Here is a 230,686-nt window from a genome sequence, read left to right as displayed (position 1 = left end):
GAGCGCGCAGACGGACACGGAAGATCCTTACGAAGGCCTGACCCTGGTCGCGCTGGTCTGCTTTCTGGACCCGTTGCGCGAGGATGTGCCGGCGGCGATCGAGGCCAGTCAGAATGCGGGCGTGCGCGTGGTGATGATGACGGGCGATCATGCCAACACGGCGGAGAAGATCGCCGAAGACGCCGGGTTCGGATCCGGGGCCCTGAAGGTGATCGCCGGTCGGGAAATCGCCGGTTTCGATCCCGACAGCCTCAGCCCCGAGCAGCGCGCGAAAATGCTCGCAACGGATATCTTCGCGCGGGTGGCGCCGGAAACCAAACTGAAGCTTGTTTCCCTCTTTCAGGACGACGGTCATGTGGTCGCCATGACCGGGGACGGCGTCAACGACGCGCCGGCGCTGAAGAAGGCCGACATCGGCATCGCCATGGGACAGCGCGGCACCCAGGTCGCGCGCGAAGCGTCGGACGTCGTTTTGAAGGACGACGACTTCGCGACCATCATCGCCGCCATGAAGCAGGGCCGGATCATCTTCGACAACATCCGCAAGTTCGTGGTCTATCTGCTGTCGTGCAACGTGAGCGAGGTTCTCATCGTCGGCGTCGCGGTCGGCATCGGCCTGCCCGTTCCGCTGCTGCCGCTTCAGATCCTGTTCCTCAATCTGGTGACCGATGTCTTTCCGGCCTTCGCCCTGGGGCTCGGGCGCGGCGACGACGAGGTCATGCGCCAGCCGCCGCGCGATCCGGACGAACCCATCATCGATACCTGGCGCTGGAGCCTGATCGGTCTCCTGGGCGGCGCGATCACGCTGTCGACGCTTGCCGCCTTCAGCCTCGCCCTGTTTCATTACGATCTGGGTACGGAGGCCTCGGTGACCGTCGCCTTCCTGACCCTGGCCCTGGCGCAATTGTGGAATGTCTTCAACGTGAGAGCCCCTTCCAAAAGCCTCCTCGCCAGCGACATTTTCCGAAACGGCTGGGTCTGGGCCGCGCTTGCCCTGTGTCTCTTTCTGCTTGCGTTGGCGCTCCGGCAGCCGGAGCTCGCCGCGCTGCTGGGTCTGCCCTGGCCCGGCGTGAACGGGTTGGCGCTGGCCGGTGCGATGAGCCTGGTGCCGCTGGTTCTGGGCCAGATCGTCCTGAAACTCTCCCCGGCAGCGCGTCGTGTTCCGACAAGGGGCAAAAGTGCTGCCGCCACCTCCACCCCTGCCTCCGGGCCGGAGCCGGACCGCGGTGAGGCGCGCTCATGACCGCCCCGCTCGATCTTCCGGAAATCCGCCACGCCAATGTTCCCGGACGCCTGCGTCTCAGCGTCCCGGAGATCCGCAACTGGCCGAACAGGGCCGCAGCGCTCGCAGCCGCCTTGTCCGGCCAGCCGGGCATCCGCCATGCGGAGGCGCGCAGCGTCACCGGCAGCGTCATCCTGAAGACCGACCCGTTCCTTTCCGGCCGGGACGCGCGCCTGCTTGTCGCCCGCGCCCTGGCGGGCAAACTCCGGCCCGCCACGGTGGGCGCTGCGAACCGAGCGACGCCCAAAAGGCGCCCTGGCCGCACCAAGTCCAAAGCCGGCACGATCCACTGGCACGCGCTTTCCCCGGACGACATACTCAAGACGGTCGACGTTTCGCCGGACCAGGGTCTTTCTCCGAACGAAGCCACCAGACGCCTGCGCGCGCACGGACCGAACCTGATGCCCCACGAGGCCGGTCCGTCCCAGGTCCAGATGCTGGCCAAGCAGTTCGAGGGGCTGCCGGTGATGATGCTTGTCGGCTCCGCCGCCGTTTCTCTTCTGACCGGCGGTATCGCGGATGCGATCGCGACGCTGACGGTCGTCGGGGTCAACGGCGTGCTCGGTTTCGTGACCGAGGGACAGGCGGAACGCACCATTCACACGCTCACGGACCAGACCGACCATCCCGTGCCGGTGCTGCGCGGCGGGCAGGACATCAGCGTTCCGGCGAGCAGGCTCGTGCCCGGCGACGTGATCCGGCTGCGCGCCGGACTGAGAGTTCCCGCTGATGCGCGTCTCCTGAGCGCCGAGGAGCTCTTCGCGGACGAGTCCGCCTTGACCGGCGAGAGCATGCCGGTCGCCAAGTCTCCCGCCGGAACCTTGCCCGCCAACACCCCCATCGGCTCCCGCACGACCATGCTCCACGGCGGCACCATCGTCGCCGAGGGCAAGGGGCTTGCGGCGATCGTCGCGACGGGCGCCCGTACGGAAGCCGCAGCACTTCAGTATCTTTCGGATACCGCGAGCCGCCCGAAAGCGCCCGTGGAAGCGGAACTCGACCGTCTCGGCTCGCAGCTCGCGCTTGCCAGCCTTGCCGCCTGTGGCGTCTTTGCCGGGATCGGGTGGCTGCGCGGCTATCCGCTGGCGATGATCCTGAAGGACGCGCTTGCCCTTGCCGTTGCCGCCGTCCCGGAAGGCCTGCCCATGGTCGCCACCTCGACGCTCTCCATGGGCCTGCGCAAGATGGAACGCCGGGGCATCCTGATCCGCCAGCTCAGCGCGGTCGAAAGCATGGGCGCGCTGCAGGTCCTCTGCCTCGACAAGACCGGCACCTTGACCCAGAACCGCATGGAAGTGGTGGAGGCGGTCGCGGGCCTCACGCCCGTCGCGCCTGGCGACAGGGCGAGCCTCTCCAAACTTGCCGAGGTCGCCGCGCTGAACAACGACGCCGGGCTGGAGGACGGCGCGCCGTCAGGGTCGTCCCAGACCGAGCAGGCGGTGCTGCACTTCGCGATAACGCAGGGGATCGACGTCGAAACCCTGCGGCGAGACCGGGCCCGGGTCAAAACCCTCGAGCGCAAGCCCGCGCAGCCCTGGATGGGCACCTGCCACGAAGGCGCCTTCGGACTGGAACTCACCGTCAAGGGCTCGCCTGAAGCCGTTCTGGCGCGCTGCGGCCATGTTCTGGAAAATGGCGATGTCCGCCCGCTGAGCGAGGAGGACAAGGCCGGGCTCCTTGAACTCAACGGCAGGCTCGCCAGTCGACCGGCGCGGGTTCTGGCCTTCGCGAGCCGTCCGGTGGCGACGGCCGACACTCCGCCGGAGGACATGACCTTCCTCGGCTTTCTCGCGATGGTCGATCCCGTGCGCCCGGGCGCGAAACATCTGATCTCGCGCATCCGCCGCGCCGGCATCCAGCCCGTGCTGATCACCGGCGATCAGGCCGTCACCGCCGCCGCGGTCGCGCGCGAGGTGGACCTGACCGGCGGCGGGCCGGTGCGGGTGATCGACAGCACCGAATTCGCGGACATGCCGCCGGAGCTTCTCGCGGCGCTCGCGGGCGAAATCCAGGTCTTCGCCAGGGTGGCGAGCCACCAGAAGCTTGCCATCGTCAAGGCCCTGCAGGCGTCCGGCCGGATCGTCGCCATGACCGGAGACGGGGTCAACGACGCGCCGGCGCTTGCCGCCGCCGACCTCGGCATCGCCATGGGCGACAGCGGCACCGAGCTTGCGCGCGACGTCGCCAACGTGGTGATCCGCGACGACAATCTGGCCACGCTCGTGGAGGCGATTGCCGAAGGCCGGGGCATCTACCGCAACATCCGCCGCTCGCTGGAATATCTGGTGACCACCAACATGTCGGAAATCGCGGTCTCGATCCTGGAAGCGCTGCATGGCCCCGGCGAGCTGGAAACGCCGATGGAACTGCTCTGGATCAACCTCGTCACCGACGTGCTGCCGGGCCTCGGTCTGGCGCTGGCCGATCCGGACCCGGACATCATGGACCGGCCGCCGCGCGACGCGGGCGAAAACATCGTGCCGTCGCACGATTTCCGGCGCATGGCGACCGACAGCAGCATCATCGCCGCGGCCGCTTTCTTTTCCCACATGGCCGGGCTTGCCCGCTATGGACCGGGACCGGAGACCCGCGGCATGACCTTCCTGACCCTGTCGCAGGCGCAACTGCTTTACACGCTGGTGTGCCAGCGCACCGACCCGCGCAAACTCAGATACGACAGGCTTCTGGAAAACCGGACCCTCGACCTGACCCTGCTGGCGTCCTCGGCCCTCGGCGCCCTGCCGTTCTTCTCCCCCCTTCTGCGACGGCTCCTTGGGATCGCGCCGCTGGCACGCACCGACCTCGCCATCGCCCTTGGCGCCGCCGCCGTTCCCGTCGCCAGCGTTCTTGCCCGCCGCAGCGTCGAGTTCGAGCCGTTCCCGGGGGCTATTGTCAAGGAAGCTGGCGCAAAGGAGCCGGAAAATGCGTGACTTCGTTCTGAGTTCCCAGGCCGTGACCGCGGCGCATCCGGACAAGCTCTCCGACCAGATCTCCGATGCGATGGTCGACGCCTTCCTGAGCGCGGATGAGCCTTCCGCCTGTATCGCCGAATGCGCCATCGCCAGCGGCATCGTCTTCCTGTCGCTGCGCCATGGGGGAAAGCTCGGCTTCGATCCGGCCGCGCTTGCCCGCAAGGTGCTCGCGGACGAGGGCTACGGCGGTGGCCCGGGCGGCAAACAGCCGACCGTCATGCTGGATCTGGCCGAGGTGCCTGAGTTCACCAACCTCCCGGCCCGTCCCTCCGGCGCCGCCGATCACATGACGACGGCCTTCGGCTATGCCTGCGACCACACGCAGAGCGCCATGCCCCTGCCGATCGTCGCGGCGCACCGGCTGTGCGACCTTCTGGACGACGCCGCGAAAGCGGAGCGTCTCGCAGGGATCGCGGCGGATGCCCAGGCCCAGGTCGCGGTGCGCTTCGCCGACCGCCGGCCGGTCGAGATCACCGGCATCGCACTCAGTCTCTTTACCCCCGACGCAGCCAACCACAAGGACCTGACGGAGCGTGTCAGGGCGGAGATCCTTGAACCGGCCTTTCGCGACGCCGATCTGAAACCCGGCGCGGCCACACGGTTTGTGGTCACGCCCATCGCCTCGCCGGGCGGGCCGTCGGCGCACGCCGGACTGACCGGCCGCAAGAGCTCGGAGGACGGCTACGGCGGCTTCTGCCGGGAAACCAGCACAGCGCTCAGCGGGAAGCACCCGGGCCGCATCGACCGGGTTGCCGCCTATGCCGCGCGGCAGGCGGCGGTTTCCGTGGTCCGCGCCGGCATGGCGCGCGAATGCGAGGTGCAGCTCTCCTATGTTCACGGCGACCGGACCCCGGCCAGCCTCGAGGTCGATTGCTTCAATACGGCGGAGATCCCGGAACAGGAAATCTCCGCGCACCTGCTGCGGGACATCGATTTCGGCATCGACGCCATCGCGGAACGGCTCGAGCTCTGGCGCTTGCCGGTGCTCAATGACGGGGTGTTCTATTCCCGGCTGGCGCGCAAGGGGCACTTCGGTCGTGAGGACATGGAGCTGCCGTGGGACCGGGCGGTGGGGCTTTCGGGGTAGCGGGGTGGTGAGAAAGGCCCGGGTGTTGGCTCGGCCTCAAGCTTGAATGTGTCACCAACATTCGACCCTCGCGCTGCTATACGAAGAAAGAGATGTTTTCAGGACAGTCAATTTGGTGCTATGGAAAACAGAATCGGCTGCAGCTGCGCTTTGAGGAAACTTTTGGAATGGGGCCGCTAGGCGACCTTCAGCTTTCGACCGTGAAACCTCGGAAAGCAGACGTCGGATCGACCTGTCAGTCTCCTACCAGACGAGCACTCTTCCGCCAGATACGACGTCTCTCGCTCTGCAGGGCAGCGACCTTAAACTGGCGCAGACGCGAGCGGACAACACTCATTATCACCCTCCCGATGCACAGCAATCGATCTTCTCGACAGGTTCAAGAAAACTGCTAATTCGGTGATCAAGCTCATTGAGGTCTCTTGCCACACCTTGCGCGGTTGCCGTGGTGGCGAAAATGCATTCAATTAGCGAAACGGAACCAAAAGCCTCACGGGATAGGTTCCCTCTTAATTGCACCACTTCGAATACCAATCTTGCTTCTTCAACCTGCTTAGCCACCCCTCGCACAGCCCGTTCAGGGTCTCGGGTTCGATGTGGTTGTTCTTCTCGATTTTGCGAAACACAGAACCTGATGCCGCGAGCCCGATATTGTTGAGTGCATCGATCACGTTTGTCTTGTTTCGCCAAGCCGAGCAATAGTACGGAGTGTGCAACAGGGAGTTCGTGAAATCTGTGCCTTCGGGTGATCGTGACAGAACAACTTTCAAGAGTTCCACATTGTATGAGCAGGCCGCAGTGTCCAAAAGACTCTCGTAAATTCGGGTGCAAGTGAAGTCCCGTCGTTGAGAATGCTCTTCTTCGACCCTTTCGACGTATCGATCCCACAACACCATGAATGCGTCCCTCTGGGAGGCTGCTAGGGCAATATGGATCGGCGCATAGTCAGAGCCAGTAGGCAGCCAATTTGTTACATCCACGATCCTTGAGCGATCTGGCAATCCCAGTAGTTGGATCTTTTTGCAAAGATCAGCTTCCGACTCGAGCAACAACTCGATTGCCGATAATTCGTTATTGTAGGCAGCCCAAGCTAAGGTTTGACGTAGCATGTTTTTCCATTCACCAGTCCGTAGCTTGCTATCCTCCAACAAAAATGTCAGCAATTCTGGTGTGGAGATCGCAAATTGCTCAGCGTAGACATCGTTGCAGTCATTACCGATGTAATCCGGAAACTCATTAATAAGAAGCGTTATTATCTTCTTTGCCCGATCAAGGGAAGCAGCGGACCTGTCGCCGTCGACATACCCCTTTACTGTCGCGTGGAGTGGGCGATCTCCACTTACTTCGGAGCAAAACGTCGTCCCATCATTTACAAAAGGTAAAAGGGCCGATACCAAGTCCAACCTCAACGCGTGGGCAGAATCGGCCAATAGATCGCCAGTGATAAGAAGGCGCTGGTTCATTAAACCACCAAATGTTGTTAGGATGGCTTTCTTGGTCTCACCATTCTTGATCATCTGGCTGACCAAGCGTCGGTTCAAGTTATCGATCTCTATCATCTCGAGGGAAGGGTTATCTGGAACTTGTCCCGTGAACGGATTCCTGATGAATGGCCTAGCATCCAGGATTGAAGGTAGCAGTCGAAATTTGCCCGATTTCAGGGCCGCAAATAGCGGGGTATCATCTCCGCAAACCCGACCGTTAACGTTGCTTCCCTCCAAAACGCCACTCAAAACGTTTTTCGAGCCATAGTTGATAGCCGTCCCGACTAGATTGCAATCGCCCTCAACATCATTCCAAAATCTCCGGAGAACTTCGACCATCGGAAGGTCGTCACCCTTGATTGCGGTTAAGATCGCGTCCCTTGTCTCCTGGTTCGCTCCCGCTGCAACCAATCGTGAGGCACTATCGGACGCCTTGCTTTCTGCAGCAAATTGAAGCGGCCATTTCCCGTTCGGGAGCGGTTCGAGCGCTAAACCAGGGTGTTCCGCGAGAACTTGAGTTATACCGGGCGCAAAGTCCCACGATATCGCGACCTCAAGTGCCCGATGCGAAACGTTCCGCAGGTCTGCCTCTGAACCTGAATACGCAATTGATTTGTCCAGCCCGGCAACAATTTTAAAAAGGGTTAGATCTTGGACTTCCGAAGCCTTGGAAATCGCGTTGCCGCCCTGTTCTCCGTCCAAGCTGGCGCCGTACTGAACGAGAATCCTTGCAACCGTTACACGCCCCTCCGATACCGCGGCTACTAATGGACGCTCTCCTCCCGGTGGGTGTGCATCTGGATGGATGTCATCCTGTAGCAAGGCAAGAACAATGTCGTTTCTTCCAGCTCTTGCTTCCGCCACAAAGCTGGCGTTCGTACGCTCGACCCCATGCTTTTTGAGCAGCTCAACTGCCCAGCCCCCTTCCGCAAGTGCAAAGAGCGAGACACCCTTATCGCGTATTCCGGCAAAGACACTGAGGTCGAATTCAACCAGTCGCTCCAACTCGCTTATCTGTACGGCAAACCCATGTTCAGCTTCAGCCAATCCGCCCTGCAAGACCGCTACAACGTGACCCTTGTTATCTAAAAGAGGCGCACCGGAATGTCCTTTCACGGTCCGCCCGGAAAACGATATCATTTTCAACGATGTAGCTGGACTTCCACCACGTTCTGCAATCTCGGCAGCATAGTCGGTTTGATTCCAGGTTGTGAATAGTTCTCCCTCCTTCTCGGTTCTAACAGGGGTATGAAATGGCCTCCTCGCGTCTGGTGGAAACGCCGGGATTTCAAGATCTTGTTCCCCTTTAACCGTCGCCGGTTCAAAGCCAATTGTCACGTTAAAATCTCGTTCAAAATCAGCTGAACTTAAAACCACCAAGTCCGCCGCCAGATTGAACTGAACGGGCTTAATTTCCCAAGAGCCATCCGAGTTGAACGCAGTATAGTTCTGGCAGTTGGTAATCCCGTGGAGAACTGTTACTATCCCTTTGACTCCCAACACTTTGAACCCATTGAACTGTCTCTCTTGCCCCCCCCTTGCACCGCAGCCTGTCGCATACATCCGAAAAACATTGGTAGTGGAGTTGGATGCAACAGCGGAAACAGCCATGATCAGCAAGCAGGCAGAACTCAGAAAAAAAGTCCTGACTTTAATCATTTTCATTGCAAATCTCCTGGATAGCCAAAACAATTTTTTCGTCGCTCACGTCGTTCCGAATTGCCTTTAGTCCTAGGACGTTTGACGCGAGAATCTGGTTCCGAATGTCATCCGAATAGCTTTCAGATTCCCGATTCAGAGTTGCGACTTTGTCACAAAATCCAGTTGACTCTACAGATTGAAGCCCACCACTTTTCCACTTTTCCTGGCGAACCCGCGAGATTTCACCGAGATACTTTGAGTATAGATCTTGGACTACCGATTCTTTCGCTACTCCGAGTTTGGACCAATATTTCAGTTCTTCATTGATACCATGCAAGTAGCTCTCGAACTGAGGACCAAGCAGGTTATGAAGGCGTGCAGATAGACCACCGGTTGCGCCGACGGCAATACCAACGATGAAAAAGCAAACCCAAGAAATTCTCCGCTGTTGGCCCGCACACGTATTAGTTCTGGGCTCCTGAGTTTGTTGTTTGTCCTTTAAATTGTTGATTTTGGGAAACAGAGAAATCGCAGAGACAACTGCTGCCATGACCGTACTGAGAACGGCACCAACCACAGGCGAACTCGAGAGCCCCACAACCCAACCGATCGAAGCGCCCGCCAACAACAACCCTAGAAAATTCACCATGACTTTCGCCTTTGGAAATTCAACGACTAATCGGATACTTTCCAAATAGAACTCTTTCTCGATAAAGTTGCCACTAGACATATTCTCAATCAAGTTGTTTGGGCACATTGTGTCGAAATTCGGACCTTTGACGCACGAACTGACCGAGATTTTCGATCTCTATGCCAGGCTGATTCCAGTTTTGGTCTGATCGCAACGAAAGTCAGCATTCTCGATCAGATTGTGAGTCTGCGACCGACCGAAATGGAGACGCGAAGTAGACTGGCAGCTTAGTCTTGGGCCGGCCCATCAGTTTCGGCGCCAGCTACCGACCAACAGCTTCGAGGTACAAGATTAGCAAAACGGATACTAGCTTCGCTCAAATTGACGGTCGGATTCACCCCCGGAGCCGACTCCGGTGTTCAGTGGATGAAAGGTTCTCTTTTTGCCCCCAGTCGTTGTTGCTCAGCTATTTACCTGACAGTTGACGCGTGTTTCAGGTATTAGGTTTATATCGTCTCTTGAAACACCCAAAACACATGTGGATGCGGGTTTTAACAACAGAGTTGGAATGGCACACACCAGGATCGTCAGAACCGCCGTGCTGACCTCGGCCATCGTCCTTGGAGCGGCGATCCTGATTGGGATGACGGGGCGCGTGTTTCCGCCGGGGGACTCTCTGGCGGTTATTCGTCCGCTTGCCGCGCTGTTGCTTGTCCCGGCAGCCATCGCGCTTTGGGCTCTGAAATGCCGGCGCGCCGCGCTTTTCTCGCTGATCGTCTCGGCAATCGCGGCTGCGTCCGTTGCCTCCGGTTTCCTGCGCGCGGAGGCGTCTTCCTGTGGCGGTCAGTGCCTGACGCTTTACCAGAAGAACCTGCTCTCAAAGGCCTGGCCGAGGTACCCGCTGGCGGACGATATCATCCTGTCCTCCGCCCAGGTCGTGACCCTTCAGGAGGTCTCGGACCACAATCGCCGGTTCATGGCCAGGCTGTTCGACCATTATTCCTTTGTCCTATCGTGCGCGTTCCGGCCGCAACAGGAGGTGGCCATCCTCACGTCCCTGACGACGGTCGCGGGGTCCGAGTTCTGCCTGCCCGGAGGGGGGCTCGCCGGAGTGCAGGTTCTACTCCCGGACGGCCGCCGGATCTGGATCGTCTCGCTGCACCTGGAATGGCCGTTTCCGAACCGCCAGTTCCGGCAGAGCTCGCAAGTTGCCCGGCGGATCGGCCAGCTGGACGGCCCGGTCATCGTCTCCGGCGATTTCAACATGGTGCCCTGGGGAGGAAGCGTCCGGAAAATCAGAAGCGCCGCGGGCAACGAGATACTGGGAAGAACGCGAAACTCCTACAAGTGGGGGAGCTGGCTGCTGCCCTTGCCGATCGACAACGTACTCGTTCCCGAAGGCACCACGGGTTCGGTCGAAACGCGCCCCTTCATGGGATCGGATCACCTGGGGCTTCTGGCGCGCATCAAGCTTCGCTGAGGCGCTGTCACTCCTCCGCCTTGAAAAGGCATTCCCACCGCCGGGTATAACCGCTTTCAGACCAGGTACGGCTTTGCCACTTGCGCCCTTCTCCCCCCTTGCGGGGGAGATGTCCGTGAAACGGACAGAGGGGGGGCTGCAGCGGTGCGGGAACTCAAAAAGAGGAATGCGTTACGAGAGGCTGATACCCCCCACTGTCAGCGAAAGCTGACATCTCCCCCGCAAGGGGGGAGACGGGCGCAAGGGGCGATGCTCAAGAGAAAAAGAGTCGTTTGTTCTCAGCCGGACAGTCCGGGTCAAGCCATGGTGGAGCGTTGCGCGGGTGGCCTGAGGACCGCCTGACTTTGCGAGAAGCTGCTACCGCTCTTTCGGGTCGGCGGTTTCGAGAAGCGACAGGGCGTTGAAGAGCAGGGTCAAGGCGGGGCCGGCGATGCGGCCCCGGGCGAGCTGGACCGCGGCGCCGATCAGGAGGATTGTCGCGAAGGCCGTGTGCAGGCTGAACTGGCCGCCGCTGCGCGAGGCGATTTCCTGATCGGTGCGCAGGAGACCGAAGCGCAGGGCCAGTCCCATCGGCGGCATCGCACCGTGCGGCACGAATTCGACAATACCACTTTCCTTCAGCATCGCCGTCAGCTCCGCCTTTTTAAGGCGCGCCTCGACGATCAGGCTGCCGGTGTTCGGCCGTCCGAGACACCGCGTCACGCCCGGCAGATGCGCCAGACGCTCGCAAAGACCGGCCAGGTGCTCCGGGGAAATCCTGCCGGTCAGTCTCAGCCGCGCCCGCCCGTCGGTCGCGTGTGCCAGATGGACCCGGGCGATTTCCGCCGAAGTGCCCTGTGCCTCAGTCATCGCCCGCCGCTTCCATCGCACCGGGACCCGGCCCGGCATCGGCTTCGATATCGTCGTCGGGATACAGTTCGGCGTGCACTTCGGCGGCGACGTCCTCGAAATGCTCGTAGGCTTCGGCGCCGGCCCTGCGGAACTCGTGATAGGCGGTGTAGCCGGTCTTCATGGCCGCGCGCATGACCGGCCGTCCGGCCCGCGCCACCGCCGCGCCGACGCCGGGCACCAGCAGGAGCCCCGTCGCGGCCACCGAGGCCCCGAGAAAGAACAATCGCGCGGACATTCGTTCACTCCTTGCTTTCCGGACCGGGGGACAACCCATTCTAGGATACGGACCCAATCTTTCCGTGACATGAGTCAAAATGACAAGCACCGTTGCGCGGACAGCTCAGCCCCTCGTCGATCCGGGTGTTCGTTGAGGCAGGCCTTTTGGGGACGAAATCGCGCGACGGTGGACAAGCCGGTCCGCCGATGCAATGAAGGAAGACACCGGCACTGTGTAGCCGTCAAAAGCGTTCCCGGGATCTTTCGTGAAAAAAGCATCGGCCCTTCCTCTCTTTTTCGGTTTCTGCCTGACCGTGCTTTGCGGGCCCCTGGCGGCCCAGGACCAGCAGGTGCGTGTGCCCAATTTCTGGGACCCGAAGGCCGTCAACGACCGGCCCGCGAGCGTGCCGGACAAGATCCAGTTTCTGGCCAGTGACGGTTATCCGCCCTTCGTGTTCCGCGATCCGCAAGGGCGGCTCACCGGCTTCAACGTCGATCTCGCCCGCGCGCTCTGTCAGGAACTCGGCAGTTCCTGCGCGCTGCGCATCAAGAATTTCGATGTGCTTCTGGCGGCCCTCGACGAAGAGGAAGGCGATGCGATCATTTCCGGACTGTCGCGCAACCTGCCGGCCGCGCAAGACCTCAATTTCACCGAGGACTACCTGAAGCTGCCCGCCCGGTTCATCGTGCCGGCCGACCGGGCGGAGACGTTCGACGAGCAGAGGCTGGACGGTGTCGCCATCGCCGTTGTCGCCGGAACGCGCTACGAAGCCTTCGCGCAGCGCTTCTGGCCCAAGGCGAACATCCTGAGCCTGGACACGGAAACGGAGGCCCGCGAGGCGGTGAAATCCGGCCCGGCGGATGCCCATTTCGGCGACGGCCTGAGCCTGTCCTTCTGGCTGCCGAGCCAGGCGGCCGACGGCTGCTGTGTCTTTGCCGGCGGTCCGTGGCTGGAGCCGGACTATTTCAACGAGGGGCTGGCGATCGCCACACGGCCGGACGATCCGGAACGGGCCGCCGCCCTCAACTACGCGCTGCGGCAATTGCAGCAAAAGGGCATCTACCGCGAGCTCTACCTGCGCTATTTCCCGATGAGCTTTTACTGAGTCCGGGAGAGATTTAATCCAGGTTTGAGAGATTGGGACGTCCCCTCTCCCAATGGGAGAGGGTTAGGGTGAGGGGGCAAACGCCTCCGCATCCCTGAGAGGTCTGCCCCCTCACCCGGCGCGATGCGCCGACCTCTCCCCCAGGGAGAGGTAACCTGGAACTTGTGGCCACCGTTTCTGCTCAAACGCGATTGCACCGCCCTGAGGGAGACGCAACACCGCAGTCAGCCTTGTATTTTATCAAAAGCCCCCTGTCCCGGCCTGGACGTCCGTTCCTGCTCAACGGCGGCTCGCCGAGGTGCGGACTTCAAAAACGGAATGGACAGGCTGAAGGCGAAGGAATGGGCGCGGGGCGTCAGCGAGGGGCCGAGACCGATCTCCATGGCTTCGTGGCCCTGTTCGGGCGCCTCGACATAGGTGCCGAACAGCCGGTCCCAGACGGAGAGATAAAAGCCGTAGTTGGAATCCGTCTCGCGCTGGAGCACCGAATGGTGAATGCGGTGCATGTCCGGCGTCACGATCGCCAGGCGCAAAACCCGGTCCAGGCCCTGCGGGATCCTGAAATTGGCGTGGCTGAAGACGGCGGATGCATTCAGGACGATTTCGAACAGGACGACCGCCTCGACCGGTCCGCCGAGCGCGACGATGATCAGCCCTTTCCAGACAAAGGACAGCAGGATTTCGATCGGGTGAAACCGGAGTGCCGTCGTCGCGTCAACCTCGCTGTCGGCATGATGCACCCGGTGAATGCGCCAGAAGAGCGGCACCTTGTGGGAGACCAGGTGCTGAAACCAGACGGCCAGATCCAGGGCCATAAAGGTGAACAGGCCCGCAAGGAGGCCCGACCAGCCCAGCAAGCCGAACAGGCCCCAGCCGTGCTCCCGGGCCAGCAGCGCCAGGCCGGCGCCGCCGATCGGAAAGATCAGCCGCACCAGCAGGGAATCCAGCAACACAAGGCCCCAATTGGTCGGCCAGCGCTTCACCCGTCCGTTCTTCAGGCGGCGTCTTGGAAGCCCGGCCTCCAGCAGGGCCATGACGAGAAAAATGCCCGCGAAGCAGGCCATACGGAGCTGATTGATATCGATCTGTTCAAACATGGCGTCCGGTTTACATTGCGGCGTCGAACCGCTTGCCAAGAGACATACGGCTGTTTAGGGCAAATAGAGCACTGCTTTTACATCATTTCACGCCGAAAGAGATCACATCCCGATGAGCGCCTTCCTCTGGACGCGGCCCGAGACCGAGGCCACTGCGACGTTGCTGCTTGCCCATGGCGCCGGTGCGCCGATGGACAGCACCTTCATGGAGAGGTTGGCGGCCGCGCTCGCGGTACAGGGCGTCGCCGTGGCCCGGTTCGAATTCGCCTATATGGCGGGACGCCGCACCGGTGGCCCCAGGAAACCGCCTCCCCGCGCGGACAAGCTGATCGGCGAATTCCAGACCGCGCTGCAGGACCTGATGAGCGAGACGGAAGGCCTGCTTCTGGTCGGCGGCAAGTCGATGGGCGGACGCGTGGCCGCCATGCTCGCCGGCGGCGGCTCCCTGCCCGGCCGCGTCAAGGGCGTCTGCTGTTTTGGTTATCCCTTCCATCCGACCGGCAAGCCCGACGCTGACTGGCGGCTCGCCCCGCTGGTAGAGGCCAAACGTCCGGTCCAGATCCTGCAGGGCGACCGGGACCCGTTCGGGACGAAGGCCGAACTGGACGAGATCGCGCTGCCCGCCCATGTGGCGATCACCTATCTTGAAGACGGCAATCACGACTTCGGGCCGCGCGGCAAGTCTCCCGCGACGCTTGACGGCAACATTTCAAACGCGGCGGCGGCCGCGGCCGCATTCGCCTCGAAGCTTTGAGCCTTACTCTGCCGGCGTCAGGTCCCGGCCCGTTTGCAAGGGTGGCAGGTTCCGCCGGCGCCGCAGGCGGATCAGCCCGCCGATATCGTCGCCGATCTTGATCAGTGCCGGTACCAGCACAAGCACCAGTGCCGTCGCCGTGCCCAGACCGAAGACGATGGTGATCGCCATCGGCAACAGGAACTGGGCCTGCAGGCTGGTTTCGAACATCAGCGGCAACAGCCCGCCGATCGTGGTCAGGGACGTCAGCAGCACCGCGCGCAGGCGGTCACAGCTGGAGCCGACCGCCGCCTTGTCGAGATTCTCTCCCGTCGCCAGCCGCTCCTCGAACCGCGCCACGAGGATGATGGAGTTGTTGACCAGAATGCCGGCCAGTCCCAGAAGCCCGATCATGCTCAAGATGGTCAGGTTGAAGCCCATCAGGTAGTGGCCGACGATGGCCCCCACGATACCGAACGGGATGATCGACATCACGACAACAGGCCGGGAATAGCTTGCGAAAATCGCCGCCAGGATGATGTAGATCCCGGCCACCGCCAGCAGGACACCGGTCAGGAGATCGGAAAAGGCGTTTGCCTGCTCCTCCGCCCGGCCGGCGAAGGAATACTCCAGACCGTAGCGTTCGGCGAGGTCCGGGAGAAACCCCTTGTCGAGTTCCGCGATGATGGCGTTGTTGGAGGTCACGGTGCTGTCGACATCGGCGACAACCGTCACCACCGTGCGTCCGTCGCGGCGCAGGATCACCGAAAAACCCTGGTCGTCCGTCAGGCTGACGACCTCGGTCAAAGGCACGAACTCTCCGGCGGGGGTCTTCAGAGACAGCTGACGCAAGGCGGCTGTACCGTCCTCCTCGAACACCTGCTTCACCCGAACGGCCACTTCCTCGTCGCCTTCGGCAAACCGCCGGGCGATGTTGCCTTCGAAAGCGTTGCGGATCTGCCGTGCCGCTCTTTCCACGGTGAAGCCGAGCGCGCGGCCACGCGGGGTCAGTTCGACGACGAGTTCAGGCTTGCCGAACGGAAGGTCATCCTCGACCCCGCTGGTTCCCGGAAAACCGGACAATTCCTGCTGCAGTTCCTGCGCGGCCGCCTTCATTACATTCAGCGGCGCACCGCTCAGGCGAATGTCGAGGTCGCGTCCGGGAGGCCCGCCCCGGCGCTCGGCGATCGCTATTCTCGAGATACCAGGGATCGACGGCAGTGCCGAGCGCCAGGCCCGGACGATTTCCGGTGTCCTGACGGAGCGCTCCTCCGAGCGGGTCAGCTGGACGGTGATATTGGCAACGTTGTCGCCGCTGTTGTTGCCCGCCTTGCCAAGGGTGGCGTAGGTCCCGACCACCAGGTTCTGGTCCGTGCCCTCGGCCAGGGCCACCTGGGCCTCCATCAGGGCCTCCTCGATCCGCAAGATCCCGGCGATCGCCTTGTCCTCTGGAATACCTGCGTGAAAAAAGATCGAGGCCGTCAGGTTTTCGGATTCCGGCGACGGGAAGAAGGTAAAGCCGACCCGGCCGCCGCGCACCAGCCCGACGGCAAGGATCATCGAGGCGATAGCGACCGCGAGGGTCACATAGCGCCAGGTCACCGCCACCGACACCAGCACTCTGAACGGATTGTCGCGCAACCAGTCGAAGCCCGTGTCGAAGCCCTGACGGAACCAACCCGGCCGGGCGTCCCCGCTCCTTTGCCGGCGGGAGCGGCGCAGGATCAGCAGAAAGGCCTCAACGACAAGCGCCAGCAGGAAGCAGCCCGTAATGACCACGAATTCGAAGACGAATATCCCGGCCGTATCCCGCAAGGCGCGTAGCGGATCGTCGATCATGTCGAGATAAGGCGGTACCGACATGTCCGGCTGGGAGACCAAGGCACTCAGGAAGAAGGCCGGGGCTCCCGCCATCAGCACGACGCGCCACCAGCTCCAGCCCGGCCGGCTGCCGAGCGCATGGGAGAGGTGACCGGGCAGAACCAGAAAACATTCGATCAGGGACGCGATCACCACCGACACCACGACCACGGGCAGGGTGCCCATGATCTGGCCCAGCACGTCGCCGACAAGCAGGATCGGCAGGAAAGCGGCAATGGTCGTGAGGCTTGCCGCCAGGATCGGCGCAAGCATGGTCGTCGCGCCGTTGATCGCCGCTGCGTCGGGACTGTCGCCCATACTTTGCCGCGTCGCCGTATGCTCGCCGACAACGATGGCGTCGTCGACGATCACTCCGAGCATCATGATCAGGGCAAACAGGGAGATCATGTTGATGCTCTCGCCCATCAGCCACATGATGCCGATCGTCGCAAGCATGGCGACAGGTATGCCGGCGGCAACCCAGAGCGCGATGCGGGCATTCAGAAACAGGAACAGGATGGCTACTACGAGGACGAGGCCGGAAATGCCGTTTTCGATCAGGAGCTCGATACGCCCCTCCACGGCATCGGCACGGACATCGTATTTCAGGATTTCCAGCGTTGGCGGCAGCTGCGGCACGGTCTCGGCGAGATAGTCGTCGACGATCTGCGCCGCTTTCAACGTGTCGGTGCCCTCCGCCCTGAGAATTTTCAGTTCGACCGCACGCAGGCCTCCGGAAAAGCCCTGGTTTTCGCTGCTGTCGAAGTCCCGGACGACGGTGCCGATGTCCCTTACCAACGTCTTTTCACCGGAGGTAAAGGACTTGACCTCAATCCTTCCGACCGCGTCGGGCGACCGGTCCTCGGAGAGCGCGCGGATCTGCCGCTCAACGGCGCCGTCCAGATTACCAGCGGGAATATCGATCGTGTTGCCCGCGATCTCGTCGGCGACATCTTCGATCGTCAGGTCCAGGCGGCGCAGCTCCCGCTCCGGGATTTCCACCTGATACTCCGGCGAGCGGTATCCGTTGAGCTCGACCTTGTCGATGCCGCGCGCCAGAAGGTCGTCACGCATTTGCCGGGCGAAGACCTTCAGGGCGGTTTCGGAGAACGGTCCCCGCAACGCCAATGTGGCGACGCCATCGGTGAAGGTCGAGGCCGAGACCACGGGCGTTTCGGAATCGACCGGCAAGGTTGTCACCCCGGCAACCGCCTGCTCCACATCGGACAGGGCCTGTTGCATGTTGGTGCCTTCGATGAACTCCATATGCACAGACGCGCGGCCTTCCAGGCCGTAGGACACGATCTCGTCGAGCCCGTCGATGAAACGCAGTTCCGGCTCAAGCACTTCCAGGATGTTCGACGTGACATCTTCGGCACTGGCTCCGGGCCAGATCACGGTCACCGAGATCCGGTCGGTTTTGATCGTCGGGAAGAACTGGGTGTTGAGCTTGGCAAAACCGTATGCGCCAAACAGGACCATCACCGCCATGATCAGGTTGGCCGCGTTGGCGTGGCGGACAATCAGCTCGAGAACGCCGCGGGACTTCTGTTCAAGTTCCATGGAAGGCCTCTACTGTCCGGAACCGGTGCTCGCGGTCTCCGCCGTCGGCGATCCCGACGGCTCTTCCGCTCCGCCTGCGGAGACGTCCCTGACGAGCAGCCCTGCTCCGGCCTCGGGGATGCGCGTGATCAGCAGCGTTTCGCCGTCGTCAAGCGCGCCTCTCACGAGAATGTAACCATCGTCGATGGAAAGCGCAGTGACCTCGCGCGGCTCAAGGCGGCCGTCCTTGACGACATAGACGATGCCGCTGCCGTAAAATGCCGTCTCCGGGATCCGGAAGCTGTCCGGATAGGTTCTGTCCGAAAGGGTCACCTCGACGAAGGCCCCTGGCCGCAGGGGCACAGTCGCCTCCGATGCGTCGATCGATGCGATCAGCTCGACCCCGCCCCGACTGCTGGCGACATCCGCGCCAATGCGCGTGACTTCGGCGGGATAGGTAACGGGCTCATTGCCAAGATACCAAGTGACCTCCACCGGTCGGCCGACGACCGTTCCCGTTTCGGCGAGAAGACGGCCGTACTGGTTGTCCGACAGGGTGAAGCGGACTTCGAAGGCATCACTGTTGTAAAGGGAGACGACTGCGTCGTTGACACTGACCAGACGGCCGGGTTCAGCGGCTTCCGAGCGGACGATCGCGTCGAACGGGGCTTTCAGGACCGTGTTTTCGACCTGGCGCTTCGCGTTCTGCAGCCGCCATTCCAGGCGCTTGATCGCGGCGTTCTGCTGAACGACCCTCGCCTCTTCCAGCGCTAGCGAATTCTTTGCCTGTTCCAGGGTTTGCTGGCGCTGCGAGACAAGCAGCTTGCGGGTGTCCAGGGTTTGCTCGGTAACGGTGCCTCTGCCTTGCAGCTGTTCGGCCCGCAGCAGGTCCTTGCGGGCGAATTCCAGCTGCTCCTGGGCCCGCACTACATTGCCCTTCTCAAGCTCGACCCGGCCCTCGCTCTCCACGAGCACGGCTTTCGCCTCGGCAAGGTTGGCTTCCGCTTCCGTGACCGCGCCTTCGTAGTCGAACCGGTCGATCGCGACCAGGATGGCCCCCTTGGCAACAGCCCCACCGGCCTTCAGGTTCGGATGGATCTCGACCACCTCGCCGGCGACCAGCGCACGCAGTTCCACTTCCCGTCCGGCGGCCGTTTCACCGAAGACGCCAATTTGCGGCGCGTGATCTTCTCGCACGAGCGCAATGGTCTCGACGGCGTAGCTTTTTTCCTGGACAGGCCGCTTCGGCACATCGGGTTTCGTGGCGATCAGGACATTCATCCCCTTGACCGCCCCGAACAGAATGGCGAAAGCCAGAAGCACCTGAAGCAGCGCTCTCAGAACCAGGCCAAATTTCCGGCGCCGGCGCTTCGGTTCCCGCTCGGGAGGCAGGACTTCCGGAATTGGCTGTTGGCTATTTTCCGGCTTCAGGGACTGCAGCATTTCCAGCGTACCACGGACCGTTGAGGGTTGAGATCACGGGTCGCCTTCCTGGCTCCCCGAAGCAAAGATCAGCTTTAGCGGGGAAAATTCAAGGCCGCTTACCGTTCAGGGTAAACCCTGACACGCGGAAAAATGTATCGATATGTGTCCAGAGGACGCATCGGGAAACATCCGATACGTCTTCAGCGGTCAAACTGGTATTTTGTTCCGCAAAACTCGCAGGTCACGGCGATCTTGCCGCCGTCGGTCATGTCTTCGATGTCCTCATCGCTGAAACCGGCGAGAACCCCTTCGATCTTTTCCCGGGAACAGCGGCATTTGTCCGCCAGCGGCTGAGGCTCGAAAAGGCGCACGCCGCGTTCGTGGAACAGGCGGAAGAGCAGCATTTCGACGCTGACCTCCGGGTCGGTCAGTTCGACATCCTTGACCGTGTCGACCAGCGCCTTGGCTTCCACCCAGGCGTCGTCTTCCTCGAATTCGTGAGAGACGGCCCCTTCCGGGGCATCGCCGGGATCGATATCCGCCTGACGCATGCGCTCAGGCGATTCAGGCAGAAACTGGACCAGAATGCCGCCAGCGGTCCATGTCCGGACCGGCGGCTCACCTTCCTGACGGGTGTAAAGCTCGCCGACGCCCAGGCGCACTTCCGTCGGGATCTGTTCGGAGCGTTCGAAGTAGCGGCGCGCCACTTCTTCCAAAGTGATGCCGTCCAGTTCCACAAGTCCCTGGTAGCGCTGCATGTGCGCGCCCTGATCGATGGTCATGGCGAGGTGGCCGGTTCCGAGCAGGGCCTCGGGCGTCGCCTTGCCGGCCTCCATCAGCGCCTCGACACGGTCCTTGTCGAAACTCGCGCAGGCACGGATGGCGTCCGGAGAGGCGAAATCCACGACCAGCATGGAGACCGGCCCCTGGGTCTGGGTCTGCAGGGTGAAGCGGCCTTCGAATTTCAGCGAGGTGCCAAGCAGGCTCGTCAGCACAATCGCTTCGGCCAGGAGACGTGAAACGGGCTCTGGATAGGCATGCCGATCCAGGATCTTTTCCAGCACCGGACCAAGCGAAACCGCCCGGCCGCGCACGTCCAGTTCTTCGACGGCAAAGGGCCGCACGGCATCCAGCCCCGCGGGGGCGATGCCCAGTTCCTCAAGATTGAATGCCACTTCAGATCCGCTCCAGACGGCCGAGCGTTCAACCGAAGCCGATTGAACGTTCAAGACCGATCGTTTCTCTAATGACAGAACCTCTTTCCACGTTCAACGGAACGCAAAGGCAGGCTCTAGGCTGCGCCGAAACACCAGGCAAGGATGCCTTTTTGGGCATGCAGCCGGTTCTCGGCTTCGTCGAACACAACGGAATTGGGACCGTCCATGACCTCGGACGTGACTTCCTCGCCGCGGTGCGCGGGCAGGCAGTGCATGAACAGAGCGTCCTGCTTGGCCTCGGCCATCAGGCGCTTGTTGACCTGATAGGCGCTGAGAAGGTTGTGACGGCTCTCTTCGTCGTCGTCGCCCATGGAGACCCAGCAATCGGTGATGACGCAGTCGGTCCCTTTCACCGCTTCATAAGGGTCGGTGGTCACGACGATGGACCCGCCCTTTGCACGGGCCGCCTCGATCAGATCTTTCGGCGGCGCCAGTTCACTCGGGGTGGCGATGCGCAGTTCGAAATCGAAACGGGGCGCGGCATGGACCCAGGACGCCAGAACGTTGTTGCTGTCGCCGGTCCAGGCGACGCTCTTGCCCGCGACCTGCCCGCGATGCTCCTCGAAGGTCATCAGGTCGGCCATAATCTGACACGGATGGGACACCTTGGTGAGACCGTTGATCACCGGCACGGTCGCGTTTTCCGCGAGTTCCCGCAGAGCGTCATGGTCCAGGATCCGGATCATGATCGCGTCGACGAAACGGGACAGGACACGCGCCGTATCGCCGATGGTTTCCCCCCGGCCGAGCTGCATTTCCGCGCCGGTCAGCATCAGGGTCTCGCCGCCCAGTTCGCGCATGCCCACGTCGAAGGAAATCCGCGTGCGGGTGGAGGGTTGCTCGAAGATCATTGCCAGCACCTTGCCGGCGAGCGGTCCCTCGCCCCGGCGCACGCCGTTCCGGCCCGCCTTGATCTTCTTGCCGGTCTCCAGAATGGCGCGCAGTTCGTCGCCCTCGAATTCAGTCAGATCCAGAAAATTCCGGTAGGCTGTCTGGGCCGTCATTCAGCCACTCCTTCCGCCAGTTTTGCCTCCAGTGCGCGCGCGGCCTCGTCCAGGCGCTCGACGGCAATAGAGATTTCGTCTTCGCTTATGGTCAGCGGCGGCATGATGCGCACCACGTTGTCGCCGGCCGGAACGGCAAGCAGGCCCGCCTCGCGCGCCGCGCTCACATAATCGCCGACGGGGACGACGCATTTCAAACCGAGCATGAGCCCGTTACCGCGCACGTCTTCGAGGATTTTCGGATGGCCATCGACCAGGCCGGCCAGTTTCTGCTTGAAGCTCAGGCCTTTCTTTTGAACCTCTTCCAGAAAATCGCCTTCCAGGATCACATCCAGAACGGCATTGCCGACGGCCATGGCCAGCGGATTGCCGCCAAAGGTGGTGCCGTGGGTGCCCGGCGACAACGCTGCGGCAGCTTCCTGGGTAGCAAGACAGGCCCCCATCGGGAAACCACCGCCAATTCCCTTGGCGATCGCCATCAGATCCGGGGCCACGCCGCTCCACTGATGCGCGAACAGCTTGCCCGTCCGGCCGACGCCGGTCTGGATCTCGTCGAAAATCAGCAGGATGCCGGTCTCGTCACACAGCTTGCGCAAGGCGCGCAGGAAATCGGCCGGTATCTCGCGGATGCCGCCCTCTCCCTGGATAGGTTCAATCACGATCGCCGCCGTCTGCGGGCCGGTGACTGCCTTGAGCGCGTCAAGATCTCCGGCGGGCACCTGATCGAAACCCGGCGCCTTGGGGCCGAAGCCTTCCAGATACTTCGCCTGACCGCCGGCCGCGATCGTCGCAATCGTCCGGCCGTGGAAGGCCCCTTCGAATGTGACGATCTGATACCGGTCCGGCTCGCCCTTGTCGTAGTGATACCGGCGGGCGCATTTGATTGCCGCTTCCATCGCCTCGGCGCCGGAATTCACGAACAGCACCTTGTCTGCGAAGGTCACGTCGCACAGGCGTCCTGCCAGACGCTCGCCTTCGGGCATCCGGTGCAGGTTGGAAACGTGCCAGAGCTTCGCCGCCTGATCCTGGAGCGCCTTGACCAGATGCGGATGGCTGTGTCCGAGCGCATTCACCGCGATCCCGGATCCGCAATCGAGAAATCGTCGGCCATCCGCGGTCACCAGCCAGACACCTTCCCCATGATCGAACGCCAGGGTCGATCTTGCGTAATTCGCGAAAAGCGCAGTTGCGGACATAACCTCGTTCTTTCCCATAACGCCCCTGCCCTGCCCGCGGGCGGCAAAACCCGGAACCGCTTCGTTCATGAGCTGGAGAGGCCAAAACGCAACGTGCCGCCCGATGAGGCGGCACGTTTATTGCTCTCTTATACACTGCCTTTACCATTGTCTGTCAATGGCGCGAAGCGTTTGCCGCTTCAGGGAGAGCCGGTCGATCTCACACAGATGCTCACGAAGCCGTCCTTGTCCGCTTGATAGGCCCCTGCGATTGGCCCGCATGATCGGACAGCAGGCAACTCCGTCCGCTCGGGAATGGTCTCGAGCCCGGCCATCGAAACGGGATTTCGCAAAACTCTCAAGGACCTCGCCATAATTGGGGAAAAGTCGGTTCATCCCCAACTGGTTTGGGGCGAATGGTTGCCTGACAAATTAACGTTATTGTAACCTTTGAAGCATCAGACACGACATGTCGTGACGCCTGTCTCCAAAGACACAATATATGCCATTTCCCGGCATGACAAAACGCGTCAGACACGGGGCAAGGCCGTGAAACGGTCAAATAAAAGGTGCGGCAATGAGTTGGACGAACGAACGGGTAGAGCTCCTCAAAAAGCTCTGGGGCGAAGGTCTTAGCGCAAGCCAGATCGCGGGCGAACTGGGTGGTGTGACCCGGAACGCGGTTATCGGCAAGGTCCATCGCCTCGGCCTTTCCGGCCGTGCGAAATCCCCCTCGACAAGTTCCAAACCCCGCCGGGCACGCACGAACGCACCTGCTCAAAACCCGGTGCCGAAAAAACCGACCCCGCAGCCGATGACGCACGGCGCGACCGCGCTGAAAGCGGATATCGCTCCCGCGCCGGCAGTCGAACCCGAACCCGCGGTGGAACCGATCGCCGATCTGGTGCCGATTTCCCAGCGCGCGACAATCCTGACCCTGACCGAGCGCACCTGCAAATGGCCGATCGGCGATCCGGCGACCGATGACTTCTACTTCTGCGGACGCCAGTCAGAGGCCGGCGCCCCCTATTGCACGCATCACTGCAAGATCGCCTATCAGCCGGTTGCCGACCGCCGCCGGGACCGCAAGGTGATCGCCAAGGCCGGCTGACTTCACAAGTTCGTCCGACAGCAAAACCAGCCCGCCGTTTCGGCGGGCTTATTCGTTGAAAGGCCGGGGCCTGTTCAGAGGCTCCGGCCTTTTGTTTTTCGAAATTTGCGTGTCATGCGTCATCGCGGATGCAGGCGAGTGGCGTTCCCTGGCGATAGCCCCGGAATCCACCTTTTCCGGCGTTTCGAAAAATCAGCCTACCGCCGAGAACTGGTCGTTGAACGCGTAGCCAGCGCCCCTGACTGTGCGGATCGGGTCTTTTGCCTTGCCCTTGTTGAGGGCCTTTCGCAGACGGCCGACATGAACGTCGACCGTGCGCTCGTCGACATAGACATCGTGCCCCCAGACCCCGTCGAGAAGCTGTTCGCGCGAAAAGACGCGCCCGGGCGACGTCATCAGGAATTCCAGAAGGCGGAATTCCGTCGGACCCAGATGGATTTCTTTCGCGTTGCGCCTGACCCGATGGGTTTCCCGGTCGAGTTCGATGTCACCGGACCGCAGCATCGTCGACACCACCTCCGGGCTCGCTCTGCGCAAAATCGCCCTGACACGGGCCATCAGTTCCGGAACCGAAAACGGTTTGACGACATAATCGTCGGCGCCCGTCGAAAGACCGCGAATGCGCTCGGCTTCCTCACCGCGGGCGGTGAGCATGATCACGGGCAGGCGTTCGGTGTCCTCGCGCGCGCGCAGGCGACGGCAGAGTTCGATGCCCGAGAGACCCGGCAACATCCAGTCAAGCAGAAGAAGGTCGGGAAGGCTTTCACGCAGCCGGATCTCTGCTTCGTCGCCCCGTATACAGGACTCGACCGAGTATCCTTCGGCTTCCAGATTGTATCTTAACAGAAGGCTGAGCGGTTCTTCGTCTTCAACGATGAGCACCTTCGGCATGAATTCTCGCTCCAAATTGCAGCAGCCGGCACCGAAGCGCCGGCCGGATCTTTTCCGCGCCGATTGTCCCGGCGGTTAGACGGCTCCACTGGTTTCGTCGAGCTTTTCCCGATCCTCCGGCAGACGTTCCCCGGTGACCATGAAGTAGACGTTTTCCGCGATATTGGTCGCGTGGTCGCCGATGCGCTCGATGTTCTTGGCACAGAACAGAAGATGCACGCATTGTGTGATGACGCGCGGGTCTTCCATCATGTAGGTCAACAGTTCACGGAAGATCGACGTGTAGATGGCGTCGACTTCGGCGTCGGCGGCCTGCACGCGGCGGGCGGCTTCGGCGTCCTTGCGGGTATAGGCGTCCAGAACGGTCTTGAGCTGGTTGAGGGCAAGCTCGGTCATGTGCTCAACGCCAATGGCGAGTTTCTTGGATTGCAGGTCGCTGTCGATGGCGAGAACGCGTTTGGCGACGTTCTTGGCCAGATCGCCAACCCGTTCCAGGTCGTTGGAGATGCGGGTCGCGGCCGCGACTTCGCGCAGGTCCTGCCCCATGGGCTGACGGCGCGCGATCAATTCGATGACGCTGGCTTCAACCTCCATGTAAAGGGTGTCGAGACGCTCGTCCCCCTTGACCGTGGCCCGGGCGAGATCCGTATCCCCTGTCACCAAAGCCGATACCGCGTCCGCGAAGGCCTTTTCCGCCAGGCCGCCCATTTCGGCAACCTTGCCGGCAACGGCCGTCAGATCCTCGTCGAAAGCCCTGACTGTATGTTCAGACATCCTGTGTCCCCTTAAGAAATCGGATATACGCGCTTAGCCGAAGCGGCCAGTGATATAGTCCTGCGTACGCTTGTCTTTCGGATTGGTAAAGATCTCCTGCGTCGGACCTTCCTCAACCAGAACACCCAGGTGGAAGAACGCCGTGCGCTGAGAGACGCGCGCCGCCTGCTGCATGGAGTGCGTCACGATCACGATCGTGAAATTCTCGCGCAGTTCGTCGATCAGTTCTTCGACCTTGGCGGTCGCGATCGGATCGAGGGCCGAGCAGGGTTCATCCATCAGGATCACTTCCGGGCTGACCGCAATGGCGCGGGCGATGCACAGGCGCTGCTGCTGACCGCCCGACATGCCGGTTCCAGGCTCGTCCAGACGGTTTTTAACCTCTTCCCAAAGCCCGGCCTTTTGCAGGCTGGAGGAGACGATGTCATCCAGTTCGCTCTTGTTTCTGGCCAGACCGTGAATGCGCGGGCCGTAGGCGATGTTGTCATAGATCGACTTCGGGAACGGGTTCGGCTTCTGGAACACCATGCCGACCTTCGCGCGCAACTGCACCGGATCGACCTTGGGGTCGTAGATGTCTTCCCCGTCGATCTTGATGCTGCCTTCGACCCGGCAGATGTCGATCGTATCGTTCATGCGGTTCAAGGTCCGGAGGAACGTGGACTTGCCGCAGCCGGACGGACCGATGAAGGCGGTGACGGTCCGCGGCTCAATTTCGATGTCAACGTCCTTGATGGCGTGCGTGTCGCCGTAATAGACCTGCACCTTGTCTGCGGAAATCTTGCTAGCAGTCATTTCGTTCGCCTGTTCAATGTTCGGCATTTCGTTCATCGGATCCATCCTTACCAGCGGCGCTCAAACCTGCGGCGCAGGATGATCGCGATAATGTTCATGGTCATGAGGAAAATCAGCAGGACGATGATGCCGCCCCAGGCGCGCTCGTAGAAGGCCGGGTCGGCACGCTTCGCCCATTCATAGATCTGGGCCGGCATCGCGGAGTTCGGCGAGAAGAAGCCGGCAGCCACCCCGTCCGGATAGTTGGAGGCGATGAAGCCGACCATGCCGATCAGAAGCAGCGGAGCCGTTTCTCCAAGCGCCTGCGCCAGACCGATGATGGTTCCGGTCAGGATGCCCGGCATCGCCAGCGGCAGAACGTGGTGGAAGATCGACTGCATTTTCGACGCACCGATCCCGAGGGCCGCGTCACGGATGCTCGGCGGAACCGCCTTGAGCGACGCGCGCGTCGAGATGATGATCGTCGGCAGGGTCATCAGCGTCAGCACCAGACCGCCGACCAGAGGCGCGGATTGCGGCAGATGCATGAACTGGATGAACACCGCCAGACCCAGAATACCGAACACTATGGACGGAACGGCGGCCAGGTTGGAGATGTTCACCTCGATCAGGTCGGTGACCCTGTTCTGAGGCGCGAATTCCTCAAGGTAGATCGAGGCGGCGACACCGATCGGCAGCGACAGGAAGAGCACGACCAGCATCATGAAGAAGGAGCCGATCATCGAAGCGCCGATACCGGCCTGTTCGGGACGGGAGTCGGAGGCGTCGGTTCCGGTTATGAACGCCCAGTTGAACCGCTTTTCCAGAATGCCCGCGTCTTCGAGCTGATCGCTCAGATCCAGGTGAGCGGCGTCCAGGTTCTTGTCCTCAACCAGATCTTCGCGTTTCACACGGCCCTTGAGATAGCCATCGACGCGCGAGGATGCGACGAGTTCGAAGGTTACGGTGGACCCGATCCTGTCCGGGTTGGCCAGCGCATACTCGCGAACCGTTGCGGCGGCCCCCGAGGAGAACAGCTTCTGCAGGTCACGCGCCGACATGTCGGTGGTGATGTTCGCGTCCGTCAGTTCCTTGGCGAAGGCACCGTCAATGATCGCACGGTACTTCGAGGTCTTCACCACGGACTTTTCGGCAGCCTCGATCTGTTCCTGATTGAGCGGAATATCCACTTTCAGAAACGTCTGCTGGAAGGCGCCAAGTCCGTTCGCCAGGATGGCCCAGAGCAGCGCAACCAGGAAGAAGAGACCGATTGCGATGGCGACGATGCCGTAGATCTTGAAGCGCGCCTCGGCGGCGTTGCGCTTGCGGGTCAGGGCGTCGGGCTCAAGGATCGACTTGATCTTGTGCGGCGTCGGAGCATTGGAGGTGTCCGACGGAGGGGTAAGGGTCGTGTCGGTCATTAGTCGTACTGCTCCCGGTACTTGCGCACGATGTAGAGTGCAACGATGTTGAGCATCAGCGTCACGACGAAGAGCGTCATGCCGAGCGCGAAGGCGACCAGCGCCTCGGGCGAGGCAAAGTCGGCGTCGCCGGTGAGCTGACTGACAATTTTCGCCGTCACCGTGGTCATGGCCTCCAGCGGATTCACGCTCAGGCGCGCCGCGGCACCGGCACCGAGCACGACGATCATCGTTTCACCGATGGCGCGCGAGGCCGCCAGCAGGATAGCGCCGACGATGCCCGGCAGAGCCGCTGGCAGGATGACCTGCTTCACGGTTTCCGAGTGGGTCGCGCCCAGTCCCAGGGACCCGTCGCGCATGGCCTGCGGCACGGCGTTGATGATGTCGTCGGACAGCGAGCTCACGAACGGGATCAGCATGATGCCCATGACAACGCCCGCGGTGAATACCGAGGAGGCGCCCTGCATCCAGCCGACACCCAGAACACCGCCGCCGCCGAAGACGTTCATCAGGAGCGGACCGACGGTCAACAGGGCGAAAAGGCCGTAAACGATGGTCGGAATGCCGGCGAGGATCTCCAGAAGCGGTTTGGCGATCGCCCGGACATGCGGCGTCGCATATTCCGAAAGATAGACCGCGGCGAACAAACCGATCGGCACGGCCACCGCCAACGCGATGAGCGAGATATACATTGTCGCCCAGATCAGCGGCACGATGCCAAGTTCGGAACCGCCGCCAAAGCTCGGCGACCAGGTCAGGCCGAAGAAGAAGTCCGTCGCCGGATACAGGCGGAAAAATTCGACCGTGTTGAAAATCAGCGAAAGCACGATGCCGACCGTGGTCAAGATCGCGATCGAGGCAGCCGCAATGAGAATGTAACGGACAACCGTCTCGACACTGTTGCGTGCCCTGAAGTCCGGATTGGTGCGTATCACGCCCAGGACAAAGCCAAGCACAGCGACGGCGAGCACGCCAATCGTACGGAACAGCAGGCCGGTGGCGTTCCAGCCCCGATAGGACTGGGCGGCGCGTAGCGTCTCGGCGGTGACATTGGATCCGAGGGCGACACCGACCTGCCCCAGACGGCCACGGACATCCGTCAGTTCCGTCCGGATGGAGTTGGCCATTTCGGCGTCCATCGCACCTTGAGACACTGCCAGATCGAGGCCGTCGGCCACGCGGGCGACATCGCTCATGACAAGATCCAGCGAGCTTGCCGCGGCCGTTTCTTCCGAAATCATCGAGGAAACATGGTTGTTGATGACGGCCGGCTGCACGATCAGCCAGACGATCAGAACGAGGAGCGAAGGCACCAGCGTCAAAACAACGACGTTCCAGCCATAATAACCTGGCAGAGAATGCAGGATCCGGGGATCCCCATTAGCTGAACTTAAAGCTTTTCCGCGGCCAACGAAAAACCCGGCAACAGCCAGGATCAACAGCGCGAGAAGAATATATGGAAGTGACATAGGGCGACCCAACCGGCAGGAAGACGAAGAAGGGCGGCCTGGGCCGCCCTTCCGGAAAGGATGTGCTTACTGGCCCATCGTTTCTTCAGCTTCGATGGAAGCCTGGGTAGCGGCCAGCTCCGGATCGGAGACCAGGCCGTACTGAGCCAGCGGGCCGTCCGGACCGGCAATCTCGTCGGAGACGAAGAACTGAGCGTATTCCTTCAGGCCCGGGATCACGCCGATGTGCGCCTTCTTGATGTAGAAGAACAGCGGACGGGAAACCGGATACTCACCGGAAGCGATGGTCTCGGTGGACGGAGCAATACCGGCCATGGTTCCGACTTTCAGCTTGTCGGTGTTGTTTTCGTAGAAAGCCAGGCCGAAAACGCCAACGCCGTTCGGGTTGGAGTCGATGCGCGCCAGGGTTTCGGTGTAGTCGCCGTCGATGTCGACAGACTTGCCGTCGGTGCGGACCGCGATGCAAGCGTCTTCAGCGTCGTCTTCGGACATACCGCCGTCGATCATGGCCTTCAGAGCGCCGGTTTCTTCACAACCAACCGCCAGAACCTTCTCTTCGAAGACTTCGCGGGTGCCGTGCTTGGTGCCCGGGATGTAAGCAGCGATTTCGACGTCCGGCAGGGCTGCGTCGACTTCGGACCACCTGGTGTAGGGGTTGTCGACGATTTCACCGTCTTTCAGGACCTTCGGGGACAGGGCGTTGAACCACTGAGCCTGCGTGAAGGCGGTGAAGTCCGGACCGGTTTTCTGGGAAGCGAAAACGATGCCGTCATAACCGATGCGTACTTCGATGATGTCTTTGACACCGGCTTCCGCACACGCCTTGATTTCCTTCTCGCGGATCTTGCGGGAAGCGTTCGCCACGTCGATGGTGTTTTCGCCAACGCCGGTGCAGAACTTCTTCAGACCAGCGGAAGAACCGCCGGATTCAACAACCGGGGTCGGGAAGTCGGTGTTTTCACCGAAAGCTTCAGCGACGATGGAAGCGTAAGGCAGAACGGTGGAGGAACCAGCGATCTGAACCTGGTCGCGAGCCTGAGCAGCACCAACGAATGCGGTGGAAGCAACGGCCAGAGCAGTTGCACTAACGAGGGTCGTAAATTTCACTTGACCACTCCCTTTGAATGTCAAGGTTTCTAGATGATCACCATGCACTGCAACAATCATCGCGGTGCATGAGCGATGACGGGACCGTAGGCTCCGTGAGTGAGAGTTCTATGACAGTTTATTTTCAGTTTTGTGACAATTTAAGTCATTGCTACATATGACATTTTTTCGTTTCTTAAATGTTTTGTGTCAGACATACCCATCGCAAAAGGCACGCGACTGAGCACGCAGCGCAGTCTCCCGCGAAGAGGCTATAGAGGGTTTCCCCAAAGGAATGTACGGCCGCCCCGATCCGTGCGACGCGGGGGCATCGATGCCGGATCCCGGCCGAGACGCACAACGCCGCAAAAACGGGATTCAGACGCGGCATCTGGCGACCCGTTCCGCCCCCCCCCCCGGACAGCGTTGCGGCGCTTGAATGCCCAATCAGGCCACCCTGCGCAACGCGCCTTGCCCGCAAACCGGAGGGAGCCATCAGACGGGGCCTGTTGGTTGCGGGTTGGGTTAAAATCGCAAGGCGTTCAGGTGGCGGCTTTTGTCCGCCTCTGCTTGCCGGTCGTCGGGGGCAAGCGGAATGAGGCCCTTTGCCGCCAGATAGCCTTCGTCTCCCCACGCCGCTTCACCGGTGAATTCCGCGACATAATCCTCAAGCCCGGGGATCTCTCCGACATGTTCTTTCTTGATATAGAAATAAAGCGGCCTCGAGACCGGATATTTACCGGAGGCAATATTATCGAGCGTCGGCTCGACGCCATTCACACCGACGCTTTGAATGCGTCCCGTGTTCTTCACCAGGAACGAATAACCGAACATCCCGACAGTCACCGGGTTTTCTTCCAGCGCGCCGACAATCAGATCGTCGTTCTCTCCGGCTTCGACAAAGGCGCCGTCGCGGCGGATAAGGGTGCAATGGTCCTCTTCCAGGCCTCCGACCGCTTCGCAACCCACCTCCATCACAAGTTCCTCGAAGGCGTCCCGCGTACCGGATGTTGGCGGTGGACCGAGCACCTCGATCTTTTCGGCCGGCAGCCCGGCTGCGATGTCGGACCACGAGACGTTGGGATTGTCCCGGACCCCGTTGCCTGAGGGCAGCTTGCCCGCCAAGGCTTGAAAGATCTGCTCCACCGTCAGTGAGAATTTCGGCCCCTTGACGGAATTCGCCAGAACGATGCCGTCATAGCCGATCTTGATCTCGACCGGCGTCACGCCGTTGGCCATGCAGGTTTCCAGTTCCGACGGCTTCATCCGCCGCGAGGCGTTGGTTATATCCGGAGTGTTTTCCCCGGCCCCCTTGCAGAACAGGGCAAAGCCCGCGCCGGAACCGGTCGATTCGACAATCGGGTATTTGAGTCCGGTCTTGCCGACTTCTTCGGCGACCGCTGTCGCGAACGGAAATACGGTCGACGATCCCACGATCAACAGGCGGTCCCTTGCCGCGGCGGACATCGGGATAAAGAGGCTCAGGCAAAGCATGCAACTCGATAAAGCGCGGGCCGTGAAATGTTTCGCCACCTGCAAACTCCCGTATCGTCTTCAATTCATGCTCTCGGAATCAACCGGCGGGACCACCTCCAGTTGATCCTGGGTAACATCGTCAAATTTCAGTACGACGACACTGGCGGGAAAAAATCTTCAGGCGGTCGCTTTTTCCTGCATGCCCTCGGAAGCCTCGATGGTGGGAAGCTTGACCTTGAACGTCGCTCCCTTGCCCGGCTCGCTTTCGATTTCCATCCGGCCGCGGTGCCGGGTAAGAATGTGTTTCACGATCGCCAGACCCAGCCCGGTCCCCTTCATCGCCCGGCTGGACTCGACATCGACACGGTAAAACCGCTCGGTCAGCCGCGGCAAATGCTCAGGCGGAATGCCATCGCCGTAGTCGCGCACCGACATCAGGCAGCCGGGCCCGTCCTGCGCACCCTCCTGCCATTCCAGGGTTACATCGACGAACTTGCCGCCGCTTCCGTATTTCAGCGCATTTTCCATCAGGTTTTCAGTCACCTGGATGAGCTCGTCGCGATCTCCCCTCACCTTCACGGGAACCTCAGGGACCTGCACACGGATCCTGGCGTCCATCTCCTTCGCCACCGGCGACAGGGCGTCCGCGGTGTGGCGGACGATTTCGGCCATATCGACCACACTCGCCGGCCGGACATGCGCCTTCAGTTCGATCCGCGACAAGGACAGGATGTCGTCGATCAGGCGGCGCATGCGGCCTGCCTGATCCAGCATGATCGTCAAGAACCGGTCCTGCGCTTCCGGATCGTTTTTGGCCGGTCCCTGAAGCGTTTCGATGAATCCGGTCAGGGAGGCCAGCGGTGTGCGCAACTCATGACTCGCATTCGCAACAAAGTCCGTCCGCATGCGTTCCAGCCGGCGGTTTTCGGTCAGGTCCTGGATAACGACGAGAATGAAATCGGGAAGATGCGTCTTGCGCTCCTCGATCTCCTTGCCCTGCGCCCCCGGCATGTAGATCGGCGCAATGTGAGCTTCGTACCAGGTCTCGGTCGGAACCTTTTCGATCCAGCTGATCCGTTCCTCCCCACCGGTGGCGCACACCCTGTCGAACGCTTCAAGCAAGGATGGGGCCCGCAGGGAAAACGACAACGGATCGCCCGGCTTCACACCTTCGTAGAGCGCAAGCGCCCGGGTGTTCACGTAGCGGGTAATACCCCGTCCATCCGCCACGAAACACGGGGTCGGCAGGGCATCGACCGTTACCTTCATGCCTGTCCCCGGCCACATCCGCCGCCTTTCCCGTTGCGCTTTCAACTGTACGCGGCGTCCGACCGACTTCCGCGGCACGAACGCGGTGACAAGAACCAGCGCGGCCAAAGCCGCCGCCATCGCCCACAGCGGAACGTTGTGAAACAGAACGCCCAAGGTCGCCGCGCACAAAGCGGTGATGAGAATCCACCGTGCTTCGTTCAGTCGAGTGAGAGGCGACGCAGCCACCTCGGAGTCGGTGGCTGCCTCATCGGGCAATGGGGAGTCGGTCATGGATTCGCCGTGCGATCAAAAGCCTGTATGTTGCGCCAGGAAGCCTGAAGATAATTTAGCCACCTTAACAATTACATGCTGTCGTATCCGGAAGATCAAGGCGGCGTCGAACGCTTCGCCTACCACACAAAGCATGTCAACCACGCGACAAAACTCTGACTTTGCCAAAATGTCTAGACGAATTTTATCTCGTCAGGCCATCCGCCTGGCCGCATCCTGAAGTTGCCGGAGAATTCTCGGCCAACCGTCCGTCTGCCGCATGCGCCCCGCGTACTCCGTTCCCTCTTCCCCGTGGCGCAGAAATTCATTGTGAACGATCTCCAGGCGCGTCAGTTCACCCGCCTGCCGGAAATTGACCATGACACGGCTTGCCGTGCCCGGATCCGCGATCTGCTCGCCGTCTTGCGTGACCTGCCAAGCCAGGCGGATGAACAAAGGCGCTTCGATGGACAGCACCGTACCCCAGATCCGGCGACGTCCCTCGCCGTCGATTTCATAGCAGGCACCGCCGGCAAAAGGTTCGATGCCAACCTCGACACCGGTCCCCGAATCGCCTCGGCCATGCTCGCGAAACGGCGAGGACCACCAGAGACCGGGCCGGTCGACGAACAGGGAAAAGGCCTGTTCGCGCGGTAAATCCAACAAGCCGTCGACACGGCATTCCTGATCCTGTGACATAAGCGTCCCGCCAAGATGCTCGGTTCAAATCACCGCCACAATGTCCCACAGAAAGACACCGATTGGCAAAGTTCTGCTTCCCTAAACGATTCAAACGTCAGATACATGACGCAATATCTGGAACCGCCCGGCTGGAAAATCATGAAACACGACCGGAACTTCGAACCCAACCACGGTGTCGCCGTGGAGATCGTGCCGGGCCTGCGCCGCCTGACCGCGGAGAACACCGGCCCGTTCACGTTTTCGGGCACCAACACCTATCTGGTGGGAACAGACAGGCTCACCGTCGTCGACCCCGGCCCCCTTCTCGAAGAACACGTCGATGCCATCTTGAAGGCCGCCGAAGGCGCCGCGATCGAGTCCATCCTGGTCTCACACACCCACATGGACCATTCCCCCGCCGCCCGGTTGCTCAAGGCAAAAACAGGAGCCCCTATCGTCGGCTGCGGCGTTCATCGCGCGGCCCGGAGCTTGCTCGCGGACGAACTCAATCCCCTCGATGCCAGCAGCGACAAGGACTACGCGGCCGACAGGGAGCTGCGCGACGGTGAAATCCTCGAGACCGCCGGCGCCACCTTCGAAGCGATTGCAACACCGGGACATACGGCGAACCATCTTTGCTTCGCCCTGCAAGGAACGGATATTCTCCTGTCGGCGGATCACGTCATGGCCTGGTCGACTTCGATCGTTGCCCCGCCGGACGGAAGCATGCGCGACTACATGGCGTCTCTCGACAAACTTCTGCAACGGCCCGAGCAAACCTATCTGCCGGGTCATGGCGGCCCGGTCCAAGACGCGAAAACCTATGTGAGCGACCTGAAGCGGCACCGCCTCGGCCGCGAGGCATCGATACTCGCGCAGCTTGGCAAGGGTCCTCTAACCATTCCCGAAATCGTGGCCGTGCTCTATGCCCAGGTCGATCCCGCGCTTCACCCGGCCGCCGGCCTGTCGGTTTTCGCGCATCTGGAAGATCTCTCGGAACGCGGTCTCGTGACGGCCAGTCCCGATCTTCTCCTGACGGCGCGCTTCGGTTTGCCGGAGCCCGGCGGTCCGGAAACAGCCGGGTAAACTCAATCCGCTACCCTTCCAGATCCGTCAGTTCAAGGCCGTCGGCCGGAGCGTCGTCTTCTCCTTCGAAATAGGGCTTGAACCCCGGCAACGGCACGGTATCGCGCGGCTCGTCCAGGGGCTCTGGCTGCGAACCGGTTTCCTCCAGTTCGCTCTCATCGACCGAGAGCCGGGCGAGATCGCCGTAGGTCTCAAGCAGGACCTTGTCGATTTCCGCGAACACCGTGCGGATGTGATCGGCATTGTCCCTCAGATCCTTGAGCGGTGTGCGGGAACGGGAGCGGACATCCAGCAAAGCGCCGACCGGGTCCGGACGCACCCGGAGCGCCACATCGTATTTCAGACCCAGGATCCGGGTCTGGCCTTCCGCCTGCAGGCGCGTCGGCGCATCGAGCAGGTCGGGAGGCAGTTCGTCCACAACGCGCAGGTCCAGATCCTCGATGGCTTTCGCCCCGGCTACGTGAAGCTGGCCCGGCGGAATCCGGTATCTGCGCGACACGATATCGGGGTGGAGAAGTTCCACTTCCGCCACCTCAGGAGCGCCGGCGCCGGAAAGCTGCAACCAGAGCGGCCAGACCTGCGTCTCCAGGGTGCCGTTCAGCCAGGCGAGGAAAGGTTGTTCGTCCGACATCGCCACCCGGGTCAGTTCCGGCGGATCGGACCGGTCCGTCGACAGATCGTCGGCGCCCCGATGGGATACCAGCATTGCCAGAAAAAGCGCCGGAGGCACAAGCGCCAGACATCCGAGCAGCGCCCCGTTCAAGGCGGCGGGAACACCGGGGCCGCCGAGCGTCCAAATGCGCTGGAAGGCGAAAAATGCCATCGCCAGCGAAAGAAGTGCAATCAGCGCCGCGCCGGCAAGCGACAGCACGAACACATCCGCCTCGATCAGCCCGAAGCGTTTGGCGAGAAAGGCGATCACCGAAAGCACCAACGCCAGCGCACCGACACTCCGGCTTGCCGGTGCCGAGACTGTCTTATGGGTGGCGTATCGCTTCATGTCGACCTGAAAGCTGAATTTACGGTTCCGCGCCAAGGGCACGGCATTTAGCATGTTTCTTCGTTTACAGATGAAATGTCAAAAATGAACTTCACTTCGCGGGGCCCCACATCATAAAGTCATCCCGGCGGTATCACCAACGGGCCGCGCGTCTCATGGCAGGAAAGGCGCCCCCACTGTCCGAGCCTTAGAAATCGGGGTTGTGCATGACAGGAATGAGCTCCCGTCATCCATCTAAGAAAACGGGCGAGCCGGTTGCCGGGAACGAGGGGGACTGGGCAAAGGACGATTCGTTTCCCGGTGTTTTCTTCAAACCCAGCTTCCGCAATATTTGTCTCTGCTACCTGTCGCTTCTGACCTTCTTTCTGTCCCCCGTCGCACTGTTGTTCGCATTCCTCTTCGCGGAGCGCGGCGGCAGCCGGCTCCAGGCCCATTACTTCTTCATCCGCACGACCTTCGCGCTGCTCGTGATCGGTTTCTGCCTTGCCGGGTTGATGGTTGTTCTGGGGGCGGTCCTTTCTACGGTGCTGATCCTCGCCGGCGTCGTGCTCTTCGTGCTGTCGGCGGCCCTGACCCTCGTCCGCTGCGCCAGCGGCCTGGTGTTTGCGCTGCGCAGCGAGGCTCCCCGCAATTACAAGAGCTATCTGATGTAAAACCCGCCGCACCGGACAGGATCCTGTCCGATGGCACGGTGCGGCAGGCCGTTCAAGCAGTGAGGTACCGTCCGGTGGACCGCTCCGCCATCAGAGGCCGAGCTTCTTTTAATTTCGATAGACACGCCCCCCTCACCAAGAGGAAGACAATGCAAATTGGTAAATAAAATTTTACCGATACTTCTAAAATTACTTCATACTTTGTTACAGGCTGTTATGGTTTTTGACTGGCCGGGCCTCGCGCAAAGGCGCACACTTCACCTTGTCCAATGCGGTTTTTCCGGTGACAGACTTCTTCTGCCCTTCGAATGCCTCATTTGGATTCGACACCAAACCTGCCCGCAAGAAAACTGTGAGGAACACCAGACAGCGGGCACTGACAAAAACAACGGACCCGAGACAATGTCTGAACAATCCGCCCGCCCGAACATAAGTCTTCCGGCTGGAGCAAAACTCGAAAACCAGTACAAGCCCGTCGCCATTGCCGCGCTGAACGCAGCCGCTTTGTGCAACAAGACCGGGGCCGTGACGAAAAAGGCGAAGTAATTCGCCTTCACGGATGACTGGGCAGCCGGATGGTTCTTGCGGAGGGTGCCCCGATGCAAGGCAGCCGTTCCGCATTTCCGAAGAACGAGTTCTATCCGGTTCCCAGGCACAGGTTTAAACTGGTCAGGATCCCGCAAGGGCCTGCCGCCGCGCCTTGACACCGCGCTTTTTCCCGGGGACCGGCCGAGGTTCGGTTGCCGTGAACCGGTCTGTTGGGCAAACTTTCGATGAGTCGCGCACATCGCGTGCCGGCCCTTCGGAGAGTGCCTTATGATCATTGCCTATTGCCCCTCGGTGAAGGGCCTGGAGCGGATTGAACTCGCGCCGGGCGCGCCCCTTCCAGCGACGTCCGTCTGGATCGACCTTTTCTCGCCGACCCAGGAGGAGCAGAAGGCGGCGGAAAAGCTCATGGGCGCCGAGATCCCGACCCGTGAGGAAATCGCCTCCATCGAAACGTCCGAGCGTCTTTATGCGGAGCCCGGCGCCGTGGTCATGACCGCGCAGATGCCGATGGCGACACGCACCGTCAATTCGACACTGTCTTCCGTCACCTTCGTATTGAACTCCAAACGGCTGGTGACGGTCCGCTACGGGGAACCGAAGACGCTCGCGATCCTGTCAAGGAAAGTGCAAGGCGACGTCACCCTTGAGCGCAAGGGGCCGGCGATTTTCTTCGCAATGCTGGATATCATCGTCGACCGTTGCGCGGATGAAATGGAGGACGCCTCGTCGTCATATGACGAACTGGCGCATCAGGTATTCGGCGAAGGGCTGAACATGCGCAAGACCGCCAGCTACCAGGATGCCATCAAGCAGCTTGGCCAAATCGGCCTCAAGGTCGCAAAGATGCATGACGTCTGCACCAGCCTGATCCGCGCGCTGCTTTTCATGGGCACTCATGAAAAACGGCTCGGCTTCAGCGCCGAACAGCTACTGGAGTGCAAAACCTTCGGGCAGGACATTCATTCCATCAAGGAACACGGGGATGCGCTCGACAACAAGCTGGCGTTTCTTCTGGATGCCACCGTCGGCCTCGTCACGCTGGAACAGAACCAGATCTCGAAGATCTTTACCGTGCTCGGCGTCATCTTCCTGCCGCCGACGCTGATCGCCTCGATCTACGGCATGAATTTCGAGAACATGCCCGAACTGAAATGGCAGCAGGGCTTCGGCTTCTCGCTCGGCATGATGCTCATTTCCGTTATCCTGACGTTCCTGTTCTTCCGCTGGAAGCGCCTGTTGTAACCCCCCTCCCCTTATCCGTTACGGGTACAGGCGGTCCTTGGTCCAGGGAGCATCCGGAGTCTCGCGGGAGAAGACCACCCGGTCATGCAGGCGGAAGGGTCGATCGTGCCAGAACTCGATGGAAAGCGGCGTCAGGCGCATGCCGGACCAGTGGTCCGGCCTCGGAATTTCGCCGACGCCGAATTTCGCGGTGTAGCGGGCGACTTCCTTTTCCAGCGCAAACCGGCTTTCCAGAGACCGCGACTGTTTCGATGCCCAGGCGCCGATGCGGCTGCCGCGCGGCCGGGACTTGTAATAGGCATCCGCCTCGTCCCCGGAGACTTCCCGAACCGGCCCGCGTATCCGGACTTGCCGGCGCAGGGACTTCCAGTGGAAGCACATGGCTGCCTTGCCGGCCGACAGCAGTTCGCGCCCCTTGGCGCTTTCGAAATTGGTGTAAAACACGAAGCCGCGCTCGTCGAAGTCCTTGAGAAGAACCATGCGCACGTTCGGCAGGCCGGTTTCGTCCACGGTCGCAAGCGCGAGGGCGTTGGGATCGTTGATTTCCGACGCTCTGGCATCCTCAAGCCATTCACCGAAAAGGTCGAATGGTTTCTGTGCTTCCGAAAAGTCACCTTTTGTTAATTCTTCGGGCGGATGCTTGAGGTCGGTCATTGGGTACCTGTCGAAGGATCGGCGGCTCGGAAAACGGCTGAAGTGGCCGGACCGCGGGGGCTGTCTTAATATGTATCGTATGCGTTCATATACAGTTGGGTTCTGCAAGATCCAACTTTTTGTCGCCGCCGCGGGCATGGCCGCGACGCTTGGCGGCTGCAGCCAGGTGACCGTGCCGATGGGCAGCAACAACGTCGACACGCCCACCGTGATCACCGGCGCCATTTCCTCCTCCACCGATATTGCCTATTCGGACGTCGATGAGAAGGATCGCGAGATCATCTCCCAGAACCTGGACCTGGTTGCCGAGCATCTGGATTCCGGTCAGGCGGTGGACGGCCTGGCCCTGCCCTGGCTGAACGCGGTAAGCGGCAATTCCGGAACGCTCACCGAGATCGATACGAACGTCTTCGGCGAGACGGGATGCCTGTTCTTCAAGACCACCGCGAACACCATCGCCGGCATCAAGCTTTATTCGGGAACGGCCTGCCGGGATGTCAGCCGGAAGTTCGCCGTTACCGCCCTGACCGTGGCAGGCGCTTGAGCGCCGCCGTCGGCGCGAAAAGACGATACCGGCCATTAAAGGGTATAAAAGTCTGGAATTTTTACCCGTTCGACCCGATATTGAAGCCAAGTCCGGTAGTGGGTCGCGGGCTCTTCCATGAGACGGTGATCCGGCTGTACCCCGGTTCGCGCTTCGGAGCAGACAGTGTATCCGGAGCGTTTCCGTGTGGGGACGCGGCGCCGGAAAATCTTTAGAAACCTGGTGAGACGAATGCGTGATCCCTACAGCGTTCTCGGCGTGGCGAAATCCGCCGGTGAGAGCGAAATTAAAAAGGCCTTCCGGAAACTGGCCAAGCAATACCACCCGGATCAGAACAAGGACGATCCGGAAGCACAGCAACGTTTTGCCGAAGTCAACCAGGCCTACGAAATCGTCGGCGACAAGGAGAAGCGGGCCCAGTTCGACCGCGGAGAAATCGACGCGGAAGGTAAGCCCCGCTTCCAGTCCCACGGGTTCGAGGGCTTCTCCGGATATGAGGACTTCGGTGGAGCCGGTGGAGCGCGCGGCTTCAAAGGCGCAGCCGGTGGCGGCGGGGCCGGCTTCGACGACATCCTGAACGATATTTTCGGCAGCTTCGGCGGTGCCCGTGGCGGACGCGCGCGCAGCGGAGCCGGAGCCGGTGCTGGTCCGGGCGCTGGTTTTTCCGGGTTCGCGGGTGGCGGGGCTCAGACGAGGGCAGCGCCCAAGGCCAAAGGCCGGAACGCGGAGATCGTCGCCAGGGTGTCGCTGGAAGACATCGTCAATTCCGGCAAGACCCAGGTGACGCTGCCGAGTGGCAAGACCGTGAATGTCACCCTGCCCAAGGGCGTCGAGGAAGGCGAGAAGATCCGCCTGAAAGGCCAGGGCTACCCGGGCGAGAACGGTGGCCCCGCAGGCGACGCCATGGTCGAGGTCCGGTTGAAGCCGCACAAGCTGTTCGAGGTCAAGGGCTCCGATCTGATCCTCGATCTGCCGCTGACGCTCTATGAGGCGGTGCTCGGCGCCAAGGTGCGCACACCAACGCTTACCGGCGCGGTCAATCTGACCATCCCGGAAAACGCGTCGAGCGGCAAGACGATGCGCCTCAAGGGCAAGGGGCTGCCGACAAAAACCGGCGGCCACGGCGACCTTCTGGTCAGGCTCCAGATCGTCATGCCGCCCCACCGGGACGAGGAACTCGACACCCTGATGCGCGCCTGGCGGGAAATCACCCCTTACCGGGCACGGGGACCGGAATTCGACTGAGCGGTTCAAAGACGGAGGGTCCGCGCCGGCGGGTGCGGACCGATCCAGGCTTTCGAGCGTCTTCCAATCCTCTCAAAGACCGTGTCAATTTTTGTTGCCATTTACATAACATGTTATATATCATGTTATGTAAATGGAGGTGCACATGGTTGACGATGTCGTCCGCGCGCTCGGATACGCCACACTCGGCAGCCGACTGAAACGGATCGGGGAAAGGTTGCAGGTGCAAACACTGGACCTGGCCCGGACCCTAGCGGAAGAGGCAACAGCCGTCGATCTGCCGGTGCCGTACAATCCGGTTCTGGCCGCACTCGACCGGAACGGCCCCTTGAGCATCGGCGAAATCGCCCAAGCCCTCGGGCAAAGCCAGCCCGGCGTGACGCGCATGGTCAACGGCATGAAGGCGGCCGGTCTCGTGGCCGCCCGCCCCGCCGAGGACGACAGGCGCATCAGCACGATTTATCTGACCCCAAAAGGCATGGCGCTTGTCGCGCAGTTGAAGCGGACCCTCTGGCCGGCCGCCGCTCTTGCCGTCGAAGACGCCTGCGCGGGGCTGGAGGGACCGTTTCTGGATCAGCTCGCCCAACTGGAAGACGCGCTCTCGAAGACCCCTCTGGCTCAACGCCTCCCGGACAGACCGATGCCGGATTGGGACGCGTTCGTTTCAAGCAAGGGCCAGCAAAAAGAGGAAAAATGAAATGACGGAAGGCCTCAAACGGGCTGTCTGGTCGGCCTTGACGACACGGCAGGATGCATTTGCTCTGGGAGGGTCTCTCGCCCGGCGGTTCGATCCGTCGATTTCGCCGTTTGCCGCCGCCAAGGACAATTCACCGGAAGCGCTTGCGGCTTTGGCCGGGTTGATCGGTGGGGGAGAAGATCGTGTCTATCTGCTGCAGGCCGGGGATATCGCTCTGCCGGACTCTCTGGACGCCGAGACGACCCGACTTGGCGTTCTCATGACCGAACAGGCGCCGTCCCCCGCTCCGGACACCCATGCGGACATCGTGGCGCTCAGGGAAGACGACATTGGCGAGATGACCGCACTGGCGGAGCTGACAAAGCCCGGTCCTTTCACGTCGCGGACACCGGAACTCGGCGGCTTTTGGGGCGTCCGGCTTGAGGGGCGTCTGGCGGCCATGGCCGGCACGCGGCTGAACCTCGACGGTTACACCGAGATCAGCGGCATCTGCACCCATCCGGAGTATCGCGGCCGCCGCCTCGCCACATTGCTGTCAACCTACGTTGCCGCGCAAATCCGCGCGCGGGGCGACACGCCTTTCCTGCACGCCTATGCGGGCAACCACGGCGCGATCGCCCTCTACCGGAAACTCGGCTTCGAAATCTGGAGCGAGGTGAATGTGGCGGTCGTCAGGCGCCGCAACTGAAAGGCTTCTTCATTCTGCACGCAAGCCGCTCATCCAGAAGAATGTCAATGATTGCACAGGCTTGAAATGCAACCAAAGTTGATGTTAATAAAATCGTAAATTGTATTTATTGCTTAATCGGTTTCGATTGAAGGTGGGATCAAATGCGTCTTTTTCTGAGTTTTTTCATTCTGGTTCTGATGTCCGCGATTGCTCACGCCGACACGACGCGCCGCACTGTCTCGGCCAATCGGGCATCTACGGTCGGTATTCATGCGAACTACAACCGGCACACCTGTTCCGGAGGGGCTCTTCCCCAGTTCCGCGTGACGCAGGCGCCCAAGCACGGCAGCGTTTCCTTCAAGCAGGGATCTTTCAAGCTGAACGAAAAAGCCGGAAAATGCGCCGGCCAACGGGTGAAGGGAACCGTCGTCATCTTCAAGCCCAAGTCCGGATTTCGCGGCGAGGACGTCTTCAAGATCGGCTACAAGATGGAAAAATATGCGGGAAGCGGCAGGATCAGCTTTCTGGTCGAACGATACATCATCAAGGTGAAATAGCCGCCACGGCAACGCCCGCTGGGCTGCGCCATTTAAGTCCCCTCGGCCTTCTCCCTACCGGTCCTTGTAGCCGTAATACCAGTAGGCGCCTTGCAGGTAGAGTTTGCGGAACGCGGCAACAGGGAACCTGGCGAAGGGTTTTTGGAGCGGGAGCGGAAGATCCTCCGGGCGCAGGTTGCCCAGGATCAGACCGGCCAGTTTCTCTCCGGAGATCGACGCCATGGCGACGCCGCTGCCGTGCCACCCCATGGCCGCGTAAACTCCTTCCATTTTCGGCACCGGACCGACAAATGGCAGCAGGTTTCGCGAGAGACAGACATGGCCGTACCAGCTGTACTCCGTCTCGACGCCGGCCCAGGCCGGGAACATGGCTTTGAAGTCGGCGCGGGCACGATTGTGCATGGCGCTGAGCGATGCGGCGTTTTCGAAGATGCCGCCGCGCGTGCCGAACAGGAACCTCCTGTCCGGCAACAGGCGAAAATAGTGAAGGAGAATGCGGGTGTCCGCCGCCATCGTCTCCGAGGTCCAGCCCTGGGCACTCAGTTCCGCGTCGCTCAGAGGACGGGTGACCTGGACCGAAGACATCACCGGCAAGGTACGGCCATGAAGCCATTTCGGCGCATCTTCTCTGGCATAGCCGTTTCCCGCCAGAATCACGGTCTTCGCACGCACGAAGCCATGTTCGGTCTCCATGCGCCAACGATCGCCATCCCGGCTGACGGCAGACACCGCCGACTTGCCGAATATCTTGCCACCGGCCGCACGCACCTTCGCGGCAAGCGCCAGGACGTATTTCATCGGGTTGAGCGCGAAGCCGTACGGCATGTGCAGACCGCCGTGGAAATCGGGACCGCCATAGCCCTGGCTCTCAAGCTCGTCCTTGTTCAGGATGCCGGCCCTGATGCCGAAACTCTCTTTCAGGAATGCCGCGTGGGCCTTCAGGTCGCTCAGGTCCTTCGGACGGTGCGCGAGATAGATTTCGCCGTTTGAATGGCAGTCGGCGTCAACGCCCCAGGTTTCAAGACGATGCCGGACCAGATTGATGCCCGCCACCTGATAGGCGACAAAGCGCCGGGCTTCTTCCAGGCCGAATTTCCGGATGAGCTGGCGTTCGTCGAGCTTGGTTCCTCCCAGACAGCAAAATCCGCCGTTGCGACCGGAGGCGCCGTAACCGACGTGCTCGCTTTCCAGAACGCAGACGGACACGCCGGCCTGGGCAAGCTTCAAGGCCGCGCTCAACCCGGCAAAGCCGGCGCCGATCACGGCGACGTCGAAAAGGGCATTGCCGATCAGTTGCCGGTCCTGCTTCACAACCGGGACGCTCGCTTCCCAGTAGCTTCCGATCGTCCGCAGCGGTTCCGGCTTCTGCAACATCTCAGATCCCAAGCCTGTCGCGCAGGGAAAACCAGGTCATGGCAAGAGCGAGTAGCGGTGAGCGGAACCGGTCTCCGCCCGGAAATGCGGGAATGTCCAGTTTCGCGAAGACATCGAACCGGCCCGTTATCCCCGCGACCGCTTCGGCGAGGATCTGTCCGCCCAGCGTGCCCATGGCGACCCCGTGCCCGGAATAGCCGGTCGCTGTCAGAACGTTGGGAGCCGGCCTTGCGAAATAAGGCATGCGTTTGGCCGTGATCGCCAGCGTTCCGCCCCAGCCGTAATCGATAGCGGCCTCTTCGAGCTGCGGAAAGATTTCCAGCATCGGTTTGCGCACGAAGGATTTTATGTCTTCCGGGAAGGCATAGCCGTAATTCTCGCCGCCGCCGAACAGAAGACGGCGGTCAGCGGAGAGCCGGAAGTAATTGATCACGAACTTGCTGTCGGCAACCGCGACATTGTCGCGGATGATCTTCTTCGCCTCGTCTTCGGAAAAGGGTTCGGTCGCGACGATGAAGTTGTTGATCGGCATGACGTGGGCGGCGGTGGTCTTGTCGAGTCGGCCGAGGTACCCGTTGCAGGCCAGGATCAGATGATCCGCGCGCACCGTTCCATGTTCTGTCTTGACCGTGATCCGCCCCTGCCCCGGATTGTCGAAGCCCGTGACCTTGGTCTCCTCGAAGATCGCCGCTCCGGCCTCGGCGGCGGCCTTTCCGATCCCCAGGGCGAAATTGAGCGGGTGCAGATGGCCCGCTCCCATGTCCAGAGATCCACCGAAATAGCGCGGACTACGGACCTGATCGCCGATTTCATCGCCGCTTATGAAGCGGATGTCCTCGTAACCGTAGACGAGACGCAGGTGCTCGACATAGTCGCGGCTGTCCTCGACGAAGCTCTTGCGGTGGTCGGCGTGAAGAATGCCCGGTGTGTAATCGCAGGCAATCCGATGCCGCGCGATCAGGTCTTTCACCAGGTTCTTGGAGTCTTCGGCAAGTTGCCAAAGGAGTTTGGCGTGGGCCAGTCCGTGGCGCTGCTCCAGAACCGTCTGCTCGACCCGCTGACCTGAGCCGACCTGTCCGCCATTGCGTCCCGAGGCACCCCAACCGATACGGTTCGCCTCCAGCAGTACCACATCAATGCCGCGTTCGGCCAGATGAAGCGCGGCCGAAAGACCTGTAAAGCCGGCGCCGACGACACAGACGGTGCAGCTTCTTTCGCCTTCAAGAGCCGGGTGGCATGTCTGCCAGTTCGCGGTTTCCGCATAAAAGGAAGGCGCGTGCAGACCTGGCGTATCGTTCGCCGTCAGGAGGTCGAGCTCTGTCAGCATGTCCCTTCGCCGTTTCCTCTGTCGGGTCCAATTACGGGTATTGAACGGGAGGCCACCTTCCCTTTTTCAGCACCCGGTTTCAAGATGAATTCGGATCTTAAAAATGCTAAATTTGTTTGATTTTGCAAACTCTTGAGACTCCCCTAACGGCAACTCAAACGCTTCAGGCCCGTTCAAATGACGCAAAACGAAGGCAAATCTGTGTTCGGTGCCGCAGAGCACCCCTGGCTCGACCCTGTCTGGCGCAGGATCGTTCTTGTCATCTTTTGCGCGGGGTGGACCGGCATGGAATATGCCTCCGGCGAAACGACGTGGGCCTTCATTGTCGGCGCCATTACGGTCTATGCTGCATGGGCGTATCTTTATGCCTATAAGGGACCGGATCATCCGTCCCGCAAGACTGCGGCTGAGACGGACGAGAGCGAAGGATAATCTCTTCCAATGGCTTCAGTCTCACGCTCTGGAACCAGGCTCTATTACCTGACCGTCCGCCGTTTTGCCTTTCTGTGTCTGCTTGGTCTGTCTGGCGGCGTTGCAGCCCCTGTCTGGAGCCTGGCGGCCGAACCGTCTCCGAAGCCTCTGTCCGGCATACAGGACGTGCTGAACAAGCGCTGCGTCGTCTGCCACGGCTGCTATGATGCTCCCTGCCAGCTCAAACTGTCGTCGCCGGACGGCTGGCTGCGCGGCGCGAGCAAGCAGAAGGTCTACGAATCCTCCCGTCTCGAGGACGCACCGATGACACGGCTTGGTATCGACGCCAAAACGGTGCCGGCTTGGCGGCGGAAGGGCTTTTTCTCCGTGACAGGGAACGAGACCGGAAGCGTCTCCGGACCGTCCATCATCGAGCAGTTGCTGCGACTGGGCCGCAAAACCCCATTCGATCTGGGGGCTGCCCTGCCAGACGACCTGAACATCTCACCCCTGCGCAAGAATGTCTGCACCGAGCCGTCTGACGTCGACAGCTATGTGGAAGAGCACCCCACCGGCGGCATGCCCTTTGCCACTGCCCCCCTGCCGGAAGAGGACTACCGCCGGCTTCTCACCTGGGCGAAAGACGGCTCCCCCGCACCCGGGCCTCAAAAGGAGCTGCCGGACGCAGTCGCCGTTCAGATGCGGGAGATCGAAGCCTTCCTCAACGCGGAGGGCCTCCGAAAGGAGCTTGTCGCCCGCTATATCTACGAACACCTCTTTCTGGCGCATCTTCATCTGGAGGAAGACAGCCCGGACAGGTTTTTCCGGCTTATCCGCTCCCGGACAGGGCCGGGACAGGCCCCGGACGAGATCCCGTCGCGGCGGCCCTTCGACGATCCGGGCGGCCCGTTCCACTACCGCCTTGTCCCGGTCGACGGCACGATCCTGCACAAGGAGCATATGGTCTACTCCATCGGTCCCAAGCGGCTCGAGCGCTACCATGCGCTTTTTCTTGGCGATGAATGGAGCCTCGACGCGCTACCGCCCTATTCCGTGGAGGCGGGCGGCAACCCGCTGTCGACCTTCGCCGCCATTCCCGCGCGCAGCCGCTACCGGTTCCTGCTGGACGACGCGCTCTTTTTCGTTCGCTCCTTCATCCGGGGGCCGGTCTGCTACGGGCAGGTCGCGGTCAATGTGATCGAGGACCGGTTCTGGGTCTCGTTTCTGGACCCGGATGCGGATCTCTCCGTCACCGACCCGGATTATCTGAAACGGGCGATCCCGATCCTGGAACTCCCGGTCGCCGACACGGACGCCAGTCTCCAGGACCGCCTCAAGAATTTCCTGCTCAACGGTCCGGTCAGGTATCAGGCCCTCCGGAGGGACAGGTACGCGCGCAAAAGCAAGGAGCAGGGCGGACCGGATTATGACGACATCTGGGACGGCGACGGTACGAACACCGGCGCGCGTCTGACGATCTACCGGAACTTTTCCTCCGCGTCCGTCGTCAGCGGGTTCGTCGGTTCGGTTCCTGAAACGGCCTGGGTGATCGATTTCCCGCAATTCGAGCGCATCTACTACAATCTGGTGGCCGGTTTCGACGTTTTCGGCAATGTGGAACACCAATTGGCCACCAGGCTCTACATGGACAGTCTGCGGCGGGAGGGCGAGAGGATGTTCCTGTCCTTCATGCCGCCCCAGATCCGCGAACCGATGCATGACGAATGGTACCGGGGACCGCTGGTCACACTTCTCGACCGCTGGAAGGAAAGCGCGCTCGACACGCGTTCGCCGTCAGGCATAGACTTCCGTACCGCTTTTCCGAAACCGGAATTTCTGACCGGGCTGTTGACGCTCGAACAGCGCCTCTGGCCCGTCCACGATCCGATCAACCGCTGCGCGGGGGAAGCCTGCGCCGCGCCGGACAGCATCGCCGGACAGCTGCGCCCGCTGACTGAAAAACCGGCGCCCTTCGCGAGGTTCATGCCTGACATCTCCGTGCTTCTGGCCGGGTCCGAGGGACAGGAGGAAGTGTTCACGCTGGCCCACGACATGGCGCATGCCAATGTTGCCTTCATCTTCAACGAAGACCTCCGCCGGGAACCGGAAAAGGACAGCCTGACAGTCGTTCCCGGCCAGTTCAGCAGCTACCCGAATTTTGTCTTCAGGGTAAAGGCGGAAGACGTGCCGGACTTCGTTCAGGCCGTGCGCGCGATCCGGAGCCAGCGAGATTATCTGAAGGTCATCGAGGCCTTCGGCCTGCGCCGGACCGACCCGGCATTCTGGTCCACCTACGACACGGTCCAGGCAGCGCTCAACGCCCAGGACGCTATCCAGGCCGGCCTGCTCGACCTGAACCGCTACAAGGACCCGAAACCGCTGGATCCGATCGAACAGCTGTTCGAATACACGTTTTCCCTGGATTGACGGTCAAGGATCACGCCCCGCCCAATTCCCGGATCATCCAGTTGCAGAAGGTCCGGGCATCCGGACCGATTTCCGGGCGCGGTCGTGCCGTCACAAGGTAATAGCTGTGCCGGCTCTTGAGCTTCCTGTCCGAGGACAGGATCAGGCGGCCGGCCTCCAGGAAAGGGCGTGCCAGGGTCTCCAGCACGAGCGCATGGCCGTGGCCGAGAGCCGCCAGTTCTAGCGCGGTGACAGATTGGTCCACCTGCAGTCCATTGCGGGCAGGCACCGCATGGCCGAAGGCGCGGAAGAAACTTTCCCAGGTATCGACCACGCCCATGATGTCGAGACGGGGCGCAAGTGCGAGGGCTTCGATGTCTTTCCTTGCACCGGGCAGAGCAAGGTCCGGATGACAGACCGGCACGATGGGGTCGTTCAGCAGGAATGTGACCGCACCGTCCGTCCAGCTTCCGTCTCCGAAGCGAATGTCGATGTCGAACAGATCCGGGTTGAGGGTCTCCGCCCAGGAGGCGGAGATCATCTGGAGATCGATGCCCGGATGCGCCTCCTGAAAGGCCGCGATCCGGGGGATCATCCACAAATGTCCAAAACTGTTGAGACAGCGGAAGCGAACCGGTTGGCGGTCACGCTCGCCGAACACGGAGACGGTGGCGATCGAAAGGTCCGAGAACGCCTTTTCGACCGAGGGCAGATAGGTCTGTCCCAGACGCGTCAGCACCAGTTCGCGGTGAACCCGGTCGAACAGCGGGTACCCCAATTGTTGCTCAAGCTGACGGACCTGATAACTGACGGCCGCCGGCGTGATCAGAAGCTCTTCCGCCGCGCGGGTGAAATTGCCCAGACGCGCCGCCGCCTCGAACGCACGCAGCCAGGGGAGAGGCGGCAGATGATAGGTCATGTTGTGAGGCCGCTCCTGCTTGTACCGATCGGAATGTTTTGTGACATCCGGACGAATGAAGTCCGGAGCATCAGCGCTCTCTTTCAAATTTTTTCGATGTTAAACCAAAATTTTTTTCGTTTCAGGATTTTGTCGAACTCCGGGACACTACGAACGGACCACTTTCAAGTTTGGCGCCGGATCTTATGGACAAGGTCGATTACATCATCGTTGGGGCCGGCTCCGCCGGATGTGTACTGGCGGAGCGGCTGAGCGCGGATCCGGAGACGACCGTCCTCCTTCTGGAGGCCGGCGGTTCGGACGCCTCCCCCTGGGTGTCGCTGCCGCTCGGCTACGCCAAACTGAACTCCGATCCGCAGCGCACCTGGCAATTCACGACCGAGCCGGACGAGGGCCTTGGCGGGCGTAGCATCGAATGGCCGCGGGGCCGTCTCATTGGCGGATCCGGGTCCATCAACGCCATGATCTACTGCCGCGGTCTACCCGGAGATTTCGAGGACTGGGAGACCGGTGGCGCAAAAGGCTGGGGCTGGCAGAGCGTCAAGGAGACTTTCGAGCGCCTTGAAACCAAGGTGTCGGTGTCCGGCGGAAAAGAGGGCGACGGTCCGATCCATGTGCAGAACGTCGCCAATCAGGTTCACAGGGTCAACCGGCACTTTTACGAGGCCGCCCGGGAAATCGGCCTGCCCTGGTCGGACGACTTCAACGGCGATTGTCCGGAAGGTGCCGGCATTTACACGATCAACACGCAAGACGGCATGCGCTGCTCCTCCGCGCGCGCCTACCTGCGGCCCGCCCGGTCGCGGAAAAACCTCTTCGTGCGCACCGGCGCGCAGGTGAAGCGCATTCTGTTCGACGGCGCGACGGCAACCGGGATCGAGCTTCTCGGCGGGGAAGTCTTCTACGCCTTTCACGAGGTAATCCTGTCGGCCGGCGCGATCGGTTCGCCGCAGCTTCTGCAGGTCTCCGGCGTGGGACCGGGAGACCTTCTGAGTGGCTTCGGCATTCCCGTGGTCCATGCAAACGAAAACGTCGGTGGCAACCTGCAGGACCATATCGCGGCGACCTATACGTTCCGGGCCAGGGAAGCGACGCTCAACGCCCTTTTGCGTCCTCTTTACGGTCAGGCGCTGGCCGCCCTGCAATATGCGGCAACGCGCAAAGGACCGCTTTCGCTCTCCGTCAACCAGTGCGGCGGCTTCGTGCGCTCGGACGAGACGCTGAACCGGCCGGACCAGCAGCTTTATTTCAACCCGATCAGCTACAGGCGCGTGCGCCGCTGGCGCGGCAGCCGGCACATCATCGACCCGTTCAACGGCTTTATCATCAGTGCGCAGCCGGCGCGGCCAACAAGCCGGGGGCGGATCGACATAAAAAGCGCGGACGCATCCTCCGCACCCCGGATCAGGCCGAATTCGCTTGCCACGGAAGCGGACAGGCGGTCGGTGATCGCGGGTGGACGTCTTTGCCAGAGGCTGATGCGAAGCAGGGCGCTCAGCGGCCTGGTGGAAGAGTCCATTGCCCCTCACCTTCCCCAGCTGGACGACGACGGTCTGCTGGAGGACTTCCGGGCGCGCGCCAGTACGGTCTACCATCCGGTTTCCACCTGCCGCATGGGCGAGGACCGCGCGGCCGCCGTGGTGGACAGCCGGCTGAAGGTGCACGGCATCGACCGGCTGCGGGTGGTCGACGCCTCGGCCTTTCCCAATATAACCTCGGGCAACACCAACGCCCCCACCATGATGCTGGCCCTGAAGGGTGCCGACATCATCCTTGAAGATCGCAAACGGGCCCATTCATGACAGTCCAGGACATCGCGCAAGACTATCTGACGACCGGACGGCTGACCGCCCTCCCCGACGGTCACTTCATTGACGGCAAGGCCTGCCCGGCCTCCAACCGGAAGATGGAGAGTTTCGATCCCGCCCGTGCCGAGGCCTTCGCGGAGTTTTCCCTCGGCAGCGAGGAGGACATGGACCGGGCCATCGCCGCGGCCGAGACAGCCGCGCGCCACTGGCGGCAGGTTACGCCAGCCGAGCGCTGCCGCGTCCTGAACGAGGTCGCCCGGGTCTTTCGCGCCAACGCCGACCGACTGGCGGTAATCGAGGTTGTCGACAGCGGCAAGACCCTTGCGGAAGCGATGGGCGACGTGCAGTCCTCCGCGCGGCTTTTCGAGTATTACGCGGGGGCGGCCGACAAGCTCGACGGCCGCTCCGTCAATCTCGGGTCTGCCTATACCGCCTTCACGGTGCGGGAGCCGGTCGGCGTCACCGGCCACATCATCCCCTGGAACTATCCCACCTCGACCTTCGCCCGAGGTGTCGCGCCGGCTCTGGCCGCCGGCTGCTCCGTCGTCGCCAAGCCCGCCGAGACCACCCCGTTCACCGCGCTCGTCATGGCGGAACTCCTTGCCGAGGCGGGTGTACCGGACGGGCTCGTGAATGTCGTCACCGGTCTCGGGTCCGATGTCGGAGCGCAGATGGCGCAGGACCCGCGCATCAAGCAGCTGACCTTCACCGGCTCGGTGACCACCGGCGTCAATGTCGCCCGGATGGCGGCCCCCAATGTCACCCGCCTGACCCTGGAACTCGGCGGAAAGTCGCCCTTGATCGCGTTCGAGGACGCCGATCCGGAAAAGGTCGCCGACGGGGCCTATTGGGCGATCTTCTCCAATTCCGGCCAGATCTGTTCGGCCGGCTCCCGGCTGATCCTGCACTCCGCGATCCGCGACGAAGTGCTTTCCATCCTGACGGAGCGGGCAGGCAAGATCAAAACCGCCCATGGACTGACCGGCCCCGACATGGGTGCGATCAATTCGGAGCTGCATCTTTCCCGCATCAAGGCCCATGTGGACGCCGCCAAGGCACGGGGCGCGAATATCCTGACCGGCGGCGACGTGACGACGGACCAGAACACCGGCAAGGGCTGGTTTTTCCAGCCGACCGTCATCGCCGATCTCGAGCCGGACGACCCCGCGGTTCAGGAGGAAATCTTCGGCCCGGTGCTCTCGGTCCAGAATTTCGAGACCGAAGACGAAGCCATTGCGCTCGCCAACGGCACGGAGTTCGGCCTGATCGCCAGCGTCTACACAAGAGACACGGGCCGCTCCATGCGGGTCGCCCATGCCATGGATTGCGGCCAGGTCTCGGTCAACGACTACTGGGCCGGCGGCCTGGAGCTTCCCTTCGGCGGCAACAAGAAATCCGGTTACGGCCGCGAAAAGGGCTGGGAAGGGCTCGACGCCTATACCAAGGTGAAGGCGATCACCATCAGCAACGCGAGCTAGGTCCCCTCATGAAACTCGACCAAATCGAGACCTTCGTCGTCGGCAATCCGCCGCCCCGGCACGGCGGGCGCTATTTCATCTTCGTCAAGCTCGTCACCGCCTGCGGCGTTACCGGCTACGGCGAGATCTACAACGCCACCTTCGGGCCGCATCTGGTGGCCGACATGGCGAAGGACGTGTTCCAGCGCCAGTTCGCAGGCGAAGACCCGCACCATATCGAGAAGCTCTGGCACAAGACCTACGGCGCCGGCTACACCCAGCGCCCGGATGTCTCGGTCATGGGGGTTCTGTCGGGCCTGGAAATGGCCTGCTGGGACATTATCGGCAAGGCGGCCGGCAAACCGGTCTACGAACTGCTGGGCGGCAAGGTCCACGAGCGGCTGAGGTCCTATACCTATCTCTATCCCTCGGACGGTGACGTCTATCCGGACCCGGACAAGCCCAATGTCTACAACGATCCGGACATGGCGGCGGAGGCGGCCGTCAAGGCGGTTGCCCAGGGTTTCACGGCGGTGAAGTTCGACCCGGCCGGCGCCTATACGATCTATGACGGCCACCAGCCGAGCCTGGAGGATCTGGAGCGCTCCGAAGCCTTTTGTCGCGCGATCCGAGAGGCGGTCGGCTCCAGGGCCGATCTTCTCTTCGGCACCCATGGCCAGTTCACCGTCTCCGGCGCGAAGCGGATGGCGCGACGGCTGGAAGCCTACGATCCCCTTTGGTTCGAGGAGCCGATCCCACCGGAAAAACCCGAAGACATGGCCGAGGTCGCGCGCTTCACCTCGATCCCTGTCGCCACCGGCGAGCGGCTCTGCACGAAATACGAGTTCTCCCGTGTTCTGGAAACCCGCGCCGCAAGCATCCTGCAGATGAACCTCGGCCGCGTGGGCGGTCTGCTGGAAGCCAAGAAAATCGCGGCCATGGCGGACTGTCACTCGGCCCAGATCGCTCCGCATCTTTACTGCGGTCCGCTGGTGGCGCTCGCCAACATCCAGCTCGCCACCTGCAGCCCGAATTTCCTGGTGCTGGAGTCGATCAGAACCTTCGACGGGTTCTATGCGGAACTCCTGAAGACACCGATCCGCTGGGAAGACGGCTATGTCATTCCCTCAGACGAGCCTGGGCTGGGGCACGATCTGAACGAGACGGTCGCGCGGGCGCATCCTTACGAAGGCGATGAGCTGCATCTGGGGTTTCAGGAGAAACCGGCACTGCCGTTGTGAGGGATAGGACATCTCAGATCGCGAGCCTGGGCAAGCCACCTACTCCGGGTCGATCAAGCACTGCCCACCGGCAAACACTTGCGTCCACTGCCTGATTTCAACTTTGTCACGCAACCCGGTTGGCCAAAACGGATCTGCCTTTACCAGATCCCAGGCTTGCTCGACGGTCTCAACATCAACCAGCCACAGGCCGCTTTTGACAGTGCCGTCGTCTTCCTTCAACGGACCTGCTGCGCGGATCGCATCCTTGTTGGCGCTCAGGAAAGCGAGATGCTGCCGCATGTGCCGCATTCGAATTTCTGGGTCGGCGCCGGCGTTATCGAGAAAACGAATGGTGTAGAGCATCGTGGCCTCCTGCGTTTTTTCAAAACCTATGCCTGCAAAAACGCATTCACAATTACCTCAATCGCAGATACCTTCTGCGTTTATGCAGATGATGAATTGGGATGACCTTCGCGTGTTACTCGCCGTTGCGCGTGCCGAGAGCCTGGGTGGGGCCGCGCAACTGCTGGGCCTCAATGCGACCACGGTTTCGCGCCGCGTCAAAGCCATGGAAAAACGCGCCGGGGCGGCTTTGATCCTGCGTGCGATATCAGGTCACATACAGCTCACACAACTCGGCCAATCGCTCGCCGATCAAGCCGAGAACATGGAGCGGCACGCCCATGCGGCAGCGGCCCTGGTCGGACAGGATCGCAATCCAAGCGGGACGGTGCGGCTGACAGCGGTTCCGTTCCTCTTGAACCGGTTGATAGCACCACGACTATCCGGTTTTTGCATGCGTTTCCCTGGCGTGAGCATCAGCCTCATCCCGGATGGTCACAACCTCAGCCTGACACGCCGCGAAGTGGACGTTGCTCTCCGGTTCGGCGAACCTCGAGAAGGCGGCAACGCGGTGCTGGCCCAAAAGCTTGGCTGCATCGCATTTTCCGTGTTCACCGCAAAAGTCGAGACGCCTCCGGCACCCGAGGAAAGGCCATGGCTTGGTTACGATCCGGTGGCAGCACATCTGCCTCAGGCCGCGTGGACCGAAGCCCTTGCGCAAAGCAGAGGCGAGAGGCGGTCGGCACTTTTGATGCGTGACCTCGAAACAGTGTTCGAAACGGTTGTGACGACACCGGCCAAAGCCCTGCTGCCGACGACCATAGCCAAGCGGGACCCGCGTCTGACCGCGCTGGCGTTGCCGCCGAACTCACCGGAGATGAACCGGGATGTCTGGCTCCTCCGAAACAGGTCCATGCGCGGCGTTGAACGCATCGATGCACTGATTGCATGGCTGAACGAAGCGAACTTGTTTGCATGATCGCAGGCACAGCCCGGAAATTCGCCATTGCCGAAGGCGCAGAGACCGTCAGGCGGCTCCGCCTGAAATACGCGTTTGCCGCGCTCGGTAAACCCGCCCGGGCAACGACACCGACACCCGCGATACCCTTTTGCAGAAGACCCTGGATGCAGTTGATCCACTGCCGTCTTCCCGATTGAAGGCAAGTTACCGCATTCAAGCCTTCCGGCAGTTGAGCGATTTCCCCCTTCCATCGGCTGACAAATCAGTTCGCAAACAATCTGCTCCCGGCTTTAGCGGTAAAAAGGCCTCAATAGACATCGCGCTGGTAGCGGTGAGCCTTCGACAAGGCATCGAGATAGGCGCCGGCCTCGCTTTCGGTCCTGTTTCCGTGGGTTGCGATAACCCGGCGGATCGCCTGATCGACATCGTTGGCCATCCGCGAGGCATCGCCACAGACGTAGATCACAGCCCCAGCCTCGAGCCACTCGAAGAAGGCTGCGCCTTCGCTTTCGATGAGATGCTGGACATAAACCTTTTCCGCCCCGTCGCGCGACCATGCGAGGCTTGCTTTCGTCAGAAGTCCGTTTTCTTGCCAGGTGCCGATCTCGTCACGGTAGAGAAAGTCGGTGGCTTCATGCTGATCGCCGAAGAACAACCAGTTTTGGCCATTTGCCTGACGCATTTCGCGTTCTTCGAGAAACGCCCTGAACGGCGCAATTCCGGTTCCCGGACCGATCATGATGACCGGAAGGGTGTCGTCTTCCGGCAGGTGAAAATGGCTTGAGCGCTGGATGTAGACGCCGACATTTCCTCCCGGTTGAAGCCGGCTGCCGAGATAGGTCGAGGCGACGCCCTTCCGATCCGTTCCGTTCAACCGGTAATGCACCTCACCGACGGTCAGGTGGACTTCGCCGTTGTGCTTCTTCGGGCTGGAAGAAATGGAGTAAAGACGCGGCTGGAGCGGACGCAGGCCTTCCACAAGCATCTGAGCGCTTAATCCATCGACGCCAGCCTGCAACAGATCTACGATGTGAGCATCGTCGAACGGCCGTTCGACTTGCCAGTTCTGCAACGTGTTTGGCGTAACGGTGACGATGTCCAGCCGGGTCAAGAGGGCGGCACGCAACTTGGTCGGTCCGGATTTCAATGAAACGCTCTCGCGGCCGGTAAAGCCACCGGCGTCCAACAGCGCTTCGACATCCGCGGCATCGTTGACCGGCCAAAGGCCCAGCGCGTCGCCGACGCTATAGTCGAGGTCTTCGCCGCCGCCGGCCAAAGACAGTTCGATGTGGTTGACGGTTTTGGCGGACCCCGGTTCGTTGAGGCAGCGGCGGTCGAGCAGCGTCGCAATGAAGGGATGGTTCTTGTCGAAAGCCGGGCCGCTTTCTTCGGGATCGGCCGCCTGCGCGGCGCCTGCCGCCAACACGAAAGCTTCGGTCTGAAAGACCGCTTCCTTCCAGCCTGCATAGTCGTCATCGTAGGCCACATCGCAGGCAACCAGTTCATGCACCCGGTTTGCGCCAAGTTCACTCAACCGGGCATCGATTTCGCGGGCGACATTGTTGAACTGCGGGTAACTGCTGTCGCCGAGGCCGCAAACGCTGAAGTTGACCGTCTCGGAAAACCGCGGCGCGTCATCGGACATCAGGGCATCATGGAAATTTTTTGCATTGTCCGTCGGTTCCCCTTCTCCGAAGGTCGCGGCGATGATGAGAACGTGGTTGGACGTTGCCAGATCCGCGGGGGCGATTGAGTCCAGCTCGGCAACAGAGGCGTCGAAGCCTTTGGTCTTCGCAAACTTCCGCAAATCCTTGGAAAGGGATTCAGCGGTTCCCGACTGCGAGCCGAACAGGATCTGCAGCGCCGTGCCCGGCGCCTCTTCCTGCGTGCCTTTGGCAGCCTCATTGGCGATCGTGAAGAGGCCGGTGAAGAGGCCGTTCAACCAGTTTCGCTGTTCGTCATCGAAGGGCGCATCGGCGGGTATGAACTCGGTCAATCCCTGAGATTGCTCATCGGTGCCCCCAACGGAGATCTTATCGAGGATGGTGGTGCTGTGCTGTGTCATGATGGGTTCTCGACTTAAGAGCGTCAGGCTGCCAGGGAATGGCCATGGAGCAGCCGGGAAAGATCGCTGTCGTCCAGCGACCTGACGAACTCCAGGAAGCTGGCTCCCGGCTCGCGCGCCGAGAGGTAATTGCCGACGATTGTTTCCACGACTTCATTGACGTCATCGGCCGGCACCGGCCCGCATAACGGTCTGGCAATTCCGTAGTCGTGATCGCTGCCTCCGCCCACCACGACATGATACCCTTCGCCGCCGTCCGGCAGGGTGGTTCCGACAAGACCGATATCGCCGATATAGTGCTGCGCGCAGGAGTTCGGGCAGCCGGTCAGATGGATGTTGATCGGACGATCGAGCGTGAAGGTTTTCTCAAGGTGGCGGACCAGTTCGGTGCCATTCTGCTTGGTGTAGGCAAGCCCGAGCTTGCATCCCCAGCGGCCCGTACACGCCACCGCTCCGGCGGCGAAAGCCGTGGCTGATGTCGGCATCGCGTTTTCTTCCAGAGCCTTGACCACTTCGGCAATGTCGTGATTTTCGATCCCTGCAATCAGCACATTCTGCCAAACGGTCAGTCGCACGTCATTGCTGCCTTTTTCCAACGCCAGACGCCCGATCAGGCGCATCTGCTCCGGCGAGAGCCGTCCCATCTCCAGGGCGACGCCGACATAGTTTCGATCGGCTGCACTCTGTCTGTGAACGCCAATGTGGGCCTGGCGCAGAACCGGGGGTCTTAGCCCGTCGTGAACAGACGACAGTGGCGTCAGCCGGAACCCGGCTTCCAGCTCCTCCAGTTTTTCCTGAGTGCGTTCGACGAACCATTCAAACCCCTTGGAATCCAAAAGGTATTTCAAGCGCGCCTTTTTCCGGTTGGTCCGGTCCGCATGCTCCACAAAGACATGCAGCATCGCCGATCCGGCCAGAACGGTCTGCTCAGGCGTGCAGACAAAGCCGGTATCGCGGGCCAGATCCCTGTGCCCGGAAATGCCGCCCAACATGATCCGGCAATAGATCCCCGGTTCCAGACCCTGGTCATTGTTCTTGATCTCAACGGCCTGGAAGCAGATGTCGTTTGAATCGCTGACCGTCGAAATGGATCCCCCACCGTCGAAGGAAATGTTGAACTTGCGCGGCAGGCCCTGCAGTTCCCGGGTGTGCAACACAAGATTTGAAAGACGGATCGTGTAGGGAGAAAGGTCAATCAGTTCGAGCGGGTCAAAGCCCGAAGTCGGCGAAGCCGTCATGTTCCGGGCAGAATCCGCTCCAGATCCGTGACAGGACAACCCAGCCTGCTGAAGATCGTACATCACGTTCAGCACGTCTTTCGGTTCAATTTCGCGGAGCTGGAAATTGCCGCGCGTCGTCACATGCGCGTAGCCACCGGCGTAGTCCTGGGCAATGTCAGCCAGCGCAAGCATCTGGTCGCCGCGCAGTTTGCAGGCCGGGAGACGCAGGCGAACCATGTAGCCCTGGCTGTTCGGTTCGACGTTGAAGAAACCCCAGTGCCTCAGAAGGAACTGGTCCAGGCCGGTGGCAATCTCGTTGCGGTCGGTCCAGCGTTCAATTCTGGCCCGCAAGTCGAGCGGGTGCAGATTGTACTTGGCGACCTCTTCCTTGCAGAGCTCTTCCAGCGGCGTTCCATAGACGTTTTCGGCTTCCGCAGCGGGGCCCGCATCCGGCTGAAAGGCCTTATGCAGGCCGAGCTTGGCCACGGCATTTGCGAGATACGCCAGTTGCTCTTCGCTAAAACCACGTTTTTCGATCGGGGCATGCATTTTCCGGTAACTCCTTGCTCCGGCATTGCCGAGAGAAAAGCGAATGACTTGAGTGGCCGTGTTACGACGCGTTGCGGAAAGGACGCTTTCCTGTCGCGTCGCCCCTCGCCCGGCCGCCTTGCGGGTTGGGAAGCTGTTCGGCGCTGATGCCGATCTGTTTCGCGCGCGCCTGCCACGCCAGACCGGCCAGGCGTTTTGCCGAAAGGATCAGATCGGCTGCTTCTTCACGTGTCGGACCTGACATGCGTTCCCCCTAGGAATTGCCGTGGATTTGGAAGACAAGGAAAAGGCAGGCCGCCGCCAGAAACGCGGAAACCAGTTGCCAGAACAAGACGGGATTTCGAACCGCCAAGGGCTCGAATTGATCTGTTTGAAACCGAGGATTCGGGCGCCGCAAGTCCTCGATGAATTCACTCAGGGCCTCATAGCGTTTACCGGGCACCGGATTGACCGCCTTGCTCAAGGCCCTGTCCACCCATTCAGGAACTCTTTCGGTCTGTGACACAGCGCTTCGGTATCTCAACCTGGATTGCGCGCGCTCGCTTGTTGCCCGCGCGACCGAACCGCCGAAAGGGAGACGCCCCGTCAGCATCTCATAGGCGATGACGCCGAGGGAAAACTGATCGCTGCGTTCGGTGCCAAGGTAACCGAGGAAGACTTCCGGGGCGGTATATTGATGGGTACCCAGGATCTCCGCCCGATCGAGCGTGGGTGCGGCTTCCATCACCCCGGCGATCCGAACAGATCCGAAATCAATGATCTTCACCGTTCCAGAGGTGTCGATCATGATGTTTTCCGGTCTCAGGTCCTGGTGGACCATCTCCTTGCGATGAAACGCCCGAAGCCCCTTTGCGATCTGTTCGAGAATGCCGCGAACTGTCTCCAGATCCGGAAGCGGGTTGTCGGTCATCCATTGCCGGAGCGTTTGTCCGTCGACGAACTCCGTTGCCACGAACAGGGACTGTTTTTCCCGGTGTGCGGGCGCCGGTCTCAGGACATGCGGCGAGGAAATCCGTCTGGCAACCCACTCTTCAAGAGCAAGTCTGCGCAGATAGCCTGGGTCGTCGCGCAGATCCATCGACGGAAACTTGAGCACCGCGGGAACACCGGTCTCCTCGTCTTCTGCCAGAAAAATATGACTGCGGCTCGTCGACTGAAGGTTTCGCAGGAGCCGATACCCCTCGTGATACCCAGGCAAGGTCGGGATTGGAGCTGCCGGAAGAAGCACTTCTCCCGTCAGCATGTCCTCGGCATCCGCGTCCGGAAGTTTTTGAACGCGCACAATCTGAATGGTCAGATTGTCGGTGCTTCCGGCATCCAGCGCGCGTTCGACAACGGTCCGCGCCGTAGCGTCGAGATCGGAGGCACTCGTTATCTCTCTGGCCAGCTCGGCCGGCGACAGGAATTCGTGCACGCCGTCTGTCGTCAACACGAATGTGTCGCCGACTTTAAGATCGATAGCCCGGTAATCAATCTCTATGGTCGCCGAGAGACCGAAGGCCCGGTTCAGGTGGCTTTGGGTCTCGGAAACATACAGACGGTGATCTTCCGTCAAGCATTCAAGACTGTTGCCGGAAAGGCGCCAGATCCTGCTGTCGCCGACGTGAAAAAGATGGCCTTGCCGCCCTTTCAACACGAGGCCGGAGAAGGTGGTGATGTAACCCCGATCTCGCGAAGCAATGTTCTTCGACTGGCTGAAGAGCCAGGAGTTCGTCGACTGAATGACCTTGCTCGCAGCCGTTCGCACGGACCACGCATCCGACGTGCAATAGTAGTCGGTCAGGAAGGATTTGACGGCTATTTCCGAAGCGATGTGGGCGACGTCGCTGCTGGATATCCCGTCCGCGAGCGCGATCGCGATACCCTTGTGAACCAACGCCTGGGCATCGGGAACCAAAGCGCCGTGAAAGTCCTGGTTTTCAGTTTTCACACCAGCCGATGAATGCTGACCCAATTGGACCTTCAACGGGTTTGCGGACGATTTCATGAGCAACGTCTGTTCACCTCAGTAAACTGCCCCGCCGGAAACGGCGGGGCAATTCGCCTTATTCGGCCGGTGTCGCAGCTGGTGCTTTTTCATAACCAGCGTTGCGTTTCGGAGACGTTCTGTAGTGGGTGGCGTAGATCATGCCGCCGACGAAGGTCAGCCCGCCGACAAGGTTGCCGAGGATGACGGGAGCTTCGTTGTAGACGATGTAATCGAACCAGGTGAAATTGCCTCCAAGCATGATGCCTGACGGGAACAGGAACATGTTGACGATGGAGTGTTCGAAGCCGAGGTAGAAGAAGACCAGTATCGGCATCCACATCGCTATGACTTTACCGGACACGGAGGTCGACATCATTGCCGCGACAACACCGGTGGAAACCATCCAGTTACACATTACGGCGCGGATGAAGACGGTCAGCAGACCGGCCCATCCGGCCGCCGCATAACCAACAGTCCGGGCTTCCCCGATGACGCCGATTTTCTGCCCGACGGCATTGGGCTCCTGACTGAAGCCCATCGTGAAGATGATTGCCATGAAAACGGCGGTCGTCATGGCGCCGGCAAAATTCCCGATGAACACGAGCCCCCAGTTGCGCAAAATCCCGCCGACGGTCACACCCGGGCGTTTTGCCCAAAAAGCCAGAGGAACAAGTGTGAAAACGCCTGTCAGAAGATCGAAGCCAAGCAGGTAAAGCATGCAAAAACCCACCGGAAACAGCAGCGAAGCCACGAGGAAGTTCCCGGTGTTAACAGCGATCGTCACGGCAAAGGCCGCCGCGAGCGCCAAAATGGCGCCCGCCATATAGGCTCGGATCAACGTATCCTTGGTGGACATGAAGACCTTGGCCTCGCCCGCGTCTATCATCTTTGTCGCGAATTCCTGTGGTGACACATATGACATTGACAGTCCTTTCACAGTTCGTTTGCCGCCTGTGCAGCCTTGGAGGAAGAGTGCTTGGCAATGGCTCCAGACCTGTACAGGCCAGGAAGCAGGTGTTGGGACGTCTCGGGCTCACAGCTTGAGCGGGAACGCGATGTTTGTAACTGGTGCTGAGAATCGAGCGCGCGGACGTCCGGCAACGCCCCAGGAAAAGTCCTGAGAGCGATGCAATCACTCAAGGCGTCATTGCCGTTGCGTCCGCCGTTGGACGCAAATCTTGGTTATGCTGAATTCAAAACTCATAAAGCACGAAGCATGCCAACTCGTCATTGCGGGTGAAATTACCGATAAAACAATTCGTTAAGCTGGAAAGCCGATCTGGCTGCCAACAGCTTCTCACGCTGCTGCCCATGAAATCGGCAGTAGCCGTACAACAATTAACCACCTAGAGGTTGGCGTTCCGTGCAAACCGGAGCCTGAACAGGCCCTCTCAGGTTTCGACGGAAACAGTCAAGCAGCGACCTTCCGGTCGTCGGCCGTAGATCGCTTGCTGTTCGCTCCGGGGCGCAACCATTCCCCTTTGCGTCTTCACAAGCCCAGGCAGGGTCTTGAGTTAAAAGCGCAGTTTTGCTTAGTGCTCGCAGGCAGTCGGGAGGGCTTCGGGACAGGCGGACAGCTCACCTTGAAGGGCGATCAGGCCACCTTGGCCTCAAGATCGAAACCGCTCGGCGCGAGGTCCTCCGCTCGGTCGGCCCGGAGCGGCGCCGACGCGTTCAAGACCCGGCGGACATCCCTGACCGGCATTGGCCGGCCGAACAGAAATCCCTGGACCTCGCAGCAACCTTGCTCGGCGAGAAACGCGAGGTGGCTTTCCGTTTCCACACCTTCGGCCAGAACCGGAATGTCCAGACTTGCTCCCAGAATGATCGTTGCCTTGACGATGGCTTCCGACTGTTTGCTGCCACCCAGATCCTTGATGAACTCCCGGTCGATCTTGATCTTGTCGAAGGGGAAGGCCTGCAAGGTTGCCAGCGAGGAATAACCGGTGCCGAAATCGTCCATGGCGATCCGGACACCGAGGTGTTTCAACTGGCGGATGACCTGGAGGGCATGAGCGGTGTCGGCGACGATACCGGTCTCGGTGATCTCCAGCTCCAGACGCGCGGGATCAAGCCCGCTTTCCCCGAGCGCATTTGCAACGACATCCGGCAGCTGGCTGTCCGCAAGTTGAACGGGAGCTACATTGACGGCAATCTTGACCGGTTCCGCCCACGAAGCGGCTTCCCGGCAGGCCGCCCCGATAGTCCAGGCCCCGATCTCCCTGATCAGACCGGTTTCCTCGGCAATCGGTATGAACTGGTAAGGCGCCACCATGCCGCGTTCCGGATGGTTCCAGCGCAACAGGACTTCCGTTCCGGTGATCTTCCGGGTCGTGACGTCGTTTTGCAGCTGATAGTAGAGTTCGAATTCCCCGTTCTTGAGCGCGTTGCGCAAATCGAGAGCGAGAGCGCTTCGTTCCCGTTTTTGCTTGTCCTGTTCCGGATCGTAGCGGACAGGTCTGTTGCCGCCTTCGACCTTGGCGCGGTGCATGGCCTGTCCCGCAGCCTCAAGGAGTTCCGGAGCAGTGGTTCCGTGATCGGGATATGTCGCGTAACCGATGTTGCACGCGGCCTGAATTCTTTCCCCCTGCAAGGTCACCGGCCGGGCGACAAGAGCCTGAACGCGTTTGCACAGATCGAGCTTGTACCCCAGGGCATAGACCGGTCTGCCCACGATCACGAATTCATCGGCGCTGGTCCTTGCCACGAACTCCCCTTCGTCGAGCCCCTCCGAAAGGTTCGTGGCAACATGGCGAAGAAGTGCATCCCCACCCGTGTGACCGAGCACTTCGTTGACTTCCTTGAACCGGTTCAGGTTGCAGTTCAGAATTACAATTCGCGCATTGTCCATCGACATCCGCGAGAGAGCCGTTTCCAGAAATCCGCTAAGAGCATGCCGGTTCGGCAGACCGGTCAGGGGATCATGACGCGCCAGATGGTTCAAACGGCCGTCCGCGGCCGCGGAACTCACCGTGTCGATGGAATAGGTGATCATTGCCGACAGCATCAGCACACTCATCGTGAAAACAACGGCAACTCCGACCAGTTGGTTGGAGACCAGATCCCTGGCCGCGCCGTCGAGGCGCAGGGGCAGAAGATCGACACCTGCCATTGCAACGAAATGCAGGCTGGCCACAGCGAGAATGAAACTGAGCGCCGCGCCATGTTTGCAATAGCGGGTCATGGGTCGGGCGATCCGGCTGGCCGCGGCCATTCCAAATGCACAGGACAGGATAACCGAAACGATGACGAAGACCGTTTCGAGGGTCATTATCCCCGAAATCTGCATGGCCTTGACGCCGATGAAATGCATGGCCGCTATCGATCCGCCGAAGACGAGCCCGCCGACCTCGATCAGAAGGGAGCGTTGGGTCAGGCTGCTGATCAGAAGACCTGTCGTGGTTCCGGCGATCGCGACCAGGAGTGAAATCGCAGTCAATCCCAAGTCGTAGCCCAGGATCAGCGGACTTTTGTAGGCGATCATCGAGACAAAGTGGGTTGACCAGATCGTGCCGCCGGCAATCAGGCCGGACAAAAACAACCAGAGAAATTTCAGGTTTCCCTGCGTCCGCCGAACTCTCGCAAAAAGGCGCATGGTCAGGACCGCCCCGAACGTCAGGATCAGGACCGCCATGGCGAGAAAAACCGGATCATGCTCGAAGGTTATGCAGGAAAGGACAGTCAGCATCTTGGTCTCCAGAAGCCGACAGTTTACCTTTGGTCCCGGTTGGAGTCGTAAAGGTCACGACCTCCGCCGCTCTAAGGTAAACAAACTCCTTCACACGACAACCTTCTGAATTCATTCATTCTTTTCTCAAGCGTCCGGCCAAAACCCCACACGCGCCATTTATATGAGATTTTACTTATTTACCGTTTGCGCGAGAAATTGCTGCGCTGCGACAGTTCATTGTTTCAACGTACAAAAAAGCCCGCAGCAAAGCCGCGGACCTTCAGGGCGTTTCGGTACTGTCAATTTTGCAGGGGTCTCAGGCCGTCTTCGCCTTGAACTCGATCCGCCGGCGGTGCAGCACCGGTTCCGTGTAGCCGCTCGGCTGCTTCGTGCCTTCCAGCACGAGGTCGCAGGCGGCCTGGAAAGCGACGGACTTGTCGAAATCGGCGGCCATCGGACGGTAGTTCGGGTCGCCTGCGTTCTGCTCGTCGACGACAGCGGCCATCTTCTTCAAGGTGGCCACCACCTGGTCCTCGCCGGCGACGCCGTGATGCAGCCAGTTCGCGATGTGCTGCGAGGAAATGCGCAAGGTGGCGCGGTCTTCCATCAGGCCGACATTGTTGATGTCCGGAACCTTGGAGCAGCCGACCCCCTGTTCGACCCAGCGCACCACATAACCGAGAATGCCTTGAGCGTTGTTGTCGAGTTCGGCCTGGATATCCTCCGGTGTCCAGTTGGGCCGCTCGGCGACGGGGATCGACAGGATGTCTTCCAGTTTCGCCGGTTCGCGGGATGTCAGTTCCGCCTGCCGGTCCTTCACCGAAACCTTGTGGTAGTGGAGCGCATGCAATGTCGCAGCCGTGGGCGACGGTACCCAGGCGGTGTTGGCACCGGCCATAGGGTGACCGATCTTCTGCTCCAGCATGTCGTGCATCAGATCGGGCATGGCCCACATGCCCTTGCCGATCTGGGCGTGACCCGGCAGGCCGCAGGCGAGACCGACATCGACGTTGTTGTTCTCATAGGCCGCGATCCATGTGGCGGCCTTCATGTCGCCCTTGCGGATCATCGGGCCGGCCTCCATGGAGGTGTGCATCTCGTCGCCGGTGCGGTCGAGGAAGCCGGTATTGATGAAGAACACCCGGTCCTTCGCCTGGCGGATGCATTCCTTGAGGTTCACCGTGGTGCGGCGCTCCTCGTCCATGATGCCCATCTTCAGCGTGTTGCGCGCAAGGCCGAGCGCGTCCTCGACGCGGTCGAAGATCTCGCAGGCGAAGGCGACTTCCTCGGGTCCATGCATCTTCGGCTTGACGATATAGACCGAACCGGCCCGGCTGTTGGTCTCCCGGCCGTTCGGTCCGATGTCGTGCAGCGCGATCAGCGAGGTGATCATGGCGTCGAGCAGGCCTTCCGGCACTTCGTTGCCGTCCCTGTCGAGCACCGCATCGATGGTCATCAGGTGACCGACGTTGCGCACCAGCAGCAGCGAGCGGCCGTGCAGGGTCAGGGCGCCGCCGTCAGGAGCCGTATACTGCCGGTCGGCATGCATGCGCCGGGTCACCGTCTCGCCGCCCTTCTCGAATGTTTCCTCCAGATCGCCCTTCATCAGGCCGAGCCAGTTGGAATAGACGACGACCTTGTCCTCCGCGTCGACGGCGGCGACGGAATCTTCGCAGTCCATGATTGTGGACATGGCGGATTCCAGAACGACGTCGGAGATATGCGCCTTGTCGGTCTTGCCGATCGGATGCCGGCTGTCGACGTTGATTTCCAGATGCAGTCCGTTCCTGACCAGAAGCACCTTGTAAGGTGCTGCCGTGTCGCCGGAAAAGCCGGCGAACTGGGACGGATCCGAAAGGGAGGTTGTCCCGGTTTCCGTCGAAATCCGAAGATGTTCGCCTTCGATGGAGAAACCGGTCACTGCCGACCAGCTTTCGGACGCAAGCGGAGCGGCTTCGTCGAGCACCTTGCGGGCGTAGGCGATCACCTCCGCACCGCGCGCCGGATCGAAGCCACCGGGCTTCGGCGAGGTGCCCATGGCATCGGTACCGTAGAGCGCGTCGTAGAGCGAGCCCCAGCGCGCGTTGGCGGCGTTCAAAGCGTAGCGCGCGTTCATCACCGGGACGACAAGCTGCGGTCCGGCCACCTGGCCGATTTCCGGATCGACATTTTGCGTGCCGACCTGAAAGTCGCCGCCTTCCGGCACCAGATAGCCTATTTCGGAGAGGAACGCCTTGTAAGTCCCCATGTCCGGCGTTCCGGGATTGGACTTGTGCCAGGCATCTATCGTGGCCTGGAGGCTATCGCGCTTTTCCAGAAGTGCCCGGTTTTTCGGCGCCAGATCGTGAATCAGGGCGGAAAGGCTTTTCCAGAAACCGTCCTGCTCGACCCCGGTCTCCGGCAATGCCTTTTCGTTGATGAAGTCGTAAAGATCCCTGGCGACTTGCAATCCGTGAGCTTCGATCCGGCCGGTCATGGTTTGTCTCCACGTTGAGCTTATGATTTGTCGTCCGGAGGCACGCAGCCCGGACATTCAGGTGCTGTTTTGGGGTCTAAGCGGGCAAGCGTCAATTGGTCCGTGCCAAGCATGACTTTTTCTAAAATGGAAAAAATGTCGCGAATTATCGCCATCGGAGAGGGGCGTCTGGCGAAAAATCCGCTCTTTCCGTTCCGGTCGTAATCGGTTAGCGGTACGCTCCCACCCAAATCTCGGCAAAGGGTTTCATGCTCACCATCGCAAAACGGCTCGGCGGTCCGTCTTACGGCAACGCAATCGTCCTGCTCTGCCTCACAACGCTGTTCTGGGGCGGGAATACCGTCGCCGGACGGCTCGCGGTCGGCGAAGTCTCGCCCATGATGGTGGTGTTCCTGCGCTGGGTGATCGTCGCGGCGATCCTGCTCCCCCTGACCTGGGTGCGCCTGCGGGAGGAATGGCCGCTGATGAGGCCCTATCTCCTGCGCATGATCCTGATGGCGACCTTCGGCTTCATCGGTTTCAACTCGCTGTTCTATGTCGCGGCCACCCACACGATGGCGGTGAATATCGGGATCATCCAGGGATCGATACCGATCCTGGTCCTGATCGGCTCGATGATCGTATTCGGCACGAAGGTGCGCGCCCTTCAGGCTTTGGGCATTTTGCTGACCCTTGCCGGGGTGACCCTGATCGCCTCCCAGGGCAGCCTGGAAGCGCTCAGGGCGCTCGCCGTCAATCCGGGCGACGGCATCATGCTGACCGCCTGCGTACTTTATTCCGGCTATACCCTGGCGCTGCGCAACCGGCCGCAGGTCTCCGGGTTGAGCTTTTTTGCGCTCCTGTCGGCGATCTCCGTGGTTGCCTCCCTGCCCGGGCTCGCGCTGGAAGCGTCGATCGGCGCTGTGCAATGGCCAACTCTCGAAGGCTGGCTCGTCGTGCTCTATATCGCGCTGTTCCCCTCCTGCATCGCCCAGATCTTCTTTATTCGGGGAGTGGAACTGATCGGCCCGGCCCGCGCCGGTGTCTTCGTCAACCTCGTGCCGGTCTTCGCCTCGGGTCTCGCGGTCGCGATCCTCGGCGAACCGTTCGAATGGCACCACGGGACGGCGCTTTTCCTTGTCCTCGGCGGTATCTGGCTATCCGAGCGGCGGGCATCCCGCTAGGTTTCGAGCGCTCCCTTGAGTGGGCAGCGCGCTCCTTCCCTTACATTGCCGTAATTTCCTCAAATATTCTTCGGCCTTAACGGCATGAAAGAGATTTTGGCCTCATTATCCGCAGCGGAATGCCCGCCTCGCATCACCCCCCGACAGGTGGGGTTGATCCGATCACTCATTTGAATTCGCGACACCGGCAAGGCACACTGGCCAGATGGAAACTCCTTTGATAACAGGCGCTTTCGCGCTGTTACTGTTTACGATCGCATTGTTGCAGCCGCTTGCGCGCCGGCTTGGCCTGGCGCCCAGCGTGCTGCTGGCCATGGTCGGCACGCTGATCGGTATCCTGGCGACCTACCTGCTCTACACGCCCCGGACCAACGCCTTCAATGAAATTGCCTATCTGTTCGTGCATCCGCCGTTCAATTCGGAGATGATCCTTTATATCTTCCTGCCGCTCCTGTTGTTTCAAACCAGCCTGACGCTGGATGTCCGGCGGCTTTTCGAAGATATCTGGCCGGTGCTCGTCATGGCGGTGGTGGCCGTCTTTGTTGCCACCGCCTTTATCGGCTTCGCCCTTTATCCGCTGTCCGGCATGACCCTGGTCGCCTGTCTCCTGCTCGGAGCCATCGTCGCGACCACCGACCCCGTTGCCGTCGTCGCCATCTTCCGGGATATCGGCGCGCCGCCCCGGCTGGGCCGGATCGTCGAGGGCGAAAGCCTATTGAACGATGCCGCCGCCATCGTTCTCTTCGTCATACTGCTGGGGCTTATCACCGGCGAGCACACCATGACCGGCGGCGAGGCGTTGATCGCCCTTGCCAGATCCTTCGTCGGCGGAATCCTCGTCGGTGCGTTTCTCTCCCGGATCGCCGTGCTTCTTCTGCCGGTCATGCGCGATCTGCCGCTTGCCCAGGTGACGCTGAGCCTGGCGCTGCCTTACGGTATTTACGTGCTAAGCGACCAGTTCGTGGACGTTTCCGGCGTCGTGGCCGTCGTGAGTGCCGGCGTCGTCTTCAATCTCTATGGCCCAGCGCGCATCCAACCTGCCAACTGGCACTTTCTCCACTCCGTCTGGGAACAGTTGTCCTACTGGGCCGCATCGCTGATCTTCCTGTTGTCCGCGATCCTGATCCCCCGCTTCGTGGAAGGCTTCGCCCCGCTCGACATTCTGTTGCTTTTCGTGGTGATCGTCGCCGCGCTCGCCGCAAGGGCCGTCGTGGTTTTCGGCCTGCTGCCGGTGCTGAAAACCCTCGGAGCCGCCCAGACGGTCAACACCAAGTTCAAGACCGTGATCCTGTGGGGCGGCATGCGTGGCGCCGTGACCCTGACGCTGGCTCTCAGCGTGTCCGAGCACGCCATGCTTTCCGATGAAGTTTCCGGTTTCATCACCAAGCTGGCGACCGGGTTCGTTCTGTTCACCCTGCTCGTTTACGGAACCAGCCTGAAACCGCTGATCAGACTTTTGGGACTGGACCGGCTGAACGCGCGCGACGAGGCGCTCAGGACACAGTACCTGTCGCTGGCGCTCGCAGATGTCCGCCAGGAAATCGAAACCGTCGCAACCGCATATCACATCGACCCGCATGTTTCCTACGAAGTCGTGAAGGACTACCGCGACCGGGTCGCCACGGCGGCGTCCGAGACCAACCGCCTGGAGGAACTGAAAGACAAGGACCGTGTCCTGATCGGACTGATAGCGCTTGCCGACCGCGAACAGCAACTCGTGCTGGAGCATTTTCACAGCAAGACCATTTCGGGCCGGGCGGTCTCGCGGTTTCTCACACTGACCGGACGGATCGGGGATCTGACGCGCGCCGAAGGCCGCTCCGGCTATAACAGGGCCACCCGCCAGCCACTGAAATTCGGGCCCGGCTTCCGGCTGGCGCAGTCTCTTCAACGGCGGCTCGGCATCGCCCGGCCTCTGGCGATCCGGCTGGCCGACCGGTTCGAGTTCCTGCTGGTCTACCGCATCCTTGCCGACGAGCTGATCGAGTACAACAGACACCGCATCCGTCCGCTGCTCGGCGACCGTGTCGCCGGAATCCTGGACGATACGCTGTGCAACCGGCAGGACGAAACCGTCCAGGCAATCGAGGCGCTTCGCCTGCAATATCCGGACTACGCCGATACGCTGGAAAGCCAGTTCCTGCGCAAGGCGGGCGTCAGGCTCGAGGAAACCGCTTACGACGAAGCCAGGGACCAGATGCTGATCGGTACGGAACTTCATCAGAACCTGCTCAGGGATGTGGAGCGCTCCCGGCGGGCCAGCCACAAGAGACCGAAGCTGGATCTCGGCCTGAAAACGCTCGACCTGATCCGCAGCCATCCGCTGTTTGCCGACCTGCCCGCCAAACAGCAAAAGGCCATCGGCAAGAAAATGCGGCCGCAATTCGCCATACCGCATGAAAAGCTGATCCGTCGGGGCGACAGGGGCGACGCCGCCTATTTCATCGCTTCGGGCGCCGTCGAAGTCCGTACGCCGTCCCACAATGTCCGGCTGGGGCGGGGCGACGTATTCGGCGAGATCGCGCTGATGACCGGTGGCCGGCGCAACGCCGATGTGGTCGCGCTTGGCTACTGCCAGCTTCTGTGCCTGAGTGCGCAGGACTTCAAGACGCTGATGGAAGTCCATCCGGAACTGCGCGAACATGTGATCAAGCTCGCAGCGGAGCGCCAGTTGATGAATGCCGACCCGGGCCAGGAAATCGAGGACCCGGTCGTGCCGCAGTTCCGGACCGAAAAGGGCGGCGAAGAAACAGCAGGCAAGCCTGCGCCGAACGAGGCACCAGAACCCGGCGATGTCGCGGATACACAAAGCACGGCCGTTGAAAACGGCGCCACTTCGAGCCCGGACCCCGCCGGCGGCGAAGCGGGGCCGGACGGGGATGCTATCGAAAACGCCGAAGGGCAGGCAAAAAAAGAGACCGCGTCAGGCTAACGCGGTCCCCTCCTCTGTCCCGGGCCGGCGCCCTCACCCGGCCTTCTGGATTTCCACCGAGTGCGGATACGGAATGGAAATGCCGCCGGCGTCGAAAGCTTCCTTGACCGTCTTGAGCATGTGGAACTTGAGCTCCCAGTAATCTCCGGCGTCACACCAGAGCCTCACGCCGAGATCGACCGAACTGTCGCCGAGATTGGTCACGCGCACCCAGGGTTCGGGATCCTTGTGGACGCGTTCGTCCGCGCCGGCCACGTCCAGCACGATCTGGATGGCCTTGTCGGCATCGTCGCCGTAGTCGATGCCGAAGCTCAGATCGAGGCGCCGGGTGGAATGGGCGGAGAAATTGGTGATCACCGTTCCCCAGGCCTTGCCGTTCGGCAGAATGATCTGGACATTGTCGGGCGTCACGAGTTCGGTGACGAAGATGTTGAGATCCTTCACCGTGCCCGAGGTTCCGCCGATGTCGACGAACTGGCCGAGCTTGTAGGGCCGGAAAATGATCAGCATGACGCCGGCGGCGATGTCGCTCAATGTGCCCTGCAAAGCCAGCCCGATCGCCAATGTGCCGGCGCCAAGGACAGCCACGAGGCTGGTCGCCTGAATGCCGAAGAGCTGAAGGACGGCGATCAGCGTGACCAGAAGCACCAGCCAGCGCACGATCGACGCGGCGAAGCCACCGATCGTGTCGTCGATCCGCGGATGACTGACGATCCTTCTTCTGACCATCCCGGACAGGAAACCGGCCAGAATCCAGCCGACTATCAGGACAATAACGGCTTTCGCCGCGTTAATGATCAACGGCGTATACGCGCTGAACTCACCCATCGCTTCTTCCATGAAATCGCCTCCGTCCAAACAAAATTTCCCCTGCGGGAGTCTTAACAGCGCCGGAATGCACTTGCTAGCGTCGAGTGTCGCGCCAGTCCTCAAGGAACGCCGCCATGTCTTCGTTGCCACACCCGGCGATATACGCCGGGTATAGAACACTGCCTGCTTCAAGCAGTAGCCGGGCGCAGGCGATGTGATCGGCCTCCGGCCGTTTCGGGGCGAACTCGGCCCCATGGACGACCGTGTCCAGAGCGTCTCCGCCATAGCCGTTCTTGCGCGTCAGGTCCGGCCCGAGCGACAGGAAATAGGCCATCTCCGGCACCAGGCCGTTCCACCCGGCGATCTGCAGCGGCGACAATCCCATGTGGTCCGTCATGTCGGGATCGAACCCGGACCGCACCAGCGCCTCGAGATGCTCCAGCCGCCCCGGAGTTGCGGCAAGTTCGGTGAGAAGGCATCTGTCCGCTTTTGTTAGATGCGCTGGATCGAGTCGTCCGGTCTGGGCCGGGCTTTCGGCGCATCCGGCCAGCACGCTCTCGGTGTCCGACAGCGGGCTTGCGTACCCGCGCTCCCCGAGGAACCTGGCGGCCGGTCCGTTGCCGTAGATCAGCGCGGTCGCATAGGCTGTGTGCCCGCACCAAACGGCCTTGGCCTCGGCACCGAATTCCAGAAGCAGGTCGACAATCCGGGCCGACCTGCCCCTCCGGATGGCGTGATGAAGCGACGGGATCGAGTTCATGGGCATCCCACCGGGAAGGTCCGGCTCCGTGACATTGGGACTGGCGCCCGCTGAGAGCAGCAGCCGGACTTTCTCCTCACTCTCGAAATCGAGCGCGCGCGGCAGGGCATTGGTGCCATCCGGTATCGCCCCGAAGTCAAGCAGAAGCCTCAGAGCCCGGGAGTGTTCGAGTTCCGTGCTGTGATAGAGACTTTCATTGTCGTTGGGGTTGGCGCCCCGCTCCAGCAGCCAGCGGCCCAGTTCGTAATTGTCGGCATGGCACAACGCTCCGTAAAGGGCGGACAGTTTGCCTTCTCCGGGGCGCTGAGCGTATCCGTCGTCGACATCGGCTCCATTTGCGACCAGAAGCGCGGCTATCGCCATCATGTCTTCGGCCTTTTCCGGGCTTCGATGGACCTCCCTTGAATACGCGAGATGCAGAATCGGAGACCGGACACCAATCGTCCGCACCGCCGCGGACGGGTCCGCCGCAAGAACCGCATGCACAGCCGACAGGTCCAGGAGAGCGATCTGCAGACCGAAATCGTCATCCTTCAGGTCCGGCTCTCCGGCCAGGAGCTTTTCCGTAACCCAGTGCTGACCGTGAAAAAGCGCGATCTTGAGGCGCTCCGCCCGCTCACGCCGGTTCATAGCAGTGGTTTCCAGGGCGAATTTCAGTTTCGGCCAGCTATCCTGACCGGCCTCGCAAGCAATGACATGCAGAAAATCCGCATGCTTCAGAGACTTGTCGGGCAGCGTGTGCGCGGCGACGCGCGCCAGTGCCTGCGCCTCACCTTCCGCGTAGGCCTTTTTCAGCACACGGGCAGATCGCTTGAAACGCTCAAGAGTGGATGACTTGCCGTCAGACATGGCTTTTCTCCTGGTTCGAATGCCCGGGCGATCCGCTGGTCTCGGGCGCAGGTGAAAAACCGGCAATATGATTGGAAGTCAGGGTGCTTTCGCTTTCCGCGGATCCGGCTGCCGCCCTCATCGGCCCGCGAAGCCTGCATCATCCAGATCCTGTTTTCAACTCTTCTCTCAAGCGGCCTCGTTCAGCCGCTCGTATCGTGCCCGTGCCGCAAGAACCGCGTCGTTGTTCTCAATCGCCCAGCTCGTCAAGGCCTTGATGGGGTCGAGAAGCGTCCGACCCAGGGGGGTAAGGGCGTAATCCACGCGCGGCGGGATCGTGGGTGTCACCACCCGCTCCACCAGACCGTCCCTCTCCAGCTCCCGCAACGTCGATGTGAGCGACTTTTGTGTGACGCCGCCGATTGCTCTTTTCAGCTCGGAAAACCGTTTCGAGTCCGCCTCGAGATGAAGGACCACCAGTGTCGACCATTTGCTGCCGATTGTCTGCAAGAGCCTGCGGACGGGTACGCATCGGGGATCCTGGTGGCGGGGAAGCGGTTTCATCGGGGATACCTCGGTTTCCAAAAAGTGCCGTCTTGCCTTTTTGAAAGTCTCGCATACTTTATCGCCAGTTTCCAGTCGATACCCAGGTATCTTTTGGAAACTGTCCTCCCAGAATTCATTTCCCTCAGGAAACTACCATGTCACTCAAGTTGAAAGTCATCACCGGGTCCACGCGCCCGGGCCGCGTCGGACCGAAAATTGCCGGTTGGGCGGTCGAGGAAGCGAAGGCCCAGGGCGCATTCGAGGTGGAGGCCGTCGATCTGGCCGACATCGGTCTGCCGCTGCTTGACGAGCCGAACCACCCGGCCATGCAGCAATACACCAAGGATCACACCAAGAAGTGGGCCAGCATCATCGCGGACGGAGACGCCTATGTTTTCGTCACGCCCGAATACGACTATTTTCCGCCCGCCTCCCTGGTCAACGCCATCCAGGTGCTTGCCAAGGAATGGAACTACAAGCCGGCCGGCATCGTCAGCTACGCCCATGTCTCCGGAGGCCTGAGAGCGGCCCAGCCCCTGCGCGAACTCATGGCCAATCTGCAGATGGTCGCCCTGCCGCAGGTCGTTCCGATCCCCTTCTTCACCCAGCATATCGGCGGTGACGGCGAGTTCACGCCAAACGACAAGATGAAGGAAGGCGCCTCCCTCATGCTCGGCGAGCTCGCCAAGTGGGCCACCGCGCTCAAGACCATGCGCTGATCATGACCCGAAGAACCGCCAGCCAACGGCCGGCGGTTCGTCGTTCAGAGTTCTCAAGATCGAGCTTCAGCCCTTGACCGGCCCCAGATCGCAGGGCGCCTCGCTGTCGTCCGGCACGAAGAAGTCGGGGGCCAGGGCAAGGGTCGGATCGACGCGGTACTTGTCGAAATCCGTGACACCCCGGCTTGCCAGGAAGGTGTCGTCGATGAGGAACCGGCCCGTGAGGTCCTTAGATGGCGAGGTGAATATCTCGTAGGCGGCGTCGGCCAGAATGTCGGGCGTGCGGCTCTGCCGCATCATCTTGTCGCCGCCGATAATATTCTTGATCGCAGCCGTCGCGATCGTCGTTCGCGGCCACAACGCGTTGACGGCGATCCCCTTGGAGCGCAGTTCACCGGCAAGGCCCAGAACCACCAGGCTCATGCCGTATTTGGCGATCGCGTAGGGGGTGTAGGGTGCGAACCACTTTTCCTTCATGTCGAGCGGCGGCGACAGCATCAGGATATGCGGGTTGTCCGATGCCTTCAGATGCTCGATCGCATGCTTGGAGCAGGCCAGCGTGCCGCGCGTGTTGATCTGGTGCATCAGATCGAAGCGCTTCATGTCGGTCTGGGCCAGCGGTGTCAGCTGGATAGCGCTGGCGTTGTTGACGACGATATCCAGCCCGCCGAAATGGTCCGCCGTCCGGTCCATGGCCTCCTTCACCGCCTCGTCGTCACGCACGTCGAGCACGACCGGCAGAGCCTTGCCGCCGGCGGCCTCGATCTCTTCGGCGGCGGTAAAGATCGTGCCCTCCAGCTTCGGATGCGGTTCCGCGGTTTTCGCGGCGACGGCGACATTCGCGCCGTCCTTTGCAGCCTTGAGCGCAATGGCTTTGCCGATGCCGCGCGAAGCTCCGGTGATGAACAGGGTCTTGCCCTTCAGGGACATGATATTTCCTCCAGGGTATCGCCGCAAGGCGACATTGTTTTCTCAGGCGTTCAGGTCTTTTTCTTCGTCATGAAGGCCTCGAAGGCGGCAATTGTTTCCGGCGCGCTCAAACGTTCGGCGAAGATCCTGATTTCCTCTTCCACCCGTTCCGACAGGACCGACGTGTCGCCGCGCAACAGCTTTCTGGAAAGCGCCATGGCTTCGGGCGGTTTCGCCGCGATTTCCCGGGCGCAGGAAAGGGCGACAGCGTCGACATCGTCCTCGACAATTTCGTTCACCAGTCCGGTCTGGAGCGCTTTTTCGGCGGAAAACGCCCTGCCGAGACAGAGCAGTTCAAAGGCGCGGGCATGGCCCATGAGCTGCGGCCCGAGCAGACTCGACCCGGCTTCCGGCACCAGTCCCAGATCCACAAAGGGCGACCGGATCAGTGTGCGCGGGCTTGCAAACACCATGTCGCAATGCATCAGCATGGTGGTACCGATGCCGATGGCGAGCCCATCCACCGCGGCCACAAGCGGCTTTTCGTTTCGCACGAGCGCACGCAGGAAGCGCGCCACTGGCGTTCCCAACAAACCCGTTTTACCGGCATAGCTCAGGAAATCACCGATATCGTTGCCGGCGGTGAAGACTTCCGGCTGACCGCAAATGAGGTGACAGCGGATGCTTTCGTCGCCGTTGCCGCTTTCCAGCGCCTCGGCGAGTTCGGTATACATGGCCCCGGTGAGGGCGTTCTTTTTCTCCGGCCGGTCCAGACGCAGGGTCTGGACGCCGTCTTCAAGGCTGATACGGATCATGAGCGGTCTCTCTTGCCGGAGGGGTCAGGACGCAAGTGCTTCTGCGTCGAAGGCCTGGATGGACTGGGCGGACAGAAGAATGTCCGATTTCAGACCCGCCGTTTCGCCCAGGATCGTCTCGCAGAAATTCCGCGCCAGCAACGTGCGCTCCGCGAGCCGCGCCGCCGGTTCACCGGCCGAGCGCAGGGCGCCTTTGGCCAGCAAGGCGCCGCCCAGGGCCAACCCGGCGAGCCGCAGGTAAGGCGTCGCGCCGGACAGGGCGTCCGCGACCCTGCCGTCCGATTGTGCGCAGAGCATATAGTCCGTTGCGGCCTCAAGGTCCTGAATGCTTGCGGCGAGCCGTTCCGCCGTCGCGCCGAACTCCGGCCTGTTGGAAGCGGCCACCTCTTCGGCCACCGCTTTCAGTTCACCGATAAAGCCCTTTACGTGATCGCCGCCGGACAGGGGGAGCTTGCGCATCACCAGGTCGATGGACTGAATGCCGTTGGTGCCTTCGTAGATCGGGGCGATGCGGGCGTCGCGCAGATGCTGGGCGGCGCCCGTTTCCTCGATGAAGCCCATGCCACCGTGGATCTGGACACCGAGGGAAGCCACCTCGACACCGAAGTCCGTCGACAGCGCCTTGGCAATCGGCGTCAGAAAGCTGGCCCGATCGACCCAGAACGTCTTGTCCGCGGGATCCTCCGCGGCATGGCTCATGTCTATGGCATGGGCGCAGGCATAACAGATCGCGCGGGCAACCTGGGTCCGGGACTTCATGGCGAGCAGCATACGCTTGATATCCGGATGGCGCGCAATCGGGCTCATGCCGTCGCCGGTCTCTCCCGGCGCCCTGCCCTGCTTGCGTTCGATCGCGTAGGTCAAGGCATGCTGATAGGCCCGTTCGGCCACGCCAAGCCCCTGGATGCCGACGGCCAGACGGGCATTGTTCATCATTGTGAACATGCAGGCGAGCCCCCGGTTCTCCTCGCCGATCAGCCAGCCTGTCGCTCCGCCATCGTCTCCGTAGATCATGGTGCAGGTCGGCGAGCCGTGAATGCCCATCTTGTGTTCGACACCGGCCACGCGCACATCGTTGCGCGCGCCGATCGCCCCGTCGTCGCCGACGAAGAATTTTGGAACCAGAAAAAGCGAGATGCCCCTGGTGCCGGCGGGCGCGTCAGGCAGGCGCGCCAGAACCAGATGGACGATGTTGTCCGTCAGATCGTGATCGCCATAGGTGATGAAGATCTTCTGGCCGAATATCCTGTAGGTGCCGTCGCCGTTGCGCTCCGCCCTGGCTTTCAGGGCATTGAGATCGGAGCCCGCCTGGGGCTCCGTCAGGTTCATGGTGCCCATCCATTCCCCGGACACAAGTTTCTCCAGGTATTTGGACTTCAGGTCGTCGGACGCATGTTTCTCGAGAGCTTCAATCGCGCCGATGGTCAGCGTCGGTCCGATGGCAAACGCCATGGAGCCGGAGTTCCACATTTCCATGGTCGCCGCCGACAGCATGTGGGGCAGGCCCTGGCCACCAGCCTCCGGCGCCGCGGAAAGCCCGTTCCAGCCCCCCTCGATCCACGCATGATAGAGCTCGCGCCACCCCGGAGGCGTGGACACAGCGCCGTTCGCAAGCGGTGTTCCGTGCTTGTCGGCAACCGCATTGAGCGGCGCGATCTCCTCGGAAGCGAAGCGGCCGGCCTCGGTCAGGATGGCATCCACCAGATCGTCGCTCAACTCCGCGTGCCGCGCCTTGGCCTGCAGGTCGCTCAGACCGCAGATATGCTTCAGGGTAAAGGCAATTTCGTCGACAGGTGCACGGTACATCCATAATCCTCCCAGAAACCGGCCACTGGCGGCCCGGTTCAACAGCGCTTGTTGCTTTTTTCATGCCTTGACGACAGCAATGCTAATCCGCAAAAGGCACATAAGACGGCGTTGAGACAGGACAATAGCCTTGTTGACGTTAACGTCAATCCATATCGCCGCGGCAGGTGGTTATCTTTTTGGTCAATGAGCCGGCCGTAGAGGGGAAGAAGTAGCGGACATGCAGCGCTGGACGCTCGACGTGGAAAAGCCGGACTGGCGGACATCGCCAGAAGCCGATGCCGCCTGCGCAGCCCTGTTGCGCGGCGAACTGGTCGCCGTCCCCACGGAGACGGTCTACGGCCTCGCGGCGGATGCGACCAACGCGACGGCCTGCGCCAGGATCTTTGAAGCCAAGGGCCGGCCCCAGTTCAATCCGCTGATTTCTCATGTGCCTTCCCTAGCGGCGGCGGAAGCGCACGGCGACTTCGACGCCATGGCCCGCCGGCTCGCGGAAGCCTTCTGGCCCGGGCCGTTGACCCTGGTGGTTCCGAAGAAAGCGGCATCCCCGATCTGCGATCTGGCAACGTCCGGCCTTCAAAGCGTCGCACTTCGTGTGCCCGCCGGACCGGTCATGCGCTTTCTCTCCGAGAGGACCGGCCGGCCGCTGGCGGCGCCGAGCGCCAATCTGTCCGGCAAGGTAAGCCCGACCCGCGTGGAGGACGTGATTGCCGATCTCGGTCCGTCGTTGAGCGTCGCGATCGATACAGGCCCCTGCACGGTCGGCATTGAATCCACCATTGTCGGCCTGACGGGCGACGGCGCCCGGCTGCTGCGTCCGGGCGGTCTTGCTCGGGAGGACATCGAAGGCATTCTGGGGGCAAAGCTTCAGGAAGCGGACACCGGCGCCGATCCGGAAGCACCGGAGGCCCCCGGCATGCTGACATCTCACTACGCGCCGCGAGCCGCGCTTGTCCTCAATGCCCAAGAGGCGGAGCCGGGCGACGCCCTTCTCTCTTTCGGGCCGGACCGGCTTCCGGGCGCCGCAAATGCGCTCGCCGAGTTCAACCTCAGCCCTCGCGGAGACTTGACCGAAGCGGCCGCAAACCTGTTTCTGGCCATGAGAACGCTTGATTCCAGCGGTTCCGGGACAATCCGGGTCCAGGTTATCCCCAGCTTTGGCCTCGGTGAAGCAATCAACGACCGTTTACGGCGCGCGGCAGCGCCACGGCCCTGACCGCCGGACAGCCGCCTTCGCATCGCCTCGGCTTGCGCAGCGCCGTCGCCAAATTGGCGTGAATTTCATCAGACCAACAAAAAGCCAGAAAAATCAGCAACTCTGCAAAAGGACTTATGTTCCAGCTTGAACGCTCATGAATTGAAGTCTAGTCGCAGCAGCTTCAATATTCGCCGCTCGCAGTCAAGCAGCGCGCCAGACATGACCTAAAATGCACCTAAGCATTTTACACAGTAGGCGCAGCGCCTTCCTGTCTGGAATCTCTCTTATCAACACAGCCCCGCAAGCCGATTACGGTAAACAGCTCGCTTTCCCGGCAAAGAATCGCGTAGTTTATTCTTCGTAATTGAGATGCAGCGGACCTCCCCTCGGGCATTGCGGTGCTCGCACCTTCAAATGGGCCGGCAAGCCAGCCGGCCCCCTTTTTTGTGTGGCCCGGCGCTCCAAACTGCCCCCCCTTCGCAACAACCGATTTCAACCGGGACCATCGGAGCCGAAATCTGCGGTTTCCGCGCACATCCGGATTAGACCTATCTGTAATTGACAGATTTGCCGGGGGCCGCTCAGATGGCTTCAGATCAATAAATAATCACAATTTTCCGGAAACGCCTCGTGTCCACTCTGCTTCTGCACCACTCTTCTTATCTCGACCACCTTACCCCCGTCGGACATCCCGAGCGTCCGGACCGCATCCGCGCCATCGACCGGATTCTGGAGCATGAAAAGTTTCAGCCGATCGAACGCGACCTTGCTCCCGTCGGCACGCTGGAAGACATCGCCCGCGCCCATCCCATGTCCTATGTCGACCACTTGCACCGGTTGGCCCCCGAGGAGGGAACCGCCAGGGTTGATGCGGACACGACCATGTCTCCGGGGACCTGGGAAGCGGCCTTGCGGGGTGCCGGCGGTGCCTGCCGGGCCGTGGACGAGGTGCTGACGAAAAAGGTGAACAACGCTTTTTCCGCCTCCCGCCCGCCGGGGCACCACGCGGAGAAAGAACGGTCGATGGGCTTCTGTTTTTTCAACAATGCCGCCGTCGCCGCCCGATACGCACAGGCCGTGCACGGGCTTGGCCGGGTAGCAATCATCGATTTCGACGTGCATCACGGCAACGGCACCCAGGACATCTTCTGGGACGATGCGACCGTTATGTACTGTTCCACGCATCAGATGCCGCTTTATCCCGGCTCGGGAGCCGCTTCGGAAACCGGCGAAGCGAACACGATCGTCAATGCTCCGCTTGCTCCTGGCGAAGGCGGCGCGGCTTTCCGGGAAGCCTTTGACATCGCCATCTTGCCGAGGCTCGAGGACTTCGCTCCGGAACTGGTCATCATCTCGGCGGGTTTCGACGCCCATGCCCGCGATCCGCTGGGCGGCCTCAATCTGGTGGAAGCCGATTTCGCCTGGGCGACCCGCGCCCTGATGGACGTCGCCGACAAACACAGCAACGGCGCCGTGGTCTCCATTCTGGAAGGCGGATACGATCTTGAGGGCCTGGCCCGTTCCGTTGCCGCCCATGTCTTGACGCTGATGACCGGCTGAAACGCGGTCGGGAAAACAAAACGCCGGGGATCAATGGCTTTATGGCCGATTGAAGCCTTGACCTCAGCGGCGCGTCCCGCAAGTTTCCCTCAGTGACCTGGTGCCGCAGAACGGGAGACGGGCTCCAACCGGCTGGACCGGTGCCAGACATTACCGAGCGAATGGCCCAACCGGGCGCCACCGTTCCAGGACAAGGGACTTCATCGATGACCGACGCCGCAAGCGACATCAAAAGCCTTTCGTTCGAAGAGGCTCTCAAGCAGCTTGAAACGATCGTGCGCGAACTGGAACAGGGCAATGTGCCGCTTGAGCGCAGCATCGACATGTATGAGCGCGGCGACGCCCTGCGCAAACATTGCGACGCCCTTCTGAAATCCGCCGAGGCGAAAGTGGAAAAGATCCAGCTCGACCAGAACGGCGCTCCCGGCGGAACCGCCGAACTTGATCCCCAGTAATACCGTAGACTTTCGATCGCGCCCCGCACCGCCTGTCCGGTGAACCGCATTATCAGGCGGCCTTTCCCCCTTTTCGGGGTGTGATTCAGATCATAGGCCAATCGCAAGCGTATCCCCTATTCTTTGCCTTCTGCTCCGGCAGGCGGTTGATAAAGGGCGGGTTCGCTCTGCTTCCGCTCAGGCCAACGAAGATGCGCGGTGACAGACCAGATCGGCCGCCGTCGCTCTCCTGATCGAAGAGGTTCCAAATGTGGCCAGGGTACGGCCTCGTAAAATTGTGCTTTCAGGCGTCAATCGGGCACAGAAAAGCAAGGAAAAGCTTCAGAGCTATGCTTTCGCATAGGTCAAAGACTTTGACGCGGCATTTCGACGCCCGATTGGTGTTCTCCGGATCGCTCAGGAAACGACTGTCTCCTGCGTTGTGAAAGCTTGAAAACCCGCCGGGTTTCCCGAGCGACCTGAACGTACAACGTTATGTGTCCGTACCGTAGACAAGCTCCGCTGGCTTGTCGTTTGTATTACCGACCTTCGATTGATTTTCCCTCGTCGAATTGCTAGTAAAACTTACAAGTCCGCAAGATGGCAATGTAAAAGTCCACCACCACAAAACATTATGATGCGTTTCAGCACAACAGACGAAAACAAACTACTAAAAATTGTTGTCAGCCAAACAACACAACCTGATGTCTGGCTGAGCGCTCTGGACCTTATCGATTCAAAGCTCGGCTGCCGCACCTTCCTGGCCGAGTACGATACGACGGGCCAGCCAACGGCGCAGTTCGGCGGACAGGGCCCGGCGAGCGATCTGAGGCGGCTCTTTCGGCAAATCGAGACCGACGGCGGCAGGAACGTCTTTGAGTTTCTGCTGACCGAGGCGGCCCTATTCTATCCCTATTGCAAGATTTGTCTGGACCGGGGCCTGTCGGAGAAGATCAGCACCTTGCCTCCCGCCCTTCCTGAATCCCCAGAGGGCGGAGAAACGGGTCGGAACGACGCCTGCGGCGATTTCAAAACGCTCCGCAACGCGCCCGGATTGATCTCGCCGGTCTGGCGAAGCGAAACCGTGACGGTCCTGTTCGCATGCATTTTCACGGAGCACACGCCGGAAACGATAGATGCCTCTGCCGCGACGGAGATCTTCCGCACGATTACCCAGGCCATGACGCCTGGACTCAGCACGTTTTACGAAATCGAGAAGGAACGGCACGAAAGCGGCATTCATCAAACGATGCTCACTGCCGTGGAGGGCTCGGTCGTTCTCATAGACGGGGCTGGCCACGTACTTGCCCAATCCGAAACGGGTATCGAGGCATTAAAATACCTGGATTTCGCCGTGCTGCGCGAAAGCAAGCTCGTCTTCAAAAACAAGCAGGCGGAATCCTATCTCCAAAGCTTCGATCCGGCGTCCCGCTCACCTGCGCAGGACACAGCCCTCCCGAGCTCCGCGCCGCCCACCGGTGCGACCGAAGAGCCCTATTTTTCGACCTGCCTTCGCGGGCTGGACGGAGCGTTGAAGCGCATCGTTATCCAGCCCGTATCCATGCCCGACCAGACGAGGGCCACCGGTCCCGGGCATCGGCTGCTCATCCGCGTGCGGGAAATGGCCTACCTGCCGGAAAACATCGAGCAGGTTCTTCAGGATCAGTACGACCTGTCGCAGTCGGAGGCCCGTCTGGCACGCAACCTGACGATGAGCGGGTCGATGAACGATACGGTCGCCCAGCTCGGCATCACGCGCAATACCGCCAAGACACACTTGCGCAGAATCTACGAGAAGACCGGCATGCACACACAGCTGCAGCTTGCCAGACTCGTCCACAAGATCTCGGGCCTGTTTTAGGGCGGCCACATAGAATTCGGCTTAAGGACGCCAATCCTGCAAAAAAGGGCCGGCAAAAAAGAGACCGGCAGAAAAAAGGGGCCGTCAAATGACGGCCCCGAGTCGATCACTGTGCACGTGGCCCCATCGACCACGCGGAATCAATTAAGATAGTTCCTGAAAAGATGCATCACCCAAACGGGTGACTGAGCGTAAAAACTGCAATAAGTTGCGCTCATCTAAGTATTACTTCGTATTCATCAGGCGCTTCTCAAAGTGGCTCCCGGAAAAAGCCGAACACGCCGCACTGACGCTCCCAACAGGCACATTTGCGCCCTCCAGAGGCATGATGTATGCCTGCCTGCCAAGTTATCTTTGCCGGAGTCTTCGAAAGCGTGACTTCCAAGCCCCACACGCCTCTGCTCGATCGGGTCAATTCACCAGCGGATTTGCGAAAACTCGACGAAACGGATCTGGTGCAGCTGGCTGACGAATTGCGGAAGGAAACGATCAGCGCCGTTTCCATCACCGGAGGACACCTGGGTGCCGGGCTCGGCGTCGTGGAACTCACCGTCGCGATTCACTATGTCTTTGACACCCCCGAAGACAAGCTGATTTGGGATGTCGGACACCAATGCTATCCGCACAAAATTCTCACCGAACGGCGAGAGCGCATCCGCACCCTGCGCCAGGGGGATGGACTGTCGGGATTCACCAGGCGGGCTGAGAGCCCCTACGACCCGTTCGGGGCGGCGCATTCCTCCACATCGATCTCCGCCGGCCTGGGCATGGCGGCCGGCCGGGACCTTAAAGGCGGAAACAACAACGTCGTCGCCGTCATCGGCGACGGCGCCATGTCGGCGGGCATGGCCTATGAGGCGATCAACAATGCCGGTCATCTCGGCTCGCGGCTTATCGTGATCCTGAACGACAACGGCATGTCCATCGCCCCGCCGGTGGGGGCGATCTCGGCCTATCTCGCCAAGCTCGTTTCCGGACCGGCGCATCAATCGACCGGAAACGCCGCAAAAGACATCGCACAGTCCCCGCCGAAGCCGGACTTCGAAAAAACCGCCCGGGCCGAAGAAACGCCTCACGGTTTCCAAACCGGCGGAACCTTGTTCGAAGAGCTCGGGTTTCATTATGTCGGCTCGGTGGACGGGCACAACCTGGAAGACCTGCTGCCGATCCTGAGGGGGGTCCGCGACAATCCTCAAGGACCGGTGCTGATCCACGCCGTGACCCAGAAGGGCAAGGGTTACACGCCAGCGGAAGGCGCCCGGGACAAATACCACGGCGTCGCCAAATTCGACGTCGTCACCGGAAAACAGTCCAAACCGAAGGCGAATGCGCCGACTTACACGAGCGTATTCGCGGCGTCCCTGATCGAGGAAGCCAGGAGGGACGGGAAAGTCGTCGCAATCACGGCCGCAATGCCCGATGGCACCGGACTCGATCTCTTCGGAGAAGCGTTTCCGGAACGCACCTTCGACGTCGGTATCGCCGAACAGCATGCCGTAACCTTCGCCGCCGGTCTTGCGACGGAAGGCTTCAAACCGTTCGCCGCGATCTACTCCACCTTCCTGCAGCGCGCCTACGATCAGGTGGTCCACGATGTTGCAATTCAGGGGCTTCCGGTGCGTTTTCCCATCGACCGGGCCGGTCTGGTCGGCGCCGACGGCCCAACCCATGCCGGCGCCTTCGACACCGTATTCCTCTCCTGCCTTCCCGGTTTCGTCGTCATGGCGGCGGCCGACGAAGTTGAACTCCGCCATATGGTGGCGACCGCCGTCGCCTATGACGAAGGTCCGATCTCCTTCCGCTACCCGCGTGGCGAAGGCGTCGGCCTCAACCTTCCCGAACGGGGCAGCGTTCTGGAAATCGGCAAGGGCGTTGTCCGACGGGAGGGAACCAAGGTCGCCCTCCTGAATTTCGGCGGACGGATGGCGGAATGCCTGAAAGCGGCGGATGAACTGGATGCGGCCGGTCTGTCGACGACAGTCGCCGACGCGCGATTTGCCAAGCCTCTGGACATGGATCTGATCCGGCGCCTGGTGAAGTCGCACGAGGTCCTGGTTACGATCGAGGAAGGCTCTGCCGGCGGTTTCGGCAGCCATGTGCTGACGAGACTTGCCGAAGAGGGCCTTCTGGAAAACGGGCTGAAAATCCGGACACTGGCGTTGCCCGACGCTTTCCTCGGCCAGGACAAGCCGGATGCGATGTATGCCCGGGCCGGCCTGAATTGCGACGGTATTCTGAAGGCGGTTTTCACCGCGCTTGGCACTGGGTCCGTTCCCGCCCCCCAGCGCGCCTGACTGTCTCAATTGCGAACTTGACCGGCGGCTCGGCGACGCCGCGCGAGGAAGTTTCTCAAACGTGATTGACAGGCACCGCATGACCTGAAAATGCTTTCTTGCAGACCAAAATGCGTCGGTTCCATCCGGCGCTTTTGTTTTTTCGCTTCGGTTTTGGAGACATCCTTGGCACAGACGCTGCTTTCCGTGTCCGCCCTCATGCTGTCTGTCGCCCTGCTCATTTTCGGGCACGGCCTCCAGACAACGCTTCTGCCGCTTGCCGCGGACCGGTTCTATTTCACGGACTTCGAGATCGGCGCCATCTCCTCGGCCTATTTCTTCGGCATGGTCCTCGGCTGCCTGGGCGCGCCGCTCGTGATCATGCGCGCCGGGCATATCCGCGCGTTCGCGGCCCTCGTGTCGCTGATGTCGGCGGCCGCCATTCTGCACCCGGTCATCATCGATCCCTATGCCTGGATGCTCATCCGCGTCATTTCAGGCTTCAGCCTGGCCGGCTTCTACATGATCGTTGAAAGCTGGCTCAATGAAAGCGCGACCAACGAAAATCGCGGAACGATCATGTCCTTCTACATCGTCATTCTGTTTGCCGCGCTGATGGCAGGCCAGGTGTCGATCGCGACGATGAACATTTCCGACTTCGTGCCCTTCGCGATCGCGTCCGTCATGGTCAGCCTTGCGGTGATGCCGGTTTCGCTGACGACATCCACACAGCCCGCGCCGATCACGCTTGTGCGTTTCCAGCCGATCAAGCTCTACAAAAACTCGCCGGCCGCCGTCGTCGGCGTCTTGTTTGTCGGCTGTTCGCAAGGCGCGCTTTTGACCCTTGCCGCTCTCTACGGATCGCAGATCGGCCTGTCGAGCAAGCAGGCGGCGCTCTACGCCGCCGCCATCGTCGCCGGAGGCCTCGTCGCCCAGTGGCCCGCCGGGCGATTGTCGGACAAGCTCGACCGGCGCCTTGTCATCGCCGGCCTGGGTGCGGCGACCGCCGCGGCGTCTTTCGGTATCGTCGTCTTCGAGCCGGTCGAGTTTCCAATCGCCATTTTGAGCGCCTTCCTTGTGGGCATGTTCTGTCAGCCGCTCTACGCGATTGCCGTGGCGCATGCCTTCGACCACGCCTCCTCGGAAGACTTTGTCGCGACCTCCTCCGGCATGCTGCTGTCCTTCGGAATCGGATCGATCGTCGGGCCGCTCGCCGCCTCGATGATCATGAGCCAGATGGGCCCCTCCGGACTTTTCGTCATGGTCGTCGTGGCCAATGTGGTCATGGTCGCCTTCATCCTGACGCGTGTCTTCACCCGCGAAGCGCTTACCGCCGACGAGAAGACAGACTTCGAATATGCGTCGACCGCGCAGGTCGGTACGGTCATTTCGGCGGAACCCCTCAATGCCGAGGACGAAGAATATGTCATCCCTCCGGAAGAATTTCCGGCTTACGAGGACGACATCTACAACTTCGAAACAACGGAAGAGGATCCGGAGGACGGATCGGATCCTACCGGGCCGGAGAAGACCCCGGCGCCCACGGACAGCGTGTCGGCCGCCGAAGCGTCGCGGACGAAGCGCGCACCGGACGGCCCGGGCATGTAAGGCAGCGGTTTGGATGACAAACCCGGGGGCAAATTCGCAACTCGACAGCGCGCGATATTGAGCCTATAGCCATCGTATGAACGTGCGGAGGAGCCATATGGAGGCGTTGAGACGGGAGCGTCACCCCCTGGTGGCACTTGCCGCGGTCGCCTTTTGCGTGCGTCTTTGCCTCGTCATTCTTGCGACCGCGCTGCTGCCGGACGGCGGGGCAGCCACCGGATGGGCGAGCCTCTGCCAGCCCTCCAGTCAGCAAGACGTTCCGCAATCACACAACACGCTTGCCTGTCAGTGTGGAACAACCTGCGCCCATGGGTGCGGCCTGGCGCCCGGCCTATGCGGCGCCACACCGGCACCCGAACCCGCCTTGGTGGCCTGCGGTCCAAAGACCCGCGCGAGCGGCACGGAAGTTCACCACACGCTTTCGCCCGGGTCGCTCACCATCCGCGCGCCTCCCAGTACCTTGATCTGACCGAAACCAAATCAACTCAGATATCAAGGACTTCATCATGAACTTCATGAAAACCCTGGCGGCGGCGGCTGCCCTCACTCTCGTTTCATTCTCAGTGTCGGCAATGGATTACACTGTCGGTGACCTGACGATCAGCAAGGCCTGGACCCGGGCTACTCCGCCCAAGGCAAAGGCGGGTGGCGGTTTCATCGAAATCGTCAACAACGGCTCCGAAGCCGACCGCCTGGTCGCGGCAAAATCCGACGTTTCCGGCAAGGTGGAGCTGCACGAAATGGCGGTGATCGACGACATCATGAAAATGCGCGAAATGAAAGGCGGCATCGAGATCCCGGCCGGCGAGACCGTGACCCTTCAACCCGGTGGCCTGCACATCATGTTCATGGGGCTGAGCCAGCCGTTCGAGGAAGGCTCGACGGTACCGGTCGTGCTGACTTTCGAGAAAGCCGGCGACGTGTCCATTGAGCTTCCCGTCGCGAAAATGGGCGCCAAGGAAATGGGCCACGGGGCGATGGATCACAGCAAGATGGATCACAGCAAGAATTGACGCGGTCCGGATCGGCCGAAACAACGGCCGATCCGCCATCTTCAAGAAGAGGAAAACCCATGTCCGGTCTGAAACTCTTCCGGTACGGAGCCTGGGCGGCGGTCGCCGCTCTCGCCGTCGTGTCCGGATATCTTGTCTTCCTGCAAACGGCGGGAAGCGACAAGTCCGGTGGCCTGATCGAGCCTCTGGCCGCCATCGGCGGACCGTTCGAGCTTGTCAACGGCTCGGGCGAAACCGTTACGGAAAAGACCTTTGCCGGTAAGCCGACGCTGATGTTTTTCGGCTTTACCTACTGCCCCGACGTCTGTCCCACCACACTTGCCGAAATGCAGGGCTGGATGGAGGCCCTCGGGGAGGATGCCGACAAACTGAACTATGCCTATGTCACCGTCGATCCGGAACGCGACACCCCCGACGTGATGCGCGACTATGTCTGGGCCTTCGACAAACGCATCCAGCCGCTGACGGGAACCCGGGAGCAGATCGATGTCATCCTGAAGGCCTACCGTGTCTATGCGCGCAAGGTTCCCCTTGACGACGGCGACTACACGATGGACCATTCCGCCGCCGTCTACCTGATGAATGCCGACCACAAGTTCGTCGGCACCATCGCTTACGGGGAAGCGGAGGAAACTGCCCTGAAGAAGCTGCGCCGGCTGATCGACAACGCGGCCGCTTCTTCGTGAACCGGTGCTGGCGAGCCTGAAGATATGCGAATGCCGCTTTATATTGGCCTCACCGCCGGCGCGACGGTTCTTGTCGCGCTGTCGGTCATGTTGTGGCTCTATGCAGGTGAGCGTATCTACGCGGACCGGCTGATTTCCGCCATCGCAAGCTGTTTCGGCTAAGACTGAAACGCTTCTCCCCGCTGACTGCTTTTCGAGTGTCCGAATGTCCAACCAACGCCTCGACCAGCATCTCGTGGACCTTGGCCTGTTTCCGAGCCGGGCCCGGGCCCGCGACGCGATCCTGCGCGGCACCGTGACGGTGGACGGCACGCCGGCGACGAAACCCTCTCAAAAGACCGGTCCGGACGCTCGGGTCGAGGTCGCGGACCCTGCGGCGCACTACGTGTCCCGCGCCGCGCTGAAACTGATTGAAGGTCTCGCGCGCTTCGGTGTCGATCCGGAAGACAGGATCTGTCTCGATATCGGCGCCTCGACGGGCGGATTCACCCAGGTGCTTCTGGAGCGGGGCGCAGCCCGGGTGCACGCCATAGATGTCGGCCACGGGCAATTGCACGAAACTCTGCGCAACCATCCCAAGATCGCCGTCCGGGAAGGCCTCAATGCCCGCGATCTTGAGGCGGCGCATCTTGGCGGCGACCGTCCGGACCTCGTGGTCTCCGACGTCAGCTTCATATCCTTGAAACTCGCGCTGCCTCCGGCGCTTGCCCTTGCCGCGCCAGGCGCGGAAGGGGTGTTTCTGGTCAAGCCCCAGTTCGAGGCCGGCAGGGACAACATCGGCAAGGGAGGTCTGGTCGACCCGCAGATCGCGGCGGACACCGCGAAAGACTTGCAAATCTGGCTCGGCACCGTTCCCGACTGGCAGGCCGGCGATCTTGTGCCCTCGCCCGTCAAAGGCGGCGACGGCAACGCGGAGTGGCTTCTTTGCGGGAAGAAAAGCGGGTAGGTCCACTGAAGCGTGGGAGCCTCTCCTTGTCATCCCTGCGCAGGCAGGGACCCAGTAAACGCAAGCGATGCGGTTCCAGCAGACTCGCGGAGTACTGGATCCCGGTCATTGCTGCGCAAAACCGGGACGACAACCAGTGTTTCTCCTGAGCGTAATCGGAACAGAGAGCCGCTGACTCAGTTTTCAGCGGCCGCGCCCTTTGCCGCCCCTACCCCCCCTTCGCGGAAATCGCGATCTTCACCGAAGCGTACCATTCCGCCGCGGCGCGGATTTCGTCGTCGCTCATGTCGGCGGCGATCTCGCTCATGATCTCGTGTGTCCGCTTGCCGTTTCGGAAGGCCTTGAGCTGGGTGTCGATGTAGATCGTGGTTTCCCCGGCAAGGTTCGGCGCGTCTTCCAGTTGCGAAATACCGTCGACGCCATGACAGGCGACGCAGGCTTCCGGAGCCTGGGCTTCGTCGCGGGTGAGCGTCGTGGTCACGTCGTGATTGGCGAACCAGGCCGCCAGATTGGCGATCTTCTGGTCGTCGAGGCTCTTGGCCACCACGCTCATCATTTCGTGCTCACGCGTCCCCTCGCGAAACGCGGTGAGCTGATGCTCGATATAGGATGCCGGTTCGCCGCCGATATGAGGAGCGATCGGGATGGTCGCGAAACCGTCGATCCCGTGGCAGGTCCGGCAGGAGCCTGCCTGTTTTCGGCCGGCCTGCGGATCGCCTTCAGGCAATTCGGCGGCCGGAAGCGCCCCGGCGTGGAGAACCACGCCGAGGCTCAGGAGGGCTGCCCGCATCATTCGCCGTAGCTGATCCGGTAGATCGCGCCGGCGAGGTCGTCGGAGACCAGGATGGAGCCGTCACGCAACTGCGCGACGTCGACCGGACGGCCGAGATACTCGTCGTTCTCGTCGATCCAGCCTTCGGCGAAGGGTTCGCTGGTGGCATTGCCGTCTTCATCGATGAAGGTGACCATGACGCGCGCGCCGACCGGCGTGGTCCGGTTCCAGGAGCCGTGCTGGGCGGAGAAGATCGCGTTCTTGTACTTATCCGGGAACATCTTGCCGGTGTAGAAGGTCATGCCGAGATCGGCGGCATGAGCCGTCATCTCGACAGCCGGGAACACGACATCCGCCGGCGGATCGCTTTCCGCGTATTCGTTGGTGCGCACATGTCCGCCACCGTACCAGGGGAAGCCGAAATGCTGGCCCATTGCGGTCTGGCGGTTCAACTCGCCCGGCGGGATGTCGTCCCCCATGCCGTCGACCTGGTTGTCGGTGAACCAGAGCTCGCCGGTCACCGGATGGAAATCGTGACCGACCGAGTTGCGAATGCCGCGGGTGTAGACCTCGCGTTCCGATCCGTCCATGTTCATCCGGATCATGCCGCCGATGCCGACCTCGTTGTAAAGATCCATCTTCTCCGGCGCAAACACGTTGAACGGCTGGCCGAGCGAGATATAGACCTTGCCGTCCGGGCCGATCTTGCAGACCCGCGCGGTGTGGTTGTAGCTCTCTTCTTCCGGCGGGACCAGTTCGCCACCCGGAACAATCGGCACGGCCACCACGTCCGGGCTTTCATAGAAGAACTCGGCCGCCGGATAGAGCAGAACGCGGTTCTGTTCCGCTATGATCAGAAACCCGTCCTTGGTGAAGCAGGGCCCGTTCGGGATCGCCTTGGTGAGCGACGGAGCGAAGTTCTTCACCTCGTCCGCAACCCGATCCTTGTTGCGGTCGGTAACCGCCCAGACCTCGGTCTTGCGGGTGCCGACGAAGGTCACGATGCCCTGAGGGCCGACCGCCATGTGGCGCGCGTCGGGCACGACCGCGTAGAGTTCGATCTTGAAGCCGTCCGGCAGCGTGATCCGCTCGAGGTTTTTCCTGATGCCGTCGGCGAAAGGCCCGGTCTGCTCGACAACGGTAAAGTCCGTTACACCGGTTGTCTTGAAGGCGCCGAGCTTGGCCAGGTTGTCCGGCAGTCCGGCGGTTTGCGCAAGTGCGCTGCTGGCCAGCAGCGAGGCTGCGGCCACTGTCGTCAAAAAGGTCTTCATTCCTTCCTCCCAAGTAGCCGGAATGAATATTTTGTGTTTTCATTTTCCGGCATTCTTGAGGCTAGTTTCTTCCGACGCGCAGTTCAACTTTCAATTTATCCTGACAATACCCGCAACGGGAATAACTGCTTTTCCCTTCCGGCACGGCTGGACGCCCGGTTTCGCGAAAGCAAAACAGCTCGCGAGGCCCGGCATGAAAGCGCAAACGCCTTGCCCCCCGCTCCTCTTGGCGCTATCGCTCCCCCATGAGAGAGAGAGACCTTTTGATCACCGACCTCGGTCACCGTGGCGACGGCATCGCGCAGACGGAAGACGGGCCGGTCTTCGTGGCGGGTGCCCTGCCGGGCGAGACCGTCCGTGCGGACGTCAAGGGCGGACGCGCCCTGAACCCGGAGATCGCGGCCCCCTCGCCGGACCGGATAGAACCTGTCTGTGCGCACTATGAACGCTGCGGCGGCTGTTCCCTGCAGCATCTTGCCGAAAAGCCCTATCTTGCCTGGAAACGCGGCCTTGTCGAAAAGGCGCTGGCCGGACGCGGCATCGAAACGCCTGCGGCCAACACCTTGGCGGCCACGGCCGGCGGCCGCCGCCGGGCCGTTCTGACGGCGACCCGCGCCGGACGCCACACCCTGCTCGGCTATCACGAAAAGGCAAGCCACCGCCTGGTCGACATTCGCGAATGCCCGGTTCTCGACCCGGCGATCGTCAAGGCCCTGCCCGGCCTGAAAACCCTGGCGTCCGAGGTGCTGCCGAAAAAGGGTGAGTTGCGCCTCACCGTTCTTGCGACGACAGCGGGACTGGACGTCGCCATCGATAACGCCGACAAGGCTTACGAGCGCAAGATCCCCGGCCTTTCCCAGAAAACGGTCGAAATGGATCTGGCCCGTCTTTCGGTGAACGGCGAAGTCCTCCTGGAAATCCGGCCGCCGATGCTCGACATGGGCGGCATCGGCCTTGTCGCCGCGCCCGGCGGCTTTACCCAGGCAACGCTCGCGGCGGAAGACGTCTTGTCCCGCCTCGTCCTGAACGGGGTCGGCAAGGCGAAAGAGGTGGCCGACCTGTTTTCCGGCGCCGGCACCTTCGCCCTGCGTCTGGCCCGCACGGCCAATGTGCACGCGGTCGAGGGCGACAAGGCGGCGATCGCGGCCTTCGACACGGCGCTGCGCAGGGCCCAGGGGCTGAAGAGGGTCACTTTCGAAAGGCGCGACCTCTCCCGCCGCCCGCTGGTGCGCGACGAACTGGAGGCCTTCGACGCGGTCGTCTTCGACCCGCCAAGAGCCGGCGCGCAGGCGCAAGCGGAGCAACTGGCCCTTTCCAGGGTGGAAACGATCGTCGCGGTCTCCTGCAATCCGGCGACCCTCGCGCGCGACCTCAGGATCCTGCTCGACGGTGGCTATGCGCTGCAAAGCGTCACACCCGTGGACCAGTTCCAGTTTTCGCCCCATATTGAGGTTGTGGCGGTCTTAAAACGGGAGTGAGCCATGACGACGGTGGAAGGCGATACCGGTGCTGCGGCGGGTTTGCGGAAGCATCCGCTTCCCGGGATTTTCAGAAAAACCCGCTATGCACTCCATCAAGGCAGCCGGGTCGCGCTCTATACGCTGCACTCCGAAGCCATGCGCCGGATGAACCGGCGTCTGCAAAAGGAGCTTCCCGAGACCCCCAAGGTTACCCCGGAAGGACCCGTCCCGAGCCAGCGGCGCATGCTCGCCGATATCGTCAAGCTGTTTGCCGACGATCTGCAGGCCGTGGAGGCAGGTCTTTATCCGCTGCCTTCCGACGGCACCATGAGCCCGCGCCAGCTGCTCGCCACCAGTCGGGCCTTTTTCAAGGATGTACCGGAAGTCGCGCGCCGCCGGGCGACAGGCGCGCATCAGGAAGTCAACGACACGGCCGAGACCTTCGCGGTCGCGCTTCCCCGCTACTACCGCCAGAATTTTCATTTCCAGACCGACGGCTGGCTGTCGGAAGAAAGCGCCAAGCTTTACGACTTTCAGGTGGACGTGCTGTTTTCCGGCGCGACGGCCGCCATGCGCCGGCGCGCGCTCGTGCCCTTTGCCGAGATCCTGAAACGGAAGGATCAGCGCAGGGTCGCCTATGCCGACCTGGCCTGCGGCACCGGCGGATTGCTGGGCCCGGCGCTCGCCGCCTTTCCGCGGCTCAAGGGAACCGGGCTGGACCTTTCCGAACCCTATCTCAATGTGGCCCGCGACCGGATCCGGTCGCCGCGTGCCGGCTTCGTTACCGGCATGGCCGAAGCGCTCCCCTTCGCGAACAGCTCTCTCGACGTGGTCTCCTGCGTGTTTCTGTTTCACGAGCTGCCACCGAAAGTCCGAAAAGCGGTGATCAAGGAAGTGGCCCGTGTCCTGAAACCGGGCGGATCCTTCCTGTTCGTGGACAGTCTGCAAACCGGCGACGTACCGGATTACGACGGGCTTCTGTCGGTTTTTCCGCAGCTTTTTCACGAGCCTTATTATACATCTTACCTGCGTGAGGATCTTACCGGCCTGTGCGCCGCGCATGGGCTTCAGGAACGCTGGATGACACCGGCCTTCGTTTCCCGTGCCGTGGAGTTTGTAAAGCCTGCCTGACACTTTCAGTATCACTGAATTTTTTTCCTCTTTCTATTGAGACTGAAAGAGAAGAGGCGTATATGCGGGTCCATGAGACTCGATCAATGGCTTTTACAGGCAGGAGAAAGCCGCAGCGCCTTCGCGCGCCGCGCCGATCTGTCGCCTGCCTCGGTGACCGCCCTGTGCAATGACCCGAATGCATGGATCTCGCGGGACATGGCCCGCAAGATTGCCATTGCCACCGGTGGGGTCGTCACCCCAAACGACTTTCTCGGACTTTCCACAACCAAGGAGCATCCTGTGTCCCAGGCCCGTGTCGCAGAAGCAATCCGCGCGTTCGAGCGCGGTGAAATGGTGGTCGTGACCGACGATGACGACCGCGAGAATGAAGGCGACCTGATTGTCGCTGCTTCAAAAATCACGCCGGAACAGATGGCCTTCATGGTCCGCCACACCTCCGGGATCATCTGCGCGCCGATGACGGTTGCACATGCGCGACGGCTCAGGCTCGATCCGATGGTCGCTGAAAACGATGCGCCGCTGGCGACCGCCTTCACCATTTCCGTCGATTACCGCCAGGGCCTGACCACGGGCATTTCCGCCGAGGAGCGCTGCTCCACGGTCCGCGCGCTTGCCAATCCGAACGTCGGCGCGGACGATTTCGTCCGTCCGGGCCATATCTTCCCCCTGGTGGCCAAGGAAGGCGGCGTGATGATCCGCTCCGGCCACACGGAAGCCGCTGTCGACCTCTGCCGCCTGTCCGGGCTCGAGGAAGTCGGCGTGATCAGCGAGCTGGTCAATGACGACGGCACGGTCAAGCGGGGCCAGCAGGTCGCCGAGTTCGCTGCCGAATACGAGCTGAAGATGGTCTCTGTCTCCGACCTGATCGCCTGGCGCCAGCGCACGGAGCGCATGGTGGAACGGGTCAACGAGCAACCGGTCGATACCATCGCCGGCCCTGCCTATGCCATGACCTATTCCACGCCCTACGACCCGATGCACCATGTCGCGATCGTCTATGGCGATATTCTCGACGGGCGCAGCGTCCCGGTACGGCTGCAACTGGAATCCGTTCTCGACGACGTGTTCGGCGAAGCGCAGTCGCTCGACAATATCATGCGGCATTTCGCGGATCGCGGCCGGGGTGTCATCGTCTATCTGCGGGAAGGTTCGGTGGGTGTCGCCATCCAGTCCAAGCGCGCCCGGTCGGATTTCGAGGCGGCGGACACCGAGGAGCACAGCTCCGCGCAAGCTAGACAGGAACAATGGCGAGAGGTTGGTCTCGGCGCGCAGATCCTCAAGGACCTCGGCGTCAGCTCGATCCGCCTGTTGGCCTCCCGTGAGCGGCGTTACGTCGGGCTGGAAGGTTTCGACATCAAAATCGACGATACGGAAATCCTCGACACATGAGGCATTTCGAAAGGTAGTCCTCTATGGCAGCAGCCAAGGAAACAACCGCCACGACAGAAAAAAACATCGCTGAGGAAAACGAGAAGCCGACGCCCGTGCCGTTTACCGTCAGCTACAACCGACAGCAGAGCGAGAGCATCTTTTACGGATGCCTCGTGCTCGGCGCCTGTTTTGCCGCCGTCGGCGTGGCAGGCGGGCTGCCGCTTCTCGCATTTGCTTCCCTGGCGCCTTTCGCCTTCGCCTATTGGCATTTTCCGATGATTGAAAAAGGAAAACCCCAGCTCGGCGCCAACGAGGAAGGTCTTTACGTCGAACGCATCGGCTTCATCGACTGGGCCGCTATCCGCATGACGGACGTGAAGCGCACCTCGGTGCGCAATATCGAGCTGGTGCGGCTCGACGTGCTTCTGACCCGGCCGCTCGATGCCGCAACCGCCAAGGCCCAGACGTTTCCTTTCTGGAAAAAATTCATGATGCGCAACTGGAAGCGGATCAAACGGGAACATGGCAGGGAACTGATCGAAATCGATCTGCATACGCTTTCGGCCAATCCGGATGAAATTCTAAGCCGCATCCGCGCGTTCAAGCCTGTCTGATGCTTGAGGTGGCCGAAACGATCCGGCCACCTGCAAGTCGCGGTTATCGCGTCCCCGCAATAATCGACGCGATGACGCCAGTCGCGATTTGCACCAGCAGGTAGTTGTCGTCTTTCCTGACCCACTGGTATCCCTGCGGGGGCTTTTTCAAGTTGTGCTTCTGATAGCCGACCTTCGAGCCCATCTCATTTTTGGGCATCTTGCCGCCTTTCTTCATCCAGGCCGGTTTCTTGGCCTTCTTCGAAACCTTGTGCTGCTTTTTCTTTTGAGGCTTCTGCGGCTGGGTCTTCTGCTGGACCTTCTGCGGCTGGGACATGTGTTGCAGCTCCGCCTGTTTCGGAGGCTGTCCCGCTCCCTGGGCCAGGGCTGGAGACAAGGCTGCCGCGAAGATCAACGAGGATGCGACGACGGTTCGTAACAGATTGTTTTTCTGCATGTTTCTGCTCCATTTGCTGTTGCCTCCCCTCGTATGACGCGGTTGCTGAACAAGTGATGAACACATCGTTTGGAACTTCCGCGGACCTTTAGACAACAAACCGGATACGCCTTCGGTTCCCATCATGCGGAGCTTTGCAAGGTCCCTTTCGGCACTCGAGACGGAAGACCAGAGTGCCCGCCGGCTTTGCCTGAAATTGTTGCCAAGATCTCTCGGAAGATATCGAAATAAAAATTGCAAGATACTGCCACCAACTCTGCCGGCAGAACGCATTACCCGATATTTACCCTGCCTCTTAAGAGGACCTCCATCAAAGTACGTCATTGTTCAGCCAGAAAATGCGCCGGAAAAACCAAATGCGGTGCGACCAACAAAATGGGGCGACAATGCAAGGCAACACGAAACCAGTCGGCCTGGTCCTGCAAGGGGGCGGAGCACTCGGCGCTTACGAAGCCGGCGCGATCAAGAAGATCTATGAAAAGGGGTACCGCCCGGAAATTCTCACGGGGACTTCAATCGGCGCGTTCAATGCCGCGGTTCTAGCAGCCCCGAAATACGGTGAAGCGCATGAAACGTTACAGGACATGTGGGACTATCTCGGACACGAGCACCCCTTCCCGCTGTTTCAGCAGTACAACACGGCCTACACAAGCCTGGGGCATCCGCGCTTTTTCAAGCTAAACGACACGTTTTTCGGTATGCTCCCCAAACCGAGCATCTACAACATCTCGCCCGCGCTCGAAACGATGCAACTCTTCATCGACTTCGATCGGCTGAACGCGCCGGAAACGCCGACGCTGGTTGTCACCGCGACCAATGTCGCGACCGGCGACATCGAACGGTTTTCCAACCGCACCCATACGCTCCGGCCCGAACACATCATGGCCTCAGGCGCATTGCCGCCGAGCTTTCCGCCGATAGAAATCGACGGCGAGCACTATTGGGACGGCGGGATCTACGACAACACCCCGATTCAGTCGCTTGTACGCATTCTGAATGACCACGAAACCGAGCACCTGCCGATCTTCGTGATCGAACTCTTCAGTGCGCTCGGCGATCTCCCCAAGGATCTCAACCAGTCCGTCGACCGGATGACGGAACTTGTTTACGAAAACAAGTTCTGGAAGACCTTCGAAGGTCAGGACGAGGCCTGCGAATTCGCCAACATGCTCTGGGATCTCTATCAGGACCTTCCCGAAGACTCGCCCGTGCGGCAACGTCCGGCTTTTCACCGCCTCATGCGCCTGCGCGCGATTTCGAACATTTTCACGATTCCGGCCAAGCGTGCGGCGCTGCGAAGCGTGATAGACTTCAGTCCCGGCACGATCAGCAAACGTTTCGACGCCGGTTACAGCGCAGCAGGCGATGCGCTGGACGCCGACGAGTTTCAGATCAATCACATTATCGACAACCGCCAGCCGGAGGAGATCTGTCCCGAGGGGCGGGAGACAAACGTCAAAAACTTTCCGGCACGCGGCACGGACCACACGGCGCCGGCCCGCAGAAAAGCCTCTTGATCGAGCAGTCAACGTTTTCGGAAAGCCTGACGCCATGAATGTTGCAGTCGAAATCAAATACGATTCCGGGAAGTACAGGCCCGAGGCTTTTGAAACGTCCGACGGACTGCTGCTGACCTATCGGGTCTACGGGAGAAAGGTTCCCGGCAAACCGGTCATTCTGGCCCTGCCGGGCCTGACGCGAAATGTTCGCGATCTCGACCCGGCGGCCGCAATGCTTGCCGACACCTACCGGATCTATACGCTCAACCTGCGCGGCCGCGACACCTCGGCCCACGACCCGGACTATTCCAACTACAACACCACGGTCTATATCCGCGACATTTACGAGTTCTGGAACCATGTTGGCGAAGGCCCGGTCGTCCTGCTCGGGACCTCGCTCGGCGCGCTGCTCGCCATGCTCATGGCCGAGGACCATCCGGACATGCTGGCCGGTATTGTGCTCAACGATCTGGGCGCGACCATCGAGGCCGAGGGCCTTGCCCGAATTTTCGGCTATGCCGGCAAGCTGCCGGACGAGCCCGACCTGTCACGGATCATCGCAACCCTGAAAGATCATGTCGGGTCCCAGTATCCCGGTCTGGGCGACGCAGACTACGAGCGCATGGCGGTTTCCATGTACGGCCTGAAGGACGGCAAGTGGCATCATCGCTATGACGACAATCTCGCCAGGGCTCTTATGGAAAACCGGGAAGCGCCGCGCGACCTCTGGGCGGCCCATCAGAAAGCCGCCGACATGAATCTGCCGATCCTGTCCATCCGCGGCGTTCTTTCCGACGTGACCGCAAGGGCCACGATCGAAGTCATGCGAAAGATGGCACCAAAGATGCAGGCGGTGGAGATCGAGGATCGCGGCCATTGCCCGCTCCTGAACGAACCGGCTTCGCAGAAAGCCATCGGCGACTTCATGGAAAGCCTTCCTGCTCTCCAAGGTTCAAAGCAACCCACCTGACGGTTCATTCCGGTTGCCCGGCATGGCGGATTGCGTAGGTCGGCGCTGCGGGCGCCCGAACCACGCGGCACTGTCCAGAGACATGAAAACGTCCCGGCTCAAAGGCCGGGACGGTAAGTCCGATCCTCTTCGGCCGGGACTTTCGCGGCGCCTACTTCAGGTTTTCCTTGAAGAATTCGATCGTGCGCTCCTCGGCGAGCTTCGCCGCTTCCTCGTCGAAACGCGGTGTGGTGTCGTTGTGGAAACCATGGTTCACACCCGGATACATGTGCATCACGTAGTCAATGTTGTTTTCCTTCAGGGCCTTCTCATAGGCTGGCCACCCCGCGTTGATGCGTTCGTCCAGTTCCGCATTTTGGACCATCAGCTTTGCCTCGATTTTCGAGACGTCCTCGGGACTTGGCTGGCGGCCGTAAAAGGGCACGCCCGCGGCAAGTTCCGGATAGGCAACAGCTATCGCATTGACAACGCCACCGCCGTAGCAGAAGCCGACCGCACCGACCTTTCCGGTCGAGTCCTCATGTTTGAGCAGAAATTCGAAGGCGGCGAAGAAATCGTTCATCAGCTTGGTGCTGTCCACCGTACGCTGCAGTTCGCGGCCCTTGTCATCGTTTCCCGGATAGCCGCCCACAACGGTCAATCCGTCCGGCGCCAGCACCAGGAAGCCGGCCTTGCCGAGACGGCGAGCGACGTCCTCGATGTACGGATTCAAACCGCGGTTTTCGTGCACGACCAGAACGGCAGGCAGCTTTCCGGCCGCTCCGGCAGGCTTGACCAGATATCCGTTGACCTTTCCGTGACCGTTCGGCGACGGATAGGTGATCCGCTGCGTTTCAATCGCCGCGTCATCGGGAGCGACCTGCTGAGCCAGGGCGTAATTGGGCGACAACTGATCGAGCAGCATTGCCGCGGACACGCCCGCAACCGCAAATTTCGCCGCCCCGTTCAAAAACTCGCGCTTGGTGATCTTGCCATGGGCGTAAAAGTCATAAAGGTCGAGTAATTCCTGCGGAAAGTCCTTGGCAGTCATCCGGCGCACCGGTGTCATTTCGTTCATATCCACGCTCCCAGAAAAGTCCAGACATCATTACTGTCGGAAAACTAGTCTGTTACCGGCCCAATTCCATGATCCGCGAACGAGAAAAGTGTAACGAGTTGTAACCCACAGTAGCAGCCAGGGAAGGCTGCCGGACGGTTGCGCCGGAACGGCTTGCGATCCTATCCGATCTGCCCCCGGTGACGCAGGAAATGGTCGGCCAGCACGCAGGCCATCATGGCTTCGCCTACCGGAACCGCCCGAATGCCGACACAAGGATCGTGACGGCCTTTCGTCATTACGTCGACTTCCTCGCCCTGGCGGGTGATCGACCTGCGTTCGGTCAGGATCGAGGAGGTCGGTTTGACCGCGAAGCGGACGACCAGGGGATCGCCGTTCGAAATTCCGCCCAGAATGCCGCCGGCGTTGTTGCTCAGGAAGAGAGGCCGGCCGTCCTCGCCGATGCGGATTTCATCCGCGTTGTCCTCACCCGTCAGGGCGGCCGCCTCGAATCCGTTGCCGATCTCGACCCCCTTGACCGCGTTGATCGACATCATCGCCGCGGCAAGATCGGTATCCAGCTTACCGTAAATGGGAGCTCCCCATCCCGCAGGAACCCCTTCCGCGACCACTTCGATGACGGCGCCGACCGAGGAACCGGCCTTGCGGACCCCGTCGAGATACTCCGCCCAGAATTCCGCAGCCTTGGCATCGGGGCAAAAGAAGGCATTGTTGTCGACTTCCGCCCAATCCCAGTTGCCCCGGTCGATCCCGTGAGGGCCGACCTGGACGAGCGCACCGCGGATGGTCACACCCTGAAGCACTTTGCGGGCGACAGCTCCGGCCGCGACACGCATCGCGGTTTCCCGTGCCGAGGACCGGCCGCCGCCGCGATAGTCGCGGATACCGTATTTGGCATCATAGGTGAAATCGGCGTGGCCGGGACGGAACCGGTCCTTGATCTGCGAATAGTCCTTTGAACGCTGATCGGTGTTTTCCACCAGCAGCGAAATCGGCGTGCCGGTCGTTTTCTGAACCCCGTCGTCGTCTTCCATGACGCCGGACAGGATCTTCACTTCGTCCGCTTCCCTGCGCTGGGTCGTGAAACGGGACTGTCCGGGCTTGCGCTTTTCCATGAAGCCCTGAATGTCGGCTTCGGTCAGCGGTATCAGCGGCGGGCAGCCATCGACGACACATCCGATTGCCGGACCGTGACTTTCCCCCCAGGTCGTAACCCGAAACAAGTGACCGAAACTGTTGTGCGACATGAACGGCTTCCGAACCCAAATTTTCTCAGTGTCAGGCGCCGAGCGATACGCCAGAAAGGCGGCAAGCTCAAGCCCTGCGGCCCGCGGCCGACCCCGGCCATACCACTATGGCCCCCATCCCACCAAGCCGAATGCCCGGTGGAGACCCGCGAATAACGGTTTCCTAACCATCGACCTGTTTCAAGGTGGGAATTTTCCATGTAAAAAATGACTATATTTCAGTAATTTACAGCCAGAGTTTGCCAATCTTTAAACCTCTGTCGCTATCCAACGTTGTAGTGGGCGAATATTCACGAGGCAAATTTTGCACATCAGAGGCTGGTTAAGGGGTCTGATCGTTTTCTTGCTGGCACCAAGCCTGCTTTTCGCCTCGCTATGGTTCACCAGCAAGTTTGAAAACGTGCGTGCCATCGACCGGAGCCTCGCTGGCCTGCATCTGGTTCAGTCGCTGGGACCGCTGATGCAGGAAAAAGCCCTCACCGGCGACGTTCGAAGCAGTTCGAATTTTCTTCGCGAGAACCTCAAGGAATTCGGCGGCCCTCAAAGATCCGCCGAGCTGACCGCAGGTCTCGATGCTTTTTTGCAGGAAGGAAACATTCCGGACGCCCTCCGGAAAGCCCAGACACTGGCCACTTCGATCTCGCAGCTTGCAAAACTGGACACCTCGGCCTCTTTCGAAACGTCGATGTTTTCGCACCTGATCAACAAGGTGTTGCTGTCCGTAGTCATTGAATCTTCCTTCATGGCCAGCAGCGCCGAAATGCTGATGGACCGAAAAGCGATCAACACCTGGGACAAGATGCTGATCACCGTCCAGGGAGGCCAGTTCAAGTTCGCCGCCGATGGCGCCGCCAGGGGAACGACCGAAAGTTTCAGGCAGCTCGCCGGTGCTGGTGCCGACGCCTTGAGGCGGAAAGCCCTGGTATACAGGGACACCAACCAGGCCTACCAGAAAGAAGGGGCGAAGCTGCTCACATCGACGCTGGCTGCCGATACGGGAGCGGACATTGTCGCCAAACCCGTCATTGAAACTCAGCCGGAGCTGGTTCGCGCGACATTCGCCCTGTGGCAGACCGCCTTGGACTATTTCGATCAGGATCTGCAGCACCAGCGCGCGCAAACGCTGTTCACGGTGGCGCTTGCCGGGCTCGTCGGAGGCCTGATCATCGTCGCCGCGTTCGCCATCGCAATCTACTTGAGCCGCGCCCTGGCCGACCGAACCCAAAAAGAATTCGAGAGCCTCGGTTTTCACGACCCCCTGACCGGCTTGCCCAACCGGCGTGCGCTCCTGAAAACCATCAGGGCCCTGCCCAAAGCCGATGGCCCCCTGAGAACAGGCCTCCTTGTGATCGACTTGCGCCAGTTCAAGAAGATCAACGACCGGTTCGGCGATCACAACGGCGATTCGATCCTGAGGGACGTGGCATCGAACTTGAGCCAGTTCGCGGAGCCCGAGGATTTTCTGAGCCGGACGGGAGGCACGGAGTTCATGCTTCTGCGACCGAAGCTGGTCAATGGCGGCGCATTCGAAACGCTGGCCAACAGGATCATCCACGGGCTCGGCAAGGAGCGTGTTCTGGAAGGTCAGAAAACCGCTCTTGAGGCGAATGCCGGACTGTTCATAAGCCAGCCGGGCGACCCGGTAAGCGATCAGATCCTGGTCGACGCCGCCCTGGCCTTGCGCTCCTCGAAGCAAAAAGGGCCGATGAAATGCGATGTCTTCACAAATGACATGCGCGAGACGTTCGAAAAGAACGGCGCCCTAACCAAGGAGCTGCTCAAGGCGCTCTCGGAGGGGGACATCAAACCCTGGTTCCAGCCCCAGATCGACATTCATACCGGAGAGGTTGTCGGGGCAGAGGCGTTGGCCCGATGGATCGATCACAACGGCATCCGCTACCCCGGCTCCTTCCTGCCCGCCGCCGACGAAGCGGGCTACATGGAACTGATCGAAAAGGTCGTCCGCGCCAAAACGCTCAAACTCGCAGCGGAGCTCAACGGCAAGACCCGCCGGCGGGTGCATCTGGCCCTCAATATGTCCACCGGGTTCCTGGCGAACGACGCGGCGGTGGATGCCCTGCACCTGGAGGTCAAGGCAGCGGGTCTGAAGCCTTCGGATATCAGTCTTGAAATCCTGGAAGCGGTCATGATCGACGAGACCGCCGCGGAACCGATCAAGAGAAACATCGTTCGCCTGGCCGAGCTGGGCTTTTATATCGAACTCGACGATTTCGGCACCGGTCACTCGAGCATCTCCAGCCTCCGGGACCTGCAGGTGCACAGGGTGAAAATCGACCGCAGCTTCATTTCCGGCGTCGACACCGATCCGGGCCTGCAGAAATTCACCAGCGCGCTGATTCGCCTCGCCAAGAGCCTGGATATTCATGTTCTCGCCGAAGGCGTTGAAACCGAGGGCGAACTGGAATGGCTGAAACAGAACGGCTGCGACGTGATCCAGGGGTTTCTGATTTCAAAAGCGGTTCCGGAAGAGCAACTGGCGGCCATGATCCTTCAGCGCAATTTCAGTCCGCGGGCAAGAGTTTCCACGCCACTCAAATTGCTGACGACCGGGTCTTGAGCGGCTTCACGACGTCCCGTTTCGGGGCTTGAGCGCTGCGGCCCCGTTTTCAGACCGTCTCCCGCGAAGCCGCCAGCCGTTTCTTGAAATCGGCAGCCGCAACCGAAAAACCGCCGTCCGCGCCGTCGACGAAATGAATATGGTGCCCCTTGCCGATGTCCTCGACAAAGCAGGTCATGAGCGCCTGGTTCGAAACGTGCATCCCGTAGACCGCATCCCCCTCGGCAAAGGCCGACGAGAGAATGCCTTCCAGGGCCGAAAGCTGTTCGGTCGTCAGGTCCAGCACAAGTTGCAGGCTGTCTCCGACCTTCCGGTGATCGGTGTTGGCGCTGAGCTCCTTGAAGTAATGTTTCGGATCGAACGGTCCGACGCGCCGGCCGGTCGCATAGCCATATAAAAAGAAGAGCGCTTCGATCAGACCTTTGCGCCAGCCGCGCAGCCGGTCGCGCGCGAAGACCAGCCGGACCTCCCGGCCAAGTCCGGAAGGGGGAAACCGGAACCGCAGGCGCCGGCGGTCCGCCAATTCGGTCCTGCTGTCTTCCGACAACGGATCGAAGCCCACTTCCTGCGCAATCTGCGTCATGATCGCCGGCAGGGATCTCCGGCCGGCGGGCGCGACGATAAGGGAAACAATATGTCCGTTCACGGCCGGCAGAGGTTCCCACCGGCAGGACAACCCTTCCAGAGGCGGCAGCGAGCTGTCGTCTTCCTCGATGCGAAACGGTCCCGACAGATCCGGGTCTTTCAGGATCCGGTCCGCGATGGCGAGCCCGTTTCCCAGGATCATCGCCAGATGATTTCCGGGGCTGAGCCGGTATTTGCGCAACCTGACGTCTCCGCCCAATTCCCGCAGGCGGGTCACCGGGATGGCTGCAACCCTGAGCTCAAGCTCCGTCACCTGCCGCGCCAGTCCGGCGACGCCCGCCAACGCCTCACGTCCGGCGTCGACATCCTGCGCCGATACCACGAGCATGGCACCGTCGCCGCCGAAAACGAAAGGGACGCGGTCCCTGCCCAGCCGATTGACGACGGCCGCGATGACGGCCGCCCCCACCAGGTTGACGTCCTTGTACCGCCCGGCAGCAACCGCCTCATGCGAACGGACAATGTCCGCCGCGAGAACGAACCAGTCGTCCGGAACGGGTCTGTAATCCTCAAGGTCCCCAACGTCGCTGAAATCCGAGAAACTGGGCAAATCGCTGTAAAAATTGTCTGACCGCATGATCCGCGTCCCCAATCCGCTGTCCTCAGGCCGCTGTCCTCAGGCGCTGCACGATGAGAACCGGACAAACATTGTGCTCCCCGGGGACAGATACGCGGCGCAGACCCGATCCGATCACGGGCGGCGCTCTAAACCTAGTTTCTGTGACAGACCCGACGGCAGTCATCGGAGGTTCAGGCAGCGCCCCCCAAGATCAGACTTCCTCGAACCGGCGGTTTCTCCAGACGAAGACCCTGTCCTGGGGCACGGCCAGTTTGGGTATGTTCTCCGTTTCCAGCTCCTCAAGCAGCCCGCGCAATACACGGAACACACCGCCGTGAGAGACGACGACGGTTGGCCGAGCGACAGTCTGGAGCCAACCGCCGATCCGGACCGAAAGCCGCTCGTAGCTTTCTCCTTGCGGATAAAGAAACCGCCATTTGTCGGCGCGCCGCTGGCGGACCAGCTCCGCGTGCACTTCCGCCAGTTCCTCCAGCGTGAAGCCTTCCCAGGCACCGAAGGTGATTTCCTTCAATTGGCCGTCGAGACGATACGCTGCCGGGTCCAACTTCATTGTATTGCGGAGCAACTCCATGGTCTTGCGGGTCCGCGTCAGCGGAGAAGAAACGAAATCAAAGCTTTCCGGGTCGAGCCCTTCCCTATCGAAGAAGGCCTTCAACCGCTCCCCGTTTCCGGAGGCCTGGCCCTCGCCGACCGAATTGAGCGGAATGTCGCGCTGCCCCTGCATCCGGCCTTCGGCATTCCAGTCCGTCTGACCGTGGCGAATGAAGATCAGCAAGTCCGGATCCGGTGCTCCCGGTTTGGAGGGAGTGTCCGGGGCAGGTTGAAGGGGCGTCATGCGGTTGTCCTGAAAAAACAAAGCTCCGGCCTTAACAGCCGGAGCGCGTTTCTGATGCGAAGTGCCAGCGGCCGAACGGCGGCCACTGAACCGATTAGTCCTTGACGACGGAGATATCCGGCGCATCGACGGCCTTCATGCCGACGATGTTGTAGCCGCAGTCGACATGCTGGATTTCACCGGTCACGCCGCGGCCGAGGTCGGAGAGAAGAAACAGGGCGCTGTCGCCGACTTCCTCGATCGTCACGGAGCGGCGCAAGGGAGCGTTGTGCTCGTTCCATTTCAGGATGTAGCGGAAGTCACCGATGCCGGAAGCCGCCAGCGTCTTGATCGGGCCGGCCGAAATCGCGTTCACGCGAATGTTCTGCGGACCCAGGTCCATGGCGAGATACTTCACGCTGGTTTCCAGCGCGGCCTTGGCGACACCCATGACATTATAGTGCGGCATGACCTTTTCAGCGCCGTAATACGTCAGGGTCAGAATGGAACCGCCGTCGGTCATCAGCTTTTCGGCGCGCTGTGTCACCGCCGTCAGCGAATAGCAGGAGATATCCATGGTACGGGCGAAGTTGTCCGACGAGGTGTCGACGAAGCGGCCGGTCAGTTCCGACTTGTCGGAAAAGGCAACGGCATGAACCAGAAAATCGATCTTGCCCCACTTTTCTTCAAGGGCCTTGAAGACCGCGTCGATCGACGCACCGTCGGTCACGTCGCAATGTCCGGCAACAAGGGCGCCCAGTTGTTCGGCAAGCGGTTCGACACGCTTTTTCAAGGCGTCGCCCTGGTAGGTGAGAGCCAGTTCGGCTCCGGCGTCGGCCAGCGCTTTGGCAATGCCCCAGGCAATCGATTTGTTGTTTGCCACGCCCATGATCAGGCCGCGTTTGCCGTTCATCAATCCGCGCGTTTCCGCCATCGTCTTCTCCGATAAGGATTCCACTACCACCCGAGCGGGCTGGCTTCCTATGGCATAAGGGGGGTATTCCTTCAAGTGACACAGCGTTGGAATGAAACGTCGACGTCAGCGAAATCTGAGACTATGTTGACGCCCGATTTTCCCAGTCAAACCTCACGAGGACCTCGCTCATGGCGCGCACGCCCCACGCCGACCGCTTTGCTGAAATGATCGGTGCAGCGAATGTTTTAACCAGCCCGGAAGACCAGGCTCCGTATCTGACCGAGTGGCGAGATCTTTATACGGGCGTCACTCCGATGGTGCTGCGCCCGGGCAGTACGGAAGAAGTCAGCGCCCTCGTGACTTATGCCTATGAACACGACCTCAAGATCGTGCCCCAAGGCGGCAACACCGGCCTTGTCGGCGGGCAAATTCCGCAGGAAACCGGGGATGAGATCGTCCTGTCCCTGTCGCGCATGAACAAGGTCCGCTCCGTCGACCCGGCCGGTTTCACCATGGTCGTGGAGGCCGGTACGATCCTCGAGACGCTTCATGAAGAGGCCGAAAAAGCCGACAGGCTGTTCCCCCTGTCGCTCGGCGCGCAGGGCTCGTGCCAGATCGGCGGCAACATCTCCACCAATGCCGGCGGCACTGCCGTACTGGCCTATGGCAACACGCGCGATCTGGTTCTGGGCCTTGAAGTGGTGCTGCCGACAGGAGAGATCTGGAACGGTCTCAGAACCCTTCGCAAGGACAACACCGGTTATGATTTGAAACAATTATTTATCGGCGCGGAGGGCACTTTGGGCATCGTCACCGCCGCCGCGCTCAAACTTTTCCCCAAGCCGAAAAAACTCGAAGCCGCGTTCATCGGTCTGCCGGATCCGCATGCGGCTCTCAAGCTGTTCACACTCGCCAAGGCGCAGGCCGGTCCTGTCCTGACCGGGTTCGAGATCATGCCCCGGGTCGGTGTCGAATTCTGCATCAGGCACCTCGACGGCGTGCGCGACCCGCTTGAAGCGGAACATCCCTGGTATGTGCTTATGGAACTGTCGAGCGGGTCGGAAGCCTTTCCGGTCCGCGATCTGATGGAGAGCGTTCTCGGAGAAGCCTTCGAAGAGGGGCTCGTCGAGGACGCCGCCTTTGCCCAGAACCTGAGCCAGGTCCACGACTTCTGGCACATCCGCCACAGCATGTCGGAAGTACAAAGAGAGGAAGGCGGTTCCATCAAGCACGACGTTTCCGTTCCGGTCGCCTCCATTCCGGACTTCCTGGACAAGGCGATCGCCGCCGTCGGCGCCTTTGTGCCGGGGTGCCGCCCGGTTCCCTTCGGCCATATCGGCGACGGCAACATTCATTTCAACGTCAGCCAGCCGATCGGCGCGGACAAGGAAGCCTATCTGGAGAAATGGGACGAGATGAACGCCATCGTGCACGGCATCGTTCACGACTTCGGCGGCAGCATTTCGGCCGAACACGGCATCGGCCGGTTGAAGCGCGACCTGTTGAAGGAAGTGAAGCCTCCACTGGAGCTTGACCTTATGAAGCGGATCAAGACCGTTCTGGACCCCAAGGGACTTTTGAACCCGGGGCGCGTGCTTTAATGCCAAAAGCAATTCACGAAAACCCGGCCTCCGGTGGGTCTTCGCGATTGGTATGAAGCCCTTGCGCAGCCCGGCCCGGCGGTTACTCCGCCGGGTGCGGTTTGGGACAAACGCATGTGGATGAGAAGTATTCCCACGTTAATACTGACATATGCTTGGAAGGTCTTTTAACTCAGACGGCCGCAACGCCGCTGCCCTCTGTTCAAGGCCCCTTCCAGAGTTGCCCGCGTCTACGGATCTTTCTGGAGAAGCGGCCGGCCGAAGCATCTGTCCGAAAATGATACACTATTGATCCAAAAGCGTTTCCCGGCGCGGTATCAAACTCCTGCCTATTTGCCTTTCGACCTTCCGGAGCGATTCCTCTCCTGCTGAAGTCTACTCTGTCCGGATACTCTCGGGCTGGCGGAAACGTCCGGCCGGACAACCGGCAAAGCACCCACCTTGTAAAAAATGACCTGAATTTCAAGGGATTGAGCGAAACTTCCTTTCGGGATTCCGCAATATTCTGATCGATCTTTTGAAAACCGACAGAAACTTTCCTCACAAGTTAATATTTTATTAAATTTGCTTTCATGCCGGATGGCATTGGTGAAAGGCTATCGAACGGACTACAGAGCAAGGACTTGACGAGTGGGTCCGGCAACGGGGGGACTGTAAGAATGCATAGGTAATTTAGTCACTAAATGCGCCATTTATCTACAAAAATTACTATATGTTTCATCTATGACCTCATAAAAATAAGCTATTTGAAAGTATGGTAAGTAAAAGGTTAATGATAAACATAGGCGCCAATAAGCCTTCCGGTCACAGCCCCATCAAGGAATTCAAGACCGGAAAAAAGCAACGGGTGGCGAAGGCGGAAAAATCGCGGCCCTAAGACAGTGCACGGGGGGAACGGGTCCAAGCGTTCCCTCACATGGAGGCCACTATGCAAGTTCAAGACTTGGCATGTTCGGAGCAATGGAATCGTGTAAAAAAAGAACTGAGAAACGAACTCGGTGATGATGTTTTTTCCAATTGGTTCGGAAGAGTAAACCACGAAGAGACCACCGGAGACGCGGTACGCCTGTCTGTACCGACGCGCTTCCTGAAAAACTGGATTCAGAGCAATTACGAGAAACAGCTCGTCGGGCTCTGGAAGCGTGAACAGGGTGAGATCAACCGTATCGAACTGACCGTCCGCGGCGCGCTGAGACCTCGTCAGATCAGCACGACGCAACCTCCCAAGGCCATCGCCGCGCGCCGGATCAGTGGGCGCCCGGCCCCATTTGGCAGTCCTTCGCAATTCGGCTCAACGGCCAACACCACGGCCATTCCCTGCCTGGCGGATATGGGCGAACATGCTGCCGCGGACTTTCTGAACGGCGCCGGCCTCAATCCGAAACTCACCTTCGACACCTTTGCCGAAGGCGCCTCGAACAGCCTCGCCTGCGCCGCGGTCCGGCAGATGGCGGTCGGCCACGAAGGCACGCTGGACATGCTGTTCATCCATTCCACCACCGGGATCGGAAAAACGCATCTCTTGCAGGCGGCCGCGTCCGAAGCCCGCAAAACAGGCCGCCAGGTGGCGTATCTTTCGGCCGAGTTCTTCATGTACCACCTTGTTCCCGCGTTGCGCACCCCGGCCTTTCCGGTTCTGCGCCAGGCCATGAAGTCGATCGACCTGCTTCTGGTGGACGATCTTCAGTTCCTGCACGGAAAACAGGCTCAGGACGAATTCGGCAAGACGCTTGAGATGCTGATGGAAGCGCCGTCTCAGATCATCATGGCGGCCGACCGGACACCCGGCGAACTTGGAACGCTCAGCCCCCGCATCCAGCAGCGGATCGAAACCGGTCAGGTTGTCGCGATACAGGCCACGGACTATGCCCTGCGCCACGACATCCTGAGGAAACGCATCGCTTCGGCGCGCAGGACCCATCCCGGCTTTTCCGTACCCGACGACGTTACGGATTACATCGCGCGCTACGTTGTCGCCTCGGCCCGCGATCTCGAAGGCGCCCTGAACCGGCTGTTCGCGCACAATCAGCTCACGAAGCAGCCTGTGACCATGGATCTTGCGGAAAAGACGCTGCACGATCTCGTGCGCATCGGCGAACCCCGTTCCATCAAGGTGGAGGAAATCCAGCAGGTCGTGTGCAAGCACTTCAGCGTCACCAAGGCGGATCTGCTGTCCTCCTGCCGGGCCCGCACACTCGTACGTCCGCGCCAGATCGCGATGTATATCGCCAAGGTGGTGACCGGACGGTCCCTGCCGGAAATCGGCCGCCGGTTCGGCAACCGCGATCACACGACGGTTCTGCACGCGGTGCGCAAGATCGAAGACATGGCCAACAAGGACAAGGCATTGGCTCAGGAGATCGAACTCCTGAAACGCCTGATCCACACCTGATCCCCCCTGTCTCCTGATTTCAGGAGACTGAACGAAGAGCGGTTTCGGGTACGCCCGCAACCGCACCACCGCCGGCGGTGCAGTCTGCCGGTGTCACATCTAACCTCCCTCACCTTAAAGCCGCGCAAGCGGCTTTTTTTTCGCCGGTTGACAGGGCCCGTTCCCCCGCCTATGCACGTGTCCGGTTTGAGGGAACCGGCCGCCCGCGGCGCGAGCCTTGGTGAATACCCTCCCGCGACACAGGCTCGCGGTTCAGGATCGCCCTTCACAAGGTTGTGCAGGCTGATGGCAATGCGGGCCCCATTCACATTGCCTGCCTTTCCTGGAAAGGTGTTCCGACGATGCTTCCAAGCGTTGCCGATCTCAAAGCCCAAGCGAAGCGTCTGCGCTCGACGCTCGCGGCTGACGGACATTCCCTCACTCACGCCCAGTCCCTTGAGCTACTTGCCCGACAGCACGGTTTCAGGGACTGGAACACCGCCTGCGCGGCGGCGGCTCCCGCAAACGCCCTTGTCCTTGCACTCGATGACCGGGTGACCGGGACTTATCTGAAGCAACCGTTTTCCGGGCGGGTCCATGGCGTTTCCAGTCACGGTCAGTCCGGGCAGCTTCGCGTGACCCTTGCCTTCGATGAGCCCGTCGATGTGGTCACCCACGACAGTTTTTCCTCATTTCGAAGCAGGGTCACCTGCGTCATCGGGCCGGACGGCCTTTCGCCCGCCAAAACCTCGGACGGCGAACCGCATCTGAGACTGAGGCCTGAGGGAAAATAGCGGCTGAAAACCGCTCCGCCTGAAATTCGGCATCGATCGGTTCAATCCCGGCAAGACGTGTTCTAGAGTGTTCAGGACTTGCCGGGACCGGCTGTCGGGCGCCCGAACGGGGCGATGCCCGCAGAGGGTCCGGCCACGGGGGCTGAGATGAACCAACGCGGAGCCTGTTCCACTCATTATCTGAGGGTAAGCGTCTTTTGCGCGCTTCTCCTGGTGACGCTTGCAAGCATGGCGCTTGTCGAGGCGCGCGCGGCGGTCATGCCCGGCGGCAACAGCGGCTGGCTGGTGGTCGCGAGCCGCCCGGACCCGAACGCGGCAATCACGGTGGCGCGCAATTTCGCCAATCGCTTTCCGCAAACCACGGTCTTTCAGTCGAACAACGGCTGGTACGCGGTGACCCTTGGCTGGATGCCCCAGCCTGCGGGCAATGCCTACAAAAGCAGGCTGCTTTCGTCCGGAGCCATTCCCGGCGACAGCTACTTCCATAACGGCGAACGTTTCCAAACCGCGATCTGGTCGGCCACCGGCGCGACGGGCGGCGCCTCCCAATCTCTTTTCGCCGTGACCGCGATCTCCGACACGGCAGGGTCCGCACCACGCCTTCCAGATACACGGCAAAGTGCGTCGCAAGGCTATGTGACGAACCTCGATCCTCGCGGCGACAACTACCTTTCGCTCCGCACCGGCCCCAGTTCCCGGTACCGGGAGATCGCGCGCATGGGACCAAACACGCGGCTGACCATTCTCGGGCGCAACGGTTCCTGGCTCAATGTCGCGCTGAGCGACGGGCGGTCCGGCTGGGCGCACAGCCGATACGTCGCGACGCTCCCGGACTTCGCCTCCCCAGCGCCGCCTTCCGTCACGCCACCGCCAGTTTTTTCGCCCTCGCCCCCCGTCACGAGCCAGCCTCCCGCGACTGCGCCGACATCCGCCAAACGGTCGATCACTCCGCCAAGAGCTGGTGTGGTCGGCGATCTCAGCGGCAGCGGCGATGATTTCCTGGCTCTGCGGTCCGGCGCCGGTACAAACCATGGCGAGATCGCCAGGCTCCTGGAAGGCACGGATGTCACGATGCTGGCGCAGCAAGGCGCCTGGTTCGAGATCGAACTTTCCAACGGCATGCGCGGATGGGCCTATGGACGGTATCTGGAGGCGGCAAAAGCGGTTTCGCCGGGGGGCCAGTCTGTCGGAAAAGACCAGGCGGCCACCCCGCCCCAGACATCGCCCAATCTGCCGGACTTGACGGCGCTGCCCCAGGGCAAGCGTGTTGCCCTGGTGATCGGCAACTCCGCCTATGAAAACACCACGCCGCTGCCCAATCCGAAAAACGACGCCACCAGACTGATGGAGTCCCTGAAACGTCTCGGCTTTACCGTTGTTCTGGGGCTCGACCAGAGCAAGGCGGCCATGGAAAGCACCGTCCGCTCCTTTGTCCGCAACATTCAGGACGCCGATGTGGCGCTGTTCTTTTATGCCGGACACGCCATGCAGCTCGACGGACGGAATTTCCTGATCCCGACAGATGCCAGGCTGGAAGACGCAACCGCCGTCGATTTCGAGACCATCGAACTTGCGACCATACTCAACTACATGAATGCGCCCGGCCGGCTCTCCATCGCCCTGCTGGACGCCTGCCGCGACAATCCGCTTTCCCGCCGGTTCCGAAATTTCACCCGCAGTTCCGCGGGACGCGGGCTCGCCGCCCCCCAGGCAGGTGACGGCAATATCCTGATCGGATACGCGACGGCGCCGGGAGAAGTCGCTCTCGACGGCGAGGGCGACAACAGCCCGTTCACGGAGGCGCTGCTCAAGCATATCGAAACGCCCGATCTCGAAATCGAAATCATGATGAAACGGGTCAAGGCGGATGTTTACTCCACGACCCGAGGCTCGCAGTCCCCGTGGCATAATTCCGCGCTGCGCCGCGAATTCTATTTTCTCAAGAAAGGGTCCTGACGGCTGCCGCTCAGCGCAAGCGGGCCATCACCAGATGCCCCGGAACCGGCTCCCCCTCTTCAAGGCGCACGGTAATCGGATCCATGGCAAGAACATCGAATCCGGCCGCTTCCAGCGAAGAAAGGATATAGGCCTCGCTCTGGCCATAGCGGTTGTGCGGGCCGACCATGTAGGGCCTGCCCCGGAGCAAATCTTCGCCCAGGGTTTCGGTCGAAAACGCCAGACAACCGCCGGGCGTCAAGCGGTCCGCCGCTCCGCTCAGGAACGGCTCGACCGCTCCGAGATAGGGAAAGACGTCGGTCGCCGCGATGAGGTCCCAAACCGGGCGGCTGCCGTCGTCCTCTTCAAATTCCTGCAGAAACTCCACCGCCTCGCCGACGTAAAGCGCGTCATAGACCTCCCGGTCGAAGGCGAGTTCGACGATGCGTTCCGACAGGTCGACACCCGTGCGCTGCGCGGTGCAATCGGCAAGCGCCGCACCGGTCAGCCCCGTCCCGCAGCCGAGATCCAGCAGCCGTTCGAAGGGGCCGAGGCCAAGGCGGCCAATCAGATCGCGGACCAGCAGCGGCACGCAATACCCGAGTTCGTCAACCAGGATTTCATCGAAGACATCCGCGTGCTGATCGAAAAGCGTGGCCACATAGGCATCCGGCATTTTCGGCGGCGCCCGGTCCGCGCCTATGGCTGCGAGCCGGATGCTGACACCGCCGGTGTCGTCCGGATCGAGCGTGAGCGCTTCGCGAAACGCGGCTTCGGCACCCGTGAAATCGCCCGCCTTCTGCAACTGAAGACCGCGATTATAGGCTTCCGCAAGAGCTTCGTTTTCTTCCGTCTCTTCAACGTCGGAGGGGTTGCCGTCCTCGTCGTTCATTTCATGATTCCGTTCCGGCTGGCGACACTGCCTGTCCACTTATAGGCATCGGCGGAAAGATGCAAAAAACGTCCAGAATGCCAGCGCGCAAGGTCGTAAGTAATAACGCGTAAAATATACTTACAGTGGTATTTCTGCTCTTAAAACTCATATTTTTACTGAATTATAATTACGAGAAAACGCTCTTAACTCGCACACAAGAATCATATCACAGATTATCTCGTATAATTTACTTATTTCGGTCTCCTAAAGTAATTCTCCTTTAACTCACCCCACGTAATTTCCGCGCAGAGGTGCTTTGAAGGAGCAGGGAATGTTTCGGATTTTGAACAACGCCAGTCAGGCGACGTTGGATGCGTTCAGCCAGTCACAGGCAATGATCGAGTTTAAACCTGATGGAACAATCCTCACGGCGAACCGGAACTTCCTTGATGCGATGGGATATCAACTCGATGAAATTCAAGGCGAGCACCACAGGATGTTCGTGGATCCGGAGCACGCAAGAAGCGAAGAATACAAACAGTTCTGGCGCAATCTCAATGCTGGAAAATTCCAATCCGCGGAATTCCTGCGCTTCGGCAAAGGTGGCAAGGAAGTCTGGATTCAGGCTTCTTACAACCCGGTATTCAATTCCGCCGGACAGATGACGAAGGTGGTCAAGATTGCCACTGACATCACGGAACAGAAAACGCGCATTTCCGATCTGGAAGGTCAGCTCGCCGCGATCAACAAGTCACAGGCCGTCATTCATTTTGATCTCGATGGAAATATCCTCGAGGCAAATGAGAACTTTCTTTCCGCAATGGGCTACACATCAGAGGAAGTCGTGGGCAAGCATCACAGCATGTTTGTGGAGCCTGAGGTTAAGTCCAGCCAGGAATACCGCCGCTTTTGGGACGAGCTTGCCGCCGGCAAGTTTCAGTCCGACGAGTTCAAGCGCATAGGAAAAGGCGGGAAGGAAGTCTGGATTCAGGCGACATACAATCCAATCATGGATGCCACCGGGCGTCCGTTCAAGGTCGTGAAGTTCGCGACCGACAGGACTGCGCAGGTCATGGAGCGCCATCGCAGAGCAGAGGTGCAGAAGAGAATTGACACGGACCTGACAGAGATAGCCAACGCGATTTCAGAGACGACCGAGCAGGCGACCAGTTCCGCTTCCGCGTCGGAACAAACGTCCTCGAGTGTCCAGACGGTAGCCGCCGCGACCGAGGAATTGGTGGCGTCCATTCAGGAAATCAGCCGTCAGGTCCAAACGGCGCTCAGCGTTTCCCAGGAAGCAGCGGGTGAAGCGGAACGGTCCGGCAAAATAATGACAGGGCTCTCGGAGGATGCAAAGACAATCGGCTCTGTTATTGAGCTAATCAATGGTATTGCAGATCAAACCAATCTCTTGGCCCTTAACGCAACGATCGAGGCGGCGCGGGCAGGAGAAGCAGGCAAGGGTTTTGCCGTGGTTGCCTCCGAGGTGAAGAACCTGGCATCACAAACCAGCAAGGCGACAGAAGAAATCTCCAGTCAGATCGGTACGATGCAAGAGACAACAGGACAGGCCGTGGCGGCAATCGAAGCCATCATGGCCGTGATCACCAACATCGGCGACATCGCCTCCAGTATCGCATCGGCCGTCGAGGAACAGACAGCGGTTACCAACGATATTTCCTCCAACATGCAATCTGCAGCAGAAGGAGTAGATCTGATCACCACGAACATGCAGTCGATCTCCTCCGCAACGGCTCAAATCAACGCTGCGACGCAGAATGTGAAAGAGGCGTCGCAAACCCTGATGTGATGCTCTCCGGCACGCGGCATCCCGGCTTCGCCGGAGGGACATGGGTCGAGCGCCTGCGTCAGAGCACTCGCGCCCCTGTGCAAAGGACCTGGCTCAAAACAGGTCAAGCTGGCTGGTGTCCTCCCGGTCTCTCCCGGTTTCCTTCGGCGTGGCGCGGCCGTCATGCCGGAGAACGAGTTCGTCCGGGTCGGCCGGCCGCTGTACATCCGGGTCGTCGTTGACGACCTTGTTCACGCGTGTGGACACCGGCGTCGCCACCAGGAAATCGTCTTCCACCGGCTGAAGCAGCTTCATGGCTTCGCGTCTGTCGACATTTGCCGTGTCGAGCCAGTCGTCGAAAGCGTCGGGTTTCAGAATGACCGGCATCCGGTGGTGGATCTCCGACATCATCCGGTTGGACTGCATGGTCAAGATGGCGCCGGTGTCGATATCGCCGCCATCCGGGTCGCACCAGGTGTCCCACAGGCCGGCAAAGGCCAGGATGTCGCCATCGGCTGGATGTATCCAGAAAGGCTGCTTGCCGTCCGGTGTCCGCCGCCATTCATAAAAGCCGGAGGCCGGGACAAGACACCGGTGATGGCGTACCGCTGCCCGAAACGAAGGCTTTTCGGCCGCGGTCTCCGCCCTCGCATTGATCAGGAGCGTGAAGCTCGAGGGGTCCTTGACCCATGAGGGAATGAGACCCCAGCGGACAAGGTGGAACCGCCGCTGGCCGTGGTCCCGCCGCACGATTGCGAGAGGCTGGGTCGGCGCGATGTTGAAGCGGGGTGGAAAATTCGGCCGGTCGATATAGCCGAAAAATGTCCGAACCGCGTCCGGCGGTGTGGTGAGGGCCAGGCGTCCGCACATGCGCTTTTCTCCTTCACTCGCTCCGGCATCGGCTGATGCGGAGGTCCGTACCGTCAGTGCGAAAGCAGCAGCGGCACGGTGCTTCGCTCAAGCATTTCCCGCGTCGTGCCTCCGAGAATATTCTGCCTAAGTCTGGAATGGCCATAGGCCCCCATCACGAGAAGGCCGGCACCAAGTTCGCGAACGGTGTCAGCAAGGGCTTCGGACACGGGCCGGCCGGCGGAGGCGACATCCTGAACCGTGACCTCGAGATCGTGACGGGCCAGGACGGTCGCAATGTCGCTGCCCGGATCCTCGCCATGGTCGTTGTCGCCGACCACCGGATCGACCACCAGGATGGTGGTGTTCCGCGCCATGGCCAGAAATGGCAGCGCGTCCGAAATCGCTCGGGCTGCCTCGCGCCGGGCGTTCCAGGCAATCGCGACGTTTTCGCCGAAACCGCCGGGCTTGACGTCTCTTGGAACGTAGAGGATGGGCCTGCCGGAATCGAACAGGGCCCCATCAATCATGTTCTTCTCAAGCGCCGTCAGTTCCAGATCCAGAGTCCGCAGAACAAGCGCAAGATCGCAATAGATCGCATGTCGTGCAACCAGATCATCCTCACGGGTGCCGGACGCAAGGCCGGACCGCACGTCGAAGGCAATTCCTTCCCGCTGCAGCCTTTCCTCCACCCTTGTCGTCATCGCTGCCAGTTCCGTCTTGCGCTCGTCGCATTCCCGCGTCCAGATTTCCAGATAGCCCTGACCACCGTAACCGTAGAACGGAAGATCCGGAACTTCGCCCATGATCAGCAGGGTCAGATGCGCATCGCAGGTCCGGGCGATGGAGATGGCCTTTTCCACATTCTCGAGAGCGCCCTGCAGCTCCGTGATCGCTAGAATTGACTTGATGGACATCCGGACATCTCCCTTCAGCTCGCGGCTTGTTTTTGTTAACGCGATCAATATCCCCCCGAATGCGACACGACAACAAGCTGCAGGAGAATACTTCTGGCAGGCAAGATGGAAATGCAGAAGCGGGACTTTTTCAAGCTGACTTCGAGTTAGGCAATTGGAAACAAAAAGGAAGTAGTGTGTCGTTAAGTCAATAACGGGGGTAGATATGGAATGTTTGGATCCAGTTTTGGGCGCCGGAGAACTGGCAGCCGACCGGCTGGAGCAGGCAAACATCAATCCCCACACCGGCCTGGCTACTGATTATCTCAATCATTTCAATGAAGTAATGATGCTTCTCGAAATGCTTCCGGCCATGCCGGACTGCGCCGAGGACGTCCTTGACTGGGAACCCCTGGACTACGAAGGCCACTTCGAGAACTCCACCTTCAAGGACAAGCAACTGGCCATCATGGCCTATCAAGCGGCACCGGTTGCCTTGAGAGAACATCTGGAACATCACGTTGCCAAGATCAACGGACTTGTCGGCCAGATCCAGACCCAGCTTCGATCCGCCCCTGACCCGGGACTGGTGGCCGCGGAGATCGCCGACAAGGCGACCCATGAGATCAAGCCGCTGATTTCGGGTGCGGGGGCCGTGATCCATGGCCATGTCGAACCGGAAGCGACCCAACACGAAGGCGACGCCGCTCAGGCGGAAATCGACGCCATGTTCGCGTAAACCGGGCGATCACCGGAAAGCGCCGGTCCTGTCTTCGAGGTGTCCATGTCCAGGTTCTATCCCGATGCGCCACGGGTCGGCGTCAGTGTTTTGTGTTACAGGGACGGCAAGGCGCTGCTGGTCCGGCGCGGCAGGGAACCGTTCAAAGGTCACTGGAGCCTTCCCGGAGGTCTGGTCGAACTCGGCGAGACCCTCGCCGAAGCGGCGGCACGGGAGCTTCTCGAGGAAACCGGCGTCACGGCCGATATCGGCACCCCGATGGAAACATTCGATTCCATCCAGCGCGACGCGGCCGGCAAGGTTGTCACCCATTTCGTGCTCACTGTTTTCTGCGGCCGCCATGTGCATGGCGACCCCAAGGCCGGCGACGACGCGGCCGCGCTCGACTGGGTACCGCTTGAGGATCTCGACGACCTGTTGACCACGCCCGGCACGGCGGCGCGCATCAGGCGGCTGCTGCCGCGGTGAAACGATGCTGCGCCACACCGGTGTGCGGACTGCCGTGAAGTGAAAAAATTCGGGTGTGAGCCACAAGCGCGGTTTCCGGCCCAGCGTGAGGTCAGCCACGACCGGGACGGCAGATCGAGTGAAGCAACGTTGCCGACAGCCTATTTCTGGGAACAGCCGGCCATAACCCTTGCAGGCGGACCGGCGCTTGCGCATGATCCGCTCATGAGTCGTCTGGGCCTGCATTTCTTCCTCCGCCGCGCGGCGGTCCTCCTGGTCTTCGGGCTGTCCTTTCAGGGGCAGGTTGTATGGGCCCAGGAAACGTCGCCGGACGAACCGCCGTTCGAGCAACAGCTCATGCGCCTGTCGGAGATCTTCGGCGCGCTTCATTTTCTGCGTCCCTTGTGCGGTGAGCAGGATTTCCCGAGCTGGCGCGACCGAATGGAGGATTTCCTGGACGCAGAAACCCTGGACGAGAACAGGCGGCGCCGGTTCATCGAACGGTTTAATCAGGGATATCGCGGCTTTTCAGTCGCTTACAGAGAGTGCACGGACGCTGCCCGTATCGCAATGGGACAGTATCTCGCCGAGGGCGAGACCATAATTGACGACGTGACAAGCCGTTACGGCAGATAAACTTGCGGATTTCCCCCAATCGTTACGAGTTGGTTAACCTTTTCAATCAAATTTGTGGGTGGCCGTTAAGTTTGCGTTCACGGTTACTTATCAGCGCGGTTCGCCGTGCTAGGATCAAATCATCAGATTCGGGGTAGGAGCACGCAAGAGTTGTTTCTCTGCGTGTATGGAATACCGGTAAGGAAGCGAATGATAAACGATGATTATGCCGACGCGGCAATGGAAGCAGAATTCGCCGAGGACGAGGACATCAGGCGCGCCGCTCTCGGATTTATTTCCGACGCCTGGGCGGAAGCGATCGCAAACGGTGTCGACGCGGATGCTGTTGCCCACGCCGCGATGTTCACCGCTCTTGCCGATCTTGTCGCAGCCTACGGGGAAGATGCCGTGGCAAAACTGGCGGAAGGGTTGCCGGACAGAATTCTGCAGGGCGATTACACGGTGAACCGGGTTCTCCAGTAGACCTCTGTTGCGCAGCATCCTGGAAAGGGCCGGCTTGTCCGGCCCTTGCGATTCCGGGCCTGTCCCGACGCCATCAGGTCGTCGGATTTCCGGGCTCTATCCGACCAGATCGAACGCGAGATCCAGGAAAATCAGACCCCCGAACAGAATCAGTACGCTCCCCGCGATGTGGTTGACCCGGTCCAGCCATTTGTCGTCTATCCGCGCCTTGTAGTGGGACACGACGAAAGAGACGAACATCCACCAGGAGACCGCGCCGCCGGCGACGCCTGAAACCATCACCAGCGCGCCGACATGATCGCCATGCGCGGGGCGAAGATCGCCCAGACTGCCGAAGATCGTCAGGAAGGCGAAAATCGCGCCGGGATTTGTGATGGCCATGAAAAAAGCCGCCGTCGCCTCGCCCCAGAACCCGTGTTTCGCGTCATCACCGTTCCTGTGAAGATGGGGGTGGGTGTTCCAGATCTTGAGGCCGAACACAAAAAGCAGGGCACCGCCCACGACTTCGATCATTCCCGCCCGGTTGTCGATGAAATTTGTGACGGCGGAGACGCCGAATATTGCGACCGCGGCAAAGATCGTATCTGCGACAACGGCTCCGAGACCGACATAGACTCCCTGTCGAAAGCCGCTGTGCACCGCATGCTGAATGGCCATGACATTGACCGGACCGACGGGAGCTGTAGTGAGTATGCCGACAAAATATCCGATCAGCGCATATTCAAAAAAAGTCACAGCCGGTCCTTTGTCTCAGGCCGTATAAGGATTTGCAGGAAGGCCCTGACCTCTGGTTCCGCACAAAAAAGCGCTTCCCCCTCGATACCCGCCCCTTGGCCATATGACAAGAATGGGAAATTCCGATCAAAGCCGTTTTCACCCTGACACGAATTGTTTAAGGAAAAGACTTGGGGCTGACAGGGCGAAACGACGGACCGAAATCGAATGGAGAACGTCATGGGCCGGGTATTCAAAACGGTGTTCCTGATCGCCTGCCTTGCCTCCGGCGCCGGTCAGGCCAAGACCGTTCAAACGGAGACAATTCCGATACTGCCGCAGGAAGCGCCGGGGACGGCGGCTGAACCGGACGGGGAAGCCGCGCAGCCCGAGACCGGTCAGGTCGCGCAGGACCAGGATGCGCCGCAGGTCTATTACAGCACCGAGATGCTGCCCAAACCCGTGGCACGGATGCATGCGCAACTGAAGGAAGCGGCGCTCATGGGCGACATGAGCCGGTTACGCATGGTGCTGGAAAGCAACGAATTGCCGCCCACCTTGTCCTTCGGCAAGATCGGCGACCCGATCGAGTTTCTGAAGGAGAGTTCGGGCGATGGCGAAGGCTTCGAAATTCTTGCCATCCTCGCGGATGTGCTCGATGCGGGCTTTGTCCATGTGGACGCCGGAACGCCGCAGGAAATGTATATCTGGCCCTATTTCGCCCATTACCCGCTCGACAGCCTGACCCCGGACCAGAAGGTCGAACTCTACCGCATCGTGACGGCTGGAGACTATGCGGAAATGAAAGACTTCGGCGCCTGGTCGTTCTACCGGGTAGGTATCGGTCCGGATGGAACCCTGCATTATTTCGTCGCCGGGGATTGAGATCGCATAACCGGAATGGGGACCTGCGTATCTTCGATACCTCAGGGAACCCCGGTTGCCGTCCCAGCGAAGGCAGGGCCCCGGTAAACGCAGGCGCTTGCGCGCGCTTTTCCTTCCAGGGCGTATTTTGTCCCGGCCTTATCGCCAGGCGCCAAGCCCGGCCGGCAAAGGGATATGTCTCGAGGGAGGCAAGTCCCGCGAGCTCTGGGACCAGACCCAGGCTGGGCCCTACCCTTCGCGCGCGATCTGCCAGCCGGCCCAGGACTGACTGACCGGCATGACTTCAAGCGAATTGATGTTGAGGTGCATCGGCTGGGTGGCGATCCAATAGATCGTGCTGGCGATGTCTTCCGGCTGGATCGGGTTGGCGCCGCCGTAAAGCGCGTCATGGGCTTCCCGGTTGCCACCCGTGCGGACAAGTGTGAACTCGCTCTCGCACAGGCCCGGCTCTATCGACGTCACCCGCACGCCTTTTCCGTGCAGATCGGAGCGCAGGCCGAGGGAGAACTGGCGCAGGAAGGCTTTTGTTCCGCCATAGACATTGCCGCCCGGGTAAGGCCATGTCGACGCGATGGAGGACAGATTGACGATCATTCCCTTGCGCTCGATCAGCTTGGGCAGAAGGTGGTGGGTGATCGACACCAGACCGGTCACATTGGTGTCGATCATCGTCTTCCAGTCGCTGAGTTTCGTTTCAGGGGCCGACGCGGTTCCAAGCGCCAGGCCGGCGTTGTTCACCAGAACGTCAATCTCCTGAAACTCCGCGGGCACGTCTTCAAGCGCCGCGCGCATGGCCGCTTCGTCGACGATATCGAACGCGGCGATGTGAACCGACGCTCCGAGCTCGTCCCTGAGCGCACGCAGCCGGTCCGCGCGGCGCCCGGTACCGATGACCTTCCAGCCGTTCTCAACGAAATGCCGAGCCGTCGCGCGTCCGAATCCTGAGGTGGCGCCAGTGACCAGTATCGTGCCCGACATCGATGTCCTTTCCATAAGCCTGGAGTTGTCAAATCGGCCCGAAGATACGCAGCGGATGGTCAATCACAACGGCATTTTTCGTGTTTCGCCGGGCTGGCTCCTACGAATCTGAGTGCTGGCTCTAAGGCAGACCTGCCGACTGGATTTAAGTGTAGAATGCGTTTTCACGACAGGACCGATGTGCCATGACCCAAATGCCGATCAACATGGATCACCACTGGCTGCCTTTCACGAACAACAAGCTGTTTCATCAGGAACCGCAGATGTTTCAGAAAGCGGAAGGTGTGCGCTACTGGACACCGGAGGGCAGGGAAATCCTCGACGGCTCTTCGGGCCTGTTCACCTGCGCGGCCGGTCACGGACGCAAGGAAATCGCCGACGCCGTCTACAAGCAGCTTCTGGAACTCGACTATTCGCCGCATTTTCAAAGGGCGGCGCCGATTTCGTTTCAGTTGGCGGAAAGTCTGAGCGAGATCCTGCCCGACGGCATCGACCGGGTGTTTTTCGGCTCATCCGGTTCCGAAGCCGTGGATTCGGCAATCAAGATCTGCATGGCCTATCACAAGGCCAAGGGCGAGCCGCAGCGGACGCGCTTCGTCTCCCGGTCGTGGGCCTATCACGGGGTCAATCTCGGCGGTACATCGCTGGCGGGCATGGTCAACAACCGCCGCGACTTTTCCGGCGTCACCTGCGACGTCGTCCATATGCGCCACACCTGGAACGAAGACCAGCGCTTCACGAGGGGACAGCCGGAAGACGGCGCCAACCTCGCGGACGATCTGGATGAAATCTGCAAGACCTACGGCGGCGAAACGATAGCAGCCGTCTTCGTTGAACCGATCGCGGGCTCCATCGGCACGATCGTGCCGCCGGTCGGCTACCTGCAGCGCCTGCGGGAGATCGCGGACAAATACGGCATTCTGCTGGTTTTCGACGAAGTCATCACCGGGTTCGGCCGCACCGGATCGGCCTTCGCGTCCCAGGAATTCGGTGTCACGCCCGATGTCATGACGATGGCCAAGGCCTTGACCAATGGCGCCGTTCCCATGAGCGCGGTGGCGGTCAAGACGGAAGTCCACAAGACCGTGATCGACTCCGTGACCGCAGACCGGCCGGAACTCATGCACGGCTACACCTATTCGGCCCACCCGGTTGCCTGCGCCGCCGCCCTCGCGACCCTCGGCATCTACAAGACCGAAGGCCTCTTTGACCGGGCCGCAACGCTGTCCTCCGCGTTTCTTGACGGCGTCTTCAGCCTGCGCAACCTGCCTCATGTTTACGATCTGCGCGGTTACGGCATGATGTCCGGCATTCAGCTGACACCCGGAGACGCCCCGGGGGCGAAAGGCTCCCTCGTTCAAAGGCGTCTCTTCGACGCCGGCCTTCACGTCAAGGCGACAGGAGATTCCCTGATCTTCGCCCCTCCCCTTACCGTCGGCGAAGACGACTTGTCCGCCATGGTCGATATTCTCCGCAAGGTGCTGGGTCAGGCCGATCTTTAGACCCCGGAGGTCTTTTCGACCCAAAACCTGGGGCCTGCCCTTAAATTCGGTGACATCCCGGCCAGGAAAGCGAGAGCCGGGACCTGTCGCCCGTCTTTCCGGCAAGGCAGTTTTTTCAAAATTCGCTCGGTTAACGTGGCGGGAGTGAACTCCTGCCACGTTTTGCCTCAGGCGCATTTCGCCAGGACCTGACCGAGCAGCCTTATGCCCGGCTCCAGTTTCTCTTCCTCGATGGCTCCGAAGCCGAGGCGGATGCGGTTGAGCGGCTTGTCGGGGGAAAGGTAACGAACGTCTCCGGCCTCGATGAGTATGCCTTCGGCCGCCGCTCTTTCCTGAAGTTCCGCGGCCCTGACGCGTTCGGGAAGCCTTATCCAGACCCCCGACCCGCCGGTGGTTACCGTCGCGTTCGCCTCCGGCAGGTAGGTCTCGATCAGTTTGAACACCTTGTTCCACTTCCGGGACAGCACATTTCTCTGTCTGCGGATATGGGAATCGTAGTGGCCTTCCGACAGGAATATCGCCATGGCCCGCTGATCGAGCGCGGATGGGTGCCTGTACATCAACCGGCGCAGGGCTCTCAGTTCCCGGACAATTCTCCTGTCGGCTGCAATGAAACCGAGGCGCAGGCCCGGAAACAGCGCCTTGGAAAGGCTTGCCAGGTGGAGGACCCGGCCGGTCCGGTCGAAACTGCGCAAGGAAGGTTTCTGGGCGCCGACAAAATTGAGTTCGTGTTCGTAATCGTCCTCCAGCACGATAAAATCATGGATCTCCGCATGCGCCAGGAGGCTCAAACGCCGCTCCATGGACATGGTGACATTTGTCGGCGACTGATGGCCCGGCGTGACGTAGACGAGGCTGGTTCCGATCAGGTCGTCACCGACCCGCATGCCGTTCGAATCCACCTGGTGAGACTTCACCTCGGCGCCAAGCGCTTGAAAGATATTGCGCGCGTCCACATAACCCGGCTCCTCCAGATCGACCCGGATCCCCGGACGGCAGAACAATTGAGCCGCCATGAACAGGGCATTCTGCGCGCCGATGGTGACCAGGATCTCGTCCGGAGCGGCCCGGAACCCCCGCTGCGGCAGCATGCGCCTGATAATCTGATCCACCAGCATCGGATCGTCCCGGTCCACCAGGTCCCCGATCCAGGTCGGCGCATGCTGTGCGGTTCCCGCCATCCGCACGCAATCGCGCCAGCGCGTGACCGAAATCTTGTCCGGCGCCAACTGGCCATAGATGAGGGGATATTCGAAGTCCTGCCAGTTTGCCGGCTTTTCGATGTTCTCCTGCCCGGAGAAGCGGTGGGTCAGCAGGCTTTCCAGTTTGAAGGGATGGCGGGCCGCCGGCAGGATATCCTTCGCGCGCTCGTCTATGCGGACATTGAGCTGCTCGCGGATGTGGCGTTCGTTGATGAAGTAGCCGCGCCGGCTGACCGACTTGAGATAACCGTCTTCCGTCAGCCGCTCGTAGACGATGGCGACCGTGTTCCGCGATACATTGATCTGCTTTGAAAACACCCGCGTTGACGGCAGCGGTTCATGCAGCGGCCAGACACCGGCGAGTATCGCCTCGATCAGGCGTTCCTGTATCTGGTGCTGAAGCCGCCGGCCGGGATCGAATGGGACGTTGAAATAGGTGGTCAGCATCTTTTACCTGCGTCTGCGGGCTCATAGGGCGCATGGCCTTTGAACGGCCCGGGCGGATGTTGCCCGGCTCTGGACCTTTTCCGCAAGACCCTTTACCCTCTCTGGCACCATAGATTTCGCCTTCTGGCTCTAAGGGGTCATTTTGCAGCGCAATAGTCTTTGGGAGACTGTGGACGGGACCGGAAAGTGGCAAAGACCCGATTACAAAATCCGGCCCGATCCGCGACAGAGCGGTGAACGGTTTCAGGTTCCAACAGCGAGGATTTTAATGGTTGATTCTAAGTTTTTCGGGCGTAAGACCCGGCGCGATTTTCTGAAGGGCACAGCCGCGGCCGGCGCCGGCCTCGCGATGCCCGCAATCGTCAGTTCCAGCGTTCTGGCATCTTCGGGCGAAATCAACATCATGATGTGGTCCGACTATCTGCCCGAGAGCTTTGTAAACGGCTTCAAGGACAAGACCGGGATCACGATCAACTTCACCGGCATCGGCTCCAACGAGGAAATCATCAACAAGCTGAAAGCCACCAACGGCGAAGGCTTCGACATCGTTTCCCCGACCGTGAACCGGAACCTTCTGTGGGCCGACCTCGGCCTGTTGCAGCCGTTCGACATGGCCAAGGTGCCGCTCGACAAGGTCAACCCGTCCATGGCGCTCGGCGAGACCCACTGGAACTTCGGCGGCAAGGGCGTTTTCTGGCTGCCGCATATCTGGGGCACGGAAGGCATCGCGTGGCGCACCGACGCCTTTACGCCGGACGGCGAGTTCCCGAGCTACTATGATGTCTGGGACGACGCCAACGCCGGCAAGACCATGGGCCGCGGGCACTCCATGCTGCTTGGTCTCGGCCTCGGTCTCGAAGGCCGCGGAGAGATGGACCCCGGTTCCATGTGGGCCGCCTATGAAACTCCGGAAAAGATGGACGAGGTCTGGACCAAGCTTGTCGAGATCGCCATCGCCAAGAAACCGAACATCAAGCTGATCTGGAACGACGCCGATACGCAGAAGAACGGTCTTCTGAACGAAGGTGTCATCGTCGGCCAGACCTGGGACGGTCCTCCGATCGCGCTCAAGACGGCAGGCGAACCGGTGATGTACCGCGCTCCGAAGGAAGGCGCCATGGCCTGGGTCGACGGCATGGCGATGCCGACAGGCGCCAAGAACATCGATCAGATCTATGCCTTCATCGAAGCGGCTTACGACGCCAAGCTCGCCGGCGAAGCGATCCAGTCGCATGGCTACAACTCGCCGGTGATCGGCGCGTCGGACTTCGGTGGCGAGATCTATGCAAAGAACTTCGCCGATGCCTATCCGGGCGACGCTCTTGCAAACCTGAACGCATGGCCGGCGGAAGCGCCGTGGTATTCGGAAAAACGGACTGAATACACCAACAAGTTCCTGTCTGCCTGATCCCACCGGCAGTCGGGATGAAGGTTCGCCGGACGGAAAACCGTCCGGCGTCCCTCTTCCGTTGTTTTTCCCGCCTTTAAAGCCGTCGTCCAGAGAGCGCCATGACCTCCAAAGATATTGTTCTGGATCATGTTTCGATCCGTTTCGGCCATTACACAGCGGTCGATAACGCGCATCTGAAGATCAAGGGCGGCGAATTCTTTTCGTTTCTGGGGCCTTCCGGCTGCGGCAAGACGACCCTGCTGCGCTGTATCTCCGGTTTCAACGACCCGACCGAGGGGCGTGTCCTGATCGGCACGCAGGACATGAAGGGCATCGGCCCGAACAAGCGGCCGACCGCGTTGATCTTCCAGAACCTGGCCCTGTTCCCCCTGATGTCGGTTGCGGAAAACATCGCGTTTCCGCTGGAAGTGCGCGGCGTCGGCAAGAAGGATCGTCTGAAGCGCGCAGACGAACTTCTGGAGATGATCGCGCTGCCAGGCGTCGGCGGCAAGAAGGTGCACGAGCTGTCCGGCGGACAGCGCCAACGCGTCGCGATCGCCCGCGCCCTCGCGGTGGAACCCGACATTCTGCTCCTTGACGAGCCTCTGTCCGCGCTTGACCTCAAGCTGCGCCACCACATGCGCACCGAATTGCGCGCCATCCAGCAGCGCGTCGGCCTGACGTTCATTTACATCACGCACGACCAGGGCGAAGCACTGACGATGTCGGACCGGGTCGCTGTCATGAACAAAGGCGTGATCGAACAGGTCGATCCGCCCGAGACGATCTATAACCGGCCCAAGACCTCCTTCGTCGCGTCTTTCGTCGGCGAAACCAACGCCATCGAAGGCAAGGTTGCGTCCCAGACGGAAGGCGTTGTCGCGCTGGACACGCAAATCGGCCGTCTGACGGGACGGGCCGCGGGCGGGCGCAGCTACAAGTCTGGCGATCAGTGCTACCTCTTCATTCGCCCGGAACAGCTCAAGCTTTCGGAGAACCAGGAAAACACCGTTTCAGCCCAGTGGATCAAGGAAGAATTCGAAGGCAATTCCAGACAGATGTTCCTCGATGCCAAGGGGGTCGACCTGCGGCTTTCAAGGGTCAATAGCGGTCAATCGCCCGAAGATCTTTCCGGTCGCAGCGTTTCGCTCGGCTTCGCCGCCGATCAGGCTATCGTGTTGCCTCACGGCGACCTGGCCGGAGCATGACGCTATGACCGCGCTTCAGGGCCTTTTCAGAACCTTTGCCGGAAAACACGGCGCCGGTACCGCCAGTTTCATCGGGATCGCCGTTCTGTTCTGGATGATCTTCCTGATCGTCCTGCCTCAGCTCGCGATGCTGGACTACTCGTTCCGTTTCAATCTGCCCGTCTCCGAAACCGGCGGCCCGAACGACGTCTACACGCTCGACAATTATGCCTATTTTTTCCAAGGCAACGACGACACGGTCAACACGCTGGACATGGGTATCCTGGTGCGCACGCTCATCGCGGCGGTGTTCGTGACGCTCATCGACATTCTGCTGTGTTACCCGATCGCCTTCATACTGGCTCATTCGGCGACCGGCGTGGCCGCGAGGCTGATGGTGATCGGTCTGATCGTGCCCTTCTGGGTCAACGAGATCCTGCGTGCCTTCGCCTTCCGCGTCCTTTTCGGCGCGACCGGCCTGATCAACGGGGTCGGCCTGTCCACGGGCTTGTGGGACCAGCCCATCGATTTCATCCGCGCCGACGTCGCGCTCTATTCGGGTCTGACCTACGCCTATATCCTCCTGATGGTGTTTCCGATCTTCAACGCGGTCGAGGCGCTCGACAGGAACCAGATCGAAGCCGCGCGCGACATGGGCGCAAGCTGGTGGCGGGTTCACTGGCGCGTGGTGCTGCCGGTCGCCAAGCCTGGCATCGCCTCCGGCGCGACCATGGTGTTCATGCTGACGGCGGGCGCGCTTGCCGCGCCGCAGATCCTCGGCGGCCCCTCGAGCCTCTGGTTCACGCAGCTCATCTACCAGTGGTTCAACGAAAGCGCCAACTGGCAGCGCGGTTCGGCCTACGCGGTGATCCTACTGATCGTCTGCATCTCCTTCGTCATGATGATGATGCGGGTGTTCAAGGTCTCCATCGGGGAGATCGGCCGATGAACCGGGGAACGGGCGGCGGCTTCGTCGCGGCGGGGTTTTCCCTGCTCTTCTTCGCCTTCCTGTTCGGACCGCTGATCATCATGGTGATCACGGCCTTCAACTCCTCCTCCTTCCCGCGCATCACGCCCTGGGAGTGCTTCACCACGGACTGGTTCGGGGTTCTGTTCGGCGACAACCGCCTCATGGGCGGGCTCCTCAACAGCCTCGTCATCGCGGTCGGCGTCGTCGCCATCGCCGTTCCCATCGGACTGGCCGGGGCGCTCGCCCTGTCCGAACTCGGCCCCAAACTCAGAGCGACGCTCTACACGGTGCTGATCACACCGATCCTGATCCCCGGCGTTGTGCTCGGGATCTCGACAATTGTCTTCTGGGGCGCGCTGGGACGCTCGGTCGGCGCAGGCTACGGCTCGTTCTTCTTTAACGGAATGTTCCTCACCCTGGCTGGCCAGGTAACCTTCATCTCCGCATACGCAATGCTCGTGTTCATGGCCCGGCTGCAACGCTTCGACCCGCTTCTGACGGAAGCGGCCCTGGACCTCGGGGCGACACCCGGACAGGCCTTTCGCAAGATCCTGCTGCCGTTTCTGGGCCCCGCCATCGGCTCGGCGGCCTTCCTGACGTTTCTTGCGTCCTTCGAAAACTACAACACCACCGTCTTCACCATCCTGTCGGATTCCACCTTCACGACGGCCCTGGCATCGAAGGTCCGCCTCGGCACCGATCCGTCGCTTTCGGCGCTGGCCGTGATCATCATCGGGATCACCCTGATCGGCGCCATCGTGCATGAAGCCCATGCACGCCGTCAGGAGGCCTTGCGCACCGGAACGGCGCCGAGATCCCGGGTCTACGGCAATCCCGTGCTGAAGACACTGGTTCACCCGCTCACCGTCTTCATCCTTCTGGCGGGGGCCGCGGGGCTTGCCGCCTATCTGGGCAGCCAGCACGATGCGTCGGCCTGCAAGGCTGGAATTCTGGAAGAAAAACGCGCGCGCCAGCAGCAGCTTCTGGACGAACAGCGCAAGCGGATCGAAGAGCAGCGCAAGCAAGCGGCTCCTACCGCTCCATCGGCGGCGCCCGGCAAGGCGAGCCCCTCGCCCTTCGGCGGCGCGTTCAACCCGGGTTCGCTTGCTCCCAATGCCGCTCCCGCCCCGGCCGCGGAACCGCCGAAGAGCAACTCCCCCTTCGGAGGAGCGTTCAATCCGGGCGAATTGAAACCGGAGTAGATCGGCGGACGCTCGACCTGGACCGGTTTCCGCATCAAATCACCGGGTCTGCTCCCTCCGACGGTTTACACTTCTTCTCCCGGCTTTCGTTCACGTTCTCTTGAACGGCAAGGAAAATCCGGAAGCAGATCCGGTGAACCGTCTCCCGTTCCTTGTTTCCGCGCCATTTTTTCAACTTCGTTTCAACGTTTACCCTGCACAATGTTCCTTTCCGAGGCCAGGAATACCTGTGCCCGGCACTGCAACCCCAGGGACCAGAGTGTTGATTTCTAGTCATGTTTTTGCCACACTCCGCGCGCGTGGGAAGCGGAGGAAATCGAAATGAACACCAGTCGCGGGAGCCTGAAATGAGCACCAAGCAACAAGGACTTGCCGGGCTCGTGGCATGCGCCCTCATGGCTTTCTGTTTCATGACGCTTCCGGCCAAGGCGCAAGAGAATTTCTTCAAAAACGGCTGGACGTTGCAAAGGGACGCCTCGACACTCCGCTTCCAGTCGGTGAAAAACCTCACCAATGTCGAATCGAGCGGTTTTGCCGAATTCGACGGATCGATCGATGAGGCGGGCAATGCGACCGTTCGCATTTTCCTGGATTCTGTCGACACAAAGATCGACCTGCGCAACGTTCGCATGAGATTTCTGTTCTTCGAAACCTTCGAGTTCCCCGAGGCCGTTGTCAGCGCCACGATCGATCCGGCTCTTCTTGCCAACCTTCCGGACAAGAAACGCGAGATCATACCGCTGGGCATCACGCTGGACCTCCACGGCATAAAGAAGACCATCGAGACCGAAGTTGCCGTCACCCTCATGAGCAATGACCTCGCGGCGGTTTCGACAACCGCACCGATCTCGGTTCCGGCGGCCGACTTCGGTTACGAAGGCGGCATCAAGAAACTCGAGGAAGCCGCCAATGTCGTCATCGTTCCCTCGGCGACGGTAACCTTCGACTTCATCTTCGCCCGGAACTCCCCGGAGCCGGCCGCTCAGCCGGCAACCGCCGCCGTTGAAACCAAACCGGCCGCCTCAACCGCGCTGGAACCGCAGGGCACTCTTGACGCGGATGCCTGCAAGGGCCGGTTTGAAATCCTGTCGCGGACGGACAACATCTATTTTTCGAGCGGAAGCGCCCAGCTCGATGCGCGCAGCGAACCGCTTCTGGACAGCCTTGCGGACATCGTGGCCCGCTGTCCGGGTCTCGTCATAGAGGTCGGCGGACATACCGACAGCGACGGCAGCGCAAACGCGAACAAGCGTCTGTCCGAGCGCAGGGCGTCGGCCGTAAAGACCTATCTTATCTCGAAACAAATTCCCGATGAGCGCATCGTCAGCGTCGGATATGGGGAGACGCGCCCCGTCACTTCGAACGACACCGCCGAAGGCAAGCGCCGCAACCGTCGCATTGAGTTCCTCGTTGTCGAATAATCTCCATATCCGGCGTCTTGCAGCGCTTGCCTGTACAGTCCTGCTGTTCATGACCGTGCTCACCGTCCGGGCCTCGGCGGAAGCGCGTCTCGCCCTTGTCGTTGGAAACGGGTCCTACACAAGCGTCACCCCTCTGGACAATCCCGTAAACGACGCCACGCTGATGGCGCAGGCACTCGGCGAGGCCGGTTTCGCGGTAACGCTTGTCACGGATGCCTCGCAGCAGGAGCTCAGCCTGGCGATTTCCAATTTCGGGCGCGCTCTGCGCGCTGCCGGTGCGGATGCCACAGGTCTGTTTTATTATGCAGGCCACGGTGTCCAGTCGTTCGGCAGCAATTTCCTCCTGCCTGTCGATATCGACCTTCAGGATGCGGCGGACCTCAGTCTGGTCGGCGTTCCCGCGCAAGCCGTGCTCCGGCAGATGTTTTCCGCGCGCAACAAGACAAACATCGTCATCCTGGACGCTTGCCGCAACAACCCCTTCGTATCGGTGCCCGACCTGAGCGACAACGGGCTTGCGGAAATGAAGGCTCCCAGAGGATCCTTTCTTGCCTATTCCACGGCACCGGGGGAAATCGCCGTGGACGGCGACGGCGCAAACAGCCCGTTCACCAAGGCGCTCGCCGAACGCATTCCGACGCCCGGCCTGCCCATCGAGGCTCTCTTCAGGGAGGTTCGGGTCGATGTCGTGGACGAGACCGGCGGCAACCAGACACCCTGGGACACGTCGTCCCTCACCACCAATTTCCAGTTCGTCGAGGCAGCACGCGAGACAGCCGAGGAAATCCAGATGCGCCAGCTCTGGGAGGGTGTCCAGCTCAGCCGCGATCCAGTCCAGATCCTGCTTTTCATGCGTGCGCATCCCGATAATCCTTACATGGCCGACGCACGCGCCCTGCTCCAGGAACTCATGGCAAGCGAATTGAAGCAGGACGTGCAGCCGGCCCAGATCGCCGAGCAGCCGAAACCCGCTCCGGTACCCCCGGCGACAGAAGAACGCGACCTGATCGAACAGGCCCGCCAGGCCGGCACCGCCGAAGCCTATAAGACCTATCTCGATGCCTTTCCGGACGGGGCCTATTCGGAACTTGCGCGGCTTGAACTCCAGACCATTCTGGACGGCGCCCCCAAGACCGACCCGGTGTCGGCACCACCCCCGCCACCGGCACCGGCCGACGTCGCCGCAATCGCGCCGTCTGCGTCAGGCGGCCGGCCACCGGAAACCGTGTTGTTCGATTCACCGCTCGGACTTGGCGATCCGGAAATCGCGACGCGAAGCATCGCGGAACTGATCACCGGCACGCCCCGGTTCCCCCCCATAGAAGGCCTTCCCGAGGCCGCCTGGAAAGGCCAGACCTGCGCGTCCTGCCACCATTGGGAAAAGTCCAACCTGTGCGACCAGGCAAGAACCTACCTCGATGGCGACGCCCGCGCCCGCGCGCTCGACAAGCAGCACCCCCTTGGCGGAGGTTTCAAGGAAGCGTTGCGCATCTGGGCGCGCGACGGCTGCAACTAGATGTGAGCTTTCAACAGGTTGTCCATTCGCGGCATGCCCGGACCGAACTTCGGGTTTCAGGTGGCTAGAGGTTTTTCAGTCCGAAAATCTCCTTTACCCCGGAAAGCGCCAGGGTCGGCAAGCCGGCGATGAAAATCGCCTCGAGAAGGTGCCTGCCTGACAGCGGGACCGTGCCCAGGACAAATTGCCCGGGTGGCGTATAGATCGCCAGCAGAGACAAAACCGCCGAAACACCGACCGCCAGGACAAGCAAGGGGTTGCCCAGGGGACTGACGCGGAAGAGCGTCGTGTTCGAGCGGGCATCGAAGATGTGCCAAAGCTGGGCGAAGATCAGCGTGGCGAATGCCAGGGTCTGCGCGTATTCAAGCGTTTGCCCCCTATTGATTGCCATGATGAACACCGCAAACGTAATTCCGCCGACCGCCAGCCCGCGCAGGACGATTTTTTCCTTGAGACCGTCGCTGAAGATATTCTCGTCCCTGCTGCGGGGCGGTCGTTCCATGAGGTCCGGGTCGGCGGGCTCAAACCCGAGCGAAAGCGCGGGAATTCCGTCCGAGATGAGATTGACCCAGAGGATCATGAGCGGCGTGAGCGGCAGAAGCGGATCCGCTCCCATCAGAACGAATGCAAACAGAATGGTCGAGACTTCGGCGACATTGGCCGTCAGCGCCTGACGAATGAACTTGCGGAGGTTGTCGTAGATCCGGCGACCCTCCCTGACCGCCTTCACGATGGTTGAAAAATTGTCGTCCAGCAGAACCAGCGCGGCGCTGTCCTTGGCGACGGATGTTCCGGTGATGCCCATTGCGACGCCGATATCCGATTTCCGCAAGGCCGGTGCGTCGTTGACCCCGTCGCCGGTCATTGCGGCGACTTCACCGTCTGCCTGCAACGCCGTCACGATGCGCAGCTTGTGCTCCGGCGTCACGCGGGCGAAAACCGCCGCGGTCTGAGCGGCCGCGGCAAGCTCGGCATCGTCCATGCCGTCCAGTTCCACGCCGGTGTGAACGGTTTGCCAGGGCGCATGCTTGATCCCGATCCGCTCGGCAATCGCGCGTGCGGTCTGTGCGTGATCCCCCGTGATCATGACGGTGCGTACGCCGGCACTTGCCGCTTCGGCAACCGCTCCGGCGACCTCCGGCCGGGGCGGGTCCATGATGCCGTGAATTCCGATCAGGACGATATCGCGTTCCGGATCGTTCTCGTCAAAACCATCGTCGTCCAGAACACGATACGCGACCGCGAGCGTTCTGAGGGCTTGCGAACCGAATTCGGTGATGACGGCCTCGATTTGCGCCCGCACGTCATCCGTGAGCGGTATCTCGGCGTCGTGGAGACGAACATGGGTCGCCCGTTTCAGGATGATGTCCGGCGCTCCCTTGGCGACCAGCGCCTCCTCCCCTGTCGGCAAACTCACATGGACACTCATCATCTTGCGTGACGAGTCGAACGGAAACTTCGCGAGCGTCGCGTAGTCCTGCTGTTTCAGGTCCGCGCGCGAGATACCGGCCTTGGCGGCGGCAACCACCAGCGCGCCTTCCGTCGGATTGCCCTGGACCGTGAACCGGCCGTCGGCCTCCACCAGACGTGCATCATTGCAATAAGCCGAAATCATGAGCATGCGGCGCAAATCATGCTCTGCATCGACATCCGCCTGCCGGTCGTTTTCATCCAGGAAAAAGCCGTTCGGATCGAAGCCTTCTCCGCTGACCTTCCAGGACTTGCCCCCAGCCCACAAGCGCATGACCTGCATCTGGTTTTGCGTCAGGGTGCCGGTCTTGTCGGAGCAGATGACCGATGTGGTGCCGAGCGTTTCGACCGAAGACAGACGCCGGGCAAGAGCATTGTTTGCGGCCATGTTCTGCGATCCCAGCGTCAAAACGATGGTAACGACGGTCGGCAGGCCTTCCGGAATGGCCGCCACCGAGAGCGAAATCGCCGTGTTGAGCATCTCAAGGGCGTCCATGCCGTTGAAGATCCCGATGCCGATCACGATCGCGACCACCAGCAGAGCGGCGGCGATCAAGACCCGCGACAAGCTTTCGATACGTTCCTGAAGCGGCGTCTTCGGCTCCTTGGCGGAGGCCATCAGGTCGGCGATATGACCGACTTCGGTCTGCATCCCGGTCGCCGTCACGACACCAATGGCGGTCCCGTTGGTCACCTGGGTGCTCATGAAGCCCATGTTGAAACGTTCGGCCAGGATCGTCTCGTCGTCCGCCAGCTTCTTGTCGTGTTTGTCGATCGGCTCGGATTCGCCGGTCAGCGCCGCTTCGTCGATCTGAAGACGATGGGCTTCGGCAAACCGCATATCCGCCGGCACGATGTCACCGGCTTTCAGCTTGACGATGTCTCCGGGAACGAGGTCGGCCGCGGGATGCTCCTTGTAGGCACCGTCCCGCAAGACCAGCGCGAGCGGCGCCGACATTTCATTCAGCGCGGCGAGAGATTGCTCGGCCTTGAATTCCTGCCAGAAACTGATGAAGGCGTTGATGAGCACAATCACAAAAATCGCAATGGCATCGACCCAGTGCCCCGTATAGGCGGAGATCAACGCACCGACCATGAGAATGATCAGCAAGGGGTTCTTGAATTGCGCAAGGAACAGGCCGAGCGGGGAGACCTTGTCGGCCTCCTTCAGCCGGTTCCGGCCATGTTCCTTCAGCCGGATCCCGGCCTCTTCGGTCGACAGTCCGTCCGAGAGAGCGGTCGAATGGCCCGAGAGCAACTCTTCAATCGGCTGGCAATAAGCCTGTACACTCGATTTAGGCGTGGCGGTCATTTCACCGTCCCTTGCGTTTTTCAAACCGATCAAATGACGACGCAACAAAAGGCATGGCAGCCGCAAACGGGTCCGGAACACGCACGGCCAACAACAGGCCGGTAGTGAACCCCGAACCGTTCGGATTGTCACTGCATTTTTGAATGGTACAACCGGGAAGCGCTGCCGACCGGGATCCGGTTCCCCTGGAAGCAGCTTTCCCTATCCGCCGATCGGCATCGGACCCGACGCGTGGGATCTACCCTTTGCGCAGCTCCGCGTAATCCGCGTATCCCCGGTACAATGGCTTGAACGACAGCGTTGCGCCGGTCTGGACCGCCAGGTTTTTCAGTTCGTCCTCAAGGTCCGCTCTCGGCGTGACGTGGAACGATTTCAGCCAGGCGAACAGGAGCTTTCTGAACCAGCCTGGCAACCTGCCCTGCTGACCGAAATCGACCACATGGATTCGCCCGTCCTCCGCCAGACGCGCGGCGCCGGCGGCAAGCGCCTCCCGCCAGATCGGGATCATGGAGAGCGTATAGGAATAAAATACCCGGTCGAAGGCCGGAACGCCCAGCCCTTCGGTCGCCGCAGAATTGGCGGCATCGCCCTCGATCAGCGTAATCCGGCTGCTCAGGCCCGCCTTGGCGATGTTCTTTTCCGCTGTCTCCAGCATATGCCGGGAGATGTCCAGACCGTAAAACCGCACATCCGGATAGCGTCTGGCCGCCGCGATCAGGTTTCGGCCGGTGCCGCAGCCGAGTTCAAGCGCAACGCCGTCCCGGGGCGGCTGCAACTCCTTGATCAGGTGGTCGCGGCCCAGAAGATAATATTTGCGGGTCAGATCGTAGACATGGCGCTGGTGGCGATAGACGGCGTCCATCAGCCTGGCCGTTTCAACCGCTTCGCTCATAATTCGCTATCCGATTTGTTCGTCCCGCCGGAGATCAACCATTGAACACATAGAGGTGGAAACCGCCATAGATGGACGACCGGTCCTGCCGGCCAAGTTCCAGGCTCTCTTGGTCTTCGTAGGTCCAGCGGTCGAGGATCTCGTCCGCGACCCTGCCCGGCAGAAGCGTCGGCTCCGCTGCCGTTCTGAAGATCACCCTTGCACCCGGACGCGCGGTCCTGGTGATTTCGCTCCACAGCGCGTTGAGCTGGCCATCGGTCATCCAGTCCTGCGCGTCGAGCAGCACATAGGCATCCAGCGTATCGTCGTCGACGCCTTGCAGATGTTCGGTGAAATTCCGGTTCAGAACCCGGACCCGGCCGGCGCGCTCACGGATATCTTCGTAATGCTCGCGTTTCAGGTAAGGCGGCAGGGGACCGGATTCGCCCGTGGATTCGCCTGACTTCGGCGCATAGCCCCGGCCGAAAGCCTGCCAGGCGAAGTAATTGTCCTGCATGGAGAAGTCGCAGGCGAGCTTTTCCAGGCGCTGGCGCAAAACGGCGGACATGTCGCCGTCCGCATTGGCCGACACAAGCGCATCATATTGCGCGGGCGGAATGCCCAGACCGTAAAGCGACATTTTCTTCGACGTCGCCCAACGCACGAGCCGCTTGTCGAACAGCGGGGCCAGGGCGGTATCGAAGAAGCTGCGCTGTTCTTCCAGCGACTTTGTCTTGACCATGTACTTCGGGTCGATGCCGTAAAGACGCGCCACGAGGTGGCCCAGGCCGATGCAGTAGCCCAACAGGCCGTGATGGTAGAGATCGCGGGAGAACAGCGTGATCCGCTTGCGGCCCCAGTTGGCAAGATCCCGGCCTTCCCAATAGGCGATGGTTTCCGGATCGAGCTTGTCTTTCAGGAACCGGTCGTAGGCGGCCACATTCGCCTTTTCGTCGGCTTCGCCAAAGAAACGGTAGAAGGTCTCGTAATTCGGGAAATGGGTCGCCGCCGCCAGCTTCAGCCGTCCAAGCGCCACATGCGCCCTGTTGAGGTCAACAGCGGTGATCTCCGCCGGATTGGCTGTCAGATAGGACATGACATTGCAGCCGCCGGACGCGATCGTGACCATTCTGCTGTCCGGCTTCAGGCGCAGGGCCTTCATGTCGACGTCCGGATCTTCCCAGATCTGCGGGTAGACCAATCCCTTGAAGGCAAAAGTGAAAAGGCGTTCCAGGATGCCTTCGCGAGAAGCTGCATCGGAGCGGTGAACCGCGTTCTTAAGGCGTTTTTTCGAAGCTGTCAGCGTGCTTTGCGCCATCTTGTTCTCCCGAGTCACCGCGCATCTAAATTGCCTTGCGATACGGCAGAGACACGACAGTTTGGTGACGTTTCGGGATATTTGTCCGGTTATCCGGATAATTAAAAACCCGGTAGGCTCAAACAAGAAAACCCCCGCCGGAGCGGGGGGTTTCGATTGAGACCGATCGACTATTGTCAATTCAGCGGGTGATGACCACGAAGTCGGTTCCAAGTCCGGTGTTGCGCTTGTAGTTGCGGTCCGTGATCGTCAAGGACGTTCCCGGCGTCAGCAGTTTGGCAAGTTCACCGGAAACCTTTTCGGGCATTTCGATCCGGTCGAGCAGCTCTTCCGAGGATCCGCCCCGCGCGCCTTCCGCGGAAACGGCGATCCAGTTCACGGACGTGGCCCCTTGCTCGAAGTCGAGCGCGGTAAAGACATGAGTGCCGATTTCCTGCTCGATGTTCTTGATGGTGACCGGAGCCGCATAGACGTCGCGGAATTTGCGGCGCACGCGCAGCATGGCGTTTTGCGGTTTTTCGTAGCCGGCATCCGCGTGAATGCGGGCTTCGAGAGCATCGGTCACGTTGCCGGTCACCGGGAGCTCGGCGCCTTCCTGGTACAGGCGGATTGCCGCGCGGGTCTTGCGACCGATGACACCGTCAACCGGGCCCGCATTGAAGCCCATCTGATTGAGCAACTTTTGCAGAACCTGCGCCCGGCCCGGCGCTTTCTGTGGCGTGATGATCATGCGCAGCGGCTGATCGAAATGGGGGTTCTCCGGCAGTTTCGCACTCAAGGACGCTTCCACCGCCGCCGGCTGGATGGCGCCGCGCAGCGCGGCGTCGGAATTGATGGTCCGCTGCGACAGGCTCGCGACCTTGGTCTGCGGCGCATAGGGCTGCGGCAGAGCGCCGTGACGGACAAGGACCGGCTCGGCCGACTCGCGCGTCACCACCACCTGCATGCCCCGATCGGTCATGCTGAAGAGCGACTTGGCGAAGGACCGCGGCAAACGAATGCAGCCGTGCGATGCCGGATACCCCGGCAGCCGGCCCTGGTGCAACGCGACGCCAGACCACGTCAGCCGCTGCATGTAGGGCATGGGCGCATTGTTGTAGAGGTTCGAGAAATGCCTGCGGCGCTTTTCCAGAATGGAGAACACGCCCGTCGGAGTGCTGTGACCGCGCTTGCCCGACGAAATCGGCGAGGTTTCGATCAGATCGAGGCCGCGATAGACCTTGATGTTCTGATCCTTGATGGACACCAGCATATGGAGCGGAACTTCTACCGCCTCCTGTTGCGGCGTCTCCGCACCGGTGTCGCGAGCGGCTGCCCCGGACAATACGGAAAAAGACATGATGGCGGCACCGGCCAGGCTCGCGAACGTGCCTGTGTGCCTCTTACCTGCGTGAACTCTATTCAATAACATCCCTGAGCCCCCAAACACGAAAACCCTAAAGCTCGATTCAAACTGTAATTCAAACCGGTGTAGATGAGGTTAGGAAACACGGTTACCCATTGGTTTCCTTCGTCCTTTCATCAATATAAAATCACACTACCCAGCTTTTAACTGTTATTCACATCACAAATTGTACGGCAGTGTGTTCCGCGCACTTGTCAACGCCGGCCGCGTGGTGCGCGCCGGTTCGGACCCTGCGGCAGTACCGGTAAACGGATGACCTCAGACTTTCAGGGCGTCCTGAAAGACAACCGCTTCCCCGCTGGACGCTCCGGTCAGTTCACCTTCCCACATCACCCGGTTGCCCCTGACGATGGTGCCGACCGGCCAGCCGGTGACTTCCTTACCGTCGTAAGGTGTCCAGCCGCATTTGGAAGCGATCCATTCGTTGCGGATGGTTTCCTTGCGCTTCAGATCGACCACGGTGAAATCGGCGTCGTATCCGACGGCGATCCGGCCCTTGCGGGCGGTCTGGAAAAGCCGCAGCGGCCCGGCGCTGGTCATGTCGACAAAACGCGCGAGACTCAGGCGGCCGGCGTTCACATGGTCGAGCATGATCGGAACCAGCGTCTGCACGCCGGTCATGCCGGACGGAGACGCAGGGTAAGGCTTCTGCTTTTCTTCGAGAAGATGCGGGGCATGGTCGGAACCGAAGATATCCAGGATGCCCTGACCCAGCCCCCACCAGAGCCGCTCGGAATGGCGCGGCGCGCGCACGGGCGGGTTCATCTGAACGAGCGTGCCGAGCCGGGAATAGGCCTCGTCGGTCAACGTCAGATGATGCGGCGTGACCTCGATGGAGGCCACATCCTTGTGAGCGATGAGAAAGTCGACCTCCTCGGCTGTCGAGAGATGGAGGATATGGATCTTGGCGCCGGTCTCGCGCGCAATCCGCACCAGACGCTGCGTGCATTGCAGAGCAGCGGTTTCGTCGCGCCACACCGGATGGGATCTCGGATCGTTCTCGACGCGCTCGCCAAGGCGCTCGCGCAGGCGGAACTCATCCTCGGAGTGAAACGCGGCCCGGCGGCGGGTGGCCGACAGGATCTCGTGGACACCGCTGTCGTCCTCCACCAGAAGGTCGCCGGTGGACGACCCCATGAAGACCTTGATGCCGGCTGCCGCGGGAAGGCGCTCCAGCTCCGGAATATCCTTCACATTGTCCCTTGTGCCGCCAACCCAGAAAGCGAAATCGCAATGCATCCGGTGATGTGCCCTGCTCACCTTGTCCGCCAGCGCGGTCTCGGAGACGGTCAGCGGATTGGTGTTCGGCATTTCAAAGACCGATGTGACCCCGCCCATGACCGCGGCTCGCGAACCGGATTCAAGGTCTTCCTTGTGATCGAGACCGGGTTCGCGGAAATGCACCTGGGTATCCATCACGCCCGGCAGCACATGCAGCCCGGTGCAATCGATCACCTCGCCTGCCTGCGACCGGTCGAAGGATCCGAGTTCGGCGATGCGCCCGTCCTTCACCGCCACGTCGCGCCTTCCCTCGCCGTCCTGATTGACGACGGTTCCGCCTTTCAGGATCAGGTCAAAAGTCGTGCTCATAGGGTCCTCCGACGGCGCTGGAACATGGGATGGTCGCACTCAAGATGCTTTCAGGGGGCTTATACGCGGCCCGTTGCCAAAGTGCCAGAGCGGGGAGCAGACAGGCGGCTTTTCCTGGCCTTCCGGCTTGCTCCCCGTTTTCCGGTCCCCTATGTGGAGGTCAAGCGAGCCGCGCTTCACACTCATCTCTTCGGGGGCCCTCCGTGACAGCCATTGCATTAGCCCATCTTCCCGACCGCGCGCTGATCCGGGTCTCAGGACCCGACGCCGCCCATTTCCTGCAGAACCTGATGACCGCGGATATCGGCGATACCGACCGGAATGGCGCCGGTTTCGGTGCCCTGCTGACGCCGCAAGGCAAAATCCTGTTCGATTTCCTCGTTTACAAGTCCGGAGACGCCTACCTTCTGGACGCTCCGGAAGCGGCAGCCGCGGAGCTCTCCAAAAGGCTGAGCTTCTATCGCCTGCGCGCGAAGGTCGAGGTCGAGCAGCTTCCCGCCGAAACCGGCGTGTTCGCGGCATGGAACGGCGCCATCGAAGTACCCGGTGCTCTGCTGACGGTCATCGACCCTCGTCTGGAAGCGCTCGGCCAGCGGATCGTGGGTCCTGTCACCCAACTCAGTGACGCCGCCGGAGCGTCCCTGACGGACATGGCTGCCTATGACGCGCACCGCATCGGGCTCGGCATCCCCGAAGGCCTGAAGGACTACGACTATTCCGATATCTTTCCCCACGACGCGGATCTCGATCAACTGGGCGGCGTGTCTTTCAAGAAGGGCTGCTTTGTCGGGCAGGAGGTGGTCGCCCGCATGCAGCATCGCGGAACGGCCCGCAAACGCTTCGTTCAGGTGGAAAGCACAACTGCGCTTCCCGAAAAGGGAACCGGGATCACCGCGCAGGGCAAACCGGTCGGCACGCTCGGTTCTTCCGCCGCGCTGAACGGACGAACGGCCGGTCTTGCCCTGCTCCGGCTTGACAAGGTTGTCCAAGCCAAGGAAAAGGGCAGCCTTCTCGAATGCGGCGGCGCGGAGCTCCAGGTCAGTCTTCCCGAATGGGCCGGCTTTTCCTGGCCGGAGGCGAGCGCCGCGGATTGACCTTGTTTCACCTGGGGACCGATGCCCTCCGATCAACCGCCGCGCGCCTGGCAACGCATGCTCTCCGGCAGACGACTCAATCTGCTGGATCCCTCCCCGCTCGACGTCGAAATCACCGACATCGCGCACGGCCTTGCACGCGTCGCGCGCTGGAACGGGCAGACCCATGGCGACCACGCCTTTTCGGTGGCCGAGCACTCGCTGATCGTCGAGGACATTGCGCTCACACTCAAGCCGGATCTTGAGCCCGACTGGCGGCTCGCCGTGCTGCTGCACGACGCTCCGGAATATGTCATCGGCGACATGATTTCACCCTTCAAGGCAGTGATTGGCGAGGCCTACAAGGCCGTCGAAGCCCGCCTGCAGGGCGCCATCCACCTGCGCTTCGGCCTGCCCGCCCAAATTCCCTTGAAGGTCAAGAAACTGGCCAAGCGGGCGGATATCGTCTGTGCCTATTTCGAAGCGGTGGAACTGGCCGGCTTCGAAGAACGCGAGGCCGGACGGATTTTCGGCCGCCCCCGCGGCTTTCCGGCCAACCCGGAAGGCAAGCTCAGATACGGTCTGGAACCGTTACCTGTCGCCGAGGCACAGAAAAAATTCCTGGAACGCTTCGAGGCGATCGAAGAGCTGCGCGTAGCTGGGAACAAAGGTTGAAAGCCTGCACGCAAACAGGTGACCTTCTCGACGAATATGCTTACCTTGGCAGCACAAAAACAAATGGTCTGCCATGTTGCACGTGTGTTCTCTTTCCAAACTTTCCGAGACGGTTGCCAAAAGCGGGGCGAAGTCCGTCGTCACGCTGATCAATGTTGAAATGGAGGTCCCGACTCCAAAAGGGGTCGACCCCAGCCGGCATTTGTTCCTGGGTTTCAACGACATCGTCGATCCGGTCGAAGGGCTCACTCCGGCCAGCGAGGAACACATCGAACGGCTGCTGCAATTTGTCAGGTCCTGGGACCGGAAGTCGCCGCTCGTCGTGCACTGCTGGGCGGGGATCAGCCGGTCGACGGCGGGTGCCTACACCACGGCCTGCGCCCTGAATCCGGATGCCGACGAATATCGTCTTGCGGCCGTTTTGCGCCAGCGGGCGCCGTCCGCAACCCCCAACGCACGCATCGTCGCCATGGCTGACAAGCTTTTGAACCGGAACGGCCGCATGATCGACGCGATCCGCGCCATCGGCCGGGGCGAGCGTGCTTTCGAAGGCACGCCGTTCGTCATGCCACTGGAGTGATTTCCACCGCCGACCGGATGGCTCGGGCCGGCGCGCGCGTGTTCAAGGGCGACAGCGAGCGGCCCATCGCCTCCTTTCTGTTCCGTCTTCAGATGCCGGATGCGCGTCCCGCTCCAGGCCTGCGGGTTGGCGGCCAGCAACAAGGTTTGCGCAAGGTCGGCGCATATACTGCTTCCCTATCGGATGAAATATTTGGCTGTCCGGGCGCTCCTTGGCGTCTGTCGCTTCACGGGGGCACCTGTCCCGGAACGAGTCTGTTCCGGCATCTTGCCGTCCGCCGCCCTGGCAGATTTCACCCTGACGAAACATCCGATCGGGCAACAAGAATTAACCCTGTTCAGGCGGGTCCGGTTGTTTACTTCAAGAAAAACGGCGAATTCCGCGCTCATTAACGCTCTCTCAAGGTTAAGCGGACATCTTAAATACAAGTGCCGCTGTTCACTCAGCGTTAGCACTGTTCGCCCGGGGTAGCGGGCGATGTGTAACGAGTTGGAGTTGGCTGCGTATGTCTGGCCCGATATCCCGCAACGGAAAGCGGTTTCCTTCGAAAGTGTCTCAGGATTACGGACCCGTCCGGGCGCGCATGCGCCGGCTGAAACAGGTGCTTGTTGCATGCCCCCTCATCTTCGCAGGGCTGGCGGGTCAGACCGGCGACCAGGATATCTTTGCGCTCATCAACGCCCGGGACGAACAAAGCCCGCGCTGGATGATGGCGCTTGAACCCGCGAACTTCACGTCGAAGATCGCTCCGCAACTCGCCCTTGGAGCCACCAAGGTCCCGGACTACCGGTCCGGTCCGGTTCTGACCCTGACATCGGCTGAAAAAGGGATTGCGTCCAAACCCCTGACCGGGCTGGAAGATGTCGCGCAGAGCCTGCTGCCGACAGAGCTTCCCGAGAAGATCGTTACCAACACCTCGGCCAAGGGCGACCGCCTGATCACCCTGGCGCCGGACCGTCAGATGGTGGACCGGGCCGCGGGCAATCTCTACGCGATGTCCAGCCTGATCTCCACGGAGAAGGATCACGAGGACCTGCCGCGTGTTGCCTTCGTCAAACCCCAGCCGCTCAATTCCGACGAGATCAGCCAGTTCGCCAAGGCCGGCAAGGACGGCAATCCGGACGAGGGCCCGCTCGACCTGCAAAAGGTGATGATGGCGCGCAACGCGGCGGCAGCGAGCTTTTCGCTCGTGTCCGCCTATGCTCCCGACAGCGTCAAGGAAACGAAAGAGCCCTTCGACGCGCTCTTCGGCGCCGCCAAATACGAGCAGGAACTGCCGCCGCCGGAAGACCCGGACAATCCGCACTGGTGGGCGCAAAAGCCCCTGCCGCTGTCCGTCGGTTCAAAGAAGGAACAGCGCTGTCTCGCGGAAGCCATCTATTTCGAAGCCCGCGGCGAAAGCGAGGAAGGCCAGGAAGCCGTTGCCCAGGTGGTCCTGAACCGGGTCAAAAACCCGTCCTATCCGAACACGATCTGCGGCGTGGTCTACCAGAACCGCCACAAGCGCAACCGCTGTCAGTTCTCCTTCGCCTGCGACGGCATCAAGGACCGCATTTCCAGCCCGGCCGCCTGGAAGACCGCGCAGCGCCTCGCCAGGGAAATCGTCGACGGCAAGCATTATTCGAAGATGGTCGATGCCTCGACCCACTATCACGCGACCTATGTCAAGCCGCGTTGGGCGAAGTCGATGGCCAAACGCGGCCAGGTCGGGCTCCACATCTTCTACAAGACCTATGCGGGCGGCTGGAACTGAGCCGTTCGCCGATGACGGGCCGGTCAGGAAAGGACATTTCCCGACACCGCAGGTTTCCCCACAGACCCTAGCATGGCAGTACTGGTAATTCTGACAGGAACGCGATAACGGTTTTCATGTGAACAACATGATCGGCGCGACCCAAACCGGGGCGCCGGACAGACCAAACAAGGATCGTTTCATGATTTACCGCGCAGTCCTGGCCGCCGCCGCCAGTCTTTTCGCCGTTTCTCCGGCTTTCGCACACCTTGACCCCAACGAACACGGCTCGTTCGCCTCCGGATTTACCCATCCCCTGTTCGGCACGGATCACGTGCTGGCCATGATCGCGGTCGGTCTTTGGGCGGCGCTTCTGGGCGGTCGTGCGATCTGGGCCCTGCCAAGCGCCTTTGTCGGGGCCATGATTTGCGGCTTCGTCCTTTCCGTTGCCGGTGTGCCGCTTCCCTATGTGGAGCCCTTCATTCTCACGTCCGTTGTCGTACTCGGTGTCGTCGTGGCTCTGGCCCTGCGCCTGCCGCTCGGCGTCTGCGCGGCCATTGTGGCTGTCTTCGGTGTCTGCCACGGACATGCTCATGGCGGCGAGATCGGATCGGCCGGTGAACTCGGGTACGCGGCCGGCTTCGTGATCGCGACCGCGTTGCTCCATGCCGCCGGTCTGCTCATCGGCTATGGCGCCAATGTCGCCACCCGTGACGACCCGGCCTGGGCGCCCCGGATCATTCGGGGCCTCGGCGTCGCGACTGCGCTCGGCGGCCTCTATCTGGCGGCCGGCTGACGCCTCCAGAACCTGCCGGGCCCGCCCCGGACGAAGGATCGGTGCCGAACGGGACGTCCAGCCTGAGAAAATCGGGTCCGCGCCCGTTTCGGCCACCGATCTGACGGCCGCAAGTGCGATCGCGCCAGAGGCTTCCGACACGGTTTAGGAAAGATTGCCGGTCAAGGCCTGGCGGCGCACACCTCCCGGTCGCGCCGCGCTCATCGCCGTCAGTCAACCTTGCTCTGAAGAACCTCCGCGGAAATCGCGTCGGCTTCCTTCAAGGTCAGATAGCTGCGTCTGGCGCGTTCCGGTTTTTCATCGGGGAAATCGGTGCGGAAATGCGCGCCCCGGCTTTCTTCCCGTTTAAGGGCCGCCGCCGCCACGAGCCTGCCCGCCACCATCATGTTTTTTATGGACTGACGTACGCAAGCCTTTTCCGCCTCGGCAATGTCGGCAAGGGCCGTTTTGAGGCCGTCAGCGTCACGCAAGACCCCGACGTTGCGGGTCATGGTCTCGCGAAGCACGGAGATTGCGGCGCGCTCCTCCGCGTTGCGCTGGGTCGGCAGGTCCGGAGCGCTGTCCATCTCGTTCCAATAGGCGCTGCGCGGCGTCGTCATGAGCCCCTGGATATCTTCGGCGACCCGGGCGGCGAAGACGACGGCTTCCAGAAGCGAATTGGAAGCCAGCCGGTTCGCGCCATGCACACCCGTGGAGGCGGCTTCTCCCGCCGCCCAGAGCCCGTCGAGCGACGTGCGCCCGCTGGCATCGGTCAACACGCCCCCCATGTGATGGTGCATGGCGGGCGCAACCGGCAGAAGGTCTTTCACCGGGTCAAGCCCCGCGCTTTGAACCGCGGAGAAAACGGTCGGGAAATCCTCCTGGAAGCGCGCGCCGATGGTCTCCCTGCAGTCCAGGAAAGCTCCCCTGCCCTCGGCGATTTCCCGATAGATCGCGCGGGCAACGACATCGCGGGGAGCAAGTTCGAGATCCCGGTGCTCGCTCTCCATGAACCGCTCGCCCGACCTGTTGACAAGGACCGCTCCATCACCGCGCAAGGCTTCCGTCGCCAGCGGAGCGGGGTCTCTTCCCACATCGAGAGCGGTCGGGTGAAACTGAACGAACTCCGCATCGGCGATCACCGCCCCGGCCCGGGCCGCCATCGCAAGGCCGTGACCGTTGGCATCGTGAGGATTTGTGGTCCGGGCATAAAGATGGCCGATGCCGCCGGATGCCAGAACGACCGCTTTCGCCGGAAAGGCCAGCCGGGTGATGCCGCCGCGGCGCCGGACGAGGACACCGGTCACATAGCGGCCCTCGCCGAGGAAACTCTCGCCAATATAGCCCTCCAGAACGCGGATGGAGGGCGTCTTGCGCACCGCCGAAATCAACGCGGCCATGATCGCCCCGCCGGCCATATCGCCGCGGACGCGCACGACCCGGCTTTCGGAATGGGCCGCCTCGCTGGAAAATTTCAGCCGTCCTTCGAGGTCCTGATCGAAAGGAACGCCGTACCCCAACAGATCGCGGACCCGATCGCTGGCCTCCCGGGTCATCTGGTCGACGACCTTGGCCTCGCAGATCCCGCAACCGGCGGCAAGAGTGTCATCCCGGTGTTTTTCGACCGAATCCCGTTCGGAAACCGCCGCCGCGATGCCGCCCTGCGCCCAGGCGGAGGTCGCTCCCTCGCCGACGGGGGCATTCGCGATCACCGTGACCGGGCGCGGGCTGAGCTTCAAGGCGCAAAAGAGACCGGCAAGCCCCCCACCCAGAATTACGACGTCATCCACATCCTTGCCCAGATAGGCAGGCGCAAAATCCTCTACCGAAACGGCCATGAAAACTTCCTGGATCAAACGGGGCAGTGCCCCCAACGGCTTCCGGTCCCGAAGCGGTCCGGAAGAAACGACATTTAAGCGGTTTAGATCATCGGGCAACAGGTTTGAAGTAGTTGATGGCCGAAAGCAGCTCTTCGGCCGCACTCCGCGACCGAGCAGGCGGTGCTGCCTCGTCACGGCCGCCCCCATATATTCCCGTTCTTGATCCATCGATCAAAATTACGCGTTTGTGAAAAAACGCGCTCCGGCTATCTTATCGCAAAATCACGATGGGAGTCACTCATGACCGCAGCCACTGGCCGGACCGGCCCCAATATTCCGCTGATCATCGCCTGTGGCTGTCTTGTGGCGCTTATCTCCTTCGGGCCCCGTTCGGCGATGGGCCTGTTCTTCCAGCCGATGACCGAGGCGAGGGATTGGAGCCGGGAGATCTTCGCGCTCGCGATCGCCATCCAGAACCTGGTGTGGGGCATCGCCCAGCCGGTGGCCGGCATGATGTCGGACCGCTACGGCACCTGGAAAACCATGACCCTGGGCGCCGCACTCTATGCCGCCGGCCTCCTGATGATGATCGATGCACAGAGCACGGTCGCGCTGCATGTTTCCGCTGGCGTGCTCATCGGCCTCGGCATCGCGTTTTCCTCCTTTTCCCTGGTGCTCGCCGCCTTTGGACGCACGGTGAGCCCCGAACAGAGGTCTCTTGCCTTCGGGATCGGCACCGCCTCGGGCTCTCTCGGCCAGTTCCTGTTCGCGCCGCTCGGCGGGGCGCTGATTGCCAATATCGGCTGGCAGGACACCCTCCTGATCTTCACCGGACTGGTCGCGCTGATACCGCTGTTTGCAATCGTTCTGAGAGGCAAATCCATTCATGGAGAGGGTGAAGCCGCTGTCAATAACCAGAAGCTGACCTCCGCCGTGGCCGAGGCCTTTCGCACGCGCGGGTATATACTGCTGACCCTGGGCTTCTTTGTCTGCGGCTTTCACGTTGCCTTCATCACCGTGCACCTGCCGCCCTATATCGCCGATCTCGGGCTCGATCCGAGTTGGGGCGCCATCGCGATCGCCCTGATCGGCCTGTGCAACATCGTCGGGTCGCTGATTTCCGGCTATATCGGCGGCCGCCACTCCAAGTCGATTTTCCTGTCGCTGATCTATCTGGCGCGTTCGGTGGCGATCCTTGCCTTCATCATGACCCCGCCTTCACCTGCTTCCGTCTTGGTGTTCTCCGGCGTCATGGGCCTGCTTTGGCTGTCCACGGTGCCGCCAACCTCCGGGCTCGTCGCCGTCATGTTCGGACCGCGCTACATGGCCACCCTGTTCGGCTTCGTCTTCCTGTCGCACCAGATCGGCTCGTTCCTCGGTGTCTGGCTGGGCGGCAAGATCTACGATGAGACCGGGTCCTACGATCTCATCTGGTGGTGCGGCATCGCCCTTGGCATCTTCGCGGCGATCGTGCACTGGCCCATCGAGGAAAAACCGGTGCCGAGACTGGCGCAGGAAGCCGCGGAATAGGCTTTTTCAGCCGGCCGGCACCGGCGGTCAATCCCGAAGGTCCTAAGCGGGAACGGTTTGCGCGTGAGCCTGGAACTGCTGGCGGGCCGCTTCCAGATAGGTTGCGCTGATGGGAAGCTCCCTGCCGTCTTGCAGAAGCGCCCTGTAGCCTTTTCCCTGCTTCTCGATCCCTTGCAGGAAGTTCAGCGCGACCCAGTGCGACCGGTGCACCCGGACGCCGGGATAATCCTCCAGCAAGTCGATCGCGTCGCTCAACCGCATCAGGATCAGGGCCTTGCCGGTCGTCAGGGTGATCTCGGCATAGTGGTCCTGCATCGAGATCGAAACGATCGGCCCGGGCTGTACACCCTCAGGCAGGCGGGACAGGAGCGGAATGCGGCCTTCAACCGGCTCCGTCGGCCGGGTAACGGCGGGCACCTCAGGCTGAGGCACCTGCGAAGCAACGGCCTCACCTTCGTTCCCTTTGACCTGGCGTCCGAACACCATGGGCCAAAGAACGAATTCGGTCAGAAGAAGCAGTGTGGAAGAAATCGTGACTTGCACGAAAAGGAGCGGATACGGGGTTGAAAGCTCCATCTTCGCCCCGACGGTTCCATAAAGGACCGTGATGTATCCGGCGGTTGGAAGTGCCCCGAGCGCAACCCCCAGGACAAATCGCGGATAGGACGGAATGAAGCGCACCAGGCGGCTGTGATAGAACACGTGCACGATCGGGACAAGGATCACCATGCCCCCCAGGACATCAAGGCTCCAGAAGGTCGCTCGCTGCCAGAAATGCATCGATTCGTAAGTCCCGAACGGTCCGACGATGATGGCGAGAAACGTGACCCCGAAATAAAGAAAGAGCTTTCGCTCGGGATCGAAAACAACATCAATTTCACGCATCGCGAAATGGGTCCCACGAATAAATTAACGGATTATCAACGGATTGACGCAGACGCCGTTTCGATTTCTGAGCGTTTCTGATCATGTCGTCAACGAATTTGAAATTGATGAAATTCCGATGCCCAACCCTTCCAAGCATAAAAACTGCGCAGATCAGATTCCAACTTCGTCCTCGCCAGGTGCTTATTCGGCACGGGTTCGGTCTTTCTGGATGAACGGTCTCTGGACCAAGAAACCGTTCTCACGGGCGAACCAACCGGCATCGCCACGTTCGAGCGGTTCCCGGTCCATTTACCTTTCACAAGCCGCCCTGCGGACCGGGTCGGAAACGGGTTCGTCAGCAATGACGAAACAGGGGGGTATGTCTTCAACGGAGACAGTCCCGATTTTGAAACAGCGTGAATGCTTCCATTCAAAGCTGATTTGAGCGAAACAATGCGAGACTTACCGATGAAAAAACAGATTTCAGTAGCGCTGCTTGCGCTTCTCTTTCCGACGTCGCTTTCAGCGGCCACCATGACAATCTCCACCAGCGCCGACGGCTGGACGCAGACTTTCGGCGGGAACAGCGTCAACACGTCTGGTTCGTCCATTAACGTCCAGCAGTCCGGCGGCCTGATCCAGAACGGGATCTTCGAGTTCAGCCTGGCCGGTATCGACGACGGTGCAACCATCAACTCCGTGTCGTTCGAATGGACCAACACCAGGTTCGTTTCAAACACGCCGTCCAACCCTGGTGCGAATGTCGATCTGTTCGCCTATCTGGGGGACGGTTCGGTAACCATCGACGACCATGCCGCCACCGGCGATCAGGTCGCAGACACGAGCGTTCCCAAGGGTGGTTCGGCCGGCGACGTCACGACGATCGCCTTTACCGACCTGACCATGTTTGCCTCTGCGTTGCTGGGCGACCTGCTGACTGTCCGGTTCGAGACAGACAGTTTCGCCTCCTTCCGTATCGCCGCGCTTGAAAGCCTGGACTACGACGCAGCCCGGCTCGTGGTGGACTACACCCCAGGGTCCGTGTCCGCCGTGCCTCTTCCGGCAAGCGGCCTGCTTCTTTTAGGTGCTCTTGGTGGCGTAGCCGGCCTGCGGTTTCGTAAAAAAACCTGATCCGATCTCAGGACCAAAGCACCCGCGCCCGTTCATCCCACTGAACGGGTGCCTTTTCCATTAGCCATTTTTTATGAGGCAATTTCAAAATACTGAGCCCGGCCCCGTGCCGGGCTCAGACTTCTGACAAACCCTCAGACGATCATTGCGGACAAGTGCAGCGGAGCTGTGCGCAGATCCGGAAACCAGAAATCTTCTGCGCCGAAGGCGCTCAATATTCAAATTACATCAGATAGATATGAGAGAAGGTGCTCGCTGTCGCTCGCGCTTGTCAGCTGGATTCCGGCTCACGCAACACCGCTTCGCGGTGCGCTGGCCGGAATGACTACGTGAGGTTTGTCGGCAATTTGAGCCCGGCCGCGTGCCGGGCTCTTTCTTGAGGGCACCCGCCCTTATTCGGAATGCTAACCCGCCACCTTGGAGAAATCCGCCACCACATGGGTCGCGTCGCGGATTTCGGCGAGCAACCGCAGGCGGTTCAGGCGCAAGGCGGGGTCTTCGGCATTCACCAGGATATCCTCGAAGAACCGGTCGACCGGCGCCCGAAGTTTCGACAGGGCTTCCATGGCGCCTTCGAAATCCTCCGCGTCCACGGCCTGCGCCGCATCGGCGCGGGCGACGTCGATGGCCGAGGCCAGATCGATCTCCGCCTGTTCCTGGAAATGGTCCGCATGCGGCTTTCCGGTCACCGCCTGCCCGTCCTTCTTTTCCTCCGCCTTGAGGATGTTGACGGCACGCTTGTAACCGGCGAGCAGGTTTGCACCGTCGTCGGAGGACACGAATTTTCCGAGCGCCTCGACCCGCTTGACCACCATCAGCAGGTCGTCCTGGCCTTCCAGCGCAAAAACCGCGTCGATCAGGTCGTGCCGGGCGCCCTCGTCCTTCAGGTGAACTTTCAGACGATCGGCGAAGAAAGACAGCAGGTCGTCCACGACGACGGCCGAGTCACTCGCGGAAGCGGACTGCAAGCCAATAGCCGAACGGGCAACCTCCGCAATCCTGACCCTCAAACTGTTTTCCAGAACGATCCGGATCACGCCCAGCGCCGCGCGTCTCAGCGCGTAAGGGTCCTTGGAGCCCGTCGGTTTCTCGTCAATGACCCAGAAGCCCGCCAGAAGGTCCAGTTTCTCGGCCAGAGCGACGGCAATGGCAACCGGATCCGACGGAACGCGGTCGGACGGCCCCTGCGGCTTGTAGTGGTCCTCGACCGCGGTGGCGACCGATGCGTCCTCGCCCTGGGTGGCCGCATAGTAGCGGCCCATCAGGCCTTGTAGTTCGGGGAATTCGTAGACCATCTGGGAGACGAGATCGGCCTTGGCGAGTTCGGCGGCGCGCTTCGCCTTTGCCTCATCCGCACCAACGAGGGGGGCGAGCTCGGTGGAGAGTGCGACCAGACGCTTGACCCGCTCGCCGACGCTGCCGAGCTTTTCGTGAAACTTGACCTCGTCCAGCTTGGGCAAGTTGTCGGAGAGTTTGGACTTCAGGTCCGTTTCCCAGAAGAAACGGGCATCGGAGAGGCGCGCGCGGATCACCTTCTCGTTGCCCGCGACAATCGTCTTGCCGCCGTCGCCCGCGACAATGTTGGAGATAAGCACGAAGCGGTTGGCAAGCCGGCCGGTTTTCGGGTCCTTCAGAACGAAGCATTTCTGATTTACCCGGATGGTGAGCTGAATGCACTCGTCGGGAATATCCAGAAAGGCCTCGTCGAAACTGCCCGTCAGCACCACCGGCCATTCGACAAGACCGGCAACCTCTTCCAGAAGCCCGGCGTCCTCGACCAGTTCGAGGCCCAGCGCCAGGGCGCGATCCTTAGCATCGTTCAGGATGATTTCCTTGCGGCGGTCCGCGTCCAGAACCACCTTGTGCTTTTCCAGGCTGGTTGCGTAGTCATCGAAGCGGCGCACGTCGAAAGCCTCGTCCGCCAGGAAGCGGTGGCCACGCGTGGTCTGCCCGGAGTGAATACCGTCGAAATCGAAGCGGATCACGTCCGGCTCCTCGGTCTCCGGCCCGAAGGTCGCCACGATGGAATGCAGCGGCCGGACCCAGCGTGTCGTGGCGCTGCCCCAGCGCATGGACTTCGGCCAGGGAAAACCGCGCAGGATGCCCGGCATGAACTCGGCGATGATGTCGATCGCGGAGCGGCCCGGCTTTTCAATCACGGCCACATAGAAGTCGCCCTTCTTGGGGTCGCTCTGGATCGTCGCGTCGTCCACCGAGTTGAGCCCCGCCCCGCGCAGAAAGCCTTCGACGGCCTTCTCGGGCGCGCCCACGCGCGGCCCCTTGCGCTCTTCCCGTGTCGCCGCGGAGCCGACCGGCACACCGGCGACCTGAAGCGCCAGACGGCGCGGCGTCGCGAATGCCTTCGCACCTTCATAGGGCAGACCGGCATCCACCAGGGCATTGGTTACAAGCGACTTAAGGTCTTCGGCCGCCTTGCGCTGCATGCGGGCGGGAATTTCTTCGCTGAACAGCTCGAGCAGAAGATCGGGCATGGATTTGCTGGCCTTCGGGTTTGGCGGGAACATCGAGGATCCTCGAACCTACCGCCGGACTGTCTTGAGCGTCCGTTACCAAGTCAGCCGCCGCTTGTCACCCCTTTTCCGGAACCGGATGCAGAGCCAGCAAACAGGCACAGATCAGTCACGGCCGGCACAAGCGCATACTCCGTATTATTCGCTAGTCTTGAATTGCTTTTACTTCATTTTTCTTCAAGAAATACGTGAGAAACTCTGCGCAAGAGGATGAACCGAGACTTAGGGCTACCCCAAGTGAAATACAGGCTACCCACGGATTACCGCTTTCTGACACGGTCCATGGTTGCCCTTCTCGTTCTGGCCGTCGGGCTCTATCTGAGCCTGGAGCTTGTGCCGCATCTAATCTACGGCCGTGATTTCGATCATGTTTACCCCTTGCACGAATTCGCCACAGGCATTCTCCTGAGTCTGGCCCTGGTGGGTTTATGCATCGGCATCTGGGCTACGCGGAAGCTATGCAAGGAACTGCGGGTCCGCTCTTACGCGCATTCGGAAGCCCTGGCGCTTGCCCAACACGATCCCCTGACAGGTCTGCCCAACCGCAGGCGTCTTCTGGAAGCCTTTCCGGAAATGACGCGCGAGGTCAAACCCGACTGCTTCAGAGCGGTCATGATGCTGGATCTGGACGGCTTCAAACCCATCAATGACGTTTACGGTCACGCCTTCGGCGATGCCTTGCTACGCAGCTTCGCCGAGCGCCTGATGGAAGTCATCGGCGACGAAGGGCTCGCAGCCCGGCTCGGAGGGGACGAATTCGCGGTCGTTTCGCCGGTCTTCAAGGAAAAATCGGAAGCTTCCGGTTTCGCCAGGCGGTTGCTTACGCGCATCGGCGAGCACTTCGAATTCGGCGACCGGCGCATTGCGATAGGAAGTGGAATCGGGATCGCGGTTTATCCGCATGACGGACACGCGGTCAGCGAATTGCTGCGCCGGGCCGACATCGCGCTTTACCGCGCGAAGTCCGCCGGACGATCGACCTACCGTTTCTTCGAAGTGGACATGGACGCGTCCATATTGCACCGGACCCTGCTGGAGCAGCGGTTGCGCCAGGCAATCGCGGATCATGAGGTCAAGGCGCATTTTCAACCCATCGTGAACCTGGACGAAGGCCGCATCGCCGGGTTCGAAGCGCTCGCGCGCTGGACCGATCAGGATTTCGGTATCGTTCCGCCGGACCAGTTCATTCCGATCGCGGAAGACTGCGGTGTCATTTCGGAACTGACACAGCACCTCCTCGACAAGGCCTGCAAAGCCGCCCTGGGCTGGCCCGAGAAACTCTATCTGTCCTTTAATCTGTCGCCGGTGCAGCTTCAGGACCCGTCACTGCCGTCTCAGATCGTGTCGATCCTGAAAAAGAACGGCTTTCCGGGGGAAAGGCTCGTTCTGGAAATCACCGAAACGTCCCTGGTCAAGAACCCTGAAGCCGCGCGGCTTATATTGGGCGAATTGGTGGAAGCCAACATTTCGATTGCACTCGACGACTTCGGCGCCGGTCATTCCAGCCTGAGTTACCTGCGCGATTTTCCCATCAAGAAAGTCAAGATCGACAAGTCCTTCACGGAACGAATGCTGGTCGACAAGCAATGCTCGGCCATTATCGAGGCCGTTCTCGTTCTCGCCAGCGGCCTGGAGATCGACGCGGTCGCGGAAGGCATCGAGACCAGCGACATCCACGATGCGCTCAACCTCAACGGTTGCCGCTTCGGACAGGGTTTTCTTTATGCCAAGGCGGTGTCGGCCGATGACGCTCTGCAGTTGCTCAGCGAGCAGGCGAACGGCCAACTCAAGTTTGCGAAAGAAACCGACGCGGCCTGACCCGTATCCAATCGCAACGACCAGGAAAACGGCGGGCCGCTACCAGCCGCCGCCACCACCACCGCCACCTCCGCCGCCGGAAAACCCGCCCGAGGAGCCGCTGAAGCCGGAGCTCGAAGACTTCGGTACCGGCAGCGAGGACTGGAACGAACCGGACATGGAGTGCGCGGTGTTGGCGATGTTGTCGGAAATGCGGGCGGAGGAAAAACCGTCGCCCGAATACCAGGACGGATGGTAGCTCGCTGCGAGCGAGGCCCCTGCCGCCGCCGCGAGCCAGCTTTCGAAAGCTGTCGCCCAGGGTCTTTCGACCCCCAGCGCCACGGCATAGGGCAGCAGTTTCTCGAAATGCGCGGTGCTCATGTCCGGCGCGTCCTTCATGTTCAGACGCTCCTTTTCGGCGACCGACAAATACATTTCGAGGCCCTCAATCTCGTCAAGCGCCTTGCGCCCAAGCGCCGTCGGCGCTCCGATCAGGAAGAAGAACAGAAGGTTCAATGCCACGAGCACGGCTGCGATCAAGGGCAGCACCGGGAGGTTGTCGACACCGCCACTCACGTGCCAGGCGCCGAACGACACCGCGGCCACCGCCAGAGCGAACAAGAGGAATACCAGCGCCAGTCGCCACTGAATTCCCACTTTCCGGAAAGCCGCCTTGCCGACCTGCAAGGCAGTGACCGAGGCAAAGACTGAAAACGCGAGAAAGATAATGACAAAACCTTCCTCTCCGGGCTGCATCTGACCGAAAGCAAACAATGCGACAATGGTGATTAGGCTTAGCAGCCCTCCGGGAACGAGGTAGGCCCAGTTCGACCGGAAGAACACGTTGCGGTTCTCGTTCTCGATCGCATTGCGAAATTTTGTCCCCAGCGCCTTGATCGAAAGTCCGTTCGCCTTGCTGAGCGCGACCGGTCCGTTTCGGCCGACCAGCCAGCGTTCGACCGCGGCTTCGCCTCGAGGCAGACCTGCACCGGACGGGCTGTGCGCCGCGTTCTGTTCAAAAAGAGAAAGCGTCGCGACGCCGCTGTTATCCTCGATTTTCAAGCGGTTCTTCACGGCAAGATTGAGACATGCCGCCGACAGGGCGATCCAGCCGCCGTCCGCGAAACCGCGTTGAGCGATGTAGCGCGACAAGGCGGGCGAAATACCTTCAGGGGGCTGGAACCTTGGAAAGACAACGCCTCGCGGCGGATCCCGGCCGACCATCCACCAGGCGACCAGGTAATAGACAAGTACAAGAATGACCCCTCCAGCACCGATCAGCGCCGAACTGTAATCACTCAGAAAGTAACCAATCCTTTCGGCCTCGGACGGTGGCAGGACGGTGCCTTTCGGCATGCTCACGACGACCGTTAGCCCGGCATAGGGCGGCAGCGGCGCGGTTGTGCGAAAGACAATTTCCGAACCACCCTTTTGCGAATTCGCCTCGTATCTCTCCCCGGTCTCCCCGTATGTCCCGGTAAAGGCCGTCCATTTTTCGGCCCGCCCCCCTTCAGGCAAGACAACCCGAGCAATGGCTTCGTCGATCGGAAACGCCCATTCCAGACCGGTTGCGTTCCAGTAGAGTTCGTCGTGCGTCTCGAAAAAACGGATCTGGCGGTCGATTTCATACTTGAAGGTGTAGGTATAAGCGCCTTCCTGAAGGAAAACGTCTTTTTCTCCGACGTAAATGCGAACCCCTGAGCCGTTTTCTCTTTGAGAGTACGGCGCAGGCCGGCCATCCTGCAGCACGGAAAGCAGCTTGAAGCCAACCCGGTAGGTCCGTCCATCCGCACCTTCGGCCGTTAGGGGGATGTCCCTGAAGATACCCCGTTTTATCTGCTGACCCTCAGCCTGAACCCTGATGGTTTCGGTGACGGTCAATGTGCCGTTTCGGCCAACCTGCACGTTCGAGGCAAAATCCAGAATGCGTTCGTCGGCCTGTGCGGGCCAGGCAAACGTTAGAACCAGCAGGCCAAGGACGAGGCCACACCGAAGAGACCGGAAAAAAGCCATCCTTCGCCTCCCTCAGAACTGCACTTTCGGCACGGCCCGGTCAGCTTCATCCTCAATTTCGAAATACTCGGCCTTCTCGAAATTGAACTGATTGGCGATCAGGTTGGAGGGAAAGCTTTCGACGGCGACATTCAATCCCCGGACCGCTCCGTTGTAATAGCGCCGGGCCAGCTGGATGGCGTGTTCTATCTCGTCCAGGGAGGCGTGAAGGTCGGAAAAGTTCTGGCTGGCCTTGAGATCCGGATAGTCCTCGGCAACCGCAATGAGGCGGCCAAGTGCCTGGCTGAGTTCGCCCTCCGCCCTTGCCCGGCCCGCAACATCGTCTTTCGGCAAGGCCGTCACCGCGGTCCTCTTATCGGTAACGGCGTTCAGGGTTTCCTGTTCGTGGGAGGCGTAGCCCTTCACGGTTTCGACGAGGTTCGGGATCAGATTTGCCCGGCGTTTGAGCTGAACGTCAATTCCGCTCCAGCCTTCTTCGACCATCTGCCGTTTCTTGACCAGACTGTTGTAAAGAAAGATCGCGAAAACCGAGAGTGCGATCAGCAGGGTTAGCACTGTCCAGGCGAAAACCATGAAATCCTCCATAAAACATGCGAGCCAAGCTATCCGCCGATGCCGCACTTGTCATCCTGGCAGCCTGCTACTTTCTCTCCGGCTGCGTTGCGTTATCTGTCTTTTCCCAATCGCCAATCTGTAATCCAGAACACAAACGAGCGGCCCGGCCTGGCTTAGAAATTACTCGTCAAATGTAATTTGTGGGTCAGACCGATGAACTACCATTTCTGCCTCTCCATTGTCGCCCCGCTGGCAGGCGTGATGATGATGTCGCCGATCGATGCCGGCTCGCTCGATGCCGCACGCGCCGAACGGTATGTCTGCTCCGGGGAAAACCTGGCCTACACGGTCATGGCCGAACCGCGGGACCCTGGCCCGGCGACGTTGCTCGGGTTTCCGGAAGCCAGGCAAGAAACCGCGCTCTTCAAGCGCTCGAAAAGCGAAAACACGCTTCGCTACGAGAGCGAAGAGGTCCGTTTTTACGGCGTCAGGAAAGATATGGTTCTTGAAATAGGGTCAACGAAACTGGGCTGCCGGCTCGTGCGGAAGCCGGGACCGCAAACAGTCGCCGTATTGCAGACGTCTCCGCGGCTGGACGGCACTTCCGTCAGGCCCGCGTTTCAATCCGTCGGCGTCATTCTGAGGGGCGGCCCGGCCATGTTCGACCGGCCGGGAGAAGTCGCGCGGAAGGCGCCGGTCGACTAACGGTTATTCCGCCACCTGATTGTGATAGCCGACGCCGCCGGCCTCCGTTTCCAGGAAGGCTGCGCCGCAGGCTTTGGCGAGTTCACGCACCCTGAGAATGTAGCTCTGGCGTTCCGTCACCGAGATGACCCCGCGCGCGTCGAGCAGGTTGAAGGCATGGCTGGCCTTGATGCACTGGTCATAGGCCGGAAGGACCACCTGATGCACATTCGCCCCGGCCTCTTCCCGCGCCTTCGCCCCGGCTTCCAGCAGGGCGCGGCACTCGTTTTCGGCGTCCTTGAAATGGCGGAACAGCATTTCCGTGTCGGCATGTTCGAAATTGTGCCGTGAATATTCCTGCTCGGCCTGCAGGAAGACGTCGCCATAGGTAACCTTGTCCGCGCCGTCCATGCCGTTGTAGTTCAGCTCATAGACGTTATCGACGCCCTGGATGTACATGGCCAGGCGCTCGAGCCCGTAGGTGAGTTCGCCTGAAACCGGCGTGCATTCGAAACCCGCCACCTGCTGGAAGTAGGTGAACTGGGACACTTCCATGCCATCACACCAGCATTCCCAGCCAAGTCCCCAGGCGCCGAGCGTCGGGCTTTCCCAGTCGTCTTCCACAAAACGGATATCGTGCAACTTCGGATCGAGGCCGATGGCATAAAGAGAGTTCAGGTAAAGATCCTGAAGATCCGCCGGAGACGGCTTCAGGATCACCTGAAACTGATAGTAATGCTGCAGCCGGTTGGGGTTCTCGCCGTAGCGGCCGTCGGTCGGACGGCGCGAGGGCTGCACGTAGGCGGCTTTCCACGGACGGGGGCCCAGCGAGCGCAAGGTGGTTGCCGGGTGAAACGTGCCCGCGCCGACTTCCATGTCGTAGGGCTGCAGGACGACGCAGCCCCGGTCGGCCCAGTAGCGCTGCAGGGTCAGGATCAGGCCTTGAAAGGAGTTTTCCGGGCGCATATGCGCCGGCACGGTTTCCGTCGACATGGATATCAGTTCCGGGATCTGGCTTTAAGAGGCGGACGAAGCCCGCCAATTCCGGGCGAGAGGTGCCACGATGCGCGAGGAAGGTCAAGGAGGCTTTCCAATCCCCGGCCAAGGCGCGGCGTTGACGCCCGCCCCTCACGGCGGTATCGAGGATGCAGGTTTCAGGCGCCCGCCGCTCGCAGACGATTTCGTCCAGGTGAAGATCTGACATAGCAAGACCCTTCCGTTCCCCACTGCATTTCGCGCGGACGGCAATGCGAGCCCCTCCGACTTCGAAATGAATTCTGTTGGAGAATGGAATGTCCCAAGACATTTCCCGGACAAACGCGTTTACGCATGGACCTCTGGGTCCAACTCTGTTCAAGACGGCGCTGCCGGTCGTTTTCGTCATGGGCATGAACGGCCTTTTGACCGTAACGGATGCCGTTTTCCTCGGGCTATTCGCCGGCCCGGAAGCTCTCAGTTCCGTCACCTTGATGTTTCCCGCCTACATGCTGCTGGTCGCCCTCGCGACGCTTGTCTCCAATGGCATGTCCAGCATCCTTGCCCGTCACCTTGGCGGTGAACGGATCTGCGCGGCACAAGCGGTGTTCGCAGGAGCCCACTGGCTGGCGCTTTCGACCGGCGCGCTGGTCATTGCCCTGTTCTGGCTTTTCGGCCGCGCTATTACCCTTGCCGCCGCGAACGGCTCGGCCGGCATCGCGGACATGTCCTACGCCTATCTGCTGATTACAGTCTGCTTTTCGCCATTGTTTTTCGTGCTGTCCGTCAATGCGGACGCGTTGCGCAACGAAGGCCGGGCGCCCCTCATGGCCGGCATCAGCCTTTTCGTGTCGGTGGCCAATATTGTCTTCGACTATGTTCTCATCGGCCCGCTGGACTTCGGCGTCGCCGGCAGTGCCTGGGCGACCGCGCTCGCACAGATGTTCGCGATGGCCTTGTTGCTGGTCTTCCGCAAGCGCGGCCGGACACATCTCGGGTTCGGCGCGCTGGTCCGGCCTCCATCGGCACGCGACTGGCCGCGAATGCTTGCTCTGGGAGCTCCGCAAAGCCTCAGCTTTATCGGGATCGCGCTCGGGTCCACAGCGACCTTTGCCATGCTGCAAGTGACTGCCGACGGCGGTTATGGCACCACGGTGGCTGCTTTCGGGATCGTGACACGGATCATGACATTCGCCTATCTGCCGCTTCTGGGTCTCGCCCAGGCGCTTCAGGCCATGATCGGCAACAATTACGGCGCAAAGCTCTGGCACCGCACCGACGATACGCTCCGGCTCGGACTAACCGCAGCATTCCTGTATTGCGCCGGGGTCCAGACGGCCTTGTCGCTGTTCGCGTATCCGCTCGGGTTTCTTTTTGCGGCCGACAGCGCGGTGGCCGGAGACGTTGCCCGTATCCTGCCAACCATGGTTGCCATGTATTTCGCGATGGGACCGCTGTTTGTCGTGGCAACCTATTTTCAGGCCCTCGGCGATGCGCGGCGCGCCGCTCTTCTCGGCCTCGCCAAACCCTATGCGTTCTTCCTCCCGCTCGTGGCGATCCTGCCGCATCTGGCCGGTGAACGCGGAATATGGCTTGCCAGTCCTCTGGGCGAAGTCTTGCTGCTTGCGCTGACCGTCGCGGTATTGACCGTTACGGCCCGCAACGCTCCGGCGCGCTGGGGCCTGTTCTTTGCCCCCAGGCCAGGATGAGCATCGCCCAATACACAAGCAAAAGCCGCAGGCCTCTCGGGCTTGCGGCTCCTTTTGACGGTTCCTTTTTGAAAGTCATCCCAAGCGGACGCCCGGCTGGCGCCTCGCCTGTCCAGTATGACGGCCTCAAGCCTGCGGCTTGTACTTGCCGCTTTCGGGATCGAGAACGAGTTTCGTGCCGCGACCGTTCGGATCGGCCTTCGCCGCGGCCCTGGAAATCTGGTTTTCGATATCGGCCATCTTGCGTTTGACGCGCTGGACGATCCAGTAACCGCCGACCGCAAGGGCCGCCACACCAATCAGTTCCGTCATCCCAAGTTCCCCTTCGTTCGCGCGCAAGTTCACTAGAGCATTATGCCTTTTTAAAGGCCGTAGCGCATCCACAACGCCCGGCTTTCCACCGCGCCGATAAGATCTTCTCCCAGGCCTTCGGTCAGCCGTGCACCGGACAGGGCCACGCCGGCGGGCCGGCGGCCGAACAGGCCACGGGGCGTGGCAATCAGCTTAGGCTCGGCCTTTTCACCGTAGCGTTTCCTGATTACTCCGTGAAGGTCGCCCATGGAATCGACGAGGCCCAGTTGAACGGCAGTGCGTCCGGTCCAGAACTTTCCGGTAAAGAGCTCCGGATCATCGCTCAGAACGTCGCCTCGGCGCGACTTCACCATGTCGATGAAGGTCTCATGGATCTCCAGCTGCAGGGCTTTGAGATGTTCGATGTCTTCCGGAACTTCCGGCTGGAAAGGATCGAGCGTCACCTTCTTATCCCCGGCGGTGTAGACGCGCCGGTCGACGCCGATCTTCTTGATCATCTCCGTGAAGCCGAACCCGGCGGCCACCACCCCGATCGAGCCGACGATCGAAGACGGATCGACGAAGATCTCGTCGCCCGCCAGAGCGATCATGTAGCCGCCGCTGGCGGCGACATCTTCAACGAAGACCAAGACTTCCTTTTCTTTTTCCGCGGCAAGATCGCGAATGCGCTGGAAAATGAGGCGCGACTGCACCGGCGATCCGCCCGGCGAATTGACGATCAGGGCAACTGCGGGGGCCTTTTTCACGGAGAATGCTTTTTCCAGCGGAATTGCCGCGGAAGCCAGGGACAGGCTGGATCGCATGGGGCTGGCCGCCATGCCGATAGCCCCCTGAAGACGCACGACGGGAATGACCGGTCTGTCGCCGCGAAACCGCTTGGGAAGAATTTTACGGATGGATGAAAGCACGCGGATTGGTCCTGACGGAAGAGGGAAACTTCGATCGATATATGTCTTGAAAGACAGCTTGCAAAGCCTGACCGAAAGGAAAACGGAAATCTGGCGGGCGCCTTCGTCAGAGCGTCGTCCGGTCTCAGCGGCCGAAAGCACTGATCCTTTTCCTCAAGTTGCGCCGGCGCGCCGGTTCGACTGATGGCGCCTGCTCGCGAACGGCCTCTGTCGCGGCCTCGAGGTCAGCCTCCGGCTCGGGGCTCTGTTCGAAGGGCCAGTTCAGCCTGACACCTGCCTGGTCTCGTCTGCGCCAGACGATCCGCGCGGCGATTGGAAGATCCAGTGAGGGGATGAAGATATCGATGTCCCGCGGCAGGCGGTTCAGCTTGTCGCCTTCAAGCCGGCATCCCGACTTGCTGGCGTCGACAATCCGGCATTCTTGTGAAACCGGAGTGGTCCGGCCGCAAACGTTGCATGTTATCAATACCCGACGGCGGATTTCCCGGCGCTTTTCGCCCGTTTCTGCCCGGTCGATCTGAAAAGAGATCTGGGCTTCGTTGTCGCCGTAGGAGATCACCTGGCCGCGCAACAGCTTGTCGAATCCGTCCAGCCGAAGCCCGACCTCCTTTTTCAGGAGATCGACCTTTTCCGAGACGATCCAGCATCCCTTCCTGTTCAGGTCGCGCGCAACCGCTTCGAAACAGGACATGTCCGCCAGATCGACGACAAGGGCCGAAACGGCCGAAGCACTTCCTCCCGCATTTTCCGCCATCGGAGATCAGCTCTCACATACCACCATGCATTAGGCAGATTTTACAACCTCAAGCCTAAAATTCTAATTAACGCGAGGCCAGGTAGAGGACGATTATTGTTTCGACAGCGATTGGCGAATGGCGAGGAAATCCCTCCAGGAAAGTCTCTTTTCCAGGGGGCTGCGCAAGAGATATGCCGGGTGGTAGGTGGCGATCGCCGAGATCTCCTTACCTCCGGCCGGGTAGGTCATCCATTTGCCGCGCATCTTGCGGATGCCGTCCTGGACGCCGAGCAATGTCTTGGCGGAGGCGGCTCCCAGGAAGACCAGCACATCCGGATCGACCAAGGCGATCTGCCTGGCGATGAACGGTCTGCAGATTTCCGTTTCCTGCGGCGTCGGCGTTCGGTTTCCAGGAGGCCTCCAGGGAACGACATTGGCGATATAGGCGGACGACCTGTCGTAGCCGATTGCCTCCAGCATGCGATCGAGCAACTGGCCCGAGCGGCCGACAAAGGGCTTTCCCTGAAGATCCTCGTCCCGTCCCGGCGCTTCGCCGACAAACATCACCCGAGCCGAGGGGTTTCCATCGGCGAACACCAGGTTTTTCGCCGTCAGTTTCAAATTGCAGCCGTCGAAGGCTTCCAGGCAGGCCCGCAACGCGTCCAGGCTTTGCGCCGACGCCGCGAGGTCTCGCGCGGCCGCGATCACTTCCTGATCCGGTACTGCCGCCGATTGGCCGGGATTGGCATGCGGCGCGCGCGCCGGAGGTGCTGCCGCCGGCGGTTGGAAAGCCGCTTGGCCCCGGTCCTGAGCAGGCCCTCGCGATGCTTCCTCGTCACCTGTGCGCCGGGCAGACGGCCCGGCAGGTGCCGCTGCCGCGGCATGACGGGTCTGACTGGATTGGAGTCTGGACCGCTCGAACCAATCCACCACCTCCTCGCCCAGAAAACAGTCCACGCCGGAATCGATATAGAAATCCAGCAGAGCTTCGATCCGGCGCAGGTCTTGTGGCGATTGGTGCAAGGATTGGGACCTTTGTTGAAGGTGCTCCCGAACATAGCCGGATGGCTCGAGAGCACAAGACAAGAGTATACGCGGCCTTTACCGGGTGGCGGTTTTCCAAGACCTGTGCACATTTTCCATAAGCAGGGTATGGCGGCGAACGCAAAATTACGTTTACGTAAACGTAACTCTTTGCTCTTGACGCATCGACCGCGCTTTGGTCTATCTGAGCGCCACAGAAAGGCTTTTCAGCTCGAATTTCGCAATCGGCGGTGAAAAAAGTCGTGTTTTGCGGCGCAAAATAGGGCAAAGAGGGCCATAGAAGCGGGGTAGAGGGAGACGACGATGAGCGAACAAGAAGCGCTTGGCGAACGCGAGAGCATGGATGTCGACGTTGTGATTGTCGGAGCGGGTCCCGCCGGACTTGCAGCGGCCATCCGGCTGAAACAGATTGCGAACGAAAAAGGCGAAGAGCTGAGCGTCGTGGTTCTGGAAAAAGGATCGGAAGTCGGGGCCCATATCCTTTCGGGCGCCGTGATCGATCCGATCGCCCTGGACCAGCTCCTCCCGGAATGGCGAAGCGAAGACACACCGGTCAAAACGGCGGTCAAGGAAGATCACTTCATCGTTCTCGGCCCAGCCGGTTCGATCCGCCTGCCGAACCTCTTCATGCCGAAGCTGATGAACAATCACGGCAATTACATTGTCTCTCTCGGCAACGTCTGCCGCTGGCTGGCCGAAAAGGCCGAGGCGCTCGGCGTAGAAATCTATCCGGGCTTTGCCGCGGCGGAACTGCTCTTCGACGATGAGGGCAAGGTCCTGGGTGTCGCGACCGGCGACATGGGCATCGGAAGGGACGGCGAGCCGAACGCGATGTTTACCCGCGGCATGGAGCTGCGCGGCAAATACACGCTGATCGGGGAAGGCGCCCGCGGTTCCCTGGCCAAGCAGCTCATCGAGAAATTCGACCTTGCCAGGGACAGTGACTTCGCGAAGTTCGGAATCGGCATCAAGGAACTGTGGCTAATCGACCCTGCCAGGCACAACCTCGGTCTCGTCCAGCACTCCTTCGGCTGGCCGCTCGACGGAAAAACCGGCGGGGGCTCCTTCCTGTATCATCTGGAAGACAACCAGGTCGCCGTCGGCTTTGTCGTCCATCTCAACTACGAGAACCCCTGGCTGTCTCCCTTCGACGAATTTCAGCGCTTCAAGACCCATCCCGCGGTCCGCGAAACCTTCGAGGGCGGCAAACGCATCGCCTATGGCGCCCGCGCGATCACGGAAGGCGGCTATCAGTCGGTACCGAAACTGTCCTTCCCCGGCGGCCTAATTATGGGTTGCTCAGCCGGACTTGTGAACGTGCCGCGCATCAAGGGCTCGCACAATGCGATGCTGTCCGGCATGCTGGCCGCGGAAGAGGTGATGGCCGCCATTGGACGGGGCGAAGCCCACACGGAGCTTTCCGGATACGACAAGGCCTGGCGGGACAGTCCGATCGGCAAGGACCTATGGAAGGTGCGCAACGCCAAGCCGCTCTGGTCGAAATTCGGCACTGTGCTCGGCGTGGCGCTCGGCGGCCTGGACATGTGGACCAACGAGCTTTTCGGTTTCTCCTTCTTCGGCACCCTGAAGCACGGCAAACGCGACGCGGACACGCTGAAACCGGCCAAGGACTGCAAGAAGATCGACTATCCGAAACCGGATGGCGTGATTTCCTTCGACAAGCTGTCGTCCGTCTTCCTGTCCAATACCAACCACGAGGAAGATCAGCCGATTCACTTGAAAGTCGCCGACGACACGCTGCAAAGAATGTCGGAGCACGATGTCTACGCGGGCCCTTCCAACCGTTACTGCCCGGCCGGTGTCTACGAATGGGTCGAAGAGGGAGAGGACGCGCCGCGCTTCCAGATCAACTCCCAGAACTGCGTTCACTGCAAGACCTGCGATATCAAGGATCCGAACGGCAACATTACCTGGACGGTTCCGGAAGGCTCCGGCGGTCCGAATTATCCGAACATGTAACGCTTCGGCCTGAACGCCCCCTTTTGAAAAAACAAACAGCACCAGGAAGAAACTCTTCCTGGTGCTGCAGTCTTGCGGCCGATGGGTTGTATCGAACCGGTTAAAGTGGGGGTACCGGTCCGTTGCGGTTGTCAAACGCCGACCCGGCGGCTGATGGATGTTGACGCACATCCAGCCACCAGGCGACGCTCGCCCGCGCCACAAGCAAGGTGCTGCTCTTTGTCGAGCAGGCATTATGTTGGGGTCGGTGGTCCAATTGGAGCCGACGTGCACATTTCGTCCAGAATAGGATCTGGCTGTTTTTGGAGGATTTGTTAAATCGCGTTAACCATCGCCTCGATGGACGCCGAGATACCCTCACGTTAGCGTAAGGTCAACCGATTAATGAGCCGGATAAAAACTTGTTATGGCTCCAAAAGCCAGATTTATACCAATTGGTCAAATTTTGAATTGATCATATGCGTGTTGCGTTGATTCGCTGACGTTAAAGTCACTCGGCATTACTTACAGTACTAGCCTGTCAAAACCATCTTTGATTTCAATTGGATACGTGGCCTAACAGCACATTTTTAAGGCTATAAATTTTTTCTATGCCATAATAAATTCATACAATGAATTGCCCAATTCTTTGAATTTTAAGCATTTCTTAAATCCTCAAATTCCGCCCCACAACCAAAAGCTGTTCCTCTCGAAAAGACTTTGATCTAAAAAATGTTATAAATCATATATTTATCTCTCTTCTTTTGATATCCACAGCACGCAAGAGCGGGGGAGCGGTTGTATTTGCGAAAATTTATATCTTATTTTAGGTTTCAGAAAACGGGGGCAGAAGATCGAAATCAGTTTTTATACTGATTGTGCTTTGAAGTCTTCGCGGATTTTCCGCGTTATTCCCGATAAGTCGATAAGCTTTACCGCTTTTTAGCGGAGATATACCTTGTGGATAGGAGGACCAGGGTTGAGCCAAAACGCGGCGGTTTTGGCAAAACCTGACCAAGCTTCCACCTAGAGTCGTCAAAGAGGCAATGCTGCTTTGAACCCCATCGACCACAAGGTACAGCACCGGGAAGGCCACTTCCCGGTGCATTTTTTTCGATGAGATTAAGAAGAGAGGCGCCTCAGGCAGCCTTCTTGCGGCCGTTCGGACGACGGCGGCGCGGTTTCTTTGCCTGAGCGCTGTTGTCGTTGCTGCCGGATGAGGACTGCGCACGCGCCGGCTTGTTGCCGCCCCTTGCGCCGTTGCCCCGCTTCTGCCGGCTGGCAGCAGCCGCCATCGGCGGCACGTCACCGCTGGCCACGGCGATTTCGATGCCGATCAGCTTTTCAATCTGCCGGAACAAGGCGATTTCCTCAGGCGCGCACAGCGCAACCGCCTCGCCTTCCGCCCCGGCCCGGGCCGTCCGGCCGATCCGGTGGACATAGGCTTCGGCAACTTCGGGCAGTTCGAAGTTATAAACATGGCTCACGCCGGGAATGTCGATACCCCGGGCGGCCACATCCGTCGCCACAAGAACGTTGATCTCGCCCTCGCGGAGGCCACGGATCGCACGTTCGCGCTGCCCCTGGCTCTTGTTACCGTGGATGGAGCCTGCCGAAAGACCATTCTGCGAGAGCTTTCTCATCAACCGTTCCGCGCCATGCTTGGTGCGGCAGAACACCAGCGACACGCCATCCGGCTTGTCCTGCAGTTGCCTGATCAGAAAGTCGGTCTTCGCCTTCTGGTCCATGAAATGAACCGATTGCGCGATCTTGTCGGCAGTCTTGCCGGCCGGAGCGACTTCCACCCTCGCCGGATTTTTCAGATAGGATTTCGCCAATTCGTCAATCTGCTTCGGCATGGTAGCGGAAAACAGAAGCGTCTGGCGTTCGCGCGCGACGAGGCCGGCGATCCGGCGCAGGGCATGAATGAACCCAAGGTCGAGCATCTGGTCCGCCTCATCGAGAACGAGGTAGGATGCAGTTGCGAGTTTTACGGCATCCCGGTCCACAAGGTCCAGAAGCCGGCCCGGGGTGGCGACGAGAATATCCGTCCCCCTGGACAGGCGCTTGACCTGACCATTGATCGAGACACCGCCGACGACGGATGTCACCCGCAACGGCGTGTCCTTGAGAAAGGAGACCAGGCTCTTTGCGATCTGATTGACGAGTTCGCGGGTCGGCGCCAGGATCAGCGCACGCGTCCCCTTGGCGGCGGGTCTGCGTCCTTCCTCGAGCAACCGGTCAATCAGGGGCAGCCCGAAGGCCGCCGTCTTGCCGGTTCCCGTCTGCGCGAGGCCCATCAGGTCGCGGCCTTGCAGGATCAGGGGAATGGACTGTTTCTGGATCGGTGTCGGCGTGTCGTAGCCGTTTTCGGAAATCGCGCTCAAAAGGCCGTCGGAAAGTCCAAGGCTTTGAAAGTCGGTCAAATTATAATCCTTGCTCAAGCGTTTCACAAAACGCTTGCGAACCGCAAAGACTGAACTCTTTGCGGAGTTGTGTTGGTTCGCGGCAGCCGGCTCGTTTCAGCTTCCAGGCTCTTGCCGCCAGACCCTCGCGTGAATTGGGAATGGTTGGCCCCTCATTGGGCTCAATATGATCTGCAACCGGGCGCTTTCTCCTAAGACCGGTCTTGCGGTCCTGGCGCTAAATGCTCACGCGGCAACGATTGCAGTGCGGTATATCGTTGGAGAATACCGGAATGTCAAGCTCCTTGAGATTTACCAGGCGTCCGGCAAGACGCCCGCTGGCCGCTCAGTTCGGCAGCAAGCGGATCAGGCGACCGTCATCGCTGTCGGTCAGGACATAAACAAAGCCATCCGGCCCTTGCCGCACATCCCTGATGCGTTCCCCCAGTCCGTTCAACAGCTTCTCTTCGCCGGCGACCGTCTCGCCGTCGAGAATGAGCCTTGCCAGATGCTGGCCGCGCAAGGCGCCGACAAGCAGTCCGCCCTGCCAGTCCGGGTATTTGCCGCTCGTGACAAAGGCCATGCCGGAGGGCGCAATGGATGGATCCCAATAATGGACCGGCTGCTCCATGCCCTGTTTTGCGGTGCCTTCGCCGATTTTCCCACCTGAGTAATGCCGGCCATAGGAAATGACCGGCCAGCCGTAGTTCCTGCCGGCCTCCGGAATGTTGACTTCATCTCCGCCGCGCGCGCCGTGTTCCACCGTCCAGAGCTTGCCGGTCTTTGGGTGAATGGCCGCGCTTTGCGGGTTGCGATGGCCATAGGACCAGATTTCAGGCCTGTAACCCGCCCGCCCGACGAATGGGTTGTCGGGAGCCGCTTCGCCCCGATCGGTCAGACGCAACACGGAGCCGGCGTGACTGGACGGATCCTGCGCAAGGGGCCTGTCGCCTCTCTCGCCGACGGTCATGAAAAGCGTCCCGTCGGGTGCGAAAGCCAGACGGGAGCCAAAGTGGCGCCCCCCATAGGCTTTGTTGTTGCCCGTGAAGATCGTCTCCCCGCCCTCAAGCCGGTAGCCGTCGCCAGCGGATACGAGCCGGGCCTTGAAAAGCGAGGTGCCCGCGCCTTCCGGAGATCCTTGCGAATAGGTCAGATAGACCGTGGAATCGGTATCGAAATCCGGACTGAGCACCACGTCGAGCAACCCGCCCTGCCCTTGAGCGAAGACTTCGGGAACCCCGGCCACCGCACTCTGGACGCCGTCATCGGAAATGACTTTCAACACGCCGTCCCGTTCGGTGACCAGATAGCCACCATCCGGTAAAAAGGCGACGCTCCACGGGAAAGAGAGACCATCGGCGACCGTTTCCAGCTCAACCGATGACTGGGCGACCGCTGGCCCCGCCGAAGCCAGGCTTATTGAAAAAGCAAACGCCTTGATGGCCGAACCCAGCCGTTTCCCGCAAGTCATGGCAGCTCCATTTCCAGAAACCAGGGAGGACTTTTACCGGACGCCATTGTTCATGATGCCCGTCACCAGGGTTATCTAGTTCTGCCGGCCGTCATCGACAGCCCTCCGGCCTCCCTAAAATCGAACAGGATTATATCCAGACGTCCTTCAACGCCCGCACGCCTGGTCTCTCCCCAAACGGCGAAAGCCGCTCAGCCCGGTGTAATGCGGTTCTTAGCTCTGGACGCCTGTTCTAAGCGCTTACTCGGCTGCCCGCGTCTGCGCCTCAACGGTCGACAAGGCCGACATGTTGACGACCCCGCGAGAGGTCACCGACGGCGTCAGAATATGCGCCGGCTTGGCGGTTCCCAGGAGGATCGGCCCGACATGGAGCGCTTGCGTCGCCACCTTCAGCAGGTTGTGGGCGATATTGGCGGAATCGAGGTTCGGAAAGAGCAACAGGTTGGCCTCGCCGGTCAGCTTGCTGTCCGGCATGACCCGCTCGCGCAAGGCGACATTCAGCGCGGCATCGCCGTGCATCTCGCCATCGGCTTCCAGTTCCGGGTACCGGTCCCAGATCAGCTTGAGCGCTTCCCGCATCTTGCTGGAAGAGGCCGTATCCCGCGACCCGAAGTTCGACAGGGAGAGCAGCGCGATTTTCGGCTCGATGCCGAAACGCCGGATTTCCCGGGCCGCCAGGACAGCCATTTCCGACAATTCCTCGGCCGACGGATCTTCCGTCACGAAGGTATCGGACAGGAACATCGCGCCCCTGGAATTGATCAGCAGGGACATGGCGGAGAGGTCGTGCGCGGTTTCGCAGACGCCGATGATCTGCTTGATGTCGCGCAGATGACGGATGAACCGGCCTTCCAGACCGCAGATCACCGCGTCCGCATCGCCGCGCCGGACCGCGAGCGCCGCGATCACCGTGGTGTTGGTGCGCACGACGGTACGCGCGGAATCCACCGGCATGCCCTTGCGGCCGACGCACTGGAAGTATTCGTCCACATAATCGCGGTAGCGCGGATCGTCCTGCGGGTTGATGAATTCGAAGTCGACGTCGGGCCGGATCTTGAGACCGAATTTTTCGCAACGCGCCTTCAGGACGTCCGGGCGACCAACCAGGATCGGCTTGGCGATATTGTCTTCCAGGAGCACTTGCGCAGCGCGGAGCACACGCTCGTCCTCGCCTTCCGCGTAGATGATCCGTTTCGGATCCTTGGAGGCGTTCTGGATAATCGGCTTCATGATCAGGCCGGAGCGGAAGACGAAGCGGTTCAGCCGGTCGAAGTAAGCCGCGAAATCCTCGATCGGCCTGGTCGCAACGCCCGTGTCCATGGCCGCCCTGGCGACGGCCGGCGCGATGCGCAGGATCAGGCGCTGGTCGAAGGGTGACGGGATCAGGTAATTGGGGCCGAAGGTCTCCGTCTTGCCACCATAAGCCCGCGCTGCGACGTCGGACGGTTCTTCCCGGGCCAGACCCGCGATCGCCTCGACCGCCGCACGCTTCATTTCCTCGTTGATCGTGGTCGCCCCGACATCCAGCGCGCCCCGGAAGATATAGGGAAAGCAAAGGACGTTGTTGACCTGGTTCGGATAATCGGAGCGGCCGGTGCACATGACCACGTCGTCGCGCACCGCTTTGGCTTCCTCCGGCATGATTTCCGGGTTGGGGTTGGCGAGCGCCAGGATCAGCGGCCCCTTGCCCATCTTCTCCACCATGTGCGGCTTCAGGACTCCACCCGCGGAAAGACCCAGAAAGACATCCGCGCCGCCGATAACCTCGTCCAGGGACCGCTTGTCGGTCTCCTGGGCGAAGACGGCCTTCCACTGGTCCATGAGCGCTTCGCGGCCCTGGTAGACGACGCCTTCGATATCGGTCACCCAGATGTTTTCGCGCTTCGCGCCGAGGGACACCAGCATGTTCAGGCAGGCAAGAGCCGCGGCACCCGCGCCGGACGCCACGATCTTGGCGTCCCCGATCTTCTTGCCGGCCAGTTCGAGCCCGTTGCGGACCGCCGCGCCGACGATGATGGCCGTGCCGTGCTGATCGTCATGGAAGACGGGGATGTTCATCCTCTCGCGGAGCGCATCCTCGATCATGAAACATTCCGGCGCCTTGATGTCCTCCAGATTGATACCGCCGAAGGTCGGCTCCAGCACGGAGACCGCATCGACGAACTTGTCGACATCGGTCTGCGCAACTTCGATATCGAACACGTCGATGCCGGCGAATTTCTTGAAGAGGACCGCCTTGCCCTCCATCACGGGTTTGGAGGCGAGCGGACCGATATTGCCGAGGCCCAGAACGGCGGTGCCGTTGGAAATCACCGCGACGAGATTGGCGCGCGAGGTATAGTCGGCGGCCTTGGCGGGGTCGTCGGCGATCTCGAGACAAGGCGCGGCAACGCCGGGAGAGTAGGCAAGCGCAAGGTCACGCTGGTTGCCGAGTGGCTTGGTTGCCTGGATTTCCAGTTTTCCAGGCTTGGGGTTTCGGTGATAGAACAGGGCTGCTTCTGTCAGATCGCTTTCGGTCTTCTTGCTGTCGCTCATGACGGTCCCTGTCCTTTGGTCCTGTAATTCCGTTGGTCCGGCCGGCCGCTCGAAGAGATGCCTCCCTCAGGAGGACCTACCAAACAGCCGGCGATTCCTTCCCCTTCAGGAACCTGCCTCGATCCAACTGTGTCGATTTCCCAAATCGCATAACGGTTTAACCGGCGCGCCGCAAAATGAGAACCCGTATCAACGCAAACAGCACGATACTGTTCAGAATATGCCACAGGAAATGCGTGCCAAAAGCAATCTGGCCGCACAACGGTTCGTCCAGCATCCTGAACGCCACCGAAAGTACGAAGAGCGCGCCGGTCGCGAGGACCTGGAAGCCAAGCCGCCGATCCTTGCGGCAGAACAGGCCGCCGACGACGAAAATCGCCAGAAGCGCCGGAACATACATGGCCGACGACCCCACAAGCGGCAGGGTGAGCCGGCTGACGACCGGAGACAGAAGAAAGAAACCGGCTACTCCCAGGATAGCCGCCCACAGTGGAAACCCGAGAAAACTGCGTAGGGCGAAATAGAGATACACCAGAATAAAAACCGCGATCGGCACGACATCTGCCATCCCGGCCCATCGCGTGGCGAATGTGTGAAACAGGAAGGAACCGACGCCGATCGCCGCCAGAATGACGATCAGGCTGAACGGTGCGGGATCGTCCGGCGCCTTTCTGCGCCAGATCAGAAACGCCGCCAGGGCCGCGACCAGAAACGCGGCGTTGGTGACAGCATTCAGCGGCTCGGACCAGAATTCCGGTCCGACACGTTCGCAATAGGCATCCACCCGATCCGTCAGCGCCATAGATCCTCACCCTGCTGCACGTATTCCCGCGACAGGACTACCTCATGGATGTGACAGTTTCCGAGATCAGGGCGCCCAACCTTGAGATCCCTTCCTCGATCCTGTCCTCGCCGGCGCAGGAGAAGCTCAGGCGCAAGGTGTTGGCGCCGCCGCCATCGGGATAAAACGCCCGGCCGGGAACAAAGGCGACTTTCGCCGTTTCGACGGATCGGGCCAGCAGGCTGCCGGCATCGATACCTTCAGGCAGCTCGACCCAGACGAACATGCCCCCGTCCGGCCAGCTCCAGGAAGTGCCGCGCGGCATGTGCCTTTCAAGCGCTGCAAGCATCGCGTCCCGGCGTGTCTTGTAGACGGACCGCAGCTTTCCGATCTGCGTCTCAAAGATCCCTTCGGCAACCCGGGCCATGGCTTCCTGGTTCAAGACGGGAGAGTTCAGGTCGCTTGCCTGCTTGATCAGCACAAGGCGCGAGATGACCGAAGATGCCGCACAGATCCAGCCGAGCCGAAGACCCGGCGACAGCGTCTTCGAAAAGCTGCCACAGAAGAGCGTTCGGGTGTTCTCGATCCCGCCGGAGGCCTCGCAATCGAGTGCAAGCAGCGGTGCGAGAGGTTCTCCGTCGTAGCGCAGGCTCTCGTAAGGCGAGTCCTCAATGACCGCGCAGTCGAGTTCCCCGGCCAGAGAGAGAAGCTTTTGACGCTCGTCGAGATCGAGACTCAAGCCGGTCGGGTTGGCGAAATCCGGGGACAGATAGGCGAATTTCACGGTTCCACCCGCCTGACCGGCCTTGACCAGAAAATCCTGCGCCGTGCGGTTCGTGCCCGGATCGAGACGGTCATAGCGCGGCTGATAGGCGTTGAAGGCCTGCAGGGCGCCAAGATAGGTCGGCCATTGGACGAGCGCCGTGTCACCTTCGTTCAGGAACAGCTTGCCGATATAATCCAGCCCCTGCTGGGAGCCGGATGTGACGAGGATGTTTTCCGGCCTGCAGGATACCCCGAGACGTTGCATGTGTCCGGCAATCCAGTTTCTCAGGCGCAGACTGCCCTCGCTGACGCCGTATTGAAGCGCCTTGGCCGCCTCCGGTCCGCCAAGGATTTCGGCATAAGCCTCCTTGAAGGCCTCGGAGGGGAACAGCGCCGCATCGGGAATGCCGCCCGCGAAGGAGATCACATCCGGCCGGTCGAGGAGTTTCAGAAGTTCCCGAATTTCCGACGCACGCATGCGTATCGCACGGTGGGCGTAAAGACTGTCCCAGGTGGTCATGTTTGGCTCATTGGCTTTTGTTGCGTTATATAAGTCAATAATATTGACCTATATATTTTGCAAGTGTCGCAAACTTGTTATTATTTGTAATTTTATTTCGCGTCAGCTGATTTTTCGAGCCTCTCCCTCGGCTCTGGAACAAGGAAGGCCAATCGCCTATGTCTTGGGAAAGGAGAAACCCATGTCCCGCATCGACGACAGCCGCCCCTTCGTTCCCTTGAATATCGCCGTTCTGACCGTCTCCGACACGCGGACCCTGGAGGAGGACCGCTCCGGCAACACGCTGGCGGAGCGGATCGAAAAGGCCGGGCATGTAGTCGCCGGCCGCAAGATCGTGACGGATGACGTTCCCGCCATTCAGGAGATTGTGAAAGACTGGATCGCGGACAAGGGGGTAGATGTGATCGTTTCGACGGGCGGCACGGGCTTTACCGGCCGAGACGTGACCCCGGAGGCCATGGAGCCGCTCTTTGAAAAGCGGATGGACGGCTTTTCGGAGGTCTTTCACCGCATCTCCTACGACAAGATCGGAACGTCGACCATCCAGTCCCGGGCCACGGGCGGCGTCGCCGGCGCGACCTACATCTTCGTGCTTCCCGGCTCGCCGGGGGCCTGCAAGGACGCCTGGGACGGCATCCTGAAATGGCAGCTGGATTACAGGCACATGCCCTGCAATTTCGTCGAGATCATGCCGCGGCTCGACGAGCATCTGAAGCGTGGTAAATTGCGGGAGGCCTGACTCGCGGGTCCGAACGCTATCGGCTTCAGCCGTGCAGCCGAACCGCGAGGCTTGCCGGGATACGCAGTGTGCCGACGCAGAACCTGGCGAACGCCTGGCGCAGGCGCGAGACAGCGCTTTCGTGCTCCGGCTCACCTGATGAAACGGCTGCGGCTCTCAGAAAAACAATTCGGGAGCGGCCGATCCGCTTTGCGATATCGAGATCCTCCATCTCGCGCAAGGGGCGATGACCTCCAAGTTTCTGGTAGAATTGCCGGGAGATCAGAAGGCCCTGGTTGCCGTAAGGCATGCCGAGCAACTGCGATCTGAGCGCCGCGATCGTTTCGGCGACCCTGGCGCTCAGGCCAAAGGCTTCGTAGCGCAACCGGAAGCTCGCAGCTGTGCGAGGCCCGTTTCGAGCCCGCGCCGCCCTCTCGATAAACGCCTGCGCCTCGTGGTGCCAGCCGCTCTCCAGCAACGAATCCGGCTGCAGGAACAAAAGCCACTCGCCCCGTTGCGCGAGAGATGCTCCATAGGTCAGCCTTTCGCTGCGCAAAGATTCGCCCCGGCTTGTCCAGGTACAACCGGCCGCGTCGGCGACTTTCTCCGTGTTGTCGCTGGACCCGCCGTCAACGACGATCACTTCGCGAATGATGCCTTCGGCTGCCGCCGGGACCAAAGCCGACAAGGTATGGACCAGATCGGTTTCAGAATTTTTTGTCGGGATGATGACACTTATCATAAGCCTGAGTTTTACATGAAAATTTTCAAAGTGCGAGAGAGAGGGCTTGTTCAAGCGCGGTTTTTAGCTAATGTTCACCTTATGTTCCTACTTTACCTTCGATGACAATCATGAGAGCAGCCCTACAACCCCTCATAGAAGCCGAAATTGTAGAAGAGCCCGCGCGCCTCGCAGAAGACCGGCGGCGCGGGCGGGGCGCCGCCTCGAACAAAAGCGGCCGGTTCGAACCTCTTGCCCGCGAAAGCTTCGATGACGGCTGGGACAGTCTCGACGACCTGCCGCCGCTCAAGACCGAGGTTCAGGAGGAGCGTGCGCGGACCATCATCACGCGCAACGAGTCGCCGGATATATCCTTCGACAGGTCGATCAATCCCTATCGCGGCTGCGAGCACGGTTGCATCTATTGCTTCGCCCGGCCGAGCCACGCCTTCATGGGCCTTTCCCCCGGACTCGATTTCGAAACCAGGCTCTTCGCCAAACCCAATGCCGCGCAGCTTCTGGAGCGGGAATTGTCCCGGCCCGGCTACGTCCCGCGTGTGATCGCCATCGGAACCAACACCGACCCTTATCAGCCACTGGAACGCGGCTACAAGCTGATGCGCGAAATCCTTGAAGTGCTGGACAACTGCGGTCACCCGGTCGCGATCGTTACCAAATCCGCCCTGGTCATGCGGGACATCGACATCCTGTCGCGCATGGCGGAACGCAATCTGGTCAAGGTGGCGCTTTCCGTGACCACCCTGGACCGGAAGCTGTGCCGGGCGCTGGAACCACGCGCCTCCGCGCCCCATAAACGCCTTGGCGCGATCAAAGCGCTTGCCGATGCCGGGGTTCCGGCTTCCGTCATGATGGCGCCGATCATCCCGGCGCTGACCGACAGCGAAATCGAGACCCTTATCGAGGCCGCCGCCGAGCATGGCGCGCGGGAGGCCGGCTATATCCTGCTGCGCCTGCCTCTGGAAGTCTCCGAACTCTTCCGCGACTGGCTCGTGCGCGAACGCCCGGACCGTTACCGGCATGTGATGAGCCTTATCCGCTCCATGCGCGGCGGCAAGGACTACGACGCCAAATGGGGCGAGCGCATGCGCGGCCGCGGACCGTACGCGGATCAGATCGCCAAGCGCTTTTCGCTCGCCGCCAAGAGGCACGGCCTGAACCTGCGCCGCAAAAAGCTGAACACGGAAGACTTCGTCCAGCCGCAAAAAGGCGGTGTGCAACTGAACCTGTTTTGAAGCGCGCCCTTGCGGAGGGAAACCGCCAGGGCCAGTCTGGCTCGCATGAGCAAAACCCCATCCCTGTTCGATCTTGCTTTTGGCGACAGTCCCGATCCGGAACTGGAAAGACGGCACGCGGCCACTTTCAACGGGCTTTTATGCGGCGTCGACGAGGCCGGACGCGGTCCCTGGGCGGGGCCGGTGGTGACCGCCGCTGTCATTCTGGATTACGACAACTTGCCCGATGGGCTGAATGACTCCAAGAAACTGACCGAAGCCCGCCGGGAAGAATTGTTTGAGGAGATCGTGTCGAGCGCGTGGGTGTGTGCCGCCAGCGCTTCGCCGGCAACGATCGACCGTCTGAATATCCGTAGCGCCACGCTTTCGGCCATGGTGCGGGCTGTCAACGGCCTTTCCAGGGTGCCGGATTACGTGCTGGTCGACGGCCGCGACGTGCCACCGGGGTTGGAGCAGCCGGGACAGGCGCTGATCAAGGGCGACGGCCGCTGTCTTAGCGTCGCCGCCGCGTCCATTGTCGCCAAGGTTTTACGGGATCGAATGATGGTGACGCTGGAAGACCACTGCCCCGGTTACGGTTTTGCCCAGCACAAGGGGTACGGCGTTCCGCAACACCAGGAGGCCCTGGCAAAGCTCGGCCCCTCGCCGCATCACCGAATGAGTTTCAAACCGGTCAGGCTGGCGGCGGAAGGCGATGCAATCCATTGCTGACCCCAATAAAAAAGCGGCCCGCAAAGGCCGCTTTTCGATACTCCTCGGAGTCCAGCCGACCCTAGTTCAGCCGGTCCTTCACCTGGGCGATGCCCTGGGTCAGAATCTCGTCGGCAACCTTGTCCTTGACCTTGGCCGTCAGGATTTCCTCGGCCGCGGCCACCGCGACATCGGCCGCCTTGGCGCGGACCTCGGCGATTGCCTGGCTTTCCGCCTGGGCGATCTTGTCCTCGGCCGCCTTGGTCCGACGGGCGATCATGTCGTCCAGAGCCTGGTTGGTCTCTGCCGTCAGGCGCTCGGCTTCGGCTGCCGCCTCGGCGACGATGGACTCCGCCTCGCTTTCGGCCTCGTGGCGCTTGCGCTGATATTCCGAAAGAAGGGCCTGCGCCTCTTCCCGCATCTTGCGGGCTTCTTCCAGTTCTTCGCGGATTTTCTCGGCCCGGCCGTCAAGCGCGGCACCGATCTTGCCGGGAACCTTGACGTAGACGATCAGCGCCAGGAATAGAATGAGACCGACCAGGGCCCAAAAAGTAGCATCCATGACGGTCTCCTCAGTTCATTGCCGATTTCAGCGCCTTGGTCAGATCGGTCTTGGTCGGAGCTTTGCCGATCAGCTGCTCGACGAGCGCTGATGTGGTTTCTCCGGCAATCTCGCCGATCTGGGACAAGGCTTCGGTCTTGAGGCCTGCAATGTGGGCTTCGGCTTCCTTCAGCTTTTCGCTCAGGTCGGCTTCCGCCTTTTCGCGGCGCGCGTCCTGATCCGTTTTCAGCTTGGCCCGCGTGTCCTGGGCGATACCATGGGCCTTGTTACGGGCCTCGGCCAAAGCCTGCTCATAGGCCGCGATTGCCGCGTCGGTTTCTTCCTTCAGGCGGTTCGCCTCGGAAAGATCGCCGGCGATGCGGTCTTCGCGGTCTTCCAGGATCCCTGCGATCCGGGGCACAGCCACGTTCTTCATGATCCAGTAGAAGAAGCCGAAGGTAATGGCCAGCCACAGGATCTGCGAAGCGTAGGTGGTTGCGTCGAAGGGCGGGAATCCGGCGCCGTGTTCACTTTCGGGAATGTGAACTTCCGTGTTGTGTTCGGCGTTTGTATGGGCGTCGCCTGCCATGTCCTATCTCCAAATTCCGATCGGGCGGCGAAAGCGCCGCCCCCGGAGTCGCGTCGGAAAATTTCTAGGCTTTAGAAATCAGACGGCGAAGAGCAGGAGAAGAGCGATGAGCAGGGAGAAGATGCCCAGAGCTTCGGTAACGGCGAAGCCGAAGACCAGACGGCCGAACTGGCCGTCAGCAGCAGTCGGGTTGCGCAGCGCGCCGTTCAGGTAGTTACCGAAGATGGTGCCGAGTGCGATAGCCGCACCACCCATGCCGAGGCATGCGATACCTGCGCCGATGTATTTTGCTGCTTCTGCTTCCATGACACGTGCTCCTAAATGGTGTTTTGCAGATTTCAGATTTATTCCAAGCGGCGGCACGAAACCGCCGCAAGAAACCGGTTGCTTAGTGTGACGGGTGAAGGGCGTCGTTGAGGTACATGCAGGTCAGGACCGTGAAGACATAGGCCTGCAGGAAGGCAACGAGGAACTCCAGCGCGGTCAGCGCGACCGTCATACCGAGCGGAAGGATGGCACCGGCGGCGCCAGCGATTCCCGCGGCGCCCATGCTGACGATAAAGCCGGCGAAAACTTTCAAGGTGATGTGGCCGGCCAGCATGTTCGCGAACAGACGAACCGACAGGCTGATCGGACGGGACAGGAAGGACACGACCTCAATCGGCGCCACGATCAGCAAGAGAAGCGGCGGCACGCCGGCAGGCGCGAAGAGGTGGAAGAACTTCATGCCGTGGCGCAGAAGGCCATAGATGGTCACGGTCAGGATAACCAGCATGGCCAGCGCGAAGGTGACTATGATGTGGCTGGTGACCGTAAAGAAGTACGGGAACATGCCCAGGAGGTTCGCCACGAGGACGAACATGAAGAGCGAGAACACCAGCGGGAAGAAGCGCATGCCCTCCGTTCCGGCCGAACTTCGAAGCATGCTCGCGACGAACTCGTAAGCCATCTCGGACACGGACTGCACCCGGCTGGGAACAAGTCCGCGGCCGCTGGTGGAGAAGATCAGGAAGGCAGAGGCCGCCGCCACGGTCAAAACCATGAACAGCGAAGAGTTGGTGAAAGATAAATCCATACCTCCGACTTCAATCGGAAAGAGTTTCTGGATTTGGAACTGATGGATCGGATCGTTCGCCACCGGTCAGCCTTCTTCGCTCATAACATGTCAGGACGCGCTTTCGCGCGGAAACTCATTCCGATCCGTCGTCCTTCGCGTCGTTGCGTCCGATCCGAGCCTCGGGAGGAGCCACTTCGCCCGCCGCCCTCAACACGTTCAGCACGCCCGCCGCGAAACCGATCAGCAGGAAAACAATCAACCCGAAGGGCGACGTCCCCAGCCAATGGTCGCAGATCCAGCCAATACCGCAACCAACCACGATCCCCGCGATAAACTCAGATGAGAGCTTCATCGCCTGGGCGTAGCCGGATGTCGCGCTTTTCGAGGATTTACGCTCGACGTCTACCGCCGCCCTGCGCTGCCCCTCCAGCATCCGGTTTAGCCGATTCCGCCGTTCCGACAGATCCGCTTCGGAGGCTTCCTCCGCCCGGTCATCCGTTTCTCCGTTTTGCGAAGAGCCATTCATGCTGTCCCCCGCACCCCGTCTCAAACTTTCGACCCGGCCCTTGGTCACCCCCTTAAGCCGCGCGCACCATAGTCGGGGGCCCCTGCCCTGTCAAGAACACTGACGCTCAAACTATCTATATGAAATAAAAGGGAAATTTCCATAGCAACTGTTTTTGTGTGACCTTAGTCTTACAGGAAACCGGCCGCCAGGTCCGCGACGGAGGAGCCGTCAGCCGGTTTCCCGGAATCTTTCCGCAGTCTCGAGATCGACGGAAACGAGCTGGGAAACGCCACGTTCGGCCATGGTCACGCCGAAAAGGCGGTTCATGCGCGCCATGGTGATCGGATTGTGGGTGATCACCACAAACCGGGTCTCCGTGCTTCTGGCCATTTCATCCAGAAGATCGCAATAGCGCTCGACGTTGGCGTCGTCGAGCGGCGCGTCGACCTCGTCGAGGACACAGATCGGAGCCGGATTCGTCAAAAACACCGCGAAGATCAAGGACATGGCCGTCAGAGCCTGTTCGCCGCCGGACAGCAGCGTCATGGTCTGCGGTTTCTTGCCAGGAGGCCGGGCAATGATTTCAAGCCCGGCATCAAGCGGGTCGTCGGAATCGACGAGCTGCAGTTCCGCCGTACCGCCGCCGAACAAATGCGTAAACAGCCGCTGGAAGTGGCCGTTGACCACCTCGAAGGACGCCAGAAGCCGTTCGCGCGCTTCCCGGTTCAGATTCGAAATGCCGGTCCTGAGCCTGCGAATCGCTTCGATCAGGTCGTCGCGCTCCGACGTCAGCGTCGTCTTCTGCTCATCGATCTCCCGAAGCTCTTCTTCCGCGCGCAGGTTGACCCCGCCCAGGCGCTCGCGCTCGGCCTTGAGCCGCTCCAGCTTGCGTTCCATCGCCTCTGGGTCCGGAAGCGGCGCTCCCTCCTTCAGTCCGGCGATTTCCGGCAAAGCCGCCACGGCGACCTCGAGGTCCTCGTCGATGCGGCGCTCAAGGCCGGCCTTCCGCTCCCGCGCGGCGTCCAGACGCTCCTCGGCGCGGATCTTCTGCTCGCGCGCGCCCGCCATGGCCTCCATTGCGGCTTTCGCCGCCCGGTCAACATCGGCCAGATCCAGTTCGGCCTGCTGGAGCCGATCGTCCTTTTGTTTTTTCTCGTCTTCGGCCCTGGCAATGGCGGAAAACAGGTCCCGGCGTTTGAGCTCGATCTCCTCCGGCGCCTCAATCAGCTCCGCGCGTTCTTCTTCCGCCTCCTCGCGGCGTTCGCTCAAGACGGCGATCTGCTGAGCGGCATTGGCCGCGCGGGTTTTCCAGCTGTCATATTCACGGGCGATCGCTTCGAGACGCCGGTCCCGCATCTGCTGTTCGCGGCTGTGTCCCTCGGCGACGGCACGCGCTTCCGCAAGCACGCCGCGGGCGACGCCAACGTCCGCCTGGAGGGCCTGTATCCGCTCCTGAAACCCCGAAATCTCCGGCGCTCCGTCAAGACGCTCCTCGGACTCGACAAGCTGTTCGCGCGCCAGTTCCGCCTCTTCGCCCAAGCGTTCGGCCCTGTCTTGCGCCGCTTCCCTTTTGGCGGCGAGCTGCGAGATGGCGCGTTCCGACTGCGCCAGCGCCTCGCGAGCCGCCGCCACCTGGCGCTGACCCTCGCGGACCTTTGCGCGGGCAGTCTGTTCCAGCTCGACACATTGTCGGACCGACGCGCCTGCGTCTTCCAGGTCCTGCTGCCGCTCCGCCAGATGACGATGGGCGACTTCGATTTCTCCCGCCAGTTCCGCTAGACGGTTCTTTTGTGCAAGTCTCTGGGCCGCGGGCGTCGGCGCGTTCGCGGCGACAACGAATCCGTCCCAACGCCACATGTCGCCCTCCGTCGACACCAGCCGCTGACCGGGTTTCAACTGCGCCCGCAGTTCCCCGCCCCGACTTTGATCGACAATACCGATCTGCCCGAGGCGTCGGGTAAGCTCTTCGGGCGCCGCGACAACCTCCGCCAGGGACCGGACACCACCCGGCAGCGCCGGATCGCCCTCACCCGGCAGCGCGCTGCCCCATCTGACCGCGGCGGTCTCATCCAGAGACGCGTCCAGATCCTCGCCGAGCGCGGCACCCAGAGCGGTTTCAAAGCCCTGTTTCACTTCGATCCGTTCGACCACCGGCGGGTGATCCTGCTCGGCATCCAGGTTCAGGACCTGTTCCAAGGTGCGGGCCTCGGTTTCCAGACCCTGCAACGCCTGCTGTGCCGTGCTCAAGGGGGCGCGCGCGGACTGTTCCCGTTCGCGGGCCTCGCGTGTCGCCGTCTCGGCCTCCTCGACCGCCGCCTCGGTTTCGGCGAGCGCTTCCCCGGCAAGTTCCAGAGCCTCGCGATTTTCCGAAACCCCGTCCTGTTCCGCCATCCGGTCGTTCAGCCCGGCCAGAACCTGCTGGGCCTCCTGAGCCTGGGCGGTCAACCGGTCCGCCCGCTGGCGGCTCTCGGCGACCGCGCGCTCAAGCTGCCGGCGTTCCGCGCTCGCGCGCGCCTCTGCCGCGGTCAGTTCGCTGAGCCTGGTTTCCAGGGTCCGCACACTGTCTTCGGCTTCGGCGACCTTCTCGCGGGCGGCTTCCCCGCGCTCCTGGACGGTTTCGTTTTCTTCCAGAAGTTCGGCGCGCTCTTCCGACAGACGCTCGAGAACCTCGTCGTTTTCCGACACCATGGACTGTTCGCGGCGGATATCCTCCGCAAGTTGGTGCAGGCGCCGCTCCAGATCCTGGAGCCGTTCCTTCACGCGGCGTTCCTCGGCGTCGAGTTCGTTGCGGGCGATGACGAGCCGCTGAAGGGCCGCGCCCGCTTTCGCGGCCTCGTCCCGAAGTTCCGGCAATTTGTGAGCTGCAATCGCCTGGATCCGGGCGCTTTCGGCCTGCAGCCCGGTGGTCTCGTTGACCTGTGTCTGCGCTTCGGCGAACTGACGCTCGGCCTCGCTCAGCGCGTCGCGCGCCTCGGTCCAGCGAATATAAAGGATGGAGGCTTCCGCGCCGCGGATTTCCGAGGACAGGTTCCGGTAGCGCGCGGCCTGGCGGGACTGGCGGCGCAGACTGTCGATCTGGCCGTCGATCTGGACCAGCACATCCTCAAGGCGCTCCAGGTTCTGCTCGGCGGCGCGCAGGCGGATTTCCGCTTCATGTCGACGTGAATGCAGGCCGGATATGCCGGCGGCCTCTTCCAGAATCTGACGCCTTGACGTGGGTTTGGCCGCTATCAGCTCGCCGATCTGGCCCTGGCGCACCATGGCCGGCGAACGCGCGCCGGTGGACGCGTCGGCAAAGAGAAGCTGCACATCGCGCGCGCGCACGTCCTTGGAATTGATCTTGTAGTTGGAGCCCTGTTCGCGCTCGATGCGACGGCTGACCTCGAGCGTGTCGGCGTCGTTGAAGGAAGACGGTGCGGTCCGCTCGTTGTTGTCGAGAAAAAGAGTAACCTCGGCCGTGTTGCGCGCCGGCCGGTTGAGACTTCCCGAAAAGATCACGTCATCCATGCCGGACGCGCGCATGTTCTTGTAGGAGTTTTCCCCCATCACCCAGCGCAGGGCCTCGACAAGGTTGGACTTGCCGCAGCCGTTCGGCCCGACCACGCCGGTCAGGCCGTTGCCGATGATGAATTCCATCGGCTCCACGAAGGATTTGAAGCCGACAATGCGAAGCTTGTTGAACTTCATCGGCGCCCGCTCCCGTTTCCAGCGGGCGCTCTCAAAAACAGGCGCGGAGCAGGACGAACCGCGCCGGCCGGCGGCAATGCCGTCGGTTTAAAGGTGCGCGTCGATGATCTTGCCCATCTCTTCAATCGTCATCGCCCCGGAGTGCTTCTCGCCGTTTATAAAGAATGTCGGTGTCGAGTTCACCCCAAACTCATTCGCACCCCGGTCCTTGACCGCGTTGATCGCATCCAGCAGTCCCTGGTCCGTCAGGCATTCTTCAAAGGACTCTTGTGTAAATCCGATCTGCTTGGAAAAGTCGAGAAGCGATTGGTAGGGATTCTCGGTAAATGCCCAGCTTCTCTGCTGTTCGAACATGATATCCACCGTGTCGAAATACTTGTCCTGCGGCTGGCAGCGCGCCAGCATGAAGCCGGCGGCGGCAACGGCATCCAGCGGAAACTCGCGGAAAATGAAGCGGACCTTGCCGGTTTCGACATAGTCCTTCTTGAGATCCGGATAGGTGTTCTTGTGGAACGTCGCGCAGTGTCCGCAGGTCAGGGAGGCATACTCCACGATCGTGACGGGCGCATTTTCGTCGCCCACGATCTTGTCTCCGAGCGGACCGGGTTTCAGCAGCTTTTCGGTGTCGACGGTTTGAGCGAGCGCCGGGACTGTTGCCGTGAGGCCAAGCGCAACGGCTGCCAGGGTGGTGGTCTTGAGAAACTGTCTGCGGGTCTTTGTCACGAAGATCGTCCTGTCATTGTACTCTGTACTCTGCACGCAACACCCGAAGGTGCGGTTCTGTTTTCTTCATGTGCCTCTTCAGGCACGTTCCGTCAACAACGCTTATCAAATGTGGCAACAGCGAGGAGTCCGTGTGACTTCGTCTCACGAACTTGTTATCGGCGCGGGCTTTCAGGCGGCGGAATCGGTGTTACGCGCTATGATCTGGGCACCGAGCTTCTTCAGGGCCGTTCGCAGGCGGTCGTCCCTGACCCCTTCAAGGCGCTCGTCGAGACGCCTTTCTTCGGAACGCGTCAGCGCGCGAAGCCCCTTGCGCCGCTCCGTGGATCTGACTTCGACGGGCCTTTGGACAATCTTGATGCGTCCCACAGCCGCCCAGCCATAGAAGGTGTTGATCCGTTCCAGCATCTGGGCGCTGTCATGCGACAGCATCAGCGCGGTCGCACCATCCGTGTGAACCACGAGCGTCGCCGGTTCCGGAGGATCATCCGGATTGGCCAGTTCCGGCTTGCGCGGCCAGTTCAGGCGGTCAGGCTGTACGCGCGTGCCGTAGCGCTCGCCGACGATATCGGCCCAGGAGGCGACAATATCCACGGTGGCAAAACCGCGTTTCCGGCAGGCAGGCGTCATCGCCTTGCCGACAAGATCGGCAAGCGGTTTCGCCTCCCTTTGCTTTCGCACCGGATTTGCCTTTGCCGCGCTAATGACCTACCTCCACTTCCTGATCCGCGGAAACGGCTCGTCCGCAACCCGCTTCAGAAATCGGAATGGTGTGTCTCAATAGAATACGACAGAATGACGACGAATACTTGCTCCAATTGAAATAGCCTGGTGTCCGCTCCCAAGTTGTCCCCAGGCTATCCAGAACTCCTTCATCGGCAACCGGCCTTTCTATCAGACAGTTCAATGTACCCTACTGAAGCCTCCGATCTCCTGCTTTCCTGGTATGAGCGGTACGCCCGGCGTCTGCCCTGGCGGGTCGCGCCCGAGGATCGCAAACTTGGGGAAATCCCCGATCCCTACAAGGTCTGGCTATCGGAGGTGATGCTGCAGCAGACGACAGTGGCCGCGGTCAAAGACTATTTCCGGAAATTCACGGAAACCTGGCCCACCGTAGAGGATCTGGCCGCCGCGCACGAAGAAGACGTGATGAAAGCCTGGGCCGGGCTCGGCTATTATTCGCGCGCGCGCAACCTGAAAAAATGCGCCATGGAGGTGGCCCGCTCTTACGGTGGCCGGTTCCCCGAAGACGAAACGGAGCTTCTGAAACTTCCCGGCATCGGCCCCTACACGGCGGCGGCGATCTCGACAATCGCCTTTGACCGCCATGCCGCGGTGGTGGACGGCAACGTGGAGCGTGTTCTCGCCCGCTATGCCAGGATCGAGACGCCGCTTCCGGAGGCCAAGCCGGCGATCAAGTCGCTGATGGGGCAACTGACGCCGGAAGCCCGGCCCGGAGATTTCGCCCAGGCGGTCATGGACCTGGGCGCAACGATCTGCACGCCAAGACGGCCGGCCTGCGCACTGTGCCCCTGGACGGGGGACTGCCGGGCGCGCGCGGCGAACCTTGCAGAATCCCTTCCGCAAAAAGCCCCCAAAAAGCAAAAGCCGACCCGCTTCGGTGCCGCCTTTGTCGCGGTAGACGAGACGACAGGTGCGGTTCTGCTCCGCCGGAGGCCGCCAAAAGGACTTCTGGGCGGTATGACGGAAGTCCCGGGGACAAACTGGTCGGAAGATTTCGATGCCGACACCGCGCTTGCCGGCGTCCCCTTCCCGGCGCCGTGGCAACCGAGACCGGCCCAGGTGACCCACACCTTCACCCATTTCCATCTGCGGCTGACGGTTTTTCGGGCCGCTGTTTCAGCGCCAACGGAAGCAGCGCTCGATGGCGCTTGGTGGTCATCTCCTGAAACGCTTGAAGGCGAAGCCCTTCCGACGGTGATGCGCAAGGTTCTTGCGGCCGCTCTGGACTGACGGTCGGCAGTCGCCGCGCCAAGGGTCAAGACGGATCGGGCGCGGCTCCTTCGAACCGCGCCCGATCTTTGTTGAGCGTTTCCCCTGATCGATATTATTCAGCCGGATGAACCGACCCGCCCTGCTGCTGATGGGCGAGGGCGTCACTCTGGCCGAAATGCTTGGCGTTGAGTTTGAACACCAGGTAGATGGTCGCGAACTGCAAGACCAGGGCGAGCGCGGTCACCGTCCAGTACCCGGCAGAGAACTTGTCGACGATCCCGGCTCCGGCCAGTCCCTTGTTGACGTAAAAATGCAGCATGACCGTCAGCGCCACGCCGGGGCACACCAGCGCGTAGGATCCGACCGATTTCAACGGCCCGAAGACATAGGTTCCGAAATACCCCTGGCGCTTGAGAACCAACGCGCCCAGAAGCCCGAACAGAACCTGAACCGCCAGCAGATCCGTCAGCATCAGGAATGTATCCGCGGCATTGCCGTGTACGTCCAGGTGGACATGGGTTCCATGCCCCTGGCGCATCAGCGCGATGGAGACAACGGTGACGATCGGGATCGCCACCCAGAGGGTCGGGGCGGCTTCCGCGCTGGCGCCGTTTTCGAGCATCGCCCGAAATCCCAGGAAGAGAGCGACGGTCCCCATCACCACGGCGGAAACGATGAAGAATGTCGACAGGATCAAGCTGCTGGCCGCCACCGCCTTGGTCGTACTCATCGCGGCAGGCGCGGCCAGGCCGACGCCAACCATCGCAAGCGCGAAGGCAGGCAGAAGCTGCGCGAAGGAATTGTTCTTCAGGCAATCGAAGCCACCACCGGTCAGAACCCGGCCGAAGAAATCCCCCAGAAGCCTGAAGGCGTAAAAACCGATCAGGGCAAAAGCGGCAAGAGCGGCCGGGAACAGATATTCCACGATCGACCACAGTCCCGGAACATAGACAAGACCGAGGATGAAACCTCCGTTGACCGACATGGCGAGTGTCAGAGGCACCGCCAGAAGCTGGGTTTCGGCATTGCTCTTGACCAGGTCCGAGTAGGCGTCCGTTTTGCGGAAGGCGGCGAATTCGCCCAGGTTCCAGATCAGGAGCCGGATATGCAGATACGCGAACACGGCGATGCCCACCCAGGCTATGATCACCGCAGCCTTGAGCGGGACCGAACCGGTCTGCAGCACGGCGAAAATATCTTCGAAGACGGGAACCGGCCTGCCCTCGTGCGGCACCCAGAACATCAGGTACATGAAGAAGGAGACCATCAGGCCACCCGCTCCAAGAGCAGCCAGGAAGTAGAGGGGCGAATAGCGGTCGCCCAGCCTTGGCATTGAAAGCAGCATCGAGATACTCCGTTTCATAACATTTGTTATTTCGAATATATGAATATAATGGTCCTGATTGTTTGATTCAAATCAAATCAGAGCGCCTTTTCAGCCGCTGCGGAAACCGGCCGGAAATTCCCGAACAATTTTCGAAATTGCACTGGACAGATTCTCTAGAATTATTCTAAACTAGCACCCTACCAAATGCTAATGGAGAGGCATGGCCATGAAAGGCAACGAGAAAGTCATTGAGCGCCTGAACGAGGCACTCTTCCTGGAACTGGGGGCGATCAACCAGTACTGGCTGCATTACCGCCTTCTGGCCGACTGGGGCTTTGCGAAACTCGCCAAGAAGGAGCGCGAGGAATCCATCGAGGAAATGCAGCACGCGGACAAGATCACCGACCGCATCATCTTCCTGGAAGGCCTTCCGAACATGCAGAAGGTCGCGCCTCTTCGCATTGGCCAGAACATCAAGGAAGTCCTGGAAAGCGACCTCGCAGGCGAGTACGACGCCCGTACGTCCTATTCCAAATCCCGCGAGATCTGCCGCGAGGAAGGCGACTACGTCTCCATGCAGCTGTTCGAGGAACTTCTTTCCGACGAGGAAGGTCACATCGACTTCCTGGAAACACAGCTTGAGCTTCTGGATAAAATCGGTGTCGAGCGCTACGGCCTCCTGAACGCCGCCTCCGCCGACGAAGCAGACTAACCGGAAACGGCTCAAGGCCCCATCGACGCAATTTTAAACCGGTGCCGAAAGGCGCCGGTTTTTTGCTGAGTACCCCTCGGACCGTCATGCCGGCCAGCGCGCCATGAAGCGGAATCGCGTGAGCCGAAAATCAGCGAACAAGCGCGAGCAAAGCGAGCATCAACTCCCGTACCTGTCTGAAGGAACTTGAGTACCGATCGCCTTCGGCGCGGAAGATTTGTCAGCAGCCACAAACCGGCGCAAATAAGCGCCGTTTTATGTTGCCAACAGCAGCCAAGGTGCTTCCGGGTTTCACTGGAACGCGGTTTCCGCGAAGCTCCTGAGCTTGCGGGAGTGCAACCGCTCGGCTGTCATGTTGCGCATCTGCTCAAGAGCACGGATGCCGATCTTGAGGTGCTGGCTGACCTGGCGCCTGTAGAAATCCGTCGCCATGCCGGGAAGTTTCAGTTCACCGTGTAGCGGCTTGTCCGAAATGCACAGGAGCGTTCCGTAAGGCACGCGAAACCGGAATCCGTTGGCCGCAATCGTGGCCGATTCCATGTCGAGCGCGATCGCCCGCGACTGGGAAAACCTCTTGACCAGTTCCGGCTGGTTCCAGAGTTCCCAGTTTCTGTTGTCGAGCGAGACGACCGTGCCCGTGCGCATGAGCCTCTTGAGTTCGTAGCCGTCGATGCCGGTTATTTCCGCGACCGCATCTTCCAGGGCCACCTGAACCTCGGCCAGGGGCGGGATCGGCACCCAGATCGGCAGGTCCTGGTCGAGCACATTGTCCTCGCGCACATAGCCATGGGCGAGGACGTAGTCGCCCAGCGTCTGGCTGTTCCTGAGGCCCGCGCAGTGGCCGAGCATCAGCCAGACATGAGGCCGGAGCACGGCGATATGATCGGTGATGGTTTTCGCATTCGACGGGCCGACACCGATGTTGACCATGGTAATCCCGCTGCCGTCGGCCCGCTTGAGATGATAGGCGGGCATTTGCGGCAGCTTGTCCGGCCGGACCCCGGTCGACGGGGCGGTTTCGCCTGCCTTCGTCACCAGATTTCCCGGCTCGACGAATGCCTCGTAGCCCGCCTCCGGATCGTCGAGCACGTCCTGGGCCATGCGGCAGAACTCGTCGATGTAGAACTGATAGTTGGTGAACAGGACGTAGTTCTGGAAATGCTCGGCCCTGGTCGCGGTGTAATGCTGCAGCCGGTGCAGGGAGTAATCGACCCTGGGCGCCGTGAAGGAGGCCAGCGGCATCACGCCGTCGCTCGGCTCATAGGTGCCGTTGGCGATGGAGTCGTCCATGACGGTCAGGTCGGGCAGATCGAAGATGTCGGCGAGCGGCGCCTCGAGGTTGGCCGCCGCAGCCCCACCTTCCACATGAGCGCCGTCGTAAAAGGCGAAATGCAGCGGGATCGGCATGTCGCTGTCGCCGATAAGAACCGGAACCTCGTGATTTTTCATCAAGAGCGACAACTGGGTCTCGAGGTAATTCCGGAACAGATCCGGGCGGGTGACCGTCGATGCATGGGTTCCGGGGCCCGACACGAAGCCGTAGGACAAGCGGCTGTCGAGACGGACGTGGCTGTCCGTCACGATCCGGATCTGGGGATAGAAGGCCCGCACCCGCCCCTGGATCTCCTTGCCGTCCAGGAGGTCCTGAAAGCGCGCCCGCAGGAAGGCCGTGTTGGCTTCGAATATCCCGACAAGACGCTCGACCGCCTTCGCCGCGTCCGTGAACACCTCAAGCGGGTGGGACGGTGCGAACCGTATGCGGCGAGCGGGGCGTTCGAGATTGCTGCTGCCGGATGTGCTCATGAAACGTCTCCTGATTGTTGTTGTTTATTGTTACCGGCCAAGGTCGTGCCAAGTCTTTCGCGCGTCAACAGATCTACCGAAGGTTTTTGAACGATTTTTCGGCGCGGCAAAAATTTTTCACAGACCTTGAGCTCACGCTTCTCCTTCCGCCAAAGGGATCAAACCGCTCCCGAGACTGAAACGGCCACCAGCCCAAAACCTGCGCTGTCGCGCTTTCCCGGGATGGGATGGTATAGATCGCGTGACCAAATCGAACCGCGCGGAGCCCATCATGAGATCCTTCGAAGACGTTGAAGCCCTCGCGGCGGAGCGAAAAGGCGGCGCGGAGAAACTTGCCGCGCTGCTTGCCGAACACGCTGCGCCCAAACCGGAAGCCGAACTTGAGAACATCGGCGACGACCGCTGGCTCTCCATGTTCACGAAATGCGTTTTTCGCGCCGGCTTCAGCTGGAAGGTAATCGAGGCGAAGTGGCCGGGGTTCGAACAGGCCTTTCAGGGCTTCGACGTGGCTCGGCTCGCCTTTTTGCCCGACGAGGCCTACGAACAGCTTCTCAAGGACAAGCGCATCGTCCGCAACGCCGCAAAAATCAAGTCCGTTCAGGAAAACGCACTCTTTCTCAAGGATCTCGCCACGGAACACGGCAGCGCGGCCAGGTTCTTCGCCCGCTATCCCGTCACCGACCAGGTCGGCCTGATGGAGCTCCTGAAGAAGCGCGGCAGCCGCCTCGGCGGCAACACCGGCCAAATCGCGCTCCGGTACATGGGCAAGGAAAGCTTCATCCTCTCCGGCGATGTGGTTAACGCCCTGGTCCGCGAAAACGTGATCGACAACGACCGTCTTTCGAAAAAAAATCTAACCGCAATCCAGCAAAGCTTTAACGAATGGAAGACAACGTCCGGTCGCAATCTCAACGAAATCAGCAGAATTCTGGCCTTTTCGGCGGGACCGGCGCATTAACCTCTCATTCAGCTTTTACGATTGTAAACAAAGCCTTGATTCAATAAGAATTTTTGTTTTCATCGCTTAACCGCTGATTTACCAAAACCGGTAACCATGACACTCGAAATTGCGTGAGGTAATGCGTCGCAATGAGTGTACTGCGTACCGGGGTGTCCAAAGCGGCACCCCACCAATCAAATTGTGCGGAAGCACCCGCTTCCTGGTTGAACACCATTCTGAAGGGCGACTGCGTGTCCGCCCTTGAGAAGCTGCCGTCCCGGTCCGTCGACCTGGTCTTCGCCGATCCGCCTTATAATCTGCAGCTCGGCGGCGATCTCCACCGGCCCGACCAGTCCAAGGTCGATGCCTGCGACGATCACTGGGACCAGTTCGAGAGTTTCGAGGCCTACGACGCCTTTACCCGAGCCTGGCTGCTGGCCGCGCGACGGGTGATGAAGCCGGACGGCTCGCTCTACGTGATCGGCTCCTATCACAACATCTTCCGGGTGGGTGCGATCCTTCAGGACCTCGGCTTCTGGATCATGAACGACATCGTCTGGCTGAAGTCGAACCCGATGCCGAATTTCCGCGGCAAGCGGTTCACCAACGCCCATGAGACGATGATCTGGGCGGTGAAGTCCAAGGAGGCCAAGCCGACCTTCAATTACGATGCCCTGAAGACCTTCAACGACGATCTTCAGATGCGCTCCGACTGGCATCTGCCGCTGTGCACGGGCGCCGAACGGCTGAAGGATCGGGCGGGACAGAAAGTGCACCCGACCCAGAAGCCGGAAGCCCTGCTCTACCGGGTGCTGACGGCCTCGTCGAAACCGGGCGACGTGGTGCTCGATCCTTTCTTCGGCACGGGCACCACGGGTGCTGTCGCCAAGAAACTCGGTCGCCACTTTGTCGGTGTCGAGCGCGAACAGGACTATATCGACGCGGCCACCGCACGGATCGACGCGATCGAACCGGGCGCCGGTGAAGCGCTTGAGATGCAGCAGGGCAAGCGCGCCCAGAAACGCATCCCCTTCGGCACGCTGCTGGAAAGCGGCCTGATCGAACCGGGCACCGAACTGACCTGTTCCAGAGGACGGCACCTTGCCGTCGTGCGCGCCGACGGCTCGCTGAAGTCCGGCGATCATACCGGCTCGATCCACAAGGTCGGCGCGCTGGTCCAGGGCCAGGAGGCCTGCAACGGCTGGACCTTCTGGCACACCAGCAAGGATGGCAAGAGGTCGCCGATCGACGAATTGCGCAAGGAAATCAGATCCCGCCTGCAGGCATAAGCAGGTCACAAAAAGGGCGACCTTCGCTTTCCCCGCGAATGACCCTTCAACCCCGTTTCCCAGAAAAGGAGACGGGGTTTTTGTATGCACGCCCGCGCTCCGCCGTGGCTGCTACATCCGGTCTTGCCGCGACGCCTGCATGCCGAAGCTTGAATTCTTCCGCAAATGCCGTCATCCTTCACCGCCTTACGCAGCGTTCATGGGAGGAACGGATCGACGGCTGCCAGCCACTTGTCCTGCAAGCCTGCCGAAGGTTCATGATCGCAAAATGAAAAATCACGTGGATACCGTCTTTCAGACCGTGCAATCGGGGTCGGCGCCGGCCGTTTCCCGGATCGCGGCATCGTGGCGGCGCTCGATGGACAAGCACGGGCTTCATCCCGGAGAGGGCCATGGTCCAGAGCGGATCGGCGACAGCCAGTTGCGGCAACGCCTCGACCGGACAGGCGCCCTTTCCCGGATCGCGGCACCGAAACTGGACCAGCTTTTCGGCCTGGTCGGTCAGTCCGGCTGCACCGTGCTTCTCACGGATGCCGAAGGGGTCATTCTCGACCAGCGCTGCGGACCCGCCGATGAAACAGTTTTCCGGGAATGGGGCCTGTCGACGGGAACCGACTGGAGCGAAGCGGCCGTCGGAACCAACGGCGTCGGCACCTGCGTGGCCGAGGAACGTCCTATCATCGTTCATCAGAACGAGCATTTCCTGGCACGCAACGCCGGCATGAGCTGCATGGATGCGCCCATCTTCGGCCCGGATGGCCGGCTTGCGGGCGCCCTCGACGTATCCTCCGCCAGATCGGACCAGACCGAAGCCTTCAACCGGCTGATCGCCGCGATGGTGGCTCAGATGGCACGCCAGATCGAAGCCGAGGCGTTCCGCGCAGCCTTCGCCCGGGACCGGATCGTCTGTGCCGGCACCGACGCCTCGGACACGACGATGCTGCTTGCCGTCGACTGCAACGATATCGTCGTCGGGGCGACCCGTGGCGCGCGCAAGGCTTTTGGTCTCGGGATTGCCGGTCCGCTTTCGCCGCGTCCCGCAACCGACCTCCTTGGCCGGAACGACGAGGCAGGCGGCTTGAGGACCGCCGAACGGGCCGCCGTCGTGCGCGCCCTCACCCGCGCGGGCGGCAATGTCTCGGAAGCCGCGAGAGCTCTCGGCGTCGGGCGGGCAACGCTTTACCGGCGCATGAAGAGGCTCGGCATCGGCGAAAAGACCTCCTGACCTGTCTCAATACTGAGACAGTGCGCCGGCGTGAACGCGTGCCCCCGGGCTGACAGCCCCGAGACCTCTCGCCATTTTCCTCCAGTGCCTGGCGGAGGACCAGGTCATTGGAGGAAAAATCATGAACGAGATGCCGACTTTCGCGGATGTGAACACTGCGCCATTCGCGGCCCGCTACGACAATTTCATCGGCGGCAAATTCGTCGCGCCCGTCAACGGGCGTTACTTCACCAACATCACGCCGATCACCGGCGCCGCGGTGGGCGAAGTGGCCCGCTCCGACGGCGCGGACGTCGAACTGGCGCTGGACGCCGCCCATGCGGCAAAGGAAGGCTGGGGCAGAACTCCGGCCGCCGAACGCGCGAATGTCCTGCTCAAGGTCGCTGATATCATGGAAGAGAACCTCGACCTGCTTGCGCGGGCCGAGACATGGGACAACGGCAAGCCGATCCGCGAGACAACCGCTGCCGACATTCCCCTGGCCGTCGATCACTTCCGCTATTTCGCCGGTGTCCTGCGCGGCCAGGAAGGCTCGATGTCGGAAATCGACGCCGACACCATCGCCTATCACTTCCACGAGCCGCTCGGCGTCGTCGGGCAGATCATTCCGTGGAACTTCTCGATCCTGATGGCCGCCTGGAAACTGGCGCCGGCGCTGGCCGCCGGAAACTGCATCGTGCTGAAGCCGGCCGAGCAGACGCCCGCCGCAATCATGGTGCTTGCCGAACTCCTTGCCGACGTGCTTCCCGCCGGTGTTCTCAACATCGTCAACGGCTACGGTGCTGAAGTCGGAGCACCCTTGGCCAAATCGCCGCGCATCGCCAAGATCGCCTTCACCGGATCGACCCAGACCGGCAGGATGATCATGCAATACGCCACGGAAAACCTGATTCCGGTCACTCTGGAGCTTGGCGGCAAATCGCCGAACATCTTCTTCTCCGATGTCATGCGTGAGGACGATGCATTTCTGGACAAGGCCATCGAGGGCTTCGTTCTGTTCGCCTTCAACCAGGGCGAGGTCTGCACCTGTCCGAGCCGCGCGCTGATCCAGGAAGACATCTACGAAGCCTTCATCGAGCGGGCGATCGAACGGGTCAAGGCCATCAAGCAGGGCGATCCCCGGGCCATCGACACCATGGTCGGCGCGCAGGCAAGCCGTGAGCAGCAGGACAAGATCCTGTCCTATCTCACCATCGGCGTCGAGGAAGGCGCGGAGGTTCTGGTCGGCGGCGCGGAAGCGAAGTTCGACGGAGATCTCGCCGGCGGATACTACGTCCAGCCGACCATCCTGAAGGGCCACAACAAGATGCGCGTCTTCCAGGAGGAAATCTTCGGTCCGGTCGTTTCCGTCACGACTTTCAAGGACGAAGCCGAAGCCCTGGCGATCGCCAACGACACCATGTACGGCCTTGGCGCCGGTGTCTGGTCGCGCGATGCCAACACCTGCTACCGCTTCGGACGCGCGATCGAGGCCGGCCGCGTCTGGGTCAACAACTATCACGCCTACCCGGCTCACGCCGCCTTCGGCGGTTACAAGCAGTCCGGCATCGGGCGCGAGACCCACAAGATGATGCTCGACCACTACCAGCAGACCAAGAACATGCTGGTCAGCTACAACCCGAACAAGCTCGGGTTCTTCTAACCGATCGGAAGAACCCATTTCGGGGCGGCTCGTCCACCCGGCCGCCCCCTTTTTTTCACATCGGCAGCCTTGCCGATCTTGCGATGGCAGGCTGTTGGGTCAGCTCTAGAAAGAACCACCCCGATAGTATCCCTCAGCTTGGCCAGTGACGATTAATTACCAGAAAATGCCTCCAAACTATTATCTATTAAAAGTTGCACTTCTGTTTCAGTTTAGCTATTTTATTCTAAAATCAGCTTAAATATCATGATTGGAACATATTTTCGGAGATTATAATGTTGAAAATTCTCATCTTTTTAGTTCTTCTTTTCGCCGCAATGGTTAAATCTCAAAATATTCATGCAGCAGATTTAAGGGACTGCGTTCAGGAAGATGTTTCCATCGAGTTCGTTGAATATTACGTAAATGCGAATAACAGGTTCTGCATGAGAACTCATACCTCAATGATTGATGAGAATGAAGTGACGATACCGTCCAAGCAAGGAACAATACGTATTTTCTGTCCTGCAGGAATCCAAACACCAGAAGGATACGTTTTTCCTGGTGAAATCATTTTCCACGCCTTTGAAGCTAACAATATCGATGAACACTCTCGAGGCATTGATCTAAACTTCGATTCTTGCAAAGTTTATCCTGGATCTCACTGAACTAATTCAGAAGTTTTACCAAAAATTCTATAATTTTTTTTGTTTCTTCCAGTTTACTTATTTCTTGATAGTTTCGAAAAAAGTATCCGATAGTTACAATTACGAAACATGACCAAATTATAAAAGAATGTATAAACTTCGACCTATCGAGTTGCCTCTTAAAACTACTATCCACTTCTAGAATTTCTTGCATTTCTATTTTTGCATATTCTTTTGCTCGCAGCGGAGCGGACTTATCATCCAAGTGATTTGATTTACTTGCAATTGCAATCTCTCTTTCTGCTGCGTGCAGAATTCTCTTTCGCTTCTCAGTTATTTCTTCACCGAGCAACCTCAATTTTAGTCTCGCATTCGCCCTTGCTGCACGCTTTCCAAGAAACTCTGCAGTTGCGTTTACATGGTAGTAAACACCGAAGCAAAATGTTACCACTAAAAGAAAACTCGAAAACAGAAGATACTGAGTAACCAATACCTCAACTTCCAAATCAAATATTTTCAACGCGCTGAGATCCGACATAAATAACAAAAGGCTGAAGAACGAAACAAAAACAAAATAGTTTCTAGATTTTTCTAAATCTTGATTCAGCAACTCACCCAGATTTAGAGAATTTATTTCACTTAACGCATCACTTACACGCTTTTCTATTTCTTCATCGACAATTACAATCTTTTTACTTGATATCGGCATTTACTACCTCCCAAGCAAATATAATCTGGATTTTATCCCGCAAATATTCTTGCAAAAATAGCAATAGCTATATCTTGATATATATAGTTGCCTTTTGCAAGAAATTACAACTTATTAAAGTGGATTATCTAATTCTTCCAGAAGGTCCGCCAGCGCTTCGGGTTCGCTCACCATGGCGTCGTGCCCGGAGGCGATCTGGGCGACGGGCCAGCCGAGCCCTTGAGCGCGCTCCAGAGCGACACGGGCCGGACGATAAGCCGGTTGCATACACTCGATATATGCGGCAGGCAGAGCGTTGCCGACCGGATTGTTCAGGTTGAGAGCCGTGGTGAAGGTTCTGAACGGATGCGGCGTAAGCCGGCCCTCCAGAAAGGCCACATCCGAGGGGCGAACGATGCCGAAGCTCTCGGGTGGGGCTGGCGGCAGGCTCAGGCCGCCGCTTGTTTTCTCCGCCACCGCCCTGCGCTCACGCGCCATGTCGCCGGGAAGGAGATCGAACCAGGTTTCTCCGCTTTCAAGCATGATGGCATCGAGATAGATCAGTTTGCGGATCCGCTCCGGCAGCACATCGGCAACGCCCGTGACCGGAATGCCCCCGAAGCTGTGCCCGACCAGAACAACCTCACCGAGGTCCTCATAGTTCAGGTGGCCGACGATATCGTCGACGAAGGTCTGGATCGTGATATCCGCGGACAGAAGATGCGCGCGCTCTCCGAGACCGGTCTGGGTCGGAGCCGTGACCCTGTGCCCCCGGGCCCGCAAGATCTCCGCCACGCGAGACCAGCACCAGCCGCCGTGCCAAACCCCGTGGACAAGAACAAAGGTTCCGGACTTCATCGCTGTTTGTCTCCTCCTGTCTGCGGGCAATCCCGCCCTGTCCCTGTCCCTGCCGCAGCGAAACGTGCTCGCCCATGGATTGCGCAAGCCTGTGACGCTGGTCACGCCATCTTGAAGGCAGAAACACCACTATCCCGTCCGATAGCAAAGGGCAGTCGCTGGGCTTAAGCAACTGGAGATTGGAACAGATGGCGTCTGTCTTTGCCAAACGTGGATACAAGGGACCTTATGTCGAACAGGCCCAGAAGAAACTGAACAGCCTTCCTCCCCATGCCGGACTGGATCCGGACGGTAATTTCGGCGCCAGGACCGAAGGCGCCGTGATGGCGTTTCAAAGCTCGAAGGGCCTGATGGCCGACGGTGTGATCGGCGCGTTCACGGACGCCGTTCTGTTCGGGAAACCCTTTGAAAAACTGAAGAGAAGGCCGCCCGCGGTCAGTCAGAATAACGGCAAGACCTGCTGGGCGGCCGCGACGGCGAGCTGGCTGCAAACACGGGTCGACCGGAAAAACTATTCGATGGCGCAAATCATCGAAGGCATGCAGGAGGAAAAGGCCGCCGATGGCGAGGGCGGCCTGCGAATACCGAGCGGTCAGCAGGTCTGGGAACTGCTTTTGGGCCTGCGCCCGGTCAAACAGTCGCCCGGAAAGTTTTACGCCGAGAGCGCCTTGGCGAGGCTCAACATGTGCGGCCCCCTGATGGTCGGCTACAAGCCGGCCTCCGGACACGTTGGACATGTCGAGGTCATGTGGGGAACGACCATACACCGCGAGGGCCCTGCGATCGTGACCATGGATCCCCTAGGAACGCATTCCTCCTACAAGGTCATTCGAATTGAGGAGATCCACGGCATGACCGGCAAGATCACCACATGGTTCCCGACAACGCCCCTGATCCTTTGAGGTCTTGTCCCGGCAACCTCAAGCCGGGCAACCTCAAGCAGTCAAACCAAAGATGGAGGTTCGGGCCGAAACCCGAACCTCACGGCGACTACGCAAATGCCACCAGCGCCTTTCGGCGCTTGCCGACGGAGAGCGCCAGCCGGTCGTCGGCCTGCAGGTCTCCGATGGCGATACGGCGGCGCGGATCGTCGGTGACCGCATTGTTCAGCCGGACACCGCCGCCCTCCACCAGTCGCCGCGCCTCGCCGTTGGAAGCCGCGAAGCCCACTGCAACGACAAGCTCCAGAAGTCCGAGACCGTCCGCCAGCATCTTCAGCGGCAGTCTATGGGTCGGTTCCAGGACTTCGCCCTCGCCCGCAAAGAGGGCGTCACCCTGCTGCAGCGCGGCGCGGGCTTCTTCGGGGCCGTGAACGATGGTGGTCACCTGGGTGGCCAGGATTTTCTTGGCTTCGTTCAGCTCGGCGCCCTGAAGCTCAGACAGGCGCTCGACCTCCCTGATCGGCAATTCGGTGAAGAGGCGCAGGAACCGGCCCACATCCGCATCGGCGGTATTGCGCCAGAACTGCCAGAACCCGAAAGGCGACAGATGTTCGGGATGCAGCCAGACGGCGCCGGCCGCGGTCTTGCCCATCTTGGCACCGCTTGCGGTGGTCAGAAGTGGTACGGTGAGACCGTGCAGCTTGCGACCGTCCCGGCGGCCGAGTTCCACGCCGTTGACGATATTGCCCCACTGGTCCGAGCCGCCCACCTGAAGGCGGCAATCGTGACGCCTGGCCAGTTCCAGAAAATCGACGGCCTGCAGCATCATGTAGCAGAATTCCAGTACCGTCAGGGGCATCTGCGCGTCGAGGCGGGACTTGACGCTGTCGAAGGTCAGCATGCGGTTGACGGTGAACTGGGATCCGTAATCGCGGAGGAACTCCAGGAAGCGGAACTCGTCGAGCCACTCCGCGTTGTCGATCAGGAGCGCGCCATCGGGCCCATCCATGTCCACCAGCCGTTCCACGGAGCGGCGGATGGACGCGATATTGGCGGCGATCTGCCGCTGTTCGAGCATCGGCCGGGCGTCCTTCCTGAAACTCGGATCGCCGATCTGGCTGGTGCCTCCGCCGAGCACGACGATCGGCCGGTGCCCCAGCTTCTGCAGCCAGCGCATGGTCATCAGCGGCATCAGGTGGCCGACGTGCAGGCTCGCCGCCGTCGCGTCGAATCCGGCGTAGGCCGTAATCGGTCCGCCGGACAGGGTTTCGTCCAGCGCATCGATATCGGTGCATTGGTGTACGAGCCCGCGTTCCAGAAGCACGGCGAGCGCTTCGGATCGGAGTTTAGTCGCCGGTTTTCCGGCTTCGATCATGTGGTTGGTCATGGTCCGCTTCCTGGTTCCCCCGCCAGGAAGCCGGTCATGAAACCAAAAAGCCGCCTGACGCGGCGGCTTTTTAGGTTTTCAAGGTCGAGACAAGATCCTACGCAGCCGCCGATATGTCGGTGACGTAATAGAAATAAACGAAGGCTGCGCTCATCTTGCTCATGCAGCCTAGATGCGCGACACGGCGCAAAGAGTCAAGCCGGTTGTTTCACGGCCGGACAAGCCTGCCTCACGAAACGCCGAGTTCATGTTCGCCGCGGTCCAGCATCAGCGGCACGATCAGGTCTTCCTCATCCACGAGATGCCGCATCAGACCGCCGATCAGGGAATCGCTGGCGGCCGCGTAGGCATCGGCCGCGCGGCGGATGGCGTCGCTGTCCTGCGTCCTTAACTGGCCCAGGAAGGAATTCGCGCTGCCGATGACCGTGTCGATCCTCTGGTGGATAAGCTCATGGTCGCTTTCCAGCAGTTCGAAGCCGGGCGCAAGACGCGTCTCCGCCACCATGAAAACCGGGAAATACTGATGATCCTCGATCATGTGATGATGATGCAGATCGGTCAGAAAGTGCTGCAGGCGCGGCGCGAAAAGTCCGCCGAACTGGGCTGCGGGAATATTGCCTTCCCGGAACTGTCGCAGAAGCGCCTCCAGCGCCGCTCCGGCGGCCCGGAAACCGTCATGGCGGCTCAGCCAGAACTCCGTCAGCGGCCCGAGATTGCGGTGCGCTGCCCAGTCCTCGCGCGGACAGCCCTTCAAGAGGAACAGCCACTCCTCAGGCAGGCCGTGCCGTGTGTCCAGATCGTGCGGGGGTATCAAGGCGGGGTTCGATCCTCTTCTTTCCGTCAGCCGATGTGTCAGCGAAGTCGGTTTGCGCGGGCTGATACGTAACAAGGTGCTTTCTCTCTTGTGCGAAAGATCATTGAATATGACTCATCTGAACGGCTTTGTCCGGCAATATGGCTTCGACCGCCAGGTTTCCAATCAAACTTTTTATTTCTAATGTCTACACGACCTGTGGTTGCTTTTATTCTCTCTCCTCCATTGTCAAAAATCGGAGAATACCGCGAAAAATTCCAAAACAACTTCCTGACGCAAAATTTTTCTGATTATTATATTTTTACCGGACACGGATTAACGTAGTACCTTAGGAAAAACCTGACCGAAACATCGATCTTGATGACAAGAAACGTCTTTAGCACCGCTGCGACAACACTTCTGCTGCTTTTTCTGTCCGGTGCCTCGAGCGCAACGCTGGGGGCGGAGCGGTATTCCGACTACATAACCGAATTGACACGCCTGGTGTTTGCGCGCACCGAAGCACCCGGTGCCGCTCCACGCCGCGTGCCAGGCGTGTCGGGCATTTCCCGCAATCGCAAATTCGTGGAACTCCTGTCCGGCGAGCATCTCGAGTTCAGTGCCCTGCCGACGAAACCAGAGTGGGAAGAAAAACTCATTCCCATCCGCATTCCGGTCCGCAAGGGATTGCAGGGCTACCGCCTGTTCCTGGTCAACCGCAACAACCCGCAGACGATCGGAAAAATCGAAACGCTCGACCAGCTCAGGGCCTTGCCGACCGGTTCAGGGGCCCAATGGTCGACAACGGTCGCACTCGAAGAAGCGGGCTTCACCGTTGTAAAGGGTCAGAGCAAGAACGACCTGGTCAAGATGCTGGATCTGAAACGCTTCGTGACCTACGGCCGCGGCATCGATGAGATTTTCGCCGAATACGACGCGCTCGCGGCAGCGCACCCGTCGCTGTCCATCGACCGGGAGGTAGCTCTCTTCATTCCTCACCCGGTCTATTTCTTCGTGACGCCGAAACGCCCGGATCTTGCTGAAAGAATCGAACGCGGATTGCGGGACATGATCGCGGACGGGTCTTTTAACGATCTGTTCCGGAAACACTTCGAGGACGACATCAAGAGGGCTCGGCTGGACAGGCGCAGGATCTTCACGATCGCCAACCCTCTGCTCGGTCCGGAGACCCCACTCAAAGATCCTACCCTTTGGTTCGTTCCGACCAGGGCGCCTGATGACGACGACGAGCAGTTGGACCCGATCCGCTGACGTCGCCGGGGGACATCAATCGCAACCGAAGCCCCTCCGCCTCCCGGGCGGAAACCCCGGACATCGCCTGCCAGGGGAGCACAGGCACCCGGAACGGCGAAGCGCCAGGCAGGCAACTTCGCCGTTGATCCGCCTCCGGTTTATTCGGCGGCGGCGGGCGTCACTTCCGCCGGTTCCGGCTCGCTCCATTTGAGAACCGGCTTGCGGGCCGCCGTCGTTTCGTCGAGGCGGCGGCGCGGGGCCAGATAGGGCGCGCCGGCAAAACGTTCCGTCTCGCCGCGCTGAGCGCTCATGACAAGGTCCCGCATGGTCGCGACAAAAAGATCGAGGGAGGCCCGGCTTTCCGATTCCGTCGGCTCGATCAGCATGGCTCCGTGGACGACCAGCGGGAAATACATGGTCATCGGGTGGTAGCCCTCGTCGATCATCGCCTTGGCGAAATCGAGCGTCGTGACCCCGGTGTCCTTCAGGAAGCTGTCGTCGAAGAGTACCTCATGCATGCAGGGGCGCTCGCCGAAAGGCAAGCTCATCAGGTCCTGCAGGCCGACACGGATATAGTTGGCGTTGAGGACCGCGTCTTCCGACGCCTGTTTCAGACCGTCCGAACCGTGGCTCATCATGTAGGAGAGCGCACGGACATACATGCCCATCTGGCCGTGGAAGGCGGTCATGCGACCAAAGGGCTTCTCTCCCTCCCGCGTCGCCGCTTCCGTTTCCACCAGCTCAACACCCTTGTCCGTCTTGCGCAGGAAGGGCAGCGGTGCGAAGGGGGCGAGACGATCCGACAGGACCACCGGCCCCGCACCCGGCCCGCCGCCGCCGTGCGGCGTGGAGAAGGTCTTGTGCAGATTGATGTGCATGGCGTCGATGCCGAGATCGCCCGGGCGGGACTTGCCGACGATGGCGTTGAAATTGGCCCCGTCGCAGTAGAAATAGGCCTCCTCGGCGTGGATCATGTCGGCGATCTGCCGGATCTCCCGCTCGAACAGGCCGCAGGTGTTCGGATTGGTCAGCATGATGCCGGCGATGTTGCCGCTGTGCTCGGCAATGGTCCGCTTCAGGGCCTCCAGATCGACCGTACCGTCGTCCTTGGCGTCGATGGACACGACCTTGTAGCGCAGCAGCGCGGCGGTCGCCGGATTGGTGCCGTGTGCGCTTTCCGGAACCAGGACGATCTTCGGATCGCGCCCGGCGGCTTCATGCGCCGCCTTGATCGCCATCATGCCGCAAAGCTCGCCATGGGCGCCGGCCTTCGGGCTCATCGCCACGGCGGATGTCCCGGTCGAGACCATCAGCCAGCGGGCCAGCTCGTCGATCAGATCCAGGGCGCCTTCGACGGTGGAGGCCGGCTGCAAGGGGTGAATATCGGCGAACCCCGGCAGCCGCGCCATCTTCTCGTTCAGGCGCGGATTGTGCTTCATGGTGCAGGAGCCGAGCGGATAAAGACCGCTGTCGATGGCGAAATTGTTGCGCGACAGGCGCACGTAATGGCGCATGGCCTCCGGTTCGGCAAGGCCCGGCAGGCCGATCTCCGCCTCACGCGCATGACCGCCGAGTTCGAACTCCACGCCGCCGTCTTCGTCAAGATCGACACCGGTGGTTTCCAGCGAACCGAATTCGAAGATCAGCGGCTCTTCCATGTCGAGGCCGCGGTTGCCGGTGAAGGTCTTGGGCCGGAAGCTTTCTCCCGCTTCTCCCGGGTTGGTCGGACGTCCTTGCGTGTTCATGCTCATGCCAGCACCTCCTTCAGCGCGCCGGCAAAGGCCGCGCGATCTTCATCCGTGTTGACCTCGGTCGAGGCGACGACCAGCAGGTTCGCCAGATCCTTGTTTTTCGGCTCCAGGCGGGAAACCGGCAGACCGGCCAGAAGTCCGCGGTCGGCGAGTTGCGCCACCACGTCCTCGGCCAGTTTCGGCAACGCGATTGTAAATTCGTTGAAATAGGCTGAATTCAGCACCTCAACCCCGTGGATGCCGCCGAGGAGCTTTCTCAGCTTCACCGCATTGCCGTGGTTGATGCGTGCCAGCTTCGTCAGTCCCGCCTGCCCCAGAAGCGACATGTGGATCGTGAAGGCAAGACAGCAGAGGCCCGAGTTGGTGCAGATGTTGGAGGTCGCCTTGTCGCGACGGATATGCTGCTCTCGGGTGGACAGCGTCAGCACGAAGCCGCGCTTTCCTTCCGCGTCCGTCGTCTCGCCGCAAAGGCGCCCGGGCATCTGACGCACGTATTTCTGGCGGGTTGCGAAAAGGCCCACGTAGGGGCCGCCGAAATTGAGGCCGTTGCCGATGGACTGCCCTTCGCCAACCACGATATCGGCGCCTTGCGTTCCCGGCGGCTCGATCAGGCCGAGCGAGACGACCTCGGTGAAGACGGCAATCAGCAGCGCCTTGTGCGCATGCGCCTTTTCGGCGATCGGCTTCAGATCGATGAGCTGACCGTAGAAGGACGGCGACTGGACGACGACACAGGAGGTCTCGTCATCGATCTGGGAAAGAATGTCCTCGGTGCCGGACGGGTCCGCCGGCAGGCTGACCACCCGGTCGCCGGCCATTTTCGACAGGCCCTCGACCACTTCCCGGTACTGCGGATGCAAGCCGCCGGACAGGACCGCCTTGTTGCGTTTCGTGACCCGGTGAGCCATCAGCACCGCCTCACCGGTACCGGTGGAGCCGTCATACATGGACGCGTTGGCGACATCCATGGCTGTGAGCCGCGCAACCTGGGTCTGGAACTCGAACAGGTACTGAAGCGTGCCTTGCGTGATTTCCGGCTGGTAAGGCGTGTAGGACGTCAGGAACTCAGAGCGCTGGATCAGGTGATCGACGGTCGCCGGTACATGGTGCTTGTAGGCGCCAGCCCCGACGAAGAACGGTACGGCCCCGGCCGCGGTGTTCCTGGCCGCCATGGCGGAGAGCTTGCGTTCCACCTCCATCTCGCTGGCGCGTTTGGGCAGGTCCAGAAGCCCCTTCAGGCGGACATCTTCAGGAATGTCGGCGAAGAGATCGTCGATCGAGTCAACGCCGACCCGGGCGAGCATGTCACTTCGGTCGGTATCGTTCAAAGGCAGGTAGCGCATCGTGCGGCTCCCAAGAGTTGTTTAACCTGTACCTGCGAACGGTGGCCGAATGGTTCGGCTGTCATCCCTGCCGGGCGCAGTGCCGAGCCGGGACCCAATCGTTCGCAGAGCGTGTGTTCATTTCCTGTGCGCAGCATCGCCGGGGAACCGCGCCCTCTCCTTAGTACGGGAGCGGCGGGCCGGCCGGATCTTTACGCGCGCTTCGTTCGGACTGAGGCCCGGGCGATGCCATCCAAGTGTTCGTTCAAGGCGTAATCAGGCGGTGGGGTTCGGCCTCCACCACGATGTCGCATTTCACCGAATTGGCGATGAAACAGACGTCATGCGCCTTTTCATGCAGGTCGGTCAGCCAGGTCGGGTCCGGGTCCTCGTTGGTGACCAGCGTGACTTCAGGCCTTAACGTCACCTTCGTGATCGCCATCTTGCCAGGTGCGACCCGGCGCATCTCGCCCTGCGCGCTGTCGCGATAACTCGCCACCTTGAAGCCCGCGCGTCGCGCCATGTCCAGGAACCACAGCATGTGGCAGGAGGAGATGGCGGCGACGAAGGCTTCCTCCGGATCGACCGCCGCTTCGATGGAATGCGGCAGGGGCACAACCGTGGGCGAGGCGCTGGCCGGAATTTCCAGTCCGCCATCAAAACGCCAGATGTGGCCCCGGGAATAGGCGTTGGCGGCATAATCGCCGTCGCAGGCCCATTCCACTTGCGCGGTGTAGACGTGCCCCACCATGACTTAGAGGGTCTCCACGTAGGCCTTGTAGGCCGCCTCGTCCATCAGATCGCTCAGCTGATCCGCATTCCCCACCTTGAGTTTTATGAACCAGGCGGAGCCTTCCGGATCTTCATTGACCTTGGCCGGCTCGTCGGCAAGCGCGTCGTTGGCTTCAACGACCTCGCCGTCGATCGGTGCGTAGACTTCGCTGGCGGCCTTGACGGATTCCACCACAGCCGCCTCGTCGCCCTGAGACAGAGCCTTGCCGGTTTCCGGCAGCTCCACATAGACAACGTCGCCGAGCTGTTCCTGGGCATAGGAGGTAATGCCGATGGTTGCGACATCGCCGTCGACGGAAATCCATTCGTGGTCTTTGGAAAAATAGATCGTCATGTTCTGTCCGCTCTCTGGAATGATTAGGGTTTGCGGTAATAGTTGTTCGGCACGAAGGGCATCCCCGAAACCTTCGCCGCAAGACGCCGGTTTCGCACTATGATTTCAAGGGCGGTGCCCGGTTCCGCGTGCCCGGCGGGCACATAGCCCATGGCAATCGGAGCGCCGACAGTGGGGGCGAAGCCGCCGGACGTCACCGTTCCGATCACGTCGCCGCCGGCAAGCGCGATCTCCGCTCCTTCGCGGGCCGGCGCCTTGCCTTCAAGCCTCAGGCCGACGCGCACACGAGCGGGGCCGTCGCGCAACTCTTTCCGGATACGGTCCGCGCCCGGAAAACCTCCGTTCTCGCGGCGGCGCTTCTGCATGCAGAACGTGATGCCCCCCTCCACTGGAGACGTGGTTTCGTCGATGTCGTGACCGTAGAGGCAAAGTCCGGCCTCCAGCCGCAGGCTGTCCCTGGCGCCAAGCCCAACGGGTTCCACTCGTTCGTCGGCCAGAAGCGTCCGGGCGATTGCCTGCGCGGCGTCCGCCGGGACCGACATCTCGACGCCGTCCTCACCGGTGTAGCCTGCCCGGGCGATGTGGCAGGCGATGCCGTCGAACTCCATGGGCGCGGCAGACATGAAGGAAAGTTCCGCCGCCGCGGGCGCGTGGGCCGACACGGCGGCGACCGCTTCCGGCCCCTGGACGGCGATCAGCGCCCGGTCCTCGACGACATCCAGCGTGACATTTTCCGGGAGCCTGGAGCGGAAGTGTGCATAGTCGACTTCCTTGCGTGCGGCATTGACCACAAGCAGCAGCTTGCCGTCGTCGTCCTTCGAGACGGGCCGGGTGACCATCAGATCGTCGATGATGCCGCCTTCATCGTTCAAAAGGACCGTATACCGCTGGCGGCCCGGAGCGAGTTCGAGAAAATTGGAAGGGGTGAGCGTCTCAAGCGCCCGCGCCGTGGTTTCATGATCCGGGCCGGTCAGAATTGCCTGGCCCATGTGGGAAACATCGAACAGACCCGCCTTGGCGCGGGTGTGCAGATGCTCGGTCAAAATACCGGCCTTGTACTGCACCGGCATGGAATAACCGGCGAAGGGCACCATCCGGGCGCCAAGTTCCACATGGAGATCGTGAAGCGGCGTTTGTTTCAGAGCGCTTTCTGTAACGGTTTCCGCCATGAACGGTCCTCGTATTCGGGGTTGCGCAGTGCCGAATCGCCCCGTCTTGGACCAATCCGTCTGCACCCCCTCTGTCCGAGTACCTGAGAGATTTCCCGTCGGCGCACATGCGGTACCGGACGGTTACTCCTTCGGTGAGCAGTCCGCCATTTCCGAATGCGGAGCACTGCTTTCCAGAGCGTTTTCGCGCGTGCGGTCCTTTTGCCTGAGAGTTTCCGGGGCGGTTGCTCCTTCGGCGCCGGGAACTTCTCGCCCGGCCTCTCCCGCACATGCTTCAAACGTGTTGCCACGCCAACCGGGGAACGACCCCAATTGAGCGGCGATTGTGCGAGGCAGACATCGGCTTGTCAATATCCGACATTAACGCCCGCGGGTTTTACCCCGATACAATCTCATGTTGTCTTCAGGCGCTCGACCGTGTTCAACGGCCGCGCTCGTCGAAGCCGAACACCACCTTCACGCTTACATCCGAAGGGATCGTGAACTTGTTTTCGATGAGGGTCCACTTTTCACTCGGCGCGTCCGAACCAAGTGTCACGGGGATGTTCAGCACCTCCGAGGAAAGCGGCTTCGCTTCGCTGCCGCCCGGCACGATCGCCACACGCAGGGGCAAGATGACTTCGCCGCCCTTCCAGGCCGGCCCCGAGGTCAACGTTCCGGAGAACCCGGCCTTCATACGCCGGCCGCCGTCGGGTTCCTTCGTGCAGGTGTTCGCCCAGTCTTCAACCGTTGCCTGATAGAGAAGCCCCTCGCGCTCGTTCTCCTTGCCACGAACGTATTTCGCGATCAGATAGGTGTTGGACTGCAGCTCCATTGGCGGACAGGGGACCGCCGGGGCGAAGGTTTCCGGAGAAATCTCAATGGGCTCCTGACCGCCCGCGATTATCTTTTGAGCGGTGCCGCCGCAACCGGCGAGCGTGGCCGCGCAAATTCCTGCTGCAAGAAACGTCTTCAAAGTCTTGCTGACAACGGCTTCATGCACTGAGATCATTCGTCATCCACTTTAATGTATCGACCCATGGCCGGGCTTCTTAACAGGTCCGTCTCCGCTTGGCGAGACTTGGCGCCAAATCGCCTTGAATTCCATAAAGTCCGGTTTCCGACAGGCACCGGCCGCGCGGCCGGCCGACAGCCGAGGCTTCTCATTGACCCTCCACAAAGAGCAGCACTTTGTGGCCGAAATTGCACAGACTTCTCCGGCAGTTGCTTTGACAGGACGGCAACGCGGCTCGTCGGGGTACGGGCTCATAAAATCCGGTTTTCAGATCGGCCGCAAAATGACTGTCTCCAAGACGCAAGACCGCAGGAAGCCCGAGAGGTTCCCGGACATCGTCACGCTTTCCACCGCGCGCAAGCACGATTGCCACTCGGGATTTCAAAGGAATCGGTGCACTGGGCCTCACGGCAGGTGCCTCCGCGCCTGAAACTCTGCTAGAGGAAATCATCGCCGGGTTCGCCGAACGGTTCGATGTGCGCATCGAAGCGGTCCGCACCGCCCAAGAAACGATTTCCTTCAACCGGCCGCGCGGGATCGGAGTTTTGAACTTTCCCGCACCGGCGGCCGCCGAGTGAGAGCATGGCCGTTTACACCGAAGTGACCGATGAAGAGCTGAACGGCTTTATCGCGGGTTACGATGTCGGGCGTCTATTGTCCTTCAAGGGCATTGCCGAAGGCGTCGAGAACAGCAATTTTCTGCTGCATACGAATAAGGCGTCCTACATCCTGACGCTCTACGAGAAACGGGTAAATCCCGACGATCTGCCTTACTTTCTCAATCTTCTTGGGCATCTGGCGAAAAAGGGTTTGTCCTGCCCGACACCGGTGCCCTCAAAGGACGGCAAACTGCTCGGCACACTCGCCGGGCGGCCCGCGGCGCTGGTGACGTTTCTGGAAGGGATGTGGGTCAGGCGGCCGCGCGTGGACCATTGCACGGAACTCGGCAAGGCGATGGCCGAGCTGCACCTGTGCGGCAGCGACTATGAGGGCTTTCGGAAGAACGCCCTGGATGTTTCCGGCTGGCGGCCGCTTTTCGAGCAATGCGGCGGACGAAGCAACGACGTTCACCCCGGTCTCGATGAAGACATTTCCGGCGAACTCGACTATCTGGAGAGAACCTGGCCACGGGACCTGCCGTCCGGTGTGATCCACGCGGATCTCTTTCCCGACAATGTCTTTTTTCTCGGCGACAGGCTCTCCGGCCTGATTGACTTCTACTTCGCCTGCAACGATGCCTTCGCTTATGACATCGCGATATGCCTCAATGCCTGGTGTTTCGAACAGGACCTCTCCTTCAATGTCACGAAGGCGCGTGCGTTGCTGAAGGGATATACCGGTGTCAGGGCCCTTACGCGGGAAGAATACGACGCCCTGCCGATCCTCGCCCGCGGCGCGGCCCTGCGCTTCTTGCTGACCCGGCTTTACGACTGGCTGAGCGTACCGGAAGGCGCGCTGGTAACGCCGAAAGATCCCCTAGAATACCTGAAGAGGCTCAGGTTCCATCAAACCGTCGACACCGCGGAGGCTTACGGTCTGGTACAATGAGCATGGAAAACCGCGTAACGATTTACACAGACGGCGCTTGTTCGGGAAATCCGGGACCGGGTGGCTGGGGCGCGATCCTGCGTTTCGGCAAGCACGAAAAGGAATTGAAGGGCGGTGAAGCGGAGACCACCAACAACCGCATGGAACTCACCGCGGCGATCGAGGCGCTGAGCGCCCTGACCCGGCCCTGCGCCATCGACCTTTACACCGACAGCACCTACGTGCGCAGCGGCATCAGTGAATGGATGGACGGCTGGAAACGTAAAAACTGGCGCACCTCCACCAACAAGCCTGTGAAGAACGCGGATTTGTGGCAAGCTCTCGATAGCGCGAGGGAACGGCACGACGTGACATGGCACTGGGTGAAAGGCCACGCGGGCCACCCGGACAATGAACGCGCCGACGAACTGGCGCGCGCGGGGATGGCCCCTTATAAGATGGGCTCCTGAGCTGGCATGACGGAATTGAAATTCGTCCGAGCAGGCCGACAACCGGGACGACCCTCAGATTCTGGTGACCGGCTACCAACGATCTTTGGAAGACGCAAAGGATATCGAGTGAGAGTTTCCTGGTGGTCAGCCCCGGTGACGGCGCGCGCAATGAATGCGGACGTGTCCGGATCCGTCCTGATCATGGCAAACCCGACCTCCGGCGGATATTCCGCCAGCCTGCTGGAAGAGGTCCAGACGCGGCTGGAGGATCTGGGCTGCAAGACCGAACTTCGGCTGACCCGGCATGCGGGCGAGATCGGCGACGTTTGCGCCGACCCGTCGTTGCGGGTGCGCACGCTCGTCGTGGCGGGCGGTGACGGCTCGATCAACGAAGCGCTGGCCGGCCTGCAAAACCATCCGGAACCACCGCAACTGGCGGTCATCCCTTTCGGAACCGCGAATGTGCTCGCTCTTGAGCTTTCCCTGCCGCGCAAGGCTGCGGCGATTGCCGGTCTTATCCGGTACGGCAAAGCCAGAAAGATGCACTACGGGTTCGTCAACGGGCATCCCTTTGTCCTGATGGCTTCGGCCGGTTTCGATGCGGAGGTGGTTCATGCGGTGCCGCTCTCCCTGAAGCGGCGGCTTGGCAAGCTCGCCTATGTCATCACCGCCTTTCGCATCGCGTTCAAACGCAAGGCGGCCTCCCTGACGATCAGTTTGGACGACGGTCCTGCCCTCACGGGCAAACTTGCGGTGGCCAGCAACGCCCGGCACTACGGCGGGCCGTTCGTGATCTGTCCCGGCGGCGTCACCGATTCCGGACTTTACATGCTGGTTCTGGAACGGGACGATCCCTGGTCCGCGTTCTGCTACGGAATGGCTCTGCTCTTCGGACGGATAGACAAGGCGCGCGGCGCCACCGTTACCCGGTTCACGACCGCAACCATTCGCGCGCAGGAGCATGTCGCCGCCCAGGTCGATGGCGACCCCTTCGGATCAACCCCGCTTGAAATCCGGTCGACGGGCGCGACCGTCCCGATCCTGGCTCCCTGATTGAAGCGTTTCGCCGTCACGGCTCGCCCCAATTCGGAAGTAGCCTGTCCCTCCCGGTCTTGCCGCTTCACATCGAACCGGCTGCGAAATGCTGCCTGAAAGCTGAAGGTACAATTTTGTGGGTTCGCACCTAGGCCGAGACCGCTTCGGCGGGCATCTTGCGCAGGATCTTGGTCGCTTCCGACGCTGACACCGCTTCGCCGAAGAAATACCCTTGCGCGTATTCGCAACCGAGCTGGAAGAGCTCGAGCGCGTCGTTTTCGCTTTCCGCTCCTTCGGCGACCACGGACATGCCCAGATCGTGGCCCATGGCGACGATCGTGCGCAGAAGGACGGGCCGGGCGGCTGAGCCGTTCGGCTTGACGAAGGACTGGTCGATCTTGATCGTGTCGAAGGGAAAGCGCTGCAGATAGGACAGCGACGAGTGGCCCGTGCCGAAGTCGTCGAGCGACAGTCCCGCGCCCAGACCGCGCAGACGCTCCAGGACCTTCGCCGAATACTCGGGATTGGACATCACCAGGGATTCCGTCAATTCCAGCTTCAGTGTGCCCGGCTCCAGCGAGGTTCTGGACAACACCGCCTTGACGTCGTTGATCAGATCCTGCTTCAGGAGCTGGCGCGACGAAAGGTTGACCGAGGCGAACAGGGGATGCTGCGTCTGGAACTCCCGCTGCCAGAACGCCAGCTGGTTCGCCCCCTTGTCGAGCATATACATGCCCAGCTCATTGATCAGACCGGACTGCTCCGCCACAGGGATGAACTCGGACGGTGAAATCCGGCCGCGCTTGGGATGGGTCCAGCGTGCCAGCACCTCGAAGCCCGCGATCGACTGGTCCTCCAGGCGGATGATCGGCTGGAAGAAGACGCCGAGGGTCTCCTTCTTGATGGCGTCGCGCAGGTCCGACTCAAGGTCGACGATATTCTTGTCGAGCGGCCTCAGGATCGGCCGGAACACTTCCTGGCGGTCGCCGCCGAGACGCTTGGCATGATTGAGAGCGATTTCGGCGTTGGTCAGCATGTCCTCGACCGCCTGCTTGCCGCCCTCGAAAAAGGCGATCCCGACCGAACTGGTCAGGAAGATTTCACGGTCGCCAAATGTGATCGGCGCCCGGACTGCCTTGCGCAGCGCATCGGCGAGCGCGACGATCCGGTCCGGTTCCTGCTCCGACAGGAGGACCAGCCCGTATTGATCGCCGGACAGACGGCCGAGCGTGTCCTGCTGGCCGATCAGCCGGCCGAGCCTGCGTCCGACCGTCAGGAGAATACTGTCCCCGGCGGACAGGCCGATGCTGTCGTTGACCTGTTTGAAGCGGTCGAGATTGAGAACCAGAAGGGTGGGCTTGGTGGTCTCTTCCGCCTGGTAGCGGACCACAGTGGTGCGCAGGCGGTCGACGAAGAGCTCCCGGTTCGGAAGGCCGGTCAGGTTGTCGTGCACCGCGTCATGCAGAAGCCGTTCTTCCGCCGTGCGTTCCTCGGTAACGTCAAGCAAGGTCCCGACACAGCGGATCACTTCGCCATCGGCGCCGATGATCGGCCGCGCCCGGAGCCGGAACCAGCGGAAATGACCGTCCTCGGAGCGCAGCCGGAAGGTCTGCATGACCTTTCCTCGGCGCTGGTCGATCACGGCATCGAGCGTGGCCCGGAAACGGTCCCTGTCCTGCGGGTGCAGAATCTCCAGCCAGTCACGGGCCGGTCCTTCCAGCGTTCCGCGCTTGAGGTTCAGAAGTTCCTCGACCTCGTTGCCGGTAAAGACCCGGTCCCGGTCGACATCCCAGTCCCAGATGATGTCGCCGGCACCGGTCAGAGCCAGCGCCTTGCGCTCGACATCCGAAATCAGCCCCTGAGCGACGGCGCCGCCCGCGAAGGCGTGCTGCATGACGGTGAACCCGATCAGCAGGACGATCAGAACCAGGCCGCCGTCAAGGGCGGGCTGGACGATGTCGTTTGCCAGATAGCCGGTCACCGTCATCCCCGCGCCGGTCAGCCAGGCGATCAGGAGACACCAGGTCGGGATCAGCAGGATCGCGCGGTCGTAGTGCTGAAAGGCAAGCACCGCGATCGTGATGAACCCGAGGAGACCGATCAGACCGAGCGAAAGCCGGGCGATGCCGGAGGCGATGGAGGGATCCCAGACCGCCACGCCCAAAAGCCCGAGGATCAGGATCAGTGTGGTCAGCGCCAGATGCGAATAGTGAATGTTCCAGCGGTTCAGGTTGAGGTAGGCATAGAGAAAGATGATCAGACTGGCCGCAAGCATGACTTCCGCACAGGCGCGCGCGAGCTGGCTGCCGCCGCCCTCCAGATTGAAGACCATGCCCCAGAAGCCGAAATCGATGCACAGATATGCCAGAACGGACCAAGCCAGAGCGGCCGTCGCCGGGAACATCACCGTTCCCTTGACCACGAACAGGATCGTCAGGAACAGCGCGAGCAGCCCGGAAATGCCGAGGATGATGCCACGATAGAGGGTATAGGCGTTGATGGTTTCCTCATAGACGTCCGGTTCCCAGATCCGGACTTCGGGAAGGTTCGGCGTGGTCAACTCGGCAACGAAGGTAACCACAGAGCCGGGATCGAGCGTGACCAGAAAGACATCCGCCTCCAGGCTTTTCTGGCGTTCCGGCGCGATCCCCTGGCTCGGCGTGATGCGCGCCACCCGCGACGAACCCAGGTCCGGCCAGAACAGGTCGGAGCCCACGAGCTTGTAGTTCGGCGCCACGATCAACCGGTCGATCTGTTCGTCGCTGGTGTTGGCCAGCGCGAACACTGCCCAGTTGGTGTTGCTGCCATCCAGAGAGGGCACCTCGATTCGGCGTACGATCCCATCCGCGCCCGGCGCGGTGGACACCTGCAGGCGGACGCCCGCATCCCTGTGAAGCTCGATGGAATTGGTGATGTCGAGCGCCCCGACATCGATGGGTACGGGGATCGGCTCGATCGCCCGCGCCGGCACGGCCGCAAGCGTTGAAACGATAACCAGAACTGCTGCTAGAAAACGAGTGAACACGCCGCTGGACGAACCCGGTAACAAAATCGACATGGGGCGAAGAACTACCGGGTTGAGACACATGTCACAAGAATTCTTTCAAAAGGCCTTCCACGTTGGGATTGAGTTTTCCCGGGTGCGCCGCATGTTCTTCCGCCAAACAGCCAAAAAGCAGGTGATCCTGCCAGCTGCCGTTTATTAAAAGATAGTTGCGCGCATAGCCTTCCCGGCGGAAACCTGCATTCTCCAGCAGACGAAGGGACGGTGAGTTGGTCGGCAGACACGCCGCCTCAATTCGGTGGAGGTTTAAAACGTCGAAACAAAAAGGCAAGATCATGGCGACAGCCGCCGACATATGCCCTTTTCCCGCGTGTCTTTGTCCCATCCAGTAGCCGAGCGTCGCCGTCTGGCTTACCCCCCGCCTGATATTGCTGACGGTCAGCCCGCCCAGGATCTCATTCGTCCGCGCGCTGAACAGGAGAAAGGACAGGCTGCGGCCTTCCTTGCGCTCCCTGGCGTAGCGCCGCAGGCGCCGGCGGAAACCTGTCTTGGTCAGATCGTCGGCGGGCCAGAGCGGCTCCCAGGGTTTCAGAAAACTGTGGCTTTGGGCCCGGATCTCGGCCCATGCCTTGAAATCGGACATGACGGGAGGCCGCAGGTAGCGCTCCCCGGATTCGATCAGCAATTCGGCTTCTGTTGAAGATCCCGGCCGTAACAGCGCCATGCCCGTGCTCCGTCAGATTACATGGATGCAGCCCGCAGAACCGGGCCCTGCTGAAGCCTGCCTGCCAGCGCGCTCGCATTCATGATGCCGTCAACGGGTCCGATCGCCGTCAATGTCGGCACCGTCCCCACAAAGGTCTCGTGGGCGACCTTGCGAATATCAGCCGCGGTCACCGCTTCGATCTTGCCGGAGATTTCTTCCGGGCTCAGAACCCGCCCGTGAACGAGGATCTGACGGGCGATCTGTCCCGCACGGGCGGCGGGGCTTTCCAGCGCCATCATCAGACCGGCGCGGATCTGCGCTCTGGAGCGCGCCACTTCGTCGTCTGTGACCGTTTGCGTCGCGGACAGAAGCTCGTCAGCGATCATCGGCATCAGGGCCCCGAGATCCTCGTGGCTCGTCGCCGCGTGCAGTCCGAAAAGGCCCGTATCGGCGAAGGCCCAGTGAAAACTGTAAATCGCGTAGCAAAGACCGTGTTTCTCGCGGATCTCCTGGAACAGGCGGGACGACATGCCGCCGCCGAGAACGGAAGCCAGGATCTGGATCGCGTAGTAGTCCTTGGACTTGTAAGGACGGCCCTCGAAGCCGATAAGCACCTGGGCCTCCATGAGATCCTTGGGCCGCAATGTCTCGCCACCGCGATAGCTGGCCTTCGTCTCAGGCGCGGCGGGCTCGCCGTTCAGGGCACCGAATTTTTCCTGCGCAAGTGCCACGAGCGCATCGTGATCGATGGCGCCGGCGCCGGAAAGGACCATGTCGGGAGCCCGGTAGCGTTCGGCGAGATACCTGTTGAGAGCCTCCCGGTCGAACCCCTTCACCGTTTCCGGCGTACCGAGAATTGGCCGGCCGATCGCCTGATCCGGCCAGGCGGTTTCCTGGAAGAGGTCGAAAGCCTGGTCTTCGGGACTGTCGTTGGCAGCGCCGATTTCCTGCAGGATCACATGCTGTTCGCGCACGAGTTCCTGAGCGTCGAAGGTCGAGTTCTTCAGGATGTCTGACAGGATATCGACCGCAAGGGGCATGTCCTCGGCCAGTATCCGGGCGTAGTAATTGGTGTGCTCTATGCTGGTGGAGGCGTTGAGTTCCCCTCCCACCGCCTCGATTTCCTCGGCAATGGCGCGCGCGGACCGGTTCTTCGTTCCCTTGAAGGCCATGTGTTCCAGCAAATGGGTGATGCCGTTCTGGTGAAGCGACTCCACCCGGGAGCCCGTCCTGACCCAGACGCCAAGTGCCGCTGTCTTCAAGTGAGGCATTTGGTCCGTGACGACCGTCAGCCCGTTGTCCAGTACCGTAGTCTCTACTCTCATTCAGCTACACACCGGCGGTGACGGCCCGGGCGTGATCTTCGATATATCGTTCCACCACGTCCTGCTCGGCCGCCAAAACCTGCTGGCGCTCCTCCGCAGTCATCATTGTTATTAGGTTTTCCGGCAACTGAGGCCGGATCCCGGCGGCCTTTTCCACTGCATCCGGGAATTTCGCCGGGTGCGCCGTCCCCAGCACAACCATTGGCACGGCGCCGTCGTCAAACTCCTTGGCCACATGCACGCCGATCGCGGTGTGCGGGTCGAGAAGATAGCCAGCCTCTTTCCAGAGTTCTGCAATCGTCCTGGAGGTTTCTTCCTCGCTGCAACGGCCGGCGGCGAAACGATCCCTGATTTCGCTCAGGGGCGCATCCTCGATAGCGAAGCTTCCCGACTGGGACAGCTGGTCCATCATCCGGCGGACCGCGCCGCCATCGCGCCCGGAAACTTCCGCGAGAAGGCGTTCGAAGTTTGACGAGACCTGGATATCCATCGATGGCGAAATCGTCGGCGTCACGCCGCGCTTTTCGTAACGGCCGGTTTCCAGGGTGCGCGCCAGAATGTCGTTCACATTCGTCGCCACCACCAGTTTTTCGATCGGCAGCCCCATTTTCATCGCCGCGTAGCCGGCGAAAATATCACCGAAATTGCCGGTCGGAACGGTGAAGGAGACCTTCCGGTGCGGTGCGCCCAGAGCCGCGCCCGCGACGAAATAGTAGACGATCTGCGCCAGGATACGCGCCCAGTTGATGGAATTGACCCCGGACAATGCAACCCGGTCGCGGAAGCTGAAATGGTTGAACATGCCTTTGACGATTGCCTGGCAATCGTCGAAGTTGCCCGTCAGCGCCAGCGCGTGGACATTGCTCTCGGTCGGTGTCGTCATCTGACGGCGTTGAACGTTGGAAACACGACCGTCCGGGAAGAGAATGAAGATATCGGTCCGCTCGCGGCCCCGAAACGCTTCGATGGCCGCTCCGCCCGTGTCTCCGGAGGTCGCACCGACGATGGTAGCGCGCAGTCCCCGCTCGGTCAGGACGTAGTCCATCAGCCGTCCAAGCAGCTGCATCGCGACGTCCTTGAACGCCAGCGTCGGGCCGTGGAACAATTCGAGGATGAAGGTGTTCGCGCCGGTCTGCACCAGAGGCGTCACGGCCGGATGGCGGAAGCCCGCATAAGCATCGGCGATCATGGCCTCGAGATCGTTTTCCGGGATCGTTTCGCCGATGAAGGGCTTGATGACGGCCAGGGCCACATCCTGATAAGGCTTTCCGGCGAAGGAGGCGATGGTGTCGTTATCGAATTGCGGCCAGGTTTCGGGGAGATAGAGGCCACCGTCGCGCGCCAGCCCCTGGAGCAGGACATCGGAAAATTCCAGAACAGGTGCTTCGCCACGCGTACTGCTATATTTCACCGAGCCGTTTCCTCTATACGTCTTGTTTCGGACCGCGTCCGTTTCGTCCGGGCAGCCGGACCCACAGCCTACTTCAATCCTGTCGGATTTGAAACAAACCATGCCATCGATGCGACTTACGCGCCAGAGCCTTCATAAGCAAGTCGCTTTGGTGAAAACGATGGTCGTTTCGGAGCAGGACATCAGGGCCTGAGCGGACGAGGGCCGTCAGCGATGGCGAGACCTTGCGGGAGTGTTAAAAATCCGCTCTTCCGGCGGCAGGTCAGGCGTGCCCGGCTTCCGACAACAGCATCGCCGGATCGATCCCGAGCGAACCGAGTGCCCGATGCCATTTGCTTTCAAAATCCCGGTCGAACAGGATGTCCGGATCGGCCGGTGCGGTCAGCCACCCATTGGCCTGGATCTCGCTTTCGAGCTGGCCCGGCGCCCAGCCGGCATAGCCAAGCGCCAGCATGGCATGGTCCGGACCGGACCCCTGAGCGATCGCACGCAGGATTTCGAGCGTTGCGGTCAGGCAAATGCCGTTGTCGATCGCCAGCGTGGACTGATTGAGCATGAAATCGTCGCTGTGAAGGACAAAACCGCGTTCCACCTCGACCGGCCCGCCCTTGTGAACGTTCATGTCGCGGATCCTGGACGGCAGACGGATCGAATCTTCGTCATTCACGATATCCAGCTGAATAAGAAGCTCTTCCAGAGACAGATGCCGCGCCACCTGGTTCACGATCAATCCCATCGCGCCCTGCTCCGAATGGGAGCAGACATAGATCACGGAGTGTTCGAAGCGGCTGTCCGTCATACTCGGCATCGCGATCAGAAACTGACCTTCGAGGGAGTTTCTTGCTGCGGTTTCGGCCATACGCACCTCGTTTTCTGCTGTCACCCTCTGTCTCTTCGAAAGCATAATCCCTTTGCCGTGTTTTGTTAATGTCTGTTTGCGCGCCGGTCTCGCCTGGGGTAGGGCCCGGATCCCGGCTGCTCACAGCGCTGTCACACGGAAATGAATTCGAGATCGCATTGTGTGTCATGACGCTTGCCTGAAACTCGTGTAGCAAAGACACATGAGACGTTTTGCCCTCATCCTTCTATTCGGTCTTTTCGGACCTGCCCTGCCCGTCCACGCCGCGACCACCGGCTGGAGCGAGGTGCACGGCGGCGCCGTACGCCTGATCGCCACGGGGCCGATGGAAGACGGCCGGTATCTGGCGGGTCTGGAATTTGTTCTCGAGCCTGGCTGGCACACCTACTGGAGGTATCCGGGCGAGGCCGGGGTGCCGCCGCAAATCACGCTCGCCGGCTCTGAAAATGTTCGCGACATCGAGGTTCTATACCCCGCTCCGGAGCGCTACAGCGACGGGTTTTCGGAATCGATCGTCTACCATGACGGAATTGTTCTCCCCATTCGGATCGTTCCCGAAGACCCCGGAAGGCAAGTGCGATTTTCCATCGAGGTTCTGTTCGGGGTCTGCAAGGATATCTGCGTGCCGGGCGACGCGGCCCTTTCCCTGGATCTTGCGCCCGACACCGAAACGGACAGCCTTGCCGAAAGACTGATAGCAAGGGACCTTGAGGCTGTGCCCGGAGCAGCGAAAGGCGGCGCGCTTGAGATCACGGGCGTCGCACTGTCCGGACCGAACGACAGCCTCCGGATTGAGGCGAAGGTTCCCGCGGACGGTACGCCGGATCTTTTTGCCGCCGGTCCCGCAGGTTCTTACATCGGCTTGCCGAAGCTGGTCGACCGCACCGGCGAGAAGGCTGTCTGGCGACTGTCGACCAACGGTCTCGCATCCGACGACGGCGACCGGACCTTGCGGCTGGTTCTCACGTCCGGCGATGTCGCTGTCGAACTTCTTGAAACGATTCCTCCCGACTGGCTGAACTAGGTTTCCCGCGTTCCGTGCTCCCAACTGCAGCCGTATCTGCAAAACATGTCTCGACGCCTGTGCCGGAACGCCCTATCTGTGCAGCGAACCGTTTTGAATTGCAGCCCATTGGAACAAGGATATTCGTCATGACGATCAAGGTTGGGGATCGCCTTCCGGATGCAACGTTTAAGGTCATGACCGGGGACGGGCCCGGCGAACTCACGGTCGCGGAGCTGACCGCCGGCAAGACCGTCGTTCTGTTCGGCGTTCCCGGAGCCTTCACGCCGACCTGCCACATGAACCATCTGCCCGGTTTCGTGGAACACGCCGAGACGCTGAAAAACAAGGGCGTCGACACGATCGCGGTGGTTTCCGTCAATGACGTATTCGTCATGGATGCGTGGGAAAAGGCCTCCAAGACAGGCGGGAACATCGTGTTTCTGTCGGATACCGGTGCCGATTTCGTTGAAGCCGCCGGTCTGGGCCTCGGACCGGCACCGATCTTCGGTCACCTGCGGTCGCAACGGTTCGCCCTGATCGCCAAGGATGGCGTGATCACGTTCCTTGCGATTGAGGAAAGCCCGGGCGAAGCCACCAAGACCGGCGCTGCGGCTATTCTGGAAGCACTTGGCTGACTATTCGCTTTCCGGCTTGCGCGGCCACAGAACAGAGGCCGCGTAAGTCAGGTAGACGCCGACCAGGGTCGCGGCGAGACCGAACCAAGTCAGTGCATAGCCCAGATGGTCGTTCTTGAAGCGTACAATGGTTTCACCTGCCTGCGGCAGGCCGCCGGCAGGCGTGTGCTCCGCGTCCAGATCGATGCTGTAGGGGGCGATTTTTTCGTCTGAAAGCCCCAGAAATTCGACCATGGCGCCGGTATCGCGCGCGAACCAGATCCGGTCGCCCGGCTGCGGCTCCGGGGTGGTCCAGTTCGGTGTCTCGCTCAGTCGCAGCAAACCGGTCAACTCGAGCGGGCCTTCGGGCGGCACCAGGGCGGTTTCAAGCGCGGCGCCTTGAAGGCTTTGCGGCAGGAAACCGCGATTGACGAGTACGATCCAGCCATCGCTGGTTTTGAAAGGCGCGTAGGCGAACAGGCCCGGCCCGCCGATGGGACCGGCCGGATTCCCCAGAGAAATGTAGTAGAATACCGTTCCCTCAAGGAACGATCCGGTCACCGAGACATGCCGGTAGTCATCGGTCTCCGCCAGACCGTCCCATGCCCCGGGCTCCGGTGCCGGCACGGGTGGTCTCGACACGCCCTCCTCCACCTGAGCGATCAGGTTTTCCTTCCAGGCGAGCCGGTTGAGCTGCCAGGTCCCCAGACTGAGAAGAATGAACAAGGCTGCCGAGGCGGCGAGCGTCGGAATGACCAGTTTTTTAAAATGCCCCATGCCGGGACTTTCTCTTTGCTGTTGGGATCGGTGACGCGTCTTTAGGGCTATCGCTCGCCCGGCTCGTCGAGACGGCCTTCTTCCGCCTTGTGCTTGTATTGCAGAGCGATCATCAGCCCCTTCAGCGGCCGCAGTGTGGCGGCCGCCAGCAGGACGGTGAGCGGTAGCCAGAGGACCAGATGAAGCCAGATCGGCGGCTGGAAGGAAAGTTCGACGAACAGGACAAGGCCGACAATCACGAAACCGACGATCATGATGACGAAGACGGCCGGACCGTCACCGCTGTCGGCGAAGGAATAGTCGAGGCCGCAGGACATGCAATTCTTCTTGATGCTCAGAAAGCCGTCAAAAAGGTTGCCCTGGCCGCAGCGCGGACATTTGCCGGAAAGCCCTGCGGAAACCGGATTGACCGGAGGAAAATGCGCCTTGTCTTCCATGAGCCTTGTCCCGATCGGTTGCGGAAACGAAAACGCCCGATCCGATTTCCGGACCGGGCGCTTTCAATGAATGACCTTACCCGCCTTTAGTGCGCGGCCGGCGTGCCTGCGCCCCAGATGTAGATCGAGACGAACAGGAACAGCCAGACGACGTCGACGAAGTGCCAGTACCAGGCCGCCGCCTCGAAGCCGAAGTGTTTCTCTGGCGTGAAATGTCCGGCGAGTGCGCGGAACAGGCAGACCAAAAGGAATATGGTTCCGACGATCACGTGGAAACCGTGGAACCCGGTCGCCATGAAGAAGGTCGCGCCGTAGATGTTGCCGCTGAAGGAGAAGGCGGCATGGGCATATTCGTAGGCCTGGCAAATGCTGAACAGGATGCCGAGCAGCACGGTCAGGGTCAGCCCCCATTTCAGGCCTTCGCGGTCATCGTGCAGAAGCGCATGGTGCGCCCAGGTCACGGTGGTGCCCGAACACAGCAGGATCAGCGTGTTCAACAGCGGCAGGTGCCACGGGTCGAAGGTCGCTATACCCTCCGGAGGCCAATGTCCGCCGGTCGCCTCCACACGGCTGAACTGGATGGCTTCGCCGGTGAACAGAGCCGCGTCGAAATAGGCCCAGAACCAGGCCACGAAGAACATGACTTCCGAAGCGATGAACAGCAACATGCCGTAGCGCAAATGCAGGGAGACAACCCGGGTGTGATGCCCTTCGCGGGACTCCCGGATCGTGTCGCCCCACCAGCCGTACATGACGTAAAGCACGATCAGCAGGCCGACGGCGAAAAGACCCCAGCCCGCGGAGGCGAAATCGATGGAGAAAAGCTCGAAGCTTTGGCCCGCCGCCGAACGCATCCAGGCGATGGTGCCGATTGCAAGGACAAAGGCGCCGACCGACGCGATAAACGGCCACGGGCTCGGTTCCACCAGGTGGTAGTCGTGATTTTTACTATGTGCCTCAGCCATAGGCATGCTCCCCAAACATAGTCATCTCAAGCGCCTCGGCGCCAATCGCTTACAAATTCGTTTCAACGGCAGGCGCATCCGCCTTGGCCGCAACAGGACGCTCCGGTTGTTCTACCGGGAAGAAGGTGTAGGACAAAGTGATTTCCTTGACAGCCTTGAGCTCAGGGTCCTTGTCCATATCCGGATCGACAAAGAAGACGACCGGCATTTCGGCGGTTTCGCCCGCTTCCAACGCCTGCTCCGTGAAGCAGAAGCATTGAAGCTTGTTGAAATAGGCGCCAGCGGTCGGCGGCGACACGTTGAAGGTCGAGGTTCCAACAGTTGTCTTGCCGCCCGTATTGGTCGCCAGATAGGAAAGCTGGGCGGTTTCGCCCATTTTCACCGTGATCGAGCGCTGCTTTGGCTTGAATGCCCAGGACAGGTCGCGATTGACGTTACCGTCGAAACGCACGGTGATCGTCCGCTCGATGACGACATCGCTGTCCCGGTCTGCGACCTGGGTCGTGCCGCCAAAGCCGGTCACGCGGCAAAACAGGTCGTAGAGAGGCACCGCCGCGTAGGCTGCACCGACCATGGAGGCGAACACGCATGCGCACACCACCGCGATCTTGCGGTTCTTGGTTGCCAGATCCTGTCTGTTGCGCGCAGTGCTCACGTCTTCTCCCTCAAAGCGGCCGGTCCAACACACCGGGACCGAGTTTTACGATCGTCACGATGTAAAACAATGCGACCAGAGCGGCGAGCGCCAAAGCGATGGCGACAGACCGCGAGCGGCGCCTCTTTTTCTGTTCCTCTGTCAGCCTGATGCCCTGCTCCTCGTTCGTCATCCGGTCAGGCTCCCAAGACCAGGGATTCGGCAAGAAGAAGGGCGAAAAGCAGGAACAGATAGAAAATTGAAAACTTGAACAGCCGCATGCTGGCCTGACGGGCAGCCTCGCCTTCGCGTTTGCGCCATAAATCGGCGGCCAGGGCGACAAAAACCAGCCCAAGCCCCGTGGCGGCCGCGCCATAGACGGAGCTCGCGAATCCCAGAAGGAACGGCGCGACGCCGATCGGCGCCAATAGCAGCGCATAAATCAGAATGTGATGCCGGGTGTTTGTCTCCCCGGCGACGACCGGAAGCATGGGAATCCCCGCCGCGCGATAGTCGCCGCATTTGAACAGCGCGAGCGCCCAGAAATGGGGCGGCGTCCACATGAAGATGATCAGGAACAGCACGAAGCTTTCCAGGCTGACGCTGCCCGTGACCGACGCCCAGCCGACCATCGGCGGAAACGCTCCGGCGGCGCCGCCGATCACGATGTTCTGCGGCGTCGAGCGCTTCAGCCACATCGTATAGACGATCACATAAAAGAAGATCGTGAAGGCCAGAAAGGCTCCCGCGAACCAGTTGACCAGAAGCCCGAGGGTCACCACGGAACCGATCGCCAGGGTGATGCCGAAGGCAAGCGCCTCGTTGGGGGTGATCTTGCCGGCCGGGATCGGGCGCTTGCGGGTGCGCGTCATGATCTCGTCGATATCGGCGTCATACCACATGTTCAACGCGCCGGAGGCTCCGGCGCCGATGGCGATGCACAGGATCGCGACCGCGGCCAGAACCGGGTGGACCTTGCCGGGCGCGAGCATCAGCCCGACGAATGCCGTGAAGATCACCAGAGACATGACCCGGGGTTTCAGGAGCGCCACATAGTCGCTCACCGATCCCATTCCGCCGTCCCAAACGGCGCTGCTCTGGCTTAATGTCTCGTGACGCTCAACGAGCGACATGGGCGCGTCCTTCAAATCTTATTTTGCCCTGCCCTTTTACAGTCCCACAGTGCTGACAGTTTCAACCTGCAAGCGGTCAGGCAGTTTTTGATGTCTGCACCGCGCCGGAGACCGGCGCGGTGTACATTGCAGTTCGGAAGGCGAACCTTCCGGCCGCGGATCACTTGATGCGCGGCAGCGTCTCGAACTGGTGGAACGGCGGCGGCGAGGACAGGGTCCACTCCAGGGTCGTCGCTCCTTCGCCCCACGGGTTGTTGCCGACGACGCGCTTCTTGGCGAAAGCTTCGAAGATGCCGAACAGGAACACCAGAACCGCGAAGGCGGAGATGTAGGAGCCGATGGAGGAAACCATGTTCCAGCCGTGCAGCGCATCCGGATAGTCGACATAGCGGCGCGGCATGCCGTTCAGACCCAGGAAATGCTGCGGGAAGAAGACCAGGTTCACGCCCACGAAGGTGATCCAGAAATGGGCCTTGCCGATGGTCTCGTTGTACATGTAGCCGAACATCTTCGGGAACCAGTAGTACCAGGCCGCGAAGATCGCGAACACGGCACCGAGCGACAGCACGTAATGGAAGTGTGCCACCACATAGTAGGTGTCGTGGAAGGCCCGGTCGAGACCGGCATTGGCGAGCTGTACCCCGGTCACACCGCCGACGGTGAACAGGAAGATGAAGCCGATCGCCCAGACCATTGGCGTTCTGAACTCCAGGGAGCCGCCCCACATGGTGGCGATCCAGGAGAAGATCTTCACGCCGGTCGGCACCGCGATGACCATGGTGGCCGCCACGAAATACGCCTGGGTCTCGGAGGACATGCCGACGGTGTACATGTGGTGCGCCCACACGATGAAGCCGACGACGCCGATGGCGACCATGGCGTAGGCCATGCCGAGGTAACCGAAGATCGGTTTGCGGGCGAAGGTGGAAATGATGTGGCTGATGATGCCGAAGCCCGGCAGGATCAGGATGTACACTTCCGGATGGCCGAAGAACCAGAACAGATGCTGGAACAGGATCGGGTCGCCGCCGCCTGCCGGATCGAAGAACGTCGTGCCGAAGTTGCGGTCCGTCAGAAGCATGGTGATGGCACCCGCCAGAACCGGCAGGGACAGAAGCAGCAGGAACGCGGTGATCAGCACCGACCAGGCGAACAACGGCATCTTGTGCAGGGTCATGCCCGGCGCACGCATGTTGAAGATGGTGGTGATGAAGTTGATCGCCCCGAGAATGGAGGACGCACCGGCGACGTGCAGCGACAGGATTGCCAGATCCATCGCCGGACCGGGCTGGCCGGAGGTCGACAGAGGCGGATAGATGGTCCAGCCGCCGCCAACGCCGTTGGCGCCCGGAGGCCCTTCAACGAAGAGAGAGAGCAACAGCAGCAGGAAGGCCGGCGGAAGCAGCCAGAAGGAGATGTTGTTCATCCGCGGGAACGCCATGTCCGGCGCGCCGATCATGATCGGCACGAAATAGTTGGCGTATCCGCCGATCATTGCCGGCATGACCATGAAGAAGATCATGATCAGGCCGTGAGCGGTGGTGAACACGTTGAACAGGTGCGGATCGCCGAAGATCTGCATCCCCGGGCTCTGCAGCTCCATTCGGATGCCGACGCTGAGAATGCCTCCAACGATCCCCGCGAAGATCGCGAAGATCAGATACATAATGCCGATGTCTTTGTGGTTGGTCGAATAGACCCACCGGCGCCATCCGGTCGGATGGTCATGTGCCGCATGTGCTTCGGTCGCAGCCATTTCGGGTTCCCTCTCTAGTCTCATTCAGCGGCGCTGCGTGTCATCGCGCGCATCGCCAATCAGGTTCGCCGCCAGCGTTACTTCGCGGCGACGGAGATTTCCTTCAGTTCGCCTTTCGAAGCGAGCGTTTTGCCGGCCTTGATGGACGCCATGAGCTGTTCGTTGGCCGTGTCCAGATCGTCCTGCGCGGCGGCCGCCCAGGTGGTGAACTGATCTTTTGAGACGACCCGAACGGCGATCGGCATGAAGGCATGGTCCTTGCCGCACAGTTCGGAGCACTGGCCGTAATAGACGCCTTCTTCGCGGGCATGGAACCAGCTCTCGTTCAGGCGGCCCGGGATCGCATCGATCTTGACTCCGAAGGAGGGCATCGCGAAGGAGTGAATGACGTCCTCGGAGGTAACCTGAAGGCGGACAGTGGTGTCGACCGGAATCACCAGATCGTAGTCGACCGCCAGAAGCCGTGGAACTTCGGCAAGCGTCACACCGCGCGCTTCGGCGACTTCCTGACGTTCATCGTCCCGGACCATGATGCTGTCGAAGGAAAGATCTTCCATGCCTTCGTCGGTATATTCATAGCCCCAGTACCACTGATACCCGACAGCCTTGACCGTCATGTCGTATTCGGGAATGTCCAGCTGCTTGTAGAGCAGACGGAAAGACGGGATCGCGATCACGACCAGGATCAGGATCGGGACGATCGTCCAGACGACCTCGATCATCGTGTTGTGGGATGTTCGGGACGGCACAGGATTGGCCCTGGCGCTGAACTTCACCGCGCAGAGGATCAGAAGTGCCAGAACGAACAGCACGATCACGGTCATGATGACCAGAGTGAAGCTGTTGAACCAGCTGATGTCGTCCATCACGCCGGTGACGGAATTCTGCAAACCGAGCTGCCACGGCTTCATGCCGGATTCAGCCGCCAGAGCCGCGCTGGACAACCCTGAAAAAGTCGCCGCCACCCCGGTCAATGTCATGAGACGATTGAAGATACCCTTCACGTCCGCGCTCCCTTCCCTCAGCCGCCTTGCATGCGGCGTATGCTCTCTCCCGAACCCAATCCGGCCCGCGTCCAAACGACGCAGTAAACGGACCGGCATCCTCGTGCAAGCCCGTTCTGCCCCGCCCGGTCTCCTGACTGGGTTGTCGGATTACCGAACTATAACCACAAACCCTTATCAAGGGCGATGGCTACCATCGGGCAGAGCGGCGATGTGACGCATCCCCCTGCCCAGTGGTACCTTGCCGCACAAAAACCACAAGACTCGCCGGGCTGCAACGGAATTTCAAACTTTTCGGCGTCGCCTGCAAACCTTTGCCAAGGGTCATGAATTTTTGACTCATGTCAAAGACATGCGGATTTTCGAAAAAAATCAGACCCAATCTCACACTTCCCAGCCCTGTCAGACTGGAATCACGCGCCGTCATGCGGCAATGTCTGGCCGGGATAACAGCATGATTCGCGGAGCTGGCCATATTTCCTCGCCGGAAGGGCTGCTAAGGGATCGAAAACGATTGACTGGAGGATTTCTTGTCAGCCCATTTGCCGCAGCCCCTAGCCGCCTTGCCCGTCAGGCGGTTTCGAACCGGACTCGTGAAGCTCGGGACCCTCGCGTGCCTTGTCCTCGGTTCGCTTGCCCAGGGACCGTCGCCCGCCGCCGCTCAGGGTGAAGTTCGTTCGTCTCACGGGGATTGGCAGATGCGCTGCGACACGCCGCCCGGCTCTTCGAGCGATCAATGCGCCCTGATCCAGAACGTGACGGCCGCCGACCGGGAAAATGTCGGCCTGTCCGTCATCATTCTCAAGACGGCGGACAAGCAGGCCCGCATTCTGCGCGTTCTGGCACCGCTTGGCGTCCTGCTGCCCTCCGGGCTGGGTCTGCGCGTCGACAACGCGGATATCGGCCGCGCGGCCTTTGTCCGCTGCCTTCCGAACGGCTGCATCGCCGAAGTCATCCTGGAAGACGACCTGCTGACCAAATTGAAGTCCGGCTCTCAGGCGACCTTCATCATCTTCCAGACGCCCGAGGAAGGTATCGGCATTCCGATTTCATTGAACGGTTTTTCCGCCGGATTCGACGCTCTGCCCTGATCTCAGGGCACCGACCAGTGCCCCGGCCGTCAATCGGCCGAGGCTTTTTCCCGCGAAGCCTTGCCGAATTTGCGCGGCGTCACCTTGTGAAGCCGGTCGGCACCGGCGAACATGCCCTCTTCAAGCTGCACGGCCAGGCGCTCCTCATCGCGCCTGCGCACGTCCTCCTCGATCTGGTCGATCCGGTCGACCGGCGTTCCCAGCACCTCCAGCGCAGCACGGCCGAAGAAGACGCTCGATTCGAAGGTTTCGCGCACCTGGAAATCGACACCGCGCTTGGTGAGGTCCAGCGCGTGCGCCCGGTCGGTCGCACGGCAGAAGATCTTGGCGCCGGGAAAGTCTTCGCGGATCAGGTCGATGGCCTTGCCCATGACCTTGTCGTTTTCCACACACATGGCGACCAGCGTCGCCTTGCCGGCTCCCGCCGCCGCCAGAACATCCGCGCGGGTCGCATCGCCATAGTAGACCTTGTAGCCTTGCTTGCGGGCGTAATCGATACGGTCGGGACGGTTGTCGATCGCCGTGATCTCCAGCCCCTCGGAGGTCAGAATCTGCGCGACGACCATACCGAAACGCCCGAAGCCGATCACCAAGACCGTCGGAGCGGCTTCCTCAAAGGTTTCGATCGAGGGGTTTTCCACACCTCGCGCCTTGACCCGCGCCGCCAGGGTGTCCAGTCCGAGGCAGGCGACCGGCGTGAACAGCATCGTCA

At 60.9% G+C, this 230,686-nt stretch carries 196 protein-coding genes and 1 riboswitch (2 of these 197 running past the window's edge); of the genes, 89 read left to right on the top strand and 107 right to left on the bottom strand.

The genetic code is table 11. From position 1 onward, the window contains the following. The 3 genes in view from JF539_RS03080 to JF539_RS03070 are tightly spaced (each overlapping or abutting the next) and all read left to right on the top strand, a layout consistent with a single transcriptional unit that may run on beyond the window. Positions 1-1,243, top strand: partial view of a cation-translocating P-type ATPase gene (locus JF539_RS03080; RefSeq protein WP_207138880.1) — the 3' end only. Its footprint begins 1,538 nt before the window's first position; 1,243 of the gene's 2,781 nt are visible here — the last part of the coding sequence; the start codon falls outside the window, past its left edge; it ends in the stop codon at positions 1,241-1,243. Next, positions 1,240-4,212 (top strand): cation-translocating P-type ATPase, encoded by a 2,973-nt coding sequence (locus tag JF539_RS03075; RefSeq protein ID WP_207138879.1) that lies wholly within the window; start codon positions 1,240-1,242, stop codon positions 4,210-4,212. The genes JF539_RS03080 and JF539_RS03075 overlap by 4 nt, the downstream gene beginning before the upstream one ends. Beyond that, a complete protein-coding gene (locus JF539_RS03070) occupies positions 4,205-5,341 on the top strand; it encodes a methionine adenosyltransferase domain-containing protein (protein WP_207138878.1) in 1,137 nt (378 codons plus the stop codon). The genes JF539_RS03075 and JF539_RS03070 overlap by 8 nt, the downstream gene beginning before the upstream one ends. Positions 5,342-5,850: 509 nt before the next feature. On the opposite strand, the gene JF539_RS03065 is transcribed toward JF539_RS03070, so the two are convergent. Continuing rightward, the gene (locus JF539_RS03065; RefSeq protein WP_207138877.1) at positions 5,851-8,490 is read right to left on the bottom strand and encodes a trypsin-like peptidase domain-containing protein; all 2,640 of its coding nucleotides are present in this window, start codon (positions 8,488-8,490) and stop codon (positions 5,851-5,853) included. Further along, positions 8,477-9,196, bottom strand: a complete 720-nt coding sequence (locus JF539_RS03060) for a hypothetical protein (protein ID WP_207138876.1) — start codon at positions 9,194-9,196, stop codon at positions 8,477-8,479. The genes JF539_RS03065 and JF539_RS03060 overlap by 14 nt, the downstream gene beginning before the upstream one ends. A gap of 469 nt (positions 9,197-9,665) precedes the next feature. On the opposite strand from JF539_RS03060, the gene JF539_RS03055 reads away from it, so the two are divergent. Further along, complete coding sequence (locus tag JF539_RS03055; RefSeq protein ID WP_207138875.1) at positions 9,666-10,577, top strand: endonuclease/exonuclease/phosphatase family protein; 912 nt, start codon at positions 9,666-9,668, stop codon at positions 10,575-10,577. A gap of 357 nt (positions 10,578-10,934) precedes the next feature. On the opposite strand, the gene JF539_RS03050 is transcribed toward JF539_RS03055, so the two are convergent. Together JF539_RS03050 and JF539_RS03045 are read right to left on the bottom strand one after the other, a co-directional pair. Continuing rightward, a complete protein-coding gene (locus tag JF539_RS03050) occupies positions 10,935-11,426 on the bottom strand; it encodes a hypothetical protein (RefSeq protein WP_207138874.1) in 492 nt (163 codons plus the stop codon). Next, the gene (locus tag JF539_RS03045; protein WP_207138873.1) at positions 11,419-11,703 is read right to left on the bottom strand and encodes a DUF5132 domain-containing protein; all 285 of its coding nucleotides are present in this window, start codon (positions 11,701-11,703) and stop codon (positions 11,419-11,421) included. The genes JF539_RS03050 and JF539_RS03045 overlap by 8 nt, the downstream gene beginning before the upstream one ends. Positions 11,704-11,950: 247 nt before the next feature. Here JF539_RS03045 and JF539_RS03040 point away from each other — a divergent pair, with 247 nt between their 5' ends. After that, a complete protein-coding gene (locus JF539_RS03040; RefSeq protein ID WP_209016982.1) occupies positions 11,951-12,790 on the top strand; it encodes a transporter substrate-binding domain-containing protein in 840 nt (279 codons plus the stop codon). Positions 12,791-13,014: 224 nt separating this feature from the next. Here the strand turns inward: JF539_RS03040 and JF539_RS03035 are convergent, their stop codons facing one another. Next, the gene (locus JF539_RS03035; protein ID WP_207138872.1) at positions 13,015-13,887 is read right to left on the bottom strand and encodes a sterol desaturase family protein; all 873 of its coding nucleotides are present in this window, start codon (positions 13,885-13,887) and stop codon (positions 13,015-13,017) included. Positions 13,888-13,999: 112 nt separating this feature from the next. On the opposite strand from JF539_RS03035, the gene JF539_RS03030 reads away from it, so the two are divergent. Further along, positions 14,000-14,641 (top strand): alpha/beta family hydrolase, encoded by a 642-nt coding sequence (locus JF539_RS03030; protein ID WP_207138871.1) that lies wholly within the window; start codon positions 14,000-14,002, stop codon positions 14,639-14,641. Between the two features lie 3 nt (positions 14,642-14,644). Here the strand turns inward: JF539_RS03030 and JF539_RS03025 are convergent, their stop codons facing one another. The 5 genes from JF539_RS03025 to JF539_RS03005 all read right to left on the bottom strand — a co-directional run bounded on the left by JF539_RS03025 (position 14,645) and on the right by JF539_RS03005 (position 22,864). Beyond that, complete coding sequence (locus JF539_RS03025; protein ID WP_207138870.1) at positions 14,645-18,043, bottom strand: efflux RND transporter permease subunit; 3,399 nt, start codon at positions 18,041-18,043, stop codon at positions 14,645-14,647. A 9-nt stretch (positions 18,044-18,052) separates the two neighbouring features. Next, the gene (locus JF539_RS03020) at positions 18,053-19,465 is read right to left on the bottom strand and encodes an efflux RND transporter periplasmic adaptor subunit (RefSeq protein WP_207138869.1); all 1,413 of its coding nucleotides are present in this window, start codon (positions 19,463-19,465) and stop codon (positions 18,053-18,055) included. 182 nt (positions 19,466-19,647) lie between these two features. Further along, a complete protein-coding gene (locus JF539_RS03015; protein ID WP_207138868.1) occupies positions 19,648-20,622 on the bottom strand; it encodes an Hsp33 family molecular chaperone in 975 nt (324 codons plus the stop codon). Positions 20,623-20,738: 116 nt separating this feature from the next. Continuing rightward, positions 20,739-21,668 carry an ornithine carbamoyltransferase gene (argF, locus tag JF539_RS03010; RefSeq protein ID WP_207138867.1) on the bottom strand — a complete coding sequence of 310 codons (930 nt, stop codon included), beginning with the start codon at positions 21,666-21,668 and terminating at the stop codon, positions 20,739-20,741. Continuing rightward, the gene (locus JF539_RS03005) at positions 21,665-22,864 is read right to left on the bottom strand and encodes an aspartate aminotransferase family protein (RefSeq protein ID WP_207138866.1); all 1,200 of its coding nucleotides are present in this window, start codon (positions 22,862-22,864) and stop codon (positions 21,665-21,667) included. Before JF539_RS03005 ends, argF begins: the two co-directional genes overlap by 4 nt. Before the next feature lie 556 nt (positions 22,865-23,420). Here JF539_RS03005 and JF539_RS03000 point away from each other — a divergent pair. Continuing rightward, on the top strand, positions 23,421-23,954 hold the full coding sequence (locus tag JF539_RS03000; RefSeq protein WP_207138865.1) for a GcrA family cell cycle regulator: 534 nt from the start codon (positions 23,421-23,423) through the stop codon (positions 23,952-23,954). Positions 23,955-24,146: 192 nt separating this feature from the next. On the opposite strand, the gene phoB is transcribed toward JF539_RS03000, so the two are convergent. The 9 genes from phoB to JF539_RS02955 all read right to left on the bottom strand — a co-directional run bounded on the left by phoB (position 24,147) and on the right by JF539_RS02955 (position 34,065). After that, entirely contained in the window at positions 24,147-24,845 is a 699-nt protein-coding gene (gene phoB, locus JF539_RS02995) for a phosphate regulon transcriptional regulator PhoB (RefSeq protein ID WP_207138864.1), read from the bottom strand. 75 nt (positions 24,846-24,920) lie between these two features. Continuing rightward, positions 24,921-25,619: a phosphate signaling complex protein PhoU gene (gene phoU, locus JF539_RS02990; RefSeq protein WP_207138863.1), complete on the bottom strand. Its 699-nt coding sequence runs from the start codon at positions 25,617-25,619 to the stop codon at positions 24,921-24,923. Between the two features lie 33 nt (positions 25,620-25,652). Continuing rightward, the gene (pstB, locus tag JF539_RS02985; protein WP_419247658.1) at positions 25,653-26,414 is read right to left on the bottom strand and encodes a phosphate ABC transporter ATP-binding protein PstB; all 762 of its coding nucleotides are present in this window, start codon (positions 26,412-26,414) and stop codon (positions 25,653-25,655) included. A gap of 47 nt (positions 26,415-26,461) precedes the next feature. Further along, complete coding sequence (gene pstA, locus JF539_RS02980; RefSeq protein WP_207138861.1) at positions 26,462-27,814, bottom strand: phosphate ABC transporter permease PstA; 1,353 nt, start codon at positions 27,812-27,814, stop codon at positions 26,462-26,464. After that, positions 27,814-29,283: a phosphate ABC transporter permease subunit PstC gene (gene pstC / locus JF539_RS02975; protein WP_207138860.1), complete on the bottom strand. Its 1,470-nt coding sequence runs from the start codon at positions 29,281-29,283 to the stop codon at positions 27,814-27,816. The genes pstA and pstC overlap by 1 nt, the downstream gene beginning before the upstream one ends. A 66-nt stretch (positions 29,284-29,349) precedes the next feature. Further along, positions 29,350-30,390 (bottom strand): substrate-binding domain-containing protein, encoded by a 1,041-nt coding sequence (locus JF539_RS02970; protein ID WP_207138859.1) that lies wholly within the window; start codon positions 30,388-30,390, stop codon positions 29,350-29,352. Between the two features lie 504 nt (positions 30,391-30,894). Then, positions 30,895-31,863, bottom strand: coding sequence for a substrate-binding domain-containing protein (locus tag JF539_RS02965; RefSeq protein ID WP_207140817.1), 969 nt, complete (start codon positions 31,861-31,863; stop codon positions 30,895-30,897). Between the two features lie 159 nt (positions 31,864-32,022). Beyond that, on the bottom strand, positions 32,023-33,387 hold the full coding sequence (locus JF539_RS02960; RefSeq protein WP_207138858.1) for an ATP-binding protein: 1,365 nt from the start codon (positions 33,385-33,387) through the stop codon (positions 32,023-32,025). 192 nt (positions 33,388-33,579) lie between these two features. Then, the gene (locus JF539_RS02955; protein WP_207138857.1) at positions 33,580-34,065 is read right to left on the bottom strand and encodes an SRPBCC family protein; all 486 of its coding nucleotides are present in this window, start codon (positions 34,063-34,065) and stop codon (positions 33,580-33,582) included. A 105-nt stretch (positions 34,066-34,170) separates the two neighbouring features. Between JF539_RS02955 and JF539_RS02950 the strand changes: the two genes are divergently transcribed. Then, positions 34,171-35,133 (top strand): MBL fold metallo-hydrolase, encoded by a 963-nt coding sequence (locus tag JF539_RS02950; protein ID WP_236042330.1) that lies wholly within the window; start codon positions 34,171-34,173, stop codon positions 35,131-35,133. Positions 35,134-35,143: 10 nt separating this feature from the next. On the opposite strand, the gene JF539_RS02945 is transcribed toward JF539_RS02950, so the two are convergent. Continuing rightward, positions 35,144-36,187, bottom strand: coding sequence for a DUF1499 domain-containing protein (locus JF539_RS02945; RefSeq protein WP_209016980.1), 1,044 nt, complete (start codon positions 36,185-36,187; stop codon positions 35,144-35,146). A gap of 152 nt (positions 36,188-36,339) precedes the next feature. Between JF539_RS02945 and JF539_RS02940 the strand changes: the two genes are divergently transcribed. The 3 genes from JF539_RS02940 (at position 36,340) to JF539_RS02930 (ending at position 38,577) form a co-directional block, all read left to right on the top strand. Continuing rightward, on the top strand, positions 36,340-36,786 hold the full coding sequence (locus JF539_RS02940; protein ID WP_207138856.1) for a hypothetical protein: 447 nt from the start codon (positions 36,340-36,342) through the stop codon (positions 36,784-36,786). Between the two features lie 402 nt (positions 36,787-37,188). Beyond that, positions 37,189-37,332 (top strand): hypothetical protein, encoded by a 144-nt coding sequence (locus tag JF539_RS02935; RefSeq protein ID WP_207138855.1) that lies wholly within the window; start codon positions 37,189-37,191, stop codon positions 37,330-37,332. Positions 37,333-37,602: 270 nt separating this feature from the next. Further along, positions 37,603-38,577 (top strand): magnesium transporter CorA family protein, encoded by a 975-nt coding sequence (locus JF539_RS02930; RefSeq protein WP_207138854.1) that lies wholly within the window; start codon positions 37,603-37,605, stop codon positions 38,575-38,577. 18 nt (positions 38,578-38,595) lie between these two features. Here the strand turns inward: JF539_RS02930 and pdxH are convergent, their stop codons facing one another. Beyond that, positions 38,596-39,231 (bottom strand): pyridoxamine 5'-phosphate oxidase, encoded by a 636-nt coding sequence (gene pdxH, locus JF539_RS02925; RefSeq protein ID WP_207138853.1) that lies wholly within the window; start codon positions 39,229-39,231, stop codon positions 38,596-38,598. A gap of 79 nt (positions 39,232-39,310) precedes the next feature. On the opposite strand from pdxH, the gene JF539_RS02920 reads away from it, so the two are divergent. The 5 genes from JF539_RS02920 to JF539_RS02900 all read left to right on the top strand — a co-directional run bounded on the left by JF539_RS02920 (position 39,311) and on the right by JF539_RS02900 (position 42,944). After that, on the top strand, positions 39,311-39,775 hold the full coding sequence (locus JF539_RS02920) for an RT0821/Lpp0805 family surface protein (RefSeq protein WP_209016979.1): 465 nt from the start codon (positions 39,311-39,313) through the stop codon (positions 39,773-39,775). Between the two features lie 231 nt (positions 39,776-40,006). Further along, positions 40,007-41,020 (top strand): DnaJ C-terminal domain-containing protein, encoded by a 1,014-nt coding sequence (locus tag JF539_RS02915; RefSeq protein ID WP_207138852.1) that lies wholly within the window; start codon positions 40,007-40,009, stop codon positions 41,018-41,020. 145 nt (positions 41,021-41,165) lie between these two features. Then, on the top strand, positions 41,166-41,717 hold the full coding sequence (locus JF539_RS02910; protein ID WP_207138851.1) for a MarR family winged helix-turn-helix transcriptional regulator: 552 nt from the start codon (positions 41,166-41,168) through the stop codon (positions 41,715-41,717). 1 nt (position 41,718) lies between these two features. Then, the gene (locus tag JF539_RS02905) at positions 41,719-42,405 is read left to right on the top strand and encodes a GNAT family N-acetyltransferase (protein ID WP_207138850.1); all 687 of its coding nucleotides are present in this window, start codon (positions 41,719-41,721) and stop codon (positions 42,403-42,405) included. Positions 42,406-42,548: 143 nt separating this feature from the next. Next, complete coding sequence (locus JF539_RS02900) at positions 42,549-42,944, top strand: hypothetical protein (RefSeq protein WP_207138849.1); 396 nt, start codon at positions 42,549-42,551, stop codon at positions 42,942-42,944. Between the two features lie 54 nt (positions 42,945-42,998). Here the strand turns inward: JF539_RS02900 and JF539_RS02895 are convergent, their stop codons facing one another. Both JF539_RS02895 and JF539_RS02890 read right to left on the bottom strand, forming a co-directional pair. Continuing rightward, entirely contained in the window at positions 42,999-44,318 is a 1,320-nt protein-coding gene (locus JF539_RS02895; protein WP_207138848.1) for an NAD(P)/FAD-dependent oxidoreductase, read from the bottom strand. 1 nt (position 44,319) lies between these two features. Beyond that, a complete protein-coding gene (locus tag JF539_RS02890; protein WP_207138847.1) occupies positions 44,320-45,645 on the bottom strand; it encodes an NAD(P)/FAD-dependent oxidoreductase in 1,326 nt (441 codons plus the stop codon). Between the two features lie 177 nt (positions 45,646-45,822). Between JF539_RS02890 and JF539_RS02885 the strand changes: the two genes are divergently transcribed. Together JF539_RS02885 and JF539_RS02880 are read left to right on the top strand one after the other, a co-directional pair. Beyond that, positions 45,823-46,077 (top strand): hypothetical protein, encoded by a 255-nt coding sequence (locus JF539_RS02885; RefSeq protein ID WP_207138846.1) that lies wholly within the window; start codon positions 45,823-45,825, stop codon positions 46,075-46,077. A 9-nt stretch (positions 46,078-46,086) separates the two neighbouring features. After that, positions 46,087-48,483 (top strand): fatty acid cis/trans isomerase, encoded by a 2,397-nt coding sequence (locus tag JF539_RS02880; RefSeq protein ID WP_207138845.1) that lies wholly within the window; start codon positions 46,087-46,089, stop codon positions 48,481-48,483. 10 nt (positions 48,484-48,493) lie between these two features. Here JF539_RS02880 and JF539_RS02875 read toward each other — a convergent pair whose 3' ends face one another. Continuing rightward, complete coding sequence (locus tag JF539_RS02875; protein ID WP_207138844.1) at positions 48,494-49,381, bottom strand: LysR substrate-binding domain-containing protein; 888 nt, start codon at positions 49,379-49,381, stop codon at positions 48,494-48,496. Between the two features lie 170 nt (positions 49,382-49,551). On the opposite strand from JF539_RS02875, the gene JF539_RS02870 reads away from it, so the two are divergent. Genes JF539_RS02870 through JF539_RS02860 form a run of 3 tightly spaced genes read left to right on the top strand, consistent with a single transcriptional unit; the run spans position 49,552 to position 53,887 of the window. Continuing rightward, positions 49,552-51,183 carry a GMC family oxidoreductase gene (locus tag JF539_RS02870; protein ID WP_236042329.1) on the top strand — a complete coding sequence of 544 codons (1,632 nt, stop codon included), beginning with the start codon at positions 49,552-49,554 and terminating at the stop codon, positions 51,181-51,183. Then, positions 51,180-52,667 (top strand): aldehyde dehydrogenase family protein, encoded by a 1,488-nt coding sequence (locus JF539_RS02865; protein WP_207138843.1) that lies wholly within the window; start codon positions 51,180-51,182, stop codon positions 52,665-52,667. The genes JF539_RS02870 and JF539_RS02865 overlap by 4 nt, the downstream gene beginning before the upstream one ends. Before the next feature lie 8 nt (positions 52,668-52,675). After that, on the top strand, positions 52,676-53,887 hold the full coding sequence (locus JF539_RS02860; protein ID WP_207138842.1) for a mandelate racemase/muconate lactonizing enzyme family protein: 1,212 nt from the start codon (positions 52,676-52,678) through the stop codon (positions 53,885-53,887). A gap of 39 nt (positions 53,888-53,926) precedes the next feature. Here the strand turns inward: JF539_RS02860 and JF539_RS02855 are convergent, their stop codons facing one another. Beyond that, positions 53,927-54,232, bottom strand: a complete 306-nt coding sequence (locus tag JF539_RS02855; protein WP_207138841.1) for a YciI family protein — start codon at positions 54,230-54,232, stop codon at positions 53,927-53,929. Position 54,233: 1 nt separating this feature from the next. On the opposite strand from JF539_RS02855, the gene JF539_RS02850 reads away from it, so the two are divergent. Continuing rightward, positions 54,234-55,190, top strand: coding sequence for a LysR family transcriptional regulator (locus tag JF539_RS02850; RefSeq protein ID WP_207138840.1), 957 nt, complete (start codon positions 54,234-54,236; stop codon positions 55,188-55,190). 289 nt (positions 55,191-55,479) lie between these two features. On the opposite strand, the gene JF539_RS02845 is transcribed toward JF539_RS02850, so the two are convergent. From JF539_RS02845 to JF539_RS02815, 7 genes are all read right to left on the bottom strand, one after another. Beyond that, positions 55,480-57,237, bottom strand: a complete 1,758-nt coding sequence (locus JF539_RS02845; protein ID WP_207138839.1) for a diflavin oxidoreductase — start codon at positions 57,235-57,237, stop codon at positions 55,480-55,482. 23 nt (positions 57,238-57,260) lie between these two features. Beyond that, on the bottom strand, positions 57,261-59,006 hold the full coding sequence (locus JF539_RS02840; protein ID WP_207138838.1) for a NirA family protein: 1,746 nt from the start codon (positions 59,004-59,006) through the stop codon (positions 57,261-57,263). A 61-nt stretch (positions 59,007-59,067) separates the two neighbouring features. Continuing rightward, positions 59,068-59,250, bottom strand: coding sequence for a hypothetical protein (locus JF539_RS02835; protein ID WP_207138837.1), 183 nt, complete (start codon positions 59,248-59,250; stop codon positions 59,068-59,070). A gap of 9 nt (positions 59,251-59,259) precedes the next feature. Continuing rightward, entirely contained in the window at positions 59,260-60,993 is a 1,734-nt protein-coding gene (locus JF539_RS02830; protein ID WP_209016978.1) for a bifunctional protein-serine/threonine kinase/phosphatase, read from the bottom strand. A 58-nt stretch (positions 60,994-61,051) separates the two neighbouring features. Beyond that, the gene (locus tag JF539_RS02825) at positions 61,052-61,897 is read right to left on the bottom strand and encodes a formate/nitrite transporter family protein (RefSeq protein WP_207138836.1); all 846 of its coding nucleotides are present in this window, start codon (positions 61,895-61,897) and stop codon (positions 61,052-61,054) included. 672 nt (positions 61,898-62,569) lie between these two features. Next, positions 62,570-64,663, bottom strand: a complete 2,094-nt coding sequence (locus JF539_RS02820; RefSeq protein ID WP_207138835.1) for a putative bifunctional diguanylate cyclase/phosphodiesterase — start codon at positions 64,661-64,663, stop codon at positions 62,570-62,572. A 298-nt stretch (positions 64,664-64,961) separates the two neighbouring features. Then, positions 64,962-67,121 carry a malate synthase G gene (locus JF539_RS02815; RefSeq protein ID WP_207138834.1) on the bottom strand — a complete coding sequence of 720 codons (2,160 nt, stop codon included), beginning with the start codon at positions 67,119-67,121 and terminating at the stop codon, positions 64,962-64,964. A 248-nt stretch (positions 67,122-67,369) separates the two neighbouring features. Between JF539_RS02815 and JF539_RS02810 the strand changes: the two genes are divergently transcribed. Continuing rightward, positions 67,370-68,284 carry a DMT family transporter gene (locus JF539_RS02810; RefSeq protein WP_207138833.1) on the top strand — a complete coding sequence of 305 codons (915 nt, stop codon included), beginning with the start codon at positions 67,370-67,372 and terminating at the stop codon, positions 68,282-68,284. Positions 68,285-68,489: 205 nt separating this feature from the next. After that, positions 68,490-71,216, top strand: a complete 2,727-nt coding sequence (locus tag JF539_RS02805) for a cation:proton antiporter (RefSeq protein WP_207138832.1) — start codon at positions 68,490-68,492, stop codon at positions 71,214-71,216. Positions 71,217-71,249: 33 nt separating this feature from the next. Here JF539_RS02805 and JF539_RS02800 read toward each other — a convergent pair whose 3' ends face one another. From JF539_RS02800 to JF539_RS02790, 3 genes are all read right to left on the bottom strand, one after another. Further along, entirely contained in the window at positions 71,250-72,056 is an 807-nt protein-coding gene (locus JF539_RS02800) for a mechanosensitive ion channel family protein (protein WP_207138831.1), read from the bottom strand. Positions 72,057-72,120: 64 nt separating this feature from the next. Beyond that, on the bottom strand, positions 72,121-73,635 hold the full coding sequence (locus JF539_RS02795) for an ankyrin repeat domain-containing protein (RefSeq protein ID WP_207138830.1): 1,515 nt from the start codon (positions 73,633-73,635) through the stop codon (positions 72,121-72,123). Between the two features lie 168 nt (positions 73,636-73,803). After that, positions 73,804-74,178 (bottom strand): winged helix-turn-helix transcriptional regulator, encoded by a 375-nt coding sequence (locus tag JF539_RS02790; protein WP_207138829.1) that lies wholly within the window; start codon positions 74,176-74,178, stop codon positions 73,804-73,806. A 137-nt stretch (positions 74,179-74,315) separates the two neighbouring features. Here JF539_RS02790 and JF539_RS02785 point away from each other — a divergent pair, with 137 nt between their 5' ends. Then, a complete protein-coding gene (locus JF539_RS02785; protein WP_207138828.1) occupies positions 74,316-74,879 on the top strand; it encodes an NADPH-dependent FMN reductase in 564 nt (187 codons plus the stop codon). Between the two features lie 66 nt (positions 74,880-74,945). Here JF539_RS02785 and JF539_RS02780 read toward each other — a convergent pair whose 3' ends face one another. The 3 genes from JF539_RS02780 to JF539_RS02770 are packed head-to-tail and all read right to left on the bottom strand — an operon-like array spanning position 74,946 to position 78,409. Further along, positions 74,946-75,809 carry an SDR family oxidoreductase gene (locus JF539_RS02780; protein WP_207138827.1) on the bottom strand — a complete coding sequence of 288 codons (864 nt, stop codon included), beginning with the start codon at positions 75,807-75,809 and terminating at the stop codon, positions 74,946-74,948. 50 nt (positions 75,810-75,859) lie between these two features. Next, complete coding sequence (locus JF539_RS02775; RefSeq protein ID WP_207138826.1) at positions 75,860-76,603, bottom strand: crotonase/enoyl-CoA hydratase family protein; 744 nt, start codon at positions 76,601-76,603, stop codon at positions 75,860-75,862. 24 nt (positions 76,604-76,627) lie between these two features. Then, positions 76,628-78,409, bottom strand: a complete 1,782-nt coding sequence (locus tag JF539_RS02770; RefSeq protein WP_207138825.1) for an acyl-CoA dehydrogenase — start codon at positions 78,407-78,409, stop codon at positions 76,628-76,630. A gap of 220 nt (positions 78,410-78,629) precedes the next feature. On the opposite strand from JF539_RS02770, the gene JF539_RS02765 reads away from it, so the two are divergent. From JF539_RS02765 to JF539_RS02720, 11 genes are all read left to right on the top strand, one after another. Next, positions 78,630-79,625 (top strand): L-threonylcarbamoyladenylate synthase, encoded by a 996-nt coding sequence (locus tag JF539_RS02765; RefSeq protein ID WP_207138824.1) that lies wholly within the window; start codon positions 78,630-78,632, stop codon positions 79,623-79,625. Positions 79,626-80,237: 612 nt separating this feature from the next. Continuing rightward, a complete protein-coding gene (locus tag JF539_RS02760; RefSeq protein ID WP_207138823.1) occupies positions 80,238-81,167 on the top strand; it encodes a histone deacetylase family protein in 930 nt (309 codons plus the stop codon). 206 nt (positions 81,168-81,373) lie between these two features. Beyond that, positions 81,374-81,622, top strand: coding sequence for an exodeoxyribonuclease VII small subunit (locus JF539_RS02755; RefSeq protein WP_207138822.1), 249 nt, complete (start codon positions 81,374-81,376; stop codon positions 81,620-81,622). Between the two features lie 532 nt (positions 81,623-82,154). Further along, positions 82,155-83,462, top strand: coding sequence for a helix-turn-helix transcriptional regulator (locus JF539_RS02750; RefSeq protein WP_207138821.1), 1,308 nt, complete (start codon positions 82,155-82,157; stop codon positions 83,460-83,462). A 332-nt stretch (positions 83,463-83,794) separates the two neighbouring features. Continuing rightward, entirely contained in the window at positions 83,795-85,756 is a 1,962-nt protein-coding gene (dxs, locus tag JF539_RS02745; protein ID WP_207138820.1) for a 1-deoxy-D-xylulose-5-phosphate synthase, read from the top strand. Positions 85,757-85,921: 165 nt separating this feature from the next. Further along, positions 85,922-87,343 carry an MFS transporter gene (locus tag JF539_RS02740; RefSeq protein WP_209016977.1) on the top strand — a complete coding sequence of 474 codons (1,422 nt, stop codon included), beginning with the start codon at positions 85,922-85,924 and terminating at the stop codon, positions 87,341-87,343. Between the two features lie 97 nt (positions 87,344-87,440). Next, on the top strand, positions 87,441-87,812 hold the full coding sequence (locus tag JF539_RS02735) for a hypothetical protein (protein ID WP_207138818.1): 372 nt from the start codon (positions 87,441-87,443) through the stop codon (positions 87,810-87,812). A gap of 37 nt (positions 87,813-87,849) precedes the next feature. Beyond that, on the top strand, positions 87,850-88,356 hold the full coding sequence (locus JF539_RS02730; protein WP_207138817.1) for a copper chaperone PCu(A)C: 507 nt from the start codon (positions 87,850-87,852) through the stop codon (positions 88,354-88,356). Positions 88,357-88,415: 59 nt separating this feature from the next. Then, positions 88,416-89,042, top strand: a complete 627-nt coding sequence (locus tag JF539_RS02725) for an SCO family protein (RefSeq protein WP_207138816.1) — start codon at positions 88,416-88,418, stop codon at positions 89,040-89,042. Between the two features lie 30 nt (positions 89,043-89,072). Next, positions 89,073-89,204 (top strand): hypothetical protein, encoded by a 132-nt coding sequence (locus JF539_RS27830; RefSeq protein ID WP_268957511.1) that lies wholly within the window; start codon positions 89,073-89,075, stop codon positions 89,202-89,204. 43 nt (positions 89,205-89,247) lie between these two features. Continuing rightward, positions 89,248-89,988, top strand: coding sequence for a TlyA family RNA methyltransferase (locus JF539_RS02720; RefSeq protein WP_207138815.1), 741 nt, complete (start codon positions 89,248-89,250; stop codon positions 89,986-89,988). Between the two features lie 208 nt (positions 89,989-90,196). Here the strand turns inward: JF539_RS02720 and JF539_RS02715 are convergent, their stop codons facing one another. Both JF539_RS02715 and JF539_RS02710 read right to left on the bottom strand, forming a co-directional pair. Further along, positions 90,197-90,781, bottom strand: a complete 585-nt coding sequence (locus tag JF539_RS02715; RefSeq protein WP_207138814.1) for a c-type cytochrome — start codon at positions 90,779-90,781, stop codon at positions 90,197-90,199. Further along, positions 90,778-92,031: a PQQ-dependent sugar dehydrogenase gene (locus JF539_RS02710; RefSeq protein WP_207138813.1), complete on the bottom strand. Its 1,254-nt coding sequence runs from the start codon at positions 92,029-92,031 to the stop codon at positions 90,778-90,780. The genes JF539_RS02715 and JF539_RS02710 overlap by 4 nt, the downstream gene beginning before the upstream one ends. Positions 92,032-92,276: 245 nt before the next feature. On the opposite strand from JF539_RS02710, the gene JF539_RS02705 reads away from it, so the two are divergent. From JF539_RS02705 to JF539_RS02690, 4 genes are all read left to right on the top strand, one after another. Further along, the gene (locus JF539_RS02705) at positions 92,277-93,509 is read left to right on the top strand and encodes a class I SAM-dependent RNA methyltransferase (protein WP_207138812.1); all 1,233 of its coding nucleotides are present in this window, start codon (positions 92,277-92,279) and stop codon (positions 93,507-93,509) included. 3 nt (positions 93,510-93,512) lie between these two features. Continuing rightward, positions 93,513-94,622 carry a class I SAM-dependent methyltransferase gene (locus tag JF539_RS02700; protein WP_207138811.1) on the top strand — a complete coding sequence of 370 codons (1,110 nt, stop codon included), beginning with the start codon at positions 93,513-93,515 and terminating at the stop codon, positions 94,620-94,622. A gap of 72 nt (positions 94,623-94,694) precedes the next feature. Continuing rightward, positions 94,695-96,014, top strand: coding sequence for a 3,4-dihydroxy-2-butanone-4-phosphate synthase (gene ribB, locus JF539_RS02695; protein ID WP_207138810.1), 1,320 nt, complete (start codon positions 94,695-94,697; stop codon positions 96,012-96,014). Between the two features lie 23 nt (positions 96,015-96,037). Then, complete coding sequence (locus tag JF539_RS02690) at positions 96,038-96,610, top strand: hypothetical protein (protein WP_207138809.1); 573 nt, start codon at positions 96,038-96,040, stop codon at positions 96,608-96,610. Between the two features lie 43 nt (positions 96,611-96,653). On the opposite strand, the gene JF539_RS02685 is transcribed toward JF539_RS02690, so the two are convergent. Further along, complete coding sequence (locus tag JF539_RS02685; protein WP_207138808.1) at positions 96,654-97,172, bottom strand: RcnB family protein; 519 nt, start codon at positions 97,170-97,172, stop codon at positions 96,654-96,656. 260 nt (positions 97,173-97,432) lie between these two features. Between JF539_RS02685 and JF539_RS02680 the strand changes: the two genes are divergently transcribed. Both JF539_RS02680 and JF539_RS02675 read left to right on the top strand, forming a co-directional pair. Further along, entirely contained in the window at positions 97,433-98,563 is a 1,131-nt protein-coding gene (locus JF539_RS02680) for a patatin-like phospholipase family protein (RefSeq protein ID WP_207138807.1), read from the top strand. 34 nt (positions 98,564-98,597) lie between these two features. Continuing rightward, positions 98,598-99,515, top strand: a complete 918-nt coding sequence (locus JF539_RS02675) for an alpha/beta fold hydrolase (RefSeq protein ID WP_207138806.1) — start codon at positions 98,598-98,600, stop codon at positions 99,513-99,515. 151 nt (positions 99,516-99,666) lie between these two features. Here JF539_RS02675 and yghX read toward each other — a convergent pair whose 3' ends face one another. Together yghX and aroC are read right to left on the bottom strand one after the other, a co-directional pair. Next, the gene (gene yghX, locus JF539_RS02670; protein WP_328809237.1) at positions 99,667-100,554 is read right to left on the bottom strand and encodes a YghX family hydrolase; all 888 of its coding nucleotides are present in this window, start codon (positions 100,552-100,554) and stop codon (positions 99,667-99,669) included. Between the two features lie 179 nt (positions 100,555-100,733). Beyond that, positions 100,734-101,819: a chorismate synthase gene (aroC, locus tag JF539_RS02665; protein WP_207138804.1), complete on the bottom strand. Its 1,086-nt coding sequence runs from the start codon at positions 101,817-101,819 to the stop codon at positions 100,734-100,736. Positions 101,820-102,162: 343 nt separating this feature from the next. Between aroC and JF539_RS02660 the strand changes: the two genes are divergently transcribed. Further along, the gene (locus JF539_RS02660) at positions 102,163-104,397 is read left to right on the top strand and encodes a putative bifunctional diguanylate cyclase/phosphodiesterase (protein WP_209016976.1); all 2,235 of its coding nucleotides are present in this window, start codon (positions 102,163-102,165) and stop codon (positions 104,395-104,397) included. A 49-nt stretch (positions 104,398-104,446) separates the two neighbouring features. Here the strand turns inward: JF539_RS02660 and JF539_RS02655 are convergent, their stop codons facing one another. The 3 genes from JF539_RS02655 to fabI form a co-directional block, all read right to left on the bottom strand. Beyond that, positions 104,447-105,619, bottom strand: a complete 1,173-nt coding sequence (locus tag JF539_RS02655) for a DUF3095 family protein (protein ID WP_207138802.1) — start codon at positions 105,617-105,619, stop codon at positions 104,447-104,449. Between the two features lie 193 nt (positions 105,620-105,812). Beyond that, positions 105,813-106,457: a histidine phosphatase family protein gene (locus JF539_RS02650; RefSeq protein ID WP_207138801.1), complete on the bottom strand. Its 645-nt coding sequence runs from the start codon at positions 106,455-106,457 to the stop codon at positions 105,813-105,815. Between the two features lie 94 nt (positions 106,458-106,551). Next, the gene (gene fabI / locus JF539_RS02645) at positions 106,552-107,370 is read right to left on the bottom strand and encodes an enoyl-ACP reductase FabI (protein ID WP_207138800.1); all 819 of its coding nucleotides are present in this window, start codon (positions 107,368-107,370) and stop codon (positions 106,552-106,554) included. A gap of 170 nt (positions 107,371-107,540) precedes the next feature. Between fabI and JF539_RS02640 the strand changes: the two genes are divergently transcribed. The 4 genes from JF539_RS02640 to JF539_RS02625 all read left to right on the top strand — a co-directional run bounded on the left by JF539_RS02640 (position 107,541) and on the right by JF539_RS02625 (position 114,074). Continuing rightward, on the top strand, positions 107,541-108,953 hold the full coding sequence (locus JF539_RS02640) for an FAD-binding oxidoreductase (protein ID WP_207138799.1): 1,413 nt from the start codon (positions 107,541-107,543) through the stop codon (positions 108,951-108,953). Positions 108,954-109,881: 928 nt separating this feature from the next. Further along, the gene (gene dnaA / locus JF539_RS02635) at positions 109,882-111,345 is read left to right on the top strand and encodes a chromosomal replication initiator protein DnaA (RefSeq protein WP_207138798.1); all 1,464 of its coding nucleotides are present in this window, start codon (positions 109,882-109,884) and stop codon (positions 111,343-111,345) included. A gap of 341 nt (positions 111,346-111,686) precedes the next feature. Further along, the gene (locus JF539_RS02630; RefSeq protein WP_207138797.1) at positions 111,687-112,118 is read left to right on the top strand and encodes a glyoxalase superfamily protein; all 432 of its coding nucleotides are present in this window, start codon (positions 111,687-111,689) and stop codon (positions 112,116-112,118) included. A gap of 147 nt (positions 112,119-112,265) precedes the next feature. Then, complete coding sequence (locus tag JF539_RS02625) at positions 112,266-114,074, top strand: caspase family protein (RefSeq protein WP_207138796.1); 1,809 nt, start codon at positions 112,266-112,268, stop codon at positions 114,072-114,074. A gap of 10 nt (positions 114,075-114,084) precedes the next feature. Here the strand turns inward: JF539_RS02625 and JF539_RS02620 are convergent, their stop codons facing one another. Then, positions 114,085-114,945, bottom strand: coding sequence for a methyltransferase (locus tag JF539_RS02620; RefSeq protein WP_207138795.1), 861 nt, complete (start codon positions 114,943-114,945; stop codon positions 114,085-114,087). Positions 114,946-115,258: 313 nt separating this feature from the next. On the opposite strand from JF539_RS02620, the gene JF539_RS02615 reads away from it, so the two are divergent. Further along, positions 115,259-116,737 carry a methyl-accepting chemotaxis protein gene (locus JF539_RS02615; protein WP_207138794.1) on the top strand — a complete coding sequence of 493 codons (1,479 nt, stop codon included), beginning with the start codon at positions 115,259-115,261 and terminating at the stop codon, positions 116,735-116,737. A gap of 93 nt (positions 116,738-116,830) precedes the next feature. Here JF539_RS02615 and JF539_RS02610 read toward each other — a convergent pair whose 3' ends face one another. Then, positions 116,831-117,586 (bottom strand): SOS response-associated peptidase, encoded by a 756-nt coding sequence (locus tag JF539_RS02610; RefSeq protein WP_207138793.1) that lies wholly within the window; start codon positions 117,584-117,586, stop codon positions 116,831-116,833. A 53-nt stretch (positions 117,587-117,639) separates the two neighbouring features. Then, positions 117,640-118,482, bottom strand: coding sequence for a universal stress protein (locus tag JF539_RS02605; protein ID WP_207138792.1), 843 nt, complete (start codon positions 118,480-118,482; stop codon positions 117,640-117,642). A gap of 226 nt (positions 118,483-118,708) precedes the next feature. Between JF539_RS02605 and JF539_RS02600 the strand changes: the two genes are divergently transcribed. The 4 genes from JF539_RS02600 to JF539_RS02585 all read left to right on the top strand — a co-directional run bounded on the left by JF539_RS02600 (position 118,709) and on the right by JF539_RS02585 (position 120,745). Then, positions 118,709-119,200 carry a hypothetical protein gene (locus JF539_RS02600; protein ID WP_207138791.1) on the top strand — a complete coding sequence of 164 codons (492 nt, stop codon included), beginning with the start codon at positions 118,709-118,711 and terminating at the stop codon, positions 119,198-119,200. Positions 119,201-119,245: 45 nt separating this feature from the next. Further along, positions 119,246-119,668, top strand: a complete 423-nt coding sequence (locus tag JF539_RS02595; protein ID WP_207138790.1) for an NUDIX hydrolase — start codon at positions 119,246-119,248, stop codon at positions 119,666-119,668. 129 nt (positions 119,669-119,797) lie between these two features. After that, positions 119,798-120,283, top strand: coding sequence for a TIGR02301 family protein (locus JF539_RS02590; RefSeq protein WP_209016975.1), 486 nt, complete (start codon positions 119,798-119,800; stop codon positions 120,281-120,283). Positions 120,284-120,472: 189 nt separating this feature from the next. Further along, positions 120,473-120,745, top strand: a complete 273-nt coding sequence (locus tag JF539_RS02585) for a hypothetical protein (RefSeq protein WP_006933467.1) — start codon at positions 120,473-120,475, stop codon at positions 120,743-120,745. A 96-nt stretch (positions 120,746-120,841) separates the two neighbouring features. On the opposite strand, the gene JF539_RS02580 is transcribed toward JF539_RS02585, so the two are convergent. Next, positions 120,842-121,480, bottom strand: a complete 639-nt coding sequence (locus tag JF539_RS02580; RefSeq protein ID WP_207138789.1) for a LysE family translocator — start codon at positions 121,478-121,480, stop codon at positions 120,842-120,844. Between the two features lie 219 nt (positions 121,481-121,699). On the opposite strand from JF539_RS02580, the gene JF539_RS02575 reads away from it, so the two are divergent. Next, positions 121,700-122,344, top strand: a complete 645-nt coding sequence (locus tag JF539_RS02575) for a hypothetical protein (RefSeq protein WP_207138788.1) — start codon at positions 121,700-121,702, stop codon at positions 122,342-122,344. 228 nt (positions 122,345-122,572) lie between these two features. Here the strand turns inward: JF539_RS02575 and JF539_RS02570 are convergent, their stop codons facing one another. Beyond that, complete coding sequence (locus tag JF539_RS02570; RefSeq protein WP_207138787.1) at positions 122,573-123,322, bottom strand: SDR family NAD(P)-dependent oxidoreductase; 750 nt, start codon at positions 123,320-123,322, stop codon at positions 122,573-122,575. Positions 123,323-123,507: 185 nt separating this feature from the next. On the opposite strand from JF539_RS02570, the gene JF539_RS02565 reads away from it, so the two are divergent. Next, entirely contained in the window at positions 123,508-124,824 is a 1,317-nt protein-coding gene (locus JF539_RS02565; protein ID WP_207138786.1) for an aminotransferase class III-fold pyridoxal phosphate-dependent enzyme, read from the top strand. Between the two features lie 167 nt (positions 124,825-124,991). Here the strand turns inward: JF539_RS02565 and JF539_RS02560 are convergent, their stop codons facing one another. Beyond that, entirely contained in the window at positions 124,992-126,473 is a 1,482-nt protein-coding gene (locus JF539_RS02560) for a PLP-dependent aminotransferase family protein (RefSeq protein WP_207138785.1), read from the bottom strand. A 268-nt stretch (positions 126,474-126,741) separates the two neighbouring features. Here JF539_RS02560 and JF539_RS02555 point away from each other — a divergent pair, with 268 nt between their 5' ends. The 6 genes from JF539_RS02555 (at position 126,742) to JF539_RS02530 (ending at position 134,159) form a co-directional block, all read left to right on the top strand. Further along, positions 126,742-127,881 (top strand): extracellular solute-binding protein, encoded by a 1,140-nt coding sequence (locus tag JF539_RS02555; RefSeq protein ID WP_207138784.1) that lies wholly within the window; start codon positions 126,742-126,744, stop codon positions 127,879-127,881. A 101-nt stretch (positions 127,882-127,982) separates the two neighbouring features. Then, positions 127,983-129,071, top strand: coding sequence for an ABC transporter ATP-binding protein (locus JF539_RS02550; RefSeq protein ID WP_207138783.1), 1,089 nt, complete (start codon positions 127,983-127,985; stop codon positions 129,069-129,071). Positions 129,072-129,075: 4 nt separating this feature from the next. After that, a complete protein-coding gene (locus JF539_RS02545; protein WP_207138782.1) occupies positions 129,076-129,999 on the top strand; it encodes an ABC transporter permease in 924 nt (307 codons plus the stop codon). Further along, a complete protein-coding gene (locus JF539_RS02540) occupies positions 129,996-131,222 on the top strand; it encodes an ABC transporter permease (protein WP_207138781.1) in 1,227 nt (408 codons plus the stop codon). The genes JF539_RS02545 and JF539_RS02540 overlap by 4 nt, the downstream gene beginning before the upstream one ends. A 347-nt stretch (positions 131,223-131,569) precedes the next feature. Continuing rightward, positions 131,570-132,643 (top strand): OmpA family protein, encoded by a 1,074-nt coding sequence (locus JF539_RS02535; protein ID WP_209016974.1) that lies wholly within the window; start codon positions 131,570-131,572, stop codon positions 132,641-132,643. Beyond that, entirely contained in the window at positions 132,633-134,159 is a 1,527-nt protein-coding gene (locus JF539_RS02530; RefSeq protein ID WP_209016973.1) for a caspase family protein, read from the top strand. The genes JF539_RS02535 and JF539_RS02530 overlap by 11 nt, the downstream gene beginning before the upstream one ends. Positions 134,160-134,223: 64 nt before the next feature. Here the strand turns inward: JF539_RS02530 and JF539_RS02525 are convergent, their stop codons facing one another. The 5 genes from JF539_RS02525 to JF539_RS02505 form a co-directional block, all read right to left on the bottom strand. Then, the gene (locus tag JF539_RS02525) at positions 134,224-136,941 is read right to left on the bottom strand and encodes a cation-translocating P-type ATPase (RefSeq protein ID WP_207138780.1); all 2,718 of its coding nucleotides are present in this window, start codon (positions 136,939-136,941) and stop codon (positions 134,224-134,226) included. A 238-nt stretch (positions 136,942-137,179) separates the two neighbouring features. Further along, a complete protein-coding gene (locus JF539_RS02520) occupies positions 137,180-137,833 on the bottom strand; it encodes a class I SAM-dependent methyltransferase (RefSeq protein WP_207138779.1) in 654 nt (217 codons plus the stop codon). Positions 137,834-137,867: 34 nt separating this feature from the next. Further along, a complete protein-coding gene (locus tag JF539_RS02515; protein WP_207138778.1) occupies positions 137,868-139,130 on the bottom strand; it encodes a DUF3419 family protein in 1,263 nt (420 codons plus the stop codon). Between the two features lie 181 nt (positions 139,131-139,311). Further along, on the bottom strand, positions 139,312-140,469 hold the full coding sequence (locus JF539_RS02510) for a L,D-transpeptidase (protein WP_209016972.1): 1,158 nt from the start codon (positions 140,467-140,469) through the stop codon (positions 139,312-139,314). Positions 140,470-140,793: 324 nt separating this feature from the next. Beyond that, positions 140,794-142,125 (bottom strand): dihydroorotase, encoded by a 1,332-nt coding sequence (locus JF539_RS02505; RefSeq protein WP_207138776.1) that lies wholly within the window; start codon positions 142,123-142,125, stop codon positions 140,794-140,796. A 203-nt stretch (positions 142,126-142,328) separates the two neighbouring features. Here JF539_RS02505 and JF539_RS02500 point away from each other — a divergent pair, with 203 nt between their 5' ends. The 5 genes from JF539_RS02500 to JF539_RS02480 all read left to right on the top strand — a co-directional run bounded on the left by JF539_RS02500 (position 142,329) and on the right by JF539_RS02480 (position 146,981). Further along, positions 142,329-143,219, top strand: coding sequence for a folate-binding protein (locus JF539_RS02500; protein ID WP_328809187.1), 891 nt, complete (start codon positions 142,329-142,331; stop codon positions 143,217-143,219). A gap of 21 nt (positions 143,220-143,240) precedes the next feature. Beyond that, complete coding sequence (locus tag JF539_RS02495) at positions 143,241-143,873, top strand: YfbR-like 5'-deoxynucleotidase (protein WP_207138775.1); 633 nt, start codon at positions 143,241-143,243, stop codon at positions 143,871-143,873. A 73-nt stretch (positions 143,874-143,946) separates the two neighbouring features. After that, positions 143,947-144,453, top strand: coding sequence for a tyrosine phosphatase family protein (locus JF539_RS02490; RefSeq protein ID WP_207138774.1), 507 nt, complete (start codon positions 143,947-143,949; stop codon positions 144,451-144,453). Between the two features lie 505 nt (positions 144,454-144,958). Then, positions 144,959-146,206: a cell wall hydrolase gene (locus JF539_RS02485; protein ID WP_207138773.1), complete on the top strand. Its 1,248-nt coding sequence runs from the start codon at positions 144,959-144,961 to the stop codon at positions 146,204-146,206. A gap of 181 nt (positions 146,207-146,387) precedes the next feature. Next, positions 146,388-146,981 (top strand): HupE/UreJ family protein, encoded by a 594-nt coding sequence (locus JF539_RS02480; RefSeq protein WP_207138772.1) that lies wholly within the window; start codon positions 146,388-146,390, stop codon positions 146,979-146,981. Positions 146,982-147,190: 209 nt separating this feature from the next. Here the strand turns inward: JF539_RS02480 and JF539_RS02475 are convergent, their stop codons facing one another. Continuing rightward, positions 147,191-148,798 carry an L-aspartate oxidase gene (locus JF539_RS02475; RefSeq protein ID WP_207138771.1) on the bottom strand — a complete coding sequence of 536 codons (1,608 nt, stop codon included), beginning with the start codon at positions 148,796-148,798 and terminating at the stop codon, positions 147,191-147,193. Between the two features lie 282 nt (positions 148,799-149,080). Here JF539_RS02475 and JF539_RS02470 point away from each other — a divergent pair, with 282 nt between their 5' ends. Beyond that, positions 149,081-150,310, top strand: coding sequence for an MFS transporter (locus tag JF539_RS02470; protein ID WP_207138770.1), 1,230 nt, complete (start codon positions 149,081-149,083; stop codon positions 150,308-150,310). Positions 150,311-150,352: 42 nt separating this feature from the next. Here the strand turns inward: JF539_RS02470 and JF539_RS02465 are convergent, their stop codons facing one another. Then, positions 150,353-151,195 (bottom strand): LytTR family DNA-binding domain-containing protein, encoded by an 843-nt coding sequence (locus JF539_RS02465; protein ID WP_207138769.1) that lies wholly within the window; start codon positions 151,193-151,195, stop codon positions 150,353-150,355. Positions 151,196-151,645: 450 nt separating this feature from the next. Between JF539_RS02465 and JF539_RS02460 the strand changes: the two genes are divergently transcribed. After that, a complete protein-coding gene (locus JF539_RS02460) occupies positions 151,646-152,308 on the top strand; it encodes a VPLPA-CTERM sorting domain-containing protein (RefSeq protein WP_207138768.1) in 663 nt (220 codons plus the stop codon). A gap of 404 nt (positions 152,309-152,712) precedes the next feature. Here the strand turns inward: JF539_RS02460 and glyS are convergent, their stop codons facing one another. Continuing rightward, positions 152,713-154,800 carry a glycine--tRNA ligase subunit beta gene (gene glyS / locus JF539_RS02455; RefSeq protein ID WP_207140803.1) on the bottom strand — a complete coding sequence of 696 codons (2,088 nt, stop codon included), beginning with the start codon at positions 154,798-154,800 and terminating at the stop codon, positions 152,713-152,715. Between the two features lie 276 nt (positions 154,801-155,076). On the opposite strand from glyS, the gene JF539_RS02450 reads away from it, so the two are divergent. Beyond that, complete coding sequence (locus tag JF539_RS02450; protein ID WP_209016971.1) at positions 155,077-156,657, top strand: putative bifunctional diguanylate cyclase/phosphodiesterase; 1,581 nt, start codon at positions 155,077-155,079, stop codon at positions 156,655-156,657. Between the two features lie 39 nt (positions 156,658-156,696). Here JF539_RS02450 and JF539_RS02445 read toward each other — a convergent pair whose 3' ends face one another. Then, positions 156,697-158,649 carry a DUF2207 domain-containing protein gene (locus tag JF539_RS02445; protein ID WP_207138767.1) on the bottom strand — a complete coding sequence of 651 codons (1,953 nt, stop codon included), beginning with the start codon at positions 158,647-158,649 and terminating at the stop codon, positions 156,697-156,699. Between the two features lie 12 nt (positions 158,650-158,661). Next, complete coding sequence (locus tag JF539_RS02440; RefSeq protein WP_207138766.1) at positions 158,662-159,222, bottom strand: LemA family protein; 561 nt, start codon at positions 159,220-159,222, stop codon at positions 158,662-158,664. 195 nt (positions 159,223-159,417) lie between these two features. Here JF539_RS02440 and JF539_RS02435 point away from each other — a divergent pair, with 195 nt between their 5' ends. Continuing rightward, the gene (locus tag JF539_RS02435; protein ID WP_207138765.1) at positions 159,418-159,909 is read left to right on the top strand and encodes a hypothetical protein; all 492 of its coding nucleotides are present in this window, start codon (positions 159,418-159,420) and stop codon (positions 159,907-159,909) included. A 3-nt stretch (positions 159,910-159,912) separates the two neighbouring features. Here JF539_RS02435 and JF539_RS02430 read toward each other — a convergent pair whose 3' ends face one another. Continuing rightward, complete coding sequence (locus JF539_RS02430) at positions 159,913-160,854, bottom strand: glycine--tRNA ligase subunit alpha (RefSeq protein ID WP_419247674.1); 942 nt, start codon at positions 160,852-160,854, stop codon at positions 159,913-159,915. Positions 160,855-161,180: 326 nt separating this feature from the next. Between JF539_RS02430 and JF539_RS02425 the strand changes: the two genes are divergently transcribed. Then, entirely contained in the window at positions 161,181-162,572 is a 1,392-nt protein-coding gene (locus JF539_RS02425; protein ID WP_207138763.1) for an MATE family efflux transporter, read from the top strand. Between the two features lie 126 nt (positions 162,573-162,698). Here the strand turns inward: JF539_RS02425 and JF539_RS02420 are convergent, their stop codons facing one another. From JF539_RS02420 to JF539_RS02405, 4 genes are all read right to left on the bottom strand, one after another. After that, a complete protein-coding gene (locus tag JF539_RS02420; RefSeq protein ID WP_207138762.1) occupies positions 162,699-162,884 on the bottom strand; it encodes a hypothetical protein in 186 nt (61 codons plus the stop codon). 50 nt (positions 162,885-162,934) lie between these two features. Then, complete coding sequence (locus JF539_RS02415) at positions 162,935-163,792, bottom strand: S49 family peptidase (protein ID WP_207138761.1); 858 nt, start codon at positions 163,790-163,792, stop codon at positions 162,935-162,937. Positions 163,793-163,916: 124 nt separating this feature from the next. Beyond that, positions 163,917-164,546 (bottom strand): PilZ domain-containing protein, encoded by a 630-nt coding sequence (locus tag JF539_RS02410; RefSeq protein WP_207138760.1) that lies wholly within the window; start codon positions 164,544-164,546, stop codon positions 163,917-163,919. A gap of 93 nt (positions 164,547-164,639) precedes the next feature. Further along, complete coding sequence (locus JF539_RS02405) at positions 164,640-165,551, bottom strand: uracil-DNA glycosylase (RefSeq protein WP_209016970.1); 912 nt, start codon at positions 165,549-165,551, stop codon at positions 164,640-164,642. 324 nt (positions 165,552-165,875) lie between these two features. Between JF539_RS02405 and JF539_RS02400 the strand changes: the two genes are divergently transcribed. Beyond that, positions 165,876-167,552 (top strand): electron transfer flavoprotein-ubiquinone oxidoreductase, encoded by a 1,677-nt coding sequence (locus JF539_RS02400; protein WP_207138759.1) that lies wholly within the window; start codon positions 165,876-165,878, stop codon positions 167,550-167,552. A 1,118-nt stretch (positions 167,553-168,670) separates the two neighbouring features. On the opposite strand, the gene JF539_RS02395 is transcribed toward JF539_RS02400, so the two are convergent. The 5 genes from JF539_RS02395 to JF539_RS02375 form a co-directional block, all read right to left on the bottom strand. Beyond that, positions 168,671-169,957, bottom strand: a complete 1,287-nt coding sequence (locus tag JF539_RS02395; RefSeq protein WP_207138758.1) for a DEAD/DEAH box helicase — start codon at positions 169,955-169,957, stop codon at positions 168,671-168,673. A 325-nt stretch (positions 169,958-170,282) separates the two neighbouring features. Beyond that, positions 170,283-171,407 (bottom strand): PQQ-dependent sugar dehydrogenase, encoded by a 1,125-nt coding sequence (locus tag JF539_RS02390; RefSeq protein ID WP_207138757.1) that lies wholly within the window; start codon positions 171,405-171,407, stop codon positions 170,283-170,285. A 240-nt stretch (positions 171,408-171,647) separates the two neighbouring features. Beyond that, positions 171,648-173,942 carry an NADP-dependent malic enzyme gene (locus JF539_RS02385; protein WP_207138756.1) on the bottom strand — a complete coding sequence of 765 codons (2,295 nt, stop codon included), beginning with the start codon at positions 173,940-173,942 and terminating at the stop codon, positions 171,648-171,650. Between the two features lie 157 nt (positions 173,943-174,099). Continuing rightward, positions 174,100-174,744, bottom strand: a complete 645-nt coding sequence (locus JF539_RS02380) for a ceramidase domain-containing protein (RefSeq protein ID WP_207138755.1) — start codon at positions 174,742-174,744, stop codon at positions 174,100-174,102. 37 nt (positions 174,745-174,781) lie between these two features. Beyond that, entirely contained in the window at positions 174,782-176,008 is a 1,227-nt protein-coding gene (locus JF539_RS02375) for a PLP-dependent aminotransferase family protein (RefSeq protein WP_207138754.1), read from the bottom strand. A 181-nt stretch (positions 176,009-176,189) separates the two neighbouring features. Between JF539_RS02375 and moaB the strand changes: the two genes are divergently transcribed. After that, positions 176,190-176,747 (top strand): molybdenum cofactor biosynthesis protein B, encoded by a 558-nt coding sequence (gene moaB / locus JF539_RS02370; RefSeq protein ID WP_207138753.1) that lies wholly within the window; start codon positions 176,190-176,192, stop codon positions 176,745-176,747. A gap of 25 nt (positions 176,748-176,772) precedes the next feature. Here moaB and JF539_RS02365 read toward each other — a convergent pair whose 3' ends face one another. Beyond that, entirely contained in the window at positions 176,773-177,468 is a 696-nt protein-coding gene (locus JF539_RS02365; protein WP_207138752.1) for a glycosyltransferase, read from the bottom strand. A 110-nt stretch (positions 177,469-177,578) separates the two neighbouring features. Here JF539_RS02365 and JF539_RS02360 point away from each other — a divergent pair, with 110 nt between their 5' ends. After that, positions 177,579-178,700 carry a PA0069 family radical SAM protein gene (locus tag JF539_RS02360; RefSeq protein ID WP_207138751.1) on the top strand — a complete coding sequence of 374 codons (1,122 nt, stop codon included), beginning with the start codon at positions 177,579-177,581 and terminating at the stop codon, positions 178,698-178,700. A 45-nt stretch (positions 178,701-178,745) separates the two neighbouring features. Further along, positions 178,746-179,411 (top strand): ribonuclease HII, encoded by a 666-nt coding sequence (locus JF539_RS02355; RefSeq protein ID WP_207138750.1) that lies wholly within the window; start codon positions 178,746-178,748, stop codon positions 179,409-179,411. Positions 179,412-179,472: 61 nt separating this feature from the next. Here JF539_RS02355 and JF539_RS02350 read toward each other — a convergent pair whose 3' ends face one another. From JF539_RS02350 to JF539_RS02315, 8 genes are all read right to left on the bottom strand, one after another. Next, the gene (locus tag JF539_RS02350) at positions 179,473-179,952 is read right to left on the bottom strand and encodes a F0F1 ATP synthase subunit B (RefSeq protein WP_207138749.1); all 480 of its coding nucleotides are present in this window, start codon (positions 179,950-179,952) and stop codon (positions 179,473-179,475) included. Positions 179,953-179,962: 10 nt separating this feature from the next. Continuing rightward, positions 179,963-180,520: a F0F1 ATP synthase subunit B gene (locus tag JF539_RS02345; RefSeq protein WP_207138748.1), complete on the bottom strand. Its 558-nt coding sequence runs from the start codon at positions 180,518-180,520 to the stop codon at positions 179,963-179,965. Between the two features lie 78 nt (positions 180,521-180,598). Then, complete coding sequence (locus JF539_RS02340; protein WP_008191441.1) at positions 180,599-180,826, bottom strand: F0F1 ATP synthase subunit C; 228 nt, start codon at positions 180,824-180,826, stop codon at positions 180,599-180,601. An 82-nt stretch (positions 180,827-180,908) separates the two neighbouring features. Further along, on the bottom strand, positions 180,909-181,658 hold the full coding sequence (locus tag JF539_RS02335; protein WP_207138747.1) for a F0F1 ATP synthase subunit A: 750 nt from the start codon (positions 181,656-181,658) through the stop codon (positions 180,909-180,911). A gap of 52 nt (positions 181,659-181,710) precedes the next feature. Beyond that, positions 181,711-182,103, bottom strand: coding sequence for an AtpZ/AtpI family protein (locus tag JF539_RS02330; protein ID WP_207138746.1), 393 nt, complete (start codon positions 182,101-182,103; stop codon positions 181,711-181,713). A gap of 210 nt (positions 182,104-182,313) precedes the next feature. Then, on the bottom strand, positions 182,314-185,772 hold the full coding sequence (gene smc / locus JF539_RS02325) for a chromosome segregation protein SMC (RefSeq protein ID WP_207138745.1): 3,459 nt from the start codon (positions 185,770-185,772) through the stop codon (positions 182,314-182,316). Between the two features lie 87 nt (positions 185,773-185,859). After that, a complete protein-coding gene (locus tag JF539_RS02320; RefSeq protein ID WP_207138744.1) occupies positions 185,860-186,495 on the bottom strand; it encodes a thioredoxin domain-containing protein in 636 nt (211 codons plus the stop codon). Between the two features lie 171 nt (positions 186,496-186,666). Continuing rightward, positions 186,667-187,176: a DUF721 domain-containing protein gene (locus JF539_RS02315; protein ID WP_209016968.1), complete on the bottom strand. Its 510-nt coding sequence runs from the start codon at positions 187,174-187,176 to the stop codon at positions 186,667-186,669. 225 nt (positions 187,177-187,401) lie between these two features. On the opposite strand from JF539_RS02315, the gene mutY reads away from it, so the two are divergent. Further along, positions 187,402-188,469, top strand: coding sequence for an A/G-specific adenine glycosylase (gene mutY / locus JF539_RS02310; RefSeq protein ID WP_207138743.1), 1,068 nt, complete (start codon positions 187,402-187,404; stop codon positions 188,467-188,469). Between the two features lie 94 nt (positions 188,470-188,563). On the opposite strand, the gene JF539_RS02305 is transcribed toward mutY, so the two are convergent. Continuing rightward, complete coding sequence (locus tag JF539_RS02305) at positions 188,564-189,796, bottom strand: TsoY family (seleno)protein (protein ID WP_207138742.1); 1,233 nt, start codon at positions 189,794-189,796, stop codon at positions 188,564-188,566. Between the two features lie 208 nt (positions 189,797-190,004). Here JF539_RS02305 and bfr point away from each other — a divergent pair, with 208 nt between their 5' ends. After that, positions 190,005-190,490, top strand: coding sequence for a bacterioferritin (gene bfr, locus JF539_RS02300; protein ID WP_207140796.1), 486 nt, complete (start codon positions 190,005-190,007; stop codon positions 190,488-190,490). Positions 190,491-190,781: 291 nt separating this feature from the next. Here the strand turns inward: bfr and JF539_RS02295 are convergent, their stop codons facing one another. Beyond that, a complete protein-coding gene (locus tag JF539_RS02295) occupies positions 190,782-192,293 on the bottom strand; it encodes an AMP nucleosidase (RefSeq protein ID WP_207138741.1) in 1,512 nt (503 codons plus the stop codon). A gap of 271 nt (positions 192,294-192,564) precedes the next feature. Here JF539_RS02295 and JF539_RS02290 point away from each other — a divergent pair, with 271 nt between their 5' ends. From JF539_RS02290 to JF539_RS02270, 5 genes are all read left to right on the top strand, one after another. Continuing rightward, positions 192,565-193,251, top strand: a complete 687-nt coding sequence (locus JF539_RS02290) for a DNA-3-methyladenine glycosylase I (protein ID WP_207138740.1) — start codon at positions 192,565-192,567, stop codon at positions 193,249-193,251. A gap of 131 nt (positions 193,252-193,382) precedes the next feature. Beyond that, positions 193,383-194,522 (top strand): site-specific DNA-methyltransferase, encoded by a 1,140-nt coding sequence (locus JF539_RS02285; RefSeq protein WP_209016967.1) that lies wholly within the window; start codon positions 193,383-193,385, stop codon positions 194,520-194,522. A gap of 268 nt (positions 194,523-194,790) precedes the next feature. Continuing rightward, positions 194,791-195,747, top strand: coding sequence for a GAF domain-containing protein (locus tag JF539_RS02280; protein ID WP_209016966.1), 957 nt, complete (start codon positions 194,791-194,793; stop codon positions 195,745-195,747). Between the two features lie 121 nt (positions 195,748-195,868). Then, a complete protein-coding gene (gene adh / locus JF539_RS02275) occupies positions 195,869-197,389 on the top strand; it encodes an aldehyde dehydrogenase (protein WP_207138738.1) in 1,521 nt (506 codons plus the stop codon). A 275-nt stretch (positions 197,390-197,664) separates the two neighbouring features. After that, positions 197,665-198,036 carry a hypothetical protein gene (locus JF539_RS02270; protein WP_207138737.1) on the top strand — a complete coding sequence of 124 codons (372 nt, stop codon included), beginning with the start codon at positions 197,665-197,667 and terminating at the stop codon, positions 198,034-198,036. 1 nt (position 198,037) lies between these two features. Here the strand turns inward: JF539_RS02270 and JF539_RS02265 are convergent, their stop codons facing one another. Beyond that, positions 198,038-198,724 carry a hypothetical protein gene (locus JF539_RS02265; protein ID WP_207138736.1) on the bottom strand — a complete coding sequence of 229 codons (687 nt, stop codon included), beginning with the start codon at positions 198,722-198,724 and terminating at the stop codon, positions 198,038-198,040. Positions 198,725-198,838: 114 nt separating this feature from the next. After that, positions 198,839-199,561 (bottom strand): alpha/beta fold hydrolase, encoded by a 723-nt coding sequence (locus tag JF539_RS02260; RefSeq protein WP_207138735.1) that lies wholly within the window; start codon positions 199,559-199,561, stop codon positions 198,839-198,841. A 188-nt stretch (positions 199,562-199,749) separates the two neighbouring features. Here JF539_RS02260 and JF539_RS02255 point away from each other — a divergent pair, with 188 nt between their 5' ends. Further along, complete coding sequence (locus tag JF539_RS02255) at positions 199,750-200,463, top strand: peptidoglycan-binding protein (RefSeq protein WP_207138734.1); 714 nt, start codon at positions 199,750-199,752, stop codon at positions 200,461-200,463. A gap of 88 nt (positions 200,464-200,551) precedes the next feature. On the opposite strand, the gene tyrS is transcribed toward JF539_RS02255, so the two are convergent. Next, positions 200,552-201,829: a tyrosine--tRNA ligase gene (gene tyrS / locus JF539_RS02250; protein ID WP_207138733.1), complete on the bottom strand. Its 1,278-nt coding sequence runs from the start codon at positions 201,827-201,829 to the stop codon at positions 200,552-200,554. A gap of 229 nt (positions 201,830-202,058) precedes the next feature. Next, positions 202,059-202,643, bottom strand: a complete 585-nt coding sequence (locus JF539_RS02245) for a hemerythrin domain-containing protein (RefSeq protein ID WP_207138732.1) — start codon at positions 202,641-202,643, stop codon at positions 202,059-202,061. A 360-nt stretch (positions 202,644-203,003) separates the two neighbouring features. On the opposite strand from JF539_RS02245, the gene JF539_RS02240 reads away from it, so the two are divergent. Beyond that, entirely contained in the window at positions 203,004-203,894 is an 891-nt protein-coding gene (locus JF539_RS02240) for a hypothetical protein (RefSeq protein WP_207138731.1), read from the top strand. Between the two features lie 140 nt (positions 203,895-204,034). On the opposite strand, the gene gcvPB is transcribed toward JF539_RS02240, so the two are convergent. The 6 genes from gcvPB to JF539_RS02210 form a co-directional block, all read right to left on the bottom strand. After that, positions 204,035-205,627 (bottom strand): aminomethyl-transferring glycine dehydrogenase subunit GcvPB, encoded by a 1,593-nt coding sequence (gcvPB, locus tag JF539_RS02235; protein WP_207138730.1) that lies wholly within the window; start codon positions 205,625-205,627, stop codon positions 204,035-204,037. Then, positions 205,624-206,970 (bottom strand): aminomethyl-transferring glycine dehydrogenase subunit GcvPA, encoded by a 1,347-nt coding sequence (gene gcvPA, locus JF539_RS02230; RefSeq protein ID WP_207138729.1) that lies wholly within the window; start codon positions 206,968-206,970, stop codon positions 205,624-205,626. The genes gcvPB and gcvPA overlap by 4 nt, the downstream gene beginning before the upstream one ends. A gap of 244 nt (positions 206,971-207,214) precedes the next feature. After that, the gene (locus tag JF539_RS02225) at positions 207,215-207,700 is read right to left on the bottom strand and encodes an OsmC family protein (RefSeq protein ID WP_207138728.1); all 486 of its coding nucleotides are present in this window, start codon (positions 207,698-207,700) and stop codon (positions 207,215-207,217) included. Between the two features lie 3 nt (positions 207,701-207,703). Further along, the gene (gene gcvH / locus JF539_RS02220; protein ID WP_207138727.1) at positions 207,704-208,075 is read right to left on the bottom strand and encodes a glycine cleavage system protein GcvH; all 372 of its coding nucleotides are present in this window, start codon (positions 208,073-208,075) and stop codon (positions 207,704-207,706) included. A gap of 23 nt (positions 208,076-208,098) precedes the next feature. After that, entirely contained in the window at positions 208,099-209,244 is a 1,146-nt protein-coding gene (gene gcvT / locus JF539_RS02215) for a glycine cleavage system aminomethyltransferase GcvT (RefSeq protein ID WP_207138726.1), read from the bottom strand. Positions 209,245-209,427: 183 nt separating this feature from the next. Then, a riboswitch (glycine riboswitch) is annotated at positions 209,428-209,520 on the bottom strand. 145 nt (positions 209,521-209,665) lie between these two features. After that, the gene (locus JF539_RS02210) at positions 209,666-210,235 is read right to left on the bottom strand and encodes a hypothetical protein (RefSeq protein WP_207138725.1); all 570 of its coding nucleotides are present in this window, start codon (positions 210,233-210,235) and stop codon (positions 209,666-209,668) included. Positions 210,236-210,820: 585 nt separating this feature from the next. On the opposite strand from JF539_RS02210, the gene thrB reads away from it, so the two are divergent. The 3 genes from thrB (at position 210,821) to JF539_RS02195 (ending at position 213,270) form a co-directional block, all read left to right on the top strand. After that, positions 210,821-211,786 (top strand): homoserine kinase, encoded by a 966-nt coding sequence (thrB, locus tag JF539_RS02205; protein WP_207138724.1) that lies wholly within the window; start codon positions 210,821-210,823, stop codon positions 211,784-211,786. Then, a complete protein-coding gene (gene rnhA / locus JF539_RS02200) occupies positions 211,783-212,235 on the top strand; it encodes a ribonuclease HI (protein WP_207138723.1) in 453 nt (150 codons plus the stop codon). The genes thrB and rnhA overlap by 4 nt, the downstream gene beginning before the upstream one ends. A 150-nt stretch (positions 212,236-212,385) precedes the next feature. After that, positions 212,386-213,270, top strand: a complete 885-nt coding sequence (locus tag JF539_RS02195) for a diacylglycerol/lipid kinase family protein (protein ID WP_207138722.1) — start codon at positions 212,386-212,388, stop codon at positions 213,268-213,270. A 130-nt stretch (positions 213,271-213,400) separates the two neighbouring features. Here the strand turns inward: JF539_RS02195 and JF539_RS02190 are convergent, their stop codons facing one another. From JF539_RS02190 to JF539_RS02170, 5 genes are all read right to left on the bottom strand, one after another. Then, positions 213,401-216,310: an EAL domain-containing protein gene (locus JF539_RS02190; protein ID WP_207138721.1), complete on the bottom strand. Its 2,910-nt coding sequence runs from the start codon at positions 216,308-216,310 to the stop codon at positions 213,401-213,403. Positions 216,311-216,341: 31 nt separating this feature from the next. After that, positions 216,342-216,980 carry a GNAT family N-acetyltransferase gene (locus JF539_RS02185; RefSeq protein WP_207138720.1) on the bottom strand — a complete coding sequence of 213 codons (639 nt, stop codon included), beginning with the start codon at positions 216,978-216,980 and terminating at the stop codon, positions 216,342-216,344. 17 nt (positions 216,981-216,997) lie between these two features. Next, positions 216,998-218,287 carry a M16 family metallopeptidase gene (locus JF539_RS02180; RefSeq protein ID WP_207138719.1) on the bottom strand — a complete coding sequence of 430 codons (1,290 nt, stop codon included), beginning with the start codon at positions 218,285-218,287 and terminating at the stop codon, positions 216,998-217,000. 4 nt (positions 218,288-218,291) lie between these two features. Continuing rightward, entirely contained in the window at positions 218,292-219,698 is a 1,407-nt protein-coding gene (gene thrC, locus JF539_RS02175) for a threonine synthase (protein WP_207138718.1), read from the bottom strand. A gap of 262 nt (positions 219,699-219,960) precedes the next feature. Beyond that, positions 219,961-220,602, bottom strand: a complete 642-nt coding sequence (locus tag JF539_RS02170; RefSeq protein WP_209016963.1) for a YqgE/AlgH family protein — start codon at positions 220,600-220,602, stop codon at positions 219,961-219,963. 157 nt (positions 220,603-220,759) lie between these two features. Between JF539_RS02170 and JF539_RS02165 the strand changes: the two genes are divergently transcribed. Both JF539_RS02165 and JF539_RS02160 read left to right on the top strand, forming a co-directional pair. Beyond that, entirely contained in the window at positions 220,760-221,581 is an 822-nt protein-coding gene (locus tag JF539_RS02165) for a protein-disulfide reductase DsbD domain-containing protein (protein WP_207138717.1), read from the top strand. A 128-nt stretch (positions 221,582-221,709) separates the two neighbouring features. Next, positions 221,710-222,198: a peroxiredoxin gene (locus JF539_RS02160; RefSeq protein ID WP_207138716.1), complete on the top strand. Its 489-nt coding sequence runs from the start codon at positions 221,710-221,712 to the stop codon at positions 222,196-222,198. Here JF539_RS02160 and JF539_RS02155 read toward each other — a convergent pair whose 3' ends face one another. The 8 genes from JF539_RS02155 to coxB form a co-directional block, all read right to left on the bottom strand. After that, positions 222,199-222,954 (bottom strand): SURF1 family protein, encoded by a 756-nt coding sequence (locus JF539_RS02155; RefSeq protein WP_207138715.1) that lies wholly within the window; start codon positions 222,952-222,954, stop codon positions 222,199-222,201. A gap of 47 nt (positions 222,955-223,001) precedes the next feature. After that, positions 223,002-223,391, bottom strand: coding sequence for a DUF983 domain-containing protein (locus tag JF539_RS02150; protein WP_207138714.1), 390 nt, complete (start codon positions 223,389-223,391; stop codon positions 223,002-223,004). Between the two features lie 86 nt (positions 223,392-223,477). After that, positions 223,478-224,356 (bottom strand): cytochrome c oxidase subunit 3, encoded by an 879-nt coding sequence (locus tag JF539_RS02145; protein WP_207138713.1) that lies wholly within the window; start codon positions 224,354-224,356, stop codon positions 223,478-223,480. A 49-nt stretch (positions 224,357-224,405) separates the two neighbouring features. After that, positions 224,406-225,011 (bottom strand): cytochrome c oxidase assembly protein, encoded by a 606-nt coding sequence (locus tag JF539_RS02140; RefSeq protein WP_207138712.1) that lies wholly within the window; start codon positions 225,009-225,011, stop codon positions 224,406-224,408. Positions 225,012-225,021: 10 nt separating this feature from the next. After that, positions 225,022-225,183, bottom strand: coding sequence for a hypothetical protein (locus tag JF539_RS02135; protein ID WP_207138711.1), 162 nt, complete (start codon positions 225,181-225,183; stop codon positions 225,022-225,024). A gap of 4 nt (positions 225,184-225,187) precedes the next feature. Beyond that, positions 225,188-226,123, bottom strand: a complete 936-nt coding sequence (locus JF539_RS02130; protein ID WP_207138710.1) for a heme o synthase — start codon at positions 226,121-226,123, stop codon at positions 225,188-225,190. Between the two features lie 160 nt (positions 226,124-226,283). Then, positions 226,284-227,879, bottom strand: coding sequence for a cytochrome c oxidase subunit I (gene ctaD / locus JF539_RS02125; protein WP_207138709.1), 1,596 nt, complete (start codon positions 227,877-227,879; stop codon positions 226,284-226,286). Positions 227,880-227,956: 77 nt separating this feature from the next. Continuing rightward, positions 227,957-228,859: a cytochrome c oxidase subunit II gene (coxB, locus tag JF539_RS02120; protein WP_207140790.1), complete on the bottom strand. Its 903-nt coding sequence runs from the start codon at positions 228,857-228,859 to the stop codon at positions 227,957-227,959. Between the two features lie 617 nt (positions 228,860-229,476). On the opposite strand from coxB, the gene JF539_RS02115 reads away from it, so the two are divergent. Then, a complete protein-coding gene (locus JF539_RS02115) occupies positions 229,477-229,974 on the top strand; it encodes an invasion associated locus B family protein (RefSeq protein WP_207138708.1) in 498 nt (165 codons plus the stop codon). 29 nt (positions 229,975-230,003) lie between these two features. Here the strand turns inward: JF539_RS02115 and JF539_RS02110 are convergent, their stop codons facing one another. After that, a protein-coding gene (locus JF539_RS02110; RefSeq protein ID WP_207138707.1) for a monovalent cation:proton antiporter-2 (CPA2) family protein crosses the window boundary here: on the bottom strand, positions 230,004-230,686 show its final stretch. 1,108 nt of this gene lie beyond the right edge of the window; 683 of the gene's 1,791 nt are visible here — the last part of the coding sequence; its start codon lies off the right edge, out of view; it ends in the stop codon at positions 230,004-230,006.

The organism is Roseibium aggregatum, assembly GCF_017309185.1.
In the GTDB taxonomy this organism is placed as follows: Bacteria; Pseudomonadota; Alphaproteobacteria; order Rhizobiales; family Stappiaceae; genus Roseibium; species Roseibium aggregatum_B.
This window is presented reverse-complemented; position numbering and strand designations above follow the sequence as displayed.

What these genes read in the sequence shown, in the direction of transcription:
- JF539_RS02640 (WP_207138799.1), top strand. Translation starts at nt 107,541, where the DNA reads ATGGCGCGCACGCCCCACGCCGACCGCTTTGCTGAAATGATCGGTGCA.
- JF539_RS02770 (WP_207138825.1), bottom strand. Translation starts at nt 78,409, where the DNA reads ATGTACCGTGCACCTGTCGACGAAATTGCCTTTACCCTGAAGCATATC.
- JF539_RS02165 (WP_207138717.1), top strand. Translation starts at nt 220,760, where the DNA reads ATGAGACGTTTTGCCCTCATCCTTCTATTCGGTCTTTTCGGACCTGCC.
- JF539_RS02240 (WP_207138731.1), top strand. Translation starts at nt 203,004, where the DNA reads ATGACAAGAAACGTCTTTAGCACCGCTGCGACAACACTTCTGCTGCTT.
- JF539_RS02255 (WP_207138734.1), top strand. Translation starts at nt 199,750, where the DNA reads ATGGCGTCTGTCTTTGCCAAACGTGGATACAAGGGACCTTATGTCGAA.
- adh (WP_207138738.1), top strand. Translation starts at nt 195,869, where the DNA reads ATGAACGAGATGCCGACTTTCGCGGATGTGAACACTGCGCCATTCGCG.
- argF (WP_207138867.1), bottom strand. Translation starts at nt 21,668, where the DNA reads ATGACGGCCCAGACAGCCTACCGGAATTTTCTGGATCTGACTGAATTC.
- phoU (WP_207138863.1), bottom strand. Translation starts at nt 25,619, where the DNA reads ATGTCTGAACATACAGTCAGGGCTTTCGACGAGGATCTGACGGCCGTT.
- JF539_RS02135 (WP_207138711.1), bottom strand. Translation starts at nt 225,183, where the DNA reads ATGACGAACGAGGAGCAGGGCATCAGGCTGACAGAGGAACAGAAAAAG.
- JF539_RS02385 (WP_207138756.1), bottom strand. Translation starts at nt 173,942, where the DNA reads ATGAGCGACAGCAAGAAGACCGAAAGCGATCTGACAGAAGCAGCCCTG.
- JF539_RS02955 (WP_207138857.1), bottom strand. Translation starts at nt 34,065, where the DNA reads ATGTCACAGGATCAGGAATGCCGTGTCGACGGCTTGTTGGATTTACCG.
- JF539_RS02440 (WP_207138766.1), bottom strand. Translation starts at nt 159,222, where the DNA reads ATGGTTTTCGCCTGGACAGTGCTAACCCTGCTGATCGCACTCTCGGTT.
- JF539_RS02145 (WP_207138713.1), bottom strand. Translation starts at nt 224,356, where the DNA reads ATGGCTGAGGCACATAGTAAAAATCACGACTACCACCTGGTGGAACCG.
- JF539_RS02210 (WP_207138725.1), bottom strand. Translation starts at nt 210,235, where the DNA reads ATGATCTCAGTGCATGAAGCCGTTGTCAGCAAGACTTTGAAGACGTTT.
- JF539_RS02725 (WP_207138816.1), top strand. Translation starts at nt 88,416, where the DNA reads ATGTCCGGTCTGAAACTCTTCCGGTACGGAGCCTGGGCGGCGGTCGCC.
- JF539_RS02860 (WP_207138842.1), top strand. Translation starts at nt 52,676, where the DNA reads ATGAAACTCGACCAAATCGAGACCTTCGTCGTCGGCAATCCGCCGCCC.
- fabI (WP_207138800.1), bottom strand. Translation starts at nt 107,370, where the DNA reads ATGGCGGAAACGCGCGGATTGATGAACGGCAAACGCGGCCTGATCATG.
- JF539_RS02585 (WP_006933467.1), top strand. Translation starts at nt 120,473, where the DNA reads ATGATAAACGATGATTATGCCGACGCGGCAATGGAAGCAGAATTCGCC.
- JF539_RS02510 (WP_209016972.1), bottom strand. Translation starts at nt 140,469, where the DNA reads ATGTCTTTTTCCGTATTGTCCGGGGCAGCCGCTCGCGACACCGGTGCG.
- JF539_RS02675 (WP_207138806.1), top strand. Translation starts at nt 98,598, where the DNA reads ATGAATGTTGCAGTCGAAATCAAATACGATTCCGGGAAGTACAGGCCC.
- JF539_RS02710 (WP_207138813.1), bottom strand. Translation starts at nt 92,031, where the DNA reads ATGAAGACCTTTTTGACGACAGTGGCCGCAGCCTCGCTGCTGGCCAGC.
- JF539_RS27830 (WP_268957511.1), top strand. Translation starts at nt 89,073, where the DNA reads ATGCCGCTTTATATTGGCCTCACCGCCGGCGCGACGGTTCTTGTCGCG.
- JF539_RS02935 (WP_207138855.1), top strand. Translation starts at nt 37,189, where the DNA reads ATGTCTGAACAATCCGCCCGCCCGAACATAAGTCTTCCGGCTGGAGCA.
- JF539_RS02360 (WP_207138751.1), top strand. Translation starts at nt 177,579, where the DNA reads ATGAGAGCAGCCCTACAACCCCTCATAGAAGCCGAAATTGTAGAAGAG.
- JF539_RS02945 (WP_209016980.1), bottom strand. Translation starts at nt 36,187, where the DNA reads ATGCTAAATGCCGTGCCCTTGGCGCGGAACCGTAAATTCAGCTTTCAG.
- JF539_RS02795 (WP_207138830.1), bottom strand. Translation starts at nt 73,635, where the DNA reads ATGTCTGACGGCAAGTCATCCACTCTTGAGCGTTTCAAGCGATCTGCC.
- JF539_RS02680 (WP_207138807.1), top strand. Translation starts at nt 97,433, where the DNA reads ATGCAAGGCAACACGAAACCAGTCGGCCTGGTCCTGCAAGGGGGCGGA.
- JF539_RS02180 (WP_207138719.1), bottom strand. Translation starts at nt 218,287, where the DNA reads ATGAGAGTAGAGACTACGGTACTGGACAACGGGCTGACGGTCGTCACG.
- JF539_RS02630 (WP_207138797.1), top strand. Translation starts at nt 111,687, where the DNA reads ATGCTTCCAAGCGTTGCCGATCTCAAAGCCCAAGCGAAGCGTCTGCGC.
- JF539_RS03070 (WP_207138878.1), top strand. Translation starts at nt 4,205, where the DNA reads ATGCGTGACTTCGTTCTGAGTTCCCAGGCCGTGACCGCGGCGCATCCG.
- pdxH (WP_207138853.1), bottom strand. Translation starts at nt 39,231, where the DNA reads ATGACCGACCTCAAGCATCCGCCCGAAGAATTAACAAAAGGTGACTTT.
- JF539_RS02840 (WP_207138838.1), bottom strand. Translation starts at nt 59,006, where the DNA reads ATGCATGCCCCGATCGAAAAACGTGGTTTTAGCGAAGAGCAACTGGCG.
- JF539_RS02185 (WP_207138720.1), bottom strand. Translation starts at nt 216,980, where the DNA reads ATGGCGCTGTTACGGCCGGGATCTTCAACAGAAGCCGAATTGCTGATC.
- JF539_RS02815 (WP_207138834.1), bottom strand. Translation starts at nt 67,121, where the DNA reads ATGACCGGCCGGATCGAAGCTCACGGATTGCAAGTCGCCAGGGATCTT.
- JF539_RS02605 (WP_207138792.1), bottom strand. Translation starts at nt 118,482, where the DNA reads ATGTCCATCAAGTCAATTCTAGCGATCACGGAGCTGCAGGGCGCTCTC.
- JF539_RS02785 (WP_207138828.1), top strand. Translation starts at nt 74,316, where the DNA reads ATGTCACTCAAGTTGAAAGTCATCACCGGGTCCACGCGCCCGGGCCGC.
- JF539_RS02270 (WP_207138737.1), top strand. Translation starts at nt 197,665, where the DNA reads ATGTTGAAAATTCTCATCTTTTTAGTTCTTCTTTTCGCCGCAATGGTT.
- JF539_RS02930 (WP_207138854.1), top strand. Translation starts at nt 37,603, where the DNA reads ATGATCATTGCCTATTGCCCCTCGGTGAAGGGCCTGGAGCGGATTGAA.
- JF539_RS02330 (WP_207138746.1), bottom strand. Translation starts at nt 182,103, where the DNA reads ATGAATGGCTCTTCGCAAAACGGAGAAACGGATGACCGGGCGGAGGAA.
- moaB (WP_207138753.1), top strand. Translation starts at nt 176,190, where the DNA reads ATGTCCCGCATCGACGACAGCCGCCCCTTCGTTCCCTTGAATATCGCC.
- JF539_RS02570 (WP_207138787.1), bottom strand. Translation starts at nt 123,322, where the DNA reads ATGTCGGGCACGATACTGGTCACTGGCGCCACCTCAGGATTCGGACGC.
- JF539_RS02715 (WP_207138814.1), bottom strand. Translation starts at nt 90,781, where the DNA reads ATGATGCGGGCAGCCCTCCTGAGCCTCGGCGTGGTTCTCCACGCCGGG.
- JF539_RS02525 (WP_207138780.1), bottom strand. Translation starts at nt 136,941, where the DNA reads ATGACCGCCACGCCTAAATCGAGTGTACAGGCTTATTGCCAGCCGATT.
- gcvPB (WP_207138730.1), bottom strand. Translation starts at nt 205,627, where the DNA reads ATGAGCATGAACACGCAAGGACGTCCGACCAACCCGGGAGAAGCGGGA.
- JF539_RS02290 (WP_207138740.1), top strand. Translation starts at nt 192,565, where the DNA reads ATGAGATCCTTCGAAGACGTTGAAGCCCTCGCGGCGGAGCGAAAAGGC.
- JF539_RS02685 (WP_207138808.1), bottom strand. Translation starts at nt 97,172, where the DNA reads ATGATGGGAACCGAAGGCGTATCCGGTTTGTTGTCTAAAGGTCCGCGG.
- JF539_RS03075 (WP_207138879.1), top strand. Translation starts at nt 1,240, where the DNA reads ATGACCGCCCCGCTCGATCTTCCGGAAATCCGCCACGCCAATGTTCCC.
- JF539_RS02260 (WP_207138735.1), bottom strand. Translation starts at nt 199,561, where the DNA reads ATGAAGTCCGGAACCTTTGTTCTTGTCCACGGGGTTTGGCACGGCGGC.
- JF539_RS02445 (WP_207138767.1), bottom strand. Translation starts at nt 158,649, where the DNA reads ATGGCTTTTTTCCGGTCTCTTCGGTGTGGCCTCGTCCTTGGCCTGCTG.
- JF539_RS03060 (WP_207138876.1), bottom strand. Translation starts at nt 9,196, where the DNA reads ATGTCTAGTGGCAACTTTATCGAGAAAGAGTTCTATTTGGAAAGTATC.
- JF539_RS02705 (WP_207138812.1), top strand. Translation starts at nt 92,277, where the DNA reads ATGAGAGAGAGAGACCTTTTGATCACCGACCTCGGTCACCGTGGCGAC.
- JF539_RS03005 (WP_207138866.1), bottom strand. Translation starts at nt 22,864, where the DNA reads ATGTCCGCAACTGCGCTTTTCGCGAATTACGCAAGATCGACCCTGGCG.
- JF539_RS02540 (WP_207138781.1), top strand. Translation starts at nt 129,996, where the DNA reads ATGAACCGGGGAACGGGCGGCGGCTTCGTCGCGGCGGGGTTTTCCCTG.
- thrB (WP_207138724.1), top strand. Translation starts at nt 210,821, where the DNA reads ATGGCCGTTTACACCGAAGTGACCGATGAAGAGCTGAACGGCTTTATC.
- JF539_RS03065 (WP_207138877.1), bottom strand. Translation starts at nt 8,490, where the DNA reads ATGAAAATGATTAAAGTCAGGACTTTTTTTCTGAGTTCTGCCTGCTTG.
- JF539_RS02775 (WP_207138826.1), bottom strand. Translation starts at nt 76,603, where the DNA reads ATGATCCGTATCAGCCTTGAAGACGGCGTCCAGACCCTGCGTCTGGAC.
- JF539_RS02550 (WP_207138783.1), top strand. Translation starts at nt 127,983, where the DNA reads ATGACCTCCAAAGATATTGTTCTGGATCATGTTTCGATCCGTTTCGGC.
- JF539_RS03000 (WP_207138865.1), top strand. Translation starts at nt 23,421, where the DNA reads ATGAGTTGGACGAACGAACGGGTAGAGCTCCTCAAAAAGCTCTGGGGC.
- JF539_RS02400 (WP_207138759.1), top strand. Translation starts at nt 165,876, where the DNA reads ATGAGCGAACAAGAAGCGCTTGGCGAACGCGAGAGCATGGATGTCGAC.
- mutY (WP_207138743.1), top strand. Translation starts at nt 187,402, where the DNA reads ATGTACCCTACTGAAGCCTCCGATCTCCTGCTTTCCTGGTATGAGCGG.
- dnaA (WP_207138798.1), top strand. Translation starts at nt 109,882, where the DNA reads ATGCAAGTTCAAGACTTGGCATGTTCGGAGCAATGGAATCGTGTAAAA.
- JF539_RS02805 (WP_207138832.1), top strand. Translation starts at nt 68,490, where the DNA reads ATGGAAACTCCTTTGATAACAGGCGCTTTCGCGCTGTTACTGTTTACG.
- JF539_RS02460 (WP_207138768.1), top strand. Translation starts at nt 151,646, where the DNA reads ATGAAAAAACAGATTTCAGTAGCGCTGCTTGCGCTTCTCTTTCCGACG.
- JF539_RS02505 (WP_207138776.1), bottom strand. Translation starts at nt 142,125, where the DNA reads ATGAGCACGACTTTTGACCTGATCCTGAAAGGCGGAACCGTCGTCAAT.
- gcvPA (WP_207138729.1), bottom strand. Translation starts at nt 206,970, where the DNA reads ATGCGCTACCTGCCTTTGAACGATACCGACCGAAGTGACATGCTCGCC.
- JF539_RS02700 (WP_207138811.1), top strand. Translation starts at nt 93,513, where the DNA reads ATGACGACGGTGGAAGGCGATACCGGTGCTGCGGCGGGTTTGCGGAAG.
- JF539_RS02430 (WP_419247674.1), bottom strand. Translation starts at nt 160,854, where the DNA reads ATGCGCCCGGAAAACTCCTTTCAAGGCCTGATCCTGACCCTGCAGCGC.
- JF539_RS02380 (WP_207138755.1), bottom strand. Translation starts at nt 174,744, where the DNA reads ATGGCGCTGACGGATCGGGTGGATGCCTATTGCGAACGTGTCGGACCG.
- JF539_RS03055 (WP_207138875.1), top strand. Translation starts at nt 9,666, where the DNA reads ATGGCACACACCAGGATCGTCAGAACCGCCGTGCTGACCTCGGCCATC.
- JF539_RS02420 (WP_207138762.1), bottom strand. Translation starts at nt 162,884, where the DNA reads ATGACGGAACTGATTGGTGTGGCGGCCCTTGCGGTCGGCGGTTACTGG.
- JF539_RS02305 (WP_207138742.1), bottom strand. Translation starts at nt 189,796, where the DNA reads ATGCTGCTTTCAATGCCAAGGCTGGGCGACCGCTATTCGCCCCTCTAC.
- JF539_RS02735 (WP_207138818.1), top strand. Translation starts at nt 87,441, where the DNA reads ATGGAGGCGTTGAGACGGGAGCGTCACCCCCTGGTGGCACTTGCCGCG.
- smc (WP_207138745.1), bottom strand. Translation starts at nt 185,772, where the DNA reads ATGAAGTTCAACAAGCTTCGCATTGTCGGCTTCAAATCCTTCGTGGAG.
- gcvT (WP_207138726.1), bottom strand. Translation starts at nt 209,244, where the DNA reads ATGGCGGAAACCGTTACAGAAAGCGCTCTGAAACAAACGCCGCTTCAC.
- JF539_RS02350 (WP_207138749.1), bottom strand. Translation starts at nt 179,952, where the DNA reads ATGGATGCTACTTTTTGGGCCCTGGTCGGTCTCATTCTATTCCTGGCG.
- JF539_RS02720 (WP_207138815.1), top strand. Translation starts at nt 89,248, where the DNA reads ATGTCCAACCAACGCCTCGACCAGCATCTCGTGGACCTTGGCCTGTTT.
- JF539_RS02480 (WP_207138772.1), top strand. Translation starts at nt 146,388, where the DNA reads ATGATTTACCGCGCAGTCCTGGCCGCCGCCGCCAGTCTTTTCGCCGTT.
- JF539_RS02810 (WP_207138833.1), top strand. Translation starts at nt 67,370, where the DNA reads ATGCTCACCATCGCAAAACGGCTCGGCGGTCCGTCTTACGGCAACGCA.
- JF539_RS02820 (WP_207138835.1), bottom strand. Translation starts at nt 64,663, where the DNA reads ATGCTGACTGTCCTTTCCTGCATAACCTTCGAGCATGATCCGGTTTTT.
- JF539_RS02800 (WP_207138831.1), bottom strand. Translation starts at nt 72,056, where the DNA reads ATGGAAGAAGCGATGGGTGAGTTCAGCGCGTATACGCCGTTGATCATT.
- JF539_RS02345 (WP_207138748.1), bottom strand. Translation starts at nt 180,520, where the DNA reads ATGGCAGGCGACGCCCATACAAACGCCGAACACAACACGGAAGTTCAC.
- JF539_RS02285 (WP_209016967.1), top strand. Translation starts at nt 193,383, where the DNA reads ATGAGTGTACTGCGTACCGGGGTGTCCAAAGCGGCACCCCACCAATCA.
- JF539_RS02280 (WP_209016966.1), top strand. Translation starts at nt 194,791, where the DNA reads ATGAAAAATCACGTGGATACCGTCTTTCAGACCGTGCAATCGGGGTCG.
- JF539_RS02375 (WP_207138754.1), bottom strand. Translation starts at nt 176,008, where the DNA reads ATGACCACCTGGGACAGTCTTTACGCCCACCGTGCGATACGCATGCGT.
- JF539_RS02390 (WP_207138757.1), bottom strand. Translation starts at nt 171,407, where the DNA reads ATGACTTGCGGGAAACGGCTGGGTTCGGCCATCAAGGCGTTTGCTTTT.
- JF539_RS02425 (WP_207138763.1), top strand. Translation starts at nt 161,181, where the DNA reads ATGTCCCAAGACATTTCCCGGACAAACGCGTTTACGCATGGACCTCTG.
- JF539_RS03035 (WP_207138872.1), bottom strand. Translation starts at nt 13,887, where the DNA reads ATGTTTGAACAGATCGATATCAATCAGCTCCGTATGGCCTGCTTCGCG.
- rnhA (WP_207138723.1), top strand. Translation starts at nt 211,783, where the DNA reads ATGAGCATGGAAAACCGCGTAACGATTTACACAGACGGCGCTTGTTCG.
- JF539_RS02160 (WP_207138716.1), top strand. Translation starts at nt 221,710, where the DNA reads ATGACGATCAAGGTTGGGGATCGCCTTCCGGATGCAACGTTTAAGGTC.
- JF539_RS02565 (WP_207138786.1), top strand. Translation starts at nt 123,508, where the DNA reads ATGACCCAAATGCCGATCAACATGGATCACCACTGGCTGCCTTTCACG.
- JF539_RS02155 (WP_207138715.1), bottom strand. Translation starts at nt 222,954, where the DNA reads ATGGGGCATTTTAAAAAACTGGTCATTCCGACGCTCGCCGCCTCGGCA.
- JF539_RS02845 (WP_207138839.1), bottom strand. Translation starts at nt 57,237, where the DNA reads ATGACACAGCACAGCACCACCATCCTCGATAAGATCTCCGTTGGGGGC.
- JF539_RS02475 (WP_207138771.1), bottom strand. Translation starts at nt 148,798, where the DNA reads ATGGCCGTTTCGGTAGAGGATTTTGCGCCTGCCTATCTGGGCAAGGAT.
- JF539_RS02610 (WP_207138793.1), bottom strand. Translation starts at nt 117,586, where the DNA reads ATGTGCGGACGCCTGGCCCTCACCACACCGCCGGACGCGGTTCGGACA.
- JF539_RS02195 (WP_207138722.1), top strand. Translation starts at nt 212,386, where the DNA reads ATGAATGCGGACGTGTCCGGATCCGTCCTGATCATGGCAAACCCGACC.
- JF539_RS02190 (WP_207138721.1), bottom strand. Translation starts at nt 216,310, where the DNA reads ATGTCGATTTTGTTACCGGGTTCGTCCAGCGGCGTGTTCACTCGTTTT.
- JF539_RS02490 (WP_207138774.1), top strand. Translation starts at nt 143,947, where the DNA reads ATGTTGCACGTGTGTTCTCTTTCCAAACTTTCCGAGACGGTTGCCAAA.
- tyrS (WP_207138733.1), bottom strand. Translation starts at nt 201,829, where the DNA reads ATGACCAACCACATGATCGAAGCCGGAAAACCGGCGACTAAACTCCGA.
- JF539_RS02965 (WP_207140817.1), bottom strand. Translation starts at nt 31,863, where the DNA reads ATGCTTTGCCTGAGCCTCTTTATCCCGATGTCCGCCGCGGCAAGGGAC.
- JF539_RS02225 (WP_207138728.1), bottom strand. Translation starts at nt 207,700, where the DNA reads ATGGTGGGGCACGTCTACACCGCGCAAGTGGAATGGGCCTGCGACGGC.
- JF539_RS02835 (WP_207138837.1), bottom strand. Translation starts at nt 59,250, where the DNA reads ATGTCAGGTCCGACACGTGAAGAAGCAGCCGATCTGATCCTTTCGGCA.
- JF539_RS03025 (WP_207138870.1), bottom strand. Translation starts at nt 18,043, where the DNA reads ATGGAACTTGAACAGAAGTCCCGCGGCGTTCTCGAGCTGATTGTCCGC.
- JF539_RS02900 (WP_207138849.1), top strand. Translation starts at nt 42,549, where the DNA reads ATGCGTCTTTTTCTGAGTTTTTTCATTCTGGTTCTGATGTCCGCGATT.
- JF539_RS02435 (WP_207138765.1), top strand. Translation starts at nt 159,418, where the DNA reads ATGAACTACCATTTCTGCCTCTCCATTGTCGCCCCGCTGGCAGGCGTG.
- JF539_RS02755 (WP_207138822.1), top strand. Translation starts at nt 81,374, where the DNA reads ATGACCGACGCCGCAAGCGACATCAAAAGCCTTTCGTTCGAAGAGGCT.
- JF539_RS02765 (WP_207138824.1), top strand. Translation starts at nt 78,630, where the DNA reads ATGCAGCGCTGGACGCTCGACGTGGAAAAGCCGGACTGGCGGACATCG.
- JF539_RS02865 (WP_207138843.1), top strand. Translation starts at nt 51,180, where the DNA reads ATGACAGTCCAGGACATCGCGCAAGACTATCTGACGACCGGACGGCTG.
- aroC (WP_207138804.1), bottom strand. Translation starts at nt 101,819, where the DNA reads ATGTCGCACAACAGTTTCGGTCACTTGTTTCGGGTTACGACCTGGGGG.
- JF539_RS02615 (WP_207138794.1), top strand. Translation starts at nt 115,259, where the DNA reads ATGTTTCGGATTTTGAACAACGCCAGTCAGGCGACGTTGGATGCGTTC.
- JF539_RS02410 (WP_207138760.1), bottom strand. Translation starts at nt 164,546, where the DNA reads ATGGCGGAAAATGCGGGAGGAAGTGCTTCGGCCGTTTCGGCCCTTGTC.
- JF539_RS02535 (WP_209016974.1), top strand. Translation starts at nt 131,570, where the DNA reads ATGAGCACCAAGCAACAAGGACTTGCCGGGCTCGTGGCATGCGCCCTC.
- JF539_RS02790 (WP_207138829.1), bottom strand. Translation starts at nt 74,178, where the DNA reads ATGAAACCGCTTCCCCGCCACCAGGATCCCCGATGCGTACCCGTCCGC.
- JF539_RS02690 (WP_207138809.1), top strand. Translation starts at nt 96,038, where the DNA reads ATGGCAGCAGCCAAGGAAACAACCGCCACGACAGAAAAAAACATCGCT.
- JF539_RS02825 (WP_207138836.1), bottom strand. Translation starts at nt 61,897, where the DNA reads ATGTCATATGTGTCACCACAGGAATTCGCGACAAAGATGATAGACGCG.
- JF539_RS02485 (WP_207138773.1), top strand. Translation starts at nt 144,959, where the DNA reads ATGTCTGGCCCGATATCCCGCAACGGAAAGCGGTTTCCTTCGAAAGTG.
- JF539_RS02515 (WP_207138778.1), bottom strand. Translation starts at nt 139,130, where the DNA reads ATGGCGCAAAGCACGCTGACAGCTTCGAAAAAACGCCTTAAGAACGCG.
- JF539_RS02650 (WP_207138801.1), bottom strand. Translation starts at nt 106,457, where the DNA reads ATGACGCCCCTTCAACCTGCCCCGGACACTCCCTCCAAACCGGGAGCA.
- JF539_RS02905 (WP_207138850.1), top strand. Translation starts at nt 41,719, where the DNA reads ATGACGGAAGGCCTCAAACGGGCTGTCTGGTCGGCCTTGACGACACGG.
- JF539_RS02830 (WP_209016978.1), bottom strand. Translation starts at nt 60,993, where the DNA reads ATGAAATCGTCCGCAAACCCGTTGAAGGTCCAATTGGGTCAGCATTCA.
- JF539_RS02130 (WP_207138710.1), bottom strand. Translation starts at nt 226,123, where the DNA reads ATGTCGCTCGTTGAGCGTCACGAGACATTAAGCCAGAGCAGCGCCGTT.
- JF539_RS02875 (WP_207138844.1), bottom strand. Translation starts at nt 49,381, where the DNA reads ATGACCTATCATCTGCCGCCTCTCCCCTGGCTGCGTGCGTTCGAGGCG.
- JF539_RS02595 (WP_207138790.1), top strand. Translation starts at nt 119,246, where the DNA reads ATGTCCAGGTTCTATCCCGATGCGCCACGGGTCGGCGTCAGTGTTTTG.
- JF539_RS02465 (WP_207138769.1), bottom strand. Translation starts at nt 151,195, where the DNA reads ATGCGTGAAATTGATGTTGTTTTCGATCCCGAGCGAAAGCTCTTTCTT.
- ctaD (WP_207138709.1), bottom strand. Translation starts at nt 227,879, where the DNA reads ATGGCTGCGACCGAAGCACATGCGGCACATGACCATCCGACCGGATGG.
- JF539_RS03050 (WP_207138874.1), bottom strand. Translation starts at nt 11,426, where the DNA reads ATGACTGAGGCACAGGGCACTTCGGCGGAAATCGCCCGGGTCCATCTG.
- JF539_RS02265 (WP_207138736.1), bottom strand. Translation starts at nt 198,724, where the DNA reads ATGCCGATATCAAGTAAAAAGATTGTAATTGTCGATGAAGAAATAGAA.
- JF539_RS02880 (WP_207138845.1), top strand. Translation starts at nt 46,087, where the DNA reads ATGGCTTCAGTCTCACGCTCTGGAACCAGGCTCTATTACCTGACCGTC.
- JF539_RS03045 (WP_207138873.1), bottom strand. Translation starts at nt 11,703, where the DNA reads ATGTCCGCGCGATTGTTCTTTCTCGGGGCCTCGGTGGCCGCGACGGGG.
- ribB (WP_207138810.1), top strand. Translation starts at nt 94,695, where the DNA reads ATGAGACTCGATCAATGGCTTTTACAGGCAGGAGAAAGCCGCAGCGCC.
- JF539_RS02520 (WP_207138779.1), bottom strand. Translation starts at nt 137,833, where the DNA reads ATGAGCGAAGCGGTTGAAACGGCCAGGCTGATGGACGCCGTCTATCGC.
- JF539_RS02620 (WP_207138795.1), bottom strand. Translation starts at nt 114,945, where the DNA reads ATGAACGACGAGGACGGCAACCCCTCCGACGTTGAAGAGACGGAAGAA.
- JF539_RS02890 (WP_207138847.1), bottom strand. Translation starts at nt 45,645, where the DNA reads ATGCTGACAGAGCTCGACCTCCTGACGGCGAACGATACGCCAGGTCTG.
- JF539_RS02885 (WP_207138846.1), top strand. Translation starts at nt 45,823, where the DNA reads ATGACGCAAAACGAAGGCAAATCTGTGTTCGGTGCCGCAGAGCACCCC.
- JF539_RS02910 (WP_207138851.1), top strand. Translation starts at nt 41,166, where the DNA reads ATGGTTGACGATGTCGTCCGCGCGCTCGGATACGCCACACTCGGCAGC.
- JF539_RS02940 (WP_207138856.1), top strand. Translation starts at nt 36,340, where the DNA reads ATGACAGGAATGAGCTCCCGTCATCCATCTAAGAAAACGGGCGAGCCG.
- pstA (WP_207138861.1), bottom strand. Translation starts at nt 27,814, where the DNA reads ATGACCGACACGACCCTTACCCCTCCGTCGGACACCTCCAATGCTCCG.
- phoB (WP_207138864.1), bottom strand. Translation starts at nt 24,845, where the DNA reads ATGCCGAAGGTGCTCATCGTTGAAGACGAAGAACCGCTCAGCCTTCTG.
- bfr (WP_207140796.1), top strand. Translation starts at nt 190,005, where the DNA reads ATGAAAGGCAACGAGAAAGTCATTGAGCGCCTGAACGAGGCACTCTTC.
- JF539_RS02340 (WP_008191441.1), bottom strand. Translation starts at nt 180,826, where the DNA reads ATGGAAGCAGAAGCAGCAAAATACATCGGCGCAGGTATCGCATGCCTC.
- JF539_RS02545 (WP_207138782.1), top strand. Translation starts at nt 129,076, where the DNA reads ATGACCGCGCTTCAGGGCCTTTTCAGAACCTTTGCCGGAAAACACGGC.
- JF539_RS02470 (WP_207138770.1), top strand. Translation starts at nt 149,081, where the DNA reads ATGACCGCAGCCACTGGCCGGACCGGCCCCAATATTCCGCTGATCATC.
- JF539_RS02575 (WP_207138788.1), top strand. Translation starts at nt 121,700, where the DNA reads ATGGGCCGGGTATTCAAAACGGTGTTCCTGATCGCCTGCCTTGCCTCC.
- JF539_RS02365 (WP_207138752.1), bottom strand. Translation starts at nt 177,468, where the DNA reads ATGATAAGTGTCATCATCCCGACAAAAAATTCTGAAACCGATCTGGTC.
- JF539_RS02920 (WP_209016979.1), top strand. Translation starts at nt 39,311, where the DNA reads ATGCGTTCATATACAGTTGGGTTCTGCAAGATCCAACTTTTTGTCGCC.
- JF539_RS02150 (WP_207138714.1), bottom strand. Translation starts at nt 223,391, where the DNA reads ATGGAAGACAAGGCGCATTTTCCTCCGGTCAATCCGGTTTCCGCAGGG.
- JF539_RS02295 (WP_207138741.1), bottom strand. Translation starts at nt 192,293, where the DNA reads ATGAGCACATCCGGCAGCAGCAATCTCGAACGCCCCGCTCGCCGCATA.
- JF539_RS02170 (WP_209016963.1), bottom strand. Translation starts at nt 220,602, where the DNA reads ATGCTTTCGAAGAGACAGAGGGTGACAGCAGAAAACGAGGTGCGTATG.
- pstB (WP_419247658.1), bottom strand. Translation starts at nt 26,414, where the DNA reads ATGACTGCTAGCAAGATTTCCGCAGACAAGGTGCAGGTCTATTACGGC.
- JF539_RS03020 (WP_207138869.1), bottom strand. Translation starts at nt 19,465, where the DNA reads ATGCTGCAGTCCCTGAAGCCGGAAAATAGCCAACAGCCAATTCCGGAA.
- JF539_RS02355 (WP_207138750.1), top strand. Translation starts at nt 178,746, where the DNA reads ATGAGCAAAACCCCATCCCTGTTCGATCTTGCTTTTGGCGACAGTCCC.
- JF539_RS02495 (WP_207138775.1), top strand. Translation starts at nt 143,241, where the DNA reads ATGCCCTCCGATCAACCGCCGCGCGCCTGGCAACGCATGCTCTCCGGC.
- JF539_RS02780 (WP_207138827.1), bottom strand. Translation starts at nt 75,809, where the DNA reads ATGTCCCTGAAGGGCAAGACCCTGTTCATCACCGGAGCTTCGCGCGGC.
- JF539_RS02855 (WP_207138841.1), bottom strand. Translation starts at nt 54,232, where the DNA reads ATGCTCTACACCATTCGTTTTCTCGATAACGCCGGCGCCGACCCAGAA.
- JF539_RS02655 (WP_207138802.1), bottom strand. Translation starts at nt 105,619, where the DNA reads ATGCGGTCAGACAATTTTTACAGCGATTTGCCCAGTTTCTCGGATTTC.
- pstC (WP_207138860.1), bottom strand. Translation starts at nt 29,283, where the DNA reads ATGTCACTTCCATATATTCTTCTCGCGCTGTTGATCCTGGCTGTTGCC.
- JF539_RS02560 (WP_207138785.1), bottom strand. Translation starts at nt 126,473, where the DNA reads ATGCTGACCACCTATTTCAACGTCCCATTCGATCCCGGCCGGCGGCTT.
- dxs (WP_207138820.1), top strand. Translation starts at nt 83,795, where the DNA reads ATGCCTGCCTGCCAAGTTATCTTTGCCGGAGTCTTCGAAAGCGTGACT.
- glyS (WP_207140803.1), bottom strand. Translation starts at nt 154,800, where the DNA reads ATGCCCGATCTTCTGCTCGAGCTGTTCAGCGAAGAAATTCCCGCCCGC.
- JF539_RS02950 (WP_236042330.1), top strand. Translation starts at nt 34,171, where the DNA reads ATGACGCAATATCTGGAACCGCCCGGCTGGAAAATCATGAAACACGAC.
- coxB (WP_207140790.1), bottom strand. Translation starts at nt 228,859, where the DNA reads ATGACATTGACCGGGGTGGCGGCGACTTTTTCAGGGTTGTCCAGCGCG.
- JF539_RS02625 (WP_207138796.1), top strand. Translation starts at nt 112,266, where the DNA reads ATGAACCAACGCGGAGCCTGTTCCACTCATTATCTGAGGGTAAGCGTC.
- gcvH (WP_207138727.1), bottom strand. Translation starts at nt 208,075, where the DNA reads ATGACGATCTATTTTTCCAAAGACCACGAATGGATTTCCGTCGACGGC.
- JF539_RS02895 (WP_207138848.1), bottom strand. Translation starts at nt 44,318, where the DNA reads ATGTTGCAGAAGCCGGAACCGCTGCGGACGATCGGAAGCTACTGGGAA.
- JF539_RS02915 (WP_207138852.1), top strand. Translation starts at nt 40,007, where the DNA reads ATGCGTGATCCCTACAGCGTTCTCGGCGTGGCGAAATCCGCCGGTGAG.
- JF539_RS02555 (WP_207138784.1), top strand. Translation starts at nt 126,742, where the DNA reads ATGGTTGATTCTAAGTTTTTCGGGCGTAAGACCCGGCGCGATTTTCTG.
- JF539_RS03030 (WP_207138871.1), top strand. Translation starts at nt 14,000, where the DNA reads ATGAGCGCCTTCCTCTGGACGCGGCCCGAGACCGAGGCCACTGCGACG.
- JF539_RS02960 (WP_207138858.1), bottom strand. Translation starts at nt 33,387, where the DNA reads ATGACCGACTCCCCATTGCCCGATGAGGCAGCCACCGACTCCGAGGTG.
- JF539_RS02730 (WP_207138817.1), top strand. Translation starts at nt 87,850, where the DNA reads ATGAACTTCATGAAAACCCTGGCGGCGGCGGCTGCCCTCACTCTCGTT.